The organism is Paenibacillus agricola (genome assembly GCF_011440305.1).
Lineage (GTDB): Bacteria > Bacillota > Bacilli > Paenibacillales > NBRC-103111 > Paenibacillus_S > Paenibacillus_S agricola.
Window position 1 is genome coordinate 230,686 of record NZ_JAAOIW010000006.1, and the last position, 182,128, is coordinate 412,813.

Below are 182,128 nucleotides of genomic sequence, written 5' to 3' on the forward strand. Positions count from 1 at the left end.
GGCATGGGGAGCCAATCGCCGTGCGGGGCTGCCCGGCTACCGATCTATAAACTCCGTAAGGAATACGTATATAGGGGTGAAGTCGCACTTTCAAGGGATCGCCATGGAGCCGGTTATTGAGCTGTATGTTTTTCCGGGCGGCTACTTGGGCATTTCTCCCATTGAAGATGGAGTGGTCAATGTGGCGGCATTAATGACAAGAAGAGCTTCCCATGATCACAAACAGAACGGGGATAAAACGGTCCTGGGAATGATTGGCGCTGCCGCCAGCAGGAATCCTAAGCTGTACCAGAAGTTGTCGCATGCCATTCCAGTCCACGGCACCCAAGCTGCCGTAGCTCCGGTGGATCTGGACCGCAAGCCAGTAGCCTGGGACATGGTTCCCCTTGTAGGCGATGCCGCACTGATGATCCCACCGCTCTGCGGGGATGGCATGTCGATAGCGCTGCGTTCGGCGGCGTGCTGTGCGGCCTATGCCCATAGCTATTTGCGCGGAGAAATTTCGCAAGCCCGCTGGCAGCATGAATATACGGAGTCGATCCAGCGGGAATTCTACAGCCCCTTACGGTGGGGTCGGTTTCTTCACCGCTTAGTTGGCATGCCGTTATTGCCGCGGCTTCTGCCGGGCATTGCGCAGCTTGCGCCTTGGTTAGCATCAGCAATGGTGCAAGCCACCCGGCTCAAGCCATGAGCTGGGTCAACAAGCTTGCCTTGCTCTGTTGGAGGTATTCCACAATAACGATGGTATTGTGGTTATTTTTCTTGATCTTTTTTGGGTTGTACGCCTCTAAGCTGCCTACCGTGCTGAAGGACCATGGCTTACTTGCAGACGGTGCCTACGTCAAAGTCCAGCAGATCCTCGCTACTGATTTCTATATCCCGGCGGATCCGGTTGTTCTTGTTTTTGAGAAGCAGCGATCTGTATCCACGGAGCAATTCCAGCGTTTCATTCAGCAATGCTTGCTTCAGCTGCAAGGAATCGAAGCTTTGAGCCAAGTGGTCTCACCTCTGGATAAGCAGGATATGCTTGAGGGGAATTACGCCTACGCCCTGCTTGCCTTCCGCCTTCAAGGCTATGAAATGAAGCCCGTGCTTGAAGATATTCATAGACGTCTGCCTAGTCAACTAAATATGAAGGTAACGATGACAGGGAAATCCGTAGTGCAGGCGGATGTGAATCAAGCTAGCCAGCATGATTTGAAGCAAGCCGAGTTGATCGGTCTACCAGCAGCCTTCCTGATTTTATGGTTTGTTTTTCGAGGCATAATTGCCGCTCTAATTCCCGTTGCCATCGGCATTGTGGGGGTTACCGTTACTATGGGGATTATGTATGGGATTGGCACAGCTATGGAGCTATCCAACTTCGTATTAAACGTCATCCCTATGGTAGGGCTGGCTCTAAGTATAGATTTTGCTTTGATGGTTGTCAGCCGATTCCGCGAGGAACGCGAAAGGCCTACAGTAAATCCGGTATTCGCATTAATGACAACGATGAGTACAGCCGGGAGGGCGGTCTTATTTTCTGCTGCCAGCGTGTTTCTGGGCCTGATGGGAATTTTGCTCATTCCGCTGCCAATCTTTACTAGCATTGCTGTGGGAGCGATGACGGTAGTAGCCATTTCTGTGCTACTAACGTTTACTTTACTTCCTGCCCTCTTGGCTAAGGTAGGATCTGTCATTCAACCGTTAACGACCTATCTAAGATATTCCACTATGCCCGCTCAACCTCCAACCATCTGGTATGCGATGTCCCTTTATGTGATGAAAAGACCCGCGCGGCTGCTAATAGTAGCTTCGCTGCTGTTAATCGGCTGCTTTCTGCCATTAAGCAACATGAAGCTGGCTATTCCCGATGCGGCATCCTTGCCTCAGGGCTATGAATCCCGCCAAGCTTATGAGATTTATCAAACTCACTTCGTTGCCCCGGAGACTTCAGAGGTTTTTATCATTGTCCGGGGAAAAACGGATGCTTGGAGCCAAGGCGATTGGATGAGAGCTTATACGCTCACTCAAAAGCTAAAAGCCGACCCCGACGCAATACGGGTAGATTCTATATTCGCTGTATCCCCTACAATTACTGAGCCGATGCTCCAACGCTTTGTTAAAGGTAACCATATGCTCATTCACGCGACTATAAAAGGAAGCCCGGCATCGGAGCAAACGATGGACTGGGTCAGGCGATGGGAGCAGGAGGGTGCGACCACAGGGCTCAGCCTGCTGTTAGGTGGAGAAGCCAAGTACGAGCAGGAGGTGTTCGATGCTATCTTCGAGAATCTTCATAAGGTGCTTCTGTTCGTAATAATCTCGAATTTTGTCGTTTTGTCGATCGCCTTTCGCTCCATCTTGATCCCGTTAAAAACAATTCTGATGAATCTACTAAGCTTAGGCGCCGCCTTCGGTATCCTGGTATGGATCTTCCAAGAGGGGCATTTGGGGATGGAGCCAGGCAGTATTGCCATTATGATCCCTGTGTTTATAGGTGGGCTCGCCTTTGGGATCAGCATGGATTACGGGGTGTTTCTGGTATCGCGTATTTTCGAGGTGTATAAGCAGACCGGAGATAATGACCAGGCGGTATTAATCGGATTGGCTGCAACAAGTCGAATCATTACCTCAGCGGCAGCCATTATGATTGCTGTTACAGCACCTTTTGCGTTCGGGGAGGTGGTGGGGGTTAAGCAGTTAGGGGTTGGTATCGCCGCTGCGATCTTTATTGACGCAACTATCATCAGGATGGTGATGGTGCCAGCCTTGATGAAACTGCTTGGTAAATGGAATTGGTGGGCACCTCGCAGACTCTAATCTCTCTCTTGACAGACGGTTGATCTCTTTTTATAAACCTCCGCTTATGTGATGAAGGGTCTGGGCTATTGTGAAAAGGCGGAGCCAAGCACCGGGTAAGTGATGCAGCCGGCTCCTCTAATGACGGGGAGCCCAGAGTATAATCGAAATAAAGATTGTCAAGCGCCCTAAAAAACCCTACCATAAGACTGACGAACGTTCGTAAGTTTATGGGAGGTAACTGAATGACAATCAACCAGCTTCACGATATAGCTCTAAAGCAATTTGCTTTACGTGGCTATGAGGGCGCGACCCTAGAAACGATTGCCAGAGAGGTGGGCATTAAGAAACAGTCCATCTACGGCCACTTTAAAAATAAAGAGCAATTTTTTTTGCATGTATTCAAAAGCTCGGTGAACACGGAAATTGAATTTTTAGACCAGCTGTTCCAAGCTCAAGCGGAGCTAGCTTTAGAGGATATGCTGCTGCATTTAATTAGGCAATATAAAGATCGGTACGCTGATATTCCTACTTTGCGTTTGATCATGTATGCAGGCTTTATATTTCCACCCCAGTTGGAAAAGCCGATTGGCAGCATGATAGCTGCCTATATAAGCCATAAGCGTACTGCGGTATACCATCTATTCAGCCGTCCGGATCATCCGGCGATGCGTGTGGATGCCCGGCAAGCGACAGAGGCTTATATGAATTTGCTGGAGGGGATGCTGGTCGAGCTTATCTACGGGGGAACCTCCCGATTTGATGGACGGCTCGAGGCCTCCTGGGATATTTTCTGGTATGGTATCCAGATTCAAGCTGTTCAGCCTTCCCGGCATGCCGAACGAAAGCAGGTAGATTGATGAGTAGCAAGGAACAAGTAGGGAAGCTGGAAGAACAAGAAGCAAAGCGGAAAGAAAAGCTGTGGACGAAGGATTTTGTACTGCTGGGCTTGTCCTGCTTGTTCTTGTTTCTCGCTTTTGAAATGCTGCTGCCTGCTCTGCCACTGTATGTGGCACAAATCGGTGGAAGCACATCGGAAATCGGCATCGTAATGGGCTGTTTTACGCTCACGGCAGTGTTGATTCGCCCGGTCTCCGGCTATGCAGCGGATACCTACGGTAAAAAGCTGCTGCTTATAATTGGCGGCGTCCTTTGCTTGGTAGCTACCGGTTTTTATTATGCAGCAATATCGGTGACAGGGCTTCTCATCATTCGCTTGCTGCACGGCTTCGGCTTCGGTATTGCTACGACCTTGTATGGGACGATGGCTTCGGATATGGTTCCACCTTCAAGAATGGGCGAAGGAATGGGCTACTTTGGGCTGGCGAATACGATAGCCATCTCGATAGGTCCCTTTTTTGGCGTTATTATTATGGAAAGCTTGGGCTACCAAACGCTCATCATGGTTTCAGGGAGCATCCTAAGTCTGGCCTGCATCTTTAATTTGATCGTGAAGGCCACAGCGCACCGTCCGGCATCTCGCATGCCTGATATAGCGGAAGCAGACTCGGCGTTTACGGCGATTGCTCATGGAGCCGTTGTAATAGAGCCAGCTATAGAGCATAGTTCCGAACCCATTCAAGTGAGGGAGCTAGACAGTAAAGCTCCAGAACAGGCGATGCTTTCATCACAGTTAAAGGATAAGACTGCAATCTCTTGGTCTTCGCGATTAGTTGAACGAAAGGCATTGTTTCCTTCATTGCTGGGGATGATGGCCGGCTTCGGGTTTGGTGGCATCCTTAGCTTTATCACGCTGTTCGGCAAAGAAGTGGGAATAGCGAACATCGGCTATTTTTTCCTTGTTGTTTCGCTTTTTGAGGTATTGGTGCGCTTGGTATCCGGGCGAATTTTTGACACCAAAGGTCCGTTCTGGGTGATCTTTCCATCCGCTATCCTGACCTGTATTGCGACTATCATTTTGTCCTATGCAGGCTCTATGGTGACGATGCTGGTAGCTGCTGCTTTTTTTGGTTTAGGCTTTGGAGCGATGTTTCCTGCACTACAAGCTTGGGTGATTACGCGGGTTGATCCCGAGAGCCGTGGTTCAGCTACGGCAACCTTTTATAATTTGTTTGACATTGGTATCGCATCCGGCGCGATCTTGCTTGGGATTATCGCTGGAATGACCGGCTACGGAATGATGTTTCGTTTATCCAGCTTGACTTATGTGGTGCTTATCGCCATGTATATGGTTTATGAATTTAGAGCTCAGAAAGCCTCGTAGCCTGTTCTCAACTCTTTTGTTTTTTTTGTAAGGAATCGGCTTGCAAAAAAGATAACGTATAAGCCTGCATACGCTCCATCAAAGCCCGCTGCTTTGGTGATATCTGCGGAAGTGAGCTTTGGATCCATGCCCAGGGGATATTGGGAAGAACCCGGTAAGTCGCCTTACCCTTTTGGAATTTGCGGTAGGTCCAGGTAGGGAGCCCGTCGATGTCGCTTATTAGGGTCTGGGAGCCATTTTTCTGTATAGTCAACTGGAGGATTAACCCATTATTTGTATAAGGATTATTTTTTAAACGAATCGACACAAAGTTACCCAGTGAGTAAATAGCAAGCTGTTGGGGGCTTTTACGGAGCAAGGGCTGCAGCACATGAGGGTGAGAGCCAAGAATAATATCAGCACCATGTAGGAGCAGGCTATTTACCAGCTTTTTTTGCTGCAAGCTTGGCTTTTGATGGTATTCCTTGCCAAAATGAAGGTAGACGATATTGAGGTCGGTTTTGTGCTTGATCTCTTGTAAATCTCTTTTTATTTGCTGCAGGTTAAGCAGATTGACTGCAAATGGCATATGTTTAGGAATAGGTATCCGATTGGTAGATTTCGTGTAAGCGAGAATGCCGACCTTGATCCCTTTTACGTCTTTAATAAGATGGTTTCTGGATTGGCTGAGCGATGCGTTGGTCCCGGTGTGGGCAAGATCATTATCATCCAGCACTTGGAGTGTCTTCAGCATGCCATCTACTCCCTGGTCCAGGCAATGGTTATTAGCAGTTATGATAACATCAAAGCCATTTCGTTTTAAAGCAGAAGCCAACGGCTCGGGAGCATTAAATATGGGATAACCCGTGAGGGGGTTCTTTTTTTTTATAAAAGGGGTATCCCCCATCAGAGGAACCTCCAAATTCCCGATGGTCAGGTCAGCAGCTTGTAAATAGGGGGCAACACTTTCAAAGATAGAATCGAAATTATATAGGTTGGTGCCTTTATTTTTAACGGACATGGATATAGCCCCATTGATCAAAATATCGCCAACAGCAGCTATTGTAATTTCTTGCATCGGAGCACCTCCTTTTCTATGCTATTCGTTTGTTCGTTGCATAGTGTGGGCGGGTGCCGTCATGGAAACTATATATGTAGTATAATAAGGAACAGAGATTTGGAAAGGGTGGTAGTATGCTAACAATTACTGGATACAGCGTGGAATTAATTAAAGACCCATTTGGCATTTTAACAGGCAAGCGTTATGAATGGATGCTGGATATTGAGGTAGCTGAGGATGACGAGCTGCATTCGGACAATGGGTTGTATGTAAGGGTAATTTATGTGGTAGAGGAAAACAAGGAAGGTATGGTACGCTACGAAATATTCGAGAAAACGAATGATAAATATGTGGATTTTGAACTCGAAGACGATGAACAGGCTGTTATTGAAGCCTTTTGTAAGGATAATTTGGCGGAAGCAACGAAATAAACAAGAAGAAGCTGGCTTGTGAGTGTGAGTAAGAAAGGAGTAGGCTTAATGAAAACAGGGACTGGGACGCAGCTACATGGACTTCTTCAGCAAGTGGAGCAGCGGCAAGGTGAGTTAATTGAGCTGGTAGAGCGATTGATCCGGTTCCCGACCCCTTCGCCTCCAGCCCGAAACACCGAGGATGCGCAGGCTTTTATTGCTGCTTTCTTAGCAGAGCAGGGCTTTGACATCGACAAGTGGGACATCTATCCGGGTGATCCCAATGTTGTGGGTGTACTTAGGGGCAGTGCGCCTGAGGAATATAAAAGCCTGATTATTAACGGCCATGTGGATGTGGCAGAAGTAAGCCCTGATGAGGCTTGGGAGACCTCTCCCTTCAGCCCGATTGTGAGGGATGGCGTCATTACAGGGCGTGGTGCTGCCGATATGAAAGCGGGTTTAGCCGGTGCCTTATTTGCCGTTAAGTTGCTTCACGAGGCGGGGATACAGCTGCCGGGCGACCTCACCGTGCAGTCGGTCATTGGCGAGGAAGTGGGCGAGGCAGGGACGCTTGAATGCTGCAAACGCGGGTATACGGCAGATTTCGCCGTTGTCGTGGACACCAGTGATTTGCACATCCAAGGGCAAGGCGGCGTCATCACTGGTTGGATCACACTGAAGAGTAAGCAAACCTTCCACGATGCGACCCGCAAAAGCATGATTCATGCCGGAGGCAAGCTGTTTGGCGCGAATACGATCGAGAAGATGATGAAGGTAATCCAAGGGCTCCAGGATCTGGAGCGCCATTGGGCTGTGCTGAAAAGCTACCCGGGCTGTGCGCCTGGTACGAATACGATCAATCCTGCGGTTATTGAAGGGGGCAGGCATGCCGCTTTTATCGCAGATGAGTGCCGGCTGTGGATTACGGTGCATTTCTATCCGAATGAAACCCATGAACAGGTAGCCAAGGAAATTGAGGAGCACATCAGCTTTGTCGCTGCAGGGGATGTATGGCTGAGGGAGAATCCTCCCATTTTCACATGGGGCGGGTCATCGATGATTGAAGACCGCGGCGAAATTTTCCCCGCTCTTGAAGTCGATCCGCTGCATCCTGCTATCCAGACGCTGATGGGTGCCCATGCGAGTATACATAACGAGCCAGCCATTGTTGACGTGTCGCCTACGGTGACGGATGGCGGCTGGTTCGGCGATGCAGGCATTCCCGCTGCCATTTATGGACCGGGCGATTTGAATAATGCCCATGCAGTGAACGAGCAGGTATCGATTCGGCAAGTGGTCGATTTCACGAAGGTGCTGCTCCAGTTTATTTATGAGTGGGGACATACGAGGAAGCAGCCGGATTAAATGGGCTTACAAGTAAGATCAGTGGCCTACATATGCATCATATACCTTTACGTATACACGAAAAAAGGAGTGTTTGTGATGGGATTTTCAGCCCATTTGTATGAGAAGCTTCAGCCCATATGGCGCAAAAATATTACGCACCCGTTTGTCCAGGAATTGGGACACGGTACGCTGGATGTAGAGAAATTTCGCTTCTATATGATTCAGGACTATTTGTATTTGATTGATTACGCGAAGCTGTTTGCATTAGGGGCTATTAAAGCGGATAGTGTCGAGACGATGGGTAAATTCGCTGCATTGCTAGATTCCACGATGAATGAGGAGATGGCGCTGCATCGGGCTTATGCGGCACGTTTTGGGATTTCTCTGGAGGAGCTGGAGCAAGCGGAGCGTTCACCCATTACGTTGGCTTATACCCATTATATGCTGCATGCTGCGCAAAATGGATCATTGGCGGACCTGGTTGCCGCCTTGCTTCCGTGTATGTGGAGCTATTGGGAGATCGGCAAGGAGCTAAGCCAAATCCCGGGGGCATCCGAGCATGCGTATTACGGCGAGTGGGTACGCATGTACAGCTCTGAGGAGTTTGGCGACCTGGCCCGGTGGTGCCTTGATTTATTTGACCAATTGGCGGAGGGCAAGCAGCAAGCAGAGCTGGACAAGCTGGAGACGATCTTCCTCAACACGACGCGATATGAAACTATGTTCTGGGAGATGGCTTACCGTAAAGAATTGTGGCCGGCTTAGGTCTTATGGGCAACCGTCATCCAGCCCTTATTGTTCTTGTTAGGGCTCTCCAGAAAAAATAGATTGACCGCATAGGCGGTTAAATGATAAGATTGTAAAAATTTATCTGAAAATAAACCTATTATGAGGAGTGAGAACAAAGTGGCCAAGTACTACACGGAGCCTTCACGGACGTTTACTGAGTATTTATTGATCCCGAACTTATCTACCAAGGACTGTACACCGGATAATGTGAGTCTGAAAACACCGTTAGTCAAATTCAAGCGGGGTGAAAATCCGGAATTATCGCTGAATATTCCGTTTGCATCCGCAGTAATGCAGGCGGTATCCGATCATCATATGGCAGTGGCATTAGCACGAAGTGGCGGGATTTCCTTTATTTTTGGCTCGCAGCCGATTAAAGAGGAAGCGGAAATGGTCCGTAAGGTAAAAGCGTACAAGGCCGGCTTTGTTATTAGCCGCTCTAACCTGACTCCTGAGCATACGTTGAAGGATGTATTGGAGCTGAAGGAGAAGACAGGGCATTCCACTTTGGCAGTTACAGGCGATGGAACAGCGAAGGGCAAGCTGCTAGGCATTGTGAAGGGCAGCGATTACCGAATCAGCCGCGATGCTCTGGATAAGCCGATCAGCCAGTTTATGACGCCGTTCGCCTCGCTTATTTATGGCAAGCAGGGGATTACGCTGTCGGAAGCGAATGACCTGATCTGGGAGCATAAGATCAATTGTTTGCCAATTGTGGATGAGGAGCAGAACCTGGAATATTTGGTTTTCCGCAAAGACTATGAAGCCCATAAGGAATATCCGAATGAGCTTTTGGATGCCAATAAAAGCTACATTGTCGGGGCTGGTATTAATACGAAGGATTATAAAGAGCGGGTGCCAGCGCTTGTTGATGCGGGAGTCGATGTGCTAGTTATCGATTCATCAGATGGCTACAGCGAATGGCAGCGGGAAACGATTCAATATGTAAAGGCGAACTTTAACGTGAAGATCGGAGCCGGCAATGTCGTTGACCGTGAGGGCTTCCTTTACCTGGTCGAGTCGGGTGCGGATTTTGTCAAGATCGGGATTGGTGGCGGATCGATCTGCATTACGCGTGAGCAAAAAGGGATCGGCCGCGGCCAAGCATCTTCACTGATCGAGGTTACGGAAGCGCGGGACGAATACTATGAGCAGACCGGGATTTATGTGCCGATTTGCTCGGATGGCGGCATCGTCCACGATTATCATATTACGCTGGCTTTGGCGATGGGCGCCGATTTCGTGATGATGGGCAGATATTTTGCCAGATTCGATGAGAGCCCTACACGAAAGCTGAAGGTTAACAACAATTTTGTGAAGGAATTTTGGGGCGAAGGCTCGAATCGGGCGCGCAACTGGGAGCGTTATGATTCGGGAGGCAAAAGTGGCCTGTTGTTCGAGGAAGGCGTAGACTCCTACGTGCCTTATGCAGGCAGCCTGCGGGAAAACATGGAGAAGACCACAAGCAAAATCAAATCAACGATGTGCAACTGTGGCTCGAAGACGATTCCCCAGCTGCAGCGGGAAGCAAGAATTACGATTGTATCGGCAACAAGCCTGGTTGAGGGCGGCGCACATGATGTAATCTTGAAGGAAAGCGGCTTGTCTGGAGAATAAGTGTTGAAATAGCCATAAGGGCATGCTCTTCTACGATTGTAGGAGGGCATGCCCTTTTCTTATGCTTTTTATTGTACAAAAGGTTCACTGCGCCTTGTAATGTGGCTACCTAATAAATGGAATGAAAAAAACGGAGCTTTGCGGGTTCGCAGCTCCGTTTTCTAAAGTATGATGGAATATCGCAAGCCTTATAGGGCTCGTGGCTCTGGGTCAGCTAGCTTGATGCTTATCCCCATCACTTCTTGTTTCCAAGATTAACAGCTTCAATTCCATGATTTCGCTTTTTAGCTGTTGGACTTCCAGTGTCACACTTTTCAGGTCATGTACGTCATGTTCGATCTCGGCAATATCCTCTACAACATCAGAAGGAATATTCGATGCATTGTTAACAATTTCACCGACGACCAGGTTAAGCATAACGAAAACGGCAATAAAGATGAAGGTAACGAAATAAATCAGCGACAAAGGTGAGCTTTCAGCAATAGGGCGGTAAATGTTGGCCCAATCATCGAAGGTAGCGATTTGAAATAGCGTAACGAGAGATGCAGATAAATCTCCAAAATATACAGGTGATAATTCTGCGAAAAAGGTCGAGCCAACAACGCCGTAAATGTAAAACACGATAATCATCAATAACGAGATGCTTCCAATAGTAGGAACAGCCATGAATAAAGAAGTAATGATCCGACGCAAGGAGCGAATGGAGGATATCGTCTTAAGTACCCGCAATACCCTTAGAATCCGCAGGACACTGACAAATTCGGATTGCATAAAAGCAATACTAGCGGCAACGACAATAAAGTCGAATAGGTTCCAGCCATCCTTGAAGTATGAAGCCCGGTTAACAATTAATTTGAATATAACCTCTATAGTGAAAATCGACAAAAATATAATATCAAATCTGTTAAAAAGAGTTTCGTATTGAAGATTAATGGAGGGATAGGTCTGCAGCCCGATAACGATAGCATTTAAGAAAACACACAACAGGATGAAATTACTGAATCGCTTACTATGCACAAATAATGCGAAGCCCGACAATTGCTGTTTTGAACTCATAGGTAGTTGGAACCTCTCTTCGTTTTAATTATAATAAATTTATATAGATATTTCTTGTATATTATCGGATTTTGATGAAGTATACATGTAACTAAAGTTATAGAAAAAGAAAAATATTAGAAAAGTGAGGCAATAGACCTATGTGTATGTGTCAGTAAAAATTTATTGTTAAATAACTTACTTTATGTAACAAATGATATATTATATATTCGGTTATATGAAGTTATTAAGTATTTTTTGATTAGCTTGTTTCCGATGAGGAACAGCGATATAATGGAGGTAAGTGAGGTGATGATGGTGAACCAATCGCAAATGTGCCCTCGGTTTGAGAAAGCCATTGAAATACTAAGCAAAAGATGGACAGCATTCATCCTATTCCAGCTTTTATCGGGACCCAAGCGTTTTGTGGGTATCGAAAGCTCAATAACGAATTTAAGCGGTAAGGTTCTCTCTGAACGCTTGAAGGAGCTTGAGGCTGAAGGGCTGATTCAGCGGTCTGTCTATCCAGAAACCCCTGTACGGATTGAATATTCTTTAACGGATAAAGGTGCCGCGTTGGCTCCCGTATTTAGTGTTATTGCGAGCTGGGCTACGGAGTGGCTGCCTACAACTGCGCCGATTCCTGGTCCCGAATGTGAGACGCTGCTTAGTGAGACAACCTCTGGATCTTAAATTAAAAGCCCCGAACCTCCAAGCGAAAGGAAGATATCGCTTGAAGGATCGGGGCTTTGTTTTTAGAGAGCTATAAGAAAATGGGCTATTCCTTAATAATAAGGCCGAATAACTCGGCGAAAACCGAGGCTTGCTCCCGTGAAATGATACAGCCTTGCAAATCCTCTATTCCTACCCCCAGTCCAGCAAATTCACAATTACTGAGGTCAATGCCCTCAAGCTTGGTACTCGAGAATTGGGCTTTATCAATATTGCAGGCAAGGATTTGCACCTTGTTTAAGGTAGAGCTATAGAAATCAGCACCTCGCAAGGAGCAATCCTCCCATAGGCATTGCTTGATATCAGCAAACCGGAATGTAGCATAATCCCCAGAGCAATGATGAAACCGCACATTTCTCATCGTGGCACCCGTTAAATCCAATCCAACCATTTTGCAATTTCTGAATTCAGTCCGATGGAGGATGGCGCCATTAAAATCAACATTGGATAGGTCGCATTTCTCAAATAGCACATCGGTTAGCTCGGCCTCCCTTAAAGCGGATTCGATCCACGTCACATTATGAAAATGTACGCGATCTATGGTTGCCTTGCTCACCTGTAAGCCTTCCACTGTATAATCATGGACCGCTCCCGATTCGAGCTGTCCATCATGTTGGAGCTGCTCCATAACAAGCTCAAGCTCGGGCAAATCAACCGGAAGCTTGGGCGGCTCAAGGGGTGCGTCTTTTTTCTCTTTTTTAATATCCTTTTTCATATTGGTTTTCATAGGGGTTGTTACTCCTTTTGGGCTGGTCATAGCAGCTCTTGCTGTCTTTTTTTGCGATAATAAGAAGGGGTATGGCCGGTGTGCTGCTTGAACACACTAATGAAATAGCTAATATTATCAAAGCCGGCATCCAAAGCGATAGCGGCTATTTGCTGGTCGCTTTGCTCCAACTGCTTGGCAGCTTGCTGGGTACGGTAACGATTTACGTAATCTATCGGGCTTTTTCTCATCATATCACGGAAAAATCGGCAGAAATGCCCTTCACTCATATTCGCCTGGATCGCCAGCTCCTTCAACCGGATCGGCTCCTGGTAATGCTCATGGATGTAATGCAGCACCGTTTTGAGACGACCTGCTTTTTCACGGTTGGCGTAAGCTCCCGAATGGGGAGCCTGCCCGGCAGCATGGCCAAATAGCTGGGAGAAGATCAGGTACAGCTGTGCCTTGGTCGTCAATTCGTGCAAGGGCGCTGCTTCCACGTTGCTGCGGATGATCTCGCCTAGCAGAGACAGCACAGCTTGCTCCCAATCCGCTGCACCTGTCAAATGGACAGGGGGTGCTAGTTGGCGCTGCAGCAAAGGATCAAGGAATTGCTCCTGCACCGCATCGTACATCGAGCTTGCCAAAAAATCGGCACGGAATACAAGGGCATCGTAGCTGCAGGATACGGGTATTTCAAGCTCTATTGGATAGCCTGCATGGATATCACCGCTTTGGATAAATATGGCTTGGCCCTCACTAACCTCATATCGGTCGGCTCCGACCTGAAAGGTCGCTTTGCCGGAGGTAACCTTAATGAATTCTAATTCCTCATGCCAATGGCATTCGAGAATCGGCTCTCCCGCTGCACATTCCAGCTGGTAGACACTAACGGGGTACATCGGGTGGCCGTGAATCCGGTTTTCCTTCAGGGTATCAAAGCGATTTATAGTAACCATGCCTCCAACATATCAGGATACTGTTAGTATTCGTCAAGATAGTAGAAGAATTCCTGCTTGCATATCAATATTATTATACTTATATGTAAGACATCATTTCTTTTACATGAAACATAATCCTGTTGGGAGGTTCATTTCATTATGAAATTTACAGATGGCTATTGGCAAATTCGAGAAGGGGTAAGCGCCCACTACGCCGTAGAGATCCGCGATATCCAGACCGATGCTGATTCGGTTACCGTGTACGCTGCGGATAAGAAGGTCCAGCGCAAGGGCGACACGCTGAACAGCCCGCTTTTGACTATACGCTACAGTTCGCCGTTGCCCGATGTGATTCGCGTCCAGACCGTCCATCATAAAGGCAAAGCAGTTAAAGGGCCGGCGTTTGAATTGTATGCCCAGGATCCGGAATTGCAGATTGTCCATACCGAGCAGGGAGCAAGCCTTACCAGCGGCAAGTTAAAGGTCCATATCCCATGCGCTGACGCTTGGAAAATTGATTTTGAATATGAAGGTAAGCGCTTAACCGGTAACACACAAAGAACGACTGCTTATATCAAAACCTCCGACAAACAAGCCTATGTGCGCGAGCAGCTTGATCTGGGGATTGGCGAATATATTTATGGCTTGGGCGAACGCTTCACCCCTTTCATCAAGAATGGGCAAACCGTCGATATCTGGAATGAGGATGGGGGAACCTGCAGCGAGCAGGCCTATAAAAATATTCCGTTTTACTTGTCCAACCGCGGCTATGGAGTATTTGTTAACCATCCTGAGAAGGTATCCTTCGAGGTCGCGTCCGAGCATGTTTCGAAGGTGCAGTTCAGCGTAGAGGGCGAGTCGCTGGATTACTTTATTATCGGCGGCGAGACGATTAAGGACGTGCTTAACAATTATACGGCGCTCACGGGCAAGCCCGCTTTGCCGCCGGCATGGACCTTCGGGCTATGGCTGACGACCTCCTTTACGACGAGCTATGACGAGGAAACGGTCAACCATTTTATAGACGGAATGATCCTGCGTGAGGTGCCTCTGCATGTGTTCCATTTTGACTGCTTCTGGATGAAGGAATACCAATGGTGCGATTTTGAATGGGACAAGGATGTGTTCCCTGATCCCGAAGGTATGCTGAAGCGTTTGAAAAGCAAGGGCTTGAAAATATGTGCATGGATCAATCCGTATATTGCCCAAAAATCTCCGTTATTTGATGAAGGCATGGAGCAAGGCTACTTGGTCAAAACGAAGGAAGGCGACGTCTGGCAATGGGATAAATGGCAGGCGGGCATGGGCTTGATCGATTTTACGAATCCAGGCGCTGTGAAATGGTATCAAGGGAAGCTGAAGCGGCTTGTTGATATGGGCGTCGACAGCTTCAAAACCGACTTTGGCGAGCGGATTCCGACAGATGTGGTTTATTTCGACGGCTCCGACCCGCAGAAAATGCACAATTATTATACCCAATTGTACAATAAAGCGACATTCGAGCTGCTGGAGGCATCGCTTGGCAAGCATGAAGCTGCCGTGTTCGCCCGTTCAGCTACCGCCGGAGGCCAGCAGTTTCCGGTGCATTGGGGCGGCGATTGCTCTGCGAATTACGCCTCTATGGCGGAAACACTGCGCGGCGGCTTATCGCTTGGGCTATGCGGCTTCGGCTTTTGGAGCCATGACATCAGCGGCTTCGAGAAGACGGCTCCGCCCGATGTCTACAAACGCTGGGTTGCGTTTGGGCTGCTCTCCTCGCATAGCCGGCTTCATGGCAACGAATCGTACCGGGTGCCTTGGCTGTTCGGCGATGAAGCGGTTGATGTACTGCGTTATTTCACGCAGCTCAAGTGCAGCTTGATGCCGTATTTGTTCAGCGCATCGGTAGAGGCCACCGTCAAGGGCTTGCCTGTGATGCGCGCCATGGTGCTCGAATTCCCCGAGGACCCTGCGGCACACCCGCTGGACCTGCAATACATGCTGGGCGAATCGCTGCTCGTGGCTCCGATCTTTAATGAAGCGGGCACAGCTTCCTACTATGTGCCGCAGGGCATATGGACGAATTATGTGACTGGCGAGAGGGTGGAAGGTGGCCGCTGGATAACAGACCGCCATGGTTATTTCAGCCTGCCGTTGCTGGCTAGGCCGAATAGCCTGATCGCTGTGGGCAGCAACAGCCTCCGCCCGGATTACGATTACGCGGACGGCGTTGTGCTCCATGCGTTCGAGCTGCAGGACCAGAGCGCCGCGGAGGCGCAGGTGGTGAGCACGAAGGGGGAGCTGGAGCTAACTGTCCGCGCCCAGCGGAGCGGCTCCACGATTCGTGTGCAAGCCATCGCTGATGGCGGCTTCGACCAGCGCCAGGCGAGTGGCGAGCGCGCTTCAGCTACCACAGGCAAAGCCGATGGCGCCAACGCCAACGAGGCGAACGTCGACAGCGCCGGGAAAGGCGCTGCTGCTAGTTCAAAGCCATGGAGCCTGATCCTGCGCGGCGTGGCTGAAATCCAATCGGTGCAAGGCGCTGACTGGTTAGCAACAGAGCAAGGCGTTCGGTTGAACCCTGTCGCTGGAGCGACGGAAATTATCGTACATTTAAAAGAATAGACTCCATCGAACATCGTAGCCCCAGCCTTGCAGTCCTGAAATCAAATAGTATAGCGAGAGCCAGATCCAGGTTTTTCCTCTATTACGCAAAGTGATTGCTACAAATCGCATCATAAAGTTTCGTTATTTTAATACAGCTGGTCAACAGAGCGATCGAAGCGTGGAACCTGTCAGCTTGCTTTTTAAAAATCCTGTAGGCAACTTAAAATATTATCCAATATAGACGCGATAAAAATAAAATTAAACCTTCCAGCTCCTTAGGAAAAAAACAAATAAAAAAGGATGAACCCGAAGTAACGGTTCATCCTTTATGTTTAGTATATTTATACACTAGGGCTGCAACGAACTTTATTAAGTCCGGTTACGTCCCATCGAACGCATGATCAAGCTAACAATAAACACGAGTACCACTGCGCCTATCAATGCAGGCACTATAGCGAATCCTCCGACCACCGGACCCCAGCTTCCCAATAACAGGCCACCAAGCCATGCCCCAATGAAACCTGCAATAATGTTACCAATAACACCACCAGGAATATCTTTACCCATAATCATTCCCGCTAGCCATCCAATAATACCACCGATAATTAAGGACCATAAAAAGCTCATTTTGTATTCCTCCTTTTGACTGTGTACTTGCTTGCTTTTTATTAACCTATCCAATCTCGATTGAAACTATAACTTTTTAAAGTGATTTTTATTTTTCCTTAATCTGGTAACCGTTGCTCGGCATATAGGGTTTGTTTACCAAAAATAAACCCGCAACCTAACCCCATGTGATATGATCAAGAAAGGAATGAAAACCTTTACAAGGGAAGGAAAGTGGGAGCATGGCAAAATTTTTCACGGAGTTCAATGAAGGGCATCTGAGTTTTATACAAGAGCAAAAAATGTTTTTTGTAGGGACGGCTCCTTTGTCCGGAGGGAATGTCAATGTCTCGCCTAAAGGCTATCATACATTACGTGTGCTTAACCCCAACCAAGTGATTTATGCAGACTACAATGGCAGCGGCAATGAAACGGCGACCCATTTGTCAGAGAACCAAAGAATTACTTTTATGTGGTGCAGCTTTGCTAACAGCCCTTTAATATTAAGAGGCTATGGGAAAGGGATCGTTATAACTAAGGATCATGATACATTTGCTGAATACCTACATTTGCATTTCCCTGACTTGGATGCAAGGGTGATCAGGCAGTTATTTGTAGTGGATATCGAATCTGTGCAAACCAGCTGTGGCTTTGGCGTACCTATTATGTCCTTTGTAGAAGAGCGTGATACATTGATCAAGAGCTCCGAGCGAAAATATATAACGATTTAAAAAAGATAGTCCGAATTATAGGGGGCATACAAATGATTCTCGAAGTTGCTATTTTGCAGGTAAAGCCAGGGTTAAACAATGAATTCGAAAGCAATTTCAGAAAAGCTTCGCGTATTATTTCTACGATGAAGGGTTATATGAGCCATGAATTGCAAAAATGTGTGGAGGAAGAAAACAAATATATGCTATTGGTCAAGTGGGATCAACTTAAGGACCACACGGTAGGCTTCAGAACCTCGCCGGAGTATTTGGAATGGAAGGCATTGCTGCACCATTTCTACGATCCCTTTCCGACTGTAGAGCATTATATAAATATTCCTTTGGATGAACCATCGAATCGGGGATCTTGAAAGGTTGGGATACACGGTGGGCTATTAGGAAGTGCTTAGAGGCATGTTGTTACCGCAACATGCCAAACGGTCCATATAGTTATCTCTCGAACAAGTACGTAATTAAAAAGTGATAAAGTGAACCGTACTCTCATAAATAACGGCAAGCCATTTAAATAGTTACCGATGCGAGCATGACTACGTTTAAGAAAGATTTAGTGACCTCGTGCATCAAATAATGTTTAAGCAAACCTTCCTCCTGAAAGCCTAGCTTTTTTAATATTTTAAGGGAGGCAGCATTCTCGGAAAGGACTTCCGCTTGAATTCTGTGATGCCCGATATTTTCCTTGCTGAAGTCAAGCACGGCTTTTAGCGCTTCTGTCATGATCCCATTGTTCCATAAGTCCTTCTGCAAATCATAACTGATTGTAAGAGGATAACGGGGTACGTCTTCAAAGGTGCCTCTCGTTGGCATTAACATAATAGTCCCTATCAGCCTGCTATCCTTGAGAGAAGAAATTCCCCAGGGAATTAGCTTTTTTCCTTCAAAGTATTGATTCCAAGAGTCGATCAGCAGTGTGGATTCTTTAACGGATGAAGGACCTTCCCAATCTAAATATTGAAAGAAATTTGGGTCTCGGTAAAAGTTATACAAGTCCTCCGAATCATCGGCAGTAATTTGTCGTAAGGACAGACGTTCCGTTTGGATGAATGGGAATGCGCTAAATAAGTTTTTTTGATAGGGCACAGTTCTCACTCTTTCCCTTTTTTGGTCTAGTTTCAAATCGTATAGTATCTGTCTTAAAAGCAGATTAAAATTGTAAGAAGTAACATAACTTTAAATATCGTGCGGTATTTACAGTTATAAACAATTTCGATGAATAAGTTGTTCTCTTTTCCGTATTCAACTATCCTTCAAGTTACCGAAATAAGATTGATTATAATACAAATTTGGAATAACGGGTACTGTCACAATTGTCATTAGTGAGAAGCTTTCTTGCGCGAAGTTTATTTTTACAGGATATGGTTATCCCGGTCGACCAGGAGTACCTGATAAATTTGATACATAGGATAAAAGATAAGATTTGTCGAATTTATTTTTTAACTAACGGATACCGAAAAAAGCCTTTAATCACACAAGCGATTGGTGCAATCGCTCTTGTGTAATTAAAGGCTTTATTTAGTTTATATGACTTCCAGCAAGCTGACATCACGGCGCTTGCTTAGATCGATATAAGCTTGCTCCTGCTGCACTAACGGCCTCAGAAACTCGTAAGGGTTCAAATAAATGACCTTGCCAATGGAGCCATCCGATAAAAGCACCTGTTTGCCGAGTAAATGCTGGAAAAACCTTTTGAAAAAGGTTAGCAGGATCGGTGAAGGGAGCTTGCCATAAATTTGTTGGGAAAAATGCTGCACGACCACCATACTTGGCACAGAGGGCTGATGTAAACGGTCAGACAGCAGCGCGTGAAATATATCGGCAACACTGATGATTTTGCTGTACAAATCAATTTGGTCTCCTTGGAGCCCATACGGATAGCCGCTGCCGTCCTCCCGCTCATGATGCTGGAGCACAGCCGTGGAGATACGATTCGAGATGCCGACGGTATCCTTGATAACCTCGTAGCCCCAGATCGGATGCTTTTTCAGCACTTCACGTTCATAATCATCCAGTGGGCCAGGTTTGTCCAAGATGGAGCTGGGTACTTTCATTTTGCCGACATCATGCAAAAGCCCGGAAACCAGCAATTGCAGAACGGCGCCGTCGCCTAGCTGCAGCCATTTTCCAATCGTTGCAGCCATGATTCCCACACCTAGGCTATGCTTATATAAATATTCATCATCGGTTACTTTAATATTTTGCATCGTCCTAAAGAAATCCGTCTGGTTAATTAAGGGCAGCAATTTGGGAATGAGCTTTGATTTGATTTCAAGTATAGGAATTTGGTTGGAAATTCTAATTTCACCAAACATATCGCTGATATAACGAACCTGCTCTTCGACAATCTTAGATATCGGGTCAATCACAACATCCAAATCGAAGGATTCGATCCGGTGCTTATTCAAATTCTCAATATGGCTTTTGGTAAGCACGGTATTTGCCGATAAAACGAGAACTCCGGTTGCATTCATAACATCTTTCATAATCCGTTTCCCGATATAAGCCTTAGTAATGCCCATTTGAATCACCTCGGTGTTGTTATAGTGTTGTGTGATGATAAGTGACTTTTATATTCGAGATTTACATAAATAATTGATATAAAAGAGTAGGAGCAAACCCAACAGCTCGAAGCCTAACGCATAAGCGGGAACATTGCGCATAGCGGAGTGTAAAAAGGAGTGAATGGTATCAAACTCGGGAGAAATTTTAAGCACCCACATGACATCCGGAAGGGCTCCGAAGCAGGCAGCAGCAAGTATGAACATATCCTTGGTATGCCAAGCGATATGAAATAAGAAAGCAATTACGATGCTCCCTATCCCAATATTAGCCAGCATTTGTAATTCATAGTGAGGCACCGCGTCCAGGGCAAAATGGGAATAGAGGCACCCTATAAAAACAATCGGCAGTGCAACTGCTTTTTTGGTGCCCGAAATGGCTCTAACGGATGATAGTTGGAAAATAGCAGATGCTGCCAGCATATGGGTGGCGACTAACATACTTAAATCTCCTAAGCTTTAATTGTTAAATACAACTCAATTATACCTTTTGCCCGAGCTGAATGCGAATCACTTATACGAAATGCAAGTAGGTAAATATTTTTAAATAATTGAGTTTTATTGAGTTTTATTGATTATATTCGTTGTTTTGTGTTACATTTTAAGTATTCATTTTAACTTAGGAGGAATTTTTAATGAAAGCACGTCTTCAAGCTATCGCCCAACAAGCGCAGGTATGCTCCTGCGGCAATAAGCACTACAGTATCGATATGGATACGATTGAGATAGGGGCAGGAGCACTTAAACAAGCGGCCGTTTATATAGCAGAGCAATCCTGGACCCACGTTGTGATGATCGCTGATGCCCATACGTACCTTGCAGCGGGGAATAATCTTGCTGATGAGCTTAAGCAGCGAAATGTTGCTTGCCATGTGGTTATGCTGAAGCCGGATGACAATGGTGATGTATTGGCGAATGAGGTTGCCATTGTGCAAGCTTTGCTGGAAGTTCCGTTGCATACGGATGCCATTCTGGCCGTCGGGTCAGGCACGATCCATGATATTACCCGGTTCGTCAGCTATAAAATGGGCAAGCCGTTCGTATCCGTACCAACTGCTCCTTCCGTGGACGGCTTCAATTCCATGGGTGCTCCGCTGATTATTCGCGGATTTAAAACAACGTACCAGCTACACTGCCCAGTCGCTTTATTTGCCGATATGGAGGTGCTTGGGAAAGCTCCTGCCCCCATGAGGGCAGCTGGCTTTGGCGATATGATCGGCAAATACACCTCATTGCTGGATTGGACGTTTTCCCACCGGATGGCGGATGAGCCCTATTGCCCACTTTCCGCAGAGATGACCCGCGAAGCGTTGGAAAGCTGTGTGGTGCATGCGGAGGACATTGCCGCTGGCAACGATGAAGGTATTCGCATATTAATAGAAGCGTTAATTATTTCTGGCTTGGCGATGCTCATCTTCGGGCATTCACATCCTGCATCTGGGGGCGAGCATCATATTTCCCATAGCTGGGAAATGATTTTTTTGAAGGAAGGCAGAAAGCAGATTCTTCATGGCGCCAAGGTTGGAGTAGCTGCGCCTTTAATAGCAGAACGCTATAAGCAGGATTTGGTTCCTTATTTAAACGGGAGCAGGGCATGGCCGGAAGGTGCAGACAAGGGGCTGCAGGAGAAGCTTATTGCCAATAAGGAGGAGCTTCTGGAGGCTGTGTTATCTTTGCCGGAGCCTGCGCGGTTTAAGGAGCTGCTTGCTCAGGTAGGCGGGCCAACGGAGCCGCAGGATTTGGGCTTGGAGGAAGCGCATGTCGCCCATAGCATGAAAGAAGCGCATCTGATCCGTATGAACCGGTACACCATTCTACACTTTTTGAACGTGCAAGGTTTGTAAAACCGGCTAGTCAGCTATAGGTTGCTCCTACAGATTGGTGCCTGTTTGCTGTGCACACTGCTGCCGTTAGCGTGGGTGTCCACCACGATTCCCTAGACTATTCCCGCATGGCTTGCGTGATGGGTTGAACGACGATCACTTCGATATGCCGATCTCTTAGGCTGGCGAGAAAGGCTGGATCGGCTGCGCTGTCGGTAATCAGCGTGTGGATTTTGGGGAAGTCGACGGAGGTCGCGAGCGAACGGCGGTTTAGCTTGGAGCTATCGATCAAGGCGACTACTTTGGTGGCATTGGCGGCCATTGCCTTCTTGAGCTCGGCTTCTTGGAAGCTGAATTCGGTAAGCCCATGCTCGATACTCAAGCCATGGGCCGAGGTGAAGAAGATATCGGCATGAATTTGGCTGAGGACGGCCTTGCCAAGCAGCCCTTCGATCTCGGTGCTAGCTGGGCGAACGACCCCACCTGTAACAATGACATTGATCTGGATGTTCTGGGCAAGCATCTGTGCGGTGGCCAAGCCATTCGTAATGACAGTCAGGTTGGTGGTAGCAGCCAAGCACCGCGCCATCTCCAGGCTCGTCGAGCTGGCATCAAGAATGACACAATAGCTGTTATCAATAAGCTGCACGGCAGCTTGTCCGATAGCGGCTTTTTGTGGTAGGTTGACGAGCTTCCGTTCGTTAAACGGAGACTCGGTGGATGGTTTAATCGGCACGGCGCCGCCGTGAGTACGGACAAGCAGCCCATCCTCCTCCAGGATTTTGAGGTCGCTGCGTAAAGTGCCCTCTGAAACCTGCAGGAGTCGAGCGGCATCCTTGACGATAATTTTGTGCTCTTCCTTCAATATATGAATGAGTTGATTTCGGCGAATTTGTGCAAGCAAACAAATCTCTCCTCTAGCTGGATCATGCTTTTAGAAATTATAACACAAAAAACACCAAGCAGGTGCTCCTCCAAAGGGAAGAAGAGCCCGGTCTGGTGTATCCTAAGCCTGCTTTAACCATTAGTACAATTTCCTTGAGTGTCCGTCCGCGCTTGTTTGGCAGTTTGGGAAAAGCTCTTATTTATTGACCGGAACGGCATTGAAATATTCCTCCAATGTTACGCCCTTTTCTGTAATTTCTTTGGACAGCTGGGTTCCCAAGTAACGCAGATGCCAAGGCTCATACTGGTAGCCGGTAATCGCTTCTTTGCCTTTAGGATAACGGATGATAAATCCATATTCAGACGCATGTGCATCCAGCCAAGCGGACTCTTTAGTTGCGGCAAAGCAGTTTTGTGCTGCGCATTTACCATTGCTTCCGGATACGTCGATGGAAAGCCCCGTTTCATGTTCGCTATGTCCAGGCATGGCGCTGTAGGTTCTCGCTTTTTCTTCCCCGTCTTGTTTAACATAATTATTATACAACGTTTTTTGGGTCGCGTAGGAACGGTAAGCGGAGACTCCGGCCAAGCTAATGCCATCTTTTTTGGCTCCTTCGAATAAGGCTTCGAGTGCGGTAGCGGCTTCCTTGCGCATTTTACGTTTATCGAGCTTCTCGCTGAATGTAAAGGCGACATTGGGATAGACGAGATCCTGCGGCTCGTAGCTTGCTGGCAAGGCATTTTGTTTATTGACAAGCGCGGCGATGCTTTCCGGCTTGGCCACTACTTGAATGGCGGCGCCTTTAGGTGGAGCCGTCACGGGCGTAGGTGCGGGCTCAGAGCCGGAGCCTTTACCGGTGCTGCCCGAATTAGTGCTGGCGTTAGAACCCGCTTGGTTGCCGGAAGAAGCACCCGTACCCGCAGCTTGCGAGTTGGGATCAGTTGCCGGAGTTGTAGAGGGCTTCCCTTGGGCAGGAGGCACGGTATCCTTAGGGCTGCTGCTGGCTGCCGGGGCAGTAATGGCTGGAGAAGTAGCAGCGGGTGGGGTGCTATTCTCGTTTCCGCAGCCTCCAAGCACGGACCCTGCTATAGCGAGCCATATAATGGCAAGCCTTGTTTTGTTCATAATAAGTTCCTCCTGGTTAAGTTTAGCTTAGCTGAATAATTAAAAAATGCTGGTATTATAAAAATAGACTTTAGAAAGACCGAAAAAGTTGCACGAAAGCTTATTGTACCTAGTTTAGTGGCTTATGTAAAACTTAATTTATGTATCCGAATTTTGCACACGAAAGTAATATTTTTCTTGAAATATAGTTCGAAGTACTCATTTTAATTAAATTTACACAAAATTTGATTTTCACAAGAAGGCTTCACGTCGCAGGGTGTCGAATTAAGGTATAATATGCCTTACCATGTGCGTTACTAAACGTTCAAATCATTTACAGCGGGGTGCTCATTGGATATGGAAAAATCAACGGTTATCGGTCTTGTGCTTGCATTAATATCAATTGGGGTCGGGATGGTGCTAAAAGGCGCAAGCATTTTAACATTGTTTAATCCAGCAGCTCTGCTCATTATTTTCGGAGGAACAGCGGCAACCTTATTCATCGGTTTTCAAATGAAGGAGTTAAAGAAGATTCCTAAGCTTCTAAAAATTCTTTTTAAAGCCCAAGCATTAGTAGAGAAAAAGGATCTTATTATTCGTTTTATGGAATGGGTATCGATTACACGACGTGAGGGCTTACTGGCTCTAGAAACACAGGTTGATCAAATTGAAGATAATTTTTTGCGTAACGGGATGCGGATGATTATTGATGGAAATGATAGCGAGTTTGTCCGGGATGTACTGCTAGAAGAAATAGCCTCTACTGAAGAACGGCATCGTAATGGAGCCTTGATCTTTGCACAAGCGGGTACCTACGCACCTACACTGGGTGTGCTTGGAGCGGTTGTTGGGCTAATCGCGGCACTCAGCAATTTGAACGAGGTGGAAAAGCTGGGTCATTTGATTTCTGCTGCTTTCGTCGCTACATTGTTCGGGATCTTTTGTGGATATGTAATCTATCACCCGATGGCTAACAAGCTGAAACAGATCTCCAAGAAGGAAGTTGAGATTAAGCTGATTATGGTAGAAGGGCTATTGTCGATTCAATCCGGTATTTCAACGATCGCTATGAGGCAGAAGCTTTCCGTATACATTCCGACAAGTGAACGTCACCTGCTGGATGTTGAAGGAAGTGGAGGTGCTGAATGAGTAAAAAGCGGCACGAGCATCATGAGGAGCATATCGATGAATCGTGGCTGATTCCATATGCCGATATACTGACCTTGTTGCTTGCTTTATTTATCATTTTGTTTGCTTCGAGCCAGATTGATTCGAAGAAATATGAGTCGATCATGAAAGGTCTTAATGCCGGGTTTAATGGGGGAACGGGTATGTTCGAGGTGTCCAATATTGTGCCTCTGAATGTTTCGCCGAATGCAGAAAAGAAAAAAGAGGATGAAACCAAAAAAGAGGATAAAACTCAGGACCAAAATAGCCAGCAAGATCAACAGCTAAAAGCAATGTTCGAAAAGGAAGCCCAGGACCTCAAGGAGCTTCAGGAAAAGCTGGAGGGCTATATTAAGGATAACGGGCTGACTACACAGCTAGAAACCAAATTGAATGAAGATATGTTAAAAATCACGATACGTGACAATGCGTTATTCCAATCCGGTTCAGCCGATATCAAGCCAGAATCGCAGATGCTTGCACAGACAATATCCAGCATGCTGAGCTCATATAAAGAGTTTAACGTAGAGGTATCCGGCTTTACAGATAACCGTCCGATCAATACTAGAGAGTTCCAAAGCAACTGGGATTTAAGCGCCAAACGGTCGCTGAACTTCATGAAATTCCTGATCCTCAATGATCAAATCGATCCTTCACGTTACCGTTCCATCGGTTATGGTGAATATCAGCCGATCGATACGAACGACACGGTCGACGGACGCGCTAAAAACAGGCGTGTTGAGGTCAATATTCTTAGGCAGCTCAAAGCTTCAGGAGCTAAATCATTCATTCCATAAACAAATGCAAGAAGCCTCCAATTTCCACGATAGATGTGGTTATGGGGGGCTTCATTTTTTTGGAAGCTCCTTCATGTATGTATGAAGTACTTAGCCTTTTTTTGCATTTATTTCATGAACATGTGATACTATATTTTCAATTAGGACTTCGGTACTTATTGAATTCGTTTGGATGGAGGCACACACGATGGATGTATATCCTTTTGCTTATGATCGTACCCAACCATTTATACGGCAGGTTCGCGAATGGGTCGTGGACGTGCTTTACGATATATTGCCAGGGTCCGGCTTCGAGGTTCGTGATGAGCAGATCTTTATGGCATTTCAGCTAGAGCGGGCGTTCACCGAGAAGCAGACGATTTTCGCAGAGGCTGGCGTCGGCACGGGGAAAACCCTAGTTTATTTATTATATGCGATTTGTTACGCGCGATATATGCGCAAGCCGGCAATTATTGCCTGTGCGGACGAGTCATTAATCGAGCAATTGGTCAAGCCGGGAGGAGATATCGACAAGATCACCCGGTTTTTAGGCATAGATGTCGATGCCCGGCTCGCCAAATCACCAGATCAATATATTTGCCTGGTGAAGCTGGATGAAGCCAGGCTGGGGCATCAGGACACGGAGCTATACAAGGAGCTATATGGGCAATTGCCCGAATTTGTCCGTTCCAGGGAGACGCTGCAATCATTTCATGCATATGGCGACCGCAAGCATTATCAGCAGATGAATGACGAGCAATGGGGCAGGGTAAGCTGGGATGCTTACCAGGATTGCTTCGTTTGCCCGCAACGGCATCGCTGTGGACAGACGTTGTCGCGCGACCATTATCGCCGCTCGGCCGATCTGGTTATTTGCTCTCATGATTTCTATATGGAGCATATTTGGACCTATGAAGGGCGCAAGCGGGGAGGGCAGCTGCCGCTGATGCCTGAGCATAGCACCGTCATCTTCGATGAAGGGCATCTGGTGGAAGCTGCCGCGCAGAAGGCATTGTCTTATAAGCTGAAGCATATCGTCTTCGAGGAATTGATCACCCGGCTGCTAAGGGGAGAAATCCGCCATTCCTTAGCCGTGCTCGTGGACGAAGCGATCGACCGAAGCGAGGCGTTATTTGACCTGCTGGAGCGGCAAAATAAGGCAATCCCCGGCTCCGACCGAAAGCAAGTGCTGTTAAATGAACAACTGCTCAAGGAGATAAGTCTGTTCCGGGATTCCTTGGAGGCGATCGAAGAGGAGCTGGTGCTGGAGAGCGAGCTGTATACGTTAAATCCTTATCATTTGCGAATTGTCGAGGAGCATATGGGGATGATGCAGAAGGCGCTCAGCTTGTTCCAGCAAGCGGAAAGCTTCGTTTGCTGGGTGACGGAAAGTATTACCGGGCTGACGCTGGAAATAATGCCCAGAGCGGTTAAGGAGGTGCTGCGCAAGCGTGTATTTAGCTCGCATATGCCCATTGTGTTCACTTCGTCCACGTTATCCGTTAACGGCTCCTTCGACTATGTGACAGAAAGCCTTGGTATCGAGCATTATTTATCCTTTTCGGTGGATTCTTCGTATGATTATGAGCACCAGATGGAAGTCATTGCCCCCCGCTGGTCGTATCGGGGAACCTTCTCGGAGAAGATGAAGACAACGGTTCGTTTGCTGGAACGCTCCCAAGGGAGGGCTTTAATTCTATTCTCAACCAAGGATGCGCTCCAGCGTTTTAAAAGAGAAATCGCCCACTATCCAGAGGTGGCAGGAATGCGCTTTGGCTTCGAGGGCGACCGGGAAATTAGCGGTTTAATCGCGGATTTCCAGCATGATGAATCGAGCATCCTCTGCGCCGTCAGCTTGTGGGAGGGGCTCGATATCCCCGGTCCATCGCTTTCGAACGTGATCATGTGGACATTGCCCTTCCCGCCACAGGATCCGGTCTTCATGGCCAAGCGCGAAGCCGCGGCTTCGCCTTACGAGGAGGTGGATCTGCCCTACATGCTGCTGCGCCTTAAGCAGGGAATGGGGCGGCTGATCCGCTCCCGCGAGGACCACGGTACCATCGCGATCCTCAGCGTGGAACTGCACGCTGAGGGCTCGGCGCTGAAGGGGCACATCGAGCAGTTGCTGCCTCCGGGGGTTCAACTGAAGGAGTCCTTCTGAGGGGCACCTTCAGGTGAATGGGTAACATTATTGAAGCGGATGCTGCAATATTTGCACTTTATCAATGAATAGGTAACAGGAAACAATGAATAAGTTACAGGCTTCACGAAAGGCTTTCGCCATCCCAAGGACGGCGGAGGCCTTTTTCACTTCAATATCCGAAACTAAAAGCTGTGGAGCCATGAGCCGCGACGATTCTATTTGTCCTTGGTTAAAAAAAACATTCGAGGGTAAGCATAAGTATACACCTACAGAGGGAAAATATAGGAAGGGCATTAACCATATAAAAACATATAACACTTTGATAATTAAAGTTATGTATGTTATTATAGATACTATATTTAAATAACTAATATTTCATATGGAGGTTATAATCGATGTCTAAAGACTTTTTGGCAGCTATCAAGGAAAGACGCAGTATCTATGCAATCAGCAAGGAATCCCCAATTTCGGATGAGCGCATTTTGAAAATTGTAGAAGAAACCGTTACTCATGTACCTTCTTCATTCAACTCGCAGAGCACAAGAATCGTCGTATTATTCGGTGAGCAGCATAATAAGCTGTGGGATTTAACGACGGACGTTTTGAAGGCTATTGTGCCTGAAGACCAGTTCGAATCCACCCAACAAAGAATGGATGGCTTCCGAAATGGCTATGGCACCATTCTGTTTTTTGAAGACCAGCAAGTTGTTATCGGTATGCAAGAGGCTTACGCTACCTACCAGGATCGTTTCCCGGTTTGGGCTCAGCATACGAATGCTATGCATCAATTTGTAATCTGGACGGCTCTTGAGCTTGAAGGGCTAGGTGCCAACCTACAGCATTACAACCCGCTGATCGATGAGAAAGTGAAAGCGGATTGGAACTTGCCTGAGAGCTGGCAGTTGGTTGCCCAAATGCCTTTCGGGAAACCAACAGCACCTGCTGGAGAGAAACAATTTAAGCCGATGGAAGATCGGCTGCTTGTATTCAAATAAGCTGGGGTATAAGGAAGCGCGTTTGGCTAGCAGCCAAGCGCGCTTTTTTCGAGCTTTTCAACGACAGCCAGGCTACTGCAGAAGCTTACCAATTTTTTTAATTGGACGCAAAAAAGCACCTCTGACCCACTATTGAATGGGTTAGAGGTGCTTTGCCTATGGCTCAGAATGACTTAAGGCGTATAAAAATTTTCGGTGTAATAGATGCTCATTTTCCCGCCGAAGGCTACGCCTACACCTAGGTACTTAATATCACTCAGCAAGGCTATGCGATGCCCTTCCGAGTTCATCCAGCCATGGTGGGCGAATATTGCGCTTGTCTGACCAGCTGCAATATTCTCAGAGGCTGAGCTTAATTTAAGGCCGTCATCCCTCATCCGGTCAAATGGGCTTTTGCCATCGGGGCTTTCGTGGGCAAAATAGTTTTGCGCCGCCATGTCTTGGCTATGCTTGCGGGCCGTGCCGGAAATGGTAGCATCCCATGTAAGGATAGCCTTGCTCAGCTTGGTTCGATGGGCGTTGGCCAAATCAAAGGCCTCACGTTCATAAGAGGCAATTAACGCGGCGCTCGCATCGGGATAAAAGGAATCCAATGCAAGCTCATAGGGCTTGGTTACAGCCTGGACGCCAGTTACGACATTACCAAGGAACAGGTCATAGAAGAAGGTGACATAGGCACCGTCGATTTCATAGGTGGCATATTCGTTTTTGCCATAGTTCATAATAAACCTTGTGTTGCCCTTCTTGATCGATTCCAGCGGGGCTCCATATTGGCTGGTCACCTGGGCTTGGGCAGAACCATCGGCTATACCTTTATTGTTCTGCCAATTCGCAGACGGGGTATAAAGGGCGACGACCTTGCCTTCGCCGATCCCGATTTGCGCATAGCTGGAATAATCCTGGTTATACACATACCAAGTAAAGCCGTATTCGCTGGCATCCTGCCTAGCAGGTGCACCCAGCTTAGCTAGTGTAGCTTCGAGTGAATCGCCCAGCTTCACACCCTTCAACGTAACTACCGCTGTAGAGGAAGAATCCGTGCTGGCCGTGGGTAAGGCAGGTTGGACAGGTACGGTTGGTAACGTTGGAGCAGGAACGGCTGGCGCTGGCACGTTAGGCGACGGCCCGCTAGGTGCGGCAGCAGGCTGAAGCTGAAATTGCTTTTGCTTCAAATTGCGTATAAATTGCACGGATTCAGCACGTGACAGCTTGTCGGCGGCTTTGTAGCCCTCGACAGTAGCGGCTGTTTTGCCACTGGATAAGCCTTGATCCAGCAAATAGGTGATCGCATCGGTCAAGCTGACGGTGCCCTTTTGCGTAGCGGCAATGATCAGCGCGACATGGCCACGATTAAAGGAATCGCGATTGTTGGCCGGCAGCACCGGCCAATTCTGCGCTGCAGCTATATCGTAATAAGGCTTGTACCATGCCGAGCCGGTTGTAGCGGCCGGCAGCTTGACTTCGGGGTAGGCTCGCAGCAGCATCGCCAAAAACTCAGGCTCGGTAACTTGCCGGTCTGGCTGGAAGGTTCCGTCTGCATATCCATCAACGACGCCGTTTTGGATAGCCCAATCAATCGCAGCAGCGCCCCAATGGCGTGAGGTATCACTAAAGGTTACAGAAGCAGCATAGCTAAGAGGCAAAGAAGCGATAGGAGTGAGCAATAATGCAGTGGTCAGGGCAACTGGCAGCAAGTATTGAATCCAAGTTTTCAAAGTATCAGCCTCCCGAAATTTTCTGAAAAGATTAGCCTCGAAATAAATCTATGAATACTATAACTATATCATAATATTCGGTATTTCTTTACTATAGAAGTCCCCTTGAAAAATGTCTATGTGAGAGTTACAAGAATTTGTTAGCGATTCGTGTTACAATTTGCCTTCTAATTGTAATAGAACTGAAACATGCAGCTCATCTTGTTTTAATGTTCATAGCCTATACTAATAGATGACCCCCTTTTAAAATATAAATCTTAACCCCAGCTGCTCCGAAGCAGCTGGGGTATTTTTTTGTTGATGCATTTTCCTATATTTGGAATGTGATGATGATTCGTTTGAAGTATGTTTGGCTAATAAATAATGGGAATAAATAATGGGAGTAAAACTCAGTGTTGCTTACGAAGTCCATCTGCTTAGGCTAACTTTTGAGTTTGAGGAGGATTACAATGCCCTGGAGAAAAAATGATTACCCCGTTTCCATGAAAAATTTGTCGCCCCGTATACGGGAGAAAGCTGTCGAAATAGCCAATGCTTTATTGAAGGATGGTTATGAGGAAGGACGCGCAATTGCGATCGCAACTGCCAAAGCCAAGGAATGGGACGAAGAGCATCCCAAGGAAGGTGACGGGCAGCAGGAGCATAGCTCCAATCTTCATAAAACATAGAAAATGTATAATGTGGTTCCGTTGGTACATGCTAGTATTTACAATAATTTTTAATAAAATAAAATGAATGATGGGAGCGATGATGATGTCTAATTCCAATTCACAAACACAAACCATGCCACCCCAGCACCAAAACCGCCAGCCTGGCTTGGAGAGCGAAATGAATCCACGTCCGAAGTCCGTTGACCGTAAGTATAAAGGCAGCGGCAAGCTACAAGGGAAGGTTGCCATTATTACAGGAGGCGACAGCGGTATCGGGAAGGCAGCCGCTGTCTGTTATGCAACCGAAGGTGCTGATGTGGTCATCGTCTATCTGGACGAGCATAAGGATGCCGAGGAAACAAAGCGATTGATTGAGCAAGAAGGGACCCGCTGCTTGCTGATAGCTGGAGACGTCGGCCAGGAGGCGTTTTGCCAGGAGGTCGTCCGCAAAACTGTGGATACGTTCGGAAGGCTCGATATCTTGGTCAATAATGCCGCAGAGCAGCATCCTCAGGAATCGATTGAGGATATCACACAAGAACAGCTGGAGAAAACGTTCCGTACCAATATATTTTCGTTCTTTTATTTCACGAAGGCGGCTATGGCCCATCTGAAGGAAGGCTCGGCGATCATTAATACTTCTTCGATCACCGCCTATAAAGGCAACCCGATGCTGCTTGATTATTCCTCAACGAAGGGTGCGATCGTCGCATTCACCCGCTCGCTGTCGACGAGCTTGGCGGATAAAGGCATACGGGTTAATGGCGTGGCTCCAGGTCCCATCTGGACGCCGCTCATCCCATCTACCTTTGATGCGGAAAAGGTTGGCGAATTTGGCGGCGACACTCCGATGAAGCGGCCGGGGCAGCCTGAGGAATTGGGACCTGCCTACGTATTCCTGGCCTCAGATGATTCCTCCTATATGACCGGACAGTTCCTGCATATTAATGGCGGCAGCGTCATTAATGGCTGATTACCTTTTACTGACTAATGAATGGTGTTGTTGAGCTTAGATGAATCAGCAGCAATAGAAAACCCATAACAAGCTTTGGGCTCCCCAAAGAGGAGCTTAAGCTTGTTATGGGTTTTTATCGTCATTTACGCAAATTTTCAAAGCCTGCCAAAGTTAAGCATAGTATTTCCGTGGAAACAGTTTCACCCCGGGATTACCGCAAACGTAATAGGGGCTGATCGCATGACTAGTGACCAATAAGGCATAGGAAGGTACGTTTCAGGCCAGCCGTTGATAATAGCTTTAAAAAAACAGCAAATAAGCTTATACTGATTTAGGATGAACTTGTACATAACATGGGAAGTAAAAGTAACTTTATCATTCAGGGAGGTATACACATGATTTTCAGCGATTTGGCAACTTGGGAGAGCGAGAAATCGCAATACCCGCAAGCGATTAATAAAGGCCTGGAATACATTCGTTCTACCGATTTCAGCACAATGGCTGCAGGCAAGTATGAAATTGAAAGCGATCTTATGGTAGCGATGGTTCAAGAGCCTACTACGAAGAGCTGGGACCAGCAGCGTCCGGAATCGCATCAAACCTATATTGATATCCAATATTTAATTGAAGGCGAAGAAGTGATCCGAGTGGCCACGTTAACAGCAGAAGCTGTCGTTTCCGAAGAAGCCTTTGCTTCGCGGGATGTTGCTTTTTATGAAAAAACCGCCGCTGAGAGCTCTTTGCAGCTGTATCCGGGAGCGTTCACCGTATTTTATCCGAGCGATATCCACCGCCCTTGCTGTAGTGTAAAGCAGGATCAAGCAATAAAAAAAGTGGTCATCAAAATTCATAAATCCTTGTTGGGCTTGTAGAACCAAATAAAGTCGAACTAAATGAACCTGGGACTTGTATATTAGGGGCTGCGCCGCAATCGGCGTGGCTTTTTAGTTTTTAGTGGTCTTTTTACAGGGTAGCGGTTTATTTCGCTGACCTTACCAACTATTACTGTCAAAAGCTGCTCGCCTCCAAATCCAATGGCTTATATAAATGAACGAACTGGTTTATTCCTTTATATATCATACCAAATTGTCGGAAGCAGTGGTACAATATTGAATCAATAGATTGTCTTGCAAAGGTCGTGGAGTCATGTTCAGTACAGCCCTTTTACTTGTTCTTAGTTCCGGTTTCCTTCACTCTGTCTGGAACCTGTATACCAAGCGCAGCATGAATAAGCATGTTTTTTTATGGTTCTGCCAAATCGTCGCTATCCTCGCGTTCCTGCCTTGGGCAGTTAGGGATTGGGGGAGCACAACACTTACGAGCATAGGCATCCTCATGATATTAGCTTCTATGCTTTTGCATGGTCTCTACATGATGTTATTAGCCGCTACGTATACAATCGGCGATTTATCGCAGGTATATCCAATTATGAGGGGAACCAGTCCGTTATTAGTTCCTTTAATAGCGGTTTCCGTGCTTGGTGAGCAGTTGTCTATAGCAGGATGGTTAGGGATCAGCTTGATTGTCCTTGGTATCGTGTTGCTGAGCAATATTACATTCAGACGCAAGGCGTCGAATGTAGTTTCAGTTTCAGTCAACAAGAAGGCGCCACTATTAGCGTTGGCTGTTGGCGTCTGTATTGCTTGTTATATTGTAGTGGATAAAATCGCATTGGATTATGTGTCTGCGGTTGTATTAAACGAGGCCGGCAATATAAGCACGCTGCTGGTGCTTTCTTGGGCAACCATTCGATCAGGAGGCATCCAAAGGGAGCTGAAGGCAAATTGGAAAGTCATGCTGCTAGGCGGATTGATTGCACCCGGCGGATATTTGTTATTTTTGCTGGCGTTGGACTACGCACCCGTCGCCCAATTGGCGCCTATGCGGGAAATTGGCACGGTGTTTGGGTCCTTAATGGGGGTATTCATCCTGCGGGAGAAGCAGGGTACAAGGCGTTTGTTCACCTCTATCCTGATTACAGCAGGAATTATTATATTAGGAGTGTGGGGGTAATCGGTACCCAGCAAGCCTCTCTGGTCTACATACAAGAGAAGTGACGCTTAAGACTTAACGTCACTTGTGTCCACGCGAAACTCACAATCGCTACGTTCGTAATAGGCGCCGTTTATTTTCACATATAAAGGCGTGATTTTCTCAATGATTCCGCCATCATCCACTCTAACCGGAATATCATCCGCAGTGCGTTCCCAAACCGTTACTTTTAACTGAAACAAAGACGCAGCGAATAGCTGGGTATCGGAATAAATTGCCCTTGATTTAGACATTATTTTCACCTCAGACACCATATTCGACATAACCAATATGAATCCCTTTCAGTGACAAGGACAATCTGCAAAAATCCTTTTAGCTTGAGGCCTTTTTGAACGAGGTTTGTAACACTTGCTCGGTTGAAGGGTTAAATCGGATCGTTACGAACACGCCAAACTCTCCACCCTCATTGCGTAACCACAGCTTGAATTTTTCTTCGGCAATGTCCTCTGCAATATCCGTTCGCCCTACATGCAAATAGTCAACGATGGAGGCATGGTACTCCTTCTGCGCGGCTTCCAGTGCCTGTTTGCTCCACTTGGCATAGGAGGGGGATGGGGCGGGGGCAGCTAGGACGGAAGATGTAACAAAAGCTAAAAGGATCAACAACAGCATCAGCAGCTTCATATATTTCATAATAGGTATAACCTCCCTTTAGCAATTTGAATTTGCCTTTATTATCCCTTCAGCCAGATTTTTCATGCAAATATAGACAAAAACTCGCCCCATGGAGGGACGAGTTGTGCTTGTGTGACCATTAAAAAAAGCAGAGGATGAGAATGTGTATTTGCTTACTTAACCGTTTTATTGTAAGTACCAAGCTTGGTCGTGATTTCTTTGGCAGCACTGTCTAAGGCTTCCTTCGGCTGTTTCTTGCCGTTAAGCACTTCTTCGATCGCGCCTTCAGTTAATTGGCGAGCCTCTGGGAACACGCCCATCACTGCTCCTTGTGTCGCGGTATTGGCTTTAGTTGCATGCAACTGGTCAACTGCCGTTTGCAGCTGAGGGTATTTAACCAGGTTGTCTTTGACGATTTGTTCGTCATAGGCTTTTTTGGTGATCGGGAAGTAGCCCGTGTTAACATGCCAATAAGCTTGTTGCTTAGGCTCGGCAAGGAATTTGATAAATGCCCAAGCGCCATTCTGCTCAGCTTCACTGCGGTTGTTCAAAATATAGACGCTTGCGCCTCCGACAATAACACCGCCGTCTTTGGCATCAGCGGGCTTAGGCAAGGTGCCTGTACCAACGGCAAATTTGCCTTGCGCACCGTCAACGATTCCGCGCAGCGAGCCTGTTGAATCCAGCGTCATACCGACTTGGCCGGCGATAAAAGCTTTTTTGGTATCGTCTGTTTTGCGGCCGAGGTTCAGGGAGGATTTATCGTCTACCATTTGCTTCCACCATGCCAATGTTTTTACACCAGCATCGCTGTTAAGCATCGACTCGGTGGCTAAGCCTTTGCGGCCGTTGCTGTTATTGAGCAGCTCCACACCTTGGTTAGCGAAGAATTGCTCCATAAACCAGCCGTAGATGGCGAAGGAATTACCGAACTTGCCGTCTTTGGTCAATGCTTTGGAGGCTGCAGCAACTTCATCGTAAGTAGTCGGCGGTTTCTCGGGATCAAGCCCTGCTGCTTTAAACATATCCTTGTTATAGTAAAGGATCGGGTTGGAGGTATTGAACGGCATCGAATTCAGCTTGCCATCAATCCGATAATAATTCAAAATATTTTCTTCCAGCTGGGATAAATCGTATTTGTCTTGATCAATAAATTTTTGCATAGGAGTAATTGCCTTGGAATCAATCATAAAACGGCTGCCGATTTCGAAAACCTGGATCAGCGTCGGGCCGCTTTTGGAATCCATCGATGTTTTCATTTTATTCAAGCTTTCATCATAGGTACCTTGAAAGACGGCTTCTACAACCACATTTTTCTGGGATGCATTGAAGTCGGATACCAGTTTATCAATTGCTTTGCCCAACTCCCCGCTCATAGAATGCCACCATACGACCTTAACGGGCTCGCTGCTAGCAGCGGGCTTAGGCGCCATTGCGTTATTATCGGTTGCTGTTGCTGTTCCGGCTGCTGTTGGCGGCGCCACTGTACCTCCACATGCTGTGATGAAGAGCATCACGATGGCCATACAAAGTGTCACTAAACTTTTACTGCTCCAGCTTTTCATTATCTTCTTCGCTCCCTTGATCCTATTTTATTTATTGTATATAGAGCGTCCATAAGAACGCGTTATACCGCAACCAAACTGGGCGAAACCAGCTAGCCTTTTACAGCTCCGGCTGTAATGCCGCGAACTAGCTGCTTGATGCCAAGCACCAGTAACAGCAGCGATGGCAGCATCACGAGTGTAACTCCGGCCAACACGAGATTCCACGAGGTCATCTCCTCGAATTGCAGCATGCTGATGCCGATTTGCACGGTGCGCATTTGCTCGCCATTGGTAATCAGCAGCGGCCATAGGTACATGTTCCAATGAGTCAGGAACGAGTATACAGCAAGTGTGGCGAGGGCAGGGCGTGCCAAAGGCAGCACCATCTGGAAAAAGCTTCGCATATGGCCGCAGCCATCGATTTTTGCCGCTTCGAAGAGCTCGGAGGGCAGCTGCAGGAAAAATTGGCGGAGCAGGAACGTACCAAAGGCCGTCGCCAAAAACGGCACAATCAGTCCTTCGTAGGTGTCGAGCCAGCCCCAGCTTTTGACGGTCAAATAATTAGGAATCATTGTGACTTCCCATGGAATCATCATCGTCGATAGAAATAGCGCAAAGAGGATACTTTTGCCGGTGAAACGTAAAAACGCAAAAGCGTAAGCTGCCATGCTGGCTGTCAGCAGCTGGCCGACCATTATGGCTGTCGAGATTATGAAGCTGTTCATAATAAAAGTGAAGATCGGCACAAGCTGGGTAACGGTGATGAAGTTATCCCAATACAGGCCGCCCGGAAATAGCTTGGGCGGGTAGGAGGAAGATTCCGCTGGTGTCATGAAGGAAGCCGAGAACGTGAATAGAATTGGATATAGCACCAAGGCTGCGGCGATACCGAGCAGTACATATACCGCTGTATGCTGAAGGCGATTGCTCATTGGTAGTGCACCTTCTTTTCGAAAAATGTAAATTGCAGCAAGGTTAGTACGAGAATAATGGCAAACAGTACAAGAGCTTGGGCGCTGCCGATCCCAAAGCGGAAATTAATGAAAGCATCCTGGTAAATGTTATAAACCACAACATCGGTCGTATACATCGGGCCGCCTTTGGTCAGGATGTGGATTTGTCCGAACGATTGAAAGGCTCCAATCACAGACACAATGGCCACGAAAAAAAGTGTTGGTGATACCAAAGGAAGCGTTAGCTGCACGAAGGTGCGGAGCGGGCCGGAGCCATCGATTTTGGCACTGTCATAGATTTCTTCCGGGACGCCCTGAAGGCCGCTCAGCAGCACGATATAATTGAAGCCAAGCGTCATCCATACGGTCATGGCCGAGACGGACACCAATGCCCAAGCCGGGTCGGTTAGCCAGCCAATCGGGGCAATGCCCACAATGCTTAAGAAATAGTTGAGAATGCCGACGCTTGGATGGAATAGCATCATCCAAATGACTGAGCCCGTACCAACGGAAATAGCAATGGGCAAGGAGAACACAAACTGGAAAATACGCATCCCACGCAGCTTGGTTTGCGTCAGAGCCGCAAGCAGCAGGGCGATAAGAATACAGGTCGGCACGGTGAGTAGGGTGAAGGATAGAGTTACCTTCAGACTTTGGTAAAAGCGCTCCGACAGGAACAGCTCTTGAAAGTTCTCCATTCCTACATACGCGGCAATTCGACCGCGTGGATCGGTGAGGTGGAGGCTGAGGTACACGGACTTCAGCAGCGGATAGAAAAGAAAGACGCTAAAAACCAGCAGGGATGGCGCCATGAATACATAGGCGAGCATATTTTCTTGCCAGCGGAGGTGCATACTGAGCTTGCGGCGAGTGCGACCAGCTTGGCTGATGGCAGCCGGCTTCGCTGTGCTGTTGGGGGCTAATGCGAGATCATTGTCCAAGAGACTCACCATTCATTCACTCCTAACGGTTCTGGTTAAGCCATGCCGATTCCATATGGGCTTCCTTTAGAAGCCGAATCTATTGGCTCTGGCATCTTCGTCAGTATAATGTGGATTTGTCATGCAGAGGTCAACGCTAGATTAAGGTTTTATGTAGAGGAGGGCTCGACTTAATGAAATATTTACATTTGCTATATTTGTTGAAACGTGGGCTTGGAGCTTTTAGTGAAGGGGGACGGTTTTTAGTCAATGATCAAGAAACAGTAAAAGACCCGTTGAGCCAAGGCCCCACGAGTCGTAAACAATGTCCAAAGTGATCCTTTTTTGGAGGATCAGATATCATCACCATGCCAGCTTTCATTTCAATTATCCACCAAAAAAATGGGTCTGAAGCCCCGTCACTCCAGGCTTCACACGAAACAACCCGCCAGCATGGGGCTGCTTCGCCAAAAATTCCGCAGTTTGGCGAACGCTGGCTGTTGTGATATACAGCTCATCGAGATTAGCCCCGCCGAAGGTGCAGGATGAGACCTGTGCTACAGGCACCGGAATCGTCGCCAGCAGCTCGCCGGTATGCGGGTTCCAGCGTGAAACCTGCCAGCCCCCCCATTGCGCTACCCATAACATCCCTTCGGCATCAATGGTCATCCCATCGGGATACCCTCCATCCTCGGCTATCGTTATAATGGTGCGGAGCTGGCTTAAAGCTCCCGTTTCCATATCGAAATCGTAGGCGACCACTCGCTTGGTCGGCGAGTCGATATAATACATCGTCCGTCCGTCGGGGCTCCAGGCTAGACCATTGGACACGATCACGCCATCGACCATTTTGCGAACGGAATGGTCAGAACCCAGGCAATACAACGAGCCGATGGTATCGACCTCCTGGGTGCTCGTTGTGCCAGCCCAGAAGCGCCCGACCGGGTCACATTTGCCATCATTAAAACGATTATCAGGCAAATGGTCCTCCGGATCGCTGATTAATGTCAGCTGCTCTGTCTCCAGATCAAGCAGGTAGAAGCCATGCTGCAAGGCGGCCACAAGACCACCGGATTGCCTCGGCACGACGGCTCCGACCATTTGATCCAGCTGGATCGTCCGATCCTCCACAGTTTGCGGGTTAAACACCCGAATCTGTTTGTCTACAATATTGACCCAATACAGCAGCCCACTCCCGTGATCCCAGCAAGGACCCTCGCCTAATGCTGCGTGAGCGTCTAAAACCAATTCTACGTGCAAATCATTCAACAAGTTCTCCTCCAATCCGCCTATGCAGATATTTTTGTACTAAGAAATAAACGAGCCGATTCGATATATGACAGATAAGCCTGTTAACCAGCACCTGATGATGTGAATTCTATGAGGCTTAAGAGCCGTATGCACAATCAAATTCGATAATATTTTTGTCTAGGTCCAAAATGTAAATCTGCGCGAAGCCAGCAAGGCTATTCGGTCTCGCCTCATAAGGAATCGATGCGTCTTCCAGTGCTTGAATCGTATTGGCGTAGCTTTTGACCCAGATGGCAAAATGCCCGTCTGTAGAATCGATTTCACTCTCCCGCAGTGTTTCTCCCACCGGGAACTCCAATAAGTGAAGCTGCTGGCTGCCTATAGCGTACCAAGTTCCTTTGGAGGCAAATGGCGGCCGCTCAATTTCTTGAAATCCAAGCTTTTCGCTATAAAATGCTTTGGCCTGTGCTAAATCTCGGACTGCAAGGCTTACGTGGTGAATGCTTTCAAATTCGATCATCTTAGTTCCTCCAAGTATCCATAGTGAAGTGAAACATTTTTTTGAATACAACATATGGCAAAACGGCTTCACGAAAACGGCAATCGGCATTATCCCAATCTCCACGATCATAGAGCCTAAAGCGCAGAAAATCAACTCATTTCGAGCGACTTACCAGGCATCCAGTCCGAGCAGCTTTCTACCAAGCGGAGTGAGCTTGAGATCCTCAGGCGTATGGTTCAGCTCCCAGCCGCGGGCGGTCAGACAAATTCTGCCGATACCATGGGCAACAAGCACATCCCATACAGCAGGATCGCCTTATTTATATCTGGAATGTTTAGATGCTTCTTTTTAAGGTTAATCATTTTTGTATTCATTGATAATTAATTGGAGGATCATACAGCTATGCAAACACAAACTGACTATATTCTAATCATCCATACAGGTAATGATCTATTAATAGAAGAAGATATTGATGGACATTTCGATATTGATAGTTATATGAAGGAAATGCAAGTGCAATTTCATGAATATGAGCTTATCACGAAGCATGAATTCAATAAACGTTTGGATCAAATGCTGGGCGAATATTAACAGCTGGATAAGCCTTCTAAGGTTTGACGAGTTCCTTCCAAAAGGCGTAATATAGGAGAAGCCGGATTTCGGCGAGCTTTATTCGCCCGGAGGGAGAGCGGAAGCCATCATTCGTTATTGGTTAACAGGCCTGCTTATAGCTGTCATAGGCCTTACGGTTTTTCAAGCATTCGACAAGCGTGACGCTTCCTATACGGATCAGGTTGCTGTGCTCATGTACCATCACATAGCTGAAGATGATAGGAGCTCGAGCACGATTACCTCCCAGTTGTTCAGGGAGCAGCTTACGTATTTGCGCAGTAAAGGGTATCATTTTATTACACTCGATGAACTTAAAAAGTTTCTCGCCGGTGCTGCGGTTCCCGATAAAGCGGTGCTGGTCACCTTTGACGATGGGTACGAAAGCTTTTATACGCTGGGCTTTCCGATCCTGAAGGAGCTGCAAATACCAGCCGTCAACTTTATTATTACGGAAACGCTTGACCATCCGCAGGAGGATACACCTCCCAAGCTGTCGCGGGAGCAGATCATAGCTATGACCTCCACCTCCGATTTGGTCGATGCGGAGTGCCATACCCATGCCTTTCATGGAAAACGTGAGAATGGCAAAGCGTATTTGCTCCAGGAAACGGATGAAACTGACCAGCAATATGTGGACAGGATTGTCGCAGATACCCAAGCTTGCGCTGCTAATGTGGAGCAGATTGATCTAATTCCTGTCGATTCTCTGGCCTACCCGTTTGGTACGTCCGATAAAAATACGAACCAAGCTATGCAAATCGCTGGCATCCACTATGCGTTTACGATCCAGCCCTTGATGGCGACGCGTGGCGTCGATCCCTTACATATTCCGCGTATTAACGCGGGTGCTCCCCAGGTTACACCTGAAGGGCTCGATGCACAAATCCGCCAAAAAATTATCGCCGTACGCAAATAAAATAGGTAATCAACAATAAACGGCCCTGACCATCAGGGGCGTTTATTGTTGATTGAGAAAAGCAAGAAACAGATATTGTATTAAGTGTACTACTTGTAATTTCCCATTCCATCACCAAATAACGGCTAAACACTACAGTTGTATGGCTGATGAGCATATCGAAGGAACGCCCTTAAACTCCGTACCCAGCTGCCAAAATAAATCTTCGTATGATTGCCAGTGTGCTTCATGGTCTACCAAGGAGGCTGTAGATAAAATGAAATCCATTCATAAATAATAGCCTCCCCTCCCTATTCATCATGTCGTCATGATCTATTTAATGATAATTCCACATTGGATTCAGTCTGCAACGAACTCCAGTATTCTGTTGCGGCGGATCTTTTAATGCAGATTAAAATTAGCAAGTTTACTTTGCATAGCCTCGGCAAGCTCGGCAAGGGATTTTGCTGAATTCGTAACGTCCTCCATTGTCGCAAGCTGCTCCTGACTCGCCGCTGCTGTTTCCTGACTCGCTGAAGCACCCTTTTGCGTCACTCCACTTACAGCGTCCATTGCCGCGACAATTCCCTCGCTGCCTTCTGATATTTCGCGGATCGACCCGGAAACCTCCTGCACACTTTGCATCACATTGACAACGGAACGATCGATCAAGGCAAACGTGGAATGAACGCTTTTGGACAGCTCAATGCCTGTATGCACGTTCTGTACCCCTGCAACCATGGATTGTGCTGCCTCGGTTGTTCCTCTGCGGATCATGCTGACCAAGTTGCTGATTTGCTTCGAAGAATCGGATGATTGTTCAGCCAGCTTACGAATTTCTGCAGCAACTACCGAAAATCCCAATCCGCTTGCTCCCGCACGAGCTGCTTCGATCGTTGCATTCAACGCCAGCAAATTTGTTTGAGTCGCAACATCGTTAATCAAGCGGATGATTTCACCAATCTGCTGTGAATGGCTTCCAAGCTCGGTAATGATGCGGCTTGTATTCTCAGAAGAGCCGGAAATCTCATGCATTTGGTTCATGACACGCTGCACCGATTCAGCTCCCAGCCTCGAGGATTCGGCCGCTTCTGCTGTGCATCTTGCCATTTCCTCAGCTTGCGTATCCATCCTCCCTATATGTACATTCATCACGGCGAGGGCGTCAGTCGTCATAGCCACGCTGCGTACCTGCTCCTCCAGGCCGAAGCTCAATTCGGAGGTTGCAGCAGCAATTACTTCCGAGGCCCGGGAGGTTTGTTCTGCACTTGCCATCAACTGCTCAGCACTTGCGGCAAGCGTCAGAGAGTTGTCATTCACCTGTGCCACAAGATCGCGAATGGAATTTAGCATGCTATTGAAAGCATCCGTCATCTCCCCGAGCTCATCCTTCGAGCGGTATGTTCCTCTGACATTCATATTTCCTCCGGAAGCTTGTATCATCAATTGCTTGATTTCAGTTAACGGTCGTGTGATCATTCCACTGATCATTAGAATCAACAATCCAAGCAGAATGATGGAAAGCACAATGAGGCCGATCATCGTCAGGCTTGCGCTGGAACCAGCGTTCTCATTTTGCTGCTTCAGCTGTTGGGCAGTTTCGTCATAGCTATTCAGGATATCTGTCAAAAGCTGATTGATTTCGATCTGGATAGGCTCCACCGAAGAGAGGTATAAGGCATACGCCTCCTTGTTCTGATTCTGTGTCGACAACCAGCGAACCTCACCTTGCACACCCATATACTCAAGACGGAGCTTGTTGTACTGGACTAATTTCTCTGCTTGGAAAGCATTCTGACTCGATTCCTTCAGCAGGTTATAGAGATCCGTGACCTGATTTGTACGATTATTACTGAGATCCTCCAGTTTCATTTTGCGATCAGTATCTGTCGAAATGATGGTATCAAATGCAGAAGCCTGAATTTCAAAGTTCGTCGCGCGAATCTGATTTACCCATTCCATCGGCAGCAAAATCTCCGAATACATGCGCTCCGAATTTTTCTGCACCATGTTCAAATACAGATACCCGGTCAATCCAATAACCAGCAGAAAAAACAAAGAAACGGCTAATAAAATAATCATTTTTCTTCGGATCGACAAGTTGCGTAAAATATGAATGATAATACTTCCTTCCCACATTGAATTCAGTTGAATTAAGACGACACTCACTTCATAAATCCCAAAACCAAAGCAGAAAACCCGAATTATTGTATTCTTCAAGGGCCATGCCGAATGATCATGTTACCACCTCCTTTAAGTTGTGTGACTTATGTTAACTAAATGTCATATTATATTACATTTAAGTATATATCAATGAAAATTATTCGAAAATAATATAATTTTATTATAAATTGTTAAGAAATTGATGTATTATGTGCCCGATTCGATAAGTATGTTTCAATAGCTACAGCGTCAAGGAACTTGTCCGGCTGCATCAGTGCATGTATACGCAGTTCGACCAGCAGGTCTTTTATCAATGGTTGGATCGCTTCCAACTCCCGGCTAACCGAACTCTACGTTCGTTTTCCAAGGGGATGAAGGCGCTGCTGCTTATCGTATTGGCGCTTTCCACGCAAGCGAGGCTGATTTTACTGGACGAGCCTATCAACGGCTTGTATTATCGTGATGGCGGCGGTGGTATCGGCAGCTATTGCGTATGGCGTGATGGGAAAAATGCTGGGCAGTAAGCGACTCATTTTTATAACTTATAACAAATACAAAAGGGCTTTCCCAAAGGTCATTACATGACTATGGGAGAGCCCTTGTTTTTGTTTTCAGTTTAAGCCGATAGTTTCGTTGCCCCCGCCTCAAATTGAATCGAATCATACCCAAATAAATGGGGGTAAGCTTGGAATCGCAATATCTCGTTGATCCGATTGGGCAGTGGAGGATGCGTCGACATCAAGCGGTACCACCCAATGAAAAAGCCACGCTCATGATAGCTTTGTTCCAAATAATCAGGGATGTTTACCTGGGAGAACAGCTTTTTCCCCACAGCTAAGATCGTAAGCCCACGGATTGCCGCTTGCGCATCCCCGATATAGGCCGTAGCGATTCGGTCGCACGTAAATTCGCAAGATCTGGAGTAGGCATTCCCAAGAAAGGGAATCCACAATGCAGGCAAAATCAACAGTTGCTTCGTCATATGCTTTCGCTTGATATGAGCTAGCTCATGAGCCAAAACAAATGAAAGTTCTTTTTCGTTTCCCTGCTCGATCAATTCGAATATTTCAGAATACAGCACGACAAAGTTACGACCAAAAAAACGCGTGGCAAAGGCATTTAACACACCACCAGATTGAATAATGAATACATCGGGTACCTGAACAATATCCATCTGTCTACATAGTATTTGCACTTGCTCGTATACCTCTGGAAACTGCCGTTCGGTCAGCTTCACACCTGAGCTGCGAATCCCCGCAACCATTAAACCGTGAAGAATCAGTGTGGCGATGATTCCGATGACAATGTAAATAATCCCGATCACAGAAACGATCAATGAAAGGTAAAATAACAAACTAATAACTAACGATAAGACATACCATGTTGTTTCATTTTCATGCACTAACCGAATATTCATTGCGAGATTTCATCCTCCCATTCTTGACCACTCCCCCTAATTTACCATATATTCGGCTTGTTGGAAATGAAAGGGGGGGATGGGGTGGTTGATTCCATTAATTAATATACATATCTTGGATGTATATAATTGTTTCCCAATAACAGGATAAGTTATGTGAAATAGCTGTGTTCTTTCTATTAATAACGTATGAGGTGCTCAGCCCTATAGTTGTAAATAACCTTGTAATTCTCTATACTTTTTGAAGAAAGCAAAACGGCTCCACCAGACGGTACAAGGTCGTTGGGGGTAATGATAACTATCGGGGCTTATCCTGTTAGGCTGAACATTTTTATAGGGGACTGTGAAATAAGGAGATGTTGTCATGGCTAACGTATTTGTGATTTCGGACCATCATTTTGGGCATAAGCATATTATCGATTTTGAATCCAGGCCGTTCAGCAATGCAGAGGAAATGACAGAGACGATGATTGAGAAGTGGAATGCCGTAGTTAACAAGGACGACAAGGTGTTCCATCTTGGGGATTTTTCTTTTTTGAATAAGGAAAAAACCGCCAGTATTGTTTCGAGACTGAACGGCTATAAATCCTTTATTATGGGCAACCATGACCGTGGACGGTCGAGGCGCTGGTGGCTGGACGCTGGCTTTGATGAGGTTAGCGAGCATGCTATCGTGTATGGCGGATTCTTTTTTCTGTCGCATGAACCGATGTATATGAATAAGCATATGCCTTATGTGAACATCCATGGGCATATTCACGGACAGAAATACGAAGGCAACCAATATATCAATGTTTCCGTAGAGCAATGGGATTATACGCCGGTTTCCTTTGAGCATATTAAGTCTATCGTTGTACCAAGTGAGGAGCAGTAGCAGCAGGTCGCAAGGTAGCCAGCAAGGGGAGCATAGAACGGCAAAAGTCCGTTTTCCTGGTTTATTCTGTCATACGGAACCGCTCCAAATGATCCCATAGCTGCTCCTGTATTAAAATTTCCTTCTGCTTGAGGCCGATCAGGTCAAAGTGGGGATAAGGTTTGCGATTATGGATATATGCCGGATTCAAACCATTGGCTAAGCACCAATCAGTCAGAGTAGCAAGGTTGGAGCACCCCACTTTAGTAACGGTAGTGAGGCCCGGAAAACGTAAATCGACCCAATAATGGGTTAGAAAAGCAATCTCTCCCCGTGTAACCGCCGCTTTCCATTGCTGAAGCTCTGCCCGTTTAATGCCAAATGCCATGATGGAACCTCCTTTTCACGAATACAGTAGCTTCTGCTTCAAAGGTACCATACATTCGCTATTTCTAAAATAGCTGGAGTAAGGAGCGGCGGGATGGAATTAACGTTAAATTTCTAAATCATGAATAATTTCCCAAGCTATAAACCAGAATAGGAGAGGTATTAGGAACCTTAACCATTCTGAGGAGGAAGCGACAACATGCAGAACATTATTCAGCAAGCCCGCCAATGCCAGCAAATCGTCCAGCAGCTTATCCAGCAAACGCAGCAATCGAACCAAACCTATCAAATCATGCTTCAGCAGGAGCAGCAAAATGCACAGCAGCTTGAGCAATTAGCACAGCGTGAGCGCCAAGCGGTACAAACGATCCAACATGCGTTGCAAAGCCATCATGTTGCTCTTCAACGGATGCAGGAATGCGCACAGCTTTGCTCGCAATTAGAGCAAGCGGTACAGCAAGTAACGAATGTGGCCTTCCAGGCACAAAACATAAGCCATCTACAAAGCTCTAACCATCCTATGTACCAGTAAGTGCGTGTGCAAGACATGCATAGCTACATATTTGTTTAAAAGCCCAATTGCCATTTGCCCCAAAAAGACTGTGCATCCTCAGAAAGTGGGGATTGCGCAGTCTTTTATTTGTGCGACATACGTTTCCCTGTAATACCGTTTTCAGCACACTTAAGAAAAATATAAACCCGATGTATCGGACTGGAAGCTCCGTTACCTAGTCTAAGGGTCTACAGGTTTTTAGGCTTAGGAAGCAGGAAGCGACCTCTCTAGCCAAGCTCCAGCTGCATGCCTGTTTGCGCCGGATTTACGCCGGCAGGGAGGTTGTAATTCTTAGTGATGTCAACTCCATGCGACATATGGGTGAACAAGGTAAGCTTAGGCTGCACGTGTGCAAGAAGCTCAAGCGCTTCGACCATGTCGTAGACAGACCGGGTCTCGAAATCAGCTTCTTCCTTATAGAAGTTGGTGCCGATCACGAGCAAATCAAGCCCGAATAGGGGCGCTTGCTGCTCCGCGCTAAGATTGATGGCATCGGGGCAATATGCAAACCGATAAGGTCTGCTGTCCTTGGCAAGCTTGATGTTATCAGCAAGCTTATCGAAGCGGTATGCGTAGGAGTAGCCGTTCTTACCGTGGAATACCTTCCAAGGCTGGATCTGCCAGGCACCCCACTGTAAGCCGCTGCTGCAATCGTGGTAAACCAGCTGGTTCTCCAGCCAAGGGAACATCTTGCGCAGCGTTGCCAGCACATCGGCCGGAGCGTAGACGTGACCGCTTTGTTGCTGCCAACGACAAGCATCTGCCCATTCCGGCAGTCCGGCAATATGGTCGAAATGAGCGTGGGTAATAAGTACATGGCCCAGCTTGCGCTTCTCGTAATGCTCCATTTGTGTTCGCCATTCCGGCCCGCAATCAATCAGTAGCTCGCCCTCGGAGGAGCTTAACAAGGCAGAGGAACGGTATCGCCGATTGCGCCCGCCAGTTCTCGCCTCCATACAAACCTCGCAGGAGCAATAGACTCTGGGGACTCCCATAGAATCTCCCGTACCCCATAACGTCAAGGTATCTTTCACTGTATCCACATTCTTTCCAGCTAGGTTTATGTAACTATAACGATGCGGTAGCCAATATAAGAAAAGACTTTGGGGCTCACTAAGTATAAAAGAGGCTCCATTCTTTATGTATATCTTATCAGAATTTGACGAATATGATAAGCAAAGAGTAGCTAGGTTTAACTACTAAATATTAGTACCTATATTTTGTTGCATAAAGAAAAACCAATGACTTTTGTCGAAAAAAGCTGTATATTTTAAGTGAGATGGACGAATATGAATACCCGAATTTCGGAAGATGAACTATTAAGATCGTTTTTTTTTGATTATTAATTTTTCTGCATTTTCCTATAAGGGTACTGTATGATTAATGGTATGAACGATTATGTAAAGGGGTTCGAAATGTGAATAGGCTTCATTTAGTAGCAACACTAGTAGCAACACGATTGAAAGCAGTAGTTATTGTCTCCTTTATTGCACTATTTGTTTTTGTACTTTCCAATCCTATTTATGCCCTGAATACAACCACGTCGACGATTTCCGGCTTTTCGGATACATCTGCCTACGGGGATTCTGTAACGTTTATGGCTACTGTATCGGATTTTGCATCAGGGGGGATTACGCCGAGTGGCACAGTAACCTTTAAGGACGGGAGTGCAGATCTGGGAAGTGCGACCTTGCAGAGCAACACGCCTTCGGTAGGTATTGCGCTCGCCAGTGAACATCCTCCCATGCCTGGAGATATGAAAGTGAGCTGTCATTCGGGACCGGGCAGTGAGGGATCAACGACCTGCCCTGTTCTGCAATGGGGCGATTATACGTACTGGGCACACAGCTATAATGATAATGGGGACGCTATGGGCATTGTTGCTTATGATAGCTCAGGCAATATCGTGAAGCAGTGGAAAAAAACAGGCGCCCGGTATTTGTGGCAGATTTCTGTTGATACGAGCGCCAAGACGATTACCTTTTGGGGACAAGGCAGCAGCTTTATCGTAGTACCTTGGGCCGACTTTGAGAATGCGACTGCCTCTGCCTCTGTGACAACATCAGCGTTAGCTCCTGGCGCGCATTCGATAACCGTCGAATATGCAGGGGATGATGACCATATGGGCAGTACGTCCGCCGCATACACACATATGGTGAACCCTATCATGTCCTTGGTAAGCGTAGCTTCCAGCAATAGCACAGTAGTGTATGGAGAAACCGTTACGCTTACGGCTACAGTCACGGTGCCAGGTGAAGTTCCCCCTATCGGGGCGTCCGGTCCTCCAAATGGGGATCCTCCTATCGGAATAGATGTGATACCCATTATTGGTCCGCCAATAGGAACGATTACGTTTAAGGAAGACGGCAATGTGTTAGGAATAACAAACGTATCACTAGGCCAAGCAACCTATTCGACTTCAATGCTGCCAGCAGGCGTGCATACGATAACCGCTGAATATTCAGGGGATGCGATTTTTTCGAGCAGCACCTCAAGCGCTATTTCTATACAAGTCGATCTGAGAAGTAATGCTGTTCTAAGCGGGCTTGAGCTGCAAGGAATGGCTCTGAATCAGCCTTACCAAGCAAGTACTTTGTCCTACACAGCTACAGTAAGCAACTTGGTTAATGCGGTAACGGTGCTTACTTCTTTAGAAGACGCCACTGCTTCTGTCCAAGTAAACGGGAACGTTGGCACGCTGTTAGCCAATGGGCAAATCAGCACACCGATCAACCTCGCCGTGGGTACAAATACATTGCAGATTATCGTGACCGCCCAGAATGGGACGACACAAACCGCTTATACGATTGTGGTGACACGTGCAGGATTGGATAACACCGACCTTAGCGGATTAGTGTTAAGTGGTAGCGGTGGCGGGTTATCTCCAGCTTTCAGCAGTGGCACACTGTTATACGCCTCTACGGTGTCTAATAGTGTTTATCAGGTAACGGTAACGCCTACAGCAACGGGTAATGGTTCAACGGTAAAGGTTAATGGCATTAGTGTAATTAGCGGGCAAGCGAGCATTCCGGTGAATCTCAATGTCGGGAGCAACCTTATTACAGTTGAAGTTACGGCTCAAGACGGTGTGAACAAAAAGACGTATTCCATACTTGTAACACGCTCCTCCGCAGAGAAATTGGGCGCTGCTCAGGCTCTTTTGAAAATTTCCTCGATGTATGACAGCAACCATGACGGGAAATTCGATGCTGAGGATGTTAGGGAGATTTTGCTCCAGATTGAGCCTGTTTTTGTAACCTCCTAATGGAAGTGGATAACTCCGGAAACTGGGCACGGTATTCAGTTGGTGTCATCTGGAGCTGCTGGCGAAATATTTTGCGAAAATAGGCGGCATCGTTATAACCGACCTCTCCGGATATTTCATTAATATTTTTCGGGGATTCGCGCAAGAGTCGTTGCGCCTGTAGAATGCGATGACGGGTCAGAAATTCATGGAAGCCTTCCCCACTTTCTTTTTTAAACAAATGGCTAAAGTAGGTGCTGTTAAGCCCAATATGCTGCGCCACATCAGTAATGCTGATTTCTTGGGCATAGTTTTTCTCGGCAAAACGTTTGGCCTTCTCGATCTCCTCCCTGGAACGGATGCCTTTGAATAAAAAGCGAATTTGCTCCTCCATCTGGATGGTGTAATCTTGATACCAATTAGTAATATCTTCAAGCGTCTCGAGCTGATGAATCGGCTCATAAGGGCTGACAGAGGGGATATCCTTGATCGTTCCTCCGTATTTTTTAAATAGCTGGAGCCAAGGGATGACAAGCTCCATAAACATGGCCTTAAAATCGCTTGGGGAGCAGCTTCTTGCCTGCCGTATCTCCTCAATAAAATCGATTGCTTGGGAACGGACGGACTCAAAGGAAAAGCTGTTCAGTTGCTCGATAAGGGCACACTCCTCCAATAACGAATGAAATGGAGGAGAGGAGGGGGCTGAAGCTGTAGAAGCAAGCTCCGAGTAAAAATGAACCGAGCCATGCCCATCGTAAAATTTGCCCTCCAATGCCGTGATGCTTTGATTATAGCAGGCATGGAAGTGCTGATAGCCATTCATGCGGCTGCTAATGCCGATCGAGACGGAATGGTTCAAGAACCGCAATAGCGCCTGTTGGATTTCCCGCGCCAGCAGCAGCGCGATTGTGTCATTCCAGCCCTCACCAACCGCACATACGGCCATATAGCCGTCTTCCTCTAATTCAACTACATCCGCTGCGGTTTCCCTGCCCAGCACTTCCTCTATAATATTAATAACCGAATATTTCAAGAGCTGACCCTGCAATTTGGGGTCATTTTTTTGCGTGCTATATCTTTGGTCGCCACGAAAGTATAGAATTTGATGCTTGCTGCCATAGATCTGGAGCTTAACTCCAGTTCCAGGTCTCAGCTTATCCTGGCGGTCACGGACGGCAATTCTGTAAAAGTTCTCTCTTAGCACCGCGAGCTCCGGCTTTGGCGCTTGGGCAATCGACTCATCATCCCTAATAAGAACCTTGTACATACGGGTCGTCCTCCTCTCCGATTGTGAGTGACAGTTATCCGCACACTAATACAAATTGAAGTTGGCGGTAATATACCCCATTTTCATGGAAATGCGGTCGGTCGCTTCGATTAATATCGAAGCCAGCTCCTGCTCCCGGCTAGGCAGCCTGATTTCGGACAAGGGTCCGGATAGGCTAATGCCCCCGAGCACTTTGCCTGAGCGCCCCCTTACAGGGGCGGCAATGCAGGCTCTTCCGAGAGCGAGCTCTTCAATCTCGGTGGCGTAGCCTTTTTTGCGTACCTGCTCAAGATGTTCCTCCAGTAGGGCAGGGTCGGTTATGGTTTTGTCCGTGAATGAAAGGAAGCTTTCTGTATAAATAAGCTCAGTTGCCTTATTCGGGTCCATATTGGCCAACAGTACCTTGCCGATGCCTGTACAATGGAGCGGATTTCTGCGGCCGATTAACGTGTACATCCGCGGTGCTTTATGGCTGTCAACATGCGCTAGGTAAAACATCTGATTTCCGTTAAGAATAGCCAGATTGGCGCCAAGCCCTAGCTCCCGTTCTAATTCATGAAGCTCGGGAAGTGCCTGCTTGCGAATTTCATAATGGTTGAGAGCAGTACCCCCAAGTGAAATGATTTCCGTTCCGAGCCTATAAAATCCGGTGAATTCATCCTTTTCTACATAACCGAGTGTCACCATCGTCGTCAGCAGACGGGAAACGTTGCTTTGTGTGAGCTCAAGCTTTTTGGCAAAATCAATGACTCGCAGCTCCGGTTGTTCATCTGTAAAGCACGATAAGATGCTGAGTGCCCGCGTAACGCTTTGCGTTAAAATAGCAGTAGGCTGTTCCTGTTTCATGACCATTCCCCCATGTTTAAGATGTGGAATCCAAAAAAAGTACTCTATTTTCATAACAATATTCTATTGAACTACCCATACATCGCATTATACAATCTAATTGCGTATTATGAAATAGGAAATCTTAAAATGCAGGAGGTTATTGTGTGCTGATCAAGAGCATTGAAGTGTTTCCGCTAAAATTTCAGAATGGCCCTGTATATTTGGGCAACTCCAGCGCATTGCGAGAGGAACATGATTATTACCTAAAGCCAGAGTACCGGTCGATATATTCCCGCCATTTGGAAACGCTGCTGGTTAAAATCACTACGGAGAGTGGCATCTACGGCTGGGGCGAGGCTTTAGCACCGGTTGGCCCAGAGGTAACAGGCGAGATTATAGAGCGGCTGTTCAAGCCCTTCTTAATTGGCATGGATGCCAGAGATATCGATGTCATCTGGAGCAAGCTGTACGACAGCATGAGAGAGCGCGGGTATTTCAGTGGTTTTATGGTCGATGCGATTACAGCGATTGATGTAGCACTCTGGGATATTCTCGGTAAATCGGTGCAGCTGCCGATCTACCAGCTCTTAGGTGGAGCCTACCGCACCAAGCTTCCTGCTTATGTATCGGGCATTCCGAAGCAGACAAAGGAGGAGCGCATCGAGCTTGCGCTTGAATGGAAGGCCAAGGGCTTTAAGGCTATTAAGCTGCATTTGGGCTTCGGCGTTCGTGAAGATGCAGAGATAGCCGCTTATATGCGTGAAGCGCTGGGCGAGGATTTCAGGCTAATGATCGATGTTCATTGGCAATATACCGTTTCCGAAGCGATCCAATTGGGACGCAAGCTGGAAAAGCTCGATATCGAGTTTCTAGAGGCGCCAACGGTACCTGAGGATATTGAGGGAACAGCGGAGATTGCCCGCGCGCTGGACATGGCAGTGGCGATTGGAGAGGCCAAACGGACGCGTTATCAGTTTAAAGATAGGTTAGTACGGCGGGCAGGCGACATTTTGCAGCCGGACGTAGGGCGCACAGGAATTACGGAGCTGAGAAAAATCGCGAACATGGCCGAGGCGTTCAATATTCCTATCGCTCCCCATTTGAGCGTAGGGCAAGGGATTTGTATCGCAGCTACATTGCATTGCAGTGCGGCGATCTCCAATTTTTTAATTCTGGAGTATCAGCCAACCGTGCTCGATGCCGTTAATCCGTTGCTAAAGAAGCCGATTGTTTGCGAGCAAGGCTATTATTTGCTCCCGGAGGGCCCCGGCTTGGGCGTGGAAATCGATGAAGACCAGCTGCGGCAGATGATGGACATATAGCAAATGATGAACAAATAAAGGCTTGATGGATTTTTAAATCAATTAACTGGAGCTTTTTCAGCTCTTTCATCCGCGAGATGGTCAGGGGCTCCATACTGTTCATGCACTGGTTTGAGCGTTAAGTCCAAATAAATATAAATGGAGGTTACACACGATGGGACAAAGTAATGTGAAATTAGAAGGGATTTACCCGATTCTGGCCACACCCTTCACAGCTACGGGTGAAGTAGACGAAAGCAGCCTGCGCGAGCTTGTGAAATTCCAGCTGCATGCTAAGGTGGATGGGATCGCTCTATTCGGTATGGCAAGCGAGATGTACACTTTGCTGGACGATGAAAAAGCGAGAATCGCCGAAATTGTAGTCGATGAAGTGAAGGGACAGGTTCCGCTTGTATTTGGCAGTGGGCATACCGGCCTTGAGGTAGCTGTGCAATTAAGCAAGCGTGCAGAGCAAGCAGGCGCAGATGCCTTAATGGTGCTGCCTCCGTACATGGCGAAGCCGGATGGAAAGCGGCTTTATGATTATTTTGCCGCGATAGCGAAGGCGGTCGATATTCCGATCATGATTCAGGATGCCCCGCTTGCGAGCGGCGTCAATATGCCAGCAGCCTTGCTGGCACGTTTATCCAAAGACTTCGAGAACATCGCCTACGTCAAAGTGGAGGCGCCGCCAACAACCTTGAAGGTAACCGAGGTGCTGGAACAATCGGAAGGGCGTTTGACGGTATTTGGTGGGATGAACGGGCTCTATTTCTATGAAGAGCTGGGACGGGGGGCTGTGGGTACGATGCCTGCTTGCGAATTTCCGGAGGTATGCGTAGCCATTTATCAAGCTTTCAAATCAGGGGATGTCGAGACAGCACGCCGAACCTTTTATCAATACTTGCCGTTTATGAGAATTGGGACACTACCTGGTTATGCGATGAGCATCCATAAGGAAGTACTGCGAATGGGTGGTGTGATTGAATCCGCTTACGTCCGTAACCCCAATGCCCCAATTGATGAACGCATCCGCCAAGAAGCGCTGGATACGCTGAAGGATCTGGATCTGCTCGCTTTGAGATGGAATGAAGTGAAGGCGTTGAGGGTATAAAAGCTCTCGTTTCATAAAAATGCAAGGTGCCGGTTCTCTCAGGAGGGCTGGCTTTTTGTGCGGGCGGCAGGATAAGGCGGCGAGGGTGCGATTATAACGAGAAGAAGCTTAAGAAAAATAGAGCGCCGTTCAATGATCTTTCGGACGGTTTTAGGGCCAGAATATGGTAAACTGGAATAAAAGCTATCCAGCTTTCCAAATGAAGGAGGATGCACATATGAGTAGCAAGCTTCGCTGCGCCGTATTGGATGATTATCAACAGGTTGCACTGGACATGGGTGATTGGTCGGCTATTGCTGACCAGGTAGAGGTTACTGTCTTTAATGAGCATGTTGATGAAGAGGATACACTTGTTAACATGCTTAATGATTACGATATCATCGTTATTATGCGTGAGCGCACGCCTTTTCGGGCGCCGCTGCTTGCGCGTCTGCCTCGCTTGAAGCTGCTGGTCACAACGGGGATGCGCAATGCCTCCATCGACCTCGCCGCCGCGACTGCGCAAGGCGTTGTGGTTTGTGGCACAACGGGCAGCGAGTCTACGGCAGAGCTGGCCTGGGCCTTGATTCTTGGGCTTGCCCGCAATATTGTGCAGGAGCATAATGCGATTCGCGCGAATGGCCCGTGGCAAAGCACCATCGGGATGGATCTAGGCGGCAAGCGGCTAGGGCTGCTCGGGCTTGGCAAGATCGGCAGCCGGATGGCGCGGATAGGCCTGGCATTTGGCATGGAGGTGACGGCATGGAGCCAGAACTTGACCCAAGAGCGCGCCGATGAAGCAGGCGTGCATCTGGCAGCGTCTAAAGAAGAGCTGCTGGAAACCAGCGACTTCGTCTCCATCCATCTTGTGCTGGGTGATCGCACACGCGGCTTGCTTGGCGCCGATGAGCTGAAGCGCATGCGCGCATCCGCATATCTCATCAACACCTCCCGCGCTCCGATTGTCGACCAGAAGGCGCTGGTCCATGCGCTGGAGAACCGATGGATCGCCGGTGCGGGACTCGACGTATTTGAGGTGGAGCCTTTGCCGCAGGATGATCCCTTCAGAACGCTGCCGAATGTTCTAACCACACCGCATCTTGGCTACGTATCACACAAAAACTATGATACCTTCTATAAGCATATCGTGGAGGATATTCAGGCCTTTTTGGCGGGGGAGCCTATCCGTACACTTTCCTAATGATAAATAAGGATTACATGCTGTAATTGTACAAGCCCACAACGCTTAAAAACGTGTGGGCTTTCTTTGATAGATGCAAACGCAACTAGATTAAACACCCTCTCTAATTATGGCGTACATATTGACATCCTGATGTTCGCCCTTAGTATATAAATGCTTGCGTAATATGCCTTCAAACACCATTCCCGATTTTTCCATTACCCGCGCGGACCCGATGTTAGCCAGATGACATCTAGCTTCTATTCTTACTAGATTCATATTTTTCCATCCAAAGTCTATGATCTTGCCTACAACCTCCGACATCAGCCCTTGACCCCAAAAGTCTTTGGAGAGCGCATAGCCTAGCTCTGCTCTTGAATGCGCGATGTTCCAATATACAAATCCGCAGGTTCCAATAAGCTTGCTGGTTTGCTTGTCTTCAATTCCCCAGGGAGCCACCTCATGGTTGTTATAGGCCTTCCATACAAACTCGATAAAACGTTTTGTATCGTCCAATGTTTGATGGGTATCCCATGTGGTATATTGGGAAACCACATCGTCTGAACAGTAGGCATACATGTCGGGCAAGTCGTCGATTTTAAGCTTTCTTATAACGGTTCTATCAGTCTCCAATGTTGCGAGATCACCGAATATATCCTCTATCTTCAAGGAAATCACCTATCCTCTCCTCAGCTTTGATATCTCTTTTTGAGAGCTTTAGCGTCTGCAATCATTGTTACGTACGTATGCTTAATAAGCCAGTCAAATCCTTGCATTCGAATTTTGGTTTCGGTATGCCATCAAATAATGTTTCTTTTTTTCGGTTTATCCATATACTTTCGACCCCCAGTTTATTTGATCCTAGAATATCATCAATCTGAGAATCGCCCACATAGTAAACTTCTTCTGGCTGCAAAGATAGCTGAGCTAACATTTTTGCAAAAAATTCAATATTTGGTTTGTAGGCGCATAGTGATTCAGATGAAAATACAGTAGGGATATGTATGGTATTTCGAGATAAGTCAGCTAATAAAGGCTCGTGGTCACTGTTGGAGCCAATTACTAATTGAAATCTGGTGGAAAGCTCAGCAATGACCTCATGTACTTCAGGAAAAGCTTCTCTTCTTCCCAAGGTCTGCAGCATCAGCTTCACATCCTGCTCAGCATTCCCTTCAATATTGTGGGTTTCATAAAGCTTTTTCAGCCCTATCAGGAAAGCATCAGCTTCGAGCCTGAACGGAACAGTGGCACAAAGCGTGTGATGGATATATTTCCATTGCCTATAAAATTCATGTGCATCGAACTGGATACGATTTCTTTGTAAAATCTGTTCAGTAGCTGTTATTGAACCATTTCCGGTGCTGACCAATGTTCCGTAACAATCTAAGATGATTGCCTTCATCATATTTCCCCCAGTATAGGCTCCGCTTTTTTCTGTTCCTTAAATTCCCCGTTTTTTAATATTCGCGCAAGCTACCACATATCCTTTAATTCCCATATACTTAGGAGAATTGGTTGCAAAAATAGGCCGGCATGACATGCTACGTAATAGTGGCAGCATTCCATCCTGGGGGAGTAACGGGCATGTTTTAATAAAAAACCTTGTGCGAATTTTAGTCTGCATCACGCTAACTTTAGTCATTCTGATTACGTTATGTTCCCGATTATTATTCGTGCAATTTGAGAAAGCGGGCTTGGAGAGCACCAACGAATTTAACAGAAAAATGCTTTCGGAGTTGGCCTTCAACATTGACTGTATGAATCAATTAGTGAAAATTAAGTTCTGCGTCAAATACTGGATCGCCCAAAATTGCTGAATGCCTTTAAAACTATTAATGGAAACGTCCGATGATTACAAATATAGCCAGCGCTAAAAAAGCAATATTAGGGATCGCATTTTTGATCTCGTTTCTCTTAATATGAAGTACGATGGCCAGAGTCAAAATGACTGAAGCCCCTAGTGCCGTTAATGGTGTAAGCCAAGGGAATATTCCCGTTAATTGAGGCAAAATTAAACCTAAACCCGCCAAAAGATCCATACAACCAACAAATGTTACAAATGCTTTTGAGTAGTCTCTTACCCAAGGCCACATTCTGTATGTCTTGTCATATTGGAAAACTTTCATACCGCCACCCATCAGGAAAAGCAATGATAATAAGATTTGCACAACCCATAAAGCTACATTCATACAAGCTCACTCCTCTATTTATAGTAACAAATAACACTCCGCTATCAGTCTCCCAAAACCGAATAATAAACCGACATCGGCGAGCATTTCAATAACCCAAACGCCCACTTCATTTTGCTTTCTCCTTGAATCAAGTTAAGTTATAGACGTATAATAAGCCCTAAGATCATTAGATGAAAGTAGGCACTTTTATTAAACGTAGTATATAAAAAGATACCATAAGGAGGATACGGAATGTCTCTTAATTGCAAATACGAAAAAGTGTTAGAAGTCCTTTTGGGGAAATGGAAAACTGCCATTCTGTACCAGCTTTATTCAAAAGGTACGATGAGATTTGGCGAACTTCAAAGAGCTATTCCGGACATCACCAAAAAAATGCTTACCCAGCAATTGAGGGAATTAGAGTATCACGATATCCTTCTTCGAGAGGTATACCACCAAATCCCTCCGAAAGTTGAATACTCCATTTCAGCTTACGGTCAAGGTCTATTGCCTGTATTACTTGAAATGAATGATTGGGGGATGGCACATATCCAGCATTTGAACGAATTATATGGGGAAGAAGGATCCGTGAAAGCATTCGTGAGCAGAATAGATGAAATTGCAGGCAAATAAGTTGGCTCTCACATCATCCATATCGGTGAATTTTATTATAGCTCTGTCACCAGCTACCCAATCCAATAACCCCGTTGTATCTTCATACAAAGGCTCCTTGCCTATTTTCTCTTTAGCTTCATTCCACTGTGAAAGACAATTCGGAAATAGCCCTTGCTATGCAGGTTGAAAGTCACCCTATCTTCATTTTCAAAACAGAAGCTCGGTGCATTCCATTTAATGTGTTCACTTATTTGTTCATTTGCACTTAAAATGATTTTTCGAACCTCCTCTATTTCTTTCTTTAGGGGATGTTCGAGATTATTCATATATTCAACTATTTGTTGATGGCCCGATAATTTCAACTTCCTTGCCTCCTTTCAAACCTCCATACATGCTTTCTTGAGATTTGATCCACAGGTGGATAAACCAATATGCGCCCACTTTTAACTCACCGTCCACCATACAAGAACAAGAATAAAGGCAGTCTCTTTGTATGATCCTGCTCTTTAAATATTGGATCAATTTCAATAAATATTGAACTTTTTGCGGATTTTTGTGCGGTATACTAAATGCATTCAAATCGTAGCCATATAATTCTGGTAGAGGGAGCTTCCTTATACCAATGAGGTGAAAAGTGTGAGATTGCAGGGCAAAACAGCTTTAATTACGGGTGGCGCCAAGGGGATTGGAAAAGGCATTGCCACTCGTTTTATCGAGGAAGGTGCCGATGTCATCATCGTGGACATGGACCGGGTGAATGGTGAGGAAACTGCCAATGAGCTTGGGCAGGGTGGAGGCAGCATTCAATTTGTAGAGCTTGATGTGTGCAATGAGGACCGGGTGGAGACATTTATGAAGGCCTTGCCCAAGCTCAAGCTCGATATTCTTGTCAATAATGTAGGCTGGACGGGACTAAGGACGCCAATCGACCAGATGGATCTAAATGATTGGCGGCGTATATTGGACATTAATCTGACGTCGCTGTTCTTGATGTGCAAGCATGCGGTACCGCTGCTAAAGAGCTCTCAACCTTCAAGCATTGTTAATTTGGCTTCGGTCAACGCGCATACGATGGTTCCAGCTTTAGGTGCCTATAGCGCATCCAAAGGCGGGGTGCTCGCAATCACCAAGCAATTGGCTGTTGAGCTGGCACCTGAGGGAATACGCGTCAACAGCGTTTCGCCAAGCATTACTTTCAGGGAAGGCACGCTAAGGCGGAACTCAGCATCAGCTCTTTCAGACAAATCACTTGATTGTTATCCGCTGGGGCGCTTCAGTACGGCGAGGGATGTCGCCAATGCTGTTTTGTTTTTGGGCTCGGAGGAAGCCGGCTTTATTACCGGGCAGGATTTGTTAATTGATGGCGGCATGACGTCGCAGTCCGTGTCGGCGATGGTGAGAGATGACCTCCGAGCGGGCTGGAAGTCGGGTATGTATAAGCTGGAGGCTGAACCCGAAGTTGAATCGTAAGTAACTGGTTGGAAGCTGATGCTGCGTAGAGCTCGGAGGGCTGCTGAGTGCAGCTCGAAGCTATTGTAAATCCCAAATTGTAGGATGGAGACTCTATCATGAAAATTACTAAAGTCGAAGTATTTGTCGTCAAAATTCCTTCCATTAAAGTCGCTTCACCAAATACGAAGCGTTATATTACAAATGATTATTTTATAAACGAGGGACGCCGCTCCTGTATTTATTCCGATAATATGGAGACCATCTTCGTCAAGGTGTCCACCGATGAGGGGATCGAAGGCTGGGGCGAGCTGCTGGCTCCGACCAACCCGGAGGTTGCGGCCGCTGTGATTAAGGGCCACCTGGCACCGCTGGTCATTGGCGAGAATCCGCTGGAAACCCAGTACCTGTGGGACAAAATGCTCGATACCCTACGCGAGCGGGGTTATACAGGAGGCTATTTGGTCGATGCGATGGCAGGGCTCGATGTTGCCTTCTGGGATATTAAGGGCAAGGCGTTCAACCTGCCTGTGTATATGCTGCTAGGCGGTAAGTACCGGGACAAGCTGCGCTGCTATTGCTCCAGTGTGCCGGGCAAGACGCTGGAGGAGCGTCTGGAGAGCGTTGACCGGATCGTGGAGGAAGGGTATGACGCTATCAAAATCCATACGTTCGGCAAAGGCAAGAAAGCCGATCTCGATATGCTGACAGCTATCCGTGGACGGTATGCTACGGATAAGCTGGATCTGATGCTCGATGGGCATGGTAAATATACCCATTCGGAAGCATTTTCGCTGGGCAGGGCGCTTGGTGATTTGGATTTGTTGTTTTTTGAGACGCCGCTCACCTTCGAGGATATTAAGGGACATAAGAAGCTGGCAGACGCGATTGATACGGCTATTGCCGTTGGTGAACCGTTGCGGACGATTTACACGTTCCGTGATTGGATCACGGAGGGAGCGCTGGAGGTGGCGCAGCCCGACTTGGGCCGCAATGGTATTACCGAAATGATGCGAATCGCCCATTTGGCAGAAGCGCATCATCTGTCCTTTGCTCCTCATCTGAGTGTGCATCAGGCTGTAGGTGTCGCTGCAACCGTCCACATTTCTGCGGCCATCTCGAATTTCCTTATTTTCGAATACCAGCCTAATGCGCTGAAGGTATCGGAGCAATACGCGACGGCTTCATTTACCATGGACAAAGGTATTATTCAGGTACCCACAGATCCGGGTCTAGGCGTGGAAATCGACGAACAAGCGCTACGTAAATTTGTAACTGATTATGCGGAGATTACGGCCTAACAACTAGAAATATTGAAGTAATCCGTTTAAATATTGGAGGGTGGCTTCCTCGTTCCCATATATAATAGGTACATCAAGAAAATCATGAAGCATAGGTGATGAGAATGAATTCAACGGCTGCGGCAAGCACTACCGATAAATCCATAGCAAGATCCCGATGGAGCAGCAGCTGGAAACGGATCATGCGATTTAAAATTTTATATTTGCTTCTGCTACCAGAGCTGCTTTACTTCGTTATATTCAAGTATATCCCCATGTTTGGCATTCTAATTGCTTTCAAAAACTACAATATTGGCTTGGGCTTCTGGGATAGTCCATGGGTGGGCTTGAATAATTTCCGCAATTTTATAGATGGCGTTTATTTTTGGGATATATTAAATAATACGATTTCGATATCGCTGTATAAGCTGCTTTTCGGATTTATAGCCCCGATTATTTTGGCTTTGCTGATCAATGAGGTGACGGTGAGTTGGTTCAAAAAAACCGTGCAAACAGTGACGTATTTGCCACATTTTATTTCTTGGGTTATCACCTATGGGCTTATGGTTGCGCTGTTATCACCCGGCGAGGGCTTCGTGAATCTAATTATGAAGCAGTATGGGTTCCAGCCGATCTCCTTTTTGACGGAATCCGCATGGATACGACCGTTAATTATTAGCTCTGACATCTGGAAGGAAATTGGATGGGGGGCGATTCTGTATTTGGCTGCGCTTGCTGGAATCGATCCCAGCCTTTATGAAGCAGCACGTATGGACGGTGCATCGAAGTGGAGGCAGCTATGGCATGTGACGCTTCCAGGTATCCGCAATGTTATTATTATTTTGTTTATTATCCGGTTAAGCACCGTTTTGGATGCCGGGTTTGACCAAATCTTCATGATGTCCAACACGTTTAATGCAGACAGATCCGATATTATTGATACATGGGTGTACCGCCAAGGGATTGAGCAAATGCAAATAAGCTTGGCAACCGCGGTTGGCGTTTTTAAATCGGTCATTGCATTCGTGCTTGTAGTAGGGGCAAATAAAGTTGCCAAAAAATTTGACGGACAAATATGGTAAGGGGGGCTCATCGTGGCTAATATCACTTTTATGCAAAAAATGGCTCGGGGCTCCATCTATGCCGTGCTCTCTCTGATTGCTTTGCTGACCTTGTTTCCCTTTCTGTATGTCGTTGTGATTTCGATAACGTCTGAAGCCGAAGTGGTCCGTCGGGGGCTGGTGATCATTCCCGAGGCTGTAACCTTTAGCGCTTATAAATCCGTGCTTGGTAGCGGGTCTGGTATATTGCCTGCCTACCAAATCACCTTATTTCGAACGATAGTGGGGACTGCCTTAAATTTGCTGTTTACGGTTGTAGGCGCCTATGTGCTTTCAAAAAGAGCATTGCCAGGCCGGTCGGGCTTGCTGCTATTCGTGATTTTTACGATGCTGTTTAGCGGGGGACTGATTCCGACTTACATGGTGGTCCGCACCTTGGAGCTAACGAATACCATATGGGCGTTAATTATCCCAGGTTTAATTAGTGTGTTTAATCTTGTTGTGGTAAAAGCATTTTTCGAGCAGCTTCCGGTTGAGCTGGAGGAGTCAGCCAAGGTGGATGGCGCTGGGGAGCTAAGGGTGCTATTTGGCATTATTTTGCCGCTGTCGCTGCCTTCGATCGCGACGATCGGGCTCTTTTATGCAGTGGGGCATTGGAACAGCTACTTTGACGCTGTTATTTACATTAACAAATCCAGCTTGATGCCCTTGCAGGTCATTCTGCGAAATATTCTGCTCAGCTCACAGAACCAGCAAAATGTGGAGCAGGTTAATGATGCAACGGTTAGCTCGCTTGCGATCCAGATGGCGTCCGTTATTGTATCTACCGTACCGATACTTTGTGTGTATCCTTTAATTCAGGGGCATTTTGCTAAAGGGGTAATGATTGGGGCGGTTAAAGGGTAAGGCGTTAGAGTGATGAGTGTTAGAGTGATGAGTGTTAGAGTGTTAGAGTGTTAGAGCATTAGTGGGAGTCCGCTGTACTGCCGAAATGTTCTTCCGATTGCTGTTGTTCCCCGATTTCTTCATTATATAAGGGATGGATCGGTAGAAATCAGGGAACAAAGGCACCGCTTCGCTATCTCCAGAACACTTCGGCACTTCGCTCCATCTGTTCCTCAAACACGCAAGAGCGAAGAGACGGACAAGGTTATGTCCGGCTCTGCCGGTTTATTTATAGCATGAACAACAATGATTTATATCATTAACTAATTCGCGTATAAAAGGAGAGGTCAGAATTGAATAAAAAAAACAGGGTCGGCTCCACCATTTCATTATTGCTTGCTTCTTCGATGATTTTAGCAGCATGTGGAGGCAATCCAGCGCCTGCGGCGAGTACAGGCACGCCAGCTACGGATAAAGGTGCAGCGTCGGGGTCTAATTTTGAAAAAAAAATAACGATCACGGCTTACAATGCAGGTGGCTTCAACCCAGGCAATCAGCCGCCAACTAACCGCGAGGAGGATCCGCTTCGCCTGATGCTGGAGAAGGCTGTAAATATTGATTTGCAAATGACGGTCCCGCCCGCCGATCAAATTAAGCCCAAGCTCAACACGATGGTGGCCTCAGGGGATATTCCTGATATGATCTTTATGACAGATCGGCTGACGGCAGTGCAATATTACGACCAAGGAATCACTGCAGATCTGGATGAAGCTATTAAAGGCTATCCTGAGCTTTATAACCGCTTCGATAAGGAAGCTTGGGGCTCAATGCTCTATAAAGGCAAAACGATCGGTACACCTGGCTATGAGCTGGTTAATGGTATTAACGGCTGGTGGATCCGTAATGATTGGTTAACGAAGCTGAATTTGAAAGCGCCCACTACACCAGAGGAGCTATTGGCAGTTATGAAGGCCTTTACACAAAATGATCCTGATGGAAACGGAAAGAACGATACGTATGGGTTTGCAACAGGAATACTGAAGGATGGCAGCTTTAGTAATCCGGGTAACAGCGGCTTTGGCTGGGATGCCATTATGATGATGTATGGTGTGGTTCCGAATATGGTAGATAGTATAGATGGTAAAGTAACATTTACGAATACCGATCCACGGATGAAAGAAGCACTTACTTTTATGAATCAAATAGTAGCTGCCAATGTTGTTGATCCTGACTGGGTAACAACCAACGATAATACGGCATTAGAGAAGAAGATGCTGACTGGCAAATACGGTATCGTCTATCGCGATTGGAGGGCTATGGAGCTCGCCGGCCAGCAGAAGATGAAGGATGCTTCCGGTGAAGTCCCGGATTGGACAACGATTGCTCCGATGAAAGGGCCACACGGCGACCAATGGTCTTCCTATGAGCAGTTCCAAAGCAATTCTTGGGCGATTTCCAAAAAGGCAGCCAAAGATCCAGAAAAGCTCAAACGCATTATGTCGCTTTTGCAATACTGGTATACCGATAAAGAAGCACACCCTTACTTCTCCTATGGACAAAAAGGCGTGATGTGGGACATGGTGGATGGCAAGCCGGCACGTTTGAAGGAAAATATGACGAATAAGGAATTGGCGCAGAAATGGCAATGGCAAAATAACTATTATCTACCTCGTGGCGGCAACGATCCTTTATATTTTAACTTCACCTACGAAAAGACAGATAGCTATCACCAAACCAACCTAAAATATATTAAGCCTAACAAAATTAATCCGCTTGTGCTGGTGGACCAGAATGATACCCAATATAACGACCGAATTAAGTACGTCAACGAGAACCTGCTTAAATTCATTCTAGGCAAAGAACCGCTTGCCAACTGGGATAATTTCGTCAATACTCTGGATAGCAAATTTAACTATAAGAAATATAAGGAAGACGTGCTGAAACAATTGGCTGACAGCGGCGTCAAGTCCTAATGAAGTCGTAGCTAGCGATATAGTAATAATTATCTATGGATACCATACAGATGGTATCGGCATTAAGCGGGCAGCCGCGGGGGAGCTTTTCGTGCCTCCGCGGTTGTCCTTGTCTCATTAAACTGACTGCTTTTTTAGTGAAAAAACTGGCGAAAGCACTCGCGTTCTTTTATGATGTGGAAGAGATGCTCCACAGTGGTGGATCATGGTGCTCAGACAAAGGATGGAGGGGAGATGGGAAATGAGCTTTCGGTTCAGCAGCATGCCCTTCAAATTATTTTTGCTATGCTTCTTGTTTATGTTTGGGACTGTAACCTTCGTCAGCCAGCTTTCCTACCGTTTTATCCAGAATGAAATCCGTGAGAATAACGATTTTTTTATTAGTCAGATCTCATCCAAGGTGGATCAGTACATAACGCTGAGCTTCTCTTCCTTGCAGACGATTTTATCGGCGGTTGATTCCTCCTATACGCCGGGCATGCCGAGCTTCGAAACGATGAAGCCGCAGCTACAGCAGCTGTACGAATTAAATTTCAACCTTATTTCCAATGTGTATGTCGTCAAAAACGATACGGGTATTGTCGGAGGAAGCCCTTTATCTGCCGCCTTCGACCATCCAAGCGAGGAACGCAGTATTTTCTTGCAGCAGACCGCTGCTGACAAGCTGGGCATTTTCGTCAGTTCGCCCTATGTCTCGAAGCAATCGGGCTGGACGGTGACACTGACCCGTTACCTCCACGGCTCGCAGCCTATGGCAATTGCCGCGCTGGATATGGACTTGAATGCCATGGAGAAAACACTGCTGCAAATCAACCGTGATGACCTCGTCAGTATTGTTATTATGGATGGGAACGGGAGAATGATAGCCGGAAGTCTGGGCGATGCCGGCAAAATCAATGTAGACAACCGTACCTTCCAGCTAGGCGAATTATCCTCCGAGGATTTATTGGCCCATAGCGGCAATGTCATTCCCTTCAAGTCAGGTAAGGGCGGGCAATGGACTGTGCGTAAATATCCGGCCTCGCATTACAATTGGACAATTTTAACCTTATATAATGATTCATTAACGAAACGCTCTTTAAGGCATATTGAGCCGTATTATTTTGGCTTGTTAGGTATTGGCCTCTTGCTCAGTGCGATAACGGCAGGCTTATTGGCACGGTTTATCCGTAAGCCCTTGGGCAATCTTATGACCAAGATGAAGCTAATTAAGCAAGGGTTTCTGGATATCCCGCTAGTGATGAACCGCAAGGACGAATTCGGAGAGCTTTCAAGGACCTTTGACCAGATGATCAAACAAATTACGGAGCTGGTGGAAAGCTTGCGCAGCAATAAGGAGCTAAAGCGGGAGCTGGAAATCCAGGTGCTGCAATCGCAAATCAATCCGCATTTTCTGTACAATACATTGGGGTCGATCAGCAATGTAGTGAGGCTTGGGATGGTAGAGCACGTCGATCCGATAATAAAATCGCTCATTAAAATATTGGAATATGGAATCGGCGATGTGGCGGAGAAGGTGACGCTTCGTGATGAATTGCTGAATGTACGCGACTATATTTTTATCCAAAACATACGGTATAGCAGTGAATTTGAAGTTATTGAGGAGATTGAGACGAAGCTTTACGATTTTCCCGTATTTCGGATGCTGCTTCAGCCGATTGTGGAGAATAGCATGTTTCATGCGTACAGTGGAGGGCGCACTCCAGGTCGGATTATTATCCGGGCTTCCTATAATGACGACCATGTGGAGGTTGAGGTTGAGGACTTCGGTACAGGCATGTCGAATCTACAGCTTGAGTTGCTATTGCTCCCTGGTCATCCAATGAATGCGGATAAACGGAGACGGATTGGCCTGATCAATATTCATCAACGGATACAGTTAAACTATGGCGAGGCCTACGGATTGGAAGTCAGGAGTGAAATGGGTAAAGGAACCTGCGTCAAAGCAAGATTTCCATGGAATGACCCGGGGAAGCAGGAGGTTGATGACGATGAAAAAATACCGCTGCCTGATCGTAGATGACGAGGACCTGATTATCCGCAGCTTGGAGCAGTTTTTCGAAAGCCATACAGGGCGTTATGAGCTGGTTGGCAAAGCCTATTCAGGCCAAGAAGCGGCCAGCCTGGCGATGAAGCTTAAGCCGGATATCATATTGACGGATATTGTGATGCCTGGCATGAACGGTATAGATATGATCGAGCTATTGAAGGATCAGCTGCCGCGTACGGTGTTCATTATTTTGACGGCGTACTCTGATTTTGAATATGCCAAACGGGCGATTCGGATGAATGTTAAGGATTATATTTTGAAGGTACCTTTGTCCGAGGCCGATATTTTCGGGACTTTGGACCGTACTTCGCAAACCATTTACGAGATTGAGGCGAAAGAAAATGAGCTGAGCAAGCTTCATACCTCCCGACTGGAGCATATGTACCGGTTCCGCAGCCAAATTATGTCGGCGCTGCTTCAAGGAAGCATCCAGCCGCAGCAAATCCCGCGCTATTGCGACGAATTGAAGGTTAATCCGGTTTTACCTGATTATTGCTGTTTCGTTATACAGTTTGACGATTATGCGCTTTTCCAAAAACGCTACGGCCAAGCAGACCAAAATATTATCAGGTACGGAATGCTCAATGTTGCCGAGGAAACCCTTTCGGCTAAAGCCGCAGGCTTTGTATGCGAAATCAAAGACCATCAAATGGTCGGCTTTGTAGCCTGGCCTTCCATGGACAATGCAGCCGAGGTTCATAGGTGCTGTATTGAGCTGGGCAATGAGCTGATCGTGAACATTCAAAAATATATGAATCAGATTATCCATGTCGGATTCAGCCGTAGCCATCATGGGTGGGAAACAGTGGTTGAAGCTTTTGGGCAAGCATCCGAACTGCTGGGGGATGTCTATTATTTGGGGGGAGAGGGCCATACCTACGCCAAGCTGCCCTTTTCTTCCATCCAACCAGGCGATGTGGGAATGATGAAGGAATGGTTACAGGAAATTACCAACAAGCTGCTACCGGAGACCAAGCTAGAGGAGTTGAAAGGAAAGCTTAGCCGTATTGCCCATTATGCCGAGGAGCACCGGATTCCCCAAGCGCAGATGAGTGCGTTAATCCGCCAGTTTATGGAGGATGTGAAGCAGAAGATTGTCGTGTGGAAGCTGGTTGCCGATCCTATGCCCTATGTACTGGATGACACGATAAAGTTCGAGGAGCAGTGGAAGCGCGTGCTGGCATATATCGAAGACTGCTTGTCGCAAAGGCATGCACCCGTGCGCACGGAGATATCCAAAGCGAAGCAGTATATTGAAATGCATATCGCCGAAAGGCTAACGCTTGACGATGTCGCCGATTATGTCAATCTGGTACCGTCCTATTTCAGCACTCTATTCAAAAAAGTGGAAAATGAGAACTTCGTTGATTATGTGAACCGTCGCAAAATCGAAAAGGCGCTTGCTCTCCTCAAGGAAAAGGATTACTCCAATTTGCAGCTGAGCAAGCTGGTAGGCATTCATAATGAGCGTTATTTTTGCACGTTGTTTAAGCAACTGTACGGCTTGCCGCCCCAGAAGTTCAGGAAGACCTACCTTTGAAGCCCAATCGGCATGAATATAGCAATCTATAAGAAATCAAAGTTAACTTTTTAAGCTAAAATGTACTTGTCAGTAATATTAGGGGGTAGGAGTGTTTTGTTGAAGTTAACGAATATGAAAGTTAATACAAGAAAGGGAGAATAACAATGACTAAAATTATCTCGAAAAGCAGGCTTTGGACGGCGCGAATTATGAGCGGACTTGCCATTCTATTTATGCTATTTGATAGTATCTTGAAACTCTTTAAGCCTGCCGAGGTTGTAGAAGGTACAGTAGTGCTCGGATATGCCGAGCATCATCTTCTTGTGATTGGAATTCTCGGACTTCTTTCGACCCTTCTTTATGCCATTCCTCGTACAACTATTCTAGGTGCAATATTGCTGACGGGATACTTTGGTGGAGTGATTGCTACACATCTCCGCTTGGATAACCCACTTTTTAGCCATATCCTGTTTCCGGTCTATATTGCGGTTTTGGTTTGGTGGGGCATTTGGTTAAGGGATGAAAGAGTGCGTAACTTCATTTCGTAACCCAATAAAGCGAATTGACTTTTATTGTTTGAATGTTCAAAATATAGCCACAATAATATTCATAACGTCATACGCCTAGGCAAAGCACTTGGTCTAATAACCAAGTGCCCTCTCATGCAGGCATTCCCAAGACTACTAACTCAGCTGAGGGTCTCAATGTCCAACAGATTCAGTAATATAACAAGTGACCTATCAATTATTTTGAATAGTAAATTTAGCTGGAAAACCAAATAGAAAGTTGCAGCAAGGAGGAACAAAACGAACCGTTTTGTTCCTCCTTTTTTTAGCTGCTTACAGCGATAAAAATATAGAATGGTTTTCTCGATTTTCTAAGGAAAATTTATGCTAGTGAATATATATCAAGAGGCTGCATGAATACCACAGAAATGACTTAAGTCATATAATTTTGAAAAAGAGCGTCGGAAATGTCGGAAATCATACTTTGCATATGAACTTGTTCATCTATGTTAAGTCATCGGATTGATTTATACTAAGAAGGAAATGACAATATTTAATGTTATTAATTTTGACTTGAAGTAGTGCCAACGATGAAAAGCCTTAATAAAATGAAGAATATGATCGTAAATACATAAATTTTCAAATTCAAGATGGGATCAATGTACATAAAAAATTCTGAATATTTAAAATTTTAAGAAAAAGGTGGGAAAGGAACTATGATCAAGCGTTGTATCTCGATTTTAACGATATTATTGCTTTTAGCAGAAATCATCCCAACCTTTGTTTCTGCCGTTACTCTTACCAATTTGGCGTTAAACAAAACCGCTACGTCAGGCTCAGGCAGTTTCTGCGGTGGTGGTGAGACGGCTACACAAGCGGTAGATGGTAATACATCGACGAAATGGTGTCGTAATTCAGGGGCGGATTGGTTGAAGGTTGATCTTGGAGCCACTTATAATGTGAGTGAATTTATCCTCACCAATAACGAAGAGATTTCAACGTATATTACCAAAGATTACAACATTCAATCCAGCACAGACGGAAGCACATGGACAACCTTAGTCAATGTAACGAACAATACAACCAGAGTTGTAACGAGCAATATAACTCCTGTCATGGCGCGCTATGTTAAATTGGATGTGATTTCGCCTACCCAAAATGGCAGCGGAGTAATACGTATTAACGAGTTTGAAGTGAACGGGGATCCTGTAGCGCTGGTGAACGCGGCAACGCCGGGCTTCGAGTCGCAGCCAACGGGGTCAACGGTGAACGAAGGCGACAGCAGCCCAACGTTGAGCGCAGCCGCTAATGTGAACGACGGAGGCGCACTAAGCTACCAGTGGTACAGCAATACGACGAACAGTAATAGCGGGGGCAACGCGATCGGCGGGGCAACGAGCGCATCGTACGCGGCGCCGACGAATGCGGAGGGCACGACATACTACTATGTCGTGGTGACGAACACGAATAATGGCGTCGACGGTGTGAGTACAGCAAAGGCGACGAGCAACGCCGTGGCGGTGAGTGTGAATGCGCTGGTGAACGCGGCAACGCCGAGCTTCGACACGCAGCCAACGGGATCCACGGTGAACGAAGGCGACAGCAGCCCGACGTTGAGCGCAGCCGCTAATGTGAGCGACGGAGGTAAGCTAAGCTACCAGTGGTTTAGCAATACGACGAACAGCAATAGCGGGGGCAACGCGATCGGCGGGGCAACGAGCGTATCGTACGCGGCGCCGACGAATGCGGAGGGCACGACATACTACTATGTCGTGGTGACGAACACGAACAATGGCGTGACAGGCAACCAAACAGCGACAGCGACGAGCAACGCCGTAGCGGTGAGTGTGAATGCACTGGTGAACGCGGCAACACCGAGTTTCGACACGCAGCCAACGGGGTCAACGGTGAACGAAGGCGACAGCAGCCCGACGTTGAGCGCAGCTGCTAGTGTGAGCGACGGAGGTGCGCTAAGCTACCAGTGGTACAGCAATACGACGAACAGTAATAGCGGGGGCAACGCGATCGGCGGGGCAACGAGCGCATCGTACGCGGCGCCGACCAATGCGGAGGGCACGACGTACTATTATCTCGTGGTGACGAACACGAACAAAGGTGTCAACGGCGTACAGACGTCAACTGCGACGAGCAACGTGGCACGTCTTAATGTGAACCAAATTGCGCCCTCTGCACCGACGAATCTAACAGCAACTATTGGTGACGGACAAGTGACACTCCACTGGAACGGTGTTTCCGGGTCAGTGACCTATGACGTCTACGAAGGAACGGCTTCCGGTTCTTATGGCTCAACCCCCGTCGCGATAGTGACCGGTTTGACTTACAATTACAAAGTAACAGGTCTAACCAACGGTATTACCTATTACTTCGTGATCAAGGCCAGTAACGCGGCTGGATATAGCAGCTACTCCAACGAATTGAGCGCAACGCCCAGATCCAGTAATGCAAATCTCAGCGACTTGATACTATCCAGCGGGACGCTTAACATGTCGTTTGATGCCAATACGGCAAGCTATGCGACGAGCGTGGCGAACAGCGTGAGCAGCTTAACAGTGACAGCAACGGTGTATGACCCTACTGCCACAATGAAAGTGAACGGTACTACTGTTATAAACGGATCGGCGGTTGGCGCGATCAGCTTAAACGTGGGTAGCAACACAATCACCATAGTTGTTACGGCACAAGACGGAATGACGACGCAGACGTACACGGTAACGGTGACGCGCGAATCAGATGTATTTGTGACATTCGCGCAGACGGACGCTTCAGGCCAAACCGTCCAATTAACTTTCAGCCAGCCGCTTGCGTCGCAATCGATAGCTCCCGGTGCGTTTTTGATGCATGCGGGCAGCAAACCAATTGCGGTGATGCAAGCTGTCCATGACTCCTCCCTTAGTAATACGGTATACCTTACCGTAAATGAAAATCTGTTTAAATGGGACCGCTTAACCGTCGACATTCAAGGGGGAATCATCCAAAGCGCAAACGGTTCCCAGCTTGCTGGGACTGCTTCCATCAAAGTGCAGAACGAAGTCGTCGTATTTAGTCCGGATTTTCCCGATCCCAATCATATTCGTATCGACAACATCGTTGCATTTCTGAAGAAACGTAATTACGATGTAGATGTGGACGGAGACGGGTTATTCGATTCCGCGGATATCAAAATGCTGCTGTTACAAATCCAAAGTGTTACCCATTAACTTCTATTGAAGTAATGGGAGTTTAGCGTAATCAAGGTTGAGAGCGCGATGGTGATTTGAAAAAAGCATCTAAGGACAAGAAGCTGTTAAAGCTAGCTATATCAGTAATGGACGAGGGGTTTCAAATATTAGAAAAATCAGGTTATACGATCACTCCTGCAAATCAAGTTAACATTATTCAAAAACACAGACAGGTTGTATACTATGGTCTAAAAATAATTCATAATCTACCGTTTATGAGATGGGTAGATGGATCTTTCGGCGAAATTGTAGCTTTGTTTGATTCGATCGATAAGCTGAAACAACAATTAAACATTGCAACTCCCAATTGGGATGAACTTGAAAAACAAGCGATTTCTAAGTTTCATTTCAAATAATCATTGAACTAAAGGGAAACGATAGCTCGATGATAGAGTTTGCTAAGCGTGGAGTAGAGTTTATCGAAGAAGTAACTGTTAACAGCGTCTTCTACCGCAAAGGTTCCAAAAAGCGTATATAGATAGTAAGAACGAATTGAAATCTTCCGAAATGGCAAAGATAAATAATATACACATTTTGCCATTCAGGGGGTGTAAGGTGAAGATTGAGCTAGGTCGTTGCCTGCTTCAAGAGCGCTTGAACGAATCGGATATGGCCTTAGAGGATCTCTCAAGGCAGCTTCGTTACAAACCAGAGCGCATTTCAGATTATATAGATAACAAAAGAGTGATGCCATTAAAGACGGCGATCTCAATTGCCAATTCAATCGGGTGCCGTGTACAGGATTTATATGAGTTAGAGTCGATAGACTGATGAAGCTTAAGTGCTCAGCAACACAACCACGAGGCTGCCGTATCCTGACCGGTAGCCTTTGTTGCGTCAACTGGAAGAAAAGCGTAATATGCCCCCCGATGGAAAACAGCAAATTCATGCTACGCTAAGTCCGTCGATCACTGCAATAAACATTGAGCTACCGGGCACGATAGTTCAACTTCGGAGGAACTATCGAAGAACGAAACTATGATGCAAAAAAAGCTGGATGTCGATTATTTGGTTGTCGCAGCATGGCCGAGATAACGTTACTTTCTAGCTCCCGCGCCTCTTGGCGAGCTGGAACGCTGGGTTCAGACGATTGACGGCAAGTGGGACGATCGCCTACGGAGGTAACTGCCTTTTATCGCGTATGTAATTCAAGGAAAGATTAATTAAAACCATACACGCGTACCCACCATAGGTTAAAATGAGTGCATTACAGATTCATAGATCAGGAGAGATTAAATGTTCAGTTCCTATGGGGAATTATCAGCAGAAGTTTATGATTTGTCAAAGCCAATAGGGCATTCATTTGGGGATATTGATTATTATCGAGATCGGTTGAAGACATGTAAAGGACGTATTCTTGAGGCGGCGGTGGGTACAGGGCGAATGCTGATCCCCCTAATGGAGTCTGGATTCATAGTGGATGGCATGGATGCCTCCTTAGCCATGTTAAATGTCTGCCGATTGAATTGTGCTAGCCGCGGGTTATCTCCCCAATTATTTACAGGTCATATGCAAAAATTTTCGCTTCCCCATTCCTATGAGGCCATTATTATTCCCACAGGCTCCTTTTTGCTTATTAAAGACCGTACAGAATCGATTCAGGCATTAACATGTTTTCATAACCAGCTTATTCCTGGAGGAAAAATAATCATTGACCTCTTTTTACAAACCAATTTTGATACGAATACTGCTTCTACCCGAACCTGGATCACACCAAATAAAGAAGCGATTACACAAGAAAGCAAATTAGTTGAGGTCAGCTTATTGGAGCAATATGTGGTAACGTATTCAAGGTATGAAAAGTGGTTGGACGGGAAATTAGTAATGACCGAAATGGAAGAGACTTCATTAAGGTGGTTTGGCATAGAGGAATTTAAACTTGTATTGGAACATATCGGTTTTTCCGATGTAACCATTTCTTCGGATTACGTATTCGGTAAGGTGCCCACCCACTCGAAGCAGGTTTTCACATATGAAGCAATCAGAAAATGAGGAATTTTTCAAATGAAAAGAACTGTATACCTAATTTCAGGTCCCGCTGGGGCAGGGAAATCAACGACATCAAGAAAAATTGCCGAAATACTAGAAAAAAGCGCTTATATAGAAGGCGATTTTATAAATCACATGGTTGTCGGAGGACATGAGAAGCCATGGCTTAGCGAAACACACTTAAACCTGATATGGCTTAACATGTTAAGCCTAACAAGGAATTATTTGGTAAATGACTATGATGTAATCATCGATTATTATGTAACCTATAGTGACAAAACGAATTATATGCTGGAAGCATTAAAAGACTTTAACATTGACATTAAATTTATTGTGTTGTTAGTTGACAAGGATGAGTTATTACGAAGAGATAGCCAGAGACCTGTTGAAGATCAAATGGGTGAGCGTTGTATAATAGGGCTTAATGAGATTATAGCGTCCAATCCACCCGAGAGGCACATCATGAATACAACGCAAACGGATATTGAGCAAGTTGTGGATGACATTTTGAGAAATCCAAAATATCTTTTAAATCCGCTATCTTAACAGGGAGCTAACGGAGCATGCAGCGGCGGTACGAATGGATGAGTGGATGTGGCGCTTCGATCGCTACTGACGCTTTTAGAAACAATGCAGAAACAGAAGAAGGAGACCAAGCAATGTCTGAGAATCATGAATATGAAGACACAGGCTCTTTTCCCCAGAGGAGCCACTTCAGTTTAAAAGCAGATTGCGAGAGCTGCTTCGGCTTATGCTGTGTGGCGCTGCCCTTCGCAGCGTCGTCAGACTTCGCGATCGACAAACATGCCGGGGAGCCTTGCTCAAACCTGCAACCCGATTTTCGGTGTGGCGTGCATAATACCCTCAGGCAACGCGGCTTTCGGGGGTGCACGGTTTTTGACTGCTTTGGCGCGGGGCAAAAGATTTCCCAAGCCACCTTCGGCGGGTATAACTGGCGGCAAGCCCCAGCATCCGCGAAGCAAATGTTCGAGGTGTTCCCAATCATGCGGCAGCTCCATGAGCTTCTCTATTATCTGAACGAAGCATTAACGTTGCAATTGGCGTGTACGATCCACGGCGAGCTCAGTGCGGCGTCAGATGAAACGGAACGCTTAAGTAACCTTGACCCCGATTCTCTTATGGACATGGACATGGCGGCACACCGAGCGTATGTCAATGCGCTGCTCCTGCGAACCAGCGAGCTTGTGCGAGCCGAGGAGCTTCGTCAGCGTAAGGGTTCCGACCGGAGGAAGAAGTATGGCCGGGGAGCCGACCTTATTGGTGCCAAGCTCAAGGGAGCCGACCTTAGAGGCGCCAATTTAAGAGGCGCCTACCTGATTGCTGCTGATCTCAGAGGCGCCGACCTGAGAGTAGCTGACCTCATCGGAGCCGATTTTCGCGATACTGATCTTCGAGGTGCCGATCTCACGACAAGTATCTTTCTCACTCAAGCCCAGCTCAACGCGGCGAAGGGGGACGCGGACACCAAGCTGCCATACTCACTCACACGCCCAGTACATTGGTTTTCTTGAGGTGCATAAGCAAGCCACGTGCAATCGCGTGCAAAGGGATAGCTGTGGAAAATTTATCCTTGTATGGACTCAACCTCAACTTTCAGCACGAATAGTATAAACGGGTTATACACCACCGACCCAACCTAATTAATAGAATGTCATGTACATACCTTCGGTGGACCAAGAAGAGGAGGAAACGGAAATTGAAAAAAGCCAAGCTGCTCTTGTCCTTATGCGCCACAATAGTAGGGATTACTGCAATAACTTCTGCAGTCTCCGCCAAGCCTATGAATACAGGGAGCCAAAGCGAGCATGTACAGGATCTTCAAGAACGCCTTGCAACACTGGGGTATTTTAAAGTTGGCGTGACGGGGTATTATGGTTCTGTTACCGAGGAATCCATCCGAAAATTTCAGAAGGATAATAAACTTCCTGTAGATGGTGAGGCCGATGAGGACACGATAGCCAAGCTGATGCAAAAAACGAAGCCTAAGCAAGCCGCAAAGCCTCAAGAAGATACAAAGTCTAGCGCAAATTCCAAGCCCAAAACAAATTCCAAACCAAGTACAAAGAATACACAAAGCACCTTGGAGCAATTAGCGCGTATTATTTATTCAGAGGCACGAGGAGAATCCTTTGAAGGCCAGGTAGCCGTTGGATCCGTTGTGATGAATCGCGTACAATCCTCAGAATTCCCTGATTCGATCAGCGAGGTTATTTTTCAACCGGGGCAATTTACGGCCATTGATGACGGCCAATATTGGCTCACGCCGAATAAGAGCGCTTACGCTGCTGCCCAAGAGGCTCTAAAGGGCACGGATAAAACTAAAGGGGCGCTGTATTACTACAATCCCGAGCTTGCGACCTCCACTTGGAGCAAGGCACGTGCTACCATCAAAAAAATAGGCAACCACGTATTTACCTATTAGCAGTAAAGCAACGCTATAACTCGGAGGCAACCAGGCTGTCTGCTCTGGAGCATCCTGCTTACGCAGCATTGATATAACCCTTAATTGATAGTAAAAAGCCCTTCGATGCCACTTTAAACATGGCTTCGAAGGGCTTTTCGTTGTTTACGAGTCTGCTTATCGCCAGACTGGTAAGTATCTACAATACTTGGTCTCGCAGAGCCATCAGGCTCACAGCTTGACCGGTATCCACGATGTATGATTGCATCGCTGATTATGTCTGGCAAGCTTTCTTATCGCTTGATCGGGTGCTCCAGCTCCATATGGCCCATCAGCGTTTCGGCAGGCTTGCCGTCCACGAGGATGTCAATGGAATCGACCTCTGGGAATTGGAACAAGGTTTTTTGGATCGCTTGCAGAAGCAGCGCCTCGCCAGGGCCGCCTAAGCGTCCCTCGCCAGACACGGTTATGTCTAGTGTCAGCTTCTTATCCTTCACCACTGCGGATTTGAAGCCAAGTGATTCACCCAAGGGCACAAGCTTGCTATCAGCAGGAGCTTTTTTCAAGGTCCAAAGTGCTGTGGTGTATTTATCTTTTTCCTCCTTATAGTTGATGGAAACATTCTGCTCCACCAGCTTCGATGCCTGCTCATCGCCATAGTAGGCTTTGATTTGGTGAGAAACCCCCTGCTCAGAAGGCTTGGCTTCCACCTCTTGATTAGGCTGTACCGCAGGGGGAGTGACCATGCTATTGGTTATTGGGGCTTCCGGTGCCTTAACGGCCATGCTGCTGTTTGCAGGCTGCTGCCCGCATGCTGATAAGGACAAGGCAATTGCCCCTACAAGAAATATACGAATATGTTGTTTCATCAAAACCACCACCTTTTGTAACTTCATGCTGCTGGTACGACGGGGGATTCTTGTTGTCGGCTTCCTCATTGAATATTCAACTGCTGCTTGATGCCAGCTACAATCGCCAAGGCGACTCTGTTTTGGAAGTTCTCGTCGAACATGAGCTCCGTATCGCCTTCATTGGACAAGTAGCCAACTTCGAGCAATACAGCAGGCATGTTAGTTACTTTTACCACGCGGAAGGGTTGTTGACGCACCCCACGATCGGCCAGCCCCGTTGCTGCAACCAAATAGTCATGCATCGTTTGCGCAAAACCGGCACTATCTTCCTTATAATAGTAGGTTTCCGTTCCCGTAGAGGTCGACTTATAGGCGTTGCCATGAATGGAAACAAACAGATGGGCTAACCGGTCATTCGCAAAGCTGGCACGGTCATCCAATGGAATAAAGGTATCATTATTTCGTGTCATAGCAGGCTGGATTTGTGCTTCCTTAAGGAGCAGGTCGTACACTTTTAGCCCCATAATCAAATTAAATTCTTTTTCCGTCCGGCCATTAACGGCTCTGGCACCAGGATCCTGGTCTCCATGTCCGGGATCAATGACAACTCTATATTTGCCGGGCTTTTGCAAGGTACCAACAAGGGCAGCCGTGTTTAAGCCAGCGGTCCAGCTAAGGTCCATCGACTCCTTCATATCAAGCACAACTCGGACTGAAGACGGGCTCATGCTATACAGCGAGTAACGCACATTGCTTACATATACATTTTGGGATACGCTGGAGCCACTTTTGTTCGCCTCATCCTTATAAAGCGAAGGGTCCAGGACGGCATTGGGAATGTCAATGACAATCCGTGAAGGGCTCTGCAGAGTAAAGAAAGTAGGCTTCAGCTCACCGTTATCGGCTTTAACCAATAATTGGGTGGCTGTCATATCAATCGCCTTTATGGTGGATATTTGGTTTCCATCGGCAATGGTGACAGGGTTGTCCACTAATGGTTTATCCGAAGGATTAAGCTGCGGCTGTGCGGCTTCTGGATTCGGTGCAGGAGTTGGAACTACGGCAACAGCGGGCTTTTCTTTCAAATAAACAGCACGTTGTACATCATCCCAGGCGACTTCAATGCCCATATTTTCGGCGATAAAACGCACGGGCAGCAAAGTATTGCCTTCGATCAGCAAAGGTGCGGCATCCAGATTGCTTTTGACCCCATTCATGGTTACGGGCAGCTGGTTGATCACCATTTCGATCTTCAAAGCATCTTTAGTGATTGTGACCCTCTGGGCCTCTTGGTTCCAAGTGACTTTGGAGCCTAGCTGTTCCGCAATAATCCGTACAGGAACCATAGTGACATCCTTAACAATTCGCGGGAAGACCTCGGGCTTTAATTCTTTTCCATTAAAGAACAAAGGCACGCCTCCTGATGCGCTCTGAGGGGCAGCAGCAGATGCCATGACAGGTAGCATAAAGACAATTAGTAGCAATAGTAGGGAGTAGATCAACTTGAACTTCATATTTCACCTCTGATAAATATAATCGTAGTTTGTGGTGGCGCTATACAAGCAGTGAGATACGGACAATTCGCAGGGACAATTCGGCAATTAACTTACATCCAATAGGAGTTGTTTCGATAAAACGGAGTTGGATTTCGACAGGATCGGTTACAAAAACAGCATTACCCCCTCTTCAACAACGTGCAATAAAGAGTTAGACTCCTCAAAATGGAAAACGTTGCATGAAATCGCGAAAAATTTTGGGAATGGAGTCGAAAGTAGTAGAATTAGGCCCGTCTTGTTAGGTTTCAGAAAATTTATGCCACAACAAAGGAATATCCTCTTGGATATCGAATATTTATCATGACTAAACTTATTGACCAACATAAATTAGGTGCCCTTGATAAAAAAGGGGTAACAGGGAATCGGGTGCAAATCCCGAGCGGTCCCGCCACTGTATTCGGGGAGCTTCTTTCCATCAGTCACTTGGTGATAAGCCAGGGAAGACGAAAGACGCTTAGATCCGAGAGCCAGGAGACCTACCTAATTTAACACCCAAACAGCCTTCGTGGATAGAGGAGTGGTGTACGAGCCATGAAACGATGTCATTTCCGATGTCTTCGTTTCTATTGAGACGTACCCAACGCCAATCCGACAGGATTGGTTTTTTTTATGTTCTGTTCGGCAGTTTCGTTTCGATTGTTAAGTGTGACAGTGTTGGCAAGTTGGTAAACTATTTGAGTGGAGGATTTATAATGAAAGTAAAGAGATTGCTTTCTACATTGGTGCTAGTTATGGTATTTACGTTGTATTTCGTCTTTAATGAGCCGCAGTCTGCCTATGCCATGCATATTATGGAGGGTTTTCTTCCGTTGGGGTGGGCCGTATTCTGGTGGATCGTTTTTATCCCTTTCTTCATATTGGGTCTACGCTCCTTGATTAAAATAACGAAGGAAACACCCGAGCTGAAAATTTTACTGGGCTTGGCAGGAGCCTTCACCTTTGTCCTATCTGCACTCAAAATTCCATCGGTTACGGGCAGCAGCTCGCATCCCACAGGCACTGGATTAGGTACAGTGATGTTCGGTCCGCTAGCTATGAGTGTACTCGGCTCGATCGTGTTATTGTTTCAAGCTGTATTACTTGCCCATGGTGGCTTGACTACGCTTGGGGCTAATGCCTTTTCCATGGCAGTCGCAGGGCCAATGGTGGGATATGCCATCTATAAATGGCTGATGAAAGCAACCGGTAAACAAAGGCTAGCTATCTTCTCAGCCGCCGCTATGGCCGATTTGTCGACCTATGTGGTCACCTCGATTCAATTAGCCGTGGCTTTTCCAGCGGAGAGCGGAGGGTTCCTGGCTTCCTTTGCTAAATTCGGCAGTGTATTTGCAATCACCCAAATCCCACTGGCTATTAGTGAAGGGCTTCTTACTGTACTGATATGGAACTGGCTGCAAACGTATAGCTCCGAGGAATTGTCTGTACTGCAGCGTAAAATGAAAGGGGCGAAATAACCATGACCCATCGAACTAAAAATATATTAATGCTAACCGCTGTGATGCTGCTGGCTGTACTGCCGCTAGTTTTGGTAAATGGTGAATTCGGAGGAGCGGATGATGCCGCAGAACAAATCATCACCGAGCTTAACCCTGCCTATGAGCCGTGGTTTTCGTCCCTCTTCGAGCTTCCCGGCGAGACGGAAAGCATGCTGTTTGCACTGCAGGCTGCCATGGGCGCAGGCTTTATTGGGTATACGATTGGTTGGTTGAAGGGTAAATCAGTCAAGCCTGCTAAGAAATGATCAGGCTCATCGATACACTTTCCTATAGGAACAAGCTGCGCTCTGTTTCACCTATGTGGAAATGCGGATTCGCCGCCATTTTATTGCTCTTCTCGTACCTATCCCAGCCAGTCGTCCAGCTTTTAGTAGTCGGCTGGATGCTTGTATGGTCTGTGTTGTACGCACGTACTCCGATCAGGGCATATCTGCTTCTGCTCGGGCTTCCCTGTTTATTTTATGTCAGCAGCCTGCCAGCGATTATGATCGAGATGAGGTCGTTGTCTGCGGATTCGATGGCAGGGATGGGTGCCGGCCAAGTTCTTTTTTCTGTTCTAAATTGGACGTTTTATGTCACTGATGCAGGCCTCTATAAGGCGGGCTTCCTGTTTATGCGGGTGTTGGCTTGCACATCCTGCTTGACCTTTGTTATGCTGAGCACACCGATGTCTGAGCTGTTTCAAGTTATGGGCAAGCTGCGGATGCCTGCATTGGTGCTGGAAATCATGCTGATCATGTACCGGTTTTTATTCCTGCTCACGGAAACCGCCCAGCAGATGTATGTAGCCCAGCAAGCAAGAGGTGGTCAATCCGGGTTCCGTGGCAGGCTTAACGACACGGCGATTCTGGTCGTGCGATTGTTTGGCAAAACGATGCATCGATACAAAGGGCTTTCACATGGATTAATAGCCAGAGGTTTTACGGACGACATACGGATGGCTCCTTATGAGGCAAAGCCAATTCCACTTCGTTATCAATGGGAAAGCTATCTGGGGGTCGCTGGTTTACTTCTGTTAGAGCTGTGGATTCGATGGGGGGACATGCTATGAAATCGATTCTAGAGGCTTATGAGGTTCATTACCGTTATCCCGGTACGGATGCTGAAGCGCTTAGTGGCTTGAGCTTAATCATCCCCTTACATAAAAAAACGGCTATTTGTGGCCATAATGGTTCCGGTAAATCTACATTTTTCTTACATACAATTGGGATTCATCGACCGACATCGGGAACGATCCTTTGGAAGGAAGAACCGTTATCCTACCGTTCGGCGGATATCCAAAAGCTTCGGCAGCAGATCGGGCTTGTTTTCCAGGACCCGGAGCAGCAGCTTATTCTCAACACACCCTATGAGGATATCTCCTATGGTCTACGCAACTCGGGAATGGCTGAGGCAGAAATTAAGCAACGCACCCACCACATGCTTGCTACAATGGGTCTTAGTGACTTGGCGGACACGCCCATTCACCACTTAAGCCTCGGGCAAAAGAAACGGGTGTCGCTTGCTGGTGTGCTGGTGCTGGAGCCGGAGCTGCTTTTGCTGGATGAGCCTACTGCTTATTTGGACCGCTTGTCTGAGCAGCAATTGGTAGACGAGCTCAATCGCATCCACCATAAAGGCATGACCATTGTGATGGCTACACATGATATGAACCTGGCCTATGCCTGGGCGGATTGGATCTTGGTCATGGACCAAGGAAAATGTGTCATGCAAGGAACTCCGCATGAAATCTTTCAGCAGGAGGCGCAGATACAGGCGCTAGGCCTAGAGCTGCCTTTGCTCTTGGATGTATGGCGGGCGCTGCCCGAGGCTATCCGTAGGGATGCCACGCCGCCACGAAGCATAAGCGAGTTTAAGCAGGTAATGGCTAAGTACAAGTAAGATAAGCAAGCGAAGGCAAGCTTATGTAAGAGAAAGTAAGTCCAATTCAAGCCCAAGTAAGCCCACATAAGCTCGAGTAAGCCCATGTAAGCCCAAGTAAGCCCAAGTAAGCCCAAGTAAGCCCAAGTAAGCCTTAGTAAGCCCAAGTAAGCCCAAGTAAGCTTCAAATATAGTGTAAGAAAGTTACGAGCATGCGCAACAAAAGTCCTGTTCTTACAGTAAAATGGTCAAGGGAGGGAAAAAGCATGGATTTTAAATATGTTTTGCCCACTACGGTGGAATGTGGTCTGGGGATTGCCCGTAAGATTGGAGAGATCCTGAAGGCGCGGCAAGTTAAAAGGGTATTCATCGTTACCGATACAGGCGTGCGCCAAGCCGGTTGCTTGGATCCGATCGAGCAGTCGCTCAAGGACCAAGGCGTGAAGTACGACATATTCGACGAAACGGAGCCGAATCCGAGCGAGGGCAGTATCAAGAAGGGGTTGGATGCCCTCAAGGGTACGGATGCCGACCATGTGCTTGCGGTTGGGGGTGGTAGCAGTATCGACACAGCTAAGGCGATAGCGATCATGGCCCAAAATAAGGGGAATATTCTGGATTACGAGGGCGTAGGGAAGCTCCCGAAGCCAGGTTTGCCCCTGGTGGTTATTCCAACTACGGCAGGGACGGGCAGCGAGGTTACGGCCTCGACGATTATAACCAATTCCGAGACGCAATTTAAAACGGCGATAATTAGCCCGTATTTATTTCCACAACTTGCGTTGCTGGATGCGGAAATAACGAGAAGGCTGCCTGCGGATATTACTGCTTCAACAGGTATGGATGCGCTTACGCATGCAATTGAATCGTATGTTTCCAAAGGGGCGACACCGATCAGCCGCGCTTTTGCTCTGCAGGCTATGGAGCTGATTGGGAAGCATTTGCCCAAAGCTTATTTTGTCGGGGATGACATCGACAGCCGGGAGCAAATGCTCGTTGCTTCGATGATGGCTGGAGCTGCGTTTGCCCAGTCGCGCTTGGGCAATGTCCACGCGATTTCCCACACGTTAGGGGGCATCTTTAACATCCCTCACGGAGTTGCCAACGCGGTGCTGCTGCCTTATGTGATGCGTTTCAACCTCCCAGCCTGCCCGGAGAAGATGAAGGATATCGCTTGCGCGCTTGGCGAGGATGTAGCAGGCTTGTCTGTCACTGCTGCGGCTGAGCGGGCTATTGAAGTCGTCGTCTTGCTGAATGAATCGCTGGGCATCCCCAAAACCATCAAGGAGCTTGGTGTCACCTTGGACCAGCTCGGCAAAATGGTAGAGGATTCGATGAGAAGCGGCAATGTATTGATTAATCCCCGGCTAACTAAAGCGAACGATATTAAAAAAATTATCGAAAATGCTTATACGGGGATAACCAATTAACCATCCGCCATCAAGCTGTCATCGACGGTTCCCAATGTTGTGTAACACTTAACGACAAAAAGCCCGATATTACGATGAAAACCAGTAAAATCATCGTTATCGGGCTTTTGCATTCGTACATTAACCGCTACAATTCAAAATCTTTAATTTGGCCTTGTCTAATATATTTGACAAGGCCTCTGACTTCTTTCAGCACCCGCTTCGTGCCAATCTCATGCAGCCACCAATTATCTGCGCGTGATACTTTGTCATCGACCTTGCATATGGAATACTCGATCCAATCCGGCATGTAGGTTTCTAAGGTAAGAAGGCATCTTCTCATATGATAATGTGTAGTCACGACTAGCATTCTGTGGATGCGATGGAGACCTAACGCTCGATCGAGCACGAACAAAGCAGAAATCACATTTTCCTTGGTATGCTTGGACCGGGTCTCAATCATAATATCCGAATCTGCCACCCCAGCTTGGATCGCGCTGCTTTTCATCGTTTTGGATTCGGGTGTGTTGAATACGCCACCTGTAAAGAGGATTTTAGCTGCTCTGCCTTCCTTATAAAGCTCCACAGCTTTGGGCACTCGATAAGTGACAGCATTCCTGCTCCCAAAAACAAAGATGCAATCACCAATTTTTCCATCATCTTCCATATCATTGAACAAAAGCTTATGTACTTGCTCTTTGGTGATGTTATCTACATCGATTTGTGATGCCAGCAAGATGACCATTCCTTTATCTTTCGTGGTAACGCTCTAATAGTTACGCTTCAAGGGTTATTACCCACATTTAGGATCTCTCCACCTTATAAGCCACTTACCACTTGCCAGGTTTTTCACGACTTACGACTTGCCACGTGTTTCTTGCCATTTACCACTTGTTAGATGTTTCTTACCACTTTTTTACCACTTGCATCTTCACCACATGCCTTTTCTACCGTCTTAGTTGGGGATAGGCAGCGGCATTACATATGGTTAATTATTGACGGCGTATCGCACTTCGATACATAAGCATAAGCAGGTAAGGCGTGCCTATAAGTGCCACGACAATACCTGAGGGAATTTCCTTCGGGGCAAGAATGATTTTGCCCAGCATATCGGCTCCGACGAGCAGTAAAGCGCCCATGATGGCGGAGAGCACCACCGAATGGCGGTGATTATGCCCCGTCAGCATGCGTACGGCATGGGGCGCAAGCAGGCCGATAAAGCCGACGGTGCCGACGCTGGCCACAGCGGCAGCAGCTAATGCGACGCCGATGGCAGCGGTGATCAGCCGTGTGCGCTGCAGCTTCAGGCCAAGGCCAATCGAAACCTGGTCGCCGAACGCCAGGAGGTCGACCCGGCGCCCGAGTAGCCAAGCGAGCGGGATCAAAACCGCACAGGCAATTGAGAGCGGGATTAACGTATCCCAGCTTTTGGCATACGTGCTTCCAGCCAGCCAGGCAATTGCGCCCGAGGCCATGATCCCTGATTTGATCACGAGGAATTGAATCACAGCGGAGCCGATCGCAGATATAGCGATGCCGACCAGCACAATGACGAGAGGGTTTAAGCCCTTTCGCCAGGCGAGCAGGTACACGGTGCCCGCTGCAAGAATCGCTCCGGCAAGAGCTGCACCGGGCAGCAGGGCTGCTGGGGCCAGCGGCCATATAATCAGCAGCAGCAAGGCGCCAGCGCCAGCACCAGCGGTAACGCCAACGATCGATGAGTCGGCAAGCGGATTGCGCAGCGCCCCTTGCATCATCGCCCCGGCGACAGCGAGCGCTGCACCGGCCACTGCTGCGACGAGAATCCGCGGAAGGCGCAGGGTGAATACAATGTTCCGCGAAAATTCAGAGCCGCCGCCTGTCCATATCGCTAATACCTCAGCGAAGGACAGCCTCAAGGAGCCCAGCATGAGGCTACCGGTGATCAGAAGGATCAGCGCCAGGCTGGCTATGGCAACAAGCAGCCCGTAAGGGAGCTTGTTTTTCATGCTGCCGATGCTCATCGAGGACGAGCCCGCTGCTGAACGCTGCTCGCGGATGACCCGAATCGCCAGCCAGATCAGCCAAGGGCCGCCGATAACGGCAGTAACCGCACCGGCCGGGAGCTCGCCAAGTGTGCTGTGAAACATTCGGGCCACGGTGTCGGCTCCCACCAGCACGGCAGCACCCCATAGGGCGCTTGCTGGAAGCAACCAGCGGTGGCGGCGCAGCCCGATTAACCGCACAAGGTGCGGCGCGATCAAGCCGATAAAGCCAATCGGCCCGACTACGCTCACCGTGACACCCGCTAGCAGGATCGCGATGCCGAGTGCGGCTAGCCTGGCGTAGTCGACCTTTTGCCCGAGCGAAGCGGAGGTTTCCTCGCTTAGCTCAAGCAGGTCAAGCGCACGCGAGCATACAATCGCGACCGCGATGCCTATCAGCACCCAAGGCCAGGCATACTGGACACCTGCCCAGTCGTTTTGGATAAGTGAGCCGGAGCCCCAGACGAACAGGCCGGAGGTTTCGTTCTCATAAATCAGCTGGATTGCGCTGGTGAATGAAGACAGCACCAAGGAGACGATCATTCCGGCTAATGCCATCCGGATCGGAGTGCTTTTGCGGCCACCTGCCATAAAATATGACATGACGGTCGCTCCACAGGCACCGATTAAGGCCAGCAGCAGAGGCATGCTTGCCTTAATCCCAGGGAAGAACACAGTAGCGAGCACAATGATAAAGAAAGCTCCTGCATTCAACCCGAGTGTTGATGCGGAAGCTAGTGGATTGCGGGTCACCGTCTGCAGCAGAGCTCCGGCAACGGCGAGTGAAGCGCCAGCCAGCATGGCCATGACAGCCCTTGGCATGCGAACTCCCCGCACCAAATGATGGGCAGGGATATCCTCCGGATAGAGGAGCGCATCAATCGCGGTACGTACCGTGATTGATGCTTCGCCTTGCGTCAAGCTGGTAAACAGCAACGCGGCTAGCGCCAGAAGCCCGCCTCCCAACACAAGCACAGGCTTCCAGCCTAAAGTGCTTGCGAGCCGCTTGGCTAATGAGGGAGGAGCTGTTAATTCAGTGGAAGTGGGCTTCATTTGGTCAGGGCCTGGGTCGTTAATTCAACGATTACTTGGGCAGACAAGGGACCGCCGAATGTCCAGGTCGTGCCGGGCAGCGCGTAAATCCGATTTTCTTTTACAAAGCTGAGCCCTTTCCACACAGCATTGTCTTTAAGCTGCTTTTCAAACACATTGTCCTCAGGCTGGACGATATAAATAAAGTTGGCATTCTGCACGGAAGGCAGCAGCTCTACAGAGCCGGTTGTGAAACCAAGGCTTTCGAATTTAGGTGACTTGAACGCATTTTTCAAGCCAGCGCGTTGTAAAATTTGTACAATCATCGAGTTATCATGGAACATCCGCAGTGACGCTGCATTTTGATTACTGGATGCCTGTGTCAGTGCGAATTCGGCTCCATCCTTTTTGGCTGCCTTCAGCTTCTCTTTGGAATCGGCATATACTTTTTCTAGATCGTTTAGGATTTTATCGGCTTCACTATTTTTGCCTACTAGATCAGCAATGGTTTTGAAGGTAGCTTCCATTACGCTGTATTGGTCGCCTGCACCTTCCAAAGGATAGGCATCAAAAACAATCGTTGGTGCGATTTGCTTCAGCTGCTCGTAATTTTGCTTGGCACGGGAAGCAGCTGTAATGATCAAATCGGGCTTTAAGCCTGCAATTGCTTCCAGATTCGATTCCTGACGTGTGCCCACATCGACCATATTTTCAGCTAGCTGGGGCTTAATATTGACGTTCCTTTTGTATCCTTTGATATCGGCCACACCAGCAGGCTGTATGCCAAGGGCTAACAAGTCCTCCACGAATGACCACTCCAGTACGACAATCTGCTTCGGTGTTCCCTTGATTTCGGCAGTGCCCATGGCATGCTTGATCGTTTTTGTCGTAGAGGCAGATGTGGCGGCGGGCTGTACAGTCGTGGGAGCAGAAGCGCCACCGGCTGGTGCCGGGGTCTGTGGGCTGGCTCCGCATGCTGCGGTGAAAAGTAATAGCGCTGAACATAATAAAGTAGTTACGGGTTTGAATAAAGTACGCATCATACAACTCCTTCATAGGCATTTTTAGGTGGGACTAGGGGATGGGCGAGACCTTGTGTAACGCTAGTTTCTAAGCTGTTCTATATTTCAAAAGGAGCGCCAGAGCGTCGTTGATAATAGTTATCAGTTCACAACTTTAAATGATAATCATTATCATTTAAAAAGTCAATAGGGACGCGCAAGAACTCCGAAGAACGCTTAATGAACCCCCTTTGGTTCTTGGCTGAAGGTTACTTTTTCATTGTATGGTATCTGTGTTGGAGATCCTGCTGGCAGCCAGATAGGAGAAGTAGCCTGCATAATCAGCATAGAGTAACCTTCCAGGTAACAAAGAAGAGAAGGTTCGTACAAATCCCATAAATATATACAGCAGCAACCTCTAAATTTGTACACGTTCAGGAATAATGATCATTGTGTGTTGTGTAGCCAGGAACGTACAATAAAGACAGTTAGCCGCAAGCCTAATCCTCTAAGTAATGGCTTCATAAGTGATCACGACAAGTAGCTCCAACAGGCAGTTCTATAGCGGCGCAAAAGCGACTGAAGTAGCTCCAACGATCAGCTCCAACATACCAAGGGAGGTTACACTTTTGATCACATTAGTACAGGATAGCTTTTCACAGTTCGCAATAGGTCCGTTCCCCTTTGATCCGAAGCATTCTGCAATAGGCGAATACCATTATTATCCGGCAGAAGGAAACCGGGGTGGCTGGTATGACCCGATGGTGTATTACGGATGGACAGGTCCCACTTGGATCATCACGGAGGACCGGGGCATCAAATATATGGAGCAGACCCGGCCGCAGGTGGCGATCAAGGCTGCACATTGGCCGATGCTGGTTAAAGGAGAGGAGGGCTGGCAGGACTACTCGCTGGAAGCAACGGTTCGACCGTTGTCAACGCTCTCCCATGTAGGAATTGCCTTCCGCTACCAGCACGCGAGGCGTTACTATTTTCTGGGATTGGAGGGTGGGAAGCTCCTGCTGTTAAAACGTGACCAAGAGGACATCATTGAGCTGGCGTCGGTTCCATTCAGCTATGATTGTGACCACCATTACCGGCTGAAGATTAGCTGTAGCGGAGCCAAGCTGGCTGCTTCGATTGATGGCACGGAGCTGCTACAGGCTGAGGATAGCGACTATGCATCGGGGAGGATTGGCTTGTCCTCGCGAATGCCTGCGCAGTATTCGAATATAGTTGTGACTATGACAGAATCGCAGCATACCGAGTGGATAACAGCTAGTACCGAGGCAGCTTGGTCGCTTGCCAACCTTCGTAAAAGCTACCCGCAGCCGAGGCTATGGAAAACGATCGATTTTAAAAATTTCGGAACCGCGCGCCAGATCCGTTTTGGGCATTTGAACGGTACAGATGAGCTGCAGCTGGTGCTGGCCCAGCATCAAAAACGTGTATCCCGAGATGCATACGCCCATATTAGCTGCCTGACGGCTATCACTCTCGATGGGGAGGTGCTGTGGCAGCTGGGAGAGCCAAGCATCTTGGAGGATCATTCGTTAATATCAGCAGATTTGCCTTTCCAAATTTGTGATATTGATGGAGATGGATATGACGAGGTCATTGTGGCGCGGAATTTTGAACTGATGATATTGGATGGGCGGACTGGGGAGGTCAAGCATTCGATTCCTACGCCAATGTCAGCAGAAACGGAAGCGACGGGCGAAATATTCAGCTTGCCGTTTAAGCAGTATGCGTTTGACCGCATTAATGTGGATGCGATCCGTATTGCCAATTTTTCAGGAAAAGCTTCACCCACCGATATTTTGATCAAGGATCGCTATAGCCGGGTGTGGGTTTATGATAACGAGTTGAAACCGCTGTGGTTATTCCACGAAGGTATTACCGGCCATTTTCCTTACACGATTGATGTGGATGGCGATGGCAAGGATGAGATGTTCATCGGCTACCATTTGGTTGACCATGATGGCAAGCTAGTGTGGACGCTGCCCGTGCCAACCGACCACACGGATGAGATTTTGATTGGGCATTGGAATCCAAGCTCCAAGGAGCCACTTATTGCGATCGCCTCTGGCGATGAAGGGTTTATGATTGCCAATATGCAAGGGGAAATCGTCCACAAGCATATGATCGGGCACGCCCAACGCGTCAGTATCGCGAACTATAGACCTGACCTGCCAGGACTGGACATGTGCGTAAGCACGTTTTGGGGAGAGCAGGGGATTATCTATTTCTTCGATTGTGAAGGCAAGCTGCTGCATCAAATCGAGTCAGCCAGCAACGGCAATGTGATTACTCCAGTCAATTGGACAGGAGACGGAGTAGATTTGGTGCTGCTGAATGGGAATACACAGCATGGAGGCTTGATCGACGGCCACGGCAGACGGGTAGTCACATTCCCTGAGGACGGGCACCCCGACCTGTGCTCGGAAGTATTGGATATTACCGGGGACGGCAGGGACGAAATTTTGCTGTGGGATACGCAGCGCATGTATATTTACACACAGGACCGCCCGGCCTCGGTGCCAACAGCCGTTGTGCCGGATAAGTATCCCCATTACAATTCCTCCAATTATAGAGGGGAATTTAATTATCCGAAGCCTTCTTGATGCTGCAGTATGGCGTACTGCTCCCATTGATACGGAGTAAAAGACTGTGGTACCAAGTTGATATTGCTTCAGTAACGCATGAGCACACGCCTATGTACATGACGCCAGACTTTGATTAGGATCTTTCATTCCTTGATTCCTTGGCCACAATACGCAATAAAAAAGAAACAGACTAAAGCCGCAATTTACGGTCTTAGTCTGTTTCTTTTGCTGTATCAGCTTACCCAAGTTACCGAATAAGCTCAATCCTCGTAAGCATCGCCCCGCTGGAACAGCATCAGTGGCATTTTGAACACAAAAGCAACAACGATGTAGATGCCGATGATCATCCCAACAAGCACAAGCACGCTACTTAGCGACAGCCCGCCGATACCGGTGATTACGTTGGCAATATTGCAGCCTGGCGCGATCCGCGACGAGATGCCCATTAGCAGGCCTCCGCCAATGGCAAAGGGCAGGCGCGATACGCGGGGAATACGGATCTTGAAGCTGCCACTGAATAAGGCGGCGACAAACGAGCCGATGACTAGAAAAATAATAAGGGTTTCTTCAGGGCCCAGGCCAACCCTCGGAAAATCTGCAAACATCGAATTGAGATACGTATTATTGAATACGAAATCATCTCCGAATATTTGTGCCAGTGCAACTGCACCCAGCCTCGTCTCAGGTCCTGTGATGCTGACATTGGACATCAGCACGAATTGCACGGTCGCGACGACGCCGATCAGGAAAGCCACCAAGCGAATATCCCAATGGGATTGTTTGAAGGGATTGCGTTCCCAATCGGTTAATGCCGACTTGATGCCGCCGAAGAAGCCGGAGAGCCCGAAGCGGTAAATAGCTATCGCCACCATAATAGCGACGATTCCCACCGGAAGCACATAATAAGGCAACGGCCAAGAAAATAAGGTATAGCCGCTTTCCACTAAGGTAAGAGGCTGTAAAACATCACGGCCCCATGGGTCGTAAAGGAGTGCGAACAGCATATTGCCGGCAATTGCGAACAGCAGCACAATCCAGAATTGAAGGTAGCCCATACCGCAACGGTACAGGGTACCTGAACCGCAACCGCCCGCAATGGTCATGCCGATTCCGAATAAAATGCCGCCTAGCAGGTTAGCTCCGCCCAGTGGTACCGTCCAGATATCGGATACTGTTTTAATGTCGAGCGTCAGCACCAATCCCCAGCCCAATAGGGCTGTTGCAATCAATACCAGCACACCGTTCAAGATTCGGGTATCCTTGACGCTGATCCAGTCACGAATGGAGGCCACGAAGCAGAAATCAGCTTTTTGCAGCAGAAATCCATACAGGAATCCGAAGATGGCGGCTATCAAAAATACATCCCAAGTATAAGCCATTGATGTTAACCGTCCTAACGTATGATTGTAAACCGAGTTTTACATATCCAAGCTTTTGCATAATTTGAATAATAAGAAAATTAATTAGTTTTTAAAGCCTACGCTTTTTTGATGAAAATATGGTAGTTTCCACCTTTTTTGGCGACACCGAGAAATTCTCCGTATTTGTTCATTTTGACAGCTGCCGGAATGGTTTTAGTTGCGATCGAATGATCGGTAATTTCCACAACAATTTCACCTGACTTGGCTTTTTTCAATCCGGCTAACGCTAGGTTTAACGTATGAGGGCACACCTCGCCAATCGCATCGACGATATGATCCGGCTTTAATCCTAATAGCTCTTGTTCATTTAAGCTCATGGGTTGACCTTCCTTTCTAATTGCTCGGGTGTGAAGTTCTCAAGAATATCATCGGCAGGGCCGCCGGCAGTTTCATTTCCCTGTTGCTGCCATGCTAGCATACCACCTAAATAGTTATGGACCTTGGAGAAGCCGTTATTGTTGAAAAATTTGGCAACCTCGTAGCTGCGACGGCCACTGCGGCACACGAATACATATTCTTTGTCCGGATCCATTCGATCCATCACATCACTGATGTCCCCCATCGGGATTAAAGGAAGTCCATCAATATGGGCGGCCTCATACTCCTCTGGCTCTCTAACATCAATGACCAGCACCTGATTGCCGGATTCGGCTAAAATTTCTTTAAGCTCCAGCGAGTCCAAGTGGGAAATACCATCAATAATTGTTGACATGGAGTGGTCTCCTTTCTATTTGACAACTGTTGTATCTGCTGCATTGCCCCATTCGGCGAATGCACCTTCATAAGGGCGAACATCTGTGTATCCAAGCAGGCGCAGCGTGTAATACGTATGGGCTCCGCGGATATTGGTTTGGCAGTAAGGAATTACGGTCTTGCTCTTGTCTTTGTCAACGCCTGTTTGCTCGAAGGCTTTGGTCAAATCGGCATAATTTTTGAATATGGGTACGCCGTCCTTGGCATTAGCATCGATAGCATCGCTCCACTCGCGGTTGAGTGCTTTGTCGATATGGCCGCCTTTTTGATTGCCGCGCAAGTCGTCACCGGAAAACTCTTTGGCTGAACGAACATCCAGCAAGGTGCATTGCTGCATATCTAAAGCTTTTAATTGCTCCTTGGTTGTAACTAGTTTATCATTAGGAACGGCTGTGAAGCTACCCTTTGCTGGAGCGGCTGGTGTATCGGTAGCCACTTCCTTGGAAGCAGCCATCCATGCGGCATATCCACCGTTTAATATTTTAACCTTGTCTTTATGGCCATAATATTCTAAAGCATAGAATACGCGGCTAGCATTCAAAGAATTGCCTTCATCATATATGAGAACGGTTGTATCGCTGTTCACACCCAAGCTTTGAAAGAGCTCGGTAATCTTTTCTTTGGAGGCAATGGTGTTATTAGCTGCATCCTTCAAAAGACCGGAATTCAAAGCGACCGCTCCTGGGATATGGCCTTGCTCGTAGCCTTTAGCACGTGCATCAAATATTTTGACCTTATCATCCTTCAAATGCTCTTCAGTCCATTTAACGTCAGCTAACAGCTGGGCATTGGGATAAGGATCGGTAGCTTTAATGGCAGCCGTGCTTGCCTCAGCTTTAGGTGCGGTGGCAGGTGTGGCAGCCGGAGCAGCAGCAGAAGTAGGAGTTGTAGCAGCAGGGGTGGCGGTATCCTTTTGACCGCATGCCGTAGCAACGACAGCTACAGTCAATAAGGTAACGATAACTAATGATTTATTCATATTCAATTTCCCTCCGTGATGAAATGTTTTCTTGATTTCCAAGATGTATGCCTAGTATAATATCATTAAATCCGATGATTTTACAATGATTAATTTTGACTTGTGAATTGTCCAAAGTTGTGAGGAGAGCCTGCAATGATAAACTCAAAGAAACTACTAATTATGGCAATAACGGCGGCAGTCCTGTTAAGCGGCTGCGCGATGGAGACGAAGCAGGAAGCTGCTGAGCGTTTGCATTCTAAAGTTGGAGCAACCGGAGAAACTGCTATAAATGGGCAAGCCGCGGCAGGCAAATTAACAAGTATTGAGTTCTATGTGCCTAGCGAGAAAACCAACAGCCTCTCCGTAATCGATGTTGTATCCAGTAAGGTTGTCGGTAATATTCCGCTATCTGAAGCGCCCTCCACCGTTATTTTCTCCTCAACGATGCGTGAGGCTTATGCTGCTAATATGAATAGCAGTACGATTTCCTTCATTAATACACAAACCTTGAAGGTAGTTAAAGAGGTGCCGGTGGGGCCGATGCCGCATGGCATGGTGCTATCGCCAGATAACCGCATGCTGTATGTAGCGGCGGTTGCCTCCCAATTTATCTATCTAGTCGATACGAAGGAAGGCAAGGAAGCTGGGACGATTGATTTGGGAACGGGAGCCAAAACCAATTACCTCGCACTGATCGGCGAAAAGCTGTATGTGAGCGACCATGAGAACCATAAGGTATACGTCGTTAATGTAAAAACCAAGGAGCTGCAAATGACGATCCCAACAGGCAAAACACCACGTGCCATCAAGCTAAGCGACGATGGGAAAAAGCTGTACGTCCCGACAGCTGGTGACAATACGCTTGAGGTTTACAATACGGCTGACGGCAAACAGCTGAGCAAAATCAGCGTTGCGGCAGGGGCAACGGATGTGGTCGTTATGGACGATGGGCTCAACGCGATCGTTACCAGCACGGAGGGAAGCACGGTGAGCTTCGTCGATTTGCAGAGCGGCAAGGTGGTGAAAACCATCACCGACTTGGCGGGTGCGAAGCATATAGCTTTTAATCGCCAGCAGACGAAGGCGTATGTCACGTTAAGCGGCACCGACCAAGTAGCGGTTATCGATACCGTAACGCAGCAGGTCGTTGAGCAGATTAAAGTCGGGGCACAGCCGCACGGCATCCAGCTGAAGGCGCTGCCTGGTATCGGGGGAAGCTGCTAGCTATGAAACGTAACTGGATCATAATGGGCGTTGTGCTGCTTCTTGCGGGACTGGCGGTTTTTCAGACGATTTCGGCACGCAACGAGAAGACCGCTTTGCCCGCGGGAGTAGGCCCGCAGCCTGGCCTTGAGGCACCGCTGCTGGAGCTGCCCGGATTGGACGGGCTGACGTACAAGGTAGGGGGCAAGCGCGATAAGCCGCTGCTGTTGAACTATTGGGCGTCATGGTGCGTGCCATGCCGCGAGGAAGCGCCGGATTTAACGCGGCTTTATGAGCAGTATAAGGACCGCTTCGATATTTATGCGGTTAATGTAACGGTGCAGGATGAGGTTACAGCCGCTATGGAGATGGTGAAGGAATTTGATTTCAAATTCCCGGTTTTATTTGACTATCAGGGCAGAAGTATGGATATTTACAGCTATAAAGCGATACCGACAAGCTTCCTGATTGACAAGGAAGGCAAGATTGTAGAAATCATGCATGTTGTGGAGCCCAAGCATTTGGAACAACGAATACTGGAGTTGAGCATGTAAGCAAGTGAGCAGTAGAATCAAAGATAAAGAGGGCTCGTGATAATTATCACGAGCCCTTTTTTGCGTTAACTTATGTGACATTAGTTTTATTTGCGTTACTGTTTTATTTATTATTCGTAAAAATGAACAACTAAATTATATATTATTATGAAGAATAACAAATAATCATAATTATATGATATATATATTGACGTATATTGTTATGTTAGTTTACAATAACATTACGAATTGAACTAAATTATTCGACACTGATAGGAGAAGCGTCTACACATGCTGCAAGCAAATGAAAATGAGATTTATAAGGCGATTAAAGACGCGATTATTGAGCAAAAGCTTCGCCCCAATATGCAACTGGTAGAGGATGTGCTTGCTGAATCATTTGGTGTAAGTCGAACGCCTGTGCGAAATGTTTTGCGAAGGCTGGCTAGTGAAAAGTTGGTTACTGTTGTTCCCTACAAAGGAACATTTGTAGCATGTCCTACCATCCATGAGGCCAAAGAAGTGTTTGAAATGCGCAGGATTCTTGAATCTGCTGCGATTAAGAAGGTTTGCAGCACCTTGACTGATCAACAGTTTCATCAACTGGAATCGATGCTGGATGAAGAACATGAGGCGCATAAACAAGGAGATTTTTTGGGGGGATTACGAATATCCGGTGATTTTCACCTAAGTATTGCGAAGCTATCAGGAAATAACTATCAGTATAGGTATTTGGAAGAATTGGTTTCCGTCACTTATATCATTATTGCTTTTTACGGCACTAGGAAGATGGTTTATTGTCAGGATCACAAAAAAATTCTAGTAGCCATTCGTAATGGAAATGCGGAGCTTGCGGAAAGCTTGATGATGGAGCACTTGAAGGAGATTGAAGCGGTTCTGGATTATGAAGAAGCTGATACCAATCCCAAATCTCTAGCTGATATTTTTAAGTCGAAGGCAGCTCATCGTTAAAAAATAGTTAGGTCATTTTTTTTACCCTACATTGTATACAACCTTGTATGTGACTTATAGATCCAATTGCATACAAGCGCTAAGAAAAAGATAGCATGAGGCATACTGTTTATTCCTAATATTCCAATACGCAAAAGGGGAGAGGTTTGTATGATAAGAAAAGGTTTAAAGGTTTGGATGGTTGCAGGTTTGGCCATGACGTTATTATTGACAGCATGCGGCACAACGAAGACAGGGGACGGCGCAGCTTCTCAGAACGATTCGAAAAATGCTTCCAAACCGAATCCGATCATCAAATTGGGTTACGCCAAAAGTGTGATGTCCTATCCGATGACACTTTTGCCGGATACAACGAAAAACCTGAATTTGGAGCTGTCCAGCTTCTCCTCCGGCAATGACGTGCTGACTGCGCTAGTATCAAAGAGTATTGATGTAGCACAAATTACTTACTTGCATTACATTACCGCAATGGGAAAAGATCTAGATATCGTGCCCATATCCGGCCAGGTTAACGGGGGAACGGATATATTAATTCATAAAGGCTTGGATTTGAAGGAAGAGGATTGGGATGGACTTAAGAAAATAATTACGGACTTTAAAGCACAGAAGAAGCCTTTTCGGGTAGCAGCTTCTCGGGGCAGTGCTCAAGACATCCAGATGAGGGGGGAATTTCTGCTGCACGGTATTGATCCGCTGAAGGATGTACAGATCATTAATATTCCGAATGTGACGGATCATATTACGGCGATTGAAAAAGGTGAGGTGGAAATGGCTACAACAGTAGAGCCTGTTGCTTCCATGGCCAAACTAAACGGAACAGCCAAGCATTTTAGCTTCCCCTACAATCAAGCGGCAGGTAAGCTGACGAATTTAATTGTTACCCGTTCAGATGTTATTAAGGAACGCCCGCAGGATTTGAAGGAAGTAGTGGGTGGTATTGTTGGTTTGTTGAATAAGCTGGATACCGATAAAAAAATATGGATAGATGTGGTTAACAAATACACACCATTGGATGAAAAAACGGGGAGCGAAGCTTTGAAAAATGCATACCCCGACTACAAAATACACCGTAAATCGGCACTTGCTATTGTTACGATGATGAAAGAATTGAATTATATTCAAACAGACGTATCGGAAAAGGTGGGGACCAATATTGACTACACTTTCTTATCTCAAGTCACAGGAAAGTCCAAGGAAGAGCTCGGGTATAATGATTAGGGGCTTTTGGAATCAATATAAATTCCGTCTCATCGTACCTTGTGTGATCCTCGTTTTTTGGGAAATCATTTCAAGATCTGGGCTGTTTCCTTCGGCCCTGCTCCCCCCTCCGAGTAAGGTGCTGGCGGTTTGGTTGGATTGGGTGTTCGGTATAAATGGAAGTGCAGAGGTAAACAGTGGTGCTTGGGTGATGGATGTATTAAGCAGCGGAATGAGAGTAATGTCAGGCTATCTAATTGCCGTGGTGGTTGGAGTTTCAATGGGTGTGGCGATCGGGTGGTCAAAGTTCATTGAGAAATTGTTGGAGCCGACCATCCAAATGCTGCGGCCGATTCCTCCGGTATCCTGGATTCCGCTTGCTATTATTTGGTTTGGTATAGCCAATAAGCCTGCTATTTTCCTCGTTTTTATTGGTTCTTTCTTCCCTATTGTCATCAATGCCATCCAAGGCGTGAAAACAACGGATAAAAACTTGATCCGTGCGGCGTCGATGATGGGAGCCAAACAATGGAAGCTGATTCGCTACGTTATATTACCGGCAGCACTGCCCAGTATTTTTACCGGTCTGCGTTTAGGGATAGGAATTGCTTGGGCATTAACGGTTACCGCTGAAATGGTAGCTGTGAAAAGTGGATTGGGATACGTATTGTGGGATTCTTATTATTTCTTGAGATATGACTTGGTTATTGCAAGTATGGCGAGCATTGGGTTAATGGGTTTCCTGATGGATGTTTTGATTAAGAAGGTCATGGACCGGATGCTCCATTGGCAGCGAAATACTTCTATTGAAGGAATGAAATAAAGCACAGAAGGTAGGGGGTCTAGCATGCCGATTATTGAAATGAAGCAAATTGTCAAAATATTCGAGGATCCAAAAAGAAAAACTAATCTGTTAGCTATTGATCATGTAGATCTTAATGTGGAGGAAAATGAGTTCCTCTGCATCCTTGGGCCCAGCGGCTGCGGGAAATCAACCTTGCTCAATATGATTGCGGGCTTCGAGAAGCAAACGTCGGGTGATGTTTTGATGAATCAGAAGCGGGTGGATGCACCTGGACCCGAACGGGGCGTTGTTTTCCAACAACCGACGTTGATGCCTTGGCTGCCCGTATGGGAAAATGTGTCCTTCCATTTAAAGCTTGAGGGTGTCGCTGCTTCCATCCGTAAAGAGAGGGCGAAGGAATACATTGAAATGGTCGGTTTGAAAGGGTTCGAAAACCATTATCCGCATGAGCTTTCGGGTGGGATGAATCAAAGGGTAGGTATAGCAAGAGCCTTGATGCTGAATCCTTCGGTCATCCTTATGGATGAGCCGTTTGCCTCGATTGATGCACAGACAAAGACGGATATGCAAGAGGAACTGGTTAAAATATGGGAAAAACATAAAATTACGATTATTTTTATTACCCATAGCATTGATGAGGCGTTAATACTGGGTACTAAGGTTGCTGTAATGACTCGCAGACCGGGAACCATTCGTGAGACGATGTCGATATCCTTGCCACGACCGCGAGATGTTACATCCGATGCGTTTAACCGTTATAAACGACAAATTCTCGATTTGCTGAAAGAAGAAGGGGAGCTAGCCAAAGCAGCCTCGCGTTCTTCTTCCTAAATCCAGCCGAGACACAAGGAGAATCGATGACAATGAAACTAAAGAAGCTAGGAATGCTTACACCTTCTTCGAACACGGTGTTAGAGCCGATAACCTGTTCAATCCTTCGAGGAGTCCCTGGTGTGGCTGCACATTTCTCCCGATTTAAAGTGACTGAGGTTTCGCTTACATCGTCAGCAGCCAGCCAGTTCTCGATAGAACCGATGCTGCAGGCAGCACTTTTGCTGGCAGATGCGCAGGTCGATGTCATAGCTTATAATGGCACCTCTGGTGGATGGCTCGGTTTTGACTATGATAGGAGGCTTTGCGAAAAAATTACACAGGAAACAGGAATCCCTGCGACAACCTCGGTGCTGGCCTTGAATGAGCTATTTTCTGTTTTTCAAGTAAAACAGTTTGGACTTGTTTCCCCTTCTGGACAGGCTATCGCTGAACGTATTATTGAAAATTATAGTCAGCTAGGGCTGCAATGTGTAGATTACGCGTGCTCTGGAATATCGAACAACTACGCATGCGCTAATGTGGATGAAGAGTCGATTAAAGGAATGGTCAGGAGCGTTGCGCTTTCCGGGGCTAAGGCAATTACAACCTTTGGTACAAACCTTTGGTCCGCTCAATTAGCAGAGGAGTTGGAACGGGAGCTGGATATTCTTGTTTTAGATACGATATCAGTTGTCGTCTGGAAATGCTTGCACATGGCAGGTATTTCTCCGCAATCCATTTCCGGCTGGGGGAAGTTGTTTGCAGCTAAAGAGTTTCAGGAGATGTCGAATAAGATTTAGTAATTCTTCGGGCGTGATTGTAATAGATGAGTCATATAAGGGTGATCCATTCCCTTTGTATGGCTCATTTTTGTGTGTCATAGCTTACAGGCTGCCCTTTCCAATTCGTTCAATTGCACATCATATAAGGCCATCTTGTAGTTGATTCTTTAGCCTAGTAATCTGGGTACTAGCATAAACCTACTGTGGCTGTCTCCTTACAGGTCGATTAGAATGAGTATATGGTTCATCATCCATGACTCACGAATGCTTGTGACCTCCAATATTTAGGTTATTTATGATCTCCACTATTTATGATCTCAAATATTCATCATCCGAAAGAAAAGAGGGACCTGGCCATGCAGAAAAGAAAACTGGGAAGCCAAGGGCTGGAAGTATCGGCCTTGGGGCTTGGCACCATGATGATGCCAAACAACGAAGATTCAGTGCGCACGATTCTGGGGGCGCTGGATCTTGGCGTAACGATGTTCGATACAGCGGATCTTTATGGCGAGGAGTACGCAAAGCACCGTTTCGGAGGCAATGAGAAGCTGGTTGGACGGGCGCTCAAGAGCCGGCGGGAGGAGGCTGTGATTGCGACCAAATTCGGGATCACACACACTCAAGGTCCCAAGGGAGATCCGGCGTATATCAAAAAGTCCGTTGATGCCAGCCTGTATCATCTCGGAATCGACTATATCGATCTGTATTATCAGCACAGAGTTGATCCCAATACCCCGATCGAAGAGACGGTTGGAACGATGGCGGAACTAGTTAAGGAAGGAAAAATTCGTTATATCGGTCTGTCGGAGGCACCTGCCGATATCATCCTCCGCGCGCATGCGGTACATCCGATTACCGCGGTGGAAACTGAATACTCCTTGTGGAGCAGGGAAGTCGAAGACGAGATCCTGCCGCTCCTGAAGGAGCTGGGGATTGGCCTCGTGCCCTACAGCCCGCTGGGGCGAGGCTTCCTGACCGGCCAGATCAAGAAGTTCGACGACCTGGCGGCGGACGATTATCGCCACCATTATCCACGGTTCCAAGGCGATAATTTCGCCAAAAACCTGGAGGTCGTCGCCTTGATCGAAGGGATGGCTGCGCAAAAAGGCTGCACCGCCGCCCAGTTGGGGCTGGCTTGGCTGCTGGCGCAGGGCGAGCAGATCGTTCCGATTCCGGGAACGAAAAGGCTGGATAGAGTACAGGAAAACCTTGGTGCGTTGCAGGTTTCCCTATCAGCAGGCGATCTGGCGGAAATCGAACGCATCTCGCCAAAAGGTACTGCCGCGGGTAGTCGTTTTCCAGGGTGGTAGCTAAGAGATAGGTTGCTGGAGCGTATAACTGTGTCGGAATTGACGGACGGATTTTTTTTCGCTTCCGCCACAGGGACTCCCTCTCCGAGCCATGCTTGGGCACCGTGAGGCAAGAAGTATAAGGCCATCTTTATGGAAGTCGTTCGTTTGGTGATACAAACGACCTCCAGAAAGTGGTCTTTTTTTGTTCTGCGTTTCAATGAGAAGAAGCGTGAATATCGTTTAGAGACGATCTCCGGCTCTTGTCACTCCGGCTCCACCAGTTGCAAACCAAACGGGGCATCGCGGTCACAAATCAGCTTGCCATCTATAACCTCCAGCTTGGCGACTTGAATAGAGGAACGGCGTTCCTTGTACGTTCGTTCAGGCTGGCCGGGTATTCGCTCGGGATGGGTGAAATAAAAAATATAAGCATGCTCGCCTTGAACAACAACATCGGCATGAAGCCCGATAGCTTGGTCGTCCTCACGCTGTCCGGGCTGATCGAGAATGAGCCCGTTTTTCACCCAATGGCTGCCATCCTCCGATTGGTACACACCTTGTCCCCGCCATTCGTCCACGATCATCCAATAGCTGCCGCTTAAGATAAATACGTTGGGTCCCTCATGGGCGCGATCCGTAATTACGGCTCCGACTACATGCCAATTGTACAAATCCTCGCTGTCCGCGGCGTAGGTGTGGGATTGGTTGTCCTCGTCCTTGTACCACATCCGAAAGCGTCCATCAGGCAACGTATGCACGCAGGCATCAATTACACGCTCCGAGCTAAGCTGAAGCCGGGACCTGAATGTCCATTGCAATAAATCAGGGCTCGTATAATGCAAAATCTCACGTTTATGCCCCTCCCATTGCAGAGGGACGCCCTGAATATAGCTGACATACATATGGTACACGCCTTCATGCCAGTAAACCTCGGGAGCCCAGAACGTATTACGCCCCCATTCCAGCTCCAGGCCGGCAAGGGTTCCCCGGTACAGCCAGCTTTGGCCGCCATCTGCGGAGGAAGCCACACCAAGGTCAGTACCATGAACCCACTGAACGCCAACCCCATCTGATGTCGCGCGCCGATTCGTATAAATCATCCACCATTCCTTGGCTTGGCGATTCCAAATGAGCGTTGGATCTGCGGCACCATCATAGATTGGGTCACGAAATAAAGGTGCCCTCCTGGAAGAAAGCTTAGGTTGAATAGCCATCGGTTAGTGCCTCCTTTTTGATTTAAGTGTATATAGCATAGTAAAATTAATCCATAATGAACATAAAAAAACAATTATCCTCAAAAGCAGAGCCATATGATACAATGGGAACCATTAAATATGCTGATGGAGGAAGCTATGCCCCCGCGATTCTCTTTTTTCATTAAACTGATGACGTTTACAACGTTGATTAGTACAATTCCACTGCTATGCCTAGGCATGTACGCCTTCTTTCAATCCACTTCCACGGTTCAAAATAAAGTTAATGAAGCAAACGTTTTCATTTTACAGCAGTCGCAGAGCAGGGTGGAGCAGATCCTTAAGTTAATAGACCAGGTGTCGGGTCGTTATGCGGATACGCCCTTTGTAGCCAACGCGATAGCCAAGCGTCTGGAAATTGAAGATTTTCAAGACATCGACTCGCTCGTTAAGGGGCTTCTGGGCGTGCAGACGTATGAGCTGGGGGTCAAGGATGTCGAGCTTCATAGCCGTAACGATTGGTATATCAAGGACGGAGGCTTTTACTTTGGGACGGCAGTGGCTAAGGAAGCAGCATCCCTGAACTCTGCCTATAATTCCCGCTGGGTTCCCAATGTGGATCAAGCCTTTGCTGGGATCAAGCTGGTGAAAACGATCCCCTCCACGGCGGCTGAGCCAAAGGGCTACTTAACGGTCCGTGTATCGAATACGGAGCTGGCCAAGCTGCTGACGGGTGGGTTCTCGACCCGTGAAACGATGGTTGTTGATGATAAGATGAATATTATTATACATAGCAATGCGGTAAGAATTGGGCAAAGCGTATTAGCTGAGCCTTGGTCGAAGGAGCTGCAGGCCACGGGCAGTACGCAAGGCTATATCAACAGCACCTCCATGGGCATCCCTTATAGTGTAAGCTATAACCAGTCCCGCTACAATAATTGGATATATGTATCCGTCATTCCCATAGAGGAAGCAAGGAAGGAATCCGCCTCGATTGGCTGGGCCACATTGACGGCATGCTTGCTCTTGCTGTTATTTACCGCGCTCCTGTCTTATTGGGGCTCCATGCGGATGTCTTTTCCGATGCGCAGGCTGATGGAGTTTACGATGCGCCACAGCAAGCTGTCCATCGGAGGGGGCGCTGAGGCGAAGGACGAATGGCAATGGATTGGCTCACAATTTGCTTCGCTGCACCAGTCCAAGGAGCAATTGGAAAACCAAATGAAGATCCAATCCGGACAGCTCATCGACTACTTTATGCTTAAGCTGTTCCAAGGCGAGCTCTACCGCAGTGAGCTGGAGGAGAAAGCCAGTCAGTTTCAGCTACCTGTATGGCGTCGGTATGCGGTATTGGTTCTGCAAATCGATACGCTGGAGCAAACGCGCTACAAGGCTAGTGAGCAGGATCTGCTCTTGTTTGCAATCAATAATATCGCCGCTGAGCTTATTCCGCCGCCGCAGCGGATCCACGCGATGCTGGTTGGTAATTACCAGGTGACGCTGGTTGGCAGCAGCGAAGAGGATCATCGGGCGCTGCTCGGAGAGCTAAGCAGCCTTGCCGAATCCGTGCAGCGGGCGGTTGACGAATTCCTGGGGCTTAAGGCCAGCATCGGCATCAGCCGACCTTATGAGCTGATGTATGCAACGCCGCAAGCGCTGCTTGAGGCCAAGGAAGCGCTGCAATACCGGATTCGCCTCGGAGAAAAAGCGATTCTTCATCTGGACGATCTGCTGCCGCAGCAGGCGTCCCGCCATTACTATCCGCACCATTTGGTGTCGGAGCTCACACAGGCGATAGCCTTGCTCGATAAGGAGCGGGCCTGCGAGCTGCTCCAACAAATTATTCAGGAGGTCATTCGGGTAGAGACCGACCCGAATCTGTATCGAATGTCCTTTGCGATGCTGTTAACCGATCTGGCACGGGTGATGTACGATATGGGGGATACCGGAGAGCTGTTTTCCCAGGAGCATCGCAATGAGTATGAACAGCTATTCAGCCTCAAAACAACACAGGAAGTGGAGGGCTGGTTCAAGACGCAGATTATTCATCCGATGATCGAGCTAACACGCAAACGGCATGATTCGTCAGGCAAAAGTATTTCAAGATCTGTCATGGATTTGATCCACGACAATTATGACAGCGACCTTACGCTAGACCATTGCGCGATGCGGATGAATTACAGCACGCATTATATACGCCGGATGTTCCGCAAGGAAACTGGTATGAATTTCAGCGATTACTTGGCCGGGTTCCGCCATGATATGGCGAAAAGCTGGCTGAGTGGAACGGAAATGAAGATCACCGAGGTAGCTGAGCGGTTGCAATATACGAACGAACAAAATTTCATCCGCCATTTCCGCAAGCTGGAGGGGATGACGCCCGGCCAATACAGGGAGCAAAAAGTAAAAGAGCAGTGAAAGGGTTTGCTGTTAATAGTGGTGTCCGAGAGAAGTGGTATTTGAGAATAAGCGGTATCCGTGAGAAGCGCTAAGCCTGCGCTTCTTTTTTTTGAGTAAGGCGTCCCTTCTTAAGCCTGGTTTTCCTTGAGCCTTCAAGGATTATTACCGAGGGACGCTAGTGATTATAAGCCCTATTAAAGCTGGCATAATCTCTTGTTTATTCCTGCTTTTAGCTCCTAACAGCAGGTGGAGCGCTGCTGATTATTGAACGCAACCCGCGGCTTAGGTATGCTGGCGCTATCAACAGGAATCGAAGGAGGACATGGGATGGTGGAGCTTACTTCCGCACCGTTAAAGCCGAAATTGGTTACACGAAGCATTGCCCGCCAAAGGCTGGCCCGTCTGATTAAGAACAGATGGCTTTATGCGATGGCATTGCCGGGTATGCTTTTTTTTATTGTTTTTCGTTATGTGCCCATGTGGGGGTTGCTGATCGCCTTTCAGGATTATCAGCCTGCACTCGGCATGCTGCGCAGTAATTGGGTAGGGCTTAAGCATTTCGAGCGGTTTTTCTTCGATGCTTCCTTCGTCATGCTGTTTCAGAACACGATTATATTGGCCGTGTACAATCTGGTGTTCTTTTTCCCCTTGCCGATTATTTTGGCTTTGTTGCTGAATGAAATTCGCAAGGAGGCCTTTAAACGAACCATCCAAACAATTGTGTACATTCCACATTTTGTATCCTGGGTGGTCGTGGTGGGGATTTCTTACATCTTTTTCACGACCGAGGGCGGGATTGTCAACGATGTGCTTGCTTCTTTGGGACTAGCAAAAGCCGAATTTCTCATTTCCAGTGAATGGTTCCGTACGATGATCGTTTCACAGGTAATTTGGAAGGAGACGGGCTGGGGGACGATTATTTTCCTGGCGGCTTTGGCCGGAGTAGACCCCCAACTATATGAAGCGGCTACGATCGATGGAGCAGGACGCTTTCGCAGGTTATGGCATATTACGCTCCCGGCGATACGCAGTGTCATCGTGATTCTGTTCATCCTGAGGCTCGGCTCTTTTCTCGATACTGGCTTTGAACAAATTTTCCTGATGCTTAACGCCATGAACCGTGAGGTAGGCGAAGTTTTTGATACGTATGTATACAATGTCGGCATTCAACAAGGACAATTCAGCTATAGCACCGTAGTGGGCTTATTCAAATCGCTGGTCGGGTTGGTGCTGGTGGTAGGTGCCAATCGGTTGGCCAAAAAATTCGGCGAAAGCGGCCTGTATTAGGAGGGAGAAGGTACAGAATGGACAGCAAAGGCTTGGGAAACCGCATATTTGACGGCTTTAATTATACCTTTTTAGTGGTATCCGCATTGGTGACGTTAATCCCCTTTATTTACATTCTTGCGGTTTCGTTCGCAGAACCGGAGGAGGTGCTCAGGCGTGGCTTTATTTTATTCCCGACTACCTTCTCGCTGGAGGGATACCGTTATATTTTCTCCACGAGCACGATCGTCCACAGCCTGGTCGTCACCGTAGGCATTACGATAGTGGGGACACTGATTAATCTGGTGTTCACATCGCTGCTCGCGTATCCGTTATCGAGGCAGGACTTTGATGGGCGAAAAATTTGCATGATGCTCGTGGTGTTTACGATGCTGTTTAACGGTGGCATCCTGCCCACCTTTCTGGTAGTGAAGGCTGTCGGCCTGCTAAACAGCTATTGGGCGCTGCTTATTCCGAATGCGATCAGCGCATTTAACCTGATTGTGATCGTGAGCTTTTTCCGGCAGCTGCCGGAGGGGCTTGAGGAGGCGGCCAAGATAGATGGCTGCAGCGATGTAGGGCTGCTCGTTCGCATCGTGCTCCCCCTATCAGCTCCGGTGCTGGCTACGTTTGCGTTATTTTACGCAGTGGGGCATTGGAATACTTTTTTTAGTGCAATCCTCTATATCAACGATTCCAAAATGTGGCCGATTCAGGTATGGCTCAGGCAAATTGTGATCCTCTCCCAAGGCGGGATTGGCGACTCGACGCAGTTTGACCAAAATTTTGTACAGCCGCCGCCGCAAATTATTAAGATGGCTGTTATTGTGATTTCAACAGTACCGATTTTGCTGGTGTACCCGTTTTTGCAGAAGCATTTTGCCAAGGGAGTTTTGCTTGGATCTGTAAAAGGTTGAAAAAAGCTCCTAATAGTTGTTATTAGGAAAGCGTTCACATAAAATTAGATTAGGGAGGCAATATGGCAATGAAACGATATAGGGGCAATTTAAGCATGGGCAAAAAAGGCATGAAAAAAGCAAGTGTTACAACGATGGGTGTGCTGTTAGGCTTATCGGCTCTACTTGCAGGCTGTGGAAGTAATGGTCCGGTGGCAGGAACGAATGGAGCAAGTACGGAAGTGGAAAACAAGGGTCCCTTAAACTTAAGCGTTATGACTTTAATGTATGCCGAGCCGCCTAAGGCGGACAGCGATGTACAGAAAAAGATTGAAGAATACACGAATACGAAGCTGGATATTTCATGGGTACCCAACTCCTCTTATAAGGAGAAGGTCAATGTGACCATTGCTTCAGGGGAGCTTCCCAAGGCATTGCTTGTGCAAAACAATAAGGACTCCAACATTTTGAGCGCTGTCCGCTCCGGTGTATTTTGGGAGGTCGGTCCGTATTTGAATGATTTTCCGAATTTGGCGAAAATGAATAAGTCCGTCTTTGACAACATTAAGGTGGATGGCAAAATTTATGGGTTATTCCGTGCCCGTGACTTGACGCCTAACGGCATTATTTTTCGCAGTGACTGGTTGAAAAGCCTGGGCCTTAGTGAACCGAAAACGATCGATGAGCTATATGCCGTACTGAAGGGCTTCACGCTTGGTGATCCGGATAAGAATGGCAAGCAGGATACGGTAGGCTTAACCGATGAGAAAACGATGGATGGCTTCCTGGTAGTTGCTTCCTATATGGGTGCCCCGAACGGCTGGGAAGTGAAGGACAGCAAGCTGAGCCCGGATTTCTTGTCGCCAGCGTATTTTGAAGCGATGAAATTTTATAAAAAGCTGTACGACGAAAAGCTGATCAAGCAGGATTTCCCTGTGATGAACAACCAACAGAAGAAGGATGATATGAATCAAGGCAAAGCCGGTGCCGTTATTTCCAGTATGCTGGATGCTGCGGGCTACCAAGCCTCACTGACCAAAACCTTCCCGGGAGCGGACGTCGATGTAGTGAGCCGTATTAAAGGCACAGCAGGTGAAAGGTCGCCGGGGGGCCAAGGCTATAACAGTGTGTTTATGTTTCCAAAGTCCAGTGTGAAGTCCGAGGCGGAGCTGAAGCAGATTCTGGGATTTTTCGATAAGCTGTCCGATCAAAAGATGCTGGATTTACTCGGCTGGGGCGTGGAAGGCAGGCATTATAAAATAGAGGAGGGCAAGCCGGCCTTTATTGACCAAAAGCTGCAGGATACCGAGGTGGGCTCAAGCTACCTCCAGCTGCAGGTCGCCAAATATTCGGCCAAAACCACAGGCAAAGAAACACCGCTGATGGAAAAGTATAACAAGATGATTAAGGATAACGAATCGATCGTCGTTAGTAACCCGGTTAACCCGCTGGTGTCGGATACCCAAACTACCAAAGGCAATGAGCTAAAACCCATCATTGATGATGCCCGTACTAAATTTGTATTGGGCAAGCTTGATGAGGCAGGCTGGAAGCAAGCGATTGAGCAATGGCGAAAAGCAGGCGGCGATAAAGTGATCGAAGAATATACCGCGCAATATGCGAAAAGTGGTAAGTAAAAGAAGCAGGGGCAGGGCGGGGGCAGAAATGCCTCTCCTCGCTCCAAGGATGAGAAGGGGATGAAAGCATGCCAGACAACCTAATTAAGGTTTTGCTTATTTCGGGAAACGACAATCACAAATGGCATCATTGGGAGGAAACGACCCCATTAATTAAGGAAGCGCTTGAGGAAAAGGAATCGATCCATGTCACCGTTTCCTATGAAATTGAGGTGCTGGCCGATGAATCCTTATTAGCTTTTGATGTGATCGCCTTTAATTATTGCAATTGGCAGGATCCCACAGAGCTAAGCGCGCAAGCGAAAACCAATCTGGTAGCCTTCGCAGAGCAGGGCGGCGGGCTGGTGATTTTGCATTTTGCCAATGGGGCCTTCCATTTCTCCTTGCCTGAAGCCGGCCAATCCGATTGGTCGGAATACCGCCGGATGGTGCCAAGAGTATGGAACCATCATGGCGGTAGCAGACATGACCGATACGGGGAGTTCGAAGTCACAATTACCGACGGCTCCCACCCGATTACGCAGGGCATCCCATCGTTTATGGTTCAGGATGAGCTTTATTTTCATCAAGAAGGCGAGGTTGATATCCATATTCTTTATTCGGCGGTTTCGCAAATAACGAACCAAGCTGAGCCGTTGGCCTGGGTAAGCCAGTATCACAGCTCCAGGGTTTACCAAACCTTGCTGGGGCATGACAGGAACGCTTATCTCGTCGAAGAGGTGCGGGAGACATTAAGGCGAGGGACGATTTGGGCAGCTAATATGAAGGGGGAAGCTTAATGAATACAGTGAAAACCGCTTGCATATCCGGTACTGACAGAGGTATTGGATTGGCGCTGACGAAGGATTTGCTGTCTGCGGGTTATATCGTATTTGCGGGAGGCGTTATTCCGGGCAATGAGCATATCAACCGGCTGGCGCTACAATTTCCGGGGCAATTATACGCATTCACACTGGATGTAGGCAGCGACCAAAGCGTAAGGGATGCTGCCTTGTACATTGAGAGCAAGACCGACCGATTGGATATATTGATCAATAATGCAGCGATTCTTGGTGACACCCATAAGACCATGGGTGATGATATCGATTTCGATGAGATTCAGACGGTGTATAACATCACCGCGCTGGGTGCGATTCGTTTGTCGAACGCTTTGATCAGGCCCCTTATGAATGGCGGCAAGCTGATTGTGTCGATCTCGTCCGAGGCAGGCAGCATCGGGAACAGCTACCGTGAAGCCTGGTATGGATACTGCATGGCTAAAGCAGCATTAAATATGGGCTCTTCCATCATCCATAACCGTATTCGCAAGGAGGGTGGGCGTGTTCTTTTGGTGCATCCCGGCTGGGTGAAGACCTATATGCACGGTACATGGAGCGATGCGGGTACGTACACGCCCGAAGAGGCGGCGGCTCATATTCTACAAAGGATTGAAGAATGCAAGGATGAAATCCGTGAACGGCCAATTTATATCGAAGCCGATACGGGGCATGAATTACCTTGGTAAGCTAACAGCAAAATGGCATTTGTTAGCAAACTGTTTAGAATACTAACGAATTAATAGAAGGAAACTAAAACCGACTAAATGTCTATCTGTTATAGTGGCGTATAGCTAGTTATAGAAATCAGGGGGTTTTAGCGGATGGCGAAAATAATGGTAGTGGATGATGCGGCGTTTATGAGAATGATGCTAAGAACCATGCTGATCGAAGGCGGGCATGAAGTGGTTGGAGAGGCAGCAAATGGCCTGGAAGCCGTGCAATTATATATGAAAATAAAACCAGAGCTGGTCACGATGGATATTACAATGCCCGAAATGGACGGGGTGGAAGCGGTGAAAGAAATTCGCAAGCTAGATCCAGCAGCCAAAATCATCATGTGCTCGGCAATGGGGCAAAAAGCAATGGTCGTTCAGGCAATCACCTCCGGAGCCAAGGATTTTATTGTGAAGCCTTTTCAAAAGGAGCGTGTTCTTGAGTCTGTGGATAAAGTACTAGGTGTATTGCCAGTGCCGTGATAGGCTCGCGATGGATGGGGAAGCGAAAGCAATTGACAAAGTGGAGCGGCTGTTTTAATATTTAGACACGATAGTAAACGCTTACCAAACCTCGAGCTTAGGATGAGATTGATGGAAAAAATTACTTTAAAAACATTAGCGGACTTATTTCAAGTCTCCCCAAAGACCGTATCCAAAGTGCTGAACCACAAGCCAGGCGTTCGGGAGGAGCTGCGTAAAGCCATTCTGAATAAAGCGGAAGAGCTTCATTATGTGCCGAATTTATTCGGGCGTGGCCTTCAAGGCGGCTCCATGAAAACGATCGGGGTTATTCTTTCCGATAATACGAGCCCCAATTATTCTACCGTACTGAAGGGGATCGAGGCTTCTGCTGATAAGCATGGGTATAATATCATTCTCTGTAATTCCAATGAGTCCAAAGAAACGGAGGAGCAGAAGATCCGTTTATTAACAGAGAAGCATGTTGAAGGGATCATTCTTGCTTCAGTTTCCTATACGACGGATGTGATGAAGCGTAAGTCCTTGCTGGGCTTGAAAAATCTTGGTATTCCTTATGTCTTGATCAGCCGGATGATCCATGACGAGGAGCCTCATGATATCGTGAAGACGAATGATATCGAAGGCGGCTACTTGGCAACTAAGTATTTAATGGATCGTGGCCATAGAGACATCATTTATTTGGCCAACAAATATTCGGTCACCTCGTCCCATGAAAGGCTGGTTGGCTTTAGAAAAGCATTGGAGCAGCAGGGGCTGCCGTTCAAGCAAGCGCACATTATTGATCAATGCGAGTCTACGATGGAAAGTGGTTATAAGGTCATGCAGGCTGTCTTGGCGGAATGTAAGGACTTTACTGCTGTTCTGGCTTTTAATGATTTGATCGCTGTTGGTGCCATGTCCGCGATCCAGGAAAAGGGCTATCGTATTCCCGAAGATATCGCAGTAATAGGCTACGATGACATTGAATATGCTAAGTTTACGAATCCCCCGTTAACTACCATTCGGCAGGATGCAGATCGAATTGGCCACTTGGCTATGGATGTTCTCCTGAATAAAATTAACAATCCGGATGCGGAGCAGCAGCAAATCTATTTACCGCCGCAATTTATTGAAAGAAGCTCGGTGTAATTGTATATAATTGCTTGCTGAATCTTTTTTTTGGGCACAAGGTAAACGTTTACCATTCTTTCTAAAAGAGGAGCTGTGTAGCATGTCCATGGTATTAAAAACAGAAATCGTTGAGTCTACTCGAATTACAAGCGGGGAGGGGCAATTCTTTTTTGGCTATTACGATAACCCGGCGTTCAGCGAGAACGGTCAGTATCATCTGTATCATAGGTTGGACTTTATGAACCGCCTCCAAGCACCTGGAGATCAAATCGAGCTCGGGATGATTGAGCTCAACACAGGACGAATGATCCCGCTCATCGAGACAAGGGCATGGAATTTTCAACAAGGCTCCATGCTCCAATGGGATCCGAATGCGCCGAATGAGCAAATTTTGTTCAATTCGCTCAAGGATGGTGCCTATCGAGGAACCGTGATGAATATCCATACGGGCGATATCCGGTATTTGGATGCCCCGATTGCCAATGTAGATCCGACTGGAAACTATGCGGTAAGCATTAATTTCAGCCGAATGTTTAATTATCGCCCAGGCTACGGATATGTCGATATTGCAGATCCTTATTTGAACCAGAACCACCCTGCGGATGATGGGATCAGGCTGATCGACCTTCAATCAGGAGCAAGCAAGCAGGTGCTCAGCCTCGATGAAATATGGAATTTTATTGAGCCGATCTATAGGCTCGAGGAAGCGAAGCTGACGCTTAACCATATTAATTTCAATACGGATGGCACACGGTTTGTCTTCCTGGCACGATCCAAGCAAGGCCCTGACCAGCGGCGGGTTACCGCAACGTTAACCGCTAATGCGGATGGAAGCGGCTTGCATGCCTTGTCCACCTACGAATACGCATCCCATCTGCATTGGAAGGACCCCGTGCATCTGCTGCTGCATAGTGCGAACGGGGAAGGTGACCAGCTGTATTTGTACCCCGATGGAACGACAGATGAACCGGTTGCGATCGACAAGGATTACTTCCTGGAGGATGGCCATTGCAGCTATTCACCGGACAGGGCATGGGTGTTGTATGACAGCTACCCCGACGAGCAGGACTACCGCCATTTGTATCTGTACCAGCCTGCCAGCAAAAAAGGCATCACGCTCGGCTCCTATTATTCCGATCCGCTGCTGAATAAAGCGATCGGCGATAGCGGCACCGATATCCGCTGCGACCTGCATCCCCGGTGGAACCGGGAAGGAACAGGCATCACCTTCGACTCGATGCATGAAGGCTCTCGACACATCTACGCGATGGACCTGCGCGAGGTGATGGCTACGTATCATTAGTGAGGTTACTTGTGCTTTTTCGATAATCTACATCAGTGCCCTCTTCCATCCGCGTAGGGGGCTTTTTCTTATTCAATCTAGGACACAACGAAAAAAAGTATAAAACGGATGCGCGGGAAGTGTATGGTTCGGTTCCGGTGAAGCGTGTAGTCTGGAAATATCCTTAATTGGAGCCACTTAAATGAAGATAAGAAAGAGGGATCAAGATGAGCAAACAAGCAGGACCATTAGCTGAACAATTGATGGCAAATCTATTAAACAACCCGGCGTTGGTAGCCGTATGGGATTTTCAGGAGGAGGCCGGCAAGCCACGCCTGTCTCAAGGCAAGCAAATCTATACGCTGCAGGAGATGTCCGCCGAGCCAATCCAGCGAGTGGAAGAAGGCATACTGGGCGACTACAGCGCCAGATTGGAATTCGGGCAGTGGCTTAATCTGCCTAGAAAAGATTGCCCTGAGCTTAATTTTAGCGGAGCATCAAGCGATTTGACAATTGTAGCGTGGGTGAAGCGGAGCGAGCGGGAGGATCGTGGCTGCCAGGCCGTTGCCGGGATGTGGAACGAATCCAAGAAGCAACGGCAATATTGCATGTTTTTGGATCTGCAAATATGGGACAGCAAGGATCAGATTGGCGGTCATGTGTCGGCTATAGGCGGTCCAACGCCCGGCTATAAATATTGCATGACGACGGCTCTTGGCAGCACAGCCGTCAGCAAGGAAGAATGGCATTGCTTAGCATTTACCTACGATGGCACCTTTGCCCGCTGCTATCTGGATGGCAAGCTTGATGAGCGCGAAGGCTTCAATCCTTATTTGTACGAGGGCGGCTTGTTTGATGGCGGTGAGGATGGCGCGGATTTTACCGTAGGCGCGGTGGATCGGTCAGGCGTACCCGGCAATTTTTACAGCGGCTTGCTGGGAGGGCTTGCGGTATTCAACCGTGCTTTGTCAGAACAGCAAATCGCAGATTTGCAGCGGTTTATGCCAAAAGCATAAGGCGGTTAGCACATGATCAGCAGCACCTTGCAGAGCCATCTAAATTGTGGCGAATGCTAGCGGAGTGGCAGGGGTGTTATGGAGATAGCGAAGCGGTGCCTACACGCTTTCTGTAAGAAAGCGACTTCGTAAGCATAGGCTGTTCATGGATTTTTACCTCTAAATGGTTCATACAATCAAAAAACCTTGAACAACAGTAATCGGAGGAATAGTGAATAACAAGCGGAGCGGCAGGGGTGTTATGGAGATAGCGAAGCGGTGCCTTTGTTCATGGATTTTTACCTCTAAATGGTTTATACAATCAAAAATCCTTGAACAACAGTAATCGGAGGAATACCAGTGGTCCTTATTCACCTCACTTCTCCCATTGACGAAAACCTTATAAATCTTCTATGATGCAAACGTGGCTACAAAATTACGGCTTTCAAGGGAGGGCTCCAGATGTATACGATGATGCTTGTGGAAGATGAGACGATTATTCTTGAGGGACTGAAGGCTTGTCTGGACTGGCCCTCTCTTGGAATTGAGATTATCGGGGAAGCGGCTGACGGAGCGGCTGCGCTGAAATTAGCGCAGGCGCTGCGGCCTGATATTATTTTAACGGATGTAGTGATGTATGGTATGGACGGGATCGAATTCGTGAGCAGGCTGCGTGATGAGGCGATGGAAAAGCAGCCCCAGGTCATTGTGATCAGCGGGCATGAGAATTGGTCGTATATGAAATCGGCACTGCAGCTTAAGGTCACGGACTATTTGCTGAAGCCATTCGATACCGAGGAGCTCCAGCAGGTGATTATTAAAGCGAAAAAAGCTTGCGACGCGGACCGCGACCATAATGAAAGCATCAGAAAGCTGGAGATTCAGGTTAGCAGCTCCCAATCACTCGTGATGGAGCGCTTTCTACAGGACTGCTGCCTGAGCAAGCAAACGCCTGAGGAATGGTCGATCCATGGCGAATATCTCGATATGGAGGCATTGCAGCAGCAAGCGCCCTTCCGTGCCGTTTATTTGGAATGTTTGCCTGGCTACGCGCCCCTCCAGGAGGGGATTAAAGAGAAGCTGCGGCTGCTGCATATTTTCCCTCTAGGCAAGGGCAAATATGGCGGATTGGCTGACCGCACAAGCGGACTGGATGAGCCAGCCAAGCGGCAATGGATCCATGATCAGCAGATCAAGCTGCGCGTGGGCTCCCCGGTGAACAGCCTGGAGCAAATCCATGAATCGTTCAGACAAGCAAGAACCTCAATGATCCAGCGTTCTCTGCTCAGCGAAAGCGAGGGAAAGAGCTACAGTGACAGCGAGCCGTGGGATCACGAGCAGCCGAAGCTTTCCCCGCAGCTACAGGCCGAGCAGGAGCAGTTTTTCGAGCGCAAAGCGGCGCTGGAGGAAGCGGTCATCACGGAGCTTGAGAACAATGACCAGATGAATAGGGTATATTCAATCCGCTTATACTTTGACTGGTTTCGCAAATTTGATCGGCAGCAGGTACCCTATTTGCAAGCATTTTGCGGCATTTTGCTGATGCAGATCAAGCAGCGCTTCGCCGTGCTGGTGGAATCGGGTAATGTCGATTTTGTTTCGGAAAGTATAGAAGCGATGGGTAGCTGTCTCACCGATGAGGATTTAGAAGAATACATGGTGAACCTGTTGGATCATTTGGCCGACCTGATTCACAGCAAGCCTGACCAACGCAAAGTCGTCCGCAGTATTATGGACTTGAATTCATAGCTTGTACATGGAGGAGCTGTCAATTTCCTATTTGGCGGCCAAGGTGCATTTATCGCCGAACTATTTGGCTACATTATTTAAGAAGGAAGCGGGGACTACTTTAAACGACTATGTGACCAGGACGCGGATTTACCATGCCAAGAGGCTGCTTTCGGAGAGTAACCTGCTAATTCAGGAAATTGCTGAGAAGGTAGGCTATAAGGACGTTAAATATTTTACCAAGCTGTTCAAAAAAGAGGTCGGAGACAGCCCGAGAGCGTACCGTGACCAATGATAAAAAATACGGTCCTGCGTCGTCTGTCACTCTTTGATGGCCGCATCAAGCTGCGGCACAAGCTGCTTATTGCCTTTATCCTGATTGTGCTGGTCCCCACGCTTAGCATTGGTTTTTTTTCTTACCAAAAATCCTCCTCAATCATCCAGGAGCAGACCAGCCATGCTTATTTGGAGGCGCTTCGGCAAACCTCGATTAATATTGCCTACCGGCTGAGAGAAGTGGAAAATATTTCGGAGCTGATCTACACCAATGAGAAGCTGCAAAAAATTGTTCGCAAAGCGGCGTCCCAAGAGCTGTCCATATCCGAGGTATATGAGGACTACAAAAGCTTAACCGAGATTATTACGAATCTGGAGAAAAATCGCAATATTTTCCGTATCCGCTTATTTGTGCCGGGCAATCCGCTGTATGCAACAGAGAATCGCAATATTTTCACCTCTACCAAAGAGGATGCACAAAAGCTGAATGACGAATTGCTAGGCCAGCCTGGGCTTATGAAATGGAGCTATGTCGGGCAGCAAGCCTATTTATCGAGTGGCTACAAATCAGTCATTTCGCTGCATCGGTTAATGAAGGATTTTGACCAGGTTAATAATGTGCTTGGCGCTGTGGCGATTGATATGGATGAGAATACGTTAAATGAAGTGTTGCGGGATATGAGCCTTTCCCTCCCCTATCAGGCGATGCTCGTCAATAAGGACTCGTTGATTACAGCCTATACGAATAAGCAGGATACACCAGCTATTGGCTGGGAGGAGCTCAAGCAGAAGCTGCAAAGCCAGCCTATGGTAAGCCAAGGCTACCAAAAAATCGGCATCCAAGGAAAACCGTACCTGTATTTGGTTTATCCAGTGGAGCAGCTCGATTGGAAGCTGGTTGTGCTGATTCCGACTATGAATATTACGGACCAGAGCACGCTGTTGGGCATATTTATTTTTGGCCTGACTTTACTATTAATAGCTGTGGCAATTGCGTTGTCGATTCTGTTATCGGGCAAAATCACGCACCGGATTCATATTTTGGCTGAGAAAATGAAAGGCATTGAGCAGGGGAATTTCGGGGAAATGGTAGAGGTTAGCGGCAATGACGAAATTTCGCTGCTGCAGCGGCGTTTTAACCGGATGTCTGCGGAAATCAATAACCTGATCGAGGAAGTATACAAAATTACGATCAGCAAGCAGCAGGAAGAGATGAAGGTGCTGGAGGGGCGCATTAACAGTCACTTTCTTTACAATACATTGGATACGGTGAAGTGGATGGCATTTCGCAATAACGAGCCGGACATTGTGCAAATTGTGACGAGCTTGTCCAAATTTTTCAGGATTAGCTTAAATAAAGGAAATGATATCCTGACAGTAGAAAAAGAATTGGAGCATGTGGGTGCTTACATGGACATCCAAAATGTCCGCTTCGACGGCTTGCTGGGGTTTCATACCGATATCGATGCTGAGTTGTCGAGCATGCAGATCATTAAGCTCATTGTGCAGCCGGTCGTGGAGAATGCAATTATTCATGGCATTAACAAAAAGCCGGATAAACAGGGGAACATTTCAATTAAGGGAACCATCATCGGGGATTTTATCGAATTTACGGTCATTGACGATGGAGTAGGGATGGATCGTGACACCGTTGCGACTTTATTTGAGGAGACGGGAACCGGCTACGGCTTGCGTAATGTGCACCAGCGGCTCGTGCTTTCCTATGGCCAGGATTGTGGTGTGGCGGTTTGGAGCAAGCCGGGGATGGGCACGGCGGTTAAGCTGACTTTACGAAAGGAAAGGCGGGTCTTCCTGGTATAGACCAGATCACACATAAGTGAGTAGAATAGTGCACCTATTCGTAGCTTTGCCCCGTTACCGGGGCTTTTATTTTTGTGTATGATAAACGTATAAACAATATGTAAGCGATACCAATAAGCATGGACAGAAGAAAGGAGGGCTACCTTGTATGGAAAATGTAAATGTGAAAGCACAACAGAAAGTAGAACGCACCCAAGCTAAACGGCGAACCTGGCTAAAGGATTTGCGGCAGGATTACGATCTGTATTTGCTGCTGTTGCCAGGGCTGTTAGTTTTATTGCTGTTTAAATATACACCAATGTTTGGTGTTGTGATCGCTTTCAAGGATTATAATTTGTTTGATGGCATTTGGGGCAGCCCGTGGGCGGGATTCAAGTATTTCCAGGAGCTTTTTGATAGTCCGAAATTTTATACAGTGCTGGGCAATACGTTACTGATCAATTTTTATAAGCTATTTTTTCAGTTTCCCTTGCCGATTGTACTTGCCTTGATGATTAATGAGGTACGCCATCTGGCTTTCAAGCGTTTAACACAGACGATTACGTATTTGCCACATTTCTTGTCATGGGTTATCATCAGCGCGATTTTTATCAATCTGCTTTCACCGCAAACGGGAATTTTAAGAGAAGTATTCGCTTTTCTCGGCCTGCAAAATGTGCTGGTGATCGCTGACGAACGGTTTTTTCGTAGCCTGTTGGTCGTTTCGGCTGCATGGAAGGAGACAGGCTGGTCCTCAATCATTTACCTGTCGGCGATTGTCTCGATTGACCCACAGCAATACGAAGCAGCCAAGATGGATGGCGCAGGCAAGCTGCGGCAAATCTGGCATGTGACCCTGCCCGGTATTCGCAGTGTTATCGTATTTATCATTATGCTGCGGATCGGCAATGCTTTATCGAATGATCTGGAGCAGGTGCTTATGTTCTACAGCCCGCTTGTCTACAATGTGGGGGATGTAATTGGAACCTATGTATACCGTGTTGGACTTGGCGAGATGAAATACAGCTTCACCACGGCTATTGGGCTGTTCCAGTCGCTAATCGCGATGATCCTGATTATAACGGCTAATGCCGTTAGTAAAAAATTCGGCGAGCGCAGCTTATGGTAAAGAAAGGGGGAGGGCATCATGCGCTTAAAAACAAAAAATGAAATCGCATTCGAGCTATTTAATTACATTATTTTATGTATGATCATTTTGCTGTGCTTAATTCCTGTGCTGAACATTGTTGCCAAATCCTTCAGCCAAGAGGGGGCCGTCATAGCGGGAGATGTATTCATATGGCCGATTGGCTTCCACTTGGATGCGTATAGAGTAGTACTGGGGAGCCAGAAGTTTTTAAGCTCATTTGGGAATTCGGTCTTTATAACCGTAGTCGGCACGATTATTAATGTTACACTTACCGTATTTACCGGCTATGCGCTGTCACGCGGCAGGCTTAGAGGGCAAAAAGCGATTATGATGCTGTATGTGTTTACGATGCTGTTTGGAGCGGGGTTAATTCCAACCTATCTCGTTATTAAAAGCTTAGGGCTACTCGACACATTATGGGCTTTGATTATTCCGACGCTCGTAAGCCCTTTCAATATGATTATTGTCCGGCTGTATTTCTACAGTATCCCGGACAGTTTAGAGGAATCCGGCAAGATGGATGGCGCAGGCAATCTGCGAATCCTGTTCTCGATTATGATCCCACTGGCCATGCCGGTTATCGCGACGATTGGGCTGTTCTGTGCGGTTGAATATTGGAATAGCTATTTTGACGCTTTGATGTATATCAACAATTATAAGCTGCTGCCGTTGCAGGTGTTTCTCAGAGAAATGATTCTCAGCGCGTCGGATGCAAGCAATAATGTGGATGTACTTGCACAGGTACATGTCTCGCTGGAATCGATTCGTGGTGCTACCGTAGTAGCGGCAACATTGCCGATTGTTATCGTATACCCGTTCCTGCAAAGATATTTTGTGAAAGGGATTGCGCTTGGAGCTGTAAAGGGTTAAATGTTACATGAAGAAGGCTAAACTCGCAACAATGGCCGAAGGGTTGAACCCGAAGTACGGTGAATAGCAGCCATTCTGCTGAGCATCGCTGTGCTTCGTAAACTAATAAATATAAGGGGATGAACAAAATGAAAGCGGTCACGAAAAAATCAAACATCAAAAAAAGCGTAAGTATTTTGCTGCCTACTGTATTTCTAGGTCTGTCACTTGCAGGCTGCGGGGGAGCGACAAGCACACCACAAGCAAGCACGAGCCCAAGCGGGCAGCCAGCAGCAGGAGGAGCCAAGCCAACCATCAAGCTGCTAGTTCCCAACAATGTAGAGGAATTTCCAAGCGGCTCCGATGTTAATAACAATGAAATCGTCAATGCGATCCGCGAAAAAACTGGCTACAACACGCAATGGGAGCTGCTGCCCAAGGATGCTGAAGCGGCAAGGCAAAAGCTGAACGTGCTCATGGCATCCGGAGACACACCGGATATTATCGTCATCGGCGACAAGCCGACCTTCGGGAGCTTCCTGCAGCAAGGACTGCTAACTCCATTGGATCCGCTTCTGGACGAGGTTGGTCCCAACATCAAAGGATCCTTAACACCCGAGCAGTGGAAATCCGCGTCCTATGACGGCAAAATTTATGCAATCCGTACGGTAACCTTTAATACACCGACAAAGGGGCTTATGGCTAGGAAGGATTGGCTGGATGCTGCTGGAATTAAGGAACCGAAAACACTGGATGAATTTTATGCGGCTTTAAAAGCTTTGAAAGAGAAAAAGCCGGATGCGGTACCATTTGGCGGTGCCTTGGCGCAGGGTGGTGGCGACCTTACTTCGCTTGAGGCGATTGCAGGCGCTTTCGGACAGGCTGTCGATTACTCGGCCACAGATGGTAAGGTTGTTTATAACCCGGTTACTGATGATGCTAAAGAGTTTTTGACTTTTGCTAACAAGCTTTACAGTGAAGGCTTGCTGGATAAGGAATCATTGGTCAACAAAAATGACAATCTAAAGGAAAAGCTCGTCAGTGGCAAAGCGGCAATGTCCACCATTGGCTGGCCGGATGCCAAGACAATTGACGATGCGTTGAAAAGCAAAGAGCCCAATTCCAAGCTCGTGTACATTGACCCACCAACAGGTAAAAATGGGATGTCCGGTGTAGCTAAGGCGACCTCGACAACTAAATATTTTGTGATTCCTAAATTCAGCAAAAACGCCAAGGAAGCTATCAAATTCCTAAATAAAATATCCGAGAAGGAAATTATCGACTATATTTCATTTGGTGAGGAAGGCAAGCATTATAACAAGAAGGATGGCCAGTTTATCGCTACTAAGGAAGCGGAAAGCATTCGGTACCGTGTGTACTACAACCTATTTGATACTGTAGAGCTAGGTACACAACGGATGCAGCAAAAAGGCTTTGCTCCTTATTTCGAGCCAACCATTAAATATTCGAAGTACGAAAATGTACTGGATATGGTGCCTCCGATTGAAGCGGTCGACAAGAAAACCAAAGAGCTACTTGATCTGAAAAAGGAATACTATTTGAAAATCATTTCCGGTGCGCTGCCGTTAACGGCATTCGACGAGTATGTATCCAAGTGGAAAAAAGCGGGAGGGGAAGAAGTACTGAAGGCTTTGAATGACGCTTATAATGTGAAGAAGTAGTGGATCAGCAGTAAACGATTAAAAACACCTCCTCAACAGTTTACGCCAATCACGGAAGGAACTGATCTGTAAGTGGTCAGATCTTCCGTTGTTTGGCATTATGCTGAGTCACCCTATGGAGTAAAGCAATAGAAATCAGATCCCGTTTTGCTTAAATTTAAATACGATGCTTGCGCCGGAATTCCGAAGGGTTGATGCCCATTTTTTTTGTAAACAGCCGGCTAAAGTAAAAGCCGTTCTGGTAGCCGCATTGCACAGCGATATCATCAAGCGTGTGCAGGGATTCCAGCAGTAGCCTGCGCGCTTTTTGTAGCCTGATCTGTGTTGCATATTCAACGGGAGTCGAGGAGAAGGTGGACTGAAAGCGACGTGTTAACTGCGAAGCGCTAAGTCCAATGCTTTGCGAAAGCTGCTGCATCGACAATTCAGTCTCACAGGCGTGCTGCTGAATATAAGCGGCCGCTTCGTGCATTAAAGGGTCAGCGGTGCGCTGCTGCAGCTGCGACGAAACCCTCCCCTCTCTGGCTGTTAGAAAAAGAAGGTCGCTTATCAGATGCGCTTCAGCTTCAGCTCTGGCTGCTGGTGCCTCATCGCGCAATTCCTTCAGGAATTGGAACGTCGAGGAGAGCCGTTCCAGATCATGTATTTTTACCTTGCCTGCAGGCCAGGAACCGTACACTTCAAATTCAATAAAATGAAAGGCGGTTGGCTCCAGCATATACCTGCGCAGCGTTTGACCAGCTGGACAAAAGACGAGGTCGCCCAGAATGGCCTCTTGAGTAGGCGGGCTGCCATCTAGCGAGTAAAGAAAACGGCCTGAATGTGCTGCCAATATCACCCAATGCTGATAAGTATCCTCGGCGAGCATAAACTCCTTCAGGCTGTGGCTGTAATGATAACGCCTAACTCTAAGATTTCCAAAGCTTTTCATGAAAATCACCACATTTCTGCAAAAAAGTATATAAATTATAGTAAACCAATGCATGTAAAAAGTAAATAATTGCTTGTATGATTGAGTTGTGAGCAAGAATAATTATAACCACTACATGCTTAAAAAGTGAAAGGGGAACTTCAAATGAAACGTTTAAATTTTCTTACCTATGAGCAATTACAAAGCTATAAGGACACAGGCTATTTGGTACTGCGGGATGTGTTTACACCTAGCGAGGCAACATTGATGCAGGTTGAATGCGACCGCCTAATGACTTTGGAGGACTACACCGATCCCAAAAATATTCGTGCAGGCCATAAAAAATATGCGAACGGTGACATTAAGCTGGAAAGAATGGATCCATGTCACGACATCTCATCCGTATTTGATAAGCTTGTCAACGATGAACGGATCTTAGCTCCCTTGCGTGACCTATACTTGGATGAGCCGTTATTGTTTAAAGATAAGCTCATTTTTAAGCTTCCGGGAGCCAATGGATATTCCATGCATCAGGATGGTTCATGGTGGCAGGGATTTCCAATTGAGGGCTTAATCTCTGTGATGATTGCTATTGATGGAGCGAGCAAGGAAAATGGCGGCTTGGAGCTGTTTCCCGGGTATCATCAGAAGCTGCTTTCGACAGAGGGTGAATTACGTAATATGAACGAAGAGGAAATTGCTGGAGTGGATCCAAGATCAGGTGAAATTGTGGAGACACGACCCGGCGATATTATTATTTTTCATTCCTTCACCCCGCATCAAAGTGGCGTGAATTTGTCAGAGAAAAGCCGCAAGCAAATGTATCTAACCTATTCACCTGCCAAAAACGGCCAGCTTTACAAGGCGCATTACCAGCATTACCAGCGTTATAACCTAAAGGGCAAAGATCCTGCAGAGTATTATTTCTACTAAGTAAGAAACTTAACGCTAAGAAACCTAGATGGTATTATGAGGCTGTCCCAAAAGGGCAAATACGGATGAGCCTGTCCCAAATTGCAAGCAAAAGAACCTCCTTATCCACGATTTAAGTGGAGTGGAGGTTCTTTTTGCACCGAATTCATTTCAAAGTAGAGTTTGTTACATAATCATCCTACATCACCAAGGCAAAGCCTCGCCCATATGGAAAAAGCCGCCGGTCGGCCCGTCGTCTGGAAGCGTTGCAAGGAGAATACTCGTCAGGCTTCCGTCCTCAATTCCAAGCGGCGCCAACTTACCGCCCAGCTCGCTCTGCACCCAGCCCGGATGTGCGGAATTGACTTTGATGGTTGTATCCCTTAATTCATGCGCTAAGTGAACCGTAAACGCATTAAGCGCCGTTTTGGTTGCATTGTAGGCAAACGCTTTGAGCGAATAGATGGGTGAAGCAGGATTGGCATGGAGAGTTAGTGACCCCAATACACTGGAAAGATTAACGATTCTGCCTGATGCAGATTTATGGATTAATGGCAGTAATGCCTGTGTCAGCCGAACCTGGGCAAAGAAGTTGATATCAAACGTCTCCCGGAGCTGTTCCATAGGAAGCTTGCTTGTCTCGTTCTCCCCGATATCCGACGCGCTTGGAGCCTCTACCATAATGCCGGCATTATTGACCAGGATATCTAATTTTCCGTGACGATTAGCAATATAGTCATAAGCGGTCTGGTCGTCTTCCGGCCGTTTTAAATCGTTAAGCAGAAATTCGGCGGCTAGCCCTTCGACTCGCAGTGACTCGGCGGCGGCTTCACCTTTTTCAGTGTCTCGTGCTCCGATAATGACCGTTGCCCCAAGCTTGGCAAGCCCCCGTGCCGTCTCCAGGCCGATTGCCCGGTTGGCTCCGGTTATAAATGCTACCTTGCCTTGTAAATTCGTCTTTTGGTTCTCCATGTTTAATTGCCTCCTTTTATGATTGAAAATACAAGGGTTGATCTACTCCTTCTATTGAGAACGATCGGTGCAGAAAAGATAAAAAAATTTAGTCCAGCATAGCGAGCGCACCGTCTATGATTGCTCGCAGCTGGACGTGGTCCGTCGCAACCCTAGCCTGAACACGCAAACCGACCCAAGCATTGGCCAGTGTTAGAGCCAGCCTGCGGGCATCGTGCCGGGCTTCGATTTCTCCAGACTGTTGCCCATACTGCACAAGCTCCAACAGCAGCTGTTCTGAGTTTGAGAAAGTTCTTTTCACACGGGAAGCTGTTTCGGGGTCACGAAGAGCTAGCTCTGTCGCAGAATTCACGATCATGCAGCCTTTCGGGCGGGAACCGTCGTCGATCAGTGAGTATTCGAATAATCCACGAATAGCCTGCTTAGCAGAAGGCTCTGCCTTTGACTTCCTGATAAGCGGTTCGCCAATCGTATCCGCATAACGATCCAATGCCTTCAGAAAGAGAGAATGCTTGTCACCGAACGTATCATACAGGCTTCGCTTGTGAACGCCCATCCCTTCGACAAGATCCTGCATGGATGTATGCTCGTAGCCTTGCTCCCAAAACAGCCTCATGGCCTTGCCCAAGACCTCATCTGTGTCGAATTGTTTGCTTCTGGCCATGCCTGCACCCCCTTGTTATGAGATAACAATATCATATTGAGAACGATCGGTAAAGATAAAATTTTGCAGGGATGCCTCATGATTATGGGACAGCCGCTTTTTACATGACATCAATTAAATCTTTATCTTACAAATAACTACAAAATAAATGTATCCAATTTTTTCTTGATTTGTTACAATGATGAGGAAAAATTAATCTGGGGGCGCTAGTGTGAGTAATTCTAAAGTATTGAAATGGGTGACAGGAGGACTTGAACTGTTTTTGGCAATTCCTGTTTTAGGCGGTTTCGTTGTATTGGGGACCTCGTACCTGGCTTTAGTAGTTATGTTTGCTTTACATATAATAACTTTAGTCCTTTCCTCCCAGAATAAAGAGCCTATATATGGATCTGTTGTAGGCATTGTAACTTCCTTACTAGCTTGGATTCCATTTGTAGGCTGGATTTTACATTTAACCTCGGGAGTCCTACTCATGGCGACGGCTGCTCAAAAACCGAAGGAATATTAATCTTGACCCCTTTTATTCAACAAATAAAAGCACCGGTTCAAATCGTAATTTTACGATTTGAACCGGTGCTTTTGAATTCAGGATATCCATTTATTTAATTACAGCCTAAGCTGTTACATATTTATTTTGGAACTCTTGTTCGGTTTTAGTCAAATAAAGAACGCCTTCGATTATACCAATGATTGAAGGGATTATTGCCCAGCAGAATACGAGGTATAAAATACCCATTCCAGGTTTACCTAAGTAAAACTTGTGAGCACCAATTCCGCCCAATAAAATAGCGAGAATACCTGCAGTAACTTTTGATTTCATCGTTATCGCTCCCTTAATCATGTTCTTGCTCTTGCAAGTTAATTCATATATTAATGCAATAATGCCGACTATACATGTAACTAAAGTTATAGTGCTACATTATATCGACAAAAAATTTAATTTTATTACTATTTAGTGATAAATATGACTTTAGTTACATACTTTTTAAGTGAATTTGAAATATAATAGGTTCTTTTTTGTGAAAAATATAAAATTTTTAGTAATAATCTGTAAATTAAGGGAGTAACTCTTATATCTGATTGAAGCTTGAGGAAAGACTGCGGTTTTTTGGCGTAATAGCTATATAGGAAAAGGGAGGATGGAAACTCAAATCAAAGGTTAGGGGATCAATCATGATTTACTTGAAACCATATGAACCAGATAGGGTGGTGTTGGATGCGATAAAAGGCGGAAGTGGCGTTACGGTCACGGAGAGTGGGGATTTGGATTATGTTCCAGCCGGAAGCTGATGAGCAGTCGGATGTGGTCTTTTATCCGTGGGCTCGTTCGCCCCGTGAGCTATGCACCGTTAGCAAGCCTGCTAGCGCAGGGAGGCTATTGCACGTGGATCGTGAATGCCTTTAAATCTCGCTGTGATGGGGTCAAACAAGGCTGATGCGATTATCGAAGCACAACAGACCGAGCCTTTGTGGTAGGCGAGCGCTCGCTTGGCGGTGTGATGGCTGCACGTTATGCCTTGAAGCATCCAAAGCGGCTGAAGGAAGTTTGGTTCTTGGCTTCATGCCCAGAAAAGAAAGGCAGTCTGCGTACAGCAGGGCTTCCGGCGGGCTTCGGAAGCTATGGTCCGCAGAGGGTGACCATGCTGCAAGCCAATGGCAGATAAAGCAGTGATCCTCGATAGCGAAGCGGCAGCTCATACAGGTCCAACCTCATTAGAGGGATGTATGCTGCAGGCTTTAGCTGGACTTCGTTCCTAGACAGTATCATCCTTGGCAGGATGGAGGGCTAAAGGCTCGCCATGTTTGTAATAAACATGGGGGTCCAAAATAATGAAAAAAATATGAACGAGATGATAACCGGACTCCCGTAGTATTTGGTTTATTGTGGCTGCTACGGCATCATGTACCTCTTGCTGCCTAGGAAACATAAGAATTTCCAAGCTATGTGGTACAGCGGTTATCGTTTCTGTAAGCAGGAGCTCAATTTTAACCATTTCTTGGGTAACGCCAACAAGCTGGGAAAATTCCGTTGCTATACGAGGAGCAATAGTTTGCAGGTAAGGCTTGGGAAATCCTTTAAAACGCAAATAAGGCATACAGATATCTCCCTAATTTTAAACTTATTTAGATTCGTCCAAATCGTACTATGGTTTCATTCTATTGTCAATGTGACTTAATGTGACTTAATATGACTAATTATAATAAGATTAGCAGATTTTCATATGCCGTTAGTTCTCTAATATGTTATAATTGGACTAACTCAAGAGTCGATAGACCTAATTTGAAATAAATAATCATTAACGGAGAGCATGAATCGATGTTTGCTCTTAAATTCTGCAAAATTGGTTGCCAAGGTGAACAGTTCCTGGAAGCTGGATCCCATGAGGGGTATGTTCCTCGATCACGCAGAGCCGGACGCGGCGTGGCTCAACGAGATGGCTGTGTACCACTTCTGCTCTGTGCCGATGGCCGCGGAGCCGTTCCGAGCGACAGCAGCCCTTGAGGCTGAAGGAGCTGTGCAATTAATTGCTTCTGGGCATGGGAGTGAAGGCGGTTATCGTAACCTTGGGCAAGGCTGGCGCTCTCACAACGACCACGCCGAGGTGTGCTCCGCGCATTGCCAACTATGGAAGAAATTGAAGAATTTTAATTGTTATAACCACATTCGATAATAGCAAACTTGTTGAAAGGCAAGGACGCAAAGCAATGGACCTAATGAGGAATCTATGGTCGCCATGCTACCGAAAATGGGAGAAAATAGATGGGCTTGTCATGAGGCATCTTTCCCTGTGTTCCGGGAGAGATGCTTTTTTTTTGGTTGCTATTGTAGGCAGGCAAACCAGCTCTATGTCACATTTGAAGGCCATGAAAAAAATTGTGGTGGGCATACTATTTTCAGGACGATTGCTGTGTGGAAAATTTTGTGTGTTGATGTGTATACCCCGGTACAGAATGAGAAGATTGACAAGGCTTGGATTATGAAAAGGCTCCGAACTTCCTAGACGCTGAGATAACAGCCTGCCAGCAAGCTAACAACCATTTGGCTGCACACAAGGGAGAATATATAGTAATGAGTAAAAGTAAAAAAAATTTGGATACCATCGCAGGTCGCCGAATCAATAAAAATATTTATAATTCCCATCATGCTTTGCTGCTTCCGGCAGCTTCGCTGATTAATGAGAAGGTGATCCGCGTATTGGCTGACCACCAGATTCAACTTAGCGACGAGGATTTGGAGCCTTCCCCATCACAAAGATCAATGGAACAGATTGTGGATCAATCCGTGCTGGAGGTCAAGCAAATATTTGCCGAAATTGAACATACTGGACATATTCCTTTTGACAAAATTAAACAGACAATCCTGCCCACCCTTTGCGGTTTGTCCAAGGATTTTGGGCTTATTGGTTTTATGCTGAACTTGCAAAAGGCAGATGACTACACCTACAGGCATAGCGCAGGCGTATCCATGATGGCAGCTATGATTGGGGGCTGGCTGAACCTCCCCGAAGCCGAAATATCGCGATTGGCGATGGCAGGCTTGCTGCATGATTTGGGCAAGCTTTATATTTCTCCGACAATCCTGCAGAAGCCAGGTCGTCTGGATCCCGAAGAATATGAGGAAATTAAACGCCATCCGCAGCTGGGCTATGACTGCTTAATGCGGCAGCCGGATGTAGACGAGCGGGTTGCGCTTGTTGCTTTGCAGCACCACGAACGCGAGGACGGTAGCGGCTATCCGTTTGGAATCATCGGGCTCAAGATGGACCTGATGAGTAAAATTGTCGCTATTGCGGATGTATTCCACGCGATGACCTCCCAAAGATTGTATAGAAAAGAGCTGCCTTTATATGAGGTATTAAGGAAGATGTGGCTTCATGCCTACGGGGCAATGGACCCTCATATTTTACACTGTTTTATGGAAAAGTTGATGATTTTTTTGATAGGCTGTGAGGTTCTTTTATCCGATGGACGAACAGGCAGAATTGTGCTGCTCAATGATCGTAACCCCGTGAATCCGTTGGTGGAGACGCAAGCGGGCTTTATTGATTTAAGTAAAGAACCAGCTTTATTTATTGAAAAGCTGATGAAGGTGTAAACGATCAAAAACATCGGGAGAGCGGCTGATTGGCGATGCGATCCCCTTAGTGATGATATCTGGAGCCAAAAAGGGCTTGCTTGCATATTGGGCATTACACACACGATCCTGCATAGGGAAAAGGGCTCCAGGCTCACTTAACCAAGTGGAGTCTGGAGCCCTTTTCGTTTTCAGGGATGAGCCCATATATAGGCTTGAAGCTGCTTTTTAATACACGCGAATTTCAATAACCTCGGCATGGGCGCTTCCATTCGTTGCTTCAACAACTAGGCGCAGCTTATTTGTGAGGATCGTTGTATTCAGGCGGTGGACTCGTTTGCGTTTACGGTTAGCCTGCTCCCGTAGAACTGCAACCCAATTCCCATCGATCTCTACCTCCAGCCGGTAATCGCGGACGAGCTCGGGAATGATCTCGAAATCCGTGCGGTGGTGGTGCAGATTGATCAAATCCTCATTGACATCATCATTGAATACAAGATGGACTTCACGGATCTGCACCGACTCCTGCCAGCTAAGCTCCAGCGAAGCAGGCACAGCATTTGAAGGGCTCGAACCATCTGAAGCTGTCAACGGATCCAAGGTATTCAAGGCCTCGGATAGCCAAAGGTGGGGCTCACCATAGGTGCGCAGATAACCGTCTGTCACATGCTCCACTTCGAAAGCGGAGGTTTCTGGGTACAATCGGAAGCAAAAGGGCTTGCGTACGACCTTTTTCATGCTCCATTGCACGACCTGCTCCTGCGGATCATGGTTACCAAAATCGATAGAAACGGCCGATGTGTTTCTAATGAAGGAAAGCACACCTGTTTGTGGCTGGTGGGATAGATGTAGTGCTACCTGTTCATTCGCCTTGACGATGATAAATCCATGCTGTGCGGCATCTGGCTTCCAGGCCAGCGCCACGCTGACCCACTGGCGTTCCCCAGCGGGTACCTCGGCTAGGCCGCTCGCTTCGAGCCGGTGCGGAATATAATTTTCCGCACGGCCGGTGTTCCACAGCTCGACCTCGAGCGTCGTCGCCGCAGCCGCATCGAGCAGCAGCTCAATGCGCTGCAGCTCCGGCGCCACGGGCACGAGCAGGGCGACGTCGCCCTGCAGCGCAAAGCGCTCGGCGGCGTCTTCGACGGCCAGCCGCCGCAGCGTGCTTGACGCCGTAAGCTGCGCCCGGCGTGCCAGGTCCGCGTCATCGCTGCTGTGCAGGCCGATGACGGAGGCGTCCTGGCGCAGCAGCGTTTGCTGCAGCTGCACCAGATGCTGCTCGTACACGACGCGCGGCGTAACGCCGTGCTGTACGGCAAGCGCTGCGCCGGTGCCCGCGGCTTCGCCGATGACGGCGCACGTCGCCATGACGCGCGTCGTGCCGAAGGCAACGTGCGAAGCGCTGATGTTGCGCCCGGCGAACATCAGATTCGACACGTTCACGGAGTACAGCGAGCGAAACGGGATATGGTAAATCCCGTCAGGGTGCAGATGCTTCGAGCCGCTCTCCGTGGAATACATTCCGCCTGGGGGATGCAGGTCAATCGACCAGCCCCCGAAGGCGACAGTGTCCTCGAACTCCCGCTGCGCGATAATATCATGCTGGTTCAGCACGTAATCACCGATAAAACGGCGGTATTCCCGCTTCCCGGGAATCGATCCTACCCATTCCAGCGTCATCGTTTCCGCGGCTTCGAATTTGCCCGAATTTTTAATATAATCCCAAATGCCGTAAACAACCGCCCATAGCTCATCACGGATGCGTTCATTCTCATGTACCGTATCCAGTTCGCCGCCCCACTCGATCCACCAATAGCTGCAGCCGTTGTCGCCGCTGCGGATCACTCTTTTAAGCGGGATGGTGGTGGCAGCAATATCTTTGGCAAAGCTAGGTGGAACATATTTGACGGGATGCCCGACATCCTTCGTATAAAATAACAGCGTACTGCCAAGCGTAATATTGTCGGCTACCTCAGGAGCCCATTCCTCGCCATATTCAGCCCTAGCTTCACGGCCGATCCGGTGCTGGGCACCGGCAAGAAAGCCAACCAGCCCGTCACCCGTGCAATCCAGGAATAATGCGCTTTCAAAACGAATCCGGCGTTCCGACCCCATCATCCAGCCCGTAACCGAATGGATTTGGCGGTTGTCCTCATCGCCATCGGCTTCTACCTCATGCACATCGGTATTGAGGAACAGCTGGATATTTGGCTCTGCGAGTACGGTTTCCAGCACCACCATATCCCATAAATACGGGTTGCCATCAGGGTTGCGGTATTGGTTTTCAACGAACATTTCACCCATAATACCCGTTTCTCGGGCAAAACGGTTAACGCCATGGGAGGTAGCCCCGCATACCCAGACGCGAACCTCGCTGCTAGCATTGCCGCCCAGCACCGGACGGTTTTGGACTAAGGCAACAGTCTGCCCAAGGCGGGCTGCCGCGACCGCCGCATTCACGCCGGACAAGCCGCCGCCAATGATGGTAATATCGGTTTTTACAGTTTCACTTTTCATTAGAGTCACCTCAAGAGTATAATGGATAATATCTATTATTTCATTATAAATGTTGATATTCGCATTTAACATGCACATATTTAACATTAGGCATATCCGTAATTTCATATTTAGTAAACGCCAAAGCCTAAGGAGGGACAAAATGCCGCTGCTCTTATGGGAATGGAAGCCTCAATTTATGCATGCTGTTTTTTGGCATCGGAAGGCTAAATTTCAGTTAAAACAGGATCAATATCCCGACTGGGTTATGTTTGCGGTTGAGGAAGGTTCTTTTCATTACAGGATTGGAGAGGTGGCGGGAACCGCTGTATTTGGGGATGCGATTTTATGCCCGCCTGGTACGCTGTTTGAACGTGAGGTGGCTGAGCCGGTTTCTTTTCATTTTATTACATTAGGCTGGCAGGCACAGCCATATGCTGGGTCTTTGGACCAGCATCATCCATCTGGCGATCCGGAGCTTCCCGTCCATCTTACTTGGACAGACGGCAACCGGCTGTCATCCACCTACTTGTATATCCACCAGCTAGGCAGGCTGCAAGATGAGCAGAGGTCGCTGCTGTGGAATCACTATTTGCAGGATTTATGGCAGCAATATAGGGTCGAGCATGATTTGGCTAAATCCGAGCATCGTCAGCAGCAAAAGCAGCGCCAGCTTGATCCTGCTATGCTCAAAGCGGCCGGGTGGCTGCAGCAGCATGCGTTTAAGCAGGTGGCCCTCCGAGAGCTGGGCGCCAGTCTGGACCTCAGCCCCGTGCAATTTTCGCGGAAATTCCAAGCGGCCTATGGGACAACTCCGATGGATTACTTGACTGCCATGCGGATCCAGAAGGCGCAGACCCTGCTGCTAGAAACGGAGATGACACTGGAGCAAATTGCTGAGCGCTGTGGCTACGAAAACGGCTTTTATTTAAGCCGGATGTTTTCCAAAAAAAAGGGCATTAGCCCCTCCTTGTACCGTAATATGCATCGGGTTTAAGCTTCAGGGTGCTGAAGCAGTAAAGATTACTGCCAGTGAATATAGAACCTTATTCAGGAAGTAAGTTTATGCTATAATTCAAAGAATTACCTTATTTATTTTTAATAGAGGAGCATCTATGGACAGTAGCTGGTTGAAGGGGTTAATTAGGCCGAAATTTAATACGATTACATCCGAGATTGTCATGAAAATAATTATCGGCTCTTTTATCATTACATTGATTTCCTCGGGTATTGCCTATGGGTACGTATATCAAAGGTCAGAGGATCTTGCTCTCAGCCAGCTTAAAGATTTTACAACATACAAAATAAAAAAAGACAGTGATATTTTCGAATTAGCCAAAGAAAACCTACAAATCTTCGAAAAGGAATTTTTAACGAATTACGAGACTGCCCCGCCCAATTTATATGAGGAGTTTGATGATTTTTATTTTAAGGATGAATTTGGCGCTACCAGATTGAGGCGTGAGTATTTCGATGGAAAGATTTTAAAGGATGGGATTTCACAAAAATATGTTTCGGCATTTATCAGCAATCGACGAACGGAGTTTAGCAATGAATTGAAAAGGCGATTAATTCTTGGCTATCAGCTTATTGCCCGAATGGGGCCTGGAACCTCTAACCGCTTTGCTAATCTGCATGCTACGTTGCCTGAGAATGCCATTATCTTATATTGGGCTGACGAGCCCTGGGGCCTTAATGCCAAGCCTGGTCTGGATATGACAGCAGGTGCTGTGGTCAAAGCGTCCTTGCAAGCGAGCAATCCTGAGCGTAAGCCCGTGTGGTCAGGGCTGTACTACGATTTAACCGCCAAAGACTGGATGATTACGTACCAGCGCCCTGTGGACTATAAAGGAAAACATGTGATTACACCAAGCCACGATGTTTATTTGACGTCATTAATTAATGATTTTATTACGGAGAGTATGGATGGCTCCTATAATATGGTTATAAGCATGGACGGTAACTTGATTGCGCATCCCGACAAGCTGGACGAAATTAAAAAAAACGATGGCATCCTGCACATCAGCAAGCTCAATGACCCTGCCATTCAACATATCTATGATCAAGTCTCCAACGTATCTCAGCTCTTGGATGGTGGAGTGAAGGTGATTGTTGATAAAAAACTGAATGCATTCATCTCCGTTGGGAAAATAGAAGGCCCCGGATGGCTGTTTTTGACGGTTTATCCTATAGGTCTTATAGCAGATTCTGCTCAAACGACGGCTTTTATTGTACTGGTATCAGGGCTTACTTTTTTAATCGTCATCATTTGCATGGTTTACGTTATTGTTAGATCCAGCGTGTTATATCCATTCCAATTGCTTAAGCAAGCTGTTGTTATGATTTCGAAAGGTAATTATTCAGCTGTAGCCCTAGGGAATGTCCAATTGCCTGAGCCTGAGCTCCATAAAAATGAAATCGGGCTGTTCTCCGAGGCCTTTCGCAAGATGTCCCAGGAGATTCATAATTCGAACCAACTGCTGGAAACGCAAGTCGAGGAACGAACACGGGAGCTGGCCGTAGCTAATGACCAATTAAAGCAGCTAATTTTATTGGATGGACTTACAGGTGTCAACAATCGCAGATCCTTTGATGAGGATATTGAACAGCTAATTACGGAGCAGGCTCTCTTTTGTATCATGCTTTGTGATATTGATTTTTTCAAAAATTACAATGATGCCTATGGACATGACCGTGGGGATAGTGTATTGAAGACGATCACAGCTTCACTCAAAAAGAATTGTGGAGAAACGGGCCGTGTTTATCGATTTGGCGGTGAGGAAATAGCTGTTATTTTTCGTAACACGGAGCAAACCATAGCTTATGAGTTGTCGCTGGCGCTAATACGCGGCATTGCTGATTTGGGGATGAAGCATGGAGGCAGTCCGCTCGAAATCGTCACGATCAGTGCGGGCTTTGAATCTTTTGACCCTGCCAAGCATAAGGATGCATCAGCGCTCATTCAAGATGTGGACAGGAAACTATATGTTTCCAAAAAGAATGGCAAAAATAGATTGACCTTTTTGGCGAGCTTGTAGCAAGATGGACTAGAGCTCCTCATTCAAGTGAATATGAAAAATAAGGATAAAGCGGTTACATAAAAGAACAAGGGGGATCTTACAATGAAAGCTGCCGTATTAAAAGCACCTCACCAGATTGAAGTTTTGGAATGGGAGAATTCTGGGCTTAAGCCCGATGAAGTGAGGATTCAAGTCAAAGGCTGTGGGATTTGTGGCACAGATCAGCACATTTATCACGGCAATCCGGGGTCAGCAGCCGTAACCCCGCCCATTGTGCTCGGCCACGAGCTGGCCGGAGTCGTAACGGAATGTGGTGAGCATGTGCAACAGCTCCAAATAGGGGATCGTGTATCGATAGATCCTAATATATACTGTGGGGGCTGCCGATATTGCCGTAATGGCCAGTCGCATCTATGTGACCACCTTCAAGCAGTTGGAGTCACGCGTGATGGGGGGATGGGTGAGTATTGCGTAGCTCCAGCCGCGAATTGTTATCTGCTGCCGGATTCGTTGAGCTTTGCCGAAGGCGCTATGGTCGAGCCGCTTGGCTGTGTGCTGCATGGCTTCAAAAAAGTAGATATCCGCCCGATTCATACCGTATTGCTGATAGGCGGCGGATTTATTGGACAATTGTTCCTGCAATTGGTGAAAAGGCAAGGCGCGGCACGAATCGTGGTTAGCGAGCCTGCTGCCGAGAAGCATGCAGCGCTGCTTGCCTTAGGCGCTGATGAGGTCGTGCAGCCGACCGCTTTGGTTGTGGAGCAGTTAAGGGATGAATTCGATGTAGTCATCGAATGTGTGGGGCGCAAGGATTCGATGGAGCTGGCCATTGAGGCTGCCCATAAAGGCGGGCAGGTGCTGCTCTTTGGTGTCGCCAACCCGGCAACACAAATCCAGGTTTCGCCTTTTGCTATTTTCTCAAAGGAGCTTCGTATATTAGGTTCCTTTATTAATCCACATACCCATGAAGAGGCGATCGCGCTCATTGCTCAGCAGCTTGTCAAGGTGGAGCCTTTGATCAGCCATCGATTTTCGTTGGAGGAAGTGCCGCAAATGATGGGTGATTATGCTAAAATGAATGTGACCAAAGCGGTCATTGTTTACTGAAGGGAGATTTATGTCAATGATTTTAGGGGCAATTGAAGCAGGTGGAACCAAATTTGTTTGTGGTTTAGGCAATGAGCACGGTGAGATTCTAGATCGCGTTAGCTTTCCCACAACAACACCAGAGGAGACGATGGACCAGGTCGTTCGTTTTTTCAAAGAAAAGCAGGTTGAAGCTATTGGCATCGGTTCTTTTGGACCGGTAGATTTAAATAAAGAAAGTGCTACTTATGGTTATGTGACAACAACACCGAAGCCGCACTGGAACCAATATCCGATTTTGCAGGAGCTTCAAAAACATATCCATGTCCCAATCGGTTTTGATACGGATGTGAATGCAGCAGCGCTTGGAGAAGCAGAGTGGGGGGCGGCTAAAGGGTTAGACAGCTGTGTATATGTAACGATAGGCACAGGAATTGGCGCGGGAGCTATTGTAGAGGGCAAATTGCTGCATGGTTTGCTTCATCCCGAAATGGGCCACATCCCGATCAAACGCCATCCTGAGGATACCTACGCGGGAAATTGTCCTTACCACCAAGATTGCTTGGAAGGTATGGCTGCAGGCCCGGCGATTGAGAAGAGATGGGGGAAAAAAGGCTACGAGCTGGAGCAGAACAGCAAAGTATGGGAATTTGAAGCTTACTATTTAGCGCAAGCCGTTGTGCACTTCATCTATATCTTATCCCCCCAAAAAATTATATTGGGCGGCGGCGTGATGAAGCAAAAGCAGCTATTTCCGCTAATCCATGCACATGTCATTCAAATGCTAAACGGCTATATACAAAAAGAAGAGCTGGCCACCGGCATCGACCACTATATCGTATCGCCTGGCTTGGTCGACAATGCAGGGCTTAGCGGAGCGCTGGTACTGGCCAAACGCGAGCTTGAGCGCGTACAGGCTGTACGCTAAGCCAGCAGCTAGCTCATAGCTCATGGGCAGTAGCGGTCGACCCGGGGGCTGAGCCAAAGCAAGGCGCTGCTTACGTGCGCTGAGGGCGCAGCACCACGATGTGCAAGCTGCACGCGCCCTCGTGAGATCCACCGTCCGCTGTGTGGTGGTCGCACGAGGGCGCGAAGTTCTTTGCTGGCAGGACGATTACCGCCCGCTGTGAGGGTACATCTGCACATGTAGTCGTTGCAGTGCCTAAGTAGCATGAGCGCACCAGCTACCGCACCACGCCCTGTAGCCTGATGAGCGTTTGCTCAACCTTGCGCAAATGGGTAGCCATGCGCTGCTTGGCAACGACGGGAATGCCTAGACTGATGGCATCGACCAGTAGGAAATGCTCCTCGGACAGCCTAGAAGCTTCACTTTGTTCAGCAAATAGCCAGAGGCGGCGGCTTTCACGCATTACGGGACCCATAGAAGAAAATAGCGATTCAAGTGTTCCTGCAAGCAACGGATTGCCTGACGCCTCGGCTATCGCAATGTGGAAACGGATATCGGCTTCATCCAGCAAGCTTTCATCTTGGAGAGCCATCATATCCTCTGAAATTTGCTTCAAAATGGCCAATTGCTCTTCGGTGCGGCGTTTAGCCGCTAAACGGGCGCTTTCCGTTTCAAGAATATATCGGAGCTCGATCCAAGCTTTTAATTGTTGAATATCCTGAATTTCAGGAGCCTGCCAAATTTCATTGGCGGGCTCTTTGTTTTTAAGTACAAAGGTGCCTCCGCCATGGCGCACATCCACCCAGCCTTGTGCTTTTAAAGAGGCTATAGCTTCTCGGATAGTAGACCGCCCGACTTGGAACAAGACCGCCAGCTTTTCCACAGAGGGAAGCTTAGTGCCAACAAGCCATTTGCCCTCAATAATCTGCCCAAGGATAGCATCGGAAACAACTGTGGAAGCTTTGGGGATCAGCATGAAAGTAGTCCCTCCTTTTTATAGTAGGATGATACATCAATAATAAATCAATAAGTTATACGGTCATTAAATCATATAGCTTATAAATGATACAACAACACACAGAAAAAAAGCGTAGCCCTATATTGACATAGTAGAAAAGAAGCTCTTATAATAAAAGTCATCAGATGACCTGATTAATTTTCACTAAATATAATTGTAAAACAGAAGGGCTTAATAAGCAACGCTAAGCGAGTTGCAATCCCATTCTTTCTTACTAAGCAAATTCGTTAATTTAATGTGCAACTCACCATAAAACGGGAGGCTTATCAATGATAGCGCCATCTATACATGAAGAATTCAAAGCTGCAGTTGGACCGGGCTGGTATAAGCACGACACAGAAACACTCGTTTCCTATAGCTATGATGCTACACCGCTTTACCAAGCTATGCCGGATGGTGTCGTGTTTCCTGCTTCGACTGCGGAAGTTTCCGCGGTTATGAAGGTCTGCGCACGACATAAAATTCCTCTGATCGGCCGTGGAGCCGGGAGTAATCTTTGTGCAGGCACAGTCCCCATGCAGGGGGGGCTCGTTATGGTCATGACTCGAATGAATAGGCTGATTGAGATCGACCAGAACAATCTGACAGCAACATTCCAAACCGGCTTGAATACGAAAAAATTCCATCTAGCAGTTGAGGAAACGGGGTTATTTTATCCACCCGATCCAAGCAGCATGATTATTTGTACAATGGGCGGCAATATTGCACTCGGTGCAGGTGGGTTGCGCGGCCTTAAATATGGCACAACAAAGGATTATGTGATTGGCCTGGAGGCTGTGCTGGCAAGCGGAGAGATTATTCGAACAGGAGGCAAGCTGGTCAAGGACGTGGCGGGCTATGATTTGACCCGTTTGCTTGTAGGCTCAGGTGGCACACTGGCGATCTTGACGGAGGCGACTGTTAAGCTGGTGCCAAGACCGGAATATCGGCGGTCGATGATTGCGATTTTTGCTGATCTACAATCTGCGGCGAGGACTGTATCACAGATTGTCGCCAGCAGGATTACACCCTGTACGCTGGAGTTTATGGATAAAGCGACAATCCAGGTGGTCGAGGATTTTGCCAAGATCGGGTTGCCTACCGATGCAGAAGCGATTCTGGCGATTGAGCAAGATGGCGATGAAAGGCTCGTGGAGCGGGATTTGCTGAAAATCGAGGAGATCTGCCGCCAGCAAGGGGCGATTCAAGTGAAGATCGCGGCTACTCCTGAAGAAGGAGCGAAGGTTATGGAAGCGCGGCGAAGTGCACTCGCTGCTCTATCACGCCTTCGGCCTACAACGATTCTGGAGGATGCGACCGTACCACGCTCACGCCTAGCCGATATGGTGCTGGAGATCCAGCGAATTGCGCTCAAATATAACGTGCAGATTTGCACCTTCGGGCATGCTGGAGACGGCAACCTGCATCCAACAGCGATGACGGATGCTCGTGACCCTGAGGAGCTTCACCGTGTGGAGCAGGCGTTCGAGGAAATTTTCTCAGTTGCGATAGCTATGGGCGGGACGATAACCGGCGAACATGGGGTAGGAATGGTCAAGGCACCCTTTCTCGAATGGAAGGTCGGTGCAGCTGGAGTTAACATTATGAAAGGAATTAAAGCGGCATTTGACCCCGATCATATATTAAACCCAGGGAAGCTGTTCGCAGAGACACGTAAACGGATTGTATATAAAAATGGGGCGGATGATTTTACGCCTTTGGAGCCTCTGGAAGGACATGGGCTTGAGCAAGAACACGGCCAGCAGCCTATAGCGGTAAAGGAATCTGCTCAGGAGGAGGGTTAAAAGATGGAAGCCAAACAACAAACACAAACACCAACACAAATTCAGACTCAAACTCAATCGCTCGCCACTAAATTAGTGGCGACCTTGGATTATGACCAGTTAACCAACTGTATGCGCTGTGGTTTCTGTCAGACTGCCTGTCCTACGTTTAATGAAACCGGACTGGAAGCAGCTTCTCCTCGGGGACGGATTGCCTTGATGAAGGCTGTAGCCGACGGATTCATGGAGCCGGGCCAACAGTTCAAGGAGCAAATGGATCTTTGCCTAGGCTGCCGCGCTTGTGAACCAGCCTGTCCGTCAGATGTGAAATACGGCCAGTTGATCGAGCAGGCTCGGGAGTCGATTACAGCAGAGACCGAATTTCCATGGCATGTCAAAGCAGTTCGCACCTTGTTTATGGAGCGGTTGTTTCCGAACCACGGCCGGATGCGCTTAGTAGGTGGATTGCTGAAGCTGTACCAGCGTTCAGGTCTGCAAACCGTTACGCGCAAAAGCGGCGTCATGAACCTATTTCCGCAACATATGCGGGAAATGGAGCAGATCCTGCCGCAGGCTTCCTCAGATGGCGTCATTGTAGCATGGGAAAAGCTCGGTCTTGCCGCTGCTTGGGAAACAGCCAGTAATGGACAGCGGATGCTTGTCATTCCGCAGGCTGGCACTAGCGCCAAGGTTGCCCGTGTGGGCATGTTCCGCGGCTGCATCATGGATGTGCTGTTCACAGAGACGAATGTGAACACCGTCAAGCTGCTGTCCGAAGCGGGCTTCGAGGTAGTCATACCGGAAGCGCAGACTTGCTGCGGCGCCCTCCATGCCCATGCAGGCGAAGGCGACAGCGCCCGTGGGCTCGCCCGCACAAACATCGACGTGTTCGCTAACGCCCGCGTCGACTACATTGCAAGCAACGCAGGTGGCTGCGGTGCAAGCTTGAAGGAATACGACCATCTGCTTCACGCTGATCCGTCGATGATTTCCGCGGCGCGGGACTTTGTCGGCCGCATGAAGGATGTATCCGAGCTGCTGCTGGATTACGGCCGGCCGCTTGAATTAAAGCCGGTTGCACCGACCGCTCTCCCAACAAAGGTCACTTACCAAGACTCATGCCATTTGCGTAATGTTATGCGTGTACACCGGCAGCCGCGCGACTTGATCAAGCTGATTCCTGGCGTGCAGCTTAATGAGCTGCAAAGTGCGGACACCTGCTGTGGATCGGCAGGCATTTACAATCTGACGCAGCCGCAAATGTCGACACAGGTGCTGGACCATAAGATGGAATTGGTGGACCTAACCCAGGCAGAGACGATCATCACAGCCAATCCTGGCTGCTTGCTGCAAATGCAATGGGGCATTCACCGTTCTGCAGAAGGCGGCAACCGTAAAGCCGTCCATTTGATCGATTTTCTTGCCGAAGCTGTACATTTCCAGGAGCCGCAGATGCCACAAAAGACCATCTAAGTTCTATGTATTAAGCATGGGTCCGATAACGCCGGAAGGCGTTCAAATATATTCTCGGTTTTCATTTGCACCCCCCCTAAAAAAAACCGCCCTTCGAATACGTATGGTAGATACCCTTATTGCTTCTTAACCCACGAAACTGGTTAAATAGGGAGTATATGAGGATGTAGACAGGGACGGAATGAATACTTAGGACGGGGTGAATATATGAGTTTATCCAACTGCCAAGGCTGCGGAGTTCTGCACATACAGCAAAAAAATGTTTTGTGTAATGACTGCTTAAAGCAATATATAGAAGAAACTCATATAATAAAAGATTTTTTGTATAATCATCCCCATGCCAATGTGATGGATTTAGTTAATGAAACGGGGTTTTCATTAAAAAAAGTAAAAGAGCTGGTCAACTGGTAATCCTGTGCAAGCAGGTAGCTGGAGGACGGCTTTTTTTGTTTATACATGAAAAAGAAGACCAAGCATGTCGATGGATCCGACTGCCTAGTCCCCTTGTGTGGACATCCATGCTAAAGCGTATGAGCTTCCTTGCGTTTTGATGCATAACATTTACGGCATACAGGCAAGTAGCTTTCATTGCCGCCGATTTGGATTTGTTCCCCTTCAAACACAGGCCGCCCATCCTTGCAGCGCATATTCATAATCGCTTTTTTATCGCAGTACCAGCAAACGGTTTTAATTTCTTCAATTTTATCGGCTATGGCCAACAGGTGGTAGCTGCCCTCGAACAATACACCCATAAAGTCTGCACGCAAACCATACGCAATTACAGGAATATCCAACGTATCGACAATATCAGCTAGCTGCTGGACCTGGTTCTTAGTTAAAAATTGGGCTTCATCCAATAATATACAATTGGGCTTTTCGGTGGCAGCAAGCTTGATCATATCGAGTTGATCATCGACGATAAAGGCTTTTTTCTCCATGCCAATCCGTGATGCTACAGTTCCGACACCATGCCTGTTATCAATAGAGGGTGTAAAGAGCAGGATTTTTTTGCCTTGCTCCTCATAATTGTGGGCGGTTCTTAATACTTCTATAGATTTGCCGCTATTCATTGTACCATATCTAAAATAAAGTTTGGCCACGTAGGTAGACAGTCCTCTCCGCTGAAATATGTCCATTATCATAGCACAGGATGCTTTAGAAATGTATAGGTCCATTATTTGTATATTGGTCGTATAATATAGCGATTGTTGTGAAGCCACTATTATGCCTCGTTGAGGAAGGTATTCTAGCCAAATTTACGGTAGATTAGCCTGTGTTCTGCTTTTTAATAATCTCATGTTAGGTTTTAACATCCTTAAAAGGGGGAAAAACCGAATAATAGGAACAATTCTTCAGAAAAAGTTAGCTTTTAATCGAGAATTTGCTATTTTTTAAATTGATATGTTAGGACTCAGATGTTAATATTAAATATATTATCTCTTAAAACGTTATACGATTTATCAGTCAATGTCGTTAAACAAGTGTGGAAGTTAACTTTACATGAAAGAAAGGTTGTACAACATGAGCAGAAAAGGATTGCCAGCAAAACAAGGTCTTTATGATCCACAGTTTGAGCATGATGCATGTGGTATCGGATTTGTTGCTAACATTAAGGGAAAGCCTTCCCATGAAATTGTTGGTCAAGCATTGAAAGTTCTCTGTAACCTGGATCACCGCGGTGGCCAGGGTAGTGAAAGCAACACTGGGGATGGTGCAGGCATATTGCTGCAAATTCCACATAGCTTTTTTAAAGCGGAATTTGCCCGTGAACATATCGAATTGCCTGAACCAGGGCAATATGGTGTGGGCATGGTGTTCCTTCCACAAGACGCAACTGCACGTACTGCCTGTGAGCAGATTCTTGAAGCGACCATAACGGAAATCGGGCAAAAGCTAATTGGTTGGAGAACGGTTCCTACGGACAATTCCTCTTTGGGGGATTCCGCCCAATCAGCAGAGCCGTTTGTTCGTCAAATTTTTATTGGGTCGGCTGTTCAGGGAGCGGATGAATTGACATTTGAGCGCAAGCTTTATGTCATTCGCAAGCTTACAGAAAATGCAGTTCGTTCCATTGAGGGTGGGGGATCCTTCTATTTCTCCAGCTTGTCGAACCGTACAATTGTTTACAAAGGCATGCTAACTCCCGAGCAAGTAGATAACTACTACCTGGAGCTGAAAAATCCGGCATTTGAAACGGCGATTGCTCTTGTTCATTCCCGGTTTAGTACGAATACATTCCCAAGCTGGGAGCGCGCACATCCTTATCGCTATATTATCCACAACGGCGAAATCAATACACTTCGCGGTAATGTGAACTGGATGCATGCACGTCAAGCCATGTGCGATACAGACTTGTTTGGTGACGATTTCAAAAAAATCCTTCCCATTATAGATACAGACGGTTCTGATTCGCAGATGTTTGATAACACGCTGGAATTTTTAAGGCTTTCTGGGCGTTCCTTGCCACACGCGGCGATGATGATGATTCCAGAGCCATGGTCCAAGCACCAAACGATGAGCGATGAGAAGAAAGCGTTCTACGAATACCACAGTTGCCTGATGGAGCCTTGGGATGGTCCGGCGGCTATTTCCTTCACGGATGGCCGGATGGTCGGTGCTATTTTGGACCGAAACGGACTACGTCCAGGGCGTTATTATATTACAAAGGATGACTTGATTGTTCTTGCCTCTGAAGTAGGCGTGCTTGATATTGCTCCTGAACGGATTGCGAGCAAGGAGCGTTTACAGCCTGGTCACATGCTGCTTATCGATACAGTAGCAGGGCGTATTATTTCGGATGAAGAGGTCAAAGCACCGATTATTTCGGAGCATCCTTACCGTGCTTGGCTCGATGAGCATTTGGTTTCTTTGGAGGACCTTCAAGAGGCAATTCACGTCCCAGAAACCGACCACGCAACCGTGCTGCAACGCCAGCAAGCATTTGGCTATACGTTTGAGAACATCCGTAAAGTGGTTGAGCCTATGGCCAAAACAGGCGTGGATCCACTGGGCTCCATGGGCTACGATGCCCCTCTTGCTGTGCTTTCAGACAGACCGCAATTGCTGTACAACTACTTCAAGCAGCTATTTGCGCAGGTGACGAACCCGCCGATTGACTCCAACTTTGAAGAAATCATTACGGCTCAAGGAACAACCGTTGGCCCTGAGCGCAACCTGATCCATCCAGAGCCTGAAAGCTGCCGCCAGATTCGTTTGGCTACACCAATTTTGACGAATGCAGAGCTTGCCAAGCTGCGTGAAATCAATCGGGATGGCTTTAAAACTGTTACTTTGCCTATATTGTTTGATCCTTTCGCAGGTGTGGAAGCTTTGGAGCAGGCAATGGATGCTTTATATGAAGCTGCCGACCAGTCCATAGCTGAAGGGGCGACTTTACTTATTTTGTCCGACCGAGGCGTAGATGCACAGCATGCCGCTATTCCTGCTTTGTTGGCTGTATCCGGCCTTCACCATCACTTGATCCGCACAGGCGCCCGTACCAAGGTAGGCTTGCTGCTGGAATCCGGCGAACCACGTGAGGTGCATCATTTTGCCTTACTGCTTGGTTACGGAATTAGCGCAATCAATCCTTATTTGGCACTGGAAACGCTGATCGATCTTGCCAACCAGAAGAAATTAAAAGACCTTCCGATAGAAAAGGCTCTCTACAATTACGTCAAGGCTTCCACCAAAGGCGTGGTTAAAGTATTGGCCAAAATGGGTATCTCTACGATCCAAAGCTACCGTGGCGCGCAAATTTTTGAAGCTGTCGGTCTGGATCAATCCGTTGTTGATAAATATTTCACTTGGACCTATACACCGGTTAGCGGCATCAAGATTGACGTGATTGCCCAAGAGGCAATCTTGCGCCATCAACGTGCATATTCCGAGCAAGAAGGACGCGACAATGCATTGGATACAGGCGGAGAGCTGCAATGGCGTAAAAACGCTGAGGAGCATATGTACAATCCTGAAACGATCCATGCCCTGCAGGCAGCGGTTAGAACGAATAATTATGATACCTATAAAAAATTCGCTGCGTTAATTCAAGACCAAGACGAGAAGTTTTTATCGCTTCGTGCCTTGTTCTCGTTTAAATCACAGCGGGAGGCAATCTCGATTGATGAGGTTGAATCGGCTGAATCGATATTCAAACGCTTTAAAACGGGTGCGATGTCCTATGGTTCCATCTCGAAGGAAGCACATGAGGACATGGGTATTGCCATGAACCGCATTGGCGGCAAATCGAATACCGGTGAGGGCGGTGAGCACCACGACCGTTTCATTCCAGATGAGAATGGCGATTCACGCCGCAGTGCGATCAAGCAGGTAGCCTCGGGACGCTTCGGTGTTACGAGCAACTATTTGGTCAATGCGGATGAAATTCAGATCAAAATGGCACAAGGCGCAAAGCCGGGCGAAGGTGGCCAGCTTCCGGGCACTAAGGTATACCCATGGGTTGCCGAGGTTCGTGGCGTAACACCAGGTGTAGGCTTAATTTCGCCGCCTCCGCATCATGATATTTATTCGATCGAGGATTTGGCAGAGCTGATCCATGATTTGAAAAATGCTAATCCACGCGCAAGAATCAGCGTTAAGCTTGTATCCGAGGTGGGTGTCGGCACAATTGCTGCAGGCGTAGCCAAAGGTAAAGCTGATGTAGTCTTGATCAGTGGCTATGATGGGGGTACAGGAGCTTCCCCACAAACAAGTATCCGCCATGCGGGCTTGCCTTGGGAGCTTGGACTTGCTGAAACGCACCAAACGTTGGTGTTGAACAACCTGAGAAGCCGGATTACCGTAGAAACAGACGGTAAGCTAATGACAGGACGCGATGTTGTTGTTGCTGCTTTGCTTGGTGCCGAGGAATTCGGGTTCGCTACAACTCCGCTTATTGCATTAGGCTGCATTATGATGAGGGTTTGCCATCTAGATACATGCCCAGTTGGCGTCGCTACTCAAAATCCGCGGTTACGCAAGAAATATACAGGCGATCCTGCGCATGTCGTGAATTTCATGAACTTCGTAGCTCAGGATGCGCGTGAACTGATGGCTGAGCTTGGCTTCCGTACAATTGAGGAAATGGTTGGCCATACCGAATATTTGGAAACGAAGCAAGCTATTGCCCATTGGAAAGCCAAAGGCATTGATTTGACTCCGCTCCTGCACAAACCGGATATGGGCGATGATGTTGGGCGTTTCTGCTCAATGGCACAAGACCATGGACTTGAAGCTTCGTTGGATATGAAGCATTTGCTAGAGGCTTGCGCCCCTGCATTGGAGCATAAGAAGCATGTGCATGTGAGCTTGCCAATCCGCAACGTAAACCGCGTTACCGGAACGATTCTCGGCAGTGAAGTGACTCGCCGTTATGGTCGTGAAGGCTTGCCTCATGATACCATCCGGCTGCACTTTAATGGCTCGGCTGGCCAAAGCTTCGGCGCTTTTGTACCGAAGGGCATCACGCTTTCGCTAGAAGGCGATGCCAATGACTACGTAGGCAAAGGTTTATCCGGCGGTAAAATTACCGTATTCCCTTCAGAGCTGTCCAGCTTTGTTGCCGAAGACAACATTATCATCGGGAATGTAGCCTTTTATGGGGCAACCGATGGGGATGCTTATATCCGCGGTATGGCTGGTGAACGTTTCTGCGTACGTAACTCAGGTGTCCGTGCGGTAGTCGAAGGCGTGGGCGACCATGGCTGCGAATATATGACAGGTGGACGTGTGGTTGTATTGGGTCCAACAGGACGCAACTTTGCTGCAGGGATGTCTGGTGGTATTGCTTATGTGCTTGATGAGCATGGCACCTTCAAGGACAACTGCAACCAGGAAATGGTGTACCTAGAGCAGGTTGAGGAAACCTTCGAAGCCGAAGAGCTGCGCAACATGATCCAGCGGCATGAAACCTTTACAGGAAGCCCAGTAGCTGACCGGATTTTGAAAAACTGGGAAGAAAATGTATGGAAATTCGTGAAGATTATTCCGAAGGACTACAAACGGATGTTTGAAGCGATTGAACGCGTAAAACGTTCCGGTCTTAGCCAGGAGGAAGCAATGCTCGTCGCTTTCGAAGAAAACATGAAAGATTTATCCCGCGTAGGCGGTAACTAATCGTTATTTATATATCAGCTTTGTAAGCTTTGGAGTTGGCTATCAGGATATAGAAGCAAGCACGTCGGTGAGCAGGTGATAAGCTCTAGCGACCGATGTTGGAAGAGTATGGATTAGCTGCCTTTGGGTAGTCTAGCTCTTTCAACGGCTGTTGCTCTATAAAATGACTAGCGACCCCAAGCTTTTAAACTAATAATAGAGCGCTTTCATTAAGTGGATAACACTTTCATCAAAAATCGGAGGTAAAAAGATGGGGAAACCAACCGGGTTTATCGAATATGAACGCCAGCTTCCAAGTGAAGCCTCTCCACTGCTGCGAATCAGTCACTGGAACGAATTCAGTGTTCCACTGAAGGAAGATGTGCTACAAACGCAAGGCGCCCGCTGTATGGACTGCGGGATTCCATTTTGCCATACGGGCAAATTAATTAGCGGTATGGCGGCTGGCTGCCCGGTCAATAATCTGATCCCTGAATGGAATGATCTCGTCTATCAAGGGCAATGGCGTGAAGCTTTGGAGCGCCTGCACAAAACGAACAATTTCCCAGAATTTACAGGCCGTGTCTGTCCGGCGCCTTGCGAAGGCTCCTGTACCGTGGGCTTGAGCGGATCCCCCGTCACCATCAAGAACATTGAAAAGTCGATAATCGATAAAGGTTTTGCGGAGGGCTGGGTTGTACCCGAGCCTCCGGCTGTTCGAACAGGCAAGAAGGTGGCGGTAGTCGGCTCTGGCCCTTCCGGGTTAGCATGTGCAGCACAATTAAATAAAGCAGGGCATACCGTAACCGTTTATGAGCGTGCCGATCGGGTCGGCGGACTCCTGATGTATGGGATCCCCAATATGAAGCTGGATAAAAAGTATGTACAGCGCAGGGTCGAGGTGCTCGAAGCCGAAGGCGTTACCTTCGTAACCAATACCGAGATCGGCAAAGATATTCCCGCTTCGCGGCTCAAGGAAGAGTTCGATGCGATTGTTTTATGCGGCGGGGCTACGTTAGGCCGCGACTTGAACATCGAGGGCCGTGAGTTGAACGGCGTCCATCTGGCGATGGAGTTCCTCTCCAAGAACACGAAAAGCCTGCTCGACTCCAAGCATGAGGACGGCCAATACATCTCTGCCGAAGGCAAGGATGTAATCGTTATCGGCGGTGGGGATACGGGTACGGACTGCGTGGGCACATCCATCCGCCATAAATGTAAAAGCGTTACCCAGTTCGAAATTATGCCGAGATCCCCAGAGCAACGGCCTGCCAACAACCCATGGCCGGAATGGCCCAAGGTGCTTAAGGTCGATTATGGGCAAGAAGAAGCGAAAGAATTGCAGGGTGAGGATCCACGTCATTATTTGATCAATACCAAGAAATTTGTTGGCGATGAATTCGGCAATGTGAAGGAATTACACACGGTCCTGATCGAATGGCAAATGGATCCACAGGGGCGTTTTGTACCTGTTGAGGTACCGGGCAGCGAAAAGGTGTACCCGGCACAGCTGGTCATGCTCGCGATGGGCTTCATGGGTCCAGAGGGCTCGGTGCTTGACCAACTGGGCGTGGAGAAGGATCCACGCTCCAATGCGAAGGCTGAGTATGGCAGCTATGCGACCAATGTAGCCGGCGTATTTGCCGCTGGTGACATGCGCCGCGGACAAAGCTTGGTGGTGTGGGCGATTAACGAAGGCCGTGAAGCTGCACGTGAGTGCGACCGGTTTTTGATGGGCTCCTCGAACCTGCCTTAAGTAAACACCGAAGTCAGCTGGCAAAAAGCACTGTCCTTTTCAATACCCCCCTTAAATGGCTGCTGGATTCGAATAATATCCTAAGCCAAGCTAAGTTTCAGGAATCTGGAGGGATCGGACAGATGTATTTGTCAACACCGATTACACCCATGAAGAACCTTGACGAGAATTGGATCCAATTAATGATTGCCGCTCGCAATATGGGTGTATCCAAAGAAGAAGTGCTACATTTCATTCGACAATTAAAGAAACAAAATAAGAGTCGACTTTAAAAGAGAAATAACACAGCAAGCGAAGTTTCGCTTACTGTGTTATTTTTTTGCTATACCATCTACAGTTTCATGAGAATATGATAAAATAAGAGAGAAACAAGGTCAGTCAGTCAGTATACAGAGTACAGGGGAGAAGCAGCTATGTTAGGCAAACGGGTCAAGGAACTGCGTGTGGAAAAAGGATTATCGTTATCAGAGCTAGCGGAAAAAGCCGGCGTAGCGAAATCATATCTAAGTTCAATTGAAAGGGATATCCAATCCAACCCTTCGATCCAATTTTTGGAGAAAATTTGTTTGGTGCTTGAAGTGCCTGTGGAAACTTTCCTGAACAATAAAACCACCCCCCATGAAAAGTTGGATGAGGAGTGGTTGGAGCTAGTTCGTGAAGCTATGGATTCGGGCGTTAGCAAGGATCAATTTCTAGAATTTCTTCAATATAATAGATGGCGAAAAGATCAGCAAAAGTAGCGAGGCGTTACTTTTGCTCCAGAGGCTGGCCAATTGCTTGAAAAGCCTGCTGCATAAGCTTGTAGCTTTCTTTAACCCGTTCGTTATAACTAACCTCGTTCCAAGGCTCCCACTTATATAGCGGCAGCTGGGATACGGGATACATTCCGCTTTTGCTGTCCAAGCCCGTAACGCTCAGATCCGAACGTTTCACGATCCATGGCACTAAACGAATACCCTCCGTAGTTTGGGCAAATAATTTGCCCTCTTTATCTCCGTGGCTGATAACCTGGAGCGAGCTTGGATCGGTGAAGCCCAGCAGCATCCAAGGGATTCTTATTTCGACAGTGTTGCCTTGCACCTGCCACATAGCCAACGAATTGTATTGTGGAGAATCCGGATTCGTCGAGCCACGGCGCAACGTGCCAACGGTTACCTCCTCGAACGGATTGTATTTCTTGGAGTCCGGGGGAGCCATCTCCAGTCCAACAGCTAGCTTCCAAGGATTAAATATACCTGAATCATCTGCGAATTCCTCTGGCTTCCAATCCTTCATCCCATACTGCTTACTGTATAACCTCGTATGCAGATCATAGTTGGAGGCAATTCGTACTTCTGCCTCACCCTCTTTTCCCAATACAATAAGTGTCTCTAGTCCTTCATCAAGTAATTTTCCGCCCAATTCCTTAGCATGCTTATTGCCGCCAGGTAGTGTATCCACCCCTAAATACAGCAGCTCTTGCTCTGGGTCAAAGGGCTGTTCGAGCTTTGCACTGATATATACATACGCTTCGTCATGGGTCATAGAAATGTCCTTCCAACCGTTGAAGGAGTAATCCAGCTTCTGTTTATCAGCTGATTTCAAAGCATCCCAATCCCGGACATCCCCATCGATATGCAAGGGACCATCCTTGGAAGCTTGCATCGCTAACAAGCCGAAATGCTGCTCATTGGTTAGCACATTATTCCATAGCTTGCGTCGAGCTGCTGGAATTTCAAAGTGCAACGTGTTCCAAGTGCGCTTGAACCATTCATCCTGCCAAGAGAATACGATGGCACCTGCTAGGCCCTCGCTGTAAATATCTTGTAAAAGGGCGGCATCAATACGCCCCTGATCCTGCTCATTATGACCGCCTTGATTACGATCCAGCGATCCTATATGGGCGACACCTAATGAAGAGGGAACCCCAAACTCGCTAATTATAATGGGCATGCCGGCATGGTGGGCCTTCAATTTACGAAGATAGCTTCTGTACGTGTTGGCCCTGCCATCAGGCTCTTTTACATCTTGAAGCGTTTCATCCAGACGGAAGAAGTCTGGATAATAGGGATATGCATGATAAGCCGCATAGTAGCCGGCGGACCAGTTGGTCATTAGAAGATGGTTAGCATCGACGCTTACCATATCCTCTTCAATCAGCACTTCACCGGGATGGGTGAGTGGATCGGTCGTCACCCAATTGGTGAAGGCAAGCGGGTGCTTCCATCCGAATTGGCTTTCCGTTTTAGCGAGATGGTCGAGCATTTCTGCCAGCCAGTTCTCGAATGGAGCCGCTTCAGGCTTGGCGGAAATGTAGGTACCGGCATAATTTTTTTTGTCCGTATGCTTGGCATTTGTATTTTTCACCATAGCTGGGTCCCATTCCGTTCCGATATGCCAGCCTACCAGGTAGGCTCCGGCATTAGATCGATAAACCCCGCTGGCTTTACCAAATTGCTCGGGAATATCAACGCTACCGTATACAGCGCCGACTGCATCGGCAATCTCCTTCTGGAAATGCGCATGGATGGTTTCAATATAAGCATCCTTTTGCTCGATCAGCTCTTCCTCTGGTGACCATACGCCTTGTATGAAATAGAGCGGATTATCCGCATGCTGTTGGTTGTATTCAACCAGTGCGTCGTAAAAGGCTGGCTTCAAAATCGTATACACACGTACGGTATTGGCACCCATCTCCTGAATCAAGCTGAACCAGGACAGATACTGTTCCTTCGAAATCGGTAAATCCCCTGGATCGTAGCCTGGAAGAGCGGCACCCATGTTGACCCCTTTAACGAAAAAGGGTGACCAGGTTTGATTATCATAGATTTCGAAATGATCCTGCTGAGTTCGGAATTTCGTCTGTGAGCCATCAGCCGCTTGAACGGTTTCGACTTGCTTCGCCGGCCAATAATGCCAGACGAGGTAGCCTATAGTGATAGCTAACAGGGTGCGGATTAGCCATTTAGCGTATACAGTTGTTTTTGCATCCATGATAGGTGTACTCCTTTACCTCGTTTATGCCAATACCAGCAACCGCCGAATTCGAGCCTCAAGCTCGATGGGCGAGAATGGTTTTGTGAGGACATCCGAAACACCCAGATCAAAGCATTTGGTAAACTCCTGCTCCAGCCCCATATCGGTTAGTACCATAATCTTGCATAGGTTTTTCAAAATATGTGATTGGCGAATGCGATGGATCAACTGGTAGCCATCAAGTGCAGGAAGATTGAGCTCTGTAATGACAAGATCCGGTGGTGTTTCATTGATTAAATCAAGCCCTTCGATTCCATCTTGGGCGGGTCGCACATCATACCCTTGATGGCCAAGCCGGGCAGAAAGGAAGTCGAGCATATCCGTATTTTGGTCAATCAACACAATGGAGGGCGTGGCTTGGGGATCCGCAGAAGGATGGAAAACTTGGATATCCTCGCTTTCCACAGCTTGCTCAGCGGTCATCGTGACCATTTCGGTAATAGCTTCCCTAGTAGGTTGGGCACTTTCAGGGAAGCTGGCTGTGGTTATTTTTCCAGTTAACAACCCAGCGTCCATTAAGAAATCTTTGGTTGAGAGTGAGAGAAAGTGTGTGTAGCCGAGTGGCTGGTCCGGTAATATAATGGCCAGCAAGGATTCGGATGGACCATAGCTTGTGAGGATAGCCAACTGGTCTTTTTCCATGCTTAGGCGCGTTTCCAAGTCCTGAAGCTCTATGGGACTAGCTTGGCTGATATGGGCCAGAATGAGTCCGCATTGCTTCTGGGTGGAGGCTTGCAGGGTTTCATTAACCTGTTGAAGCAGATATTGGGATAGGTCCGATTGGACGGTGTTTGTAACATGCATAAGAGAACACTCCTTTGATTGCTAATTAGGTGAATAAGGATATGGAAAAACTATATGTTATTTAGCAACAGGCAGATCGGCATGGAGGGCAGTCGGTTGGATAGCATCCTCTTTCCAGCTGCGGCGCACCATCGTACCCCAGTTATTGTTACGGCGCAAGTAATCGACATGGCCCTGCAGCTTCCAAAGCGCATTTAACTGGTCATAGCCTAGTGCCATAATGATCGAATAGCCAATAATTCGCCAAATATCCCATGTTTGTACACTGCGCTTGAAGGCAATTTCTTCAATGATAAGGGACCCCGTAGTGAATACTAAGCCGATAATCAGATTAATTCCTAGAAAAGCGAGCAATATCGGCAGCTGGGTCATATCCATCAGCACATAAGCGAGCAACGCAGCCAAGCCGGATAGCTTAATAAACGGGCTTAGTGTTTCATAAAGGATGGTATAAGGCATAGCCAGCCAACCGATTAGTTTATATTTGGGCACGAATAACAAGGATTTAAAATGGAGCATATTCCATATATTTCCCCTTATCCAGCGGCGGCGCTGAGCCCCAAGGACGTTCAGAGTATCTGGTGCTTGCGTCCAGCAAACGGCATCGGGGCAAAACAAGATCCTGTAGGGCAGCTCCTGTTGGAGCATATGGCGATGCAGCTTCATGACAATATTCATGTCCTCTCCAGGACAATCGGCTTCATATCCACCGACTTGAATCACATAGTCTTTACGGAATAAGCCAAAGGCACCTGATACAATCAACAAACCGTTTAAGGCACTCCAGCCTATGCGTGCACCCAGGAAGGCTCGCATATATTCTACATATTGCACAGCAGGCAGCCATTTATTGGACAAGTGATGCTTGGTGACACGCCCGTCTTGGATCGTACTGCCATTGGCGATCCGCACATTGCCGCCTATGGCGATATGCTGCTCTGGATTTTCCATATACAGCTGCACCAGGCGGATAAGCGCATCCTTCTCAAGCATAGAATCGGCATCAATGGTAGCTATTAATGGATATTGCGCCACATTGATGCCAGCATTCAGTGCATCAGCCTTGCCTCCGTTTGTTTTATGGATAACGACCAGCTTCGGGTATTGCGGATTGCGGTAGATTTCTTCTATAGGCTTGGATTTCAATAAGTTGCGGGTGCCCGTCAATCGGCATCGCTGTAACGCGAATTCGTTAATCAACACCTGCAGCGTCTGGTCCTTGGAGCCGTCGTTAATAATGATGACCTCATAGACGGGGAATTCTAGCGCCATTAAGGAATGGACATTATCAATGATGGTAAGCTCCTCATTATAGGAGGGCACAAGGATCGATACAGGAGGGACATGCACAGAACCGGACAACTCACGAAATCGCGAATACATCGTACTTTTGATCTGTGCAATCATTTTTTGTGACGAAAGTGCCATGATCATCAAATACAGCAGGCTGGAGCCGACGATCAGGAAAGTAATAACCAGCCCATAGTTTAGTAAAAATTCTCTCATTGGACACTCCCTTCTACGAACGGATTCGCAGTAGTTGATGAGGCTGGTTTACATAGGAGACGTTACATATTTTTTCATACATATGGGATAATTCATTGAAATATATGCGCTGTGTGATGTCTTGGGAAGCTAGTTCAGAAGCGATTTCCAATTGTTCATGAACAGCCTCGCTCGCTATGTTCAGATCTAGCGTATTCGGGGCAGCCATATGGGCCACACATAACGCCTGAAAACCGGGCAGCCCCAATTTGCCCAAGCTTTGGGCGCTGTTATGGCGAACCCACCAGTCAGGGTCTGTTAAAGCATCCTTTAATATAGGGATGAAATCCCCGCTAGGCTGCTCTCCGGCTACCTTCATAGCAGCAGCCCGAATCTCCCAATCGGAATGGGACATGAAGACCATTAAGGGCTCCGTTTGAAGCAGATGCGTGTATTCCAGAAGCAGCTTGGCTGCTTTAATCCGCACTTCTTTATGCTCCGACTGGACTAATAGGTCTAGAAAAGGAATAGCATCGTGCTCGTTATAGCCGGAGAGGCCGATTAATGCCAAAGTGATCAGGTCCACATCTTCGACCTGCAGCAGGTCCAAGTATAAAGGAAGAGGATTTAGGCTGGAGGAGCCGACGATATCGAGAATAAGATGATGGCTTTGGGGATGGTGCTTGGCCAGCCTAAGCACGAGCTTGCGCAGCTCTCCTGGCTGCTGTGTGCATTTGGCGGCGGCGCGCCCAATCACGAAGGCCGTAGAATCGTCGGTCTCGTGTTCAAGCAAGCGCAGCAATTCTCCGAAGCAATCCTTCGCCCGCATCACTCCGAGATGGTAGGCAGCATCTATACGCTCCCAATGCCTTAAGCTGTGCAGCCGTTGGCGTTCCCGTTCGACAAGGCCCATGTCGTAGCACAGCTGGCTAAGCTTATCGCGGTGTGAGCCTTCGAACATCTCGATCCATTCCAGCAGCTTTTGTTGGATAGCTACAAGCTCTCTAGTCTTTATTAGGCCAGGGGGAGGCAATAACGGCTCTGGATTATCGATATGGATACTCAGATATAGAAAATAATCTTTATGCTTATGCAAGTAATAGGCGGTATGGTGCTCTGATGAGCGGCTCTTAGCTCGAAGAATGAATAGAACGGCAAGCCCTCCAATAATAAGCGCGAGCAGTAGAGCTGTAATCATTAATATGGGCTTTATGGAATCTGGTAACAACATGCGTATCTCCTCCTGCCTTGCTTACTCTACTGTGACGCTTTTGGCCAAATTTCTGGGCTTATCGACATCATTGCCCCGAGCCAATGCCGTATAATAGGCAAGCAATTGCAAAGGAATAACGGATAGGGCCGGTGCTAGCAGTGCATCGGTACGAGGCACATAAATGACTTCATCGGCTGCCTTCGCAAGCTCAAGGTTACCTTCAAAAGCGATCCCAATCACATAAGCGCCCCGAGCTTTGACTTCCCGAATATTGCTGATGGTTTTTTCCAGTACATGCTCTTGGGTTGCCAGTGCAATGATCGGCGTACCTTCCTCAATTAAGGCTAACGATCCGTGCTTCATCTCACCGGCAGGGTATGCCTCGGAGTGAATGTAGGATATCTCTTTAAGCTTTAGGGAGGCTTCCATTGCCACCATATAATCAAGTCCACGGCCCATAAAGTATAAATCTTTAAAGGCTGCAATTTGCTCGGCAATCCTTTGGATCTGTGAGGTATTTGCTAATAAGCTTTGTACTTGCTCCGGAAGCTTATTTAACTTATCGATGAGTTCGGCTCGCAAAGATTGCTCTATAGAGCCCTTGCTCTGGCCTATGTAAAGCGCTAGTAAATAAAGGGCGATCAATTGGGAGGTATAAGCTTTAGTAGAAGCTACGGCAATCTCGGGCCCAGCCCAAGTCATCAGTTGGAAATCAGCTTCCCTAGATACCGAGCTGCCAACGACATTAGTAATACCTAATACTCGGGCACCGCTCAGCTTGGCCTGGGTTATCGCCGCTAAGGTATCTGCGGTTTCACCGGATTGGCTCACAGCGATAACGAGCGTTTTTTTGGTAATGATCGGTTGTCGGTACCTATATTCAGAAGCAACATCGACCTCTACAGGAATTCGGGTAAGCTGTTCAATAATGGTTTTGCCGACAAGGGCCGCATGATAGGCGGTTCCGCAACCGACGAGATGGATCTGTTCCATATCACGGATTTGCTCCAGTCCCATTAACATATCGGGAAATACGATGCTTTTGTCTTGTTCATCAATTCTTCCACCAAGCGTATCCCGATAGGCGCGTGGCTGCTCCTCGATTTCTTTCAGCATAAAATGGGCATACCCACTTTTCTCAGCCCTCATTAGATCCCAATCGATGTACAGCAGCTGCTTCGCAATGAAATTGCCCTCCAAAGTCATTAATTCAACACTGTCCTGTGTGATTACGGCCATTTCCCCGTCGCCTAATACATGAACGTTCCGAGTATGCTCCAATATGGCAGGAATATCGGAGCCTATGAAATTCTCGCCTTCACCAACACCGATTATTAGAGGGCTTGCCAAGCGAACAGCGATTAATTTGTCGGGTTCATGCTCAGACAAAACTACGATGGCATAAGCCCCTTTAATTCGGGCAACAGCTTGCTGGACGGCTTGGACTAAGCTGTCCTTGTAATAATGGGCAATCATATGCCCAATAACCTCGGAGTCCGTTTCGGATAGAAAATGGTGCCCGAGCTGCTCAAGCTCCTCTTTTAGCTGTAAATGATTCTCAATAATACCGTTGTGCACAACCGATATTTTCAAGCCATTGTCGGTGTGTGGATGAGAATTAACATCTGAGGGTTTGCCATGAGTTGCCCAACGGGTGTGGCCAATACCTGCACAACCAATTAGGGGTTGATCTGCCAGCCGTGACTCCAATTCGCCAACTCTTCCTTTAGCTTTACTAATATGAAGGCCTTCAGCCGTATGTACGGCAACCCCAGCTGAGTCGTAACCACGATACTCCAATTTTTTTAAACCTTCCAGCAGTATGAACTGTGAGTCTCTCTTTCCAATATATCCGACAATTCCACACATAATAATAGTTCCTCCTGTATCGGTAGCAGCTTGCCTACCAGGTTATTGTATGACCGCATCTACCATTACCCAAAATTCTTAATAACGAACAATAAATAGAATTATAACTTAAAAATCTGAAAAACAAAAATGTTTGAACTTGAATAATTCCTGTTTAAAGAACGATATACTTAAATATTCGAGTGAATACTTGGTTTTACGACCCATTGATGTTCTTTATAAAGTTTGTGATGTTCGTTATAATGAATTCCGTGGCAGGTGGAATGCTGTCCGTTTATCTTGAAAGACATAAAGGAGAGAATTCGGAAATGGCACCAACCAAAGCAGATTTAAAGCTTAAAGAGGCAGCAGGCAAGCCGCTACTTCATGAGATCTTTGTTTTAATGCGCCCCAAACAATGGACGAAAAATTTGCTAGTGTTTGCAGCATTAACCTTTTCAGTGCGTACCGCCCATGTATATATGTTAGGGCAAGCGATCATCGGATTTATTTTATTTTGTCTCGTTTCAAGCTGTGTATATATTTTAAATGACTATGTAGACCGCGAAGGTGATCGAGCCCATCCCGAGAAAAGGCACCGGCCCTTAGCTTCAGGTACGATGAATCCCCAAGTGGCGTTGGCGTTTGGCGTTGTGATGCTGTCAGCATGTTTGTTTATTGCCTTTCGATTTCATCTGTCGTTTGGTTTAGTGCTGCTGCTGTATTTTATTCTTAATGTCTTATATTCACTGCGGTTGAAGCATGTTGTTATTATTGATGTGTTAATTGTTGCTTCTGGATTTGTACTAAGGGCTGTTGGTGGTGGTTTGGTAATCGGGGTTCCACTTACACCTTGGTTTCTAATCTGCACATTACTGCTGGCTCTGTTCTTGGCGATAAGTAAAAGGCGGCATGAGCTGTTTTTGCTGAAAACCGCTAAAGGTGAGCACCGTCAAGTATTGGAGCATTATTCGATGGATTTATTGAATCAAATGAATGCTATTGTAACGACAGCAACCATTATGAGCTATGCCTTATTTACATTCACTTCTGGGCATACGATTCATTTGATGTGGACGCTCATTCTAGTACTCTATGGCATATTTCGTTATTTATATTTGATTCATGTGGAAGACCAAGGAGGTAAACCTGATCGGATTTTACTGGAGGACAAACATATTTTACTGACGGTCGTCCTGTATGCTTGCTCCGTCGTGTTCATCCTTATTTATTTCGATAAGTAGTGAAAAGGAGGCTGTTTAGGGATGAAATACATAGAGCTGGCTGCTTCCATACTGCTAGGAGCCGTAGGACAAATTTTGATGAAATGGGGTATCGAATCGATGCGGGCGGATGGGTCTGCAATTTCGGGACTTAACCTTATACGGGCTTGGCCTGTATTTGCAGGTTTAGCAAGCTATGGGCTTAGCTCTGTATTTTGGTTGCTCGCTTTGAGGAAGTTTCCACTGAGTACGGCATATCCAATGGTTAGCTTGGGTTATATCCTGGTTATGGTTATAAGCTATTGGTTGTTTCAAGAGACGATATCCATGCAAAAATGGTTCGGTGCCGCCGTCATCTGCGGCGGAGTACTTCTAATTGCCAGGGCTTAAAGCAAGGGTAACCCAATCAATGATCGGCAGGAGGCAGAGGGGAATGCATATAAGCTTGGGGCTGTTATATCCGGCCATGCCGTTCTTGGCTTGGCTTTGCTCGGGAACGCTTAAATATATGATAAACAGGCTGCGTTATGGTACAGCTGCCAAGGAACACATCGGTAATGGGGGATTCCCTAGCACCCATACCTCCATGGTTTCTTCGATCACGCTGTTAATTGGTTTTGAACAAGGTTGGGGTACGCCCTTATTTGGTCTTGCCGTGTCGATCACATGCATTGTGATCATGGACGCAATAGGAATTCGTCGGGCTTTAGGAGACCACGCTAGTTGGATTAATCTCCTGACTAAAGGGGAAGCCGGGTTACGGGAGAAGCAGGGCCATAAACGAGCAGAGGTGCTGGGAGGCTTGGCTGTGGGTGCGCTGCTGGCCTGGCTGGCCTCTAGGGTTCTATAGGAATAAATGAAAAAAGGTGGAGAGAATATGAAAAATCGGTTATTAGCGTTAATGCTCATAAGCGGATTAACTTTACTGGTGTTCACTGCTGGCTCTTTGATCGTGCCTTCAGTATTGTTTATGTTCGGTATTTCGATCACTAAGCTGCATGTCGGGCTTGTAATTGCGTTAGCTGCTGGGGTGGCATGGATGACAGTGAAAATGCTCCACCTTGAGCATCCAGTCCGGTATTGGGGAGTGGCGTTGGCCGCCTCGGCTCTCCTTTTTGTTGTCTGCTTTTGGATAAGCGGCAGCTTTTATGATTTATCCTATGATGGCCAAGCGTACCACCAGGAAGCTGTGATTTATTTGGCTGATGGTTGGAACCCCGTATATGATGAAGCTTTGAGTGTGCCGACAGGGCATTCCCTCTGGATTAATCACTACGGGCGTGCGTCCGAGATCGCATCTGCAGTCATGTATAAAGCGACTGGCTTGATCGAGCATAGCAAAGTATTTAACTTGTTGCTAATGGTGGCCTCCTTCTTCCTCAGCCTCTCGGCACTGCAAGCGCTTAGGCCAGAGGGCTCCATCACACGTGCTGTGGTCGTTGCCGCACTGTTTGCACTTAATCCGGTAAGCATCTATCAGGCTTTCAGTTTTTATGTGGATGGCTTGCTGGCTTCGTCTTTATTATGCTTGGTGGCCTTGGCCTGCTTGATTTTTGCCCGCCCAGGCTGGCTGCTGTTAAGTGCTTACTCGGCGATGATGATCTTCACGATGAATATTAAATTCACGGCGATAGCCTACGCAGGTGTGTTGACCATAGGATTGCTTGTAGTGTTATATATGAGTGAACAATTTGGTCGTTTAAAGCAATTATTTAAGGTAGCTGCGGTGGGAGGGCTCATCGGGATATTTCTTGTCGGCTATAACCCTTACGTTACGAATACCCTGACAAAAGGCAACCCGTTTTATCCGTTAGCAGGGGAAGGCGCCGTCGATATTTTTGAAACCTTCATTCCGCGCAATCTGGAAACGATGAATCGGTTTGAGCAAACCGTGAATTCTTACTTTTCCGTCATGGCGGGCAATTCCTCGGAGAAAATCCCTACACAAATCAAACTGCCCTTTACGTTTACGGAGCGGGAGCTTATGGCTATGAGTGCACCGGACGCGGCGGTATCTGGCTTTGGTCCCCTATTCAGTGGAGTGCTGTTGCTATCCATTATTTTGTTGGGGCTTGGCTTTCATTACCGGAAGGGGGCTGCGATGGCAGCACTTGGGGTAATCGGCATACTTGCCATTTCGGCTTTTGTTAATCCCGCTGCTTGGTGGGCTCGTTATGTACCGCAGTTTTGGCTAATTCCGCTCATTTGTGTTTGGTTAGGGTTCAGCTACAAAGGAAATCGCCTTATTACTAGCACTAGCTGGCTCTTAATCGCTGTGATTGCAATCAACACGTTAATGGTAAGTGGAACATACACGTATTACCAATGGACTTGGAACCAGACGCTTCGCGCACAGCTAGCGGAAATTCAAACGGTCCAGGGACCCGTCAAGGCAGAGTTCACTTACAGCTGGTCGAACCGGGAAAGGCTTGCCAAGCTTGGCATTGCTTTCGTAGAGGAAAGCCCTTTGGCATGCGAGGACAAGCTGGTTTTGATCCGGTCAGGCACGTCGATTTGCAAGCAGCCCGAATAAGCGCAGCGGATGTATCGCTGCACGTATTCACTGCACTTCAGGGCTTCAGGCTTTTCCAGCCCACGTAATCGTGGATGGCGATACCGGAATAGGAGGGGTGCGACTCCAATAAACGGTCGATTATCGCCAGTTGCTGATGCATAACCTCACTACCTTCTTCGTAAAAGGAGATAAAGGCACCCTCCGATGAGGGATTCGTCTCCACACCAACAAATATTTTCTTGCCGAGCCTGTCGCCAAGCGCCAAATCATCAGCGGTTACGTCCGCAAGTGCTTGGGCCTGGTCTCGGTAAGACATTAACGTAACCTCGTCCAATAGGCCCATTAGCTTTTCGTTCAGCCTGACATGGCTATCACCGGGTACGGCAATTTGGTTAAGCCAGAAGGGTAACGCGGCACTGGCTGTTAAAGCCGTTGAATTAGTTGAAGCTGATAGAGTTGCATCCTGTTTAACTTCATCCACAAAAAGTGTAAGGGCTTCCGTCCAATTCTTCACCAGTGTAGCCTGGTCGGTTTGCCATTCGGGCAAAATATAAGGCTCGATATCAGCTTGGATTCCGCTAAACCGTTCCTCCTCAAGCACATTCAGATTATAGTCCTTTACCCACTTCACCATATTTACGATGTATGAGCGATTGTCAGGCATCACCCAGCTTGGTGCCCCATCTAAAGCATGTATTTGTACCCCGCCTGCTCTTGCTTCTTTTATAAAAGAACGATAGGAGTCCAAGGCTTCATCGGGATTCACCTGTAAATAAATGCGGTCGATCGACTGTTCCTTGGCAAATTGCAGAATCGAATTCCTGCTTTCCGCCGTAACGATCAATGAAGTATCCCAGAGCCATGTTGCTTTCATTCGCTCAGCGCGTGGAGTGGCTTCGCAAGCAGAAGGGATTACAGCTAATAGAAGGATGATGGTCAGGGCATATCGACCGATAAGCCCTGTATAAATGATGTTCAAAGCTTTCAAGTGCATGTTCCTCCTACGGCTTGAACCAGATGTTTTTGAACTGCACCCAATCCAGCGAGTCCAGTGTAATTCCTTTTACAGAGGCATGGAAGGCTGTTTTCAGCCGTTTAAAATAGAGCAGCTGCAGCACATGCTCATCGTGCAGGCGGCGCTCGATGCTGTGCAGCAGACCCGCCCGCCCATCCCGCTGCGGCTCCCGGAGGGCTGCGGCGATGAACTGCTCCACGGCCGCTTTGCAGGCCGGCTCTAAGTGATGCTGCATGCTCTTGTACAGGTCGATCAGCCGAAGCTCGGCATCGTTGTCGAGCATGATCGAGAACAAAAGCAGGTCCGCCTGCAGGCGCCGCTCGCCCTTGAACTCCTCGACGGGCAGTAGCTGCACCTCGATGGCAAGGCCCGCTTCTCGCAGCAACGTCTGCACCAATAGCGCATCCCGCTCGTAATGGGGAATCGTGCAGAGCACAATGCGCTCCCCGGCATAGCCGGATTGCTTGATGCGTGCACGCAGGTGCGAAAGCTCCTTCTCCGGCGGATGGATGGGCGCATGGCGAATAAAGCTGTCGGCCGCATAGACGGCATCTCCATCAATCAGCTTCAGCAGCCGCGCTTGGTCGAAAGCCTCGTATACCGCCTCGCGAATGGCAGGGTCCTTCAGCGGCCCCTGCTTGAGCAAATTAAAAGTAATAAATTTGCAGGTAGTGCCCTGCTGCTGGACCTGCTTGTACTCGCTTTGCGCAGCATCGGGCATTTGGTAATTATGGATAATCTGAAAGCTCTCGAGCGTCCGGAAACGCTCCTTTTGCTGCCCTTGCAGGTTGGGCACATGCCATAGCTCAACACGGTCGAGGTGGGCTCTTCCCTGAAAGTAGGCGGGAAAAGCATCCAGTATCGACATGGAGGTATCGTGCAGCGTTAATTTGAACGGCCCCGTACCGATAGGTGTGAGCGAGAAGGCAGTTTCTCCCTGATGATAAGCATCAACGGGAATAATGGAGGCGCGGTTGGTGCTCATAAATTGCGGAAACAGCTCGTTAGGCTCGTTGAGATAAACCGTTAAGGTCAAAGGGTCGCTGATTTCGACGCGCGCTATTTGCCCGATAACCCAGCGATATAAGGAACGTGCAGAGGATTGCTGCAGTCGCTGCAGCGTGTAATGAATATCCTCAGCTGCCAGCTCTTTGCCATGATGGAATAAGACGCCCTTGCGCAGATAGAAGGTCCAAGCCGTTCTTGTTATATCGGTCTCCCAGGCGTGGGCGAGATGGGGCTCCACCGTTTGTGTAAGCCGGTTATAGCTAACCAGGCTATCGAACAATTGGTTGACCAAATGCGCCTCGGCCGAAAAGTTCGTAAAAGCCGGATCCAGCGTCTGGATCGGCTGGGTTATAGGAAACCGCAGCGTGTCGAACCGCTTGCTGTTACGCAGCTCGCTGCTGTAGCCAAAATAGCCGCTCAGCCAGCTATGGAAATGCTCCTTCAGTGAGTCGGGGATGGAGGATATATTCATCTGCTCTAAAGCGCCGCGAAGGTCTTTGCGTTCGACAAGCTCCTTGGCCAGCAGCAGTAAAATATCCTCTTTGGGTGTAAGGAACAGCAGCGAGGAACGGTTGCCGCGCCCTTTTTTGGGGCTCCAACGAAGCCAGCCCTGCATGTCCATCTTTTGCATAATCATCGTTACATTGCGGTGCGTACAATCCAGGATTGCCGCGATTTCATCCAACATGACCTCATATTCCTGCCCGTCACCCACATGCGGCAGTTTTTCGCGTAATCGGATATAATGGCTAGCCAGCTTCATGACGTACCTCCGCCTCCAACTTCACTTCGTATAGGGCTCCAAGTCTGTTTATCCTTTGGTAAGTGATGTGAATTTGAGTTAGTTCTTTCTCCTTTAAGTGTAAACGAAATCCCGTTAGAAAAACAGGAAATTAATTATGGAGAAGTTGCTCTTTTTATTCCTGTTTTAATGTCTACAATAAAGAGGTACCTGAATATAACATTAATGGAGGGATATACATGAGTAAAAGCATGAGAACTGCCGAGGGGTTTACTTTACACATGCAGTGGATTGAGCAATTTGTTAGGGAGGCGGAGCAGGCGATTGAGCAAGAGCACATAAAAACGACAGCGCAAACGGTGCTTTTTTATGCCGGAATGCATGTGCAATTAGAAAAACAATCCGCTTTGCAAACCGGGCAGCCGCTTGTTAGAGGCAGAGACGAAACCCGTGATTGGCTACTGGCACCAGAGGAGGAGATCGTCAATGAGGCAATGAAGCTGGTTCCTTCATCAATTCATCGGTTGCTTCAGCTATCGCTGAGGGCGGTAATGGAAGAGGGAGAGAGCTGCTTGTCAGATGGCGAATGCTCTTATGTCCATACTTATGCGGGTGTATATATAACACGTGTCAAAGAGCAGGCAGGACAGCTTGCTACACATTGGCTGCATTAGAAGTGAATTGATTGTCACTAAAATATAGGGTCGGAGGTACGGATATATGCTGATGGATGCCTCAATAGGCAAGAAACAAGCAGGAGTGCTAATCGGGGCTTTTTTGTGTGGATGCCTGCATCACTTGTTATTTTATAATCATGCTTGGGGTCTATCTTTCCCGATTTTTATGATCGTATTTTATGTATTTTTTTACTGGTCGGTCAAAGAGCAGGTGGAGATTCGTTTTAATGCTCCAATGATGCTGCTCATACCCATTGTACTGCTGTCGTTGACTTATGTGACGTTTGCGAATGAGACATTTAGCGTATTAAATGCGCTCGCGATTCCCTGCTTGGTTCTTGTGCATACGATCTGGACGATGAGAAAGCCAGCGATTCGGTGGTATGATGGAAGTATGGTGCTTGCCATCCTGGAGCAAATTTTTGTACATACGATGCGCCATGTGCCTACACCTGTAATAGCCATTTATCGGGGGATTTCACAAAAAATGAAGGTGGATCGTTCGAAGCAGGTATGGAAGGTACTCGCGGGAATCGTGATTTCCTTACCAATCGTGCTTGTTGTAGGTGCGCTGCTTGCTTCGGCGGATACGATGTTTGACCGATTGCTCTCACAGCTTCCTCGGCTGCTTGGTGATTTAAATATGGGCGAGTCCATCTTCAGGGCCATTTGGATTATTTTTATGGCATCGGCAATTTTTGCTTATGTGTGGGGCTTGCTATTTCCTTTGGTACGAAAAGTGCGAAATGCGCAAGATCCAATTGCCCATTGGGAGCTAGAAGGCCAGCCAACTAGTCATACAGGTAGTGGATTGCCGCTAGAGCCAGCTTTTGAGGCGCCTGCTGCCCCCGATCCTCTAACCTCTCCAGCCCCTTACGCACCTAAGAAAATCAGGATGGATGCTACCGTAATAACGACGTTTTTATTGATACTAAATGCGGTTTATGTGCTGTTTGCTTTTATCCAGTTTTCTTATTTTTTCGGCGGGGGCCTTGCTTCGCTGCCCGATGAGATGACTTATGCCGACTATGCGCGCCGTGGCTTTGCGGAGCTTGTCGTCGTCACAGTGATCAATTTTACGGTGCTCATGGCCACGCTGCATGGGACAGACCGCAGCTCACGTTTAATGGACCGCTTCCTGCGTGTGCTGCTGGCGGTGTTGATTGGCTGCACGGGCGTCATGCTGTGCTCGGCATTTATGCGGATGGCCATGTATGAGAGGGCGTACGGCTTCTCGGAAACCCGTTTGCTCGTGGATGTGTTTATTGTATTCCTGTCTGTGTTGTTCGTGATTGCCTTGGTGAAGCTGTGGAATGACAGCCTGAAGCTGATGAAGCCTTATGCCATTATTGCCATTGTCGCTTATGTGATCGTCAATTATATGCAGGTCGAGGGTATTGTGGCTTCCAATAATGTGAAGCGCTTTGAAACTACAGGCAGTATAGATACCGATTACTTAGGTTCGCTGAGCTTTGATGCGGTACCCTATTTGATTGAGCTCAAGCTCAACCATCCTGAATTGGATGGGGCGGACAAAGCGCTGCAAAGGATGAAAAGACGCCTCCCCCTTCCAGGAGAGACGTCATGGGTTTCATTCAATTTATCGGAATGGCGAGCGGCTAGAGCGCTGCAAAATATTCCTTTAACAGAGGAACGATAATATCCGTCATTCGCCGGATGCTAGGGGGCCCGTATAGCTGTGGATCGCTGCTGGAACTTCACTTAGCGAGCCTAGCGTGAAAAAAGCCCCTTGTGGCTCAACATCGATGGCTACATTGTTATAGGCCCATTCCTGGACAGCAGGCATGAAAATCGCATGAATGCCTGTTCGCAGAGCGGGAATCACATCGGTGCGAAGCGAGTTGCCGATCATCCAGGTGGTTTTGCGGTTAAAGTGATGCTGGGTAATTAAGCTCTCCATAAACTCAGTTGTTTTATGCTGGGTAACATGGATATTGTGGCCGAAGAACCGTTCAAGGTTCGCTTCGGTTATTTTGCGCATCTGGATTAGTCTGTCGCCTCCGGTATATAGATGAAGCTCGTGCCCATCCGCTTCCAGCTGGGTCAAGGTTTCTTCCATAAAAGGATAAGGCTCCACGCTATGGCCGTACACGGTTCTGCCGATTTCAATTAAGCGGGCTGTCTCTTCAGAGACCTTGGGCCGCCCTGTAAGATCGGAAAAATAATCATACGTATCCACGAAGGATTCGGGAAAATGATTCGGGTCGAAGCCATGCTGCATCACGCGACCAAGATCGATTTCTGCTTGCTTTTTCTTGATTTCTTCCACGGGAATTGGATAGGTATGAAAATACATTTCCATTAAATCGACAAACTGCTCCACGACCAGATCAAAATATTTGTTGCAATGAATTAGTGTATCGTCCAAGTCAAATAATATCGTTTGCTTTACCATATGGGTTGCTCCGTCATTTTTTTCACCAATTATATCATGGCGTAACTAAAAATCCTATCCTCTACCTACCCACTCCATCTATTGCCTATCCTAACTAGCTGCCTGCTGCTTTTTTTTATGGTAAAAAAGGCTGTGGATCTGTGCTTTTTCCATGCTGAACCACCTCGTAATGCAAATGTGGCCCCGTGCTACGCCCGGATGTGCCGAGCTTGCCGATGGATTGCCCGCACTCTACATGTTCTCCCAACTGGACCAGCACGCTGTTTAAATGCATATACCAAGTTCGCAGCCCGTCCGCATGCTCCAGTATAACGTGGTGGCCGTGGAAGGGATCGAAAGCTACAGTTACGACAGTACCCGTTCCTGTAGCCATTACGGGATCATCCATAGCTCCGGCGATGTCTATACCCCGATGAAAGCTGGACTGATTGGTAAAAGGATCCTTGCGATAGCCAAAAGGTGAGGTTACAACGCGAGAGCGGGTCGGCCAAATATTGGGAATCCTTTTAAACCGTTCACGCTCCAACAAGATCGTTAGTTTCGATTGCTGCCACTTGGCCTGTAGCTTATCAAGCTCTTGCCCAACGGATGTATAGGAGGCCAAAGCTGAGCTTGTCAGCAATTCGAGCTGCTGAGCCGTAACGGGAAGGCTTGAGTACTCCCTGTCAGCAGTCTGCGCAGGCGCAGATACGGGTTTGTCGGGTTGCGGGGCTTGGCTTGGTGGAAGAAGCTGCGTAAGCTCTTGCTCCAGCGTTTTCATTTCTTCAACCTTGCTGCGAACCTCTTCCGCTTGGCGAGAAAGCTGGATAATTTCGTTTTGGAGCTGCTGAATCATACTATTTTTGGTGGCAAGATCCTGCTGTAGCCGAATGGCTTGGTCAGATAACTGGGCTTCAGCCGATTGGCTTGCTGTTATGGCTTGGTAATGGTTGATGTACAGAAAAGACGCAGTCCCGCTTAACATCAGCAGGCTGAGAACCATCCATTGGAATCTCATAAGAACTCCTTTCGGTATGTAACGGATGCCAAAGGCATATATTCGAGATAAGCACGCTTATGATCAGGAGGGACCCCCATGTCACTGAAAATAATCAGCACGAATTTACTGCACCGCCTCGCTGTGCATTTGCAATCGGAAGTGGCCATTCAAGCGGAAGGCTTCGCTAGTGAACCGGGCCTGCTCCAGCATGTTGGTAAACGGTTTATCAAAGTGAGCGAGCAATATTTTGTGCCATCAACACTACAGGAAATCGTTCTTTTAGGCACTAGTATAAATGTCAGTACGGTACCGATTCAGCTGCGTACTATATATATGGGAGGCTTTCCTGCATTGCTGGTGCGAACGGGCAGCGACTATATTGAGGTTATCGTTTCTCGTGTTGACGAAGAGGAGGAGCTGCGAGTGCTAATTCCGCTCGGTCAAGTCATTAGTATCGAGAAAACCAACGAATCCTAGTTAACCGCCCATGCAGGTGCGGCGCAAAGCGAACTTTGCTTAATAATTTGACTAACCAACGGTTACAATGCTCCTGGTTTGTCTATTTGGTTGGCTTTTGTGTGCGGTTATAATTTTTGAGCGTGATCGTATGCATTTCCATATAGGTAGTTACGACCAGCAGGATGGTGCATATTCCATAAGTAATGCCGCAGGCCAAGCCTAAGCTCGCCCAGTGGCGGCTCTTCCAGAGCCCGATAACCAATGCAGCGAGGGATAGAGCTACCAAGGAATGTGTCCAATGCCCCCAGCCTTCATAGGTGAGCTTGTGACGTCTCGAAGCTTTGGAACTGCCAGCTTTATTAGCTTGATCATTAGACTTGTCATCTGGGCCTTTGCCAGTTTCCTGTTGCTGTTGTTGAATGGGGTAACGGAGGGAAAACAGCGCAAGCAGCAAAAAAAGTACCGGCTGGTAGCAAAGCATAATGATGGGTGAGCTGAAGTTACCGAAGCTGAATACCTCTGACGTGCTCTTAAATGCGAGCGGGGTCGTCATGAGCAGGAGCAAGACAATCGGTGTATTGATCGTATCGTAATCCCTCTGCTTGATTAAGCTGGCAAACCCGGTCAGAAAAGCCAAATAGATCAGGATTACCTCACAAGCTGTAACTGGGAACCAGATGCTTAAGATCACCAAATCGACTCGATCCAAAAAGTCCGTAATATGAATTTGCTGGATCAAACTATAATTGGGATAAACCAGATTGCCAGGGATTGTTGGCCCTAGTACAAAAACTTCAAGCAGTAGGAATAAGCCTAGCATGAAGGAGGCGAGAAAAGCTCCATGGCGCATAGCGGAGCGGACATGCTGGGATCCCCATAGTGTGTGGAGGAAAGCTCCCATTATAAAAATATCCCCGTACCAGCCCATACTTAAGATGTTAGACGAGAGGAAGTAGCTCCACTGCCCCGCCAGTACAGGCTGGACTAGATGTAGGTCCATTTCATTAGACAAGGCAAGCGGCAAGAACAAAATCATCAGCACAAAATAAGGGAAGAACAAATCATTCACTCTTGCCAATACCTCAACACTTGTTTTTCCATAAACCAGAAGCAGCAAAATCAATAGCAGCAGGATCATTTCATCCGGTGTGCTCGGCAACAGTGTAATTCCGATGAATTTACTAAAGGAAGAGATATCTCTTACTAGAATAAGCCACAGGTGAAAGAGTAGCACCAGATTGACGATGGTGCCAATAAGGGTGCCGAATACAATTTTGGTAATTTCAAATATATGTTTACCCGGAAATCGCATTACCAGCATACTGAATATATAGGCAATTCCAAGTGTATATAACATCGGTAGCATATATGCCGTCCACGCATCCATACGATTAACCCGGATTAAAACCTGCTGGATACTGACAATCCCCCCGCCTGTTAGCAGTGAAGCGGTCAGCCAAGCGAATTGGCGGTGGTTGATGATTTGTTTCTGATCCATGCCCTCACCTGTCTTCTATGGGATCTAGTTAACCTGTTATTGCTCAACGATTGAGGTAATTGAAGGCCCATGGTGATACTTTATTGATAAAGAACTGGGTCGGCATAGGAACCTTGATATGCAGAATAATACAGATGTAGAGGGCTAGGGATAACGAGTAAGCGATTCGGTACATCCATCTGATCGACGGTGGCTGCTTGCCGAGCTTTTTCCAATAACGCAAGCAATTAAGTACAAGCAACAGAAAAATAATCGTGAGGTAGCTGATACTCATTTTGGGGCATGCTCCTTTGTAATATTGTCATAAATAAGCCCTGTATCGGTTAACTGGCTTTCAACCTGGATGTCGAGCTTGGCATCTTTAAGCCCCTCGGGCCAGTTTTTTTCGAATTGGCTGGCCCATTGCTCCGGATAAGCCCTCCATAAGGTTGAACCAAGTTGGGTGGAGTCCACATTGTGCTGAATGGAGCTGTCAATCGTTTTCTGGATTGTATTTTTGGCATATTCCGAGATAGCGGCCTCTACCTTGAGAACATTGTCGGTTTGGCTCAAATCATATTTGGTTTTATCCTCCATCATGGTAGCTGTCAATTGTATATTTATATTAAAATGCACCTGCTGGTCGATGAGTGTTGTTCGAATGTTCGTTGACGAACTATAAATCCGCACACTCATTTTACTTCCATCCTCAGCTTGGACGGTGATCATATTGATAATCATTTTTTGCCCATGTAATAAGGAAAGCCCAATCGCTTCATCATTTTCCAAGCTGCCTATCATCTTGTCATTTCGAAATTGGGCGTAGCCTTTAAACTCAACCTCTTTGGAGGGCTTTTCACTTTTCTCGGACTCTTTAACCGCCATATAGACGGCGACAGGATCAGCACCTGGCAAGCTTAAGGCAACGCCAAAATCTTTAAAGTTGATATCAATCACGCCTCTGGCTTTAACTAGCTCCCGGACGGCCTCCGAGGGGAAGCGTTCAAACCTCGGTGTTGACATCAGCATGTCGGACGCTTTTCCCTTGGCGACAATTAAGTAAGTAGTCATCCGATTCTCCGGGCTGCGCGGAGTGGAATCATATAAGTCCTGAAGGCCTCTTTTGGCTAGGGCTTCTCCTACGATAATGGTTCGGCGATGAGCCAGAAACATTCGTCTTGACATCCGCTTTTGCAATTGATTCAGGCATTCCCGGTACGTTTCGCCTACCTCGGAATCAACATAATAGCTTTTATCGCCGCTCGTTCCGCCGCCACCGCCGGAAGCACCCCCCATTTGTCCAGGCAAGGGAACCATGACGCTTATGCGATACTTCCCGTCATCTTCAAGGTCAATGCCCGAGGTTAAAATAAAGGCCATATCATTAATTTCCGTTCTGTCCCAACAGCCGGGCAGTATGAAGGCAGCAAGTAATATAAAGAGTAAAGCCGCGCTGCGCCGTATCATTCCGTATCATTCTCCTTTTTGTCATGCGGGATATGCTCTCCAGTCTGGCCGCTGTCCTTCATAATTTCATCGGAAAGCTGATCGCCCATTCGTTTCGAATCTTGGACTGGCATATAGCTTGGGCGGTTTTTATTAAGCCATATAGGGGGACGGACAGCGGTATCCTTCAAATCTGCCACGGACAAGGGGCCTAGAGGAGAAAGATAAGGAATGCCAAAGGAACGTAGATTGGCCATGTGCCCAATAATGACCATCAAAGTGATCATAATGCCAAACATGCCAAAGATAGAGGCGGCAATAATGATCGGGAAACGCAACATGCGGATGGCAATAGCTCCGTTAAAGCGCGGGATCGTGAACGAGGCAATCCCTGTAAGCGAAACGATGATAACCATCGGTGCCGAGACGATTCCAGCCTGTACAGCGGCCTGCCCGACTACTAAGGCGCCCAGAATACTGACGGCAGACCCTATTGTTTTCGGCAGCCGGATTCCGGCTTCGCGGAGCGCTTCGAACGTGACCTCCATGATCAAGGCTTCAACAACGGCCGGGAAGGGGATGGCTTCTCTAGCCGCGGCAACCGACAGCAGCAGCGAGGTTGGCAGCAAATCCTGATGAAAGGTAGTAATAGCTACATACAAACCAGGGGTTAGTAAGGATATGATCAGAAAAAAATAACGTAACAAACGGATAAGCGAGGAAATCTGGAATCGCTCATAATAATCCTCGCTTGATTGCAGGATATCGGTAAACACGAACGGAACCAGCAGCGCGAAGGGGGTTCCGTCTACAAGGATGCCTACCTTTCCCTGCAGCAAAGCAGCGGCAACCATATCGGGCCGCTCGGTGTATTGAATTTGCGGAAAAGGCGAGTAGGTAGAATCCTGGATAAACTCCTCGATATAACCTGAATCCAGTACCGCATCAACATCGATCTTTTCCATCCGGCCTAGCACTTCTTTGACTATAGCCGGGTCCACGATATCGTCCATATATGTGATGACCGTGCTGGTGTTGCTTTCGCGGCCAATCGTCATATGCTTCATCTTCAAATGGGGTGTTTTCAGCTTGCGGCGAATCATCGAAGTATTGGTGCGCAAGTTTTCGACAAAGCCTTCGCGCGGGCCACGGACGACCGATTCGGTCTCCGGTTCGTTAATGGCGCGTTTTTCCATCCCGCGGATCCCCATCAGCAGCGCTTGGTTATTGCCCTCGACGATCAGTCCAGCATCACCGCTCAATACCGATAGCAGCATATCTGAATAGTTATCGGTTTGCTGGGTTTGGCTAACAGGCAGCGTCATTTCGATGATTCGATCAAGTAACTGCTCCTTGCCCTCCAGAATCATGAGCGACTTCATCGCCTCGTTAGCAAATTGCGTGTTGACCATCCCATCCACGAAAAACAGGATCGCCGAGATGCCGCCCTCAATTTGGAATTCACGGATAACAAAATCCGAGCAGTCGGCAAACAGCTCATTCAAATAGCTTTTATTTTCCTCTAGGGATAGGAAAACGGGCACGGACTTTAACTCATTAATAAATTGGTACTCAACATTTTTTAGCTTATTGTCCGGTTTTTCCTCCTGCGGACTTGCTTTACGATCACGACGCATGCTAACACCTCCTTGCACTCCTTGCATTTCCTATACTGCCAGCTATTGGTGAGCCTCTCCCCTTAGGTTTCCTAAAAACAAGAAATTTATGTCCACAATTTAAAAGGCTCTGCTGTAGCTGTATAACCCCCTCATGAAAGGCAAAAGATAAGACACACATTTGCGCATGAGAAGGGAGCGGCGATTTTATTGAAATGGCTGGTTGCCTTGCTGCTGCTATTTATTTTTCAAATATTCACCATTTTGATCATTGAATTTCGAAGGCCCTCCAAAACGGTGGCATGGATGTTTATTTTGTTTGTTTTTCCCATCATCGGATTTATTATGTATTACTTCTTGGCCAAAGAATATTCACGCCGCAAAAAAGTGAAACGGCATCAGCTCCAATACGCTGATGAGCAGGGAAACCAGAAGGAATGGACAGCTAACGGAGGGATAACGAGGGAATCAACGGCCTTCGAAGCCTTTTACAAGCAAAAACGTTTGTATAACCTGCTTGGCCGGTTTCCGGGCGCACCGTTCACCTGGAATAATAACGTGCGGGTATTAACAAATGCGAAGTCTACTTATTCGGCTATGCTCGAAGCGATGGAAGGAGCCAAGCAATATATCCATTTTGAAATTTACACCTTCCGCAATGATGGCATTGGCCGTACGTTTCAAGAGCTATTGATCCGCAAAGCTAAGCAGGGTGTCAAAGTGCGCTGTATATTTGATGGGATAGGCAGCTATGAATTGCAAGATGCTTTCATTGAACAGTTTCGACGGGGAGGGGTGGAGATCTATTTGTTCCTGCCGCCACTGATCGCTTTTTTCGACAAGAGGATGAACTATCGAAACCACCGCAGAATAGTCGTGATCGATGGGCATACAGGGTATTTGGGAGGGCTTAATATAGGGGATGAATATAGAGGAGGCAACCCTAAGCTTGGGTTCTGGAGAGATACCCACTTGGAGCTTATAGGTGACGCTGTTGGTAGGCTGCAGGCTGTGTTTGCCAGGGACTGGATGTTCGTGAGTGGACAGCAGGTGAGTGAGGGATTGAGCGAAAATAAGGCTGATAGCCCCGATGGCATTAACAGGCTTGGCAGTCCACCCCAACATGGCAAGCCCGTCCAAATTATAAGCAGCGGACCTGACGCTAGGCAGGCTACCATCCTGCAAATGTATTTCGGAGCTATTACCTGTGCGCAGGAGCGGATTTATATCATGACACCTTATTTTATCCCCGATCCCAGCTTAAGAATGGCTCTAAAAACAGCGGCGATTAGCGGGTTGGAGGTTATTATTCTGTTTCCGTTACTTTCCGATTCTCAAGCTGTTCATTATGCATCGATTTCTTATTTTGAGGAGTTGATGGAGGCGGGGGTACGTTTTTATGTGTATCAAAAAGGGTTCATGCATGCCAAAGTATTGATCATCGATAATATGTTTGCTTCTGTCGGAAGTGCAAATGTGGATATTCGCAGCTTTTACAGTAATTTTGAAATCAATGCACTCTTGTTTGATAAGGAGGCCGTGGAACGGCTCGTTGATGATTTCAACAACGATTTGCAGGACAGTGAGGAATGGGAGCTCGAAGTCTTCCGGCGACGACCCCGCTTGCATAAAGCCAAAGAAATCGCCGCCAGGCTGCTCTCACCACTTTTTTAACTGTTTTAGCTATGTGAGGCCATCCTTGCTATGTGAAGCCCTTCAGATTGACTATTTTGGGATGCCTCAGCTGTCCGGCAGAAGTGACTTCGAGTCCAGTAACCGTGCACGTATAGGGAGCCTTCAGCCATAAAATATGCTCGCGCTTGAGCTCCGCCGGCAGCTTGTCGAATAGCGGAACCCCGCTTTCCTGCCCAAGCCCCTCCTGAAGAAGCCTCGTTTTCATCGGCTGGTCTAGGCCGAGAGAGACGCGACCGAACAAGGTGGCGTCCTTCATCATGAGCAGGCTTGCCACCTGGCCGCCGCGGATTATCAAGCCCGGAATGAGGACGTCGAAGAGCAGTGCCGTTTTTTTCTTGTACCAATCCTTATGCTTCTTGGCTTCGCGGTAAGGGCTGGACAAGCGCTTGCCAACAATCCCTTCCCATCCGGCAGCCTCGACCCACTTCCACAACGAGTCCCGGTCTGTGAACATATCTGTCACGAACAAGTTGGGAAGCTTCTCAGGCAGCAATTGCTGCAGTCTGCGATAACGCTCCTGATAAGGGAGCGAACGTAAGTCCTCGCCGTTCCAATACAGCAAATCAAACAACACATACAGGAATTGGTTCTCCGTCCGATTGCCAACCTTAATGGAGCGAGAGCGCTCTCGCTGCAGGATGAGCGCGAAATTTGGCCGCTGCTTGCTGGAATCAAACATGACGGCTTCTCCATCCAAAACATATTCTCTCGCATTGGCTTCGAGGGCTTGCAAAGCTTGTACCGCTTCTGGATAAAGCGAGGTTTTGTCCAGCATCTGCCTGGAAAACAAGTCGATCCTGCCATTCTCTAAACGGGATAGCAGCCTTACGCCATCCCATTTGAGTTGGTAGCCCCAATCGGCTCCCACTGGCAGCTCGTCAGCTATGATGGGTGCCATGGGCTCTTGGGGCAGTGGGATCGTCATGACACTGTTTCCTTGGCTTTATTAGTTCGCTTAGTTTTGGGTGAGCTGGCTTTGCTGCTGTCAGATGATCCTTGAGCAATCGGTTTCGTTGCTTCCAAGCTGGCCTGCAGGGCGGACATCAGGTCGATCACATTGGTTCTATGCGGCTCCGGTGCGACACTAATCTCGCGTCCATTTACCTTTTGCTCAATCGCTTGCAGCAGGGAAGACCTGTAATCATCCTTATACGATTCCGGGGTAAACGGTGTGGTAAGCTGGTCGATCAGCATCTTGGCCATCTGCAGCTCCTTATCGTTCACATTGCTTTGCTCCGGCAGATTAGGTACCTGCTCGACCGAACGGATTTCATCTGGATAAAATATCGTCTCCATTGCGATACAATTATCAATAACCCTTATAGCGGCGAGGCTGCTTTTGGAGCGGATTGATACCTTGGCAATGCCAATCTTGCCCGTTTGCTTCATGGCCTCCAGCAGCAAGTTATAAGCATTTGCGCCCGTCTCGTTGGGAGCCAAATAATACGTTTTCTGAAAATAAATCGGGTCAATATCCGTCAGCTGCACAAAATCAAGAATTTTGATCTCCTTGTTCACTTCGCCATTTAGCTTTTCTAATTCATCCTTCTCAAATAAAACGAACGCTCCCGGCTCATATTCATACCCTCGGGAAATTTCCTCCCATTCCACCTCACGCTCACAGGTCAAGCATTTGCGCACAAAATTAAGCGGTGTCGAACAGTCCTTATGAATATATCGCATTGAAATATCTTTATCCTCCGTCGCCGAAAACATTTTGACAGGAACATGGACCAGCCCAAAGCTGATCGCGCCTTTCCATACTGTATGCATCTTTATTCCTCCTTAATAAGTTTCTGCAGATTTTGTAGGCATACTTATCATTCCTTCTCCTTTATCCTATGCAGGACAGGTATACCTTTATAAGTAGTATTTCCAAATTCACAAGCAGATATGAATGATCTGAGGGCTTAAAAGGCATGCTAACAACGAAAAACACAAAAAAATTATGGCATTACATGCTGCGATCGCCCGGTTTTCATCAAACAACGTTTTTTAAATAAGACCAATTCATAAAATCTATTCACCTGTGGAGGAAACAAGTATGAATAAACATGCGAAATCAAATGAACCCAAACCCAATGAACCAACAATGAACAATGTAAACGCAGAAGCCAATTGTGATCCAGAAGCAGACGCGGCTTCACCTGCTGCTTGTATGGATCACCAAGGCCGTGCAGAATATTTCATGGATATCGACCGCATGGTAAATGAAGGCTTGGGCGGTGGTAACGTCACTTATAGCAATGGGCTCATCGAAGAAACAACCACTGACACGATGAACGATCCCGAATCCATCATTGATAATGAGTCTGAGACTACGAACGAATGATACTTGCACGCGCCCAAGCCACCTGCGGGACAATTCGTCCGAACCAAGCTATCCCGCGCCCGCCTATGCATCCTATGCCTTAAGTAAATGATGTTCCATCGGAACAAATGACCCTAAGCACGTAACCAAGCGTTCCGCAGGGACGAAAGCGTCCCGAGAACGCCGCAGCCACACCACGCTCCAAGGGAGTCCAGAGGGCAGAGCCCTTTGGGTCCCTCCCTTGTAGGGAGGGTGGGGAGGGTATCACAACGCTGTTGCGACAAACATTGTAGAGGGATATAATAGGGGGAAACCAATTCGGAGGCGGTTAAACGTTGAGTTCCTTGGACGAATTTGCACTTATACGGCGTTTGACGGACGGTAAGCAGTCGGTTGCTTTTCAACAGGCTTGTGGGGTGGACAAAGGCATTGGAGACGATGCGGCAGTAGCCTATTTAGCACCAGGCTGCCAACTTGTCATGACCTGTGATACGATGACGGAATCGATTCATTTCCAAGCCCATACAATGCGAGACAGCGATATTGGTTATAAAGCAATGGCCGCGGCGATCAGCGATATTGCGGCAATGGGGGCGATCCCTCGCTATGCGTTAATAGCATTAAGTTTTCCCAAGGAGATGTCCCAGCACAAGCTTGAAGCAGTGTATCAAGGCTTATATGATTGTGCTAATCGTTGGAGTGTTGTGGTTGTTGGTGGCGACACCACTTCTTGTATCGGCGGTTTAACAGTAACTGTAACCGTTATCGGGGAAGTGCAGGAGGGCCGGGCGTTACTGCGTTCTACGGCAAAAACTGGCGATGTGGTGTTCGCGACTGGGGAGCTAGGCTGTTCAGCAGCAGGTTTGGATTATTTGCTAAAGCAGGCACTGCCGGCGGACCAATGGCCAGATGTCGAGGATGGCTCCTCGGAAGCTCGATTAATCGCTGCCCATTGTAGGCCCCAGCCCCAGGTGGATGCAGGACAATTTCTGCAGCAATCCCAGGTGTGTGGAGCCTTAAATGATGTAAGTGATGGGCTTGCCAGCGAAGCATGGGAAATTTCGGAGGCTTCAGGAGTGGGAATCGACTTGATTGAAGACCGTATTCCTATTGCGGATGAGCTCATGGCTTATGCCATCAGGACGGAGAAGGATCCGCTGGATTATATTCTTTATGGTGGTGAGGATTACCACCTGATCGGTACAATGCAGGCTGAGCATGTGATTGACATGCAGATTAAATTCAAGGCAGCTGGATTAACGCTTTATATTATCGGTTATGTCAATGCCGAGAATTCAGGTGTACGCCTTGTCCAAAGCAGCGGCTACGTCGTTCCGATTGCCAAACAAGGCTATAATCACTTCGGAAAGGACCTGAGTTGATGCCACAGGTGGTCACGTATACGTATCAGGCGTTAAGTTTGGAACAAACCGCTGTCCTTGCAGGTAGTCTTGCTAGACAGTTTCAGCCTGGTACAGTCGTCACGCTGGATGGGGAGCTGGGTGCGGGCAAAACGGCATTTTCACAGGCCATAGCCAAGTCGCTAGGGGTGCAGGGAATTGTGAACAGCCCTACTTTTACACTTATTAAAGAATATGAAGGGGAGAAGCTCCCTTTTTATCATATGGATGTATACCGTCTTTCCATGGAAGAGGCGGATGAGCTCGGTCTGGACGATTATTTTTTTGGGGCGGGAGTCACTTTAATAGAATGGTCGTCGTTGATAGGGGAGCTTTTGCCTGCAAATCGCTTGTCCGTTACCATTGAGCATTGTGGGGAGAACGCACGTATTTTCAGGTTAACTCCACATGGCGACCCTTACAAGCAATGGTGCGAGCACCTAAAGGAGAACGAAATCTTATTATGAACAGCGAAAATAAACAGGGTATAGTGTTAGCTATTGATACGTCTACGAGCTCGATGTCAGTCGCTTTAACCCGCAATGGTGAGCTGTTGGACGAGCTTAATTCTACAGCCGAACGCAATCATTCTATTCATTTGATGCCCCATATTCAGCAGGTGCTTGGTTCCGCAGGGCTACATACACGCGATATTGATGCTTTTGCGGTGGGGGTTGGACCTGGATCTTACACTGGCGTCAGAATAGGCGTTACAGTTGCCAAAACCTTGGCTTGGGCTCATCGCAAAATATTACTGGGAGTATCAAGCCTCGAAGCACTTGCTTTAGGCGGTTTACAAGCCAGTCTAGCAGATTCATCAACTAATTCTACACCTGCTAGACTTTCAGGGTTAGCCCGAATAGGCGAGCCTAACAAAAAAATTTGGGTAGTGCCTATGTTTGAGGCGCGCAGGGGGCAAGCTTTCACCTCGTTGTATCAAGCTCAAAACCAGGCTCCTACCCAGCAATGGTCTTGTCTGGCACCCGATGGAATTCGATTAATGGCAGGCTGGGCTAAGCAATTGTTGGAGCTGGCTTTGGATGAAAAAGGTACAGGTTCAAAGCCAGACCAAATTCTTTTTATAGGTGAAACAGGGATGCATGAGGAAACAATTCATGATTTTTGCCAAAGCTGGTCGGGTACTGCCGAGATCGTAAACTATGAAATGAGAGCACGCCATATCGCGGACTTGGGGCTTAACCAATGGCAGCAGGGCATAATTAGCAAGCCGCATGACTTGGTTCCTAACTACACGCAGCTAACGGAAGCTGAGGTCAAATGGGAAGCCCAAAAATCGTAAGGGGAGAAATGACAAGTGAATCTTAGCGAACAGACGGATATTCTCGGACCATTGGAGTTTCGCTCCATGCTTCTAGAGGATATTCCTGCCATTTGTGAGATTGAACAGGAATCGTTCACCACACCGTGGACTTCAGCTGCTTTTTATAATGAATTGACCAATAATCAGTTTGCCCGTTATATGGTAATGGAATATGCGGATGAAGTTATTGGTTATGGTGGCATGTGGATTATTATCGATGAGGCCCATATTACCAATATTGCAGTTAGGGAAAAATACCGTGGTAAGAAGCTCGGCGAGCGGCTATTGCGGGAAATGCAGCTAACAGCAGGTTTTTTTGGAGCTGCACGAATGACGCTGGAGGTACGGCCGTCCAACCGTGTAGCGCAAGGGCTTTATGAAAAGCTGGGCTTTTATGGGGTAGGTGTACGCCGTGGTTATTACACCGACAATCGCGAGGATGCGATTATTATGTGGGCAGACCTGCCTGAATATCAAATACCTCCAAAAACAAATACAGGGGAATAAAAATGAACAGCGACGAAACAGGCGATAAAATAACGATTAGCAACGAAGCATTGGACAGCCCAATGGTTTCCAACCCGAATAAGCCCTTATATATATTAGCGATCGAAACCAGCTGTGATGAAACCGCTGTAGCCATCGTTGAAAATGGGACAACCATCAGAGCCAATGTAGTATCCAGCCAAATTGAAGTCCATCAGCGTTTCGGCGGCGTTGTTCCTGAGCTGGCTTCACGCAAGCATGTAGAAAGTATTACATGGATTATAGAAGAAGCACTGGAGCAATCAGGCTTGGAGCCCCACGACTTGTCTGCTATTGCAGTAACACAGGGTCCCGGATTAATCGGCGCTTTGCTGGTCGGCGTTGTGGCAGCGAAGGCACTTGCTTATGCATGGGAACTTCCTTTGATAGCTGTCCATCATATAGCCGGCCATATTTACGCAAACCAGCTTGTGCACAAACTGCAATATCCTTTGATTTCTCTTGTTGTTTCTGGTGGGCATACCGAATTGGTATATATTGAAGCTGAAGGTGTGTTTCGGATTATCGGACAGACCCGAGATGATGCTGCAGGCGAGGCCTATGATAAAATCGCGCGCGCATTAAAGTTGCCTTATCCCGGCGGACCTTATATTGACAGGCTTGCCCAAGAGGAAGGCGCAGCATTGCCACTTCCTCGTGCTTGGCTGGAGCCGGACTCTTACGACTTCAGCTTTAGCGGATTGAAATCCGCGGTGCTCTCTGCGTTGAATCAAGCCAATATGAAGGGGCAGCCGCTGGTTCCCCAAGTGGTGGCCAAAGGCTTCCAAGACTCCGTTGTCGAAGTCTTGGTCGAGAAGGCACTTCGCGCCGTGAAAGCCTACGGAGCGAAGCAATTGCTATTAGCGGGTGGTGTCGCCGCTAATCAAGGGCTACGGCAGCAGCTGGCTGCTCGTTGTGCGGCAGCAAACGTGCCGCTGCTAGCGCCGCCGCTTAGCCTGTGCACGGACAATGCGGCAATGATCGCTGCCGCCGCATTCCTCAAGCTGCAGCGCGGCCAGTTTTCGTCGCTCGATTTTAAAGCAGAGCCTCTGCTCAAGCTCGAAGAGTGGTCTGTGTAGAATACCTGGAGCCGTTTCCCTTAGTTGGGAGGCGGCTTTTTTGCAGCTTTTCGTAGAGTCGCCAGACAGCTTAGTTACATCCTATTGCTGCTCATATGAGTATGCGAAAAATATTTTGAATAATTAGCTTGCATTCTTGATCCGGATTTGTTATATTATCTCTTGTCGCTTCTGAGGCATAAGCTTTTGAAAGCTTCAATACACATTGTTTTTCGTAAAACATCATGCTTTAAAAAAATGTTTCGAAAAAATAATGCTTGCAATTGAATACGAGAATATGGTATATTGATCAGGTCGCTTTTGACGGAAAATGTCGAAAATGATCGAAAGATATAACGAAAATATTTAATAGTTTTGTCCTTTGAAAACTGAATCAACGAGTGAGTAAAAATAGAGAATGCAAGTTCTCGCCAGATGTAAAGAATGAGGCAACTCAAGTTCTACCTTAATGGAGAGTTTGATCCTGGCTCAGGACGAACGCTGGCGGCGTGCCTAATACATGCAAGTCGAGCGGATTGTACCTTCGGGTACAGTTAGCGGCGGACGGGTGAGTAACACGTAGGCAACCTGCCTGTAGGACGGGGATAACTACCGGAAACGGTAGCTAAGACCCGATACCTGCCCCGAGCGCATGCTTGGGGCAAGAAACGCGGAGCAATCTGTGGCCTATAGATGGGCCTGCGGCGCATTAGCTAGTTGGTGGGGTAACGGCCCACCAAGGCGACGATGCGTAGCCGACCTGAGAGGGTGACCGGCCACACTGG

At 47.5% G+C, this 182,128-nt stretch carries 171 protein-coding genes, 1 rRNA gene and 2 riboswitches (1 of these 174 cut by a window edge); of the genes, 109 read left to right on the forward strand and 63 right to left on the reverse strand.

The window, feature by feature from the left end; genetic code table 11:
- The 4 genes from G9U52_RS18345 to G9U52_RS18360 form a co-directional block, all read left to right on the forward strand.
- Nucleotides 1-691: the 3' portion of an NAD(P)/FAD-dependent oxidoreductase gene (locus tag G9U52_RS18345; RefSeq protein ID WP_166152086.1), read on the forward strand. The gene continues 476 nt to the left of window position 1, outside the view; only the last 691 of its 1,167 coding nucleotides appear in the window; its start codon lies beyond the left edge, outside the window; the stop codon is at nt 689-691.
- A 50-nt stretch (nt 692-741) separates the two neighbouring features.
- Nucleotides 742-2,802: an MMPL family transporter gene (locus G9U52_RS18350; RefSeq protein WP_243767434.1), complete on the forward strand. Its 2,061-nt coding sequence runs from the start codon at nt 742-744 to the stop codon at nt 2,800-2,802.
- Nucleotides 2,803-3,026: 224 nt separating this feature from the next.
- Nucleotides 3,027-3,641: a TetR/AcrR family transcriptional regulator gene (locus G9U52_RS18355; protein WP_166152087.1), complete on the forward strand. Its 615-nt coding sequence runs from the start codon at nt 3,027-3,029 to the stop codon at nt 3,639-3,641.
- Nucleotides 3,641-5,005: an MFS transporter gene (locus tag G9U52_RS18360; RefSeq protein WP_166152088.1), complete on the forward strand. Its 1,365-nt coding sequence runs from the start codon at nt 3,641-3,643 to the stop codon at nt 5,003-5,005. Before G9U52_RS18355 ends, G9U52_RS18360 begins: the two co-directional genes overlap by 1 nt.
- A 7-nt stretch (nt 5,006-5,012) precedes the next feature.
- On the opposite strand, the gene G9U52_RS18365 is transcribed toward G9U52_RS18360, so the two are convergent.
- Nucleotides 5,013-6,062: a CapA family protein gene (locus tag G9U52_RS18365; RefSeq protein ID WP_166152089.1), complete on the reverse strand. Its 1,050-nt coding sequence runs from the start codon at nt 6,060-6,062 to the stop codon at nt 5,013-5,015.
- A gap of 116 nt (nt 6,063-6,178) precedes the next feature.
- Between G9U52_RS18365 and G9U52_RS18370 the strand changes: the two genes are divergently transcribed.
- The 4 genes from G9U52_RS18370 to G9U52_RS18385 all read left to right on the forward strand — a co-directional run bounded on the left by G9U52_RS18370 (nt 6,179) and on the right by G9U52_RS18385 (nt 10,207).
- Nucleotides 6,179-6,475, forward strand: a complete 297-nt coding sequence (locus tag G9U52_RS18370) for a DUF6509 family protein (protein WP_166152090.1) — start codon at nt 6,179-6,181, stop codon at nt 6,473-6,475.
- A 48-nt stretch (nt 6,476-6,523) separates the two neighbouring features.
- On the forward strand, nt 6,524-7,819 hold the full coding sequence (locus G9U52_RS18375; protein ID WP_166152091.1) for an acetylornithine deacetylase: 1,296 nt from the start codon (nt 6,524-6,526) through the stop codon (nt 7,817-7,819).
- A 78-nt stretch (nt 7,820-7,897) separates the two neighbouring features.
- Nucleotides 7,898-8,566, forward strand: a complete 669-nt coding sequence (gene tenA, locus G9U52_RS18380; RefSeq protein ID WP_166152092.1) for a thiaminase II — start codon at nt 7,898-7,900, stop codon at nt 8,564-8,566.
- A 141-nt stretch (nt 8,567-8,707) separates the two neighbouring features.
- Complete coding sequence (locus G9U52_RS18385; protein ID WP_166152093.1) at nt 8,708-10,207, forward strand: IMP dehydrogenase; 1,500 nt, start codon at nt 8,708-8,710, stop codon at nt 10,205-10,207.
- A 210-nt stretch (nt 10,208-10,417) separates the two neighbouring features.
- Here the strand turns inward: G9U52_RS18385 and G9U52_RS18390 are convergent, their stop codons facing one another.
- On the reverse strand, nt 10,418-11,263 hold the full coding sequence (locus tag G9U52_RS18390; protein ID WP_166152094.1) for an ion transporter: 846 nt from the start codon (nt 11,261-11,263) through the stop codon (nt 10,418-10,420).
- A gap of 297 nt (nt 11,264-11,560) precedes the next feature.
- Between G9U52_RS18390 and G9U52_RS18395 the strand changes: the two genes are divergently transcribed.
- Nucleotides 11,561-11,935, forward strand: coding sequence for a winged helix-turn-helix transcriptional regulator (locus G9U52_RS18395; RefSeq protein ID WP_166152254.1), 375 nt, complete (start codon nt 11,561-11,563; stop codon nt 11,933-11,935).
- Nucleotides 11,936-12,020: 85 nt separating this feature from the next.
- Here the strand turns inward: G9U52_RS18395 and G9U52_RS18400 are convergent, their stop codons facing one another.
- Nucleotides 12,021-12,701 carry a pentapeptide repeat-containing protein gene (locus G9U52_RS18400; protein WP_166152095.1) on the reverse strand — a complete coding sequence of 227 codons (681 nt, stop codon included), beginning with the start codon at nt 12,699-12,701 and terminating at the stop codon, nt 12,021-12,023.
- A 26-nt stretch (nt 12,702-12,727) separates the two neighbouring features.
- Nucleotides 12,728-13,639 carry an AraC family transcriptional regulator gene (locus G9U52_RS18405; protein ID WP_166152096.1) on the reverse strand — a complete coding sequence of 304 codons (912 nt, stop codon included), beginning with the start codon at nt 13,637-13,639 and terminating at the stop codon, nt 12,728-12,730.
- Nucleotides 13,640-13,780: 141 nt separating this feature from the next.
- On the opposite strand from G9U52_RS18405, the gene yicI reads away from it, so the two are divergent.
- Nucleotides 13,781-16,225, forward strand: a complete 2,445-nt coding sequence (yicI, locus tag G9U52_RS18410; protein WP_166152097.1) for an alpha-xylosidase — start codon at nt 13,781-13,783, stop codon at nt 16,223-16,225.
- Between the two features lie 64 nt (nt 16,226-16,289).
- On the forward strand, nt 16,290-16,448 hold the full coding sequence (locus G9U52_RS42110) for a WYL domain-containing protein (RefSeq protein WP_446430482.1): 159 nt from the start codon (nt 16,290-16,292) through the stop codon (nt 16,446-16,448).
- A 128-nt stretch (nt 16,449-16,576) separates the two neighbouring features.
- On the opposite strand, the gene G9U52_RS18415 is transcribed toward G9U52_RS42110, so the two are convergent.
- Entirely contained in the window at nt 16,577-16,834 is a 258-nt protein-coding gene (locus G9U52_RS18415) for a GlsB/YeaQ/YmgE family stress response membrane protein (RefSeq protein WP_166152098.1), read from the reverse strand.
- 221 nt (nt 16,835-17,055) lie between these two features.
- Between G9U52_RS18415 and G9U52_RS18420 the strand changes: the two genes are divergently transcribed.
- Nucleotides 17,056-17,544 (forward strand): pyridoxamine 5'-phosphate oxidase family protein, encoded by a 489-nt coding sequence (locus G9U52_RS18420; RefSeq protein ID WP_166152099.1) that lies wholly within the window; start codon nt 17,056-17,058, stop codon nt 17,542-17,544.
- 32 nt (nt 17,545-17,576) lie between these two features.
- The gene (locus G9U52_RS18425) at nt 17,577-17,894 is read left to right on the forward strand and encodes an antibiotic biosynthesis monooxygenase family protein (protein WP_166152100.1); all 318 of its coding nucleotides are present in this window, start codon (nt 17,577-17,579) and stop codon (nt 17,892-17,894) included.
- A gap of 151 nt (nt 17,895-18,045) precedes the next feature.
- On the opposite strand, the gene G9U52_RS18430 is transcribed toward G9U52_RS18425, so the two are convergent.
- From G9U52_RS18430 to G9U52_RS18440, 3 genes are all read right to left on the reverse strand, one after another.
- Nucleotides 18,046-18,621, reverse strand: coding sequence for a GNAT family N-acetyltransferase (locus tag G9U52_RS18430; RefSeq protein ID WP_166152101.1), 576 nt, complete (start codon nt 18,619-18,621; stop codon nt 18,046-18,048).
- Nucleotides 18,622-19,058: 437 nt separating this feature from the next.
- Nucleotides 19,059-20,057, reverse strand: coding sequence for an HD-GYP domain-containing protein (locus G9U52_RS18435; RefSeq protein WP_166152102.1), 999 nt, complete (start codon nt 20,055-20,057; stop codon nt 19,059-19,061).
- Nucleotides 20,058-20,105: 48 nt separating this feature from the next.
- Nucleotides 20,106-20,537: a hypothetical protein gene (locus G9U52_RS18440; protein WP_166152103.1), complete on the reverse strand. Its 432-nt coding sequence runs from the start codon at nt 20,535-20,537 to the stop codon at nt 20,106-20,108.
- A gap of 194 nt (nt 20,538-20,731) precedes the next feature.
- Between G9U52_RS18440 and G9U52_RS18445 the strand changes: the two genes are divergently transcribed.
- Nucleotides 20,732-21,940: a sn-glycerol-1-phosphate dehydrogenase gene (locus tag G9U52_RS18445; protein WP_166152104.1), complete on the forward strand. Its 1,209-nt coding sequence runs from the start codon at nt 20,732-20,734 to the stop codon at nt 21,938-21,940.
- A gap of 97 nt (nt 21,941-22,037) precedes the next feature.
- Here G9U52_RS18445 and G9U52_RS18450 read toward each other — a convergent pair whose 3' ends face one another.
- Together G9U52_RS18450 and G9U52_RS18455 are read right to left on the reverse strand one after the other, a co-directional pair.
- Nucleotides 22,038-22,823 (reverse strand): DeoR/GlpR family DNA-binding transcription regulator, encoded by a 786-nt coding sequence (locus G9U52_RS18450; protein WP_166152105.1) that lies wholly within the window; start codon nt 22,821-22,823, stop codon nt 22,038-22,040.
- A 177-nt stretch (nt 22,824-23,000) separates the two neighbouring features.
- Nucleotides 23,001-23,930 (reverse strand): M15 family metallopeptidase, encoded by a 930-nt coding sequence (locus G9U52_RS18455; protein WP_166152106.1) that lies wholly within the window; start codon nt 23,928-23,930, stop codon nt 23,001-23,003.
- Nucleotides 23,931-24,266: 336 nt separating this feature from the next.
- Between G9U52_RS18455 and motA the strand changes: the two genes are divergently transcribed.
- The 4 genes from motA to G9U52_RS18475 all read left to right on the forward strand — a co-directional run bounded on the left by motA (nt 24,267) and on the right by G9U52_RS18475 (nt 28,990).
- A complete protein-coding gene (motA, locus tag G9U52_RS18460) occupies nt 24,267-25,058 on the forward strand; it encodes a flagellar motor stator protein MotA (protein WP_166152107.1) in 792 nt (263 codons plus the stop codon).
- Complete coding sequence (locus G9U52_RS18465; protein ID WP_166152108.1) at nt 25,055-25,873, forward strand: flagellar motor protein MotB; 819 nt, start codon at nt 25,055-25,057, stop codon at nt 25,871-25,873. Before motA ends, G9U52_RS18465 begins: the two co-directional genes overlap by 4 nt.
- Before the next feature lie 187 nt (nt 25,874-26,060).
- Nucleotides 26,061-28,013, forward strand: coding sequence for an ATP-dependent DNA helicase (locus tag G9U52_RS18470; RefSeq protein WP_166152109.1), 1,953 nt, complete (start codon nt 26,061-26,063; stop codon nt 28,011-28,013).
- Between the two features lie 377 nt (nt 28,014-28,390).
- Complete coding sequence (locus tag G9U52_RS18475) at nt 28,391-28,990, forward strand: nitroreductase family protein (protein WP_166152110.1); 600 nt, start codon at nt 28,391-28,393, stop codon at nt 28,988-28,990.
- Between the two features lie 173 nt (nt 28,991-29,163).
- Here G9U52_RS18475 and G9U52_RS18480 read toward each other — a convergent pair whose 3' ends face one another.
- Nucleotides 29,164-30,705, reverse strand: a complete 1,542-nt coding sequence (locus G9U52_RS18480) for a CAP-associated domain-containing protein (RefSeq protein ID WP_166152111.1) — start codon at nt 30,703-30,705, stop codon at nt 29,164-29,166.
- A 449-nt stretch (nt 30,706-31,154) separates the two neighbouring features.
- Here G9U52_RS18480 and G9U52_RS18485 point away from each other — a divergent pair, with 449 nt between their 5' ends.
- The 4 genes from G9U52_RS18485 to G9U52_RS18500 all read left to right on the forward strand — a co-directional run bounded on the left by G9U52_RS18485 (nt 31,155) and on the right by G9U52_RS18500 (nt 34,323).
- Nucleotides 31,155-31,373, forward strand: coding sequence for a DUF2188 domain-containing protein (locus G9U52_RS18485; protein WP_166152112.1), 219 nt, complete (start codon nt 31,155-31,157; stop codon nt 31,371-31,373).
- A gap of 85 nt (nt 31,374-31,458) precedes the next feature.
- Nucleotides 31,459-32,328 (forward strand): SDR family oxidoreductase, encoded by an 870-nt coding sequence (locus tag G9U52_RS18490; RefSeq protein WP_166152113.1) that lies wholly within the window; start codon nt 31,459-31,461, stop codon nt 32,326-32,328.
- 377 nt (nt 32,329-32,705) lie between these two features.
- Nucleotides 32,706-33,182 carry a NanQ anomerase/TabA/YiaL family protein gene (locus G9U52_RS18495; protein ID WP_166152114.1) on the forward strand — a complete coding sequence of 159 codons (477 nt, stop codon included), beginning with the start codon at nt 32,706-32,708 and terminating at the stop codon, nt 33,180-33,182.
- A 274-nt stretch (nt 33,183-33,456) separates the two neighbouring features.
- Nucleotides 33,457-34,323 carry a DMT family transporter gene (locus G9U52_RS18500; RefSeq protein WP_166152115.1) on the forward strand — a complete coding sequence of 289 codons (867 nt, stop codon included), beginning with the start codon at nt 33,457-33,459 and terminating at the stop codon, nt 34,321-34,323.
- A gap of 47 nt (nt 34,324-34,370) precedes the next feature.
- Here G9U52_RS18500 and G9U52_RS18505 read toward each other — a convergent pair whose 3' ends face one another.
- From G9U52_RS18505 to G9U52_RS18525, 5 genes are all read right to left on the reverse strand, one after another.
- Nucleotides 34,371-34,595, reverse strand: a complete 225-nt coding sequence (locus G9U52_RS18505) for a hypothetical protein (RefSeq protein WP_166152116.1) — start codon at nt 34,593-34,595, stop codon at nt 34,371-34,373.
- Nucleotides 34,596-34,674: 79 nt separating this feature from the next.
- The gene (locus G9U52_RS18510; RefSeq protein ID WP_243767419.1) at nt 34,675-34,995 is read right to left on the reverse strand and encodes a DUF3889 domain-containing protein; all 321 of its coding nucleotides are present in this window, start codon (nt 34,993-34,995) and stop codon (nt 34,675-34,677) included.
- A gap of 155 nt (nt 34,996-35,150) precedes the next feature.
- Nucleotides 35,151-36,542 carry an ABC transporter substrate-binding protein gene (locus G9U52_RS18515; RefSeq protein WP_166152117.1) on the reverse strand — a complete coding sequence of 464 codons (1,392 nt, stop codon included), beginning with the start codon at nt 36,540-36,542 and terminating at the stop codon, nt 35,151-35,153.
- A gap of 92 nt (nt 36,543-36,634) precedes the next feature.
- Entirely contained in the window at nt 36,635-37,456 is an 822-nt protein-coding gene (locus G9U52_RS18520; RefSeq protein ID WP_166152118.1) for a carbohydrate ABC transporter permease, read from the reverse strand.
- Nucleotides 37,453-38,331, reverse strand: coding sequence for a carbohydrate ABC transporter permease (locus tag G9U52_RS18525; protein WP_243767436.1), 879 nt, complete (start codon nt 38,329-38,331; stop codon nt 37,453-37,455). The genes G9U52_RS18520 and G9U52_RS18525 overlap by 4 nt, the downstream gene beginning before the upstream one ends.
- A 260-nt stretch (nt 38,332-38,591) precedes the next feature.
- Here G9U52_RS18525 and G9U52_RS18530 point away from each other — a divergent pair, with 260 nt between their 5' ends.
- Nucleotides 38,592-38,735 (forward strand): hypothetical protein, encoded by a 144-nt coding sequence (locus G9U52_RS18530; protein WP_166152120.1) that lies wholly within the window; start codon nt 38,592-38,594, stop codon nt 38,733-38,735.
- A 49-nt stretch (nt 38,736-38,784) separates the two neighbouring features.
- Here G9U52_RS18530 and G9U52_RS18535 read toward each other — a convergent pair whose 3' ends face one another.
- The 3 genes from G9U52_RS18535 to G9U52_RS40925 all read right to left on the reverse strand — a co-directional run bounded on the left by G9U52_RS18535 (nt 38,785) and on the right by G9U52_RS40925 (nt 40,444).
- The gene (locus tag G9U52_RS18535) at nt 38,785-39,666 is read right to left on the reverse strand and encodes an SMP-30/gluconolactonase/LRE family protein (RefSeq protein ID WP_243767420.1); all 882 of its coding nucleotides are present in this window, start codon (nt 39,664-39,666) and stop codon (nt 38,785-38,787) included.
- Between the two features lie 118 nt (nt 39,667-39,784).
- On the reverse strand, nt 39,785-40,168 hold the full coding sequence (locus tag G9U52_RS18540; protein ID WP_166152122.1) for a VOC family protein: 384 nt from the start codon (nt 40,166-40,168) through the stop codon (nt 39,785-39,787).
- A 150-nt stretch (nt 40,169-40,318) separates the two neighbouring features.
- Nucleotides 40,319-40,444 (reverse strand): hypothetical protein, encoded by a 126-nt coding sequence (locus G9U52_RS40925; RefSeq protein ID WP_279538675.1) that lies wholly within the window; start codon nt 40,442-40,444, stop codon nt 40,319-40,321.
- Between the two features lie 108 nt (nt 40,445-40,552).
- Between G9U52_RS40925 and G9U52_RS18545 the strand changes: the two genes are divergently transcribed.
- Nucleotides 40,553-40,741 (forward strand): hypothetical protein, encoded by a 189-nt coding sequence (locus G9U52_RS18545; RefSeq protein WP_166152123.1) that lies wholly within the window; start codon nt 40,553-40,555, stop codon nt 40,739-40,741.
- 214 nt (nt 40,742-40,955) lie between these two features.
- Nucleotides 40,956-41,678 (forward strand): polysaccharide deacetylase family protein, encoded by a 723-nt coding sequence (locus G9U52_RS18550; RefSeq protein WP_166152124.1) that lies wholly within the window; start codon nt 40,956-40,958, stop codon nt 41,676-41,678.
- Between the two features lie 132 nt (nt 41,679-41,810).
- Here G9U52_RS18550 and G9U52_RS40930 read toward each other — a convergent pair whose 3' ends face one another.
- On the reverse strand, nt 41,811-41,945 hold the full coding sequence (locus G9U52_RS40930; protein ID WP_279538683.1) for a hypothetical protein: 135 nt from the start codon (nt 41,943-41,945) through the stop codon (nt 41,811-41,813).
- Between the two features lie 114 nt (nt 41,946-42,059).
- A complete protein-coding gene (locus G9U52_RS18555) occupies nt 42,060-43,877 on the reverse strand; it encodes a methyl-accepting chemotaxis protein (protein ID WP_207953057.1) in 1,818 nt (605 codons plus the stop codon).
- A 221-nt stretch (nt 43,878-44,098) separates the two neighbouring features.
- Between G9U52_RS18555 and G9U52_RS18560 the strand changes: the two genes are divergently transcribed.
- The gene (locus tag G9U52_RS18560; protein ID WP_166152126.1) at nt 44,099-44,344 is read left to right on the forward strand and encodes an ATP-binding cassette domain-containing protein; all 246 of its coding nucleotides are present in this window, start codon (nt 44,099-44,101) and stop codon (nt 44,342-44,344) included.
- Nucleotides 44,345-44,436: 92 nt separating this feature from the next.
- On the opposite strand, the gene G9U52_RS18565 is transcribed toward G9U52_RS18560, so the two are convergent.
- Nucleotides 44,437-45,237: a M48 family metallopeptidase gene (locus G9U52_RS18565; RefSeq protein ID WP_166152127.1), complete on the reverse strand. Its 801-nt coding sequence runs from the start codon at nt 45,235-45,237 to the stop codon at nt 44,437-44,439.
- Between the two features lie 364 nt (nt 45,238-45,601).
- Here G9U52_RS18565 and G9U52_RS18570 point away from each other — a divergent pair, with 364 nt between their 5' ends.
- The gene (locus G9U52_RS18570) at nt 45,602-46,111 is read left to right on the forward strand and encodes a metallophosphoesterase (protein WP_166152128.1); all 510 of its coding nucleotides are present in this window, start codon (nt 45,602-45,604) and stop codon (nt 46,109-46,111) included.
- Between the two features lie 61 nt (nt 46,112-46,172).
- Here G9U52_RS18570 and G9U52_RS18575 read toward each other — a convergent pair whose 3' ends face one another.
- Nucleotides 46,173-46,478, reverse strand: a complete 306-nt coding sequence (locus G9U52_RS18575; RefSeq protein WP_166152129.1) for a hypothetical protein — start codon at nt 46,476-46,478, stop codon at nt 46,173-46,175.
- 198 nt (nt 46,479-46,676) lie between these two features.
- Here G9U52_RS18575 and G9U52_RS18580 point away from each other — a divergent pair, with 198 nt between their 5' ends.
- Nucleotides 46,677-47,009, forward strand: a complete 333-nt coding sequence (locus G9U52_RS18580) for a hypothetical protein (protein ID WP_166152130.1) — start codon at nt 46,677-46,679, stop codon at nt 47,007-47,009.
- Between the two features lie 248 nt (nt 47,010-47,257).
- Here the strand turns inward: G9U52_RS18580 and G9U52_RS18585 are convergent, their stop codons facing one another.
- The gene (locus tag G9U52_RS18585; protein ID WP_166152256.1) at nt 47,258-48,025 is read right to left on the reverse strand and encodes an MBL fold metallo-hydrolase; all 768 of its coding nucleotides are present in this window, start codon (nt 48,023-48,025) and stop codon (nt 47,258-47,260) included.
- Between the two features lie 422 nt (nt 48,026-48,447).
- Here G9U52_RS18585 and G9U52_RS41405 point away from each other — a divergent pair, with 422 nt between their 5' ends.
- Nucleotides 48,448-50,295: an Ig-like domain repeat protein gene (locus G9U52_RS41405; RefSeq protein ID WP_166152131.1), complete on the forward strand. Its 1,848-nt coding sequence runs from the start codon at nt 48,448-48,450 to the stop codon at nt 50,293-50,295.
- Here G9U52_RS41405 and G9U52_RS18595 read toward each other — a convergent pair.
- Both G9U52_RS18595 and G9U52_RS18600 read right to left on the reverse strand, forming a co-directional pair.
- On the reverse strand, nt 50,249-51,541 hold the full coding sequence (locus G9U52_RS18595) for a helix-turn-helix transcriptional regulator (protein WP_166152132.1): 1,293 nt from the start codon (nt 51,539-51,541) through the stop codon (nt 50,249-50,251). The two genes, G9U52_RS41405 and G9U52_RS18595, sit on opposite strands and share 47 nt — an antisense overlap.
- 45 nt (nt 51,542-51,586) lie before the next feature.
- Complete coding sequence (locus G9U52_RS18600) at nt 51,587-52,387, reverse strand: IclR family transcriptional regulator (RefSeq protein WP_166152133.1); 801 nt, start codon at nt 52,385-52,387, stop codon at nt 51,587-51,589.
- A gap of 146 nt (nt 52,388-52,533) precedes the next feature.
- Between G9U52_RS18600 and G9U52_RS18605 the strand changes: the two genes are divergently transcribed.
- The 3 genes from G9U52_RS18605 to G9U52_RS18615 all read left to right on the forward strand — a co-directional run bounded on the left by G9U52_RS18605 (nt 52,534) and on the right by G9U52_RS18615 (nt 55,964).
- Complete coding sequence (locus G9U52_RS18605; RefSeq protein ID WP_166152134.1) at nt 52,534-53,691, forward strand: mandelate racemase/muconate lactonizing enzyme family protein; 1,158 nt, start codon at nt 52,534-52,536, stop codon at nt 53,689-53,691.
- A gap of 154 nt (nt 53,692-53,845) precedes the next feature.
- The gene (locus G9U52_RS18610) at nt 53,846-54,784 is read left to right on the forward strand and encodes a dihydrodipicolinate synthase family protein (protein ID WP_166152135.1); all 939 of its coding nucleotides are present in this window, start codon (nt 53,846-53,848) and stop codon (nt 54,782-54,784) included.
- A 217-nt stretch (nt 54,785-55,001) separates the two neighbouring features.
- Nucleotides 55,002-55,964: a D-2-hydroxyacid dehydrogenase family protein gene (locus G9U52_RS18615; RefSeq protein ID WP_166152136.1), complete on the forward strand. Its 963-nt coding sequence runs from the start codon at nt 55,002-55,004 to the stop codon at nt 55,962-55,964.
- 90 nt (nt 55,965-56,054) lie between these two features.
- On the opposite strand, the gene G9U52_RS18620 is transcribed toward G9U52_RS18615, so the two are convergent.
- The 3 genes from G9U52_RS18620 to G9U52_RS18630 form a co-directional block, all read right to left on the reverse strand.
- Nucleotides 56,055-56,612, reverse strand: a complete 558-nt coding sequence (locus tag G9U52_RS18620) for a GNAT family N-acetyltransferase (RefSeq protein WP_166152257.1) — start codon at nt 56,610-56,612, stop codon at nt 56,055-56,057.
- Nucleotides 56,613-56,679: 67 nt separating this feature from the next.
- Nucleotides 56,680-57,348: an HAD family hydrolase gene (locus G9U52_RS18625; RefSeq protein ID WP_166152137.1), complete on the reverse strand. Its 669-nt coding sequence runs from the start codon at nt 57,346-57,348 to the stop codon at nt 56,680-56,682.
- A 427-nt stretch (nt 57,349-57,775) separates the two neighbouring features.
- Nucleotides 57,776-58,132, reverse strand: a complete 357-nt coding sequence (locus G9U52_RS18630) for a DoxX family protein (RefSeq protein WP_166152138.1) — start codon at nt 58,130-58,132, stop codon at nt 57,776-57,778.
- Nucleotides 58,133-58,366: 234 nt separating this feature from the next.
- On the opposite strand from G9U52_RS18630, the gene G9U52_RS18635 reads away from it, so the two are divergent.
- Nucleotides 58,367-58,747 carry a winged helix-turn-helix transcriptional regulator gene (locus G9U52_RS18635; RefSeq protein WP_166152139.1) on the forward strand — a complete coding sequence of 127 codons (381 nt, stop codon included), beginning with the start codon at nt 58,367-58,369 and terminating at the stop codon, nt 58,745-58,747.
- Nucleotides 58,748-58,848: 101 nt separating this feature from the next.
- Here G9U52_RS18635 and G9U52_RS40105 read toward each other — a convergent pair whose 3' ends face one another.
- Nucleotides 58,849-59,091 (reverse strand): DUF1801 domain-containing protein, encoded by a 243-nt coding sequence (locus G9U52_RS40105; RefSeq protein WP_243767421.1) that lies wholly within the window; start codon nt 59,089-59,091, stop codon nt 58,849-58,851.
- A 274-nt stretch (nt 59,092-59,365) separates the two neighbouring features.
- Here G9U52_RS40105 and G9U52_RS18645 point away from each other — a divergent pair, with 274 nt between their 5' ends.
- The 15 genes from G9U52_RS18645 to G9U52_RS18715 all read left to right on the forward strand — a co-directional run bounded on the left by G9U52_RS18645 (nt 59,366) and on the right by G9U52_RS18715 (nt 77,126).
- Nucleotides 59,366-60,199, forward strand: coding sequence for an SDR family NAD(P)-dependent oxidoreductase (locus tag G9U52_RS18645; RefSeq protein ID WP_166152140.1), 834 nt, complete (start codon nt 59,366-59,368; stop codon nt 60,197-60,199).
- A gap of 98 nt (nt 60,200-60,297) precedes the next feature.
- On the forward strand, nt 60,298-61,479 hold the full coding sequence (locus G9U52_RS18650; protein ID WP_166152141.1) for a mandelate racemase/muconate lactonizing enzyme family protein: 1,182 nt from the start codon (nt 60,298-60,300) through the stop codon (nt 61,477-61,479).
- Nucleotides 61,480-61,577: 98 nt separating this feature from the next.
- The gene (locus G9U52_RS18655) at nt 61,578-62,540 is read left to right on the forward strand and encodes an ABC transporter permease (RefSeq protein WP_166152142.1); all 963 of its coding nucleotides are present in this window, start codon (nt 61,578-61,580) and stop codon (nt 62,538-62,540) included.
- A gap of 12 nt (nt 62,541-62,552) precedes the next feature.
- Nucleotides 62,553-63,425: a carbohydrate ABC transporter permease gene (locus G9U52_RS18660; RefSeq protein ID WP_311764890.1), complete on the forward strand. Its 873-nt coding sequence runs from the start codon at nt 62,553-62,555 to the stop codon at nt 63,423-63,425.
- Nucleotides 63,426-63,757: 332 nt separating this feature from the next.
- On the forward strand, nt 63,758-65,377 hold the full coding sequence (locus tag G9U52_RS18665; protein ID WP_166152143.1) for a type 2 periplasmic-binding domain-containing protein: 1,620 nt from the start codon (nt 63,758-63,760) through the stop codon (nt 65,375-65,377).
- A gap of 241 nt (nt 65,378-65,618) precedes the next feature.
- A complete protein-coding gene (locus tag G9U52_RS18670; RefSeq protein ID WP_166152144.1) occupies nt 65,619-67,400 on the forward strand; it encodes a cache domain-containing sensor histidine kinase in 1,782 nt (593 codons plus the stop codon).
- Nucleotides 67,369-68,967, forward strand: a complete 1,599-nt coding sequence (locus G9U52_RS18675) for a response regulator transcription factor (RefSeq protein WP_166152145.1) — start codon at nt 67,369-67,371, stop codon at nt 68,965-68,967. The genes G9U52_RS18670 and G9U52_RS18675 overlap by 32 nt, the downstream gene beginning before the upstream one ends.
- A gap of 146 nt (nt 68,968-69,113) precedes the next feature.
- On the forward strand, nt 69,114-69,497 hold the full coding sequence (locus tag G9U52_RS18680) for a DoxX family protein (protein ID WP_166152146.1): 384 nt from the start codon (nt 69,114-69,116) through the stop codon (nt 69,495-69,497).
- A 674-nt stretch (nt 69,498-70,171) separates the two neighbouring features.
- Nucleotides 70,172-72,673 carry a discoidin domain-containing protein gene (locus tag G9U52_RS18685; RefSeq protein WP_166152147.1) on the forward strand — a complete coding sequence of 834 codons (2,502 nt, stop codon included), beginning with the start codon at nt 70,172-70,174 and terminating at the stop codon, nt 72,671-72,673.
- Nucleotides 72,674-72,729: 56 nt separating this feature from the next.
- The gene (locus G9U52_RS18690; protein ID WP_166152148.1) at nt 72,730-73,050 is read left to right on the forward strand and encodes a hypothetical protein; all 321 of its coding nucleotides are present in this window, start codon (nt 72,730-72,732) and stop codon (nt 73,048-73,050) included.
- 199 nt (nt 73,051-73,249) lie between these two features.
- Nucleotides 73,250-73,465 (forward strand): helix-turn-helix domain-containing protein, encoded by a 216-nt coding sequence (locus G9U52_RS18695; RefSeq protein WP_166152149.1) that lies wholly within the window; start codon nt 73,250-73,252, stop codon nt 73,463-73,465.
- A 465-nt stretch (nt 73,466-73,930) separates the two neighbouring features.
- Nucleotides 73,931-74,686 (forward strand): class I SAM-dependent methyltransferase, encoded by a 756-nt coding sequence (locus G9U52_RS18700; RefSeq protein WP_166152150.1) that lies wholly within the window; start codon nt 73,931-73,933, stop codon nt 74,684-74,686.
- A gap of 12 nt (nt 74,687-74,698) precedes the next feature.
- Nucleotides 74,699-75,229 carry an AAA family ATPase gene (locus G9U52_RS18705; RefSeq protein ID WP_166152151.1) on the forward strand — a complete coding sequence of 177 codons (531 nt, stop codon included), beginning with the start codon at nt 74,699-74,701 and terminating at the stop codon, nt 75,227-75,229.
- 113 nt (nt 75,230-75,342) lie between these two features.
- Nucleotides 75,343-76,215, forward strand: a complete 873-nt coding sequence (locus G9U52_RS18710) for a pentapeptide repeat-containing protein (protein WP_166152152.1) — start codon at nt 75,343-75,345, stop codon at nt 76,213-76,215.
- Nucleotides 76,216-76,400: 185 nt separating this feature from the next.
- Nucleotides 76,401-77,126 carry a cell wall hydrolase gene (locus tag G9U52_RS18715; protein ID WP_375790263.1) on the forward strand — a complete coding sequence of 242 codons (726 nt, stop codon included), beginning with the start codon at nt 76,401-76,403 and terminating at the stop codon, nt 77,124-77,126.
- A gap of 272 nt (nt 77,127-77,398) precedes the next feature.
- Here G9U52_RS18715 and G9U52_RS18720 read toward each other — a convergent pair whose 3' ends face one another.
- Complete coding sequence (locus tag G9U52_RS18720) at nt 77,399-77,974, reverse strand: GerMN domain-containing protein (protein WP_166152153.1); 576 nt, start codon at nt 77,972-77,974, stop codon at nt 77,399-77,401.
- Between the two features lie 65 nt (nt 77,975-78,039).
- Nucleotides 78,040-79,470 carry an N-acetylmuramoyl-L-alanine amidase family protein gene (locus G9U52_RS18725; protein ID WP_166152154.1) on the reverse strand — a complete coding sequence of 477 codons (1,431 nt, stop codon included), beginning with the start codon at nt 79,468-79,470 and terminating at the stop codon, nt 78,040-78,042.
- 354 nt (nt 79,471-79,824) lie between these two features.
- Nucleotides 79,825-80,010, forward strand: a riboswitch (cobalamin riboswitch).
- Between the two features lie 194 nt (nt 80,011-80,204).
- Here G9U52_RS18725 and G9U52_RS18730 point away from each other — a divergent pair.
- From G9U52_RS18730 to G9U52_RS18750, 5 genes are all read left to right on the forward strand, one after another.
- Complete coding sequence (locus tag G9U52_RS18730) at nt 80,205-80,966, forward strand: energy-coupling factor ABC transporter permease (protein WP_166152155.1); 762 nt, start codon at nt 80,205-80,207, stop codon at nt 80,964-80,966.
- A 2-nt stretch (nt 80,967-80,968) separates the two neighbouring features.
- On the forward strand, nt 80,969-81,253 hold the full coding sequence (locus G9U52_RS18735) for a cobalt ECF transporter S component CbiN (RefSeq protein WP_166152156.1): 285 nt from the start codon (nt 80,969-80,971) through the stop codon (nt 81,251-81,253).
- Nucleotides 81,250-82,059 carry a cobalt ECF transporter T component CbiQ gene (cbiQ, locus tag G9U52_RS18740; RefSeq protein ID WP_166152157.1) on the forward strand — a complete coding sequence of 270 codons (810 nt, stop codon included), beginning with the start codon at nt 81,250-81,252 and terminating at the stop codon, nt 82,057-82,059. The genes G9U52_RS18735 and cbiQ overlap by 4 nt, the downstream gene beginning before the upstream one ends.
- Entirely contained in the window at nt 82,056-82,889 is an 834-nt protein-coding gene (locus G9U52_RS18745) for an energy-coupling factor ABC transporter ATP-binding protein (protein ID WP_166152158.1), read from the forward strand. The genes cbiQ and G9U52_RS18745 overlap by 4 nt, the downstream gene beginning before the upstream one ends.
- A 245-nt stretch (nt 82,890-83,134) precedes the next feature.
- Complete coding sequence (locus G9U52_RS18750) at nt 83,135-84,298, forward strand: iron-containing alcohol dehydrogenase (protein ID WP_166152159.1); 1,164 nt, start codon at nt 83,135-83,137, stop codon at nt 84,296-84,298.
- Between the two features lie 127 nt (nt 84,299-84,425).
- Here the strand turns inward: G9U52_RS18750 and G9U52_RS18755 are convergent, their stop codons facing one another.
- The 3 genes from G9U52_RS18755 to G9U52_RS18765 form a co-directional block, all read right to left on the reverse strand.
- Nucleotides 84,426-85,022, reverse strand: coding sequence for a YdcF family protein (locus G9U52_RS18755; RefSeq protein ID WP_243767422.1), 597 nt, complete (start codon nt 85,020-85,022; stop codon nt 84,426-84,428).
- A 247-nt stretch (nt 85,023-85,269) separates the two neighbouring features.
- Complete coding sequence (locus G9U52_RS18760; protein WP_207953059.1) at nt 85,270-87,354, reverse strand: iron ABC transporter permease; 2,085 nt, start codon at nt 87,352-87,354, stop codon at nt 85,270-85,272.
- Nucleotides 87,351-88,376: an ABC transporter substrate-binding protein gene (locus G9U52_RS18765; RefSeq protein WP_243767423.1), complete on the reverse strand. Its 1,026-nt coding sequence runs from the start codon at nt 88,374-88,376 to the stop codon at nt 87,351-87,353. Before G9U52_RS18765 ends, G9U52_RS18760 begins: the two co-directional genes overlap by 4 nt.
- A 587-nt stretch (nt 88,377-88,963) precedes the next feature.
- Between G9U52_RS18765 and G9U52_RS18770 the strand changes: the two genes are divergently transcribed.
- A complete protein-coding gene (locus G9U52_RS18770; protein WP_166152162.1) occupies nt 88,964-90,958 on the forward strand; it encodes a hypothetical protein in 1,995 nt (664 codons plus the stop codon).
- A 242-nt stretch (nt 90,959-91,200) separates the two neighbouring features.
- Here G9U52_RS18770 and G9U52_RS18775 read toward each other — a convergent pair whose 3' ends face one another.
- From G9U52_RS18775 to G9U52_RS18790, 4 genes are all read right to left on the reverse strand, one after another.
- Nucleotides 91,201-92,319, reverse strand: coding sequence for a YeeE/YedE family protein (locus tag G9U52_RS18775; protein WP_166152163.1), 1,119 nt, complete (start codon nt 92,317-92,319; stop codon nt 91,201-91,203).
- Between the two features lie 98 nt (nt 92,320-92,417).
- Nucleotides 92,418-92,678, reverse strand: a complete 261-nt coding sequence (locus G9U52_RS18780; RefSeq protein ID WP_166152164.1) for a sulfurtransferase TusA family protein — start codon at nt 92,676-92,678, stop codon at nt 92,418-92,420.
- Nucleotides 92,675-93,073: a rhodanese-like domain-containing protein gene (locus G9U52_RS18785; protein WP_166152165.1), complete on the reverse strand. Its 399-nt coding sequence runs from the start codon at nt 93,071-93,073 to the stop codon at nt 92,675-92,677. The genes G9U52_RS18780 and G9U52_RS18785 overlap by 4 nt, the downstream gene beginning before the upstream one ends.
- Before the next feature lie 15 nt (nt 93,074-93,088).
- A complete protein-coding gene (locus G9U52_RS18790) occupies nt 93,089-94,093 on the reverse strand; it encodes a sulfurtransferase (protein WP_166152166.1) in 1,005 nt (334 codons plus the stop codon).
- Between the two features lie 135 nt (nt 94,094-94,228).
- Here G9U52_RS18790 and G9U52_RS18795 point away from each other — a divergent pair, with 135 nt between their 5' ends.
- The 8 genes from G9U52_RS18795 to G9U52_RS18830 all read left to right on the forward strand — a co-directional run bounded on the left by G9U52_RS18795 (nt 94,229) and on the right by G9U52_RS18830 (nt 101,690).
- Entirely contained in the window at nt 94,229-95,299 is a 1,071-nt protein-coding gene (locus G9U52_RS18795; RefSeq protein WP_166152167.1) for a YVTN family beta-propeller repeat protein, read from the forward strand.
- A gap of 2 nt (nt 95,300-95,301) precedes the next feature.
- The gene (locus G9U52_RS18800) at nt 95,302-95,832 is read left to right on the forward strand and encodes a TlpA family protein disulfide reductase (protein ID WP_166152168.1); all 531 of its coding nucleotides are present in this window, start codon (nt 95,302-95,304) and stop codon (nt 95,830-95,832) included.
- Between the two features lie 270 nt (nt 95,833-96,102).
- Nucleotides 96,103-96,783 carry a GntR family transcriptional regulator gene (locus tag G9U52_RS18805; RefSeq protein WP_166152169.1) on the forward strand — a complete coding sequence of 227 codons (681 nt, stop codon included), beginning with the start codon at nt 96,103-96,105 and terminating at the stop codon, nt 96,781-96,783.
- A gap of 150 nt (nt 96,784-96,933) precedes the next feature.
- Nucleotides 96,934-98,001 (forward strand): ABC transporter substrate-binding protein, encoded by a 1,068-nt coding sequence (locus G9U52_RS18810; protein ID WP_207953060.1) that lies wholly within the window; start codon nt 96,934-96,936, stop codon nt 97,999-98,001.
- Nucleotides 97,994-98,803: an ABC transporter permease gene (locus G9U52_RS18815; RefSeq protein ID WP_166152170.1), complete on the forward strand. Its 810-nt coding sequence runs from the start codon at nt 97,994-97,996 to the stop codon at nt 98,801-98,803. Before G9U52_RS18810 ends, G9U52_RS18815 begins: the two co-directional genes overlap by 8 nt.
- Before the next feature lie 24 nt (nt 98,804-98,827).
- Entirely contained in the window at nt 98,828-99,616 is a 789-nt protein-coding gene (locus G9U52_RS18820) for an ABC transporter ATP-binding protein (RefSeq protein ID WP_166152171.1), read from the forward strand.
- 32 nt (nt 99,617-99,648) lie between these two features.
- Nucleotides 99,649-100,398 carry a maleate cis-trans isomerase family protein gene (locus tag G9U52_RS18825; protein ID WP_207953061.1) on the forward strand — a complete coding sequence of 250 codons (750 nt, stop codon included), beginning with the start codon at nt 99,649-99,651 and terminating at the stop codon, nt 100,396-100,398.
- Between the two features lie 338 nt (nt 100,399-100,736).
- Nucleotides 100,737-101,690 (forward strand): aldo/keto reductase, encoded by a 954-nt coding sequence (locus G9U52_RS18830; RefSeq protein WP_166152173.1) that lies wholly within the window; start codon nt 100,737-100,739, stop codon nt 101,688-101,690.
- A gap of 245 nt (nt 101,691-101,935) precedes the next feature.
- Here the strand turns inward: G9U52_RS18830 and G9U52_RS18835 are convergent, their stop codons facing one another.
- The gene (locus G9U52_RS18835) at nt 101,936-102,886 is read right to left on the reverse strand and encodes a glycoside hydrolase family protein (protein ID WP_166152174.1); all 951 of its coding nucleotides are present in this window, start codon (nt 102,884-102,886) and stop codon (nt 101,936-101,938) included.
- Nucleotides 102,887-102,982: 96 nt separating this feature from the next.
- On the opposite strand from G9U52_RS18835, the gene G9U52_RS18840 reads away from it, so the two are divergent.
- From G9U52_RS18840 to G9U52_RS18915, 16 genes are all read left to right on the forward strand, one after another.
- Nucleotides 102,983-105,283, forward strand: coding sequence for a helix-turn-helix domain-containing protein (locus G9U52_RS18840; protein WP_166152175.1), 2,301 nt, complete (start codon nt 102,983-102,985; stop codon nt 105,281-105,283).
- A gap of 309 nt (nt 105,284-105,592) precedes the next feature.
- Entirely contained in the window at nt 105,593-106,552 is a 960-nt protein-coding gene (locus tag G9U52_RS18845; protein WP_243767440.1) for an ABC transporter permease, read from the forward strand.
- A gap of 17 nt (nt 106,553-106,569) precedes the next feature.
- A complete protein-coding gene (locus G9U52_RS18850) occupies nt 106,570-107,448 on the forward strand; it encodes a carbohydrate ABC transporter permease (protein WP_166152176.1) in 879 nt (292 codons plus the stop codon).
- A 68-nt stretch (nt 107,449-107,516) separates the two neighbouring features.
- Nucleotides 107,517-109,064: an extracellular solute-binding protein gene (locus G9U52_RS18855; RefSeq protein ID WP_166152177.1), complete on the forward strand. Its 1,548-nt coding sequence runs from the start codon at nt 107,517-107,519 to the stop codon at nt 109,062-109,064.
- Nucleotides 109,065-109,132: 68 nt separating this feature from the next.
- Entirely contained in the window at nt 109,133-109,843 is a 711-nt protein-coding gene (locus G9U52_RS18860) for a ThuA domain-containing protein (protein ID WP_166152178.1), read from the forward strand.
- Nucleotides 109,843-110,568, forward strand: coding sequence for an SDR family NAD(P)-dependent oxidoreductase (locus G9U52_RS18865; RefSeq protein WP_166152179.1), 726 nt, complete (start codon nt 109,843-109,845; stop codon nt 110,566-110,568). The genes G9U52_RS18860 and G9U52_RS18865 overlap by 1 nt, the downstream gene beginning before the upstream one ends.
- Before the next feature lie 135 nt (nt 110,569-110,703).
- Nucleotides 110,704-111,078, forward strand: a complete 375-nt coding sequence (locus tag G9U52_RS18870) for a response regulator (RefSeq protein WP_166152180.1) — start codon at nt 110,704-110,706, stop codon at nt 111,076-111,078.
- 111 nt (nt 111,079-111,189) lie between these two features.
- Entirely contained in the window at nt 111,190-112,206 is a 1,017-nt protein-coding gene (locus G9U52_RS18875) for a LacI family DNA-binding transcriptional regulator (protein ID WP_166152181.1), read from the forward strand.
- Nucleotides 112,207-112,288: 82 nt separating this feature from the next.
- Nucleotides 112,289-113,491 carry a TolB-like translocation protein gene (locus G9U52_RS18880; protein WP_166152182.1) on the forward strand — a complete coding sequence of 401 codons (1,203 nt, stop codon included), beginning with the start codon at nt 112,289-112,291 and terminating at the stop codon, nt 113,489-113,491.
- Between the two features lie 206 nt (nt 113,492-113,697).
- Entirely contained in the window at nt 113,698-114,486 is a 789-nt protein-coding gene (locus tag G9U52_RS18885) for a LamG domain-containing protein (protein ID WP_166152183.1), read from the forward strand.
- A 441-nt stretch (nt 114,487-114,927) separates the two neighbouring features.
- Nucleotides 114,928-116,214 (forward strand): response regulator, encoded by a 1,287-nt coding sequence (locus G9U52_RS18890; protein WP_166152184.1) that lies wholly within the window; start codon nt 114,928-114,930, stop codon nt 116,212-116,214.
- A 7-nt stretch (nt 116,215-116,221) separates the two neighbouring features.
- Nucleotides 116,222-116,488: a helix-turn-helix domain-containing protein gene (locus tag G9U52_RS18895; RefSeq protein ID WP_207953062.1), complete on the forward strand. Its 267-nt coding sequence runs from the start codon at nt 116,222-116,224 to the stop codon at nt 116,486-116,488.
- Nucleotides 116,485-118,290, forward strand: coding sequence for a cache domain-containing sensor histidine kinase (locus tag G9U52_RS18900; protein WP_166152186.1), 1,806 nt, complete (start codon nt 116,485-116,487; stop codon nt 118,288-118,290). The genes G9U52_RS18895 and G9U52_RS18900 overlap by 4 nt, the downstream gene beginning before the upstream one ends.
- 148 nt (nt 118,291-118,438) lie before the next feature.
- Nucleotides 118,439-119,398 carry an ABC transporter permease gene (locus tag G9U52_RS18905; protein WP_166152187.1) on the forward strand — a complete coding sequence of 320 codons (960 nt, stop codon included), beginning with the start codon at nt 118,439-118,441 and terminating at the stop codon, nt 119,396-119,398.
- A gap of 18 nt (nt 119,399-119,416) precedes the next feature.
- A complete protein-coding gene (locus G9U52_RS18910) occupies nt 119,417-120,289 on the forward strand; it encodes a carbohydrate ABC transporter permease (RefSeq protein WP_166152188.1) in 873 nt (290 codons plus the stop codon).
- A gap of 128 nt (nt 120,290-120,417) precedes the next feature.
- Nucleotides 120,418-121,950: an extracellular solute-binding protein gene (locus G9U52_RS18915; protein ID WP_166152189.1), complete on the forward strand. Its 1,533-nt coding sequence runs from the start codon at nt 120,418-120,420 to the stop codon at nt 121,948-121,950.
- A 157-nt stretch (nt 121,951-122,107) separates the two neighbouring features.
- Here G9U52_RS18915 and G9U52_RS18920 read toward each other — a convergent pair whose 3' ends face one another.
- Nucleotides 122,108-122,881, reverse strand: a complete 774-nt coding sequence (locus G9U52_RS18920) for an AraC family transcriptional regulator (protein WP_166152190.1) — start codon at nt 122,879-122,881, stop codon at nt 122,108-122,110.
- A 144-nt stretch (nt 122,882-123,025) separates the two neighbouring features.
- On the opposite strand from G9U52_RS18920, the gene G9U52_RS18925 reads away from it, so the two are divergent.
- On the forward strand, nt 123,026-123,793 hold the full coding sequence (locus tag G9U52_RS18925; RefSeq protein ID WP_166152191.1) for a phytanoyl-CoA dioxygenase family protein: 768 nt from the start codon (nt 123,026-123,028) through the stop codon (nt 123,791-123,793).
- Nucleotides 123,794-123,976: 183 nt separating this feature from the next.
- On the opposite strand, the gene G9U52_RS18930 is transcribed toward G9U52_RS18925, so the two are convergent.
- Nucleotides 123,977-124,744: an SDR family oxidoreductase gene (locus tag G9U52_RS18930; RefSeq protein ID WP_166152192.1), complete on the reverse strand. Its 768-nt coding sequence runs from the start codon at nt 124,742-124,744 to the stop codon at nt 123,977-123,979.
- 88 nt (nt 124,745-124,832) lie between these two features.
- On the reverse strand, nt 124,833-125,408 hold the full coding sequence (locus G9U52_RS18935; protein ID WP_166152193.1) for a TetR/AcrR family transcriptional regulator: 576 nt from the start codon (nt 125,406-125,408) through the stop codon (nt 124,833-124,835).
- A gap of 211 nt (nt 125,409-125,619) precedes the next feature.
- Here G9U52_RS18935 and G9U52_RS18940 point away from each other — a divergent pair, with 211 nt between their 5' ends.
- Nucleotides 125,620-125,916 (forward strand): hypothetical protein, encoded by a 297-nt coding sequence (locus G9U52_RS18940; protein ID WP_166152194.1) that lies wholly within the window; start codon nt 125,620-125,622, stop codon nt 125,914-125,916.
- 105 nt (nt 125,917-126,021) lie between these two features.
- On the opposite strand, the gene G9U52_RS18945 is transcribed toward G9U52_RS18940, so the two are convergent.
- A complete protein-coding gene (locus G9U52_RS18945; protein WP_166152195.1) occupies nt 126,022-126,228 on the reverse strand; it encodes a TM2 domain-containing protein in 207 nt (68 codons plus the stop codon).
- Between the two features lie 649 nt (nt 126,229-126,877).
- On the opposite strand from G9U52_RS18945, the gene G9U52_RS18950 reads away from it, so the two are divergent.
- Complete coding sequence (locus G9U52_RS18950) at nt 126,878-127,072, forward strand: alpha/beta hydrolase (RefSeq protein ID WP_166152196.1); 195 nt, start codon at nt 126,878-126,880, stop codon at nt 127,070-127,072.
- A gap of 90 nt (nt 127,073-127,162) precedes the next feature.
- Here G9U52_RS18950 and G9U52_RS18955 read toward each other — a convergent pair whose 3' ends face one another.
- Nucleotides 127,163-127,504, reverse strand: a complete 342-nt coding sequence (locus G9U52_RS18955) for a DUF1904 family protein (RefSeq protein WP_166152197.1) — start codon at nt 127,502-127,504, stop codon at nt 127,163-127,165.
- A 258-nt stretch (nt 127,505-127,762) separates the two neighbouring features.
- Between G9U52_RS18955 and G9U52_RS18960 the strand changes: the two genes are divergently transcribed.
- Both G9U52_RS18960 and G9U52_RS18965 read left to right on the forward strand, forming a co-directional pair.
- A complete protein-coding gene (locus G9U52_RS18960; RefSeq protein WP_166152198.1) occupies nt 127,763-128,080 on the forward strand; it encodes a hypothetical protein in 318 nt (105 codons plus the stop codon).
- Nucleotides 128,072-128,154, forward strand: a riboswitch (cyclic di-GMP riboswitch). It overlaps the preceding gene by 9 nt.
- Before the next feature lie 324 nt (nt 128,155-128,478).
- A complete protein-coding gene (locus G9U52_RS18965; RefSeq protein ID WP_166152199.1) occupies nt 128,479-129,504 on the forward strand; it encodes an HD-GYP domain-containing protein in 1,026 nt (341 codons plus the stop codon).
- A gap of 207 nt (nt 129,505-129,711) precedes the next feature.
- Here G9U52_RS18965 and G9U52_RS18970 read toward each other — a convergent pair whose 3' ends face one another.
- Complete coding sequence (locus tag G9U52_RS18970) at nt 129,712-132,000, reverse strand: FAD-dependent oxidoreductase (protein ID WP_166152263.1); 2,289 nt, start codon at nt 131,998-132,000, stop codon at nt 129,712-129,714.
- A gap of 142 nt (nt 132,001-132,142) precedes the next feature.
- Between G9U52_RS18970 and G9U52_RS18975 the strand changes: the two genes are divergently transcribed.
- From G9U52_RS18975 to G9U52_RS18990, 4 genes are all read left to right on the forward strand, one after another.
- On the forward strand, nt 132,143-132,976 hold the full coding sequence (locus tag G9U52_RS18975; RefSeq protein WP_243767424.1) for an AraC family transcriptional regulator: 834 nt from the start codon (nt 132,143-132,145) through the stop codon (nt 132,974-132,976).
- Nucleotides 132,977-133,094: 118 nt separating this feature from the next.
- Entirely contained in the window at nt 133,095-135,017 is a 1,923-nt protein-coding gene (locus G9U52_RS18980; RefSeq protein WP_166152200.1) for a sensor domain-containing diguanylate cyclase, read from the forward strand.
- 84 nt (nt 135,018-135,101) lie between these two features.
- Complete coding sequence (locus G9U52_RS18985; protein WP_166152201.1) at nt 135,102-136,106, forward strand: zinc-dependent alcohol dehydrogenase family protein; 1,005 nt, start codon at nt 135,102-135,104, stop codon at nt 136,104-136,106.
- A gap of 16 nt (nt 136,107-136,122) precedes the next feature.
- A complete protein-coding gene (locus tag G9U52_RS18990) occupies nt 136,123-137,013 on the forward strand; it encodes an ROK family protein (RefSeq protein WP_166152265.1) in 891 nt (296 codons plus the stop codon).
- Nucleotides 137,014-137,269: 256 nt separating this feature from the next.
- Here the strand turns inward: G9U52_RS18990 and G9U52_RS18995 are convergent, their stop codons facing one another.
- On the reverse strand, nt 137,270-137,968 hold the full coding sequence (locus G9U52_RS18995) for a FadR/GntR family transcriptional regulator (protein ID WP_166152202.1): 699 nt from the start codon (nt 137,966-137,968) through the stop codon (nt 137,270-137,272).
- Nucleotides 137,969-138,279: 311 nt separating this feature from the next.
- Between G9U52_RS18995 and G9U52_RS19000 the strand changes: the two genes are divergently transcribed.
- From G9U52_RS19000 to G9U52_RS19010, 3 genes are all read left to right on the forward strand, one after another.
- Nucleotides 138,280-139,794 (forward strand): FAD-binding oxidoreductase, encoded by a 1,515-nt coding sequence (locus G9U52_RS19000; RefSeq protein ID WP_166152203.1) that lies wholly within the window; start codon nt 138,280-138,282, stop codon nt 139,792-139,794.
- 3 nt (nt 139,795-139,797) lie between these two features.
- Nucleotides 139,798-141,246, forward strand: a complete 1,449-nt coding sequence (locus G9U52_RS19005) for a (Fe-S)-binding protein (RefSeq protein ID WP_166152204.1) — start codon at nt 139,798-139,800, stop codon at nt 141,244-141,246.
- Nucleotides 141,247-141,453: 207 nt separating this feature from the next.
- Nucleotides 141,454-141,657 (forward strand): hypothetical protein, encoded by a 204-nt coding sequence (locus G9U52_RS19010; protein ID WP_166152205.1) that lies wholly within the window; start codon nt 141,454-141,456, stop codon nt 141,655-141,657.
- Between the two features lie 110 nt (nt 141,658-141,767).
- Here G9U52_RS19010 and G9U52_RS19015 read toward each other — a convergent pair whose 3' ends face one another.
- Nucleotides 141,768-142,346 (reverse strand): thymidine kinase, encoded by a 579-nt coding sequence (locus G9U52_RS19015; protein WP_166152206.1) that lies wholly within the window; start codon nt 142,344-142,346, stop codon nt 141,768-141,770.
- A gap of 421 nt (nt 142,347-142,767) precedes the next feature.
- Between G9U52_RS19015 and gltB the strand changes: the two genes are divergently transcribed.
- From gltB to G9U52_RS19035, 4 genes are all read left to right on the forward strand, one after another.
- Nucleotides 142,768-147,360, forward strand: coding sequence for a glutamate synthase large subunit (gene gltB, locus G9U52_RS19020; protein WP_166152207.1), 4,593 nt, complete (start codon nt 142,768-142,770; stop codon nt 147,358-147,360).
- A 250-nt stretch (nt 147,361-147,610) separates the two neighbouring features.
- A complete protein-coding gene (locus G9U52_RS19025; protein ID WP_166152208.1) occupies nt 147,611-149,095 on the forward strand; it encodes a glutamate synthase subunit beta in 1,485 nt (494 codons plus the stop codon).
- Between the two features lie 122 nt (nt 149,096-149,217).
- On the forward strand, nt 149,218-149,367 hold the full coding sequence (locus tag G9U52_RS19030) for an anti-repressor SinI family protein (RefSeq protein ID WP_166152209.1): 150 nt from the start codon (nt 149,218-149,220) through the stop codon (nt 149,365-149,367).
- A gap of 141 nt (nt 149,368-149,508) precedes the next feature.
- Entirely contained in the window at nt 149,509-149,835 is a 327-nt protein-coding gene (locus G9U52_RS19035) for a helix-turn-helix domain-containing protein (protein ID WP_166152210.1), read from the forward strand.
- A gap of 7 nt (nt 149,836-149,842) precedes the next feature.
- On the opposite strand, the gene G9U52_RS19040 is transcribed toward G9U52_RS19035, so the two are convergent.
- Genes G9U52_RS19040 through glmS form a run of 5 tightly spaced genes read right to left on the reverse strand, consistent with a single transcriptional unit; the run spans nt 149,843 to nt 157,481 of the window.
- A complete protein-coding gene (locus G9U52_RS19040) occupies nt 149,843-152,068 on the reverse strand; it encodes a glycoside hydrolase family 113 protein (RefSeq protein ID WP_166152211.1) in 2,226 nt (741 codons plus the stop codon).
- Between the two features lie 24 nt (nt 152,069-152,092).
- Nucleotides 152,093-152,914: a response regulator transcription factor gene (locus G9U52_RS19045; RefSeq protein ID WP_166152212.1), complete on the reverse strand. Its 822-nt coding sequence runs from the start codon at nt 152,912-152,914 to the stop codon at nt 152,093-152,095.
- A gap of 57 nt (nt 152,915-152,971) precedes the next feature.
- Entirely contained in the window at nt 152,972-154,420 is a 1,449-nt protein-coding gene (locus tag G9U52_RS19050) for a glycosyltransferase family 2 protein (RefSeq protein ID WP_166152213.1), read from the reverse strand.
- Nucleotides 154,421-154,433: 13 nt separating this feature from the next.
- Complete coding sequence (locus tag G9U52_RS19055) at nt 154,434-155,630, reverse strand: HEAT repeat domain-containing protein (RefSeq protein WP_166152214.1); 1,197 nt, start codon at nt 155,628-155,630, stop codon at nt 154,434-154,436.
- A gap of 21 nt (nt 155,631-155,651) precedes the next feature.
- The gene (gene glmS / locus G9U52_RS19060) at nt 155,652-157,481 is read right to left on the reverse strand and encodes a glutamine--fructose-6-phosphate transaminase (isomerizing) (RefSeq protein ID WP_166152215.1); all 1,830 of its coding nucleotides are present in this window, start codon (nt 157,479-157,481) and stop codon (nt 155,652-155,654) included.
- Nucleotides 157,482-157,789: 308 nt separating this feature from the next.
- Here glmS and G9U52_RS19065 point away from each other — a divergent pair, with 308 nt between their 5' ends.
- From G9U52_RS19065 to G9U52_RS19080, 4 genes are read left to right on the forward strand one after another with little or no spacing between them, the layout of a single operon-like run.
- Entirely contained in the window at nt 157,790-158,704 is a 915-nt protein-coding gene (locus G9U52_RS19065; RefSeq protein WP_166152216.1) for a decaprenyl-phosphate phosphoribosyltransferase, read from the forward strand.
- A 21-nt stretch (nt 158,705-158,725) separates the two neighbouring features.
- The gene (locus G9U52_RS19070; protein ID WP_166152217.1) at nt 158,726-159,073 is read left to right on the forward strand and encodes an SMR family transporter; all 348 of its coding nucleotides are present in this window, start codon (nt 158,726-158,728) and stop codon (nt 159,071-159,073) included.
- A gap of 43 nt (nt 159,074-159,116) precedes the next feature.
- Nucleotides 159,117-159,533, forward strand: coding sequence for a divergent PAP2 family protein (locus G9U52_RS19075; protein WP_207953064.1), 417 nt, complete (start codon nt 159,117-159,119; stop codon nt 159,531-159,533).
- A gap of 27 nt (nt 159,534-159,560) precedes the next feature.
- Complete coding sequence (locus G9U52_RS19080) at nt 159,561-161,216, forward strand: hypothetical protein (RefSeq protein ID WP_166152218.1); 1,656 nt, start codon at nt 159,561-159,563, stop codon at nt 161,214-161,216.
- A gap of 37 nt (nt 161,217-161,253) precedes the next feature.
- Here G9U52_RS19080 and G9U52_RS19085 read toward each other — a convergent pair whose 3' ends face one another.
- Nucleotides 161,254-162,186, reverse strand: a complete 933-nt coding sequence (locus G9U52_RS19085; protein WP_166152219.1) for a hypothetical protein — start codon at nt 162,184-162,186, stop codon at nt 161,254-161,256.
- A 13-nt stretch (nt 162,187-162,199) separates the two neighbouring features.
- Nucleotides 162,200-163,984, reverse strand: coding sequence for an ABC transporter substrate-binding protein (locus G9U52_RS19090; RefSeq protein WP_166152220.1), 1,785 nt, complete (start codon nt 163,982-163,984; stop codon nt 162,200-162,202).
- A gap of 218 nt (nt 163,985-164,202) precedes the next feature.
- On the opposite strand from G9U52_RS19090, the gene G9U52_RS19095 reads away from it, so the two are divergent.
- A complete protein-coding gene (locus tag G9U52_RS19095; RefSeq protein WP_166152221.1) occupies nt 164,203-164,637 on the forward strand; it encodes a hypothetical protein in 435 nt (144 codons plus the stop codon).
- 46 nt (nt 164,638-164,683) lie between these two features.
- Nucleotides 164,684-166,300 (forward strand): DUF4153 domain-containing protein, encoded by a 1,617-nt coding sequence (locus tag G9U52_RS19100; protein WP_166152222.1) that lies wholly within the window; start codon nt 164,684-164,686, stop codon nt 166,298-166,300.
- Nucleotides 166,301-166,306: 6 nt separating this feature from the next.
- Here the strand turns inward: G9U52_RS19100 and G9U52_RS19105 are convergent, their stop codons facing one another.
- Nucleotides 166,307-167,056 carry an HAD family hydrolase gene (locus tag G9U52_RS19105; RefSeq protein WP_166152223.1) on the reverse strand — a complete coding sequence of 250 codons (750 nt, stop codon included), beginning with the start codon at nt 167,054-167,056 and terminating at the stop codon, nt 166,307-166,309.
- Between the two features lie 115 nt (nt 167,057-167,171).
- Nucleotides 167,172-168,053: a M23 family metallopeptidase gene (locus G9U52_RS19110; RefSeq protein WP_166152224.1), complete on the reverse strand. Its 882-nt coding sequence runs from the start codon at nt 168,051-168,053 to the stop codon at nt 167,172-167,174.
- A gap of 78 nt (nt 168,054-168,131) precedes the next feature.
- On the opposite strand from G9U52_RS19110, the gene G9U52_RS19115 reads away from it, so the two are divergent.
- Complete coding sequence (locus G9U52_RS19115) at nt 168,132-168,512, forward strand: hypothetical protein (RefSeq protein WP_166152225.1); 381 nt, start codon at nt 168,132-168,134, stop codon at nt 168,510-168,512.
- Between the two features lie 82 nt (nt 168,513-168,594).
- Here G9U52_RS19115 and G9U52_RS19120 read toward each other — a convergent pair whose 3' ends face one another.
- From G9U52_RS19120 to G9U52_RS19135, 4 genes are read right to left on the reverse strand one after another with little or no spacing between them, the layout of a single operon-like run.
- Nucleotides 168,595-169,992, reverse strand: coding sequence for a GerAB/ArcD/ProY family transporter (locus tag G9U52_RS19120; RefSeq protein ID WP_166152226.1), 1,398 nt, complete (start codon nt 169,990-169,992; stop codon nt 168,595-168,597).
- A gap of 43 nt (nt 169,993-170,035) precedes the next feature.
- A complete protein-coding gene (locus G9U52_RS19125) occupies nt 170,036-170,266 on the reverse strand; it encodes a hypothetical protein (RefSeq protein WP_166152227.1) in 231 nt (76 codons plus the stop codon).
- A complete protein-coding gene (locus tag G9U52_RS19130) occupies nt 170,263-171,438 on the reverse strand; it encodes a Ger(x)C family spore germination protein (protein ID WP_166152228.1) in 1,176 nt (391 codons plus the stop codon). The genes G9U52_RS19125 and G9U52_RS19130 overlap by 4 nt, the downstream gene beginning before the upstream one ends.
- The gene (locus G9U52_RS19135) at nt 171,435-173,054 is read right to left on the reverse strand and encodes a spore germination protein (RefSeq protein ID WP_166152229.1); all 1,620 of its coding nucleotides are present in this window, start codon (nt 173,052-173,054) and stop codon (nt 171,435-171,437) included. Before G9U52_RS19135 ends, G9U52_RS19130 begins: the two co-directional genes overlap by 4 nt.
- A gap of 189 nt (nt 173,055-173,243) precedes the next feature.
- Here G9U52_RS19135 and cls point away from each other — a divergent pair, with 189 nt between their 5' ends.
- The gene (gene cls, locus G9U52_RS19140; protein WP_166152230.1) at nt 173,244-174,707 is read left to right on the forward strand and encodes a cardiolipin synthase; all 1,464 of its coding nucleotides are present in this window, start codon (nt 173,244-173,246) and stop codon (nt 174,705-174,707) included.
- A 28-nt stretch (nt 174,708-174,735) separates the two neighbouring features.
- On the opposite strand, the gene G9U52_RS19145 is transcribed toward cls, so the two are convergent.
- Entirely contained in the window at nt 174,736-175,653 is a 918-nt protein-coding gene (locus G9U52_RS19145; RefSeq protein WP_166152231.1) for an ATP-dependent DNA ligase, read from the reverse strand.
- Nucleotides 175,650-176,501, reverse strand: a complete 852-nt coding sequence (gene ku, locus G9U52_RS19150) for a non-homologous end joining protein Ku (RefSeq protein ID WP_166152232.1) — start codon at nt 176,499-176,501, stop codon at nt 175,650-175,652. Before ku ends, G9U52_RS19145 begins: the two co-directional genes overlap by 4 nt.
- Before the next feature lie 271 nt (nt 176,502-176,772).
- Here ku and G9U52_RS19155 point away from each other — a divergent pair, with 271 nt between their 5' ends.
- From G9U52_RS19155 to G9U52_RS19185, 7 genes are all read left to right on the forward strand, one after another.
- Nucleotides 176,773-177,060 (forward strand): hypothetical protein, encoded by a 288-nt coding sequence (locus G9U52_RS19155; RefSeq protein WP_166151887.1) that lies wholly within the window; start codon nt 176,773-176,775, stop codon nt 177,058-177,060.
- 314 nt (nt 177,061-177,374) lie between these two features.
- Nucleotides 177,375-178,421, forward strand: a complete 1,047-nt coding sequence (gene thiL / locus G9U52_RS19160; RefSeq protein ID WP_166152233.1) for a thiamine-phosphate kinase — start codon at nt 177,375-177,377, stop codon at nt 178,419-178,421.
- A complete protein-coding gene (gene tsaE, locus G9U52_RS19165; RefSeq protein WP_166152234.1) occupies nt 178,421-178,906 on the forward strand; it encodes a tRNA (adenosine(37)-N6)-threonylcarbamoyltransferase complex ATPase subunit type 1 TsaE in 486 nt (161 codons plus the stop codon). The genes thiL and tsaE overlap by 1 nt, the downstream gene beginning before the upstream one ends.
- Nucleotides 178,903-179,739 (forward strand): tRNA (adenosine(37)-N6)-threonylcarbamoyltransferase complex dimerization subunit type 1 TsaB, encoded by an 837-nt coding sequence (gene tsaB, locus G9U52_RS19170; protein ID WP_166152235.1) that lies wholly within the window; start codon nt 178,903-178,905, stop codon nt 179,737-179,739. Before tsaE ends, tsaB begins: the two co-directional genes overlap by 4 nt.
- A gap of 66 nt (nt 179,740-179,805) precedes the next feature.
- On the forward strand, nt 179,806-180,267 hold the full coding sequence (gene rimI, locus G9U52_RS19175) for a ribosomal protein S18-alanine N-acetyltransferase (protein WP_166152267.1): 462 nt from the start codon (nt 179,806-179,808) through the stop codon (nt 180,265-180,267).
- 62 nt (nt 180,268-180,329) lie between these two features.
- Entirely contained in the window at nt 180,330-181,364 is a 1,035-nt protein-coding gene (gene tsaD, locus G9U52_RS19180) for a tRNA (adenosine(37)-N6)-threonylcarbamoyltransferase complex transferase subunit TsaD (RefSeq protein ID WP_166152268.1), read from the forward strand.
- A 445-nt stretch (nt 181,365-181,809) separates the two neighbouring features.
- Nucleotides 181,810-182,128: ribosomal RNA gene (locus G9U52_RS19185) — 16S ribosomal RNA — on the forward strand; the annotation flags it as partial.

Coding starts and splice junctions, on each gene's coding strand:
- G9U52_RS18360 (WP_166152088.1), top strand. CDS start 3,641: ATGAGTAGCAAGGAACAAGTAGGGAAGCTGGAAGAACAAGAAGCAAAG.
- G9U52_RS18630 (WP_166152138.1), bottom strand. CDS start 58,132: ATGAATGTAGCTTTATGGGTTGTGCAAATCTTATTATCATTGCTTTTC.
- tsaD (WP_166152268.1), top strand. CDS start 180,330: ATGGTTTCCAACCCGAATAAGCCCTTATATATATTAGCGATCGAAACC.
- G9U52_RS18425 (WP_166152100.1), top strand. CDS start 17,577: ATGATTCTCGAAGTTGCTATTTTGCAGGTAAAGCCAGGGTTAAACAAT.
- G9U52_RS18415 (WP_166152098.1), bottom strand. CDS start 16,834: ATGAGCTTTTTATGGTCCTTAATTATCGGTGGTATTATTGGATGGCTA.
- G9U52_RS18840 (WP_166152175.1), top strand. CDS start 102,983: ATGATACAATGGGAACCATTAAATATGCTGATGGAGGAAGCTATGCCC.
- G9U52_RS18760 (WP_207953059.1), bottom strand. CDS start 87,354: ATGAAGCCCACTTCCACTGAATTAACAGCTCCTCCCTCATTAGCCAAG.
- G9U52_RS18945 (WP_166152195.1), bottom strand. CDS start 126,228: ATGAAATCAAAAGTTACTGCAGGTATTCTCGCTATTTTATTGGGCGGA.
- G9U52_RS19080 (WP_166152218.1), top strand. CDS start 159,561: ATGAAAAATCGGTTATTAGCGTTAATGCTCATAAGCGGATTAACTTTA.
- G9U52_RS18635 (WP_166152139.1), top strand. CDS start 58,367: ATGTCTCTTAATTGCAAATACGAAAAAGTGTTAGAAGTCCTTTTGGGG.
- G9U52_RS19065 (WP_166152216.1), top strand. CDS start 157,790: ATGGCACCAACCAAAGCAGATTTAAAGCTTAAAGAGGCAGCAGGCAAG.
- gltB (WP_166152207.1), top strand. CDS start 142,768: ATGAGCAGAAAAGGATTGCCAGCAAAACAAGGTCTTTATGATCCACAG.
- tsaB (WP_166152235.1), top strand. CDS start 178,903: ATGAACAGCGAAAATAAACAGGGTATAGTGTTAGCTATTGATACGTCT.
- G9U52_RS18440 (WP_166152103.1), bottom strand. CDS start 20,537: ATGTTAGTCGCCACCCATATGCTGGCAGCATCTGCTATTTTCCAACTA.
- G9U52_RS18400 (WP_166152095.1), bottom strand. CDS start 12,701: ATGAAAACCAATATGAAAAAGGATATTAAAAAAGAGAAAAAAGACGCA.
- G9U52_RS19145 (WP_166152231.1), bottom strand. CDS start 175,653: ATGACGATCCCACTGCCCCAAGAGCCCATGGCACCCATCATAGCTGAC.
- G9U52_RS19090 (WP_166152220.1), bottom strand. CDS start 163,984: ATGAAGCTGGCTAGCCATTATATCCGATTACGCGAAAAACTGCCGCAT.
- G9U52_RS18790 (WP_166152166.1), bottom strand. CDS start 94,093: ATGAATAAATCATTAGTTATCGTTACCTTATTGACTGTAGCTGTCGTT.
- G9U52_RS18355 (WP_166152087.1), top strand. CDS start 3,027: ATGACAATCAACCAGCTTCACGATATAGCTCTAAAGCAATTTGCTTTA.
- G9U52_RS18825 (WP_207953061.1), top strand. CDS start 99,649: ATGAAACTAAAGAAGCTAGGAATGCTTACACCTTCTTCGAACACGGTG.
- G9U52_RS19155 (WP_166151887.1), top strand. CDS start 176,773: ATGAATAAACATGCGAAATCAAATGAACCCAAACCCAATGAACCAACA.
- G9U52_RS18875 (WP_166152181.1), top strand. CDS start 111,190: ATGGAAAAAATTACTTTAAAAACATTAGCGGACTTATTTCAAGTCTCC.
- G9U52_RS18370 (WP_166152090.1), top strand. CDS start 6,179: ATGCTAACAATTACTGGATACAGCGTGGAATTAATTAAAGACCCATTT.
- G9U52_RS18625 (WP_166152137.1), bottom strand. CDS start 57,348: ATGATGAAGGCAATCATCTTAGATTGTTACGGAACATTGGTCAGCACC.
- yicI (WP_166152097.1), top strand. CDS start 13,781: ATGAAATTTACAGATGGCTATTGGCAAATTCGAGAAGGGGTAAGCGCC.
- G9U52_RS18800 (WP_166152168.1), top strand. CDS start 95,302: ATGAAACGTAACTGGATCATAATGGGCGTTGTGCTGCTTCTTGCGGGA.
- G9U52_RS18505 (WP_166152116.1), bottom strand. CDS start 34,595: ATGTCTAAATCAAGGGCAATTTATTCCGATACCCAGCTATTCGCTGCG.
- G9U52_RS18680 (WP_166152146.1), top strand. CDS start 69,114: ATGACTAAAATTATCTCGAAAAGCAGGCTTTGGACGGCGCGAATTATG.
- G9U52_RS18420 (WP_166152099.1), top strand. CDS start 17,056: ATGGCAAAATTTTTCACGGAGTTCAATGAAGGGCATCTGAGTTTTATA.
- G9U52_RS18990 (WP_166152265.1), top strand. CDS start 136,123: ATGATTTTAGGGGCAATTGAAGCAGGTGGAACCAAATTTGTTTGTGGT.
- G9U52_RS19095 (WP_166152221.1), top strand. CDS start 164,203: ATGAGTAAAAGCATGAGAACTGCCGAGGGGTTTACTTTACACATGCAG.
- G9U52_RS18350 (WP_243767434.1), top strand. CDS start 742: ATGGTATTGTGGTTATTTTTCTTGATCTTTTTTGGGTTGTACGCCTCT.
- rimI (WP_166152267.1), top strand. CDS start 179,806: ATGCTTCTAGAGGATATTCCTGCCATTTGTGAGATTGAACAGGAATCG.
- G9U52_RS18830 (WP_166152173.1), top strand. CDS start 100,737: ATGCAGAAAAGAAAACTGGGAAGCCAAGGGCTGGAAGTATCGGCCTTG.
- G9U52_RS19035 (WP_166152210.1), top strand. CDS start 149,509: ATGTTAGGCAAACGGGTCAAGGAACTGCGTGTGGAAAAAGGATTATCG.
- G9U52_RS18965 (WP_166152199.1), top strand. CDS start 128,479: ATGAGTAAAAGTAAAAAAAATTTGGATACCATCGCAGGTCGCCGAATC.
- G9U52_RS18795 (WP_166152167.1), top strand. CDS start 94,229: ATGATAAACTCAAAGAAACTACTAATTATGGCAATAACGGCGGCAGTC.
- G9U52_RS18980 (WP_166152200.1), top strand. CDS start 133,095: ATGGACAGTAGCTGGTTGAAGGGGTTAATTAGGCCGAAATTTAATACG.
- G9U52_RS18805 (WP_166152169.1), top strand. CDS start 96,103: ATGCTGCAAGCAAATGAAAATGAGATTTATAAGGCGATTAAAGACGCG.
- G9U52_RS18470 (WP_166152109.1), top strand. CDS start 26,061: ATGGATGTATATCCTTTTGCTTATGATCGTACCCAACCATTTATACGG.
- G9U52_RS18705 (WP_166152151.1), top strand. CDS start 74,699: ATGAAAAGAACTGTATACCTAATTTCAGGTCCCGCTGGGGCAGGGAAA.
- G9U52_RS18465 (WP_166152108.1), top strand. CDS start 25,055: ATGAGTAAAAAGCGGCACGAGCATCATGAGGAGCATATCGATGAATCG.
- G9U52_RS18745 (WP_166152158.1), top strand. CDS start 82,056: ATGAAATCGATTCTAGAGGCTTATGAGGTTCATTACCGTTATCCCGGT.
- G9U52_RS18675 (WP_166152145.1), top strand. CDS start 67,369: ATGAAAAAATACCGCTGCCTGATCGTAGATGACGAGGACCTGATTATC.
- G9U52_RS18375 (WP_166152091.1), top strand. CDS start 6,524: ATGAAAACAGGGACTGGGACGCAGCTACATGGACTTCTTCAGCAAGTG.
- G9U52_RS18365 (WP_166152089.1), bottom strand. CDS start 6,062: ATGCAAGAAATTACAATAGCTGCTGTTGGCGATATTTTGATCAATGGG.
- G9U52_RS19055 (WP_166152214.1), bottom strand. CDS start 155,630: ATGTTGTTACCAGATTCCATAAAGCCCATATTAATGATTACAGCTCTA.
- G9U52_RS18775 (WP_166152163.1), bottom strand. CDS start 92,319: ATGGCTTATACTTGGGATGTATTTTTGATAGCCGCCATCTTCGGATTC.
- G9U52_RS18910 (WP_166152188.1), top strand. CDS start 119,417: ATGCGCTTAAAAACAAAAAATGAAATCGCATTCGAGCTATTTAATTAC.
- G9U52_RS18515 (WP_166152117.1), bottom strand. CDS start 36,542: ATGAAAAGCTGGAGCAGTAAAAGTTTAGTGACACTTTGTATGGCCATC.
- G9U52_RS18765 (WP_243767423.1), bottom strand. CDS start 88,376: ATGATGCGTACTTTATTCAAACCCGTAACTACTTTATTATGTTCAGCG.
- G9U52_RS18955 (WP_166152197.1), bottom strand. CDS start 127,504: ATGCCTTATTTGCGTTTTAAAGGATTTCCCAAGCCTTACCTGCAAACT.
- G9U52_RS19000 (WP_166152203.1), top strand. CDS start 138,280: ATGATAGCGCCATCTATACATGAAGAATTCAAAGCTGCAGTTGGACCG.
- G9U52_RS18390 (WP_166152094.1), bottom strand. CDS start 11,263: ATGAGTTCAAAACAGCAATTGTCGGGCTTCGCATTATTTGTGCATAGT.
- G9U52_RS18730 (WP_166152155.1), top strand. CDS start 80,205: ATGAAAGTAAAGAGATTGCTTTCTACATTGGTGCTAGTTATGGTATTT.
- G9U52_RS19010 (WP_166152205.1), top strand. CDS start 141,454: ATGAGTTTATCCAACTGCCAAGGCTGCGGAGTTCTGCACATACAGCAA.
- G9U52_RS18490 (WP_166152113.1), top strand. CDS start 31,459: ATGTCTAATTCCAATTCACAAACACAAACCATGCCACCCCAGCACCAA.
- G9U52_RS18685 (WP_166152147.1), top strand. CDS start 70,172: ATGATCAAGCGTTGTATCTCGATTTTAACGATATTATTGCTTTTAGCA.
- tsaE (WP_166152234.1), top strand. CDS start 178,421: ATGCCACAGGTGGTCACGTATACGTATCAGGCGTTAAGTTTGGAACAA.
- G9U52_RS18970 (WP_166152263.1), bottom strand. CDS start 132,000: ATGAAAAGTGAAACTGTAAAAACCGATATTACCATCATTGGCGGCGGC.
- G9U52_RS18565 (WP_166152127.1), bottom strand. CDS start 45,237: ATGAATATTCGGTTAGTGCATGAAAATGAAACAACATGGTATGTCTTA.
- G9U52_RS18995 (WP_166152202.1), bottom strand. CDS start 137,968: ATGCTGATCCCCAAAGCTTCCACAGTTGTTTCCGATGCTATCCTTGGG.
- G9U52_RS18815 (WP_166152170.1), top strand. CDS start 97,994: ATGATTAGGGGCTTTTGGAATCAATATAAATTCCGTCTCATCGTACCT.
- G9U52_RS18550 (WP_166152124.1), top strand. CDS start 40,956: ATGTACCATCACATAGCTGAAGATGATAGGAGCTCGAGCACGATTACC.
- G9U52_RS19070 (WP_166152217.1), top strand. CDS start 158,726: ATGAAATACATAGAGCTGGCTGCTTCCATACTGCTAGGAGCCGTAGGA.
- G9U52_RS19120 (WP_166152226.1), bottom strand. CDS start 169,992: ATGGATCAGAAACAAATCATCAACCACCGCCAATTCGCTTGGCTGACC.
- G9U52_RS18895 (WP_207953062.1), top strand. CDS start 116,222: ATGGAGGAGCTGTCAATTTCCTATTTGGCGGCCAAGGTGCATTTATCG.
- G9U52_RS18485 (WP_166152112.1), top strand. CDS start 31,155: ATGCCCTGGAGAAAAAATGATTACCCCGTTTCCATGAAAAATTTGTCG.
- G9U52_RS19135 (WP_166152229.1), bottom strand. CDS start 173,054: ATGCGTCGTGATCGTAAAGCAAGTCCGCAGGAGGAAAAACCGGACAAT.
- G9U52_RS18870 (WP_166152180.1), top strand. CDS start 110,704: ATGGCGAAAATAATGGTAGTGGATGATGCGGCGTTTATGAGAATGATG.
- G9U52_RS18835 (WP_166152174.1), bottom strand. CDS start 102,886: ATGGCTATTCAACCTAAGCTTTCTTCCAGGAGGGCACCTTTATTTCGT.
- G9U52_RS18545 (WP_166152123.1), top strand. CDS start 40,553: ATGCAAACACAAACTGACTATATTCTAATCATCCATACAGGTAATGAT.
- G9U52_RS18975 (WP_243767424.1), top strand. CDS start 132,143: ATGCCGCTGCTCTTATGGGAATGGAAGCCTCAATTTATGCATGCTGTT.
- G9U52_RS18810 (WP_207953060.1), top strand. CDS start 96,934: ATGATAAGAAAAGGTTTAAAGGTTTGGATGGTTGCAGGTTTGGCCATG.
- G9U52_RS18755 (WP_243767422.1), bottom strand. CDS start 85,022: ATGGTCATCTTGCTGGCATCACAAATCGATGTAGATAACATCACCAAA.
- G9U52_RS18495 (WP_166152114.1), top strand. CDS start 32,706: ATGATTTTCAGCGATTTGGCAACTTGGGAGAGCGAGAAATCGCAATAC.
- G9U52_RS18930 (WP_166152192.1), bottom strand. CDS start 124,744: ATGGAGAACCAAAAGACGAATTTACAAGGCAAGGTAGCATTTATAACC.
- G9U52_RS18985 (WP_166152201.1), top strand. CDS start 135,102: ATGAAAGCTGCCGTATTAAAAGCACCTCACCAGATTGAAGTTTTGGAA.
- G9U52_RS18785 (WP_166152165.1), bottom strand. CDS start 93,073: ATGTCAACAATTATTGATGGTATTTCCCACTTGGACTCGCTGGAGCTT.
- G9U52_RS18610 (WP_166152135.1), top strand. CDS start 53,846: ATGGGACAAAGTAATGTGAAATTAGAAGGGATTTACCCGATTCTGGCC.
- G9U52_RS18615 (WP_166152136.1), top strand. CDS start 55,002: ATGAGTAGCAAGCTTCGCTGCGCCGTATTGGATGATTATCAACAGGTT.
- G9U52_RS18445 (WP_166152104.1), top strand. CDS start 20,732: ATGAAAGCACGTCTTCAAGCTATCGCCCAACAAGCGCAGGTATGCTCC.
- G9U52_RS18475 (WP_166152110.1), top strand. CDS start 28,391: ATGTCTAAAGACTTTTTGGCAGCTATCAAGGAAAGACGCAGTATCTAT.
- G9U52_RS18520 (WP_166152118.1), bottom strand. CDS start 37,456: ATGAGCAATCGCCTTCAGCATACAGCGGTATATGTACTGCTCGGTATC.
- cbiQ (WP_166152157.1), top strand. CDS start 81,250: ATGATCAGGCTCATCGATACACTTTCCTATAGGAACAAGCTGCGCTCT.
- G9U52_RS18750 (WP_166152159.1), top strand. CDS start 83,135: ATGGATTTTAAATATGTTTTGCCCACTACGGTGGAATGTGGTCTGGGG.
- G9U52_RS18855 (WP_166152177.1), top strand. CDS start 107,517: ATGAAACGATATAGGGGCAATTTAAGCATGGGCAAAAAAGGCATGAAA.
- G9U52_RS18525 (WP_243767436.1), bottom strand. CDS start 38,331: ATGCACCTCCGCTGGCAAGAAAATATGCTCGCCTATGTATTCATGGCG.
- G9U52_RS18935 (WP_166152193.1), bottom strand. CDS start 125,408: ATGGCCAGAAGCAAACAATTCGACACAGATGAGGTCTTGGGCAAGGCC.
- G9U52_RS18570 (WP_166152128.1), top strand. CDS start 45,602: ATGGCTAACGTATTTGTGATTTCGGACCATCATTTTGGGCATAAGCAT.
- G9U52_RS18510 (WP_243767419.1), bottom strand. CDS start 34,995: ATGAAATATATGAAGCTGCTGATGCTGTTGTTGATCCTTTTAGCTTTT.
- G9U52_RS18455 (WP_166152106.1), bottom strand. CDS start 23,930: ATGAACAAAACAAGGCTTGCCATTATATGGCTCGCTATAGCAGGGTCC.
- G9U52_RS18880 (WP_166152182.1), top strand. CDS start 112,289: ATGTCCATGGTATTAAAAACAGAAATCGTTGAGTCTACTCGAATTACA.
- G9U52_RS18560 (WP_166152126.1), top strand. CDS start 44,099: ATGTATACGCAGTTCGACCAGCAGGTCTTTTATCAATGGTTGGATCGC.
- G9U52_RS18595 (WP_166152132.1), bottom strand. CDS start 51,541: ATGTACAAGGTTCTTATTAGGGATGATGAGTCGATTGCCCAAGCGCCA.
- G9U52_RS19050 (WP_166152213.1), bottom strand. CDS start 154,420: ATGAGAGAATTTTTACTAAACTATGGGCTGGTTATTACTTTCCTGATC.
- G9U52_RS18725 (WP_166152154.1), bottom strand. CDS start 79,470: ATGAAGTTCAAGTTGATCTACTCCCTACTATTGCTACTAATTGTCTTT.
- G9U52_RS19040 (WP_166152211.1), bottom strand. CDS start 152,068: ATGGATGCAAAAACAACTGTATACGCTAAATGGCTAATCCGCACCCTG.
- G9U52_RS18670 (WP_166152144.1), top strand. CDS start 65,619: ATGAGCTTTCGGTTCAGCAGCATGCCCTTCAAATTATTTTTGCTATGC.
- G9U52_RS19030 (WP_166152209.1), top strand. CDS start 149,218: ATGTATTTGTCAACACCGATTACACCCATGAAGAACCTTGACGAGAAT.
- G9U52_RS18655 (WP_166152142.1), top strand. CDS start 61,578: ATGAGAATGAATTCAACGGCTGCGGCAAGCACTACCGATAAATCCATA.
- G9U52_RS18900 (WP_166152186.1), top strand. CDS start 116,485: ATGATAAAAAATACGGTCCTGCGTCGTCTGTCACTCTTTGATGGCCGC.
- glmS (WP_166152215.1), bottom strand. CDS start 157,481: ATGTGTGGAATTGTCGGATATATTGGAAAGAGAGACTCACAGTTCATA.
- G9U52_RS18500 (WP_166152115.1), top strand. CDS start 33,457: ATGTTCAGTACAGCCCTTTTACTTGTTCTTAGTTCCGGTTTCCTTCAC.
- G9U52_RS18780 (WP_166152164.1), bottom strand. CDS start 92,678: ATGAGCTTAAATGAACAAGAGCTATTAGGATTAAAGCCGGATCATATC.
- G9U52_RS19105 (WP_166152223.1), bottom strand. CDS start 167,056: ATGGTAAAGCAAACGATATTATTTGACTTGGACGATACACTAATTCAT.
- G9U52_RS19115 (WP_166152225.1), top strand. CDS start 168,132: ATGTCACTGAAAATAATCAGCACGAATTTACTGCACCGCCTCGCTGTG.
- G9U52_RS19045 (WP_166152212.1), bottom strand. CDS start 152,914: ATGCATGTTACAAACACCGTCCAATCGGACCTATCCCAATATCTGCTT.
- G9U52_RS18820 (WP_166152171.1), top strand. CDS start 98,828: ATGCCGATTATTGAAATGAAGCAAATTGTCAAAATATTCGAGGATCCA.
- G9U52_RS18885 (WP_166152183.1), top strand. CDS start 113,698: ATGAGCAAACAAGCAGGACCATTAGCTGAACAATTGATGGCAAATCTA.
- G9U52_RS18925 (WP_166152191.1), top strand. CDS start 123,026: ATGAAACGTTTAAATTTTCTTACCTATGAGCAATTACAAAGCTATAAG.
- G9U52_RS19125 (WP_166152227.1), bottom strand. CDS start 170,266: ATGAGTATCAGCTACCTCACGATTATTTTTCTGTTGCTTGTACTTAAT.
- G9U52_RS19110 (WP_166152224.1), bottom strand. CDS start 168,053: ATGAGATTCCAATGGATGGTTCTCAGCCTGCTGATGTTAAGCGGGACT.
- G9U52_RS18700 (WP_166152150.1), top strand. CDS start 73,931: ATGTTCAGTTCCTATGGGGAATTATCAGCAGAAGTTTATGATTTGTCA.
- G9U52_RS19130 (WP_166152228.1), bottom strand. CDS start 171,438: ATGATACGGCGCAGCGCGGCTTTACTCTTTATATTACTTGCTGCCTTC.
- G9U52_RS18860 (WP_166152178.1), top strand. CDS start 109,133: ATGCCAGACAACCTAATTAAGGTTTTGCTTATTTCGGGAAACGACAAT.
- G9U52_RS18585 (WP_166152256.1), bottom strand. CDS start 48,025: ATGGGAGTCCCCAGAGTCTATTGCTCCTGCGAGGTTTGTATGGAGGCG.
- G9U52_RS18735 (WP_166152156.1), top strand. CDS start 80,969: ATGACCCATCGAACTAAAAATATATTAATGCTAACCGCTGTGATGCTG.
- G9U52_RS18540 (WP_166152122.1), bottom strand. CDS start 40,168: ATGATCGAATTTGAAAGCATTCACCACGTAAGCCTTGCAGTCCGAGAT.
- G9U52_RS18850 (WP_166152176.1), top strand. CDS start 106,570: ATGGACAGCAAAGGCTTGGGAAACCGCATATTTGACGGCTTTAATTAT.
- ku (WP_166152232.1), bottom strand. CDS start 176,501: ATGCATACAGTATGGAAAGGCGCGATCAGCTTTGGGCTGGTCCATGTT.
- G9U52_RS19025 (WP_166152208.1), top strand. CDS start 147,611: ATGGGGAAACCAACCGGGTTTATCGAATATGAACGCCAGCTTCCAAGT.
- G9U52_RS18920 (WP_166152190.1), bottom strand. CDS start 122,881: ATGAAAAGCTTTGGAAATCTTAGAGTTAGGCGTTATCATTACAGCCAC.
- G9U52_RS19100 (WP_166152222.1), top strand. CDS start 164,684: ATGCTGATGGATGCCTCAATAGGCAAGAAACAAGCAGGAGTGCTAATC.
- G9U52_RS18890 (WP_166152184.1), top strand. CDS start 114,928: ATGTATACGATGATGCTTGTGGAAGATGAGACGATTATTCTTGAGGGA.
- G9U52_RS18905 (WP_166152187.1), top strand. CDS start 118,439: ATGGAAAATGTAAATGTGAAAGCACAACAGAAAGTAGAACGCACCCAA.
- G9U52_RS18580 (WP_166152130.1), top strand. CDS start 46,677: ATGCAGAACATTATTCAGCAAGCCCGCCAATGCCAGCAAATCGTCCAG.
- G9U52_RS40930 (WP_279538683.1), bottom strand. CDS start 41,945: ATGGATTTCATTTTATCTACAGCCTCCTTGGTAGACCATGAAGCACAC.
- G9U52_RS18405 (WP_166152096.1), bottom strand. CDS start 13,639: ATGGTTACTATAAATCGCTTTGATACCCTGAAGGAAAACCGGATTCAC.
- G9U52_RS18650 (WP_166152141.1), top strand. CDS start 60,298: ATGAAAATTACTAAAGTCGAAGTATTTGTCGTCAAAATTCCTTCCATT.
- G9U52_RS18845 (WP_243767440.1), top strand. CDS start 105,593: ATGGTGGAGCTTACTTCCGCACCGTTAAAGCCGAAATTGGTTACACGA.
- motA (WP_166152107.1), top strand. CDS start 24,267: ATGGAAAAATCAACGGTTATCGGTCTTGTGCTTGCATTAATATCAATT.
- G9U52_RS18865 (WP_166152179.1), top strand. CDS start 109,843: ATGAATACAGTGAAAACCGCTTGCATATCCGGTACTGACAGAGGTATT.
- tenA (WP_166152092.1), top strand. CDS start 7,898: ATGGGATTTTCAGCCCATTTGTATGAGAAGCTTCAGCCCATATGGCGC.
- G9U52_RS18915 (WP_166152189.1), top strand. CDS start 120,418: ATGAAAGCGGTCACGAAAAAATCAAACATCAAAAAAAGCGTAAGTATT.
- G9U52_RS18720 (WP_166152153.1), bottom strand. CDS start 77,974: ATGAAACAACATATTCGTATATTTCTTGTAGGGGCAATTGCCTTGTCC.
- G9U52_RS19075 (WP_207953064.1), top strand. CDS start 159,117: ATGCATATAAGCTTGGGGCTGTTATATCCGGCCATGCCGTTCTTGGCT.
- G9U52_RS19005 (WP_166152204.1), top strand. CDS start 139,798: ATGGAAGCCAAACAACAAACACAAACACCAACACAAATTCAGACTCAA.
- G9U52_RS18600 (WP_166152133.1), bottom strand. CDS start 52,387: ATGAAACAGGAACAGCCTACTGCTATTTTAACGCAAAGCGTTACGCGG.
- G9U52_RS18575 (WP_166152129.1), bottom strand. CDS start 46,478: ATGGCATTTGGCATTAAACGGGCAGAGCTTCAGCAATGGAAAGCGGCG.
- G9U52_RS18530 (WP_166152120.1), top strand. CDS start 38,592: ATGAAATATTTACATTTGCTATATTTGTTGAAACGTGGGCTTGGAGCT.
- G9U52_RS18435 (WP_166152102.1), bottom strand. CDS start 20,057: ATGGGCATTACTAAGGCTTATATCGGGAAACGGATTATGAAAGATGTT.
- G9U52_RS18710 (WP_166152152.1), top strand. CDS start 75,343: ATGTCTGAGAATCATGAATATGAAGACACAGGCTCTTTTCCCCAGAGG.